Source organism: Nonomuraea harbinensis (assembly GCF_019396385.1).
Taxonomy (GTDB): Bacteria; Actinomycetota; Actinomycetes; order Streptosporangiales; family Streptosporangiaceae; genus Nonomuraea; species Nonomuraea ferruginea.
In genome coordinates this window covers 57,672-288,357 of record NZ_JAHKRN010000002.1, presented here as the reverse complement: position 1 = coordinate 288,357, position 230,686 = coordinate 57,672, and the positions used below count along the sequence as shown (strand labels likewise).

Sequence of the window (230,686 nt, the reverse complement as noted above, 5' to 3'; positions counted from 1 at the left end):
ATCGTGGGATGGGCTGAAGGGGGCCGGTGTGACCAAGGTCGCACCACATTGCTCTACAGCGTGTAGTACTACTTCAAGTAGATGTACTACAAGCCGTAGAGCTCGTTGACCCGATGAGGGGACATGGACGCACTTGATCTCGCACGGTGGCAGTTCGGGGTGACCACCGTGTACCACTTCCTGTTCGTGCCGCTGACGATCGGCCTGGGCATCTTCGTGGCCGGGCTGCAGACCGCGTGGCACCGCACCGGGAAGGACCACTACCTGCGGCTGACGAAGTTCTTCGGCAAGCTCTTCGTGATCAACTTCGCGATGGGCGTGGTCACCGGCATCGTGCAGGAGTTCCAGTTCGGCATGAACTGGTCGGAGTACTCCACGTTCGTCGGTGACGTGTTCGGCGCGCCGCTGGCCTTGGAGGCGTTGCTGGCGTTCTTCCTGGAGTCCACGTTCATCGGGTTGTGGATCTTCGGGTGGGACCGGCTGCCGAAGCGGCTCCACCTGGCCTGCATCTGGGCGGCGGCGCTCGCCTCCAACCTGTCGGCGTACTTCATCCTGGCCGCCAACGCGTGGATGAAGCACCCGGTCGGCTACGAGGTGGTCGACGGCAAGGCCAGGATGACGGACCTGTGGGCGGTGCTGACCAACTCGACCGCGCTCGCGCAGGTGCCGCACGTGGTCGCCGCCGCGTTCGTGGTGGCCGGCGGGTTCGTGCTGGCGGTGTGCGGCTACTGGCTGCTGCGGACCCGGGCGGAGATGTGGCGCAGCGCCGCCAGGGCGGCGCTGGTGATGACGGCGGCCGCGGGCGCGCTGGTCGCGGTCACCGGCGACACGTCCGCCAAGCTGATGTACGAGCAGCAGCCGATGAAGCTGGCCGCCGCCGAAGGGCTCGAACGCGACACCGCCGGAGCGCCGTTCACGGTCGCGCCCGGCATCGAGATCCCCAAGGTGCTCAGCTTCCTGTCCACGAACGACCCCGACGCCGTCGTCCAGGGCACCGAGGACCTGCAGCGGCGCTTCGAGCAGGAGTTCGGCCCCGGCGACTACCGGCCGGACCAGACGATCGTGTTCTGGTCGTTCCGGCTGATGATCGGGTTCGGCATGGCGACCGTCGGGCTGTCCGTGCTCGGGCTCTGGCTGACCCGCCGCCGGAGGCCGATGCCGCCCTGGCTGTCGCGGGTGTTCCTGCTGGCGCTCCCGCTGCCGCTGCTCGCGGTGACGGCCGGCTGGCTGCTGAGCGAGATCGGGCGCCAGCCGTGGACGGTCGCGGGCGAGCTGCTCACGGCCGCCTCCGTCTCACCCGGGGTGAGCCTGGCCGAGGTCGCGATCTCCCTGACGATCTTCACCCTGCTGTACGGCGCGCTCACCGTGGCCGAGATCGTGCTGCTGGCCCGGCACGTACGCAAGGGCCCCGAGGAGATCGAGCCCGCTCCCGCGGCCGAGAAGCGCCAGCCGTCGCTGATGTACTGAGGAGCAGACGTGATCGACCTGTGGTTCATCATCATCGCCTTCCTGTGGACGGGCTACTTCGTCCTGGAAGGGTTCGACTTCGGCGTGGGGCTGCTTGCGCCGTTCGTCAGCGGCGACGGCGAGGAGCAGCGGCAGAGCCTGCAGACGATCGGGCCGGTGTGGGACGGCAACGAGGTGTGGCTGATCACCGCGGTGGGCGCCATGTTCGCCGCGTTCCCCGCCTGGTACGCGGGCATGTTCAGCGGCTTCTACCTGCCGGTGCTGCTGGTCCTGGTCGGCCTGATCGTGCGCGGCGTCGGCCTGGAGTGGCGCGGCAAGGTCGAGAACCCGGCCTGGTGCGACCTCGGCATCGTGGTCGGCAGCGCGCTGCCCGCGTTCGTGTGGGGCACGGTCTTCGCCGACCTCCTGTACGGGAGCGCGGTGGCGGCGATGCTGGGCGGCGCGTTCTCGCTGACGGTGTGCCTGCTGCACGGCGCGATCTTCCTGGCGCTCAAGACGGACGGCCCGGTGCGCAAGCGGGCCAGGTCGGCGGCGGTCGCGCTGAGCGCGGTGACGCTGCCGATCGGCGTGGTGGCGCTGTCGGGCATGGGCACGATCCCGGCGCTCGCGGCGGTGGCCGCGCTGGCCGCCGCGCCGGCGCTGGTGTGGCGGCGCCGCGAGGGCTGGGCGTTCGTGGCCATGGCGGCCACGATCGTGCTGGTGTCGGTCGCGGTCTTCGCCCAGCTGCGGCACGCCCCGCTGCCGGGGCTGACGCTGGCGGAGGCGGCCTCCGGCCCGTACACGCTGACGATGCTCAGCTGGATCGGCCTGATCGCGCTGCCGTTCGTGCTCGGTTACCAGGGCTGGACGTACTGGGTGTTCAGGAAGCGGGTCCGGCCGGCCGTCCAGGTCGCGGAGGCCCGGCCGGGTCAGTAGCCGGTCCCGGCGTCGTTGCCGGGGGCGGGCGACTGGCTGACGCGGTGGTCGCTCAGGTGCAGGTCGCCGTCGAGCGGGATCTGCAGGGCCTCCAGCACCTCCAGGTCGGCGAGCACGGTCCACCGGGGGCCGACGAGGTGCGGCTTGTACTCGGGCGCCTGGTCCATCCAGGCGTCCTTGCCGTCCTCCGTGGCGAAGGTGCTCACGAAGAACTCGCCGTCGTCCGTCTTGCAGTAGCCGGTGCGGATGTCGGACGCGTCGACCTGGATGCGCGGGGCGCAGCCCACCTTGTCGGCGAGCTGCTCCACGGTGAGCGCCGGCAGTTGCTCCTGCTTCTGGCCCGCGGCGACGTAGTCGCCGTCGCCGCCGGGGGTGCATGCGACGAGGAGCCCGGCCAGCAGCCCGAACGCGGCCAGACGTGGAAAAGTCGTCATGTGCCGAGATACGCAGCATCCGTGAGGACGGTTCACCCGTTCAGCGCAGGATGACGCAGCCGCGGGCGGCCAGGTCGCGCAGGGCGGGCGGTTCGTCGTCGAGCTTGTTCCAGCGCAGGTCGAGCTTCTCCAGGGCGCGCGGCAGCGCGGGGAGGCGGCGCAGCCGGTTGTTGCGCAGGTCGAGATGGGTGAGCCGGGTGAGCGGCGACAGGTCGGGCAGCTCGCGCAGGACGTTGTCGCGCAGGTCGAGCACGCGCAGCTCGCCCAGCCCGGCGATGGACGGGGGCAGGGCGCACAGCCGGTTGCCCCTCAGGTGGAGCTCGCGGAGACGGCGCAGGCCGCCGATGCCCGCCGGGAGCGACTCCAGCCGGTTGCCGTACAGCCTGAGCTCGGCCAGGGAGGCCATCCGGCCGAGGCTCTCGGGCAGGGCGCGCAGCCGGTTGTCGGTGAGGCCGAGGTAGGCGAGCCGGTCCAGGCGGCCGATGGCGGCGGGCACCTCGGTGAGCAGGTTGTCGCTCGCGTACAGGTAGTCGGTGAGCGGCAGGTCGCCGAGCTCCGCGGGGAGGGACGTGAGCCGGTTGTGGCCCACGTCGAGTATGCGCAGGGACGTGAGGCCGGCGACGGCGGGCGGCAGCTCGGTGAGCGCGTTCTCGGCGACGTTGAGCGTCTCCAGCCGGGTCAGCCGCCACAGCGCCGCGGGCAGTCCGGTGATCCGGTTGCCGCCGACGGACAGGTGGCGCAGCCGGTCGCCTAGGCGATCAGGCAGCCGCTCGACGGCGTTCCCGTACAGGGAGAGGGTCTCCAGGCCGGGCGGGAGGGGCGGGATCTCGGTGAGCCGGTTGCCGTCGGCGTGGAGAGCGCGCAGGGCCTTCAGAGGCGACAGGTCGGGCAGCGCGCGCAGCCTGTTGCCGTCGAGGCGCAGCTCCTCCAGCTCGGTCAGCTCCCCGGCCCACGCGGGCAGCTCGGTGAGCTCGTTCCAGGCCAGGTCGACCAGCCGGACGCGGGCCGCCCCGGCCGCGTCGCCCGGGAACCGAGTCAGCCCGGCGCCGGGCGCCCGCAGCTCGACCGCCTGTTCTACCGCCTGTTCTACCGCCTGTCCGGCCCCGTGACCGGCCGCCTGTCCGGCCGCGTGTCCGGTCGCCTGTTCTGCCGCTGTGGTCTGAGGCCCAGGGGCGGCGCCGGTCCGGTCCGTTCGCATGCCGCAGATCCTGCCATGGGCGGACGATCAGCCGCGCAGGTCGAACAGCTCCGACGGGGAGATCGGCATGCGGTCGATGTCGACGCCCTCCGCGTCCTCGATCGCCGAGGCGATGACCGCCGACACCGGGATCACGCCCGCCTCCCCCGCGCCCTTGATGCCCAGCGGGTTGAGCGGCGACGGGGTCTCCAGGTGGGCGGTCTCGACGTGCGGGATCTCGGTCGCGTACGGCATGAGGAAGTCCATGAAGGAGGCGTTGACGAGCTGCCCGTGCGAGTCGTACACCATCCGCTCGTAGAGCGCGCCGCCGATGCCCTGCGCCACCCCGCCGTGGATCTGGCCCTCGACGATCATCGGGTTGATCAGCTTGCCGCAGTCGTGCACGACCGCGTACCTGAGGACCTTGATCTCGGCCGTGAGCGGGTCGGTCTCGACGACGGCCGCGTGCATGCCGGCGGCGAAGGTGGAGCGGATCGGCGAGTAGTAGTCGCGGCCCTCCAGCCCCGGCTCGTCCCCCTCGGCGACCGGCGGCCGGTCGGGCGAGGCCCCGCCCGACGCCTGGCCGGAGAACTGGGTGGCCTTGGCCGCCTCGTCGTCGAACGCGTACCGCAGCGGGTTGGCCAGCACCGCGACCGTGGACAGCGGGACGGCTGCCTTCGGGTCGCCGACCACGTGCACGATGCCTTCGGTGATCTCCAGGTCGGCCGGGTTGGCCTCCAGCGCGTCGGCGGCGATGCGCAGCGCCTTCTCGCGCACCTTGCGGCAGGCGAGCGCGATCGCGTTGCCGCTCATGACCGCGGCCCGGGAGGCGAACGTGCCGACCGCGTACCCGAACCTGCGGGTGTCGCCGGTGACCACGGACACCCGCTCGATCGGCACGCCCAGCTCGGTGGCGGCGATCTGGGCGAACACGGTCTGGTGTCCCTGCCCCTGGGAGGTGAGCCCGGTGGAGACGTGCACCCGCCCGTCCGAGGTGATCTGCACGTGCCCGCCCTCGTACGGGCCGACGCCGGTGCCCTCGACGTAGCAGCCGATGCCGATGCCCCGGTTCGGGGCGCGCTCGAAGTCGTCCCAGCCGATCAGCTCCTTAACCAGGCGGAGCATCTCGGGGTAGTCGCCGCTGTCGTAGATGAGCGGCCGGCCGTCCTGGAAGGTCATGCGCTGGTCGTACGGGAACTCGTCGGGCTGGATGAAGTTGGCGGCGCGCACCTCGGTGCGGTCCCTGCCCAGATGGCGGGCGATCTTGTCCATCGTCCGCTCCATGCAGAACACGCCCTGCGGGCGGCCCGCGCCCCGGTACGGGGTGACCTGCACGGTGTTGGTGTAGACGGAGGAGAACTCGACCCGGTAGGCGCCGAGTTTGTACGGCCCGAGCAGCTGGGTGGAGGTGATGATCGGCACGATGATCCCGTACGGGGTGTAGGCGCCGTGGTCGTGCAGGATGCGCACGTCCATGCCGAGCACCCGGCCGTCGTCGTCGAAGCCGACCCGCACGTGCTGCACCTGGCCGCGTTCGTGGGCGGAGGAGATGAAGTGCTCGCGCCGGTCCTCGGTCCACTTGATCTCGCGGCCGAGCAGCATGGCGGCCCACGGCACCAGGATCTCCTCCGGCCACGGGTGCACGATCTTCACCCCGAACCCGCCGCCCACGTCGGGCGCGATGACCTCGACGCTGGTCAGCGGCAGGCCGAGCGCGGCCGCGATGGCCATGCGGACGCTGGTGGAGGTCTGGGTGCTGGAGTAGACGCGCAGGTCGGCGCCGTCCCAGCGGGCGTACACGCCGCGGCCTTCGAGCGGGGTGCTGGCGCTGCGCTCGATGTCGAGCCGGAACGACAGGGTGTGCGGGGCGGCGTCGATCGCCTCCCCGGCGCTCAGCCCGGACGCGGAGGGCACCTCCTGCACCAGGTGGGCGCCGATGTTGCCGGGCACGTCCTCGTGCACGAGGTGGCCGCTCTGCACGGCGTCCTCCAGGCCGACGACCGGCTTGAGCGGCTCGTAGTCGACCTCGATGAGCCCGCAGGCGTCCTCGGCGAGGTAGCGGTCGGTGGCCACGACCATGACGACGGGCTCGCCGACGTGCCGCACCGTCTCCCTGGCCAGCGGGTAGGCGGTGCGGCCGTGGGTGAGCGCCGGGTGCGGGATGAGCAGCGGCAGCGGCCGGCCGACCCGCTCGGGCAGGTCCTCCCAGGTGTAGATCGCGATCAGGCCGTCGACGTCGAGCGCGGCGGTGACGTCGACGTCGCGGATGCGGGCGTGCGCGTGCGGGGAGCGCACGAACGCGGCGGCCAGCGCGCCGGAGCCCAGGTCGTCGAGGAACCGGCCCTGCCCGGTGAGCAGCCGGGGGTCCTCGCGGCGCTGCACCGGCTCTCCGAACAGCCTGGTGGTCATGACTCCTCCGCCCTCAGCTCGGCGGCGCGGTGGACGGCCTTGACGATGTTCTGGTAGCCGGTGCAGCGGCACAGGTTTCCCGAGATGCCCTCCAGCACCTCCTCGTCGGTGGGCGCGGGGTTCTCCTCCAGCAGCGCCGTCACCGTGCAGAGGAAGCCGGGCGTGCAGAAGCCGCACTGCAGGGCGTGGCTCTCGCCGAACGCCCGCTGCACCGGCGACATCCCGTCCGGCCCGGCCAGCCCCTCCACCGTGGTGATCTCGTGCCCGTCGGCGGTGACGGCCAGCATCAGGCAGGAGCGCACCGGCCGGCCGTCGAGCAGCACCGTGCAGCAGCCGCACACGCCGTGCTCGCAGCCGACGTGGGTGCCGGTCAGGCCGAGGTCGTGGCGCAGGCAGTCGGACAGCAGCCGCCTGCCCGGCACCCGCACGCGGCGGGCGGTGCCGTTCACGCCGAGGGTGATCTCGTGGCTCGAATCCGTCCCGGTGCTCATCCAGCCGCCTCCCTGGCCGCGTCCTTGACCGCCTGCTCGGCCAGCACCCCGATCAGGTGGAGCCGGTACGCCGCGGAGGCGTGCACGTCGCCGTCCGGCTCGGCACGCTCCCGTACGGCCCCGGCGACCCGCTGCCAGGGGACGGTCGCGGCGGGCCGGCGTTCGCAGGCCTCGGTCACGTCGACCACGACCGGGACGGGGCCGACGCCGACGCAGCCGACCCGGGCGGCGCTGATGTGCAGGTCCTCGTCGAGCGTCACGACCGCGCACACCCCGGCGAGCGCGTAGTCGCCGTGCCGCCTGGCGATCTCGCGGAAGGCGGTGCCGGTGCGCGGCGGCAGCGCGGGGAAGAACGCGGAGACGGCCAGCTCGCCCGGCTCGGCCGCCGACTCCATGGGGCCGGTGAAGAACGCGCCCGCGGGCACGTCCCTGGTCACCACCCCGTCCGGCAGGCCGGACGCGCCGGGCGCGCGGCGTGCCAGGCGCACCGAGCCGTCGAGTACGGCGAGCACGGCGGGCAGTTCGGCGGCCGGGTCGGCGTGCACGAGGCTGCCCACCACGGTGCCCCGGTTGCGGATCACCGGGTGGGCCACCAGCCGGAGCGCCTGGACCATGAGCGGGTGCGGGGCGGCCCGCTCCACCTCGGCGTGCCGGGCCAGCGCGCCCACGGTGACCCCGCCGGGCCCCGCGTCGATCGAGCTCAGCGCGCCGAGCCGGTTGATGTCGACCAGGTGGTCCGGCGCGGCGATCCGCATGTTGAGCATCGGGATGAGGCTCTGGCCGCCGGCGAGCACCTTGCCGCGCGGCCCCGCCCCGGCCAGGATCTCCAGCGCCTCGCCGAGGTCGCGGGGGGCGTGGTACTCGAACGGCGGCGGCTTCACCCTGCCTCGATCCTGACGGGTTCGGGGGTGCGGCGGGCGATGACCCGGAGCAGGTGCCAGCCGCCCACCACCACGATGGTGCCGAGCGCGATGCCCTCAAGCCTGAAGTCGCTGCTGATCAACTGCTTCACCGGTCCGATGGCCAGGATGATGCCCGCGCCGATCGGGACCATGTTCACCGGGTCGGCGAAATCCACCCTGTTCTCGATCCAGATCTTGGCGCCGAGCAGGCCGATCATCCCGTACAGGATGACCGTGATGCCGCCCAGCACGCCGGACGGGGTGGCCGAGACCAGCGCGCCGAACTTGGGCATCAGGCCGAACAGGATCGCGATGACGCCGGCGATGTAGTAGGCGGCGGTCGAGTAGACCTTGGTGGCGGCCATGACGCCGATGTTCTCGGCGTAGGTGGTGGTCGGCGAGCCGCCGACCGAGCTGGCGACCACGGTGGCGACGCCGTCGGCGGCGATCGCCCGGCCCATGTACGGGTCGAGGTCCGTCTTGGTCATCTCGCCGACGGCCTTGACGTGGCCGATGTTCTCCGCGACGAGCGCGATGACGGCGGGCAGGACCAGCAGCACGGCCGAGGTGTGGAAGCTGGGCCAGGTGACGGGCGGCAGACCGAACCAGTCGGCCTCGGCCACCCCGCTGAGGTCGACCCGGAAGTGCGCGGCGACCTGCACGGCGCCGTCGTCGTAGGCGGGCACCATGCCGAAGACCCGGTCGGCGGCCCAGGAGAGCACGTAGCCGGCGACGAGGCCGACGAGGATGGCGACGCGGCCGACGAAGCCCTTGAACGCCACCACGACGACGAACGTGATCAGCATCGTGAGCAGGGCCATCCACTGGTCCTGCGGCCAGTAGACGTCCGCGACCACGAACGCGAGCCCGAACCCGATGAGCATGACCACCGCGCCGGTGACCGGCGGCGGGAAGATCTTGTTGATGACCTGGACGCCGAGGAAGTGGACCGCGAGGCCGATCAGCGCCAGCACGAACCCGGCCACCAGGATCGCGCCCACCACGACGGAGCTGGCCTCGGGCGAGTCGCCGCCGAACAGCGCCCTGATCGCGAGCACGCCGCCCACGAAGGAGGCGCTCGTGCCCAGGTAGCTGGGCACCTTCCCCTTGACGATCAGCAGGAACAGGATCGTGGCGACCCCGGACATCATGATCGCCATGTTCGGGCTGAGCCCCATCACCAGGGGGAAGACGAACGTGGCGCCGAACATCGCCACGACGTGCTGGGCGCCGAACCCCACCATGCGGGGCCAGCTCAGCCGTTCGTCCGGCCTCACCACCTCGCCTGGTGCCAGATGCTTGCCGTCGCCGTGCTTGGTCCACCCGAATGCCATGTGAACCCCTTTTCACCGGGCCGCTGCTTGCGGGCACATTAGGCCAGCAGGTGCGCTGGTACACGGGCATGATCTGCCAAATCTGCCCGGTTGACCAGTGGTCCCGTTGCGCACTTCTGCCCGGCGGGGCCGGTGATCGTCAGTGGACGTGGATGGTGAAGCCCTCACCGGTGACGACCTGGCCGGAGCGGATCTTGGCCGTCTTGCGCAGCTCCACCTCGCCGTCCACCTCCACCATGCCTTCGGCGACGAGCATCTTGGCCAGGCCGCCCGTCTCGGTGACCCCGCAGTACTTCAGCAGGTCGCAGAGCGGGATGTAGTCGGAGCGCAGTTCGAAGTCCACGCCTGCCAACCCTAGATGCCGCGCATCCTCAGCACGTGCAGGGCCAGGGTCAGGTTGAGCCGCAGGTGCGGGTCGTCGGTGAAGTTGCCCAGCAGCCGCTCCAGTTTCCCGATGCGGTAGCGGAGCGTGTTGTAGTGGAAGTGCAGTCGGCGGGCGGTCTCGGCCACGTTGAGGTTGGTCTCCAGCAGGACCTGCAGGGTGCGGCGCAGGTCGGCGTTCTCGGCGTCGTCGTCGGAGGCCAGCGGGCCGAGCGTCTCCCGGACGAACGCGTGCAGTTCGTCGGTGTCGTTGACCAGCGACAGCAGCCGGTAGACGCCGAGCTGGTCGAAGTGCGCGACGGCGCCGGGCCCGTGCAGCTGGCGGCCCACCCGGGCCGCCTTCAGCGCCTGCGAGTACGCCTCCGGTAACGTCTCGGGCCCCCGGCTGGGGCGGGAGGTGCCGGTGGAGAACGTCACGGGCGGCGTGTCGGCGAAGGCCGAGGCGGCGTCCTTGGCGATGCGGGAGGCGTCCACCGAGGCGTCCACCACGGCCACCACCTCGTGGGAGAAGCCGGCCACCGCGCCGCGCGGGTCGTGCCGGCGCATCGCGGCCGTCCAGCACGTCACCAGCCGGTCCTGGGCGGTGCGCTCGTCGCCGTCGGGGTCGAGCTCGGCCACCAGCACGGTCACCGGCCGCTCCAGGTCCCAGCCGAACGCCCGCGCCCTGACCACCACCCGCTCGGCGGAGCCGGCCCGGCCGGTGAGCACGTCGCGCAGGAAGTCGGCGCGGTACTTGCTCTCGACCGCGTTCACCGCCTCCTGCCGGGTGACGGCGAGCGCGGCCACGGTGGCGGCACGTTCCAGGATGCCGACGTCGCTGTCGCGGATGTCGCCGGACGGGCTGTAGGCGACGATCCGGCCGTGGTGGTGCCCGCCCGCGATCACCGGCACCGACACCGCGGTGCGGGCGCCGGGCGACGCGGCCGCGCCGGGCGGCCAGTCGCGGGTGATGGACTCGCGCAGCGCCGCCTCGTGCGGGCCCGCCGACGCCAGCACCCGGCCGCGGCCGTCGACGGCGGCCACCGACACGTCCAGCAGCGCCGCCACCTCCGTGGTGACCTCGTCCAGCCCGCCGCCGGCCAGCACCACCTGCACCAGCGCCCGGTGCGCCTCCTCGGCGCGGACGAGCACGGCCGCCTGCCGGTTGAGGATGTCGGTGAGCACCTGGTTGAGGATGTCGTCGAAACCGACGTCGTTCGGCAGCAGGATGAGCGGGAAGCCGAGCCGGTCCGCCTGCTCGGCCATCGCCGACGGCAGCTCGTCGACGTACCGTCCGAGCTTGATGGCCAGCGCCGCCAGCCCGCGCTCGTCCAGGTCGGCGACCAGGCGGCCGAGCGACTGCGGCGTGTTGCGCAGCGGGTAGCCGGTGGTGAGCAGCAGCTCGTGCGGCTTCACCCAGGCCAGGATGTCGGGCACCTCCATGACGTTGAGGCGTTGCACGATACGGCCCAGACCGCTCTCCCCCGCGATCAGCCGGGCCTCCGCGAGAGTCGACACGCCCAGCAACTCTCCGACGGACACGCCGTGGATGATCGTTCCCGTGCTGGCGAGACGAACTGGGGGCTCCATGTACAGATTGTGGCCCCACATACCGTCTGTCAGGAAGAGCCAGTCTTCCCGCTGACTGTTGGCAAATTTCTCCGTACGGGCGGTTGCCGGGCCCGTTCTACGGTCAGGTCCAGGGTCGGTAGGGAGGTCCGGTGACGGTCGGTACTCACGTGAGGCGGGTACGCGCGCACGTCACGGGCGCCGCGAGCACCGCGGTGCGCCCGGTCCTGGAGGCTTCGAGGCGGCCCGCCCGGGTGCTCGCCGCGTTCCCCGCCGGGATCTACCTGGAGGTCAGGACCGAGCTGGAGCCCGCGGTGATCGCCGTGGTGACGGGACCTGCCACCCGGCTGCCGAACTCGATGCTGCTCGCAGGAGCGCTGCCGCGCGTGACCATGGGTGACGAGGCCTTCGTGGGCGACGGCTCGGTGGACGTCGGCGGGCTGAGCCTGCGCGCCCGCCGCTGGTGGGATCCGTCTCCGCGGCTGGGCGAGGTCGATCCCGCGACGCTGCCGCCGCCGTCGGCGCTGGCCGGGCGGGGCACGCCGGGCCTGGACGGCAACGACGCGGTCGAGCTGCTGGCGGCCAGTTGCGCCTCCGGGTGGCTGCTGGGCGCGGTGACGGCGGCCGAGCGGCTGGTCGGCCTCGGTCCCGGGCTGACGCCGAGCGGCGACGACGTGCTGGCGGGGCTGCTGGTGACGCTGCGCCACCTGGGTGCGGCGACCGGCACCGCGCGGGCGGTCGACCTGGCCGGGTGGCTGGGGGCGACCGTCACGTTCGACGCGCGCACCCGTACCACGCCGATCTCCGCGACGCTGCTGCACTGCGCGGCGCGCGGCGAGGCGTGCCCGGAGGTGCTCGCGGTGCTGCGCGGCCTGACCGGGCGGCAGCCGCTGGGGCCGGCGCTGCGCCGGCTGTGCGGGCTGGGCCACACCTCGGGCGCCGACCTGGCGCAGGGCATCGCGATCGGGCTGGAGACCGTACGCGCGCTGGGGGGACGGGGATGAACGACACGGTCTTCGTACGCGAGGGCGTCTACCACGACTCGGTGGCGCTGATGCGGGTGAGCAGGGCGCTGTCCGAGCTGCCTGGCACGGCGGTGGCGATCGTCGCCATGGCCACGGAGCTCAACCTTGAGCTGGCCCGCGACCTGGGCTTCGAGCTGCCTCCGGCCGGTCCGGGCGACCTGCTGGTCGCGCTGCGCGGGCCGGACACCGCGGCGGCGGCGCACGAGCTGGACCGCCACCTGGCGGAGCTCTCCTCGGCGGGGCCGGCGCGGGAGGCCGAGCAGCCGCCGCTGACCACCCGCTCGGCGGCGCGCGGCGGCGGCGCGGACCTGGCGCTGGTGTCGGTGCCGGGCGAGCACGCCTTCGCCGAGGCGATGGACGCGATCGAGGCCGGGCTGCCCGTCATGGTCTTCAGCGACGGGGTGCCGGTCGGGTCGGAGCGGCTGCTGAAGGAGCGCGCGGACGAGCGCGGCGTGCTCGTCATGGGACCCGACTGCGGCACGGCCGTGGTCGGCGGGGTGGGGCTGGGGTTCGCCAACGTGCTGCGTCCCGGGCCCGTCGGGCTGGTGGCCGCGTCGGGGACCGGCGCCCAGCAGGTGAGCTGCCTGCTGGACCTCGCGGGCGTGGGGGTCAGCCACGTGCTCGGCGTCGGCGGCAGGGACCTGTCGGCGGCGGTCGGCGGGCTCTCGACGGTGCGGGCGCTGCGCATGCTGGACGAGGACCCGGCCACGGAGCTGATCGTGCTGGTCTCCAAGCCGCCGGACCCGGAGGTGGCGGGGACCGTGCGGCAGGTGGTGGAGTCGCTGCGCACGCCGGTCGTGGAGGCGCTGCTCGGCTCCGGCACCGACCTCACCGCCGCCGCCGAGGCCGCCCTGCGCGCCCTCGGCCGCCCGGTGCCCGCCTGGCCCTGCTGGGACGGCTCCGCCCGGAGAGCCGTGACGGTGGCCGGCGAAGATCCCGGGCCGCTGATCGGGATCTACTCCGGTGGGACGCTGTGCGCCGAGGCGGCGCTGATCGCCGGGGCCGGGGAGTTCACCGACTACGGGGACGACGTCTACACCCGGGGCCGGGCGCACCCGATGATCGACCCCACGCTGCGGCTGGAGGCCCTGGGCAAGGTGCCGCCTGGCGGCGTGGTGCTCATGGACGTGGTGCTCGGCCACGCCGCCGACCCCGATCCCGCCGCCCGGCTCGCCCCCGCGATCGCCGCCCTGCCCGCCGCCGTGGTGGTCGCGCTGATCGGCACCGAGGCCGACCCGCAGGACCTGCTCCGGCAGGCCGCGGCCTTCCGCGACGCCGGCGCCGTCGTGTTCACCTCCAACGCGCAAGCCGCCCGGCACGCCAGGGACTCGCTATGACACTGCTCGACGGCCCGCCCCACGTCATCACGGCCGGCGCCGGCCTGCTCGCGGACGCGCTGCGCGAGCAGGCCGCCGCCGTCACCGGCGTCTCCTGGCGCCCGCCCCTCGCGGGCACCGCGGACGCCCTGGCCAGGGTGCTCGCCGACCCGCGCAGGCAGGCGGCCAACGACCTGGCGGTGCGCCGCCTGGTCTCGGCCCGCCCGGAGCTGGCCGGCGTACGGCGGGCGTCGGAGGTGCTGCGGACGGCGGAGCGCACGTTCCTGCACGCGGGCCCGCCGATCACCTGGGAGCGGGCGTCGGGCCCGATGCGCGGTGCGCTGATCGGCGCGATGCTGTTCGAGGGGTACGCGGACGACGAGCGGGAGGCGGCGGCCAGGCTCGCCGCCGGGGAGGTGCGGCTGGAGCCGTGTCATCAGCACGCGGCCGTGGGCCCGATGGCGGGCGTCGTCAGCCCGTCCATGTGGCTGTTCGAGGTGCGCGACACCGAGCACGGCGGCACCGCGTACTGCTCGCTCAACGAGGGCCTGGGCAAGGTGCTGCGCTACGGCGCGTACGGGCCCGAGGTGCTCGACCGGCTGCGCTGGATGGACGGCGTGCTCGGGCCCGCGCTGTCGGCGGCGATCGGGCTGACCGGGCCGCTGGACCTGCGGTCGCTCATCGCGCAGGCGCTGCAGATGGGCGACGAGCTGCACAACCGCAACCGGGCGGCGACCTCGCTGCTGCTGCGCGAGCTGGCCCCGGCGATCTCGGACGCGGCGCCGGGCCACGCGTCGGAGGTGCTGCGCTTCATCGCCGGCAACGACCACTTCTTCCTCAACGCGGGGATGGCCGCGGCCAAGGTGAGCACCGACGCGGCCCGGGACGTGCCGGGTTCGACCCTGGTCGTGGCCATGGCGCGGAACGGCACGGACTTCGGCGTGCAGGTGTCGGGGCTCGGCGGCCGATGGTTCACCGGGCCGGCCGGGGTGCCGGACGGCCTGTACCTGGGCGCGTACGGGCCCGGCGACGCCAACCCGGACATCGGCGACTCCACCATCACCGAGACGTCCGGGCTGGGCGGGTTCGCGATGGCGGCGGCCCCGGCCATCGTCCGGTTCGTGGGCGGCGAGGTCGCGGACGCGGTGGCCGCCACGCGGTCGATGTACGAGATCACGCTGGCGGAGCATCCCGCCTACCAGATCCCGGGGCTCGGCTTCCGCGGCACGCCCACCGGCATCGACGTCACGCTCGTCGCCAGGACCGGTCTGCTGCCCGTGGTGAACACCGGCATCGCGGGCAGGATCGCGGGCACCGGACAGGTCGGCGCGGGGCTCGTCAGCCCTCCCGCGGAGGCGTTCACGGCAGCTCTGCGGGCGCTGTCGGACGCGGTGGCTGATCCATTCGAGGTATAGCGAAACCGCACGTCAACCCCCGAAAAGCGACACTATGGTTTCGCCCCGGTTCACGTGCCTATATGGTGACGAATCCCATGAGGTGAAACCACGGCGTGACTTGTGTGACCTTTGAGGCTGGAGATGGGGGCGGGACATGGCAGCCGACCGCGTGCTCAGCGGCCCCGGCGCTGAAGGCGGCACTCCACAGAGCCAGGGCAAGCTCGTCGGCAGGCGTTACCGGCTGATGTCGCCCGTCGGCCGGGGCGGCATGGGCATGGTGTGGCACGCCCACGACGTGCTGCTCGACAGGGACGTGGCGGTCAAGGAGCTCATCCTGCCGTTCGGCCTGGACCACGCGGGCAAGCAGGCGGCGCACCGGCGGGTGCTGCGCGAGGCCAGGTCGGCCGCGCGGCTGCAGCACCCCGGCATCGTCACCGTGCACGACGTGGTGGAGGAGGACGGCCGCCCGTGGATCGTCATGGAGCTGGTCCGCGCCTGGTCGCTGGAGCAGGCGGTGCGGCAGAGCGGCCCGCTGCCGGTGATCCAGGCCGCCGAGATCGCCATCCGGGTGCTCGACGCGCTCCGGCACGCGCACGCCTCCGGCATCCTGCACCGCGACGTCAAGCCGGGCAACGTGCTGCTCACCGCCGACCGGGTGGTGCTGACCGACTTCGGCATCGCCGCCGTCGAGGGCGACGTCACGATCACCCAGACCGGGCTGCTCATGGGCTCGCCCGCGTACATCCCGCCGGAGCGCCTGTCGGGGCAGCCGATCTCGGCGGCGGCCGACCTGTGGTCGTTCGGGGCGACGCTGTACGCGGCCGTCGAGGGCCGTCCCCCGTACGAGGGTCCTGACGCGGTCGCGGTGCTGGGCGCGGTGCTCACGCAGGAGCCGTCCAGGCCGCAGCGCGCCGGCGCGCTGCTGCCGGTGATCGAGGGGCTGCTGCAGAAGAACCCGGCCGCGCGGCTCACCGCCGACCAGGTCGCCGACCGGCTGGAGCGGGTGCTGCTCGCGCACGGCTCGGTACGGCCGCGCACCCCGGAGACGCCCGCGCCGCTGCCCACGCTGGGCGACTCGACGCCCGCCGGGCTGCTGCCGCCGCTGGAGCCGCCGTCGGGGCCGCCGTCGGGGCCGCTGCCCTCGCGGATCGTGGAGACGCCCTCGGGCCCGGTGCGCGTCCCGTACGACCCGGAGAACAGCCCTTCCGACGGGTACGGCATTCCCTACGACACGACGTCCGGTCACCGGACCGACCAGTTGCGGAAGCCGGAGTTCGACGCGTTCTCCTCGGGCCCGCACTCCCTTCCGGGGCTCGGCGGCTCGGCGGCCCCGAGGTCGCTGTCGGACCCGGCCCCGGGCGGCTACCCGTCACCGGGCAGCACGTCAGGCCCGTACCCGCTGCCCGGACACGACACGTCCGGCCCGTACCCGTTGCCGGGACAGGAGACGTCGGGCCCCTACTCGACGCCGGGAGGCGCGTCCGGACCGTACGCGACGCCGGGCGGGGCGTCCGGCGCCTACCCGGAGCCGGACGGCCTGTCCTTCCCCGGCGTGGGCCGCGCGCGGGGGCCGGGTGACTCCGGTGAGCAACCGGCGCCGCCCATCCTGCCGCTGACCAGCGACAGCCGCAGCGTGAGCGCCTCCGGCCGGTGGCCGCTGGCGACCGACGACGACCTGCGCGACCAGTCGCACAGGCTGTCCAAGGACGTCGGCCGCAGCCGCCTGGCCCAGCTGCCCGGCGGTCCCCACCGGACCTCCGCCGGCCGGCCCACCACCAGCCGGCGCAGCCCGGACGAGAACGGCAACGCCTGGGTGCGCGACGGGCGGCCGACGCCGCTGCTGATCGTCGCCGCCGTGGCGGCCGTGGTCGCCGTGGTGGCCGCGCTGATGATCTACGCGTCGAGCGGTTCCGTCGAGCCCGTGACGACCCCGCTCTCGGTCGCCAGCAGCGCCCCGGCGCGGGCCGAGGCCTCCCCGGTGCCCGACGGGTACGTCGAGGAGACCCCGCCGGGGTTCAGCGTGGGCGTGCCCGAGGGCTGGAAGCTGAGCACCTCGGGCGGCCAGACCACGATCACCGGGCCGAAGGACTCGGGCATCGAGGTGATCGTCGCCCAGGTGGCGCCCCAGGCCGACGGCGGCCTGTCGGAGCTGACCCGCGAGGAGGCGGACGGCGGCAGGGACGGCTACATCCAGGTGCAGCTGCAGGAGACCGACTACCGCGGCTGGAAGGCGACCGACTGGGAGTACACCTACGCCGCCGAGAACGAGGTGCCCATGCACGCGCTCACCCGGTTCGTCACCGTCGACGACAAGACGGCCTTCACGATCACCTTCGACATGCCGGAGCTCGTCTGGGACGACCAGTCCGGGGCCCGCAAGGTCTTCTTCGACACCTTCCGCCAGTCCACCTGACCCGGCGTCCTTCCTGGTGGAAGGCCCGGAAGTCAGATCGTGATGTTGTACGGTCTGCACATGAGGCTGGGGAGCATCTTCTTCTATCCCATCAAATCCACCTCTGGGCACGAGGTGGCCGAGGCCGAGGTGCAGCCGTGGGGGCTGGCCGGCGACCGGCGCTACCTCGTCGTGGACGAGCGCGGCGAGCCGATCACCGCCCGCGAGCATCCGATCATGCTGGCCTGCGTGGCCCTGGCCGACGGCGCCGCGATCAAACTCACCGGCCCGCACGCCGACCCGCTGCGCGTCGTCCCCACCTCGCGCAGGTTCACGGCGAACGTCTGGGGGACGCCGGTGGAGGTGACCGACTGCGGGGACGACGCGGCCGCGTGGATGGCCGCGCTGATCGGGCGGCCCGCCAGGCTGGCCTGGCTGGACGACCCCACCCGGCGCCCGGTCGATCCCGCGTACGGCCTGCCCGGCGACCGGGTGAGCCTGGCCGACGGCTACCCGCTGCTGCTCACCACGACGGCCTCGCTGGCCCGGCTCGGCGACTGGGTCGCGGAGACGGCGGCCGAACTGGGCGAGGAGATCCCGCGGCCGCTGGACATGCGCAGGTTCCGGCCCAGCGTGGTGGTGGAGGGCGCGGACGAGGCGTTCGCCGAGGACGGGTGGCGGCGGCTGCGGATCGGCGAGGCGGAGTTCCGGGCCGCCAAGGGATGCGACCGCTGCGTGCTGACGACCGTCGACCCGGACACCTACGCCAAGGGCAAGGAGCCGATCCGCACCCTGAGCCGTCACCGCAGGTGGGACGGCAAGGTGTGGTTCGGCGTCAACCTGATCCCCGACGGCACGGGCGTGATCAGGCGAGGTGACCCCGTCACAGTGTTGTAGTCCCAAAAACAACGTTTTGGGGTGATCTCTGGGGCTATGCGAGACTTCACGGGTGACCAGCACCCCCACGACCGCTGACGCCTCGCCCTCCGCCCATCTCCGGGCCGTCCAGCGCCGCACTCTGATCGTGCTCTCGGCCGCGCAGATCGTGGGCGGCGTCGGAGTCGCCGTCGGACTGGCGCTCAGCTCGGTGGTGGTCGACCAGCTCTCCGGGTCGACGATGATCAGCGGCTTCGCGGGGACCGCGACGGTGCTGGGGGCGGCCCTGCTCGCCCTGCCGACGGCCAAGGCGTCGAGCAAGGGCGGCAGGCGGTCCGGCCTGGCGCTGGCGTACCTGGCGGCGCTGCTCGGCTGCGCCATCTCGGTCGTCGCCATCAACCTCGGCAACTGGCAGCTGCTGCTGGCCGGGCTGGTGCTGGTCGGCGGCGGCAGCGCGGGCAACCTGGCGGCCCGCTACTCGGCCACCGACCTGTCGCCCAGGAACCACGCCGCCCGGCACCTGTCGCTGGTGGTGTGGGCGGCGACGGTCGGCTCGGTGGCCGGCCCCAACCTGGCCGAGCCGGCCGACCGGATCGGCATGGAGGCCGGGCTGGTGGGGAAGGCCGGGCCGTTCGCGTTCGCCGCGCTGGCGTTCGCGCTGGCGCTGCTGATCGTCTTCGCCGGCCTGCGTCCCGACCCGCTCAAGCTGGCCAGGGAGCACGACGGCAGGAAACCCTCGACGGAGGCGGGCAAGCGGACGGTCCGCACCGCGTGGCGGATCCTGCGCACCACGCCGATGGCCCGCCAGGCCCTGGTGATGATCGCCGTCAGCCACACCGCGATGGTGTCGATCATGTCGATGACCCCGGTCAAGCTGCACCACGACGGCGCCGAGCTGGACGTGATCGGCATCGTGATCAGCCTGCACATCGCCGGCATGTACGTGATGTCGCCGGTGGTCGGCTGGCTGGCGGACAAGGCGGGCCGGGTGCCAGTGCTGCTGCTCGGCATGGGCCTGCTGCTGGTCTCCGCCGTGCTGGCGGCCACGGCGGGCCACCAGGTGTGGCAGGTGACGGTGGCGCTGTTCGTGCTCGGCCTGGGCTGGTCGTGCGGGCTGGTGGCCGGCTCCGCGCTGGTCAGCGAGTCGGTCTCGATCGACGGCCGCACGGCCGTCCAAGGGCTGTCGGACCTGCTCATGAACGTGTGCGGGGCGACCGGCACGGTGCTGGCCGGCGTGATCGTGGGCGGTCTGTCGTACGGGGTGCTCGGTGCGGGCGTGGGCGTGATGGTGGCGCTGGCCGGGGTGTGGCTGGCGCTGGCGGCCCGCCGGTCGGGCGCTATTTGGCGTCCGCGTAGCAGCTGACCGCGACCGCCTCCATCGGGAAGCGCACCGGAGTGGCCCCGAACAGCAGCCGGGTCGCCTCGGCCGCCGCGGCGCCCACCGCGTCCGCCACCTGCTCGGCCAGGTCGAGCGGGCAGTGCACGATGACCTCGTCGTGCTGGAAGAACACCAGCCGGGCCGGGCGGGGCAGGAGGCCGCGCAGCACCCCCATGAGCGACAGCGCCCATTCGGCGGCGGTGGCCTGGACCACGAAGTTGCGGGTGAACCTGCCCCGGTCGCGCGCCGCCCGGCCGCCCTCGGGGCCGGAGACGAGCTCGCGCCAGGACGCGGACGGCGGCGGGCTGGTGCGCCCGAGCCAGGACCGCACGAGCCTGCCCTCCTCCCCGGCCTTGGCGGCGTCCTCGACGAACTGGTAGGCCTTCGGGAAGCGCCGGCGCATGACGGGCAGCAGCCGGGCGGCGTCGCCGCTGGTGCCGCCGTACATCGCCGACAGCATCGCGATCTTGGCGTGGTCGCGCTGGCCGCCGAACGAGCCGGCCAGCGCCGAGTAGAGGTCGATCTCCCCCGCCGCGGCGGCCAGCCCGGCGTCGCCCGCCATCGCGGCGAGCACCCGCGGCTCCAGCTGGGCGGCGTCGGCGACGACGAGAGCCCACCCGTCGTCGGCCACCACCACCCTGCGCAGCACCTTGGGGATCTGCAGGGCGCCGCCGCCGCTGGTCGCCCAGCGGCCGGAGACCACGCCGCCGACCACGTATTCGGGCCGGAAGCGGCCGCCGCGCACCCACTGGTCGGCCCACGCCCAGCCGTGGAAGCTGTGGAGCCTGGCCAGCTCCTTGTAGGCGAGCAGCGGCTCGACCGCCGGATGGCCGACCTGCTTGAGCTCCCAGGACCGGGTGGACTTGATCGCCACCCCGGCCCCCTTGAAGGCCTTGACCAGCTGCTGCACCGAATCGGGGTTGACCGGATGGCCGAACGCCGCCGACACCCGGTCGGCCAGCGCCTGCAGCTTGGCCGGCCGCATGCCGTGGACCGGCCGGGGCCCGAGCATCTCGGCGAGCAGCGCGTCGTGCACGTCCCTGCGCCAGGGCATGCCGTCGTGGCTCATCTCGGCGGCGATGAGCGCGCCGGCGGACTCGGCGGCGGCCAGCAACCGGAACCGGCCGGGATCGGGCAGCGCCGCGATCCGGGCGAGCTGGTCGGCGAGCACCTCGGCCACCGCCTCCGGGGGCAGCGGCTCGGGCGCGAAGAGCGTGCCGGGATCTTCCGGCGCGTCGTCGGGGACGGGCCGGCCGTGCAGCCTGGCGTGCGCGGCCCTGGCCGAGCGCGGCTCCCCGTGACGCGCTTCGTACGCCAGCAGCAGGGCCTCGGTGAGTGCGAGGTCGTGGCAGCGGGAGACCCGCACCCCGGCGGCGAGCAGCGGCGGGTAGGCCTCGCGGGTGTCGGCCCACACCCACCGCGGCCGCGACGCCTCCAGCTCGCGCACCGCGCCGGGCCCGGCGGGGCGGGGCGGCCCGCCCGCGGGAAGGAGCCGCTCTCCGGCCAGCACCACGTACACGACTCCAGGGTGCCAGGCGGCTACGACAAAGAGATGCGCACCTCGTCCTCGATGGGGGGTTCGAGCTCCTGCCGCAGGCACCCGGTGGCGGCGTGGCACCGGATGGTGAGCGCCTCGGGGGTGACCGACAGGCGCAGGAACTGCTTGAAGAACGGCGGGGTGTCCCAGTCGGACAGCTCGGACAGGAAGTGCTGGAACACCCGGTCCACCGGCAGCCGGAACGGCCACGGCCAGGACCCGAGCAACCGCGCCGCCCACCGCATCCGCCGGGTGATCGTCACGGCGCCGCCGGCCGGCCGCACCGGCGTGTTCTTGATCTGCTCGGCCATGATGCAGGCGGCCTCGTCAGGGGTGAGGCAGAGCCACTTCATCCGCAGCCGCTTGGCGTAGAGCTGGCTGTAGAAGGACAGCGAGTCGCCGCGCAGCGGGTAGCAGCGGTAGTCGTCCTCGTGCACGCCGCCCACGTCGACGCGCCGGATGGTGTGGGTGGCGTGCATGAACGCGCCGCCGCCGCCGGACACGACGTACTGGATGACCCGGTCGCCGACCTGGACCGGGTAGCGCTGGTAGTTGTGCACGTCGCCGCCGATGGCCGCCACGTAGCGGTGGCGCGGGTCGCGCACGATGTCGTCGATGGTGCCGCCGCCCTCCAGCGCGGAGGGCTTGTAGGCGTTGCCGGTGTAGATCGGCTTGCCCGTGACCAGGAGCTTCGGCCGGGGGTCGAGCGACACGCGGCGCAGCCACGCGGTCTGGCCCTTGTCGATGGTGCCCTTGATGCCGGTGTCGACGCCCACGATGAGCAGGCTCGGGGTGTCGATCACCCAGTACGGGCCGGGCTGCGTCGCCTGCTGGGCCGGGCGGCCACGCAGCGCGCGGGCCTCGGCCAGGGCCGGTTCGTCGATCGTCTCGGGCTTGCGCCACAGCAGCCCGCGCAGCCCCCGGTCGGGCCTGGGCTTGAGCGAGGCGTCGCAGAAGACCCGCATGAACCCGCCGAGCCCGTCGTACCAGTCGTGGTTGCCGGGGATCGCGTAGATCGGCGCGTCGTAGTCCTGGTAAGGGCGGAAGAACTTGTCGCGGTAGTCGTTGCCCGACCCGGCCGGGTAGATGATGTCGCTGGCCAGGATCGCGAACGCGGTGCCCTCCCCCGCCTTCAGCATGCCGGGCACCACCGCGTACTGGGACGCGTCGCCCTCACCGGTGTCGCCGACGAGCAGGAAGTCGAAGCTCTCGCCGGCCTCGGGCGCGATCCGGAGATCGGGGTCCGTGCCGCGCCCGCGCAGGGCGGCCACCCACTGCTCGCGCACCTCGCCGGACGGGTCGCCGAACAGGCCGGCGAGGATCTCGTTGCGGGACTTCCACAGAGTGACCGGGTTCAGCCAGGTGAAGCCCTCGTCCTTCGGCCGCAGCCGGTCGAACGTGCCGATCTCCTGGCACACCCATCCGGCGCCCTCCTCGGACACCCGCGAGGATGCCCGCTTCCCCCGTTCAGCCGTTGATTCCACCATGACCCCATCTTTGCCCGTAGATCACGTCGCGCGCATCCGAACAGAGCGTGCCGTTGCCGACACAGCTGGTTCACGATGGTGTAACCTCAGTCGCCCCAAGCAAGCGGTTGTCGTCGCCAAGGGGAGGGCTAGCCATGGCCCGGAACGGTTCCGATGACGCGCTCAGGCGGAACACCACGCAGGTGGATGCCGTCGAGGGCCTGCTCGCGTACGCCGCCACGAGGAGCGCGCGCGAGGCGCTGCGCCAGGTGAGCCGTGCCGTGGCGATGAGCCGCGATCTGGCGGCCGAGCACCCCGAGCACACCTCCCTGCTGGTGCGCGCCCTGATCATGGAGGCGTCCCTGCAGCTGAGACGTAAGTGCCCGGCCGAGGCGCTGCCCCCGGCCGAGGAGTCGGTGGCGCTGGCCAGGAGGGCGGGCGGGGCCCCGCTGGCGCGCTCCCTGCACGCGCTGGCCGCCGCCTACAGGGCGCTCCGCCGCTTCGGCGAGGCCGCCGAGGCGGCGGAGGAGGCGTCCAGGGTCGTCGAGCTCGACTAGACGAGCGCTCCCGGGTTCAGCACCCCCCGCGGGTCCACCCGGTCCTTGACCGCGCGCAGGATCGCCACGCCGAGCGGGCCGATCTCGGCGGCGTAGGCGGCGCGATGGTCGCGGCCGACCCCGTGGTGGTGCGAGATCGTGCCGCCCGCCTCGACGATGGCGGTGTTCGCCGCCTCCTTGGCCCGCTCCCACTGCGCCACCGGGTCGTCCTCCTGCGCGGTGACGACGGTGAAGTAGAGCGACGCGCCGGTCTCGTACACGTGGGAGATGTGGCACATGACCAGCGGCGAGCCGAGCGCGCCGAGCAGCGCGAGCCGGACCGCGTCGTACAGGCGCGGCAGGTCGGCCCAGAAGCCGGCCGTCTCCAGCGTCTCCACTGTGGCGCCGGCGGCGAGCAGCGAGTCGCGCAGGTACGGCGCGGAGAAGCGGCCGTGCGCCCACCCTTGACCGGGCTCCTCGCCGAGGGGGACGCCGCCGTGGCCGGACAGCACCGCGGCGGCGGCCTCGCGGCGGGCGGACACCGAGGCGCCCTCGTAGCCGGCGATCACCAGGCAGCCGGCCTCGCCGCCGCCGATCCGGTCGGGGCGGGCCAGGCCGATCATGGTCTCGGTCTCGTCGGAGAGCCGCAGGACCGTGGGCAGCGGGCCGTCCTGGGCGAGCGCCCGCAGCGCGGCCGTGCCGGCGGCGAAGCCGGGCAGGCGCCAGCCCTCGTACACCTTCTCGGCCGGGGCGCGGCGCACCCGCAGCCGGAGCGAGGTGATGACGCCGAAGGCGCCCTCGGACCCGAGCACGAGCTGGCGCAGGTCGGGCCCGGCCGCCGACTTGGGCGCCCGGCCCAGGTCCAGGTCGCCCTCGGGGGTGGCGACGGTCAGCCCGGTCACCATGTCGTCGAAGCGGCCGTATCCGGCCGACGCCTGGCCGCTGGAGCGGGCCGCGGCGAAGCCGCCCAGCGTGGCGTACTCGAAGGACTGGGGGAAGTGGCCCAGCGTGAGGCCGTGCGCGGCCAGCAGGCGCTCGGCCTCGGGGGCGGGCACGCCGGGCTCGAACACCGCGGTCATCGACTCGGTGTCGACCTCGACCAGCCGGTCCATCCGGCCCAGGTCGAGCGAGATCACCCCGGCGAAGCCGTCGCGGGCGGCGGTGAGCCCGCCGACGACGGAGGTGCCGCCGCCGAACGGCACGACCGCGATCCGCTCGGCCGCGCACAGCCGCAGCACCCGCGCCACCTCGTCGTGGCCGCCGGGCAGCACGACGGCGTCCGGCGCGCCGGCGCCGTCCCCCGCGCGCATCCGCAGCAGGTCGGGGGTGGACTTGCCGCGGGCGTGCCGGACCCGCGCCTCGTGCGTGGTCAGCACGTGCCCGTCGCCGACCAGGCCGGCGAGCGCGTCGAGCAGCCGGGGCTCCAGCGCGGCGGGCGGCATCCGTACGGACTCCAGCCCGGCGGCGGGGACCGCCGGCGCGCGCACGCCCAGCAGATCGTGGAGCAGCCGGCGGACCTGTTCTGGAAGCTCGCGGGCCTTGGCCGGGTCGCCCCAGCCGGACCAGAGCATCGGTTCCGATCGCACGGTTACACTGTGACATATGACGGCTATTCGTCACAATGACGGCGTGCTGGACGCGGCCCGCGACTGCGTGCTGGCCTACGGGGTGCGCCGCACCACGCTCACGGACGTGGCGCGGCGGGCCGGGGTCTCGCGGATGACGATCTACCGGCACTGGCCGGACATGCGGGCGCTGGTCGCCGACCTGATGACGCGCGAGTGGGTCCGGGTGATCAGCGGGCTCGACCTGGCCGATCCGGTGGGCGCGGTGGTGGCCGGGGTGCGCGGGCTGCGCGGGCACCCGCTCTGGCGCAAGATCGTGGAGGCGGATCCCGAGCTGCTGCTCCCCTACCTGCTCGACCGGCGGGGGGCCAGCCAGGAGGCGGTGCTCGCGGTGCTGGAGCCCGCCCTCGGGGACCCGCGCAGGGCCAGGGCGGTGCTGCTGGTCGCCCAGTCGTTCCTGCTGTCGGCGCCCACCATGCTCGATCCGCTCACCCTCGACGACCTCGACGCCGAGCTCGCGACCCTGCTGGAGTCCTACCTCGCGCGCCCGGCGGGACGGTGAGCGGGGTCGTGCCGGGCAGCTCGCTGAACGCCGCCCGGAGGGCGCGCGAGCTGGTCCGCACCGCCGAGGAACGGGTGGACGTGCTGGTGGTCGGGCTGGGCGCGACCGGGGCGGGCGCGGCGCTGGACGCGGCCTCGCGAGGGCTGGACGTCGCCGCGATCGACGCCCAGGACCTCGCCTTCGGCACCTCCAGGTGGAGTTCCAAGCTGATCCACGGCGGCCTGCGCTATCTGGCCAAGGGGCAGGTGGGGGTCGCGTACGAGAGCGCGGTGGAGCGCGGCGTCCTGCTCACCCGCACCGCCCCGCACCTGGTCAGGGCGCACCCGTACGTGCTGCCGCTGACGCCGGGGGTCACCGGGGCGCGGGCCGCGACGGTGATGACCGGTTACCTGCTCGGCGACGGGCTGCGGCGCGCGGCGGGCACGCCGCGGCGGCTGCTGCCGGGCCCGTCGGCGCTGCCGGCGGGCCGGGTCCGCGAGCTGGCCCCGGTGCTGCGCGCGGACGGGCTGCGCGGCGGGCTGCTGTCGTGGGACGGGCGGGTGCTCGACGACGCCCGGCTCGTGGTCGCCGTCGCCAGGACGGCGGCCGCGCACGGGGCCCGGATCCTGACCCGCTGCCGCGCGCTGGAGCTGCGCCCGGACGGCGCCCGGGTGCGTGACGAGCTGACCGGCGAGGAGTTCGAGATCAGGGCGCGGGCGGTGGTCAACGCGACCGGCGTGTGGGCCGGCGGGCTCGACCCGAGGGTGCGGCTGCGGCCCTCGCGCGGCACCCACCTGGTGCTCGCGGCGGGCGCGCTGCCGGGGCTGCGGGCCGGGCTCCACGTGCCGATCCCGGGCGAGAGCAACCGTTTCGCGCTCGTCCTGCCGCAAGCGGACGGGCGGGTGTACGTGGGGCTCACGGACGTCGCGGTGGACGGGCCGGTGCCCGACGTCCCCGAGGCGCCCGAGGAGGACGTCAGGACGCTCCTGGACGTGCTGAACGGCGTCCTGGAGATCGAAGTGCCGAGGAAGGCCGTGGCGGGCGCGTACGCGGGCCTCAGACCGCTCCTGGCGGGCGGCGGGCACACGGGCGGGCACACGGGCGGGCACACGGGCGGGCACACGGGCGGGCACGGGGACGGGCACACGGACGGGCACGCGAGCGGATACGGAGACGGGCACACGGGCGGGTACGGGGACGGGCGCGGGGACCCGGGGGCGGGCGGGCGCACGGCGGATCTGTCGCGGCGGCACGCGGTGCTGTCCTCGGGCGGGCTCGTCACGGTCGTCGGCGGCAAGCTGACCACCTACCGGCGGATGGCCCAGGACGCCGTGGACCGGGCGGTCGCGGTGCGCGGGCTGCGCGCGGGCCCGGGCCGGACGGCCGCCATCCCGCTGGTGGGAGCGGGCCGGCCGGCCGCGGGGACGCCGCGCAGGCTTGCCGAGCGCTACGGCGCGGAGGCGGCGGCGGTCCGGCCGCTGGTGGAGTCCTGTCCCGAGCCGGTCGGTCTCGGCCTGACCCGGGGCGACCTGCTCTGGTCCGTGCGGCACGAGGGCGCGCTCGACGCCGGCGACCTGCTCGACCGGCGCACCCGGATCGGCCTGGTGGCGGCGGACCGCGTACGGGCTCTGGAGGCCGCGGAGGGCATGTTCGGCTGATCCTCCCCAACCCGTTAGGTTAGTCTTACCTAACCGTTGGAAGGGGGAAGGTGTGGCGAAGGGCTGCGAACACGCGAGGGGATGTCACACGGGTGGCGTCCCCACTCTCGCGAGCGCCACGGCGGGCGCGCGGCTCTGGCTCCTCGTCGAGTACGCGGGCCCGTGGCCGTCACACCTGGAAAGCTTCGAACTTCCTGAGAACATCGCCGAACTGGTGGCGCGGGCGCTCGCCCGGGGCATCAGGCCGCAGCTCATCCGCCGACCGGGCCGCCGCACCCGGACGCGGGATCAGGGCATCCGCGTGCTAGTCGGGTACGGGATCGGCGACCGGCCATGGCTCGCCGGCGGCGTCATCGCAGGTCCTGACGATCTTGACCTGGACGCGCTGGTGGCCGGAGTGGTCCCCGAGTCCTGCATACTTGAAGACGAGCCGGTATTTCTGGTGTGCACGCATGCCAAGCGCAACGCGTGCTGCGCCCGCATCGGACTGCCCCTCGCCCGTGCTCTGGCGGAAAAACTGCCAGAAAGGGTGTGGGAAACGTCACACGTTGGCGGCGATCGGTACGCCGCCAACCTCGTGTGCTTGCCACACGGAATTTTCTACGGCAGCATGTCTCAGGCTGCTGCGATCGCAGCGGCTAACGCGTACCGGTCGGGCGAGATCATTCTCGACCGTTTCCGGGGACGCGCGGGTATCCCTGAGCCATTGCAAGCCGTCGAGCACTTCGCCCGAACCCATACGGGAGAGTGCTCCGTCGGCGCGGTGACCGTGGAATCCTCCAAGTCGGACGGCGACGTCACCGAAGCCATCGTGCGCTGCGGCGACGTCCGGTTCAAGGTTGTGGTCCAGCCCTCGGCGCGGCAAGCGCCGTGTGGCTCGGTTTGCGCCGACAAGGCCGCCACCTACCGGCTGGTTTCGCTGGACAGGCTTTCGCCTGTGCGGTACGCCACGCCTGCCTACGCCTGACAAAGGGAACATCACGGTCCTCCATTGCGTTGGAACAGTGACGCCCAAAGCGTCCGATGCGGCTCAATTACCGAAATACCTCTCACGAAGGTGGTTTTCTCATGTCTCAGGTACGTCGGCAGCTCGCCCGCCCGCGCCCCAGCTGGGGTTGGCAGGATGATGCCGCGTGCCGGGGTGAGGACCTCGTGCTCTTCTTCGGCCCCGACGGGGAGCGGCAGCCCGAGCGTGACGTACGTGAGCGGAAGGCCAAGGCGATCTGCGCCCAGTGCCCCGTCCGCACGGAGTGCCTTGACTACGCACTGTCCCGTCCGGAGAAGTACGGCACGTGGGGTGGCCTCAACGAGGACGAGCGCGCCTCCGAGCGTCGCCGTCGCATGCGCCGCGCCGCCAGCGCCGGCATCTCCGCCGCCTGACACACCCGGCAGCGTCTCCGAAGATCGTGTGATCACGCAGTTGTCCCGATGACCGGGGCCCGGCACGCCGGGCTCCGGAGAACCCGGTCGGGACAACTGCCTGATCAGGCGGACCTCGCCCCGCACGAAAGAACCGCGCATGAAAGAAGCCGCCGTCCGATCCGGACGGCGGCTTTCGCGTGCCCGCCGGTCGGCGGGCCAGGGCTGGTCACACCAGCAGGTCGTCGAACTCTCCGTCTTTGGCGCCCAGGACGAACGCGGTGATCTCGGCTCGCGTGTAGACGAGCGCGGGACCGTCGGGAAACCGCGAGTTGCGCATGGCCACCTCCCCTGTGGGCAGGGTCGCCACCTCGACGCAGTTGCCGTTGGGATTGCTCCGCGCGCTCTTGCGCCAGTCGGCGGAGAGTCGACCGGCGGGCGTTCCGTTGCGGAACTCGTGCATGGGTGTTGCTCCTCGGCCCTTACGGATGCACGTGCATCCGTGCTTACGAGCCGAGAATAGAGGGACGAACCGGAGGCCATATACCGGATGGCCAAAAATCCCTATGTGATGGGTCACAGGGACTCAGCCGTTCAGCAGCCGCTCCAGGAACGCCCGGGTCTGCCGGGGCTGCTCCGCCTGCACGCTCAGCCGGTCCATGACCTTCACGTAGTGCTCGGAATCGGCGACCTTGTCCAGGTAGAGCGCGCTCGTCAGCTGCTCCATGTAGACCACGTCGGGCAGCTCACGCTCGGGGAAGCGCATGATGCTGAACGGGCCGCCGGCGGCGGCGTGCCCGCCCCGGTCGAACGGCATGATCTGCAACGTGACATTGTGGTGGGCGATGAGCTCCAGCAGGTGCTCGATCTGCTCGCGCATGACCTCGGGCCCGCCGAGCACCCGGCGCACCGCCGCCTCGTCGATCACCGCCCAGAGCGTGAGCGGGCTCTCCCCGGTCAGCCGCCGCTGGCGGGCCGTCCGCAACTGGACCCTGCGCTCCAGTTCGCCGGCCGGGGCGTTCTCGTGGGCCAGCTCGATCACCGCCCTGGCGTAGGCGGGCGTCTGCAGCAGGCCGGGCACGAACTGGTTCTCGTAGGTCCGGATGACCGAGGCGGCGCCCTCCAGCCCGATGTAGATCTCGAACCAGCTCGGCAGCAGATCGCTGTACTTGTGCCACCAGCCGGGCTCGTTGGCCTTCCTGGCCAGTTCCAGCAGCGGCGCCCGGTCGCCGGGGTCCGTGACGCCGTAGAGGGTGAGCAGGTCGGCCACGTCGCGCTCCTTGAAGCTGACCTGGCCCAGCTCCAGCCTGCTGATCTTGGCATGGGACGCGCGGATGGAGTAGCCGGCGTCCTCCCGCGAGATCCCCTTGCCGGTGCGGAGTCTGCGGAGCTGCGTGCCCAGCAGGATCCGCAGGACGGTCGGGCTACCCGGAGAATGTCGCAGAATGTCGCTTTCCATCCGCTTCGCCCGCTCCGCGCTCACGCTCACCGCTCCCTATCGCATCTGCACGTGCAGATGCGATTTGCATCCGTAAATCACGAAAGAGTCTTGCATCGCCGACGTCACGCCGTAAAGATGGTCTTGGATACCAGAACGCGCTTCGGGGGCCAGCATGACGACTTTCGACCCGGGACCGCAAACCGCCAGCGGTCTCAGGCCACCAGGATGGCTGACGGCCGTCCTGATCGAGGGTCGGCCCGCCGAGCGCGATCGCCTCTTCGGCTTCCACGAGCTCAGCACGTTCGAGCCCGGGTGCGTCTCGGTGGCAAGACGGTTCGTCGACCAGACGCTCGGCTCGTGGGGGGCCGAGCGGGCCGTGTTCGACGCCCAGCTCATCACCTCCGAACTGGTCACCAACGCCATGCGCCACGGTGGCGGCGCGATCGACCTGCGGCTGCTGATGGACAGGACCGAACTGGCCTGCGTTGTTAGCGATCACAGCACGGCGCCGCCGGTCACCGGCGGCGCCGACGTTTTCGCGGAGTACGGTCGCGGGCTGCGCCTGGTGGGCGCCCTCTGCCGCGCCTGGGGCTGGCTCACGCCCGGCGGCGCGCGCAAGCTCGTGTGGGCGGTGCTGCCGCTCTAACCCGGCGCCGGGTTCCGGGCCAGCACCTCCAGCACGTCGGCGTCGGAGAGCTGGCCGAAATGCTCGTACCACTGCCCGACCGCGCGGAAGTCGGCCGGCACGCAGAGCACCACCACCTCGTCGGCCTCCTCCCGCATGGCGCTGACCGTGTCCCTGGCGCCCACCGGAACGGCGAGCGTCACCCTCCCGGGCCCGGCCGCGGCCACCGCCCGCAGCGCGGCCCGCGCGGTCACCCCGGTGGCCAGCCCGTCGTCGGCCACCACCACCTCGCGGCCCGCCAGGTCGGGCAGCGGCCGGTCACCCCGGTACACCGCCACCCGGCGGGCCAGCTCCCGCCGCTCGGCGGCCACCTCGCCGGCCAGGTCCTCCGGCGTCAGCCCCAGCCGGTGCAGCAACGGCAGGTCGAACACCGGCTCACCGCCCTCGGCGATCGCCCCCACGCCGAACTCCGGCGACGGCGGGTAGCCGATCTTGCGGGTGACGAGCACGTCCAGCACGCCGCCGAGCCGGCGCACGATCGGCTCCGCCACCTCCACCCCGCCACGCGGCAGCGCGAGCACCACCGGGCCGGGGATGCCCGCCAGCCGCTCGGCCAGCCGCTCCCCCGCTTGCGCACGGTCGACGAACACGCACTCCATACGGAAACCCGTACCCACGCCGCCGACGGGCAGGCCCGCCGGGGAGGGGCCCGTGCGGGCCCGCTCCCCGGGAGGGCGTCACGGCCGGTTGCGGCCCGAGCGGCGCATCTCCTTGTGGATCGACTTCCACTTGCTCTGCAGGTCCTTGCGCAGCCTGGCGTCCGTCCGGGAGGCCATCCACGCCGCCTCCCGCTGGAGCTTGCGCCAGCTCTCCAGCCGCCGCTCCGGCAGCTCGCCGCTCTCCAGCGCCGCCAGCACCGCGCACCCGGGCTCGGTCTCGTGGCCGCAGTCGTGGAAGCGGCACTCCGCGGCCAGCGCCTCCAGGTCGGAGAAGACCCGCTCCACGCCCTCGTTCATGTCGTACAGGCCGACCCGCCTGATGCCAGGCGTGTCGATGACGAGCCCGCCCCCGGGCAGCGGGATGAGCTCCCGGTGGACGGTGGTGTGCCGGCCGCGCCCGTCGGCGGCGCGCACCCGCTGGGTCTCCATCACCTCGCCGCCCGCGAGCGCGTTGACGAGGGTGGACTTGCCGGCCCCCGAGGGGCCGAGCACGACGGCGGTACGGGACCCGTCCAGATAGTCGCGGACGAGCTCGACCCCCTCCCCGCGGATGGAGGAGACCGCGTGCACGTCGACGCCGGGCGCGGCCTGCCGCACGTCGTCGAGCAGATCGCCCAGGCCGGGCCCGAACAGGTCGGACTTGGTGACGAGCACCACCGGAGTGCCGCCGGACTCCCAGGCGAGCGCCGTCAGGCGCTCGATGCGGCCCAGGTCGGCCAGATCGGTGGCGTGCATGGACGGTTCGGCGACGAACACGATGTCGACGTTGGCCGCGAGCACCTGGCCCTGGCCGTCGCCGGACAGCCCGCCACGGGAGTCGCGGCTGACGCCGCCGCGGACGAACGCGGTCGTCCTGGGCAGGAGCTCGGCGAGCTCGTAGTCACCCGAGGGCAGCGGCTTGAGCGCGGCCCAGTCGCCCACGCAGGGCAGCGCGACCGGGTCGGCGGCGGACGCCCTGCGGACGCGGGCGCCGTAGCGGGCGTGATGCCGGCCGGCGCTCGTGACGACCTCGGCCGCGCCGCGGTCGACGCGGGAGACGCGGCCGGGCACGGTGTCGCCGGGCAGCTCGGCGGCGCGGGAATCGGTCCAGCCGAGCAGAGAAAGATCGTAAGACAACGGAATTGCACCCTTGAGGTTGAGAAGGAACCCGGGTGGTCTCAGGCGAACACCCGGAGGGGGACTGACGGCAGGCAGAACAGGACGACCCGCATAGTCCTCACCTCCTCGATCCGTTGCCGGTGACTCTACGCACCGGCCGCGCGGGACCGCAACGGGTTTTCGGCCACCCCGCGGTTGAACCGTCGGGGCGCCGTGGTCCGTACCACCTGCCGACGGACTCGAGAAAGGGGAATGATGCGACTGAGCACGTATCCCCCACCCTCGGCCGAGGGAGCAGCCCCCATGGGCAAGCCGCGGTTACGGCAGTGGTTGAGGCGCGTACGGCCGGACCCGGAGATGGTCGTGTCGGCTCTCTACCGGCAGTACCACCGGCCGTTGCTGGCCTTCGTCGTGCGGCTGACCGCGGGTGACCGGCAGTGGGCCGAGGACGTCGTACAGGAGACCATGATCCGCGCCTGGCGCAGCGCCGAGCAGCTCGATCCCGACGCGGCCTCGCTGATGCCCTGGCTGGCGACCGTCGCCCGACGTATCGTGATCGATGACCGGCGGCGAAGGGACGCCCGCCCCCAGGAGCAGGGCGACGGCCCGCTGGAGCACATGCCCGTGCCGGATGAGATGGAGCAGCTGCTGCACCAGGTGGTCGTGTCCGAAGCGCTCAAGGCCCTGTCGCCCGCGCATCGCGAGATCCTCAACGAGACGATCCTGCGCGATCGTTCCGTCAACGACGCCGCGCGGGCGCTCGGCATCCCCGTGGGCACCGTCAAGTCCCGGGTCTACTACGCGGTGCGCGCGCTGCGCGTGGCACTGGAGGAGAGGGGGGTGACGGCGTGACCTCGCGAGTGGAGCACACCGACGTGGGCGCCTACGCCCTGGGCCTGCTGGACGACGACGACCGGATGGCGTTCGAGACGCACCTCCTCGGCTGCCGTGCCTGCGCCGCCGAGCTGTCCGACCTGGCGGGGGTGGCCCAGGCGCTGCACGGGCTGGGGCCGGTGACCGACGACCCCCCTGAGGAGGAGCCGGCCGAGGTGATCGACCTGCTGCACCGCAAGCAGGCCGCCGACCGGCGCTCGCGCAGGGGGACGTTCCTCGTCGGGATCGCGGCGGGCATCTCGCTGGTGGCGGGCGGGCTGGTGCTCGGCGCCCAGATCGGCGCGCAGAACGCCCCGCCGGCGGCCCACACCCAGCTCGGCCCCGCCGAGCAGTTCTACGCGATGGGCACGCCGGTGCCGGGCACCGGCAGGGACGGCGTGACGGGCGGGCTGGTGCTGGAGTCGAAGGGCTGGGGCACCCACGCGGCGCTCAAGCTGTCGGGGGTGAAGGGGCCGCTGGAGTGCGAGCTGGTGGCCGTCGGCAAGAGCGGCGACCGCCGGGTCATGATGGGCTGGTCGGTGCCGCCGGCCGGTTACGGCACCGAGGCCAACCCGGAGCCGCTCTACATGCACGGCGCGGCCGCGCTGACCGTCGACAAGATCGACCGGTTCGAGGTCATCACCGCGACCGGCCGCAACCTGCTCACCGTCGACGTCTGACGCTTCCGCCACGAGCCCTCTCACCTGCGGTGGGAGGGCTTTTCCGAGGGTACGGGAGAATTTTTCGCGAATCGTTGAACCCGGGGCGATCCGGGGGCCGTACTGCCTGTCAGAACAGGGATTCCCTCCAAGGAAGTGACCGGCATGTCAGGGGACATGCCGGTCACCCCGAGTTCGCACCGGCCCGCCGGGACGTTCGGGAACCGTCCGGACGGGTCCGCCGGCCAGTGGCGGTCCTCCCCCTCACCGCCACCCGGCCGTCGCCCCGGGGCCGTCCCGGCCCGCCCCGGCCGCGACGACGCCCCGCCGCACCACGGGAGCCCGTGCGGCGGGGCGTCCCCTGCCGGATCCGAGGCGTTCCGGCCGGCCGTAAAGCGTGCTCTTTCAGAACGCCGTGGCGGGAACTCCGGGACCGGCCGGGTTACAGGCCGGGGGCCGGGAACTGGGCGGTGAGCTCGCTGACCTCGCGGTGGACGCGGGTGATGACGTCCTCGGCGTCGCCCTTGGCCAGGGCGGTGACGACCTCGTCCATCCACGCGCCGATCTGCCGCATCTCCGCCTCCTTCATCCCGCGCGAGGTGACGGAGGGGGTGCCGATGCGGATGCCCGACGGGTCGAACGGCTTGCGGGTGTCGAACGGCACCGCGTTGTAGTTGGTCTCCAGGCCCGCCCGGTCGAGCGCCTGGGCGGCCGGCTTGCCGCCGATGCCCTTGGGGGTGAGGTCGAGCAGGATCAGGTGGTTGTCGGTGCCGCCGGAGACCAGGTCGAAGCCGCGCGAGGCGAGCTCCTCGGCCAGGGCCTTGGCGTTGGCGACGACCTGGTGGGCGTAGGCCTTGAAGTCGTCGGTCGCGGCCTCGCGCAGCGCGACGGCGATGGCGGCGGTGGTGTGGTTGTGCGGGCCGCCCTGCAGGCCGGGGAAGACGGCCTTGTTGAGCGCGGTGGCGTGCTCGTCGGTCGTCGCCATGAGCATGGCGCCGCGCGGGCCGCGCAGCGTCTTGTGGGTGGTGGTGGAGATGACGTCGGCGTGGCCGACGGGCGACGGGTGGGCGCCGCCGGCGACGAGGCCCGCGATGTGCGCGATGTCGGCGGCCAGGACGGCGCCGACCTCACGGGCGATGGCGGCGAAGCCCTCGAAGTCGATGGTGCGCGGGATGGCGGTGCCGCCGCAGAAGATCAGCTTGGGCCGGTGTTCGAGGGCGAGCTCGCGCACCTGGTCGAGGTCGATGCGGCCGGTGTCCTGGCGGACGCCGTAGCGGACCGGGTTGAACCACTTGCCGGTGGCGGAGACGGACCAGCCGTGGGTGAGGTGGCCGCCGAACGGCAGGCCCATGCCCATCACGGTGTCGCCCGGCTGCAGGAACGCCATGTAGATGGCGAGGTTGGCGGGGGAACCCGAGTAGGGCTGGACGTTGGCGTGGTTGACGCCGAACAGCGCCTTGGCCCGCTCGACGGCGACGGTCTCGACCTGGTCGATGACCTGCTGGCCCTCGTAGTAGCGCTTGCCGACGTAGCCCTCGGAGTATTTGTTGGTCAGGACGGTGCCGGTGGCTTCGAGCACGGCCTTGGAGACGTAGTTCTCCGAGGCGATGAGCTTGACCGTGTCGGCCTGGCGCCGCTCCTCCGCCTTGATCAGCTCGGCGATCTCAGGGTCGACGCTAGCGAGAGAACCCATGACTCTCCTGTCATATTGACGTGTCTTGCGAAGACCCAGGCGCCCGGCCTCCGCTCCTTCCCGCTCCCCGGTGGTCGTTCCCACCTGATGCGCCAGTCGCGACGTCATTGACGATATCGGATGCCGGGGAGCTCACTCCGCCGTGATCTGGGCCTTCCCCGCGGTCATCGGGGGCCCGATCTCATTTCGCGCGGCCGTCGCCGGGCCAGAGCCGGTCGACCTCGGCGTTGAGTATCGCCCCGATGAGCACGGCCAGGGCCGTGATGTAGAGCCACAGCAGCAGGGCTATGGGCGCCGCGAGCGACCCGTACACGGACACGGGCGAGAACCAGGCGGCGAGCACGGCGCGCAGCACCGCGGCGCACACGATCCACAGGAACAGCGCCAGGATGGCCCCGGGCAGCTCGCGGAACCAGCGGGTGCGCACGGGCACGCTGACGTGGTAGAGCACGCTCAGGAACAGCACGGAACCGACGACCACCACGGGCCAGTAGAGCAGGTCGACGGCGGCGGCGTAGTCGGCGGGCAGCGCCCCTTTGAGCAGCGTCGGGCCGATGACCAGGATGGGCATCACGACGATGCCGACGACCAGGCCGATCACGTACAGGCCGAAGGACATCAGCCGGGTGCGGATGATGCCGCGCTCCTCCCCCAGCCCGTAGGAGACGGAGATGAGGTCGACGTAGACGTACAGCGCACGCGACCCGGACCAGAGCGACAGCAGGAAGCCCAGCGAGATGATCGACACCTTGCTGGCGTCGTCCCTGAGCACGTCGGCGAGCAGCGGGCGGACCACGGTGTCGATCGTGTCGGCGGTGAACAGCACGCCGGCCTGCTGGATGACCCACGCCTCTATGTCGACCACGGCCTGCTTGCCGATCCAGCCGCCGAGCTTGGCCAGCACGCCGATCAGGCCGAGCACGAACGGCGGCAGCGACAGCAGGGCGAAGAACGCCGCCTCGCCCGCCAGGCCGGTGACGCGGTAGTTGACCCCGGCGTTCGTGGTGGCGCGCACGGTCGCCCACGACCTCGTGTCGCGCACCCAGCTCAGCCTGGCCCGGGCGGCCGAGGCGGCGGGCCTCTTGGACCCGCTTGGCGCTTCCGTGGACGTCATGGCACCCAACGCTCTGTCGCAGTGACTCTCCGGCTCAGCTTACGTCCCAGGTTGTCCTGCCCTAGTCGTTGTCCTCGATGCGCGCTCCCAGCGGCAGCAGCGAGACGGGGATCATCTTGATGTTGGCGATGCCCATCGGGATGCCGATGATCGAGATGAACAGCGGGATCGACGTGAGCACGTGCCCGATGGCCAGCCAGATGCCGGCCACGACGCACCAGATGATGTTGCCGATGAGCGAGAAGACGCCGGCCTCGGGGTCGCGCACCACGGTCCGGCCGAACGGCCACAGGGCATAGGCCGCGATGCGGAACGAGGCGATGCCGAACGGGATCGTGATGATCAGGATGCAGCAGATGATCCCGGCGACGGCGTATCCGATGGCGAGCCAGATCCCGGCGAAGACGAGCCAGATGACGTTCAGGAGCGTGCGCATGCTTCCAGCATGTCACCGGGCGCCCGTCAGCGTGATCCCGGCGGGCGTCCCCGCCCCGGCGGGCCCGCGTACGCCTGCGCGATCGGCATCCACGCGGCCGCCGGCTCGCCGGTGACCTCCAGGGCGGTGTCGGAGAGGTGGGCGCGCTGGGTGACGGCGAGGCAGAAGTCGAGCATCGGCCCGCGCACCACGCCCGCGGCGCCCTCCGGGCCCGCCGTCCACAGCTCTCCGCCGGGCGTCGTCAGCTCCACCCGCACCGGCTCGGCCGGCACGGGCAGGCCGCGTACGGCGAACGAGTAGGGCAGGGCCATGACCCCGATGCGGGCCACGTGGCGGAGCCTGTCGGTGGGCTCGCGGGTGCGGCCGAGGGCGTCGGCGACGTCCTGGCCGTGCGCCCACGTCTCCATCAGGCGGGCGGTGGCGAACGACGCCGCCGACATGTCGACTCCGTACCAGGGCAGCCGGTGCTTGGGCGGCAGCGGGGCGAGCGCCTCGACGAGCCGGGCGCGCGAGGAGGCGAACCAGGCGCGCAGCTCGCCGGCGGGCATCTCGCGCGACCGCGCGGCCAGGTCGTCGGGGGTGGTCGTGGCCGAGGCGGCGAGCAGGTCGCGGAAGGCGTCCGGATCGGTGATCGCGGTGCGGGCGGCGTCGTCGAACCAGGCCAGATGGCTCACCTGGTCGCGCACCGCCCATCCGGCGGCGGGCGTGGGCAGCTCCCAGTCGCCGGGACGCAGCGGCTCCAGGAGCGTTTCGAGTGAGGCGGTTTCGGCGCGGAGGTCGTCGAGCAGCTCGGCCATGAGATCCACGACGCCAGCCTAGCCCGGGGCGATAATGCTGTCGTGATCTGCGACAGCTGCAAGGACAGACGCCACGACGACTGCCGGGGCGGCTCGTGGTGCGACTGCCAGCATCTGCCCGCCGAAGAGGCTCAGGAGTCGGAGCTCGACTGGCCGCGTCAGGGATGATCGAGTCCAGACTCTGGACCCGGTATTGGACATCTCGGACGGCCAGAGTATCTTCATAAGCATGCCAGCGGACCCCATGCTTGTCGGCCGACGCCACGTCGACCTTCTGCGTGTCCGCAGTGCCATCTGTTGCGACGCCCGGTAACCACTCGTTTCCCACCGCTGAGCGCGTCGCACTCCTTCTTCCCCTGCACTCGATGACGAGGCAGGAGGACATCCGCGTGCGCGCGCCCATGATCTCTAAGGACGCGCAATGAGCACCCCTGCCAGCCGGCATCACAAGCGCCCGCGCGGCGAAGGTCAGTGGGCTCTCGGTTACCGGGAGCCGCTGAACAAGAACGAAGAGCTGAAGAAGAACGACGACGGGCTGAACGTCCGCCAGCGGATCATCGACGTCTACTCCAAGCGGGGCTTCGACTCGATCGACCCCGCCGACCTGCGCGGGCGCATGCGCTGGTACGGCATCTACACCCAGCGCAGGCCCGGGATCGACGGCGGCAAGACCGCGATCCTGGAGCCGGAGGAGCTCGACGACCGCTACTTCATGATGCGCATCCGCATCGACGGCGGCCAGCTCGACCTGCGCCAGCTCCGGGTGATCGCCGACCTCTCCAACGAGTACGGGCGCGGCACCGCCGACGTGACCGACCGGCAGAACATCCAGCTCCACTGGATCGAGATCGAGTCGGTGCCGGACATCTGGCAGCGGCTGGAGGCCGTGGGCCTGTCGACCACGGAGGCCTGCGGCGACACCCCGCGCACGATCCTGGGCTGCCCGCTGGCCGGGATCGAGGAGGACGAGGTGCTCGACGCCACCGAGCAGATCCGCGAGATCCACGAGCGCTACATCGGCGACCCCGCCTACTCCAACCTGCCGCGCAAGTTCAAGACCGCGCTGAGCGGCTGCCCCTCCCACTGCACGGTGCACGAGATCAACGACGTGGCGTTCGTCGGCGTGGTCAACGAGCGGGGCGAGAAGGGCTACGACCTGTGGGTCGGCGGCGGCCTGTCGACCAACCCGATGCTGGGCAAGCGCCTGGGCGTGTTCGTGGCGCCGGAGCAGGCGGGCGACGTGTTCGGCGGCGTCATCGGCATCTTCCGCGACTACGGCTACCGGCGGCTGCGCCACCGGGCCCGGCTGAAGTTCCTGATGAACGACTGGGGGCCGGAGAAGTTCCGCGAGGTGCTGGAGACCGAGTACCTCAAGGAGCCGCTGCCCGACGGGCCCGCGCCCGAGCAGCCGCGCGCCAACCGCCGCGACCACGTGGGCGTCTTCCGCCAGAAGGACGGCCTGTTCTACGTCGGGTTCGCGCCCAGGGTCGGCCGGCTCAGCGGCGACCAGCTCCACCTGATCGCCGACATCGCCGAGCGTCACGGCTCCGGCCGGGTGCGCACCACGGTCGAGCAGAAGATGGTCATCCTCGACGTCGCCCCCGAGCGGGTCGACTCGCTGGTGGCCGAGCTGGAGGCCAACGACCTGCGGGTGAAGCCGTCCACGTTCCGCCGCCAGACGATGGCCTGCACCGGCATCGAGTTCTGCAAGCTGGCCATCGTCGACACCAAGAACACCGCCGACCACCTGATCGACGAGCTGGAGCGGCGCCTGCCGGAGTTCACCGAGCCGCTCACCATCAACGTCAACGGCTGCCCCAACTCCTGCGCCCGCATCCAGACGGCCGACATCGGGCTCAAGGGCCAGCTCGTCCTGGACGAGAACGGCAAGCAGGTCGAGGGCTTCCAGATCCACCTGGGCGGCTCGCTGGGCGTCAACTCCGGCTTCGGCCGCAAGGTGCGCGGGCTCAAAACCACCGCGGCGGCGCTGCCCGACTACGTGGAGCGGGTCGCGCGCCACTTCGACGAGCAGAAGAAGGAAGGCGAGACCTTCGCCGACTGGGTGCAGCGCGCCGACGAGGCCGATCTCAAATGAGCGGCCGCGCGGTCCCGTTCCACTGCCCGTACTGCGGCGACGAGGATCTGGAGCCCTACCAGGATGACGGGGGCTGGTACTGCCGCTCCTGCGCTCGTGCGTTCAAGCTGAAGTTTCTCGGAATCGGGGTCAACATATGACGCTCGCCGACATCGAAATCGATCTGCGGCAGCAGCGCGGCGTCCTCGACCTGCAGGACATCGTCGAGTCCGCCGCGGTCTTCCTGGAGGACGCCTCCGCCCGCGAGGTCATCCGCTGGGCGGCGGCCACGTTCGGGGACCGGCTGTGCCTGACCTCGTCCATGAGCGACGCGCTGCTGATCGACCTGGTGAGCCGGGTGAAGCCGGGGGTGGACGTGCTGTTCGTCGACACCGGCTACCACTTCGCCGAGACGGTCGGCACCCGCGACGCCGTGGCGCAGGTCTACGACGTCAACGTGATCGACGTGAAGCCGTCGCGCACGGTCGAGGAGCAGGATCGCGACCTCGGCCCGCGGCTGTTCGGCCGCAACCCCGACCTGTGCTGCTTCCTGCGCAAGGTGGAGCCGCTCAACCGGGCGCTGGAGCCGTACCTCGCGTGGATCAGCGGCATCCGCCGCGACGAGTCCCCCTCGCGCACCGGCACGAAGGTCGTGGAGTGGGACGCCAAGCGGCAGATGGTGAAGATCAACCCGATCGCCTCCTGGACCCAGGAGGACGTCGACAACTACATCTCCGACAACGGGGTGCTGATCAACCCGTTGCACTACGACGACTACCCCTCCATCGGGTGCGCGCCGTGCACCCGGCAGGTCCTGGAGGGAGAGGATCCGCGCAGCGGCCGCTGGGCGGGGCTGGGGAAGGTTGAATGCGGCATTCACCTGTGACCCCCGGCCGGCCGGTTCCGTTGGCAGACGGGGCCGGCCCGAGCGTCCCACTGGTGGCGGTCGCGCACGGTTCGCGAGATCCCCGTGCCGCCGCCACCGTGGAGGCGCTGCTCGAAGAGGTGCGGCGGCTGCGCCCCTGGCTCCCGGTGCGCTCCGCCTACCTCGACCACGCCACGCCCACCCTCGGGCAGGCGCTGCACGGCCTGACCGACGCGGTGGTGCTGCCGCTGCTGCTGACCGAGGCGTACCACAGCCGGGTCGACCTGCCCGCGGCGCTGCGTGAGGCGCGCGCCCGCGAGCCTCGGCTGAGCGTCCGCCACGGCACGACCCTGGGTCCGCACCCGCTGCTGACGGCCGCCCTTGAGCGGCGCCTGGAGGAGGCGGGCGTGCCCGCCGGCGACCCGGACACCGCGGTCGTCCTGGTGTCGGCGGGCTCCAGCGACGCGCGCGCCAACGAGGTGATCGCCCGGCTCGCCCGCGCCTGGCGCCGCCCCGCCGCCGCGCCGTCCTTCGCGGCCCGCTCCTTCGCCGCCCGCCCCGGCACCACCCCCTGCGCGGCTGGATCCCCCGAGACGGGATGGGAGCCCGCGCAGTCCCGCGCCGCGGGTTCGGGTGCGGCGTGGTCGGAGGTTGTGCCGTCCCACGCCGGGCGGTTCGGCGGCGGCTCTGTATGGGCCGCCACGGGGGCGGGGTGCGGGTGGTGGGCCGTCGAGGCCGCCTACGCCTCGGCGGCGGCGCCGACGCCCGCTGAGGCCGTCGCCAGGCTCAAGAAGGCGGGTGCGCCTCGGGTGGCGGTCGCGCCCTATCTGCTGGCGCCGGGCTACTTCGCCGACAAGGTGCGCCGCACCACCCTGGAGGCGGGCGCCGACGTGGTCGCCGACGTGCTCGGGCCCGCGCCCGAGCTGGCCCGGGTGCTGCTGGAACGGTACGAGTCCGCGCTGCGGTCCCCGGCAGGCGACCTCAGGACGGCCTGACCGTACGGGACCCCGATGTGCGGAGCCGTGCCCGCGGACGCCGATCGCTCAGGCGCGCCACCGCATGCCGTGCGGGAACGCGCCCGGGGCGCCGGTGCCGGGGTGGGGTCAGTAGCCGCGGCCGAGGGAGCGGTCGCCGTGGTCGTCGCCGTGGAGCTGGCGCCAGTGCTCGCGCCAGGCCGACCAGCCGCGCTTGATGGGCTTGGCCCGGGAGTCGCCGAGCACCTTCACGTCGCCCATGATCGCGTAGGCGTGGACCCGCACCATCGGCACGTTCATGCCCCGCGGCGCCTCCTGCACGTCGACCCGTTTGTCGCCCATGATGGCCATGCCGTCGAGGTCGACGTTCACCCCGTCGGGGACGATGATCTTCACATCGCCCATGACGGAGACGGCCATGATCTCCACCACGTCGGTGCGCACCTCGGCCTCGCGCAGGTCGAGCACGACGTCGCCCATCACGGCCACCGCCCCCAGCTCCTGGTCGATGCGCCAGGTGCCGCGCCGTTTGGTGTCGCCCAGGACGCCGACGAACCAGCGCCGTTTCTTGCCCTCGCGCCGCTCCGCGGGCGGCGTGAAGGCCGCGGCGGCGGGCAGGTCCTGCGTGAGCAGGGCGAGCTCGGTCTGGGTGGTGGCGGTGTAGGCGGCCTCGGTGCGGTCGGTGAGCTCGGCAAGGGTGAGCCTGCCTTCGACGGAGGCCTCGCGAAGCAGCTCGACCACGGCCTCGCGCTCGGCGTCGGAGGCGCGTACCTCCCCGGGGTCAGTCATACTCGCAACATATCGCGTTTTGACGGTGTCGCGGTCCTCCCCAAGGAGGAAATGGGGTGAACCACTATCGACACGCACCCCGTACCAGATAGTGACACGGACCCCAGCATGGTCCCGGGGCGCGGCCGGGCCAGGCTAGGGTCCGTTGTCATGCATGAGGAACAGCTCTACCTGGCCGCGCTGGACGGCGACGAGAAGACCGTCGGCGAGCTGCTCGCCGAGGGCGCCGGCCCCGACCGGCCGTACGAGGGCGACGAGGGCGGCCTGCCGCTGTGCGCGGCCGCCGCCCGCGACCGGGTGGAGGTCGCCGGGATGCTGCTGGCCGCCGGCGCCGGCGTGGACACCAGGGAGAGCGGCGGCTGGACCGCCCTGATGTGGGCCGCCACCAACGGCGCGGCGGGCACCGCGCGGGTGCTGATCGAGGCGGGCGCCGACGTCGACGCCGCCAACGAGACGGGTGACACGCCGCTCACGCTCGCCGCCCGCCGCGGCGCGCTCGGCGTGGTCCGTGAGCTGCTCGACGCCGGCGCGGACGCCGCCAAGTACGACGGCGACGGCGACACGCCGCTGGAGATCGCCGCCGACTGGGTGGGCGTGCACCTGGAGAGCGCGCTGCTCGACCAGGTCGAGCAGGAGGGCTGGGCGTACGCGGTGCACCGCCAGTGGGCGGGCGACGGCACCGGGCTGGTCACGGTCACCGCCACCTCGCCCGACGGGTCGGAGACCGAGCAGGTGGCGGCGCAGCGCGGCCATGCCGCCATCGCGACCCTGCTGGAGGCGGCGGCGGGCGAGTGGGCGCCGGTCGAGCGGCTGCTGGCGCGCGCGCTCGCGCACCGCGACCTGGACGAGGACGCCGAGACGTGGTGGGCGGCGGCCGACACGCTGGCCGCGCGGGGCGACGAGGAGACGTACGAGGCGCTGGCGCGGCTGTGCGTGAGCGAGGACGCCAGGGAGCGCGAGTTCGGCGTGGACGCGATCGCCCAGTTCGGCGTGACCGGCGACGACAAGCCCTACCTGGAGCGGACGCTGCCGCTGCTGCGGCGGATGACGGTCACCGAGTCCGGCCCGCAGGTGCTGCGTTCGGTGCTGGCGGCGCTCGGCCACCAGGGCGACCCGCGGGCGCTGCCGCTCGTGCTCGGCCTCATCACCCGCCCCGGTCACCAGCGCACCATGACCGACGCCATCGCGCTGGCCGACGTGCTGACGCCGGACCACGCCGAAGGGGTGGCACTGCTGGTCGAGATGACCGGCGACGACGACGGCGAGGTGCGCGACTGGGCCACGGCGGGCCTGGCCGGGCTGGACGCGGACACGCCCGGGATCCGCGACGCGCTGGCGGCCCGGCTGGACGACGAGGTGCTGCGCACGGTGGCGGAGGCGGCGCGCGGCCTGGCCAGGCGCGGCGACCCGCGCGCGGCCCGCGGCGCCGAGCGGGTCCTGGCCGAGTCCGACGACCCCGAGCTGCACGAGCTGGTCGGCGACCAGAACGCCTGAGCGGCGTCAGGGGCCTGACAGGGCCGGGGCCGTGCGCAGCACGTCGCGGGCCAGGCCCATGTCGCCGTCCAGCCGCGCGGGGAAGCGCTCGGGGTCGCCCCGGCCGCCCAGCAGGAAGCAGAACTCGACCACGCCCGCGGTGATCCGCGCGTCCGGGGGACCGGACGCGGGGGCGTCCTCGACGCCCAGCGCCACGTGCCACTCGCCGCCGCCCGCTCCGGTGAGCGTCACCAGCACGCTGCGCCCTGACCCGTCGAGCCCGGACAGCAGCATCGTCCACGGCAGCAGCCGGGCGCACAGGTCGGCCGTCGGGTGGACGTGCTCGGGGACGGGCTCCGGCAGCCGGACTCCGGCCACCCTGGCCGCGTCGTCGGTGTGGATCCAGGTTTCGAGCATCCTGGCGAGCACGTGGTCGCGGACCGGGACCGTCAGGCCGTCGACCGAGGCGGCGGTGCCGGGCGGGACCGTGGCCAGGTGGCGGCAGAGGGCGTCGGCCTGCGCCCGCCAGTCGCGGCGGGTCTGCTCGGGGCTGCGCGCCCGCTCGTACGCCTGCACGTCGGCGGTGCGGCCGAGCGCGTCGGCGGCGGCGAGTTCGGGCCCCAGGACGGGAGCGCCGACGCCGGCCGCGACCAGGCCGTCCTTGGCGGCCAGGTGGGCGACGAGCTCCTGCAGCGTCCAGCCCTCGACGATGACGCGCGACCAGTCGTCGTCCACGGCGGCGGCCAGCAGGGCGTCCATGGCGGCGACCCGGCCCGCGTAGGGCTCCGCCCACGGCGCCGTGGGAGCCGCCGGGCGGCGTCGCGCCCGGGCCCCGGCCAGCAGCTGCGGACGCAGCGAGCCCTTCGGCTCCGCCGGCTCTTCGAGCAGCGCGTCCAGATACAGACGCTCGAGCGGCTCCATCACACCTCTTCCTCCGCCAGCGCCTCCGCCAGGCGGCGCAGCGCCAGCCGGATGCGCGACTTGGCCGTGCCCTCGGGCACGCCCAGCTCCTCCCCCACCTGCCGGTAGGTCCTGCCCCCGAAGTAGGCCAGCTCGACGGCCTGGCGTAACGCGTCCGGCAGGGCCATGACGGCCTGCCGCACCCGATCGGCCTCGTCGCCGGCGAGCACCGTGTCCTCCAGCCTCTCGGGCTCCCGCTGGAAGAGCCTGGGACCGATCACGGACACGCGCCTGCGCTCCTCCGCGCGCACGTGGTCGACGGCGCGGCGGTGCGCGATCGTGGCGAGCCACGCGCGCAGGGTGCCGCGCTCCGGGTCGTACGCCAGCGGACGCTCCCAGAAGACCAGGAAGACCTCCTGGGTGATGTCCTCGGCGATCACCCGGTCCCTCGTCACGCGCAGGGACAGGCCGAAGATCAGCGAGGCGAGCCGATCGTAGATCTCTCCGAGTGCGGCCTCGTCGCCGCCGACCACCCGCTGGTGCAGCAGGCGGTCGTCGTACGGTGCCTCCACTGGCACCACACTCCCGATGATCCGGACTAGACGGCGGGTGCGCCGCGACCCAGCATTTCATCATTCGCCGCGAAACGGCAGACGGATGTCGGCCACGGCCGCTTTCCCGCCCCGCGATAGGGTCGGAAGGTCGTCCATCAACAAGAGGGAGCACTCGCATGGCCACGACCCGCACCGCCACGACGCAGTGGAAGGGCGCGCTGCTCGACGGTTCCGGCACTGTTTCGCTCGACACCTCAGGGGTCGGGAGCTTCGAGGTGTCCTGGCCGTCCAGGGCCGAGGCCGCCAACGGCAAGACCTCGCCCGAGGAGCTCATCGCCGCGGCCCACTCCGCCTGCTTCTCCATGGCGCTCTCGCACGGGCTGGCCGGCGCGGGCACGCCGCCGGAGTCGGTGCAGACCAGCGCCGACGTCACCTTCCAGCCGGGTGAGGGCATCACCGGCATCGTGCTCACGGTCAAGGCCCACGTGCCGGGCGTCACCGCCGAGCAGTTCCAGCAGGCGGCCGAGACCGCCAAGGTCAACTGCCCCGTCAGCAAGGCCCTGACCGGCACCACGATCACGCTGAACGCCGAACTGCTGTAGCAAGACCCGATCGCATGCGACAATAAGGTCACATGCGCGACGTCTGGCCGGGCGAACCCTATCCACTCGGCGCTACCTGGGATGGCGTGGGCACCGGTTTCGCGGTGTTCTCCGAGGTGGCCGAGCGGGTCGAGCTGTGCCTGTTCCACGATGACGGCTCCGAGGAGCGCGTCGATCTGTCCGAGGTGGATGGGTTCGTCTGGCATGGTTACCTGCCCGGCATCATGCCGGGCCAGCGTTACGGTTACCGCGTGCACGGCCCCTACCAGCCCGCGCACGGCCACCGGTGCAACCCCGCCAAGCTGCTGCTCGACCCGTACGCGAAGGCGGTCGACGGTGAGCTGCAGTGGAACGAGGCGGTCTTCTCCTACCACTTCACCGACCCGGCGAAGGTCAACCGGGTCGACAGCGCTCCCTTCATGCCGAAGAACGTGGTGGTCAATCCGTTCTTCGAGTGGGGCAACGACCGTCCGCCGCGCGTCCCGTACCACCAGACCGTGATCTACGAGACGCACGTGCGGGGGCTCACCATGCGCCATCCGGACGTGCCGGAGGAGCTGCGCGGCACGTACGCGGGGGTGGGGCATCCGGCGGTCGTCGACCACCTGCTGTCGCTGGGGGTGACGGCGGTCGAGCTCATGCCGGTCCACCACTTCATGCCGGAGCACTTCCTGGTGGCGCGTGGGCTGACGAACTACTGGGGCTACAACACGATGGCCTACCTCGCCCCGCACGGCGACTACTCCAGCTCCGGCACGCGCGGCGAGCAGGTGCAGGAGTTCAAGGCCATGGTGCGGGCGCTGCACGAGGCGGGCATCGAGGTGATCCTCGACGTGGTCTACAACCACACCGCCGAGGGCGACCACATGGGGCCGACGCTCGGGTTCAGGGGCATCGACAACGCCGCCTACTACCGGCTGCACGACGCCGACCGCCGCTATTACCTGGACTACACGGGCTGCGGCAACTCACTGAACGTGCGGTCCCCGCACGCGCTGCAGCTGATCATGGATTCGCTGCGCTACTGGGTGCTGGAGATGCACGTCGACGGGTTCCGGTTCGACCTGGCGTCGGCGCTGGCGCGCGAGCTGCACGACGTCGACCGGCTGAGCGCGTTCTTCGACCTGATCCAGCAGGATCCGGTGATCTCGCAGGTCAAGCTGATCGCCGAGCCGTGGGACGTCGGGCCCGGCGGCTACCAGGTGGGCAACTTCCCGCCGCTGTGGACGGAGTGGAACGGCAAGTACCGCGACACGGTGCGCGACTTCTGGCGGGGCACGCACTCGGCGCTGCCGGACTTCGCCTCGCGGCTGACGGGCTCGGCCGACCTCTACGAGACGTCGGGGCGGCGGCCGGTGGCCTCGATCAACTTCGTGACGTGCCACGACGGGTTCACGCTCGCCGATCTCGTCTCGTACAACCGCAAGCACAACGAGGCCAACGGCGAGGACAACCGCGACGGCACCGACGACAACCGGTCGTGGAACTGCGGCGCCGAGGGGCCGGTGGAGGATCCGGCGATCGTGCGGCTGCGCCACCGGCAGCGGCGCAACTTCCTGGCCACGCTGTTCCTGTCGCAGGGCGTGCCGATGCTGTCCCACGGCGACGAGCTCGGCCGCACGCAGCGGGGCAACAACAACGCCTACTGCCAGGACAACGAGATCGCCTGGGTCGACTGGTCGGCGCTGCGCACGGAGGCGCAGCTGCTGGAGTTCGTGCGCAAGCTGGCGAAGCTGCGCAGCAGACACCCGGTGTTCCAGCGGCGGCGGTTCTTCCACGGCCGTCACCCCGAGAACGGCGAGCGCGACCTGGTGTGGCTGACGCCCGGGGGCGCCGAGATGACGGCGGCCGACTGGCACGTCGGCTACGCCAAGTCGCTGATGGTCTATCTGAACGGCGACGCGATCACCGAGCCCGGGCCCCGCGGCGAGCGGATCTCCGACGACTCGTTCCTGCTGCTGATCAACGCCCATCACGAGGACATGGCGTTCACGCTGCCCGGCGAGACGTTCGGGGCGGGCTGGCTGCTGGAGCTCGACACCGCCGACGACAGCTCGGAGGGGCTGTTCGGCGACGAGCGGTGGCGGGCGGGCGACGTGGTGGCGGTGACGTCGCGTTCGATGCAGGTGCTGCGCAGGCCGCGAGAGTGACTTGTCGGAGGCGTGTGCCAAGGTAGAGGGGTGCGCCGCATCCATCCCGACATAAAAGACGATCCGGACATCGTGCAGGCCTACGCCTACCCGGAGGGCAGGCCCTGGCTGCGCCTCAACATGGTGGCCAGCGCCGACGGCGCGGCCTGGGACAAGGGGTTGTCCGGAGGGCTGTCCGGCAAGGCCGACAAGCGGGTGTTCGGGGTGCTGCGCGGGCTGGCCGACGTGGTCCTGGTGGGCGCCGCGACCGTGCGGGCCGAGGGCTACGGGCCGGTCAGGCCGCGCGAGTCCTGGCGCGAGCTGCGCGCGGGGCGGCCGGCGGCCGCGCCGCTCGCCATCGTCAGCCGCGGCCTCGACCTCGACTTCGGCGCGCCGCTGTTCCGCGAGGCGGTGAGCCCGACGCTGGTGATCACCTGCGAGAGCGCACCCGCCGACCGGCGCGAGGCGGCGGCCGAGGCCGGCGAGGTGATCGTGGCCGGCGGCGAGCGGGTCGACCTGGCCGGCGCGGTGGCCGCGCTGCACGCGCGCGGGCTGACCCGGGTGCTGTGCGAGGGCGGGCCGCGGCTCAACGCCCAGCTCGCGGCCGCCGGGCTGGTCGACGAGCTGTGCCTGTCGGTGAGCCCGCTGCTGCTGGGCGGGGACGCGGCGCGGATCCTCGACGGTGAGCCGTCGCGGGAGCGGCTCCGGCTCGGCCAGGTGCTGGAGGAGGAGGGCGTCCTCTTCTGCCGCTACACGAGGGAGATGTGACCATGAGCGAGCCGACGACGCCCAGGCCGGCGCGGAAGCCCAAGGAGCCGGAGCCGATCCCCGATCTCGACCTGCCGGTCAGGCCGCCGGTGGGGCCGATGCTGGCCAAGCCGGTCAAGGCGATGCCGAAGCAGGACGGCACCCTGTTCTACGAGCCGAAGTGGGACGGGTTCCGGTGCATCGTGTTCCGCGACCGCGACGAGGTCTATCTCGGCAGCCGCAACGAGCGGCCGTTCACCCGCTACTTCCCCGAGCTGGTCGAGGCCGTCAAGGCGGAGCTGCCCGAGCGGTGCGTCGTCGACGGTGAGATCGTGCTGCCGAGCGGCTCGGAGCTCGACTTCGAGGCGCTGCAGCAGCGCATCCACCCCGCGGCCTCGCGGGTCAAGATGCTGTCGGAGCAGACCCCGGCCTCGTTCGTCGCCTTCGACCTGCTGGCCGTCGGCGACGAGGCGCTGATGGACGCGCCGTTCGCCGACCGGCGGGCCCGCCTGGAGGAGCTGTTCCCCCAGAAGGGCCGGTCTGTGCGGCTCACCCCGGTGACCAAGAGCGACGAGCAGGCCGGCGAGTGGTTCGAGATGTTCGAGGGCGCCGGGCTCGACGGCATCATCGTCAAGCCGGGCGACCAGCCCTACACGCCCGACAAGCGGGTGATGTTCAAGGTCAAGCACGAGCGCACCGCCGACGTGGTGATCGCCGGCTACCGCGAGCACAAGACGGGGCCGATCGTGGGCTCCATCCTGCTCGGCCTCTACGGCGACGACGGCAGGCTCCACCACGTGGGGGTGGCGGCCTCGTTCCCGATGGCGCGCCGGGCCGAGCTGGTGGAGGAGCTCAAGCCGTACCTCGCCGAGCTGGGCGAGCATCCGTGGGGCCACTGGGCCGAGCAGGCGCAGGCCAACCTGGGCCGGCCGGCCGCCACGCCCGCCACCGGGGGCCAGCGGGTGCCGGGGGCGATCTCGCGCTGGAACGCCAAGAAGGACCTGTCGTTCATCCCGCTCCGGCCGGAGCTGGTGATCGAGGTCGCCTACGACCAGATGGAGGGCGACCGGTTCCGCCACACCGCGCAGTGGCGGCGCTGGCGGCCCGACCGCACGCCGGAGTCGTGCACGTACGAGCAGCTCGAACGGCCGGTCTCCTACAACCTTGACGACATCCTTGCCCGCTGACCCTGACCATCGTCTATATATCGCTGTATGAGCAGCAGTGAAGAACTGAAGGCGGCCCTCGCCGCCCGCCGTGATCTCGGCCCCGACTTCGAGGAAGCCATCGCGGCGTCGTTCCTCGACAAGGTGGGGCAGGAGGTCGACCGGCGGGTCGACGAACGTCTCCGGGCCGCTCCCGCCAGGCGACGGCCCGGCCCGACCGACGGCCAGCGGCTCGCGCTCGCCATCGTCTCGCTGGCGCTCGGCACGGGGGCCACGATCGCGCTCGCCGCGCTCGGCGCGCTCAACCCCGCGCTCCTGGTGATCTGGCTGGGCATCGTCGCGGTCAACTTCGTCTTCAACCGCCCCGGCGCCTGACCCGGACGGCTCGCCCTGAGGTCGCCCTCGCCCGTTTCCGCTTCCTTCGTCATGTCCGGCGAACGTCCTCATGACGCCCTGGCCCGGTCCATCCAGGCGCATGAGGATGAAGATCGCACCGAGTGACTCCGCTCCATACAGGGCGGAGAGCAAACCGAAGGGAGCAAGACGATGATTCGCAAGAGGACCGTCACGACCCTGTTCGCGGGCCTCGTGACCGCGGTCGGACTGTGCCTGGCACTCCCCGGGAACGCCGGCGCGGCGTCGCAGGACTGCGAGGCGCCGGCGCAGCTCTCAGGGGTCTCCGCGCCGTTCGTGTGGTGGTGCGAGGGCTATTACATGACCTGGCAGGAGTGCCGCGACACCGGGGTGGCCTACGTCGGCGCCCAGGGCGCGAAGGCGTGGGCGTGCGATGAGGTGGGCCCCGCGAACTATCCATGGAGACTCCGCATCCTGGACTGAACGCATGCCGGCCCGGCGTGCGGGCTTCCGTCCACGCGTCAACGGATTCGACAAGGCTGAACCGCTGTGTGACCAGCGATCCCGGCGTCCATGGACTGGACCAGATCTTCGCGGGGCTAGGCGAGCCAGATGAGTCCCGCGAAGCGGCCGGCGTCCCGGCGGCGGTGGGAGTAGAGCTCGCCGGACTCGATGGTGCAGCGGGCGTCGTGGCGCACGTCGGGCACGCCCGCGTCGCGGAGCTGCGCCTCGATGCCGGCGCGCAGGTCGAGCGCGGGGGTGTCCCAGGAGGTGGTGGAACGGGCGGGCGGCACCTTCGCGGCCACCTGGTCGCGGAGCTCGGCGGGCACCTCGTAGCAGCGCCCGCACGCCCCGGGCCCGACGAACGCCACCATCCGCCCCGGCTCGGCGCCCTTGGCCGCCATGGCCTCGACCAGCGCAGTGGAGATCCCCGCTTCCGTGCCGGGACGCCCGGAATGCGCGGCACCGGCCATGCGCGCCACCGGATCGGCCACCAGCACCGCCGGGCAGTCGGCCCCCAGGGACGCCAGCGCCAGCCGCGGCTCCGTGGTGAACACCGCGTCGACCGGCGGCGGGTCGTCGCCGAACGGCTCGCTCACGTACGCGACGCCGGCGCCGTGGACCTGCCTCATGAACACGATCGCCCGCACACCCAGCTCGGCCACGACGCCGTCGCGGTTGGCGCGCACGGCGGCGGGGTCGTCGCCGGTCAGGCCGCCGAGGTTGCGCGTCGCGTACGGCGGGACGCTGACGCCGCCATGGCGGTCGGTGACGGCGACGTGCACGCCGGGGGCCAGTTCCATGCCCCGATCCTATGACCGCCCCGGACGGCGGGCGGCGGTGGCGGCGAAAGGGCGTCATGATCGACAAAGGGCCGATAGATTCCCCCCATGAGCGAGGAGATCAACGAGGGCGCGGCCCGGTCGCGGGCGTCGGTGCTGCGCAGCCGCGCCGAGTCGTACATCGCGCTGGGGCGGCACGACGCGGCGATCGCCGACCTGACCGAGTCGATCGCCCTCGTGCCGGACAACGCGCGCGCCTGGCGGCTGCGCGGCGAGAGCCACCGGCTCATCGAGCGGTACGAGGCCGCGATCTCCGACTTCGACGAGGCGCTGCGGATGGAGCCCGACAGCGCGTACGCGCTGGGCTCGCGCGGCCAGGCGTACGCGGCGCTCGACCGCCACGAGGAGGCCATGGCGGACTTCGAGCACGCGCTGACCCTGTCACCGGACTCGCTGTGGATCCTGGAGGCCAGGGCGGACGCGCTCGCGGACCTGGACCGGCTGGACGAGGCGCTGGCCGAGCATGCCAAGATCATCGAGCTGGACGGCAGCCTGGCGCACTCCTGGGTGTCCAGGGGCGACCTCTACCAGCGGCTGGGCCTCTACTCCGAAGCCATCGCCGACTACACCAGCGCACTGGAGATCGACCCCGACCTCGTGCGCGCCCTGAGCCGGCGCGGGGAGGCGCTGCGCATGATCGACCAGTACGAGGACGCGCTGGCGGACCTGAACCGGGCCGTCGAGCTGGCTCCCGACCACGACCGCGCGCTCGGCAGCCGCGGCGCGGTGCTGAGCGAGCTGGGCGACAACGAGGCCGCGCTGAAGGACCTCGACCGGGCGATCGAGCTGGACGCCGAGTACGTGTGGGCCTACCGGGTGCGCGGCGAGATCTTCCAGGAGGAGGACCGCCACGAGGAGGCGATCGCCGACTTCACCCACGCCCTGCGGCTGGAGTTCGGCGACTGAGGACCCGTGTGCTGTGGCGCCTTCTCAGCGGGACGCGCGCAGGGAAGCGTCCAAGGTGCTCATGAGCTGCGCGACACGGGTCTTGGCGGTCGGCGCGAGGGGATACCGGCACAGAACGGCGATCAGGGTGGGCGTGGCGCGCTGCCGCGCCTGGTCGATCATCATGTCTCCGACCGCGGGATCGCCGCCCGCGTTCAGCTCGGCGACGCGTGCGGCACTCGCGGCGGCGCGCAGGATGTGGCCCACCTGGGTGGCCTTCGCTATCGGGTGCAGGTAAGCGGCGGACGCGGCGTCACCGGCGGAGCGCGCGGCGAGACGTGCGGCTTCGGCGCCCGCTTCCCTGGCGGCCCGATGGGCGTCCAGCGAGGTGACGCGCTGCAGCTTGGTCCTTCTCGCGCCGTTGACGAACTCCCATGCGGCGTCGATGGCCGCGCGCGGGCGGAGATCGCCCGGCACGGCCTCCTCGAACACCGGGAGGACGTCCTGGGCGCTCTCGGCCACGTAGCGCGCCACGACGCGCAGTTCGTCCATGGTCAGCTCGAAATCGCCCGACACGATCGTCATGAAGCCGATCTTTCCATGGTCCGGGAGCGCCGCGACGCCGTAGTTCTACCGGGAGCGGGCCGGCTGTCGAGGGCCCCGGAGGGTCGCCCGGGGCCCTCGGGTCACAGCGAGAGCAGCGCGCCGACCCGCAGCCGGTCGTCCGACAGCGGTCGCATCGCGATGCGGACCAGGGCGAGCGCGTTGTCGTCGCCCGCGATGCGGTTGGCGCTGAGCCCGCCGCACGACTGGCAGTGGTGGATGATCAGCCACTCGCCGTCGTCCCGCACCGTGACGCTGACCGGCGCCATACGGCCCCGGCACGCCGCCCGGCGGTCACCGGGGACGCGGTGGTCGACATGCCTGCTGGTCAGGCAGTTCGGGCAGTGGTTGCGGTGCGCGGTGCCCGGCGCGGTGACGGGCACGTCGAGGCGGCAGCCGACGCACCGGAACGCGTCGCCCGGCTCGCCGTGCCTGACGTCCTTGCGCCGCTGCGGCCGGCGCTCCGCCGGTTTCCTGCGTGGCATGCGGTCCGCTCCCGTCACAGGTCGCCGAACGTTTCCAGCGGGAACGGCGGCTCGGCGAGCGGGCGGACGGCCATGCGCATGAGGATGAGCTGGTTGTCGTCGCCGCTGATCGGGTTGGACGTCAGCTCTCCGCAGCGGGTGCAGCGATGGATGAGCATCCAGTCGCCGCCGCGCAGCACCGCGATGGAGATCGGCGCCATGCGTGATCCGCACTCGGACGGCCCGCCCTCGGCACGGTCGAGCACGTGCAGCGAGTGCAGGCAGCTCGGGCAGTGGTTGCGGCGGCCGCCTCCGGGGGCGGCTCCGGTCACAGTCAGCCCGCACCGTACGCAGGTGAACGTATCGGTCAGGACCTGACGGGTCTTGTGGGTGGACACCCTGGGGTACTCCTTGCCGGACATGATGGGAAAGGGCAGCAAGGAAGCGCCGTGCGGGCCTCGGGACGGTCAGGGATGACGTGTCATGTACGGGTCCGTATGACGGTACGACGAGGCGCGCGTGGCGCGGTCCCGGGCATAAACCCCCCGCTTTCCAGGGCGTGACCGCCCGTATGACTCGTACATGGACATCGGGAGCGTAACCAGGCCCGGTCCGGGACCGCCACCGATTTTCCCCGCCCCGGCTTCACGTTGGGGGTGGAGAAGGACCGAACAACGTTCTAGGTTCGGTCCATGGGAATCGGGCTGACCACTGACCATCGGGCGCTCGCGGGGTCCGTGCGCGGGCTGGCGGAGCGGGGTGCGGACCATGGTGCGCTGGCCCGGCAGGGGGTGCTCGGGCTGCACCTGCCGGAGGAGCGGGGCGGGCAGGGGTACGGGCTGCTGGAGCTGTGCGTGGCACTGGAGGCGCTCGGCGAGCTGCGCGTCCCCGGACCGTACCTGCCGACGGTGCTCGCCGCCGCGGCGGCGGCCCGCTCCCCCGCCGCCAAGGACCTGACCGACGGCCTCGCCAACGGCTCCCTCACCGCCACCGTCGTCCTGCCCGTCACAGACGGTCTCGCCGGCACGGAGGTCCTGCCGGTCACGGATGGATCCGCCGGCCCGGAGGTCCTGCCGGTCACGGATGGATCCGCCGCCCCAGTCATGCCCGTCACAGGCGGTCCCGCAGCCCCGGTCTGCCTGTCACAGACAGCTCCGCCGCCTCAGTCCCGCCCGTCACAGGCGGTCCCGCCGCCGCGTCCGGGGCGAGCGACCTCACCGGCGCTCTGTCACCCCGCGCGGACCGCCGGACCGCCCTGCTCGCGCTCGGGGCGGCGAGGGCTGATCTGTTTCTGGTGCCGGTGGGTGCGGACGGCTGGGCGTTGCTCGATCGCGGGGATGTCGTGGCGGAGCCCGCCGCAGGTGTCGACCTGGACCGTGACCTGTGCACTGTGACCGTCATGGACGTGCCCCGGGAACGCGTGCTCGGCGCGGTGCCGGTACGGGAGCTGGCCGCCGTGCTGCTCGGCGCGGACGCCTGCGGGGTCGCGGCCTGGGCCGTGGCCACGGCCTCGGAGTACGCCGAGGTACGCGAGCAGTTCGGCCGGCCCATCGGCCAGTTCCAGGGCGTCAAGCACCGGCTGGCCGCCGCCCTGGTAACCCTGGAGCAGGCCCGCGCCGCCGTATGGGACGCCGCCAGAGCCCTGGACGACCCCGGACAGCACGGAGTCCACGGGCAGACTGGGATCACCTTGCCGCCCGAGGTGCGGCTTGCCGAAGAGGCGACCACCTTGCCGCCGCAGGAACAGCTTGCCGGGGAGGTGGCTGCGTTGACGCCGGAGGTGCGGCTGGCTGTGGGGGTGGCCGGGGTGCTCGGGGCGGAGGCCGGGGTGCGGTGTGCGGCGGATGCGATCCAGGTGCTCGGCGGCATCGGCTACACGTTCGAGCACGACGCGCACCGCTACTACCGCCGGGCGCTGTCGGACCGGATGGTGGCCGGGGATCCGGGGGCGTGGGCCGATGAGGTGGCGGCGCTGGCCCTCGCGGGGGTGCGGCGGACGATGGAGCCTGACCTGCCCGAGGACGCCGCCCCGGTCAGGGACTCGGTGCGGGCGCACGCCGCGTCGCTGCGGGCCGCCGATCCGTCCGAGCGCCGGCGGCGGTTCGCCGAGGAGGGGTGGATCATGCCGCACCTGCCGGAGCCGTGGGGCCGCGGGGCGTCACCGCTCGAACAGGTGATCATCCACGAGGAGTTCCGCGACCTGAGACGCCCGAACCTGGGCATCGGCGCGTGGGCCGTGCCGTCCATCGTCCGGCACGGGACCCGGGAGCAGCGGGAACGCTTCCTGCCCGGGACGTTCGCCGGCGAGATCGTGTGGTGCCAGCTGTTCAGCGAGCCGGGCGCCGGCTCGGACCTGGCGGGGCTGTCGACCAGGGCGGCCCGCGTGGAGGGCGGCTGGACGCTGACCGGGCAGAAGATCTGGACGTCCCTGGCCCAGTACGCCCACTGGGGCATCTGCCTGGCCAGGACCTCCCCCGGCAAGCCCAAGCACGAGGGCATCACGTACTTCCTCGTGGACATGGCCGCGCCCGGCGTCACCGTCAGGCCGCTCAAGGAGATCAACGGCGACGAGTTGTTCAACGAGGTCTTCCTCGACGACGTGTTCGTGCCGGACGAGCAGGTCGTCGGCGAGGTGGACGGCGGCTGGCGGGTGGCCCGCGACACCCTCTCGCACGAACGGGTCGCGCTCGGCGACTCGTGGGGGCCGGGGTCGAGGCACACGGACATGGCCGCGTTCGCCGCCCGGCTGCCGCTGCGGGCGGCGCAGCGCGAGCAGGCGGGCCGGCTGTGGGCCGAGGGCCAGGCCATCTCCGCCCTCGGCCTGCGCGTGACCCTCGCCCAGCTCGCCACCGGCACCAGCGGCGGCATGGAGAGCGGGGTCGCCACCAGCAGCAGAGGCGGTAAGGGGAGCGGGGTCGCCACCAGCAGCAGAGGCGGCAAGGGGAGCAGCGTCGCCACCGGCGCAAGAGGCGGCAAGGACAGTGGGGTCGCCACCGCGTCCAGCGTCCGTAAGCTGCTCGGCATGCGGCACGCCCAGGCGGTGGCCGAGTTCTGCTGGGCGCTGGCGCCCGCCGACCCCTACTGGAGCCGCATGATCCTCACCACCCGCGCCTTCACGATCGGCGGCGGGACGACCGAGGTGCAGCTCAACATCATCGCCGAGCGCGCGCTGGGGCTCCCGCGCGACCCGTGACCACTCCCCCGCCGGGAGCACGGGAGTGGTCAGTCGTCGCGGGCCTTGCTCGGCTGCACGCGCTTCGGCTCGCCGGGCATTTTCGGATAGTTGGGCGGATAGGGCATGTCGCCGCGCTCGTCCTTCGCGTACAGGTCGAGGAGGGTCTCGATCGAGTAGGCCTGGTCGTCGATGGCGGCGTGCACGTCCCCCAGCTCGGCGAACCTCGCGGGGACCGTGCGGATGTCGAAGTCGCGCGGGTCGGCGTCTTCCAGCTCGGGCCAGGTGAGCGGGGTCGAGACCGGCGCGTGCGGGCGGGCCCGGACCGAGTAGGCGCTGACCACCGTGCGGTCGCGGGCGTTCTGGTTGAAGTCGATGAACACCCGGTCGCCCCGCTCCTCCTTCCACCAGGCGGTGGTGACCAGGCCGGGGTCGCGCTCCTCGACGGCCCTGGCCAGCGCGATGCCGGCGTGGCGGACCTGCACGAAGTCCCACCTCGGCTCGATGCGCACCGCGATGTGGACGCCGCGGTTGCCCGAGGTCTTGACGAACCCGGGCATGCCGAGCTCCTCCAGCACGTCCCTGGTCAGGAACGCGGCCTTGCGCACCGCGCCGAAGCCCACGCCGGGCTGCGGATCGAGGTCGACGCGCAGCTCGTCGGGGTGTTCGACGTCGGAGGCGCGGACCTGCCAGGGGTGGAAGTCGATGGTGCCCAGGTTGGCGCAGTAGGCGATGGCGGCGACCTCGGTGACCTTCAGTGACTCGGCCGTCCGGCCGCTGGGGAAGGTGACGGTCGCGGTCTCCACCCAGTCGGGGCGCTTGGCGGGCATCCGCTTCTGGTAGATGGCCTCGCTCTGCACCCCGTCGGGGTGGCGCTTGAGGTTGGTGGGCCGGTCTCTCAGCGCCCGGAGCGCGCCCTCGCCCACACTGACGTAGTACTCGACCAGCTCGCGCTTCGTCGCGCCGATCTCCGGAAAGTAGATCTTGCCGGGATTCGTCACCTTGACAGTGCGGTCTCCCACCTCAAGCTCGATGTACGGCGATGCCATGGGAACGAACCTACCCCGCGCCTCCGACAAACCACCGGGCGAGAGAAGGGGGCCCGTCCCGGAGCCGCACCGGTGGCGGGACCGGGAGCTCGACGGAACGGGCCCGTCAACGAGACCACTCGCGCCGCCGTTCCGGGCGCTGGCGCGCCACCCGGCCGGCCGTGGCGATCGCCGGCGGCGCCAGCACGGGCGTGGGCTGTGCCGCTCTGGCGATCCGGCGAGTGGTCTCGCCCCTTTGCAGGAGGCGATGACACCCCCTTGCTGACAAAGACGCGAATTCGCCCCAGAAAGGATGCTCCCCCTATGGAGATCTCTTTTTGCCGCATCTCGTACGCTGAACGTATGGACAAGGTGGTCAAGAGCGAGACCGAATGGCGGGTCCAGCTCTCTCCGGAGGAGTTTCATGTGCTGCGGGAGGCGGGCACCGAGCGCCCGTTCACCGGCGAGTACGTCGACACCAAGACCGAGGGCGTCTACGCCTGCCGGGCGTGCGGCGCGGAGCTGTTCAGGTCCGACACCAAGTTCGAGTCCCACTGCGGCTGGCCGAGCTTCTTCCAGCCGTCCGGCTCCGACGCGGTGACGCTGATCGAGGACCGCAGCCACGGCATGGTCCGCACCGAGGTGCGGTGCGCGCGCTGCGACTCCCATCTGGGGCACGTCTTCCACGGCGAGGGCTACCCGACGCCGACCGACGACCGCTTCTGCATCAACTCGATCTCGCTGAGACTCGAACCCGTGGAGTGACAGTTCGTTGACACGGCGTATCGGACAGGGGTGGCGGGTAGACCATCGCCGTGAGCCGGATCCATTTTCGTCACCGGTGGGTGACGATCGAGACGATCGGCCGCGTCGTCACACAGCGGTGCGAGGTGTGCACGAAGACCCGGGTGCGGGTGCGGTGAGATCAGGGGACGCGCGGGCGCCGCGCGTCCCTAGGCGGTCGCGAAGAAGTCCACCATCAGGGAGTTGACCTCGTCCGGCTGCTCCAGATACCCGTAGTGCCCGCACTTGGCGACCTGCGCGTACCTCGCGCCGGGGATGGCGGTGGCGACCTCCTGGCCGAGGTGCGGCGGCGTGATGAGGTCGTCCTCGAAGCCGACGACCAGGCAGCGGCCGCGGATGGCGCGGTAGTCCCCCAGCCGGTCGTCCATGATCTCCAGTTTGCTCTGGGCGCGCATGACCGCCTTGGCCGTCGGGAAGAGCTCGAAGAGGTCCAGCCAGTGCCGGGCCCGGCTCTCGTCGTTGAGCGTGTGCGGCGACAGGCTGAGCACCGCGCGCAGCGCCGCGCCGTAGGCGGCGGGCAGCTCCACCGGACCGAAGTTCAGCTCGGCCTCGGCCGCGGCGAGCCTGGCGCGGAAGTGGTCGGGCCGTCCGCGCGTGGCCATCAGCACGGCCTGCTCCACCAGTTCCGGCCGCTGCAGCAGGAGCTCCTGGACGACGTGCGCGCCCATCGACACGCCGACGAGGCGGCAGCGCCCCCCGCACAGGGTCTCGGCCAGCCCGGCGAGGTCGCCGACCAGGTCATCGATCTCGGGCGGCGCCCCGGAGTCCGGCGTCAGGCCGCGGTTGTCGAAGGTGATGACGCGGTAGCCGGCGGCCAGCAGCGCGGGCGCCTGGTGCAGGTGCCAGACGTGCCCGGGGCTGCCGGTGCCCATCACCAGGATCACGGGGTCACCGGTGCCCTGGTCGGTGTAGGTCAGGGTGGTCCCGTTCACTCGCGCCACGGCCATGCCGCTCTCCGTTCTGTTCTGGTGCTCGCTCGAAGGCCGCCCGCAGCAGCGGTGGCGCCAGCAAGGAGGTGGCCACCGCGATCAGGACGACGATCGAGTACGCGGCGGGTGTCAGGATGCCCAGCCGGAGTCCGACGGTGGCGACGATGATCTCGATGAGGCCCCGCGAGTTCAGCCCCGCGCCGATGGCGAACGACTCCCAGCGGGGCATCCCGCTGGTGCGGGCGCCGATGTAGCCGCCGGCCAGCTTGCCCGCCACGGCCAGGGCCAGCAGTCCCGCCGCGGTCAGGGCGACCGCCGGCTCGGCCAGTGCCGCGAGGTCCAGGTGCAGCCCGGCGAAGGCCAGGAAGACCGGGGCGAGGACGGCGATGACGGCGGTGCGCAGCCCGGCCAGGTGCCGCGCGCCCTCGCCCTTGGCGGCCCCGGCGACCAGCCCGGCGACGAAGGCGCCGACGACCGGCTCCAGCCCGGCGAGGTGCGCGGCGAGCGCGCCGGCGATGATCACGACGGCCGACATGGTCATGACCGGCGCCGGGTCGGCCACGCTCAGCACGCGCCGGGCGACCGGCCGCAGCACCAGGGCCGCCAGGAGCATGACCGCCAGCCACAGCAGCGGCATCCCGATCGTTTCCGGCCCCGCGCCGCTGGTGGCCATCGCGCCGACGACCGCGAGCAGTATCCAGGCGACCGAGTCCTGGCAGGCGCCGGAGGCCAGGGTGATCTGGCCGACGCGGTGGCCGAGCAGGCGCAGGTCGCTGAGCGTACGGGAGATGACGGGGATGGCGGTGACCGACAGCGCCACGCCGAGGTAGGCGGCGAACGTGACCCGGTCGGCGGCCGGCCCCAGGAGGGCCCCCGGCACCACGAAGCCCGCCGCCGCGCCCAGCACGAGCGGCAGGACCAGCGCCCAGGCGCTGACCCGGGCCAGCGTGCCCGCCTGCTCGCGCAGCCTGCCCAGGTCGAGCTCGGCGGCGGTGAGCCCGACGAGCAGCAGGAGCCCGAGCTGGGCCACGGCGTCGATGAGCGCGCCCGAGCCGGGCCGCGGCAGCCACTGGGCCCAGCCCGGCGCCAGCTGTCCCAGAACGGCGGGCCCGAGCAGGACCCCGGCCGCCAGCTCGCCCACGATCGCCGGCTGGCCGAGCCGGGAGGCCAGCCGGCCCAGGAGGACGGCCGAGGCAAGGATCACGACGAGCTGCAGGAGGAACAGCGGGACCCCGGTGAGCATGGCCCTCAGCGTAGGAAGCCCCCGTACGGCCCCGGCCGGGGCGGCGAGCGAATGGCGATTTCTCGCCACAACGGCGGCGGACGCTTCTCCGGCCTCCGCCACGGTTCTACGGTCCGAGGCAGCGAGATCCCCTCAGGAGAAGCGAAGGATCCCCGCAGTGAATGCCCGAATTGTGCAGGAACTGAACCAGCACGTACGCCACGCCGAATTGTCCGGCGAGGTGGCGGCCGCCCGGCGCGAGTTCGCCGATCGCGGATTCGCGATGGTGTCGTTCCTGGCGCCCGCGAGTGTCAAGCAGGCCGTGGCCGACGACGTGCTCTCCCTCATCGAGGAATCCGGGGTCCGGCGCGACCTCAGGTTCAAGGAAACCGGCGGCACGCCCCGCCGGATGCGCAACGTGACGCGATCGGAGATCGCCGAGCACAGCGCCCTCATCCCCGCCGTGTACCGGTCGGAGGCCCTCGTCGGCCTGCTCGCCGAGATCGTCGGCGAGCCCGTGCTGGCCTGCCCGTACGAGCCCGAGCAGTATGTGATCACCCGTCTGGAGCACAGCGGTGACACCCACGGCTGGCACTGGGACGACTACAGCTTCGCGCTGGTGTGGCTGGTGCAGTGCCCGCCGCCGGAGCACGGCGGGTTCGTCCAGTGCGTCGCCGGCACCCGCTGGGACAAGAGCGACCCCGCCATCCACCGCGCGCTGCTCGACAACCCCATCTGGTCGTTCGAGGTGGGGGCCGGCGACCTCTACGTGATGCGCACCAACACCACGCTGCACCGCGTCTATCCGATCACCGCGGGCGTGCGGACGATCGTCAACATGGGGTACGCGTCCAAGCCCGACCTGGAGACGGTCATGTCCCACGAGACCATGGACGCGCTGTGGGCGGAGCAGGCGTGAGCACGATGCCGACCGAAATGGAGAACCCGATGCACACGGCTTTCACCCGCGGCCCGGTCGCCGACGTCTTCTCGTCCTACCTCGTCGCGGTGTCACTGTCGGCCGCCGGCGAGCTGGGCATCCTCGACGCGCTGAGGCGGGAGGACAGCTACTCGATCGAGACGGCGAACGCGGACGGGCTCGACCCGCGGCTGGTGCGCCAGCTGCTGGTGACGCTCTCCTGGGCGGAGATCGTCGAGGTCGCCGACGACAAGGCGGTCACCGGGCCGCGCTTCGATGACGCCTACCGCGCGCGGGGATACTTCTACTGGATGGTCCGCGGCTGCGGCGAGCTGTTCTCCGTCCTGCCCGAGGTGAGCAGGACCGCGAACCGCACCGGCGACTTCTACACCAGGGACATGCGGGCGGTGGCGGTCGGCTCCAAGCTGATCGGCGAGACCGAGGTAGAGCCGCACTTCGTCGAACTGCTCGGCGAGCTGGACTACTCGGCCATCGCCGATCTCGGCTGCGGTTCCGGCCAGCGGCTGATCGACGCGGTCTCCCGCCGGCCCGGCGTGCGCGGGGTGGGCGTCGACATCGCGCCCTCGGCGGTGGAACTGGCCGCGTCCTCGGTGGCGCAGGCCGGTCTCGCCGGCCGGATCGGCGTCGTCACCGGCGACGTGCGCGACCTCGAACCGCTGCCCGAGTTCGCCGGCGTCGACCTCATCACCTGTGTCTTCCTTGGCCACGACTTCTGGCCCAAGACCACCTGCGTGGCGGGCCTGCGCAAGCTCCGCACGGCCTTCCCCGACGCGCGGCGGCTGCTGCTGTGCGACGTGGTCCGCAGCGAGGAACCGCCGGGGGCGGACACGACGATCTTCACCCTGGGCTTCGAGCTCGTGCACGCCGCGATGGGGGTCTACCTCCCCACCCGCACGGAGTGGCGTGAGGCGTTCCGCGAGTCCGGCTGGGTGCTGAACGGCGAGCGGGACTTCGCCGCCCCTCCCCGCGGCGTCCTGTTCGACCTGAGCCCGGAGAGCTGACATGAGCAACCCGTTCGACGACGAGAACGGCTCCTTCCTGGTCCTGGTGAACGCCGAGGAGCAGCACTCGCTGTGGCCGTCGGCCTTCCCCGTCCCCAGCGGCTGGAGCGTCGCCTTCGGCCCGGCCTCCCGCGCCGAGAGCCTGGAGTACGTCGAGAGCAACTGGACCGACATCCGGCCCGCCGGCGTGAGGAGCGCACTGGCATGAGCGCCGACACGATCGAATACGTCCTCGACGGCAAAGAGGTGGACTCGATCACGGCCGTCGGCGAGCGGGTCAGGGCGCTCGGCGAGGATCCCGCCGACCCGGGCTTCTTCGACCGCTGCTGGCACATCCGCGAGGAGCTGCCGGTGGGGCTGCGCCGGTTCCTGGAGGACTTCCGCCGCACGGAGCCGGCCGCGTTGTGCCTGGTGCACGGCTTCCCGATCGACGACGACGCCGTCGGGCCGACGCCCGGCCACTGGTCGGTCCCCTCGCAGTCGGCCGCCGCGGGCGACGCGGAGGTCTATCTCGCCCTGTGCGGGATGGTGCTGGGCGAGCCGTTCGCCTGGTCCACCCTCCAGGGAGGGCGGATGATCCAGAACATCGTGCCGATCCGCGGCGACGAGATGCAGCAGAGCGGTCACGGCAGCCAGTCGTCGCTGGAGTTCCACACCGAGGACGGGTTCCACCCGCTGCGCTGCGACTATCTTCTGCTGTTCGGGCTGCGCAACCACGAGCGCGTGCCCACGGTCGTGGCGTCGGTGCGTGACGTGGAGCTGTCGCCGGAGCAGGCCCGGCTGCTGTCGCGCCCGCGCTTCCACATCATGCCGGACGACGAGCACCTGCGGCAGTTGGAGGCGACCCAGCCCGGCCATCCCGCGCTGGCGCTGATGCGCGAGATGCGCGACAGGCCCGAGGCCGTCCCCGTGCTCGTCGGCGAGCCGGGCAACCCGTACCTGCGGCTCGACCGCCCGTTCATGACCTGCGCGGACGGGGATCCAGAGGCCGAGAGCGCGCTCGACGCGCTGGTGGCCGGGCTGGAGGCCGGGCAGCAGGACGTGGCCGTCGGGCCGGGCAGCCTGCTGATCGTCGACAACTACCTCGCCGTCCACGGGCGCAGGCCGTTCCATCCCCGCTACGACGGCACCGACCGGTGGCTGAAGAAGCTGACGGTCAGCAGGAACCTGCGCAGGTCCATCGGCAACCGGGCGACGACCAGCCCTCGGGTGATCTTCTAAGGGGTGCTGCCATGCGTACCGTGGTCATCTCCGGCGCGTCCAGCGGGATCGGGTTCGCCGCCGCCGAGCACTTCGCGCGCTCCGGTGACACCGTCTTCAACCTCGACGTGCAGCCGCCGATCGCCGCGCCGAGCCCGGGTGTCACCTGGGTCGAGGCCGACGTGACCGACTGGCCGGCGATAGAGGCGGCCGTGGCGGCGGTGTGGACGGACCAGGGCCGGCTGGACGTGGTGATCGCCAACGCGGGCATCAGCGTCAGGCACGGCGTGCTCAACCTCGACGAGGCCACCGCCCGCCGCGTCGTGGACGTCAACCTGCTGGGCGTGCTGGGCCTCTGGCGCTGCGCGGCCGGTTACATGACGAGGCAGGGGCGTGGCGTGCTGCTGGCGACGGCGTCCGTCAACGCCTCACGCGCCTATCCGTACTACGCCGACTACAACGCCACCAAGGCCGGCGTCCTGGCCCTGTGCCGCACCTTCGCGCTGGAGCTCAGCCCGAACATCAGGGTGGCGTGCGTCAGTCCGGGCGCGGTGCTGACGCCCATGCAGGAGGCGGAGTACACCCCGGAGATGCTGGAGGAGGTCAACCGCTCCATCCCGCTCGGCAGGCACGCGCAGCCGTCGGAGATCGGCGCGGCCTTCCACTACCTGGCCTCACCGGCCGCCGCGTTCCTGACCGGGCAGGAGCTGGTCGTGGACGGCGGCGAGATCGCCGGCGCGACCACGTCCGCCTTCGGCACGGGCGGCACCACGGATGTGCCGGGGCCCGCGGCCTGGCCGCTCTCCTCGACCCTGCGGGCCGGCGACGTTACGTTCTAGCGGGACCCGCGTGACAGATCGACACTTCTCCGAGAAAGGACTCCCATGAAGCGCCGCATCACCTTGGTGAGCATCGCGACCGCCTTCCTCACCGCCCTGCTCGTCTCGCCCGCCGTGGCGGAGCCGGACGTCGACCCGTTCAGGAACTTCCACTGGACCGGCGAGCGCGACATCCAGCTGCCCTGGCCCGGCGAGCGCATGATCAGCAAGCTCCCCTGACGTCGCTCAGTGCCCCTCGTCCTCCGCGAGCAGGGCGGCCGCGCGAGCCCACAGCTCGTGGGCGCCCTGGTCGTTGCGGAGCATGGCCTCCGTCGCCGCCAGCGCCTCCAGCGCCCGCGCGTGCCAGATCCTGGCGCCCAGCTCCTCGAAGACCTTCGAGGCGAGCGTCAGGTTGTTGCGGGCCGACGCCGCGTTCCCCGTCCCGAAGTAGAGGTTGCCCAGCGCGAGCGAGGTGACCCCCACCACGAACTGCTCACCGACCCGCTGGGCGATCTGCCGGGAGGTGAGCAGCGCGCCTTCCGCGGCGTCCGTACGGCCCTGCTGCGCGTAGGTCTCACCCAGGACCCGCAGCACGTAGGACTCGCCCACCACGTCGCGCAGCTCCCGCACCGTCTCCAGCGCCTTCTCCAAGGTCTGGCGGGCGGCGTCGACGCGCTGGGTGAGCAGCAGCACCTCGCCGAACCGGTACAGCGCCTGGGCCAGGCCCCGCTGATAGCCGATCTCCTCGAAGGTGCTCACCGCGGCCCTGAGCAGGGGCTCGGCCTCGCCGTACGCGCCCCTTTCCAGGAGCACCTGCGCGGTGCTGGCCATGACGTGCGCCCCGGCGGCGTGGTCGCCGAGCGCGCGGAGCATCTCTCCAGCCTGCGCGTAGCGCTCGAGCGCCAGGTCGAACCGGCCGGCGATGCGATCGAGCAGGGCGAGGTTGCGCAGGGCCAGCGCGTGGCCGTGCTCCTCGCCCTGTTCCTCGAACATGCGCACCGCCTTACGCAGGAGGCTGTCGGCGTCGTCGTAGCGCTGGCGGAACAGTTCCAGGCTGCCCAGGCCGTAGGTCATGGCGGCCTCGCCGCGGACGTCGCCGTCGCGGCGGGCGGCGGCGAGCGCGAGCTCGTGCGCCGAGCGCCAGTCGTCGTAGTAGCTGCGTACCTCGAAGAACGTCGCCGAGGTCATCGTGAGGTCCCAGCAGAGCGCGCTGAAGCCGAGCGCGGCCGCCTGGCCGATCGCCGCCAGCAGGTGCGGGCGCTCGGCCTCGAACCATTCGATCGGGTCGGGCATCATCCGGTCGATCACGGCGAAGGGCAGCCTGCGGCGCTCCGCGGGGCCGTGCAGGACGGCGTAGTCGCCGCCGAGCAGGCGGGCGTGGGCGGCCTCGGCCAGGGCCAGCCAGCAGCCGAGGGCCCGGCGCAGCGCGGCGTTGCGCTCCTGCTCGCTCTCCTCGATCAGGGCGCGCTCGCGCGCGTAGAGGCGCAGCAGGTCGTGGAAGCGGTAGCGGGCCTGGCCGCCGGGCCAGGGCTGGCTCAGCTCCAGCAGCTGCGCGTCGACGAGCTGCTCGATCAGGTCCTGGGCCCGCTCCGGATCCATCTCCAGCAGGGCGGCGCCCAGCCACGGGCCGAACTCGGCCACGTCCAGCAGCGCCAGCCGCCTGAACATGATGGCCGCCTGCGGCGACAGGTCGCGGTAGCTGAGGATGAACTTGGTGCGCAGGTCCACCTCGCCCTGGCTGAGCTCGTCGAGCCGGCGGCTCTCGTCGGTGAGCCTGGCCACGAGGTCGGCGCTGGTCCACGACGGCCGCACGGCCAGCCGGGCGGCCGCCACGCGCAGCGCCAGCACCAGCCCGCCGCACAGCTCGCTGAGTTGCCTGGCCCCCTCCGGGTCGGCGTGCACCCGCTGCTCCCCCGCGATGCACGCGAGCACGTCCACGCCCTGGTCGGGCGGCAGCACGTCCAGCCGGAGCGGGGTCGCGCCCTCCAGGGTGATGAGCCCGGCGAGCTGGTCGCGGCTGGTCACGATCACGGCGCAGCCGGGCGCGCCGGGCAGCAGGGGCCTGACCTGGCTGGAGTCGCGCGCGTTGTCGAGCACGAGCAGCAGCCGGCGCCCGGCCAGGACGGTCCGGAACAGGGCGGCCCGTTCCTCCAGCGTGGTCAGGGGATGCTGGCGGGTCACGTTCAGCGCGCGCAGGAGAGTGTCGAGCACGTCGAAGGGTGAGACCGGCGGGCCCGTCTCCGAGTAGCCGTTGAGGTCGACGAAGAGCTGGCCGTCGGGGAAGCGCGGGGCGACGCGATGCGACCAGTGGACGGCCAGGCCGCTCTTGCCGACCCCGCCCATCCCGGTGATGACGGCGATGAACGGCTGGCACGCCTGGGACTTGCGGTCGAGGAGCGCGTCGAGCCGCCCGAGCTCGGCGTCGCGGGCGACGAAGCCGGTCACGTCGGGCGGCAGCTGGGCGGGCACGGCCGGCGCCGCCTCCGGCGCGGCGTGTTCCATGACGAGGCGGCCCTGCCGCTGGCCCGTCTCCCCGCGCAGGATCGCCTCGTTCAGGCCGGCCAGCTCCGCGCCGGGTTCGAGCCCCAGCCGCTCGATGCTGAGCCGGTAGCCCTCCTGGTAGGTGGCCAGCGCCTCGGCGCGGCGCCCGGCCCTGCTCTGGGCCAGCATGAGCAGGCCGCGCAGGCGCTCGCGCAACGGGTACTCGGCGACCAGCGCGGCCAGCTCGCCGACGATCTGCAGATCGTGCGACAGTTCCAGCTCGACCTCGAAGTACTCCTCCAGGATGGCCAGGCGCCACTCGCCGAGCCGCTCGGACTCGGCGCGCACCAGCTCTCCCTCGACGCCGGTCAGCGGGTCGCCCCGCCACACGGCCAGGGCCGAGGAGAGCTGTTCGGAGGCCTTCTCCAGGTCGCCCGCGGTCCGGGCCGTGCGCGCCTGGCGCAGCGCCTCCTCGACCTGTTTGACGTCGAACCTGTCGTCGTCGGCGAGCCGCAGCAGGTAGCCGGAGGAGACGGTGACGATGGGGTCGTGGGCCACTCCCGCGGCGGCGAACTCCCGGCGCAGCCCCGACACGCAGATGGCCACCTGGTTGCGGGCGGTGGCGGGCGGGTTCTGGCCCCAGATCGCGGCGCTGAGCCTGTCGGTCGAGACGACCCGGCCCACGTTGAGCAGGAGGGTCGCCAGCATGATGCGCTGTCGCGGCCCGCCCAGCGGGATCTGCAGGTTGCCCGTGATCACCGTCAGTGGACCGAGGACGCGGAACTCCATGCACACACCCACTGGGTCGTCTCAGCTAGGGCCATGGCGTTCCCGCCGACTCCATACGGGGAGATCGTAAGATATCCACGCATAGGCGATATAACAAGAAATGACAAAAAATGTCCACATCTACTGTGATGACACTTCAGTCAGAGTGACCGATAACGCACCGAAATCGCATGCACATACCTCCCCTCTAGCGTGCGAAGTAGTGATACTTCGACTGGCAACCGGGTTGGTATCGATGTCTCCTAACACCAGCAGAACCCTCCCCTTCAAACCCGCCGACCACTCCGCGGCGCAGCTCGGGCTCCCCCTCCTGGAGCTGGAACTGGCGGAGCAGACCCACGCTGAGTTGCTCGTGCTGTCCGCCGAGCCCGAGCGCATACACCCCGCCCTGCCGCGCCTGTTCGCCCAGCTCGCCCGGCGCCGGGTCGCCGTCCGCATCCTCCACGGACCCGGCCGGCCCGGCCGCACGTCCCCTCTCGCGCAGGCCTGGCAGGCGGGCGCGACCGTCCGGGCGGTGACCGGCCTGCCCTATCAGGTGCTCGTACGGGATCGCGTGGTCGCCTACGTCGCGCACCCCGGCCCCGCCCACACCGGGCGGCTGGAGAGGATCCCCCATCCTGTGGTCGCGGCCTCCGTGGCAGGTGTCTTCGACACCATCTGCCACATCCTCGACGACCGGCGCAGCGGCGCTCACGAAGACGAGGGGCAGGACGAGGTGCTGCGGGCGCTCGACGACGGGCTCACCGACGACCGTGCCGCCGCCCGGCTGCACCTCAGCAAGCGCACGTTCGCCAGGCGGGTGGCAGGAGTGATGGAGCGCCTCAACGCCACCAGCCGCTTCCAGGCCGGGGCGGAGGCCGTCAGGCGCGGCTGGATCTGACCCAGCGCGCCAGCGGGACCAGCGTCTCCCCGTCGCTGATCGCCCCGTGCTCGTAGGACAGTCCGGGATCGGGGAGCGGGAAGCGCGGTGAGGTGGCGATCGCCATCACCGCGCCGAGCCGCTCCCGCACCGGGCCGGCGGATTCCATCAGGCCCAGCTCGCCGAGCGCGGTCGCGGGCAGCACCATGGCATGGCCGTCCAGGGCCTCGGCGAGACGTTCCGCCACCTCCCGCTCCCTGCCCGGATGCGGGTAGAGCCAGCGCACCCGGCCGGCCCCGCCGCCCGGCAGCTCGCACAGCTCGGGCGTGTCCACCTCCGCCCAGCGTCGCGCCAGGCCGGGGTCGGAGGCGACGGGAACCAGGCCGTGGTCGGCGTAGGCGAGCACGTGCCACCCCCGGCGAGCCCAGGCGGCCGCGTGCCGCTCCAGCTCGGCCAGCGCCCCTACGGCCCGCTCGTCGTAGCCGTGCCGGTGCAGGTGGTCGTCGAGGTTGACGTAGACCCACAGCAGCAGCGGGCGGGTCCGCCGCGCGCCGATCGCCGCTCCGACGTCCGCCGCCACCCCCGCCACCAGGCGGTACGGGTCGCGGGTCAGCGCCTCCCGCGCCGGCTGCCGCGCCGCGCCGCGGGTGAGCGCGTCCACCCAGGGACCGGACAGCAGGTCGAGCTCGCGGCCCACCACCACCGCCTCGGCGCCCTCCGCCCGCTCGAAGACCGTGGGCAGCGGCCGGACCGGTTCGCGCGGCGCCGCCTCTCCCGCCAGGACGTCCCCCGTGATCGCGTTGACGAGCGGACCGCCGGCCCGCTCGCGATAGGCGGCGCCCACCGTCAGATGCCCGGTCACCGGCGCGCCGGTGACCGAGGTGAGCCACGCCGTGGCCGAGGTGCTGGGAAAGGTGGAGGCCAGGCAGGAGAGCTCGGCGGACCGCCAGACCCGCCGGGCGACCTGCCAGGAGAGCCCGTCCACGGCCAGGACGAGCACGCCGCGACCGCCCCGGTCCAGTTCCGACAGAACCAGCCCGGGGACGGCACGCAGGTCGAGCCCGGGGCGCGCGAACGTCCCGGCCTCGGTCATGTCAGTAGTTCGGCACGCAGTCGGTGCACGTCGTGCGGAACTTCACGACCTGAACTTCCTGGCGCGCGGCGAGCATTTTCTCGACGAATTCCGGAGTCGTCATGATGGGGGTTTTCACACTGGTCTGGATGCTTTCATGCAACACGGGCGCCTCCTGGAATTGGGCCGGGCCTTTCAGCCCATTTTCTGTGATTCAACGATAAAAATCTTGATTGTTCTGGTCAATCAACTTTCGCCAGGTTGGCATCAATCCGCCACCCTCGCCCCACCAGCACTGACGCGGTCACCATGGCGAAAATCACCGCCGCCGCCGCGTAGATCACCCGGAAATCGAGGAACCCCACGACGAGCGCCCCGATCCCCATGGACAACACGAACGGCAGGTCGATGATCGCGTCCATTGCGGTAAGCGCGCGGCCCTGCATACCGCTCGTGGTACGGCGCTGCACGAGCGTCGTCGTGGCCACCATGAAAATCGGGATGGAAAGACCCACCAGAACGCCGCTCGCGCACATCGTCACCTCCGTCGCGGGAATCACCAGGGCCAGGCCCGCCGCGCTGAGCCCGAAGCCCACAGCCGCCGCGCGATGCTCCCCGTACCGCCTGATGAGCACGGCGACGACGAAGCCCCCGGCGACCGAACCCGCGCCCTGGAAAGCGGCGATGACCCCGACGAACGCGGCCGGCCGGCCGAGCCCCTGCTCCACGGCGGCGAACATGGCCGGGTTGACCAGCCCCGCCGCGCACAGCGCCGCGGCCACCGCCAGCACGCCGCCGCGCAGCTCCCGGTCGCCCATGATGTGGCGCACCCCCGCCAGCAGATCGGCGCGGAACCGGCCGGGCTCCCGCGGCGCCGGAGCGGCCAGGTCGGGCGCCCGCCGGAGCATGAGCAGCACCAGCACCGACACCAGGAACGTCGCCGTGTCCAGGATCGCCACCGCGGACAGCCCCAGCGCCACGTACAGCGCCGCGCCGATCAGCGGGCCGAGCACCCGCAGTCCCTGGCCGAGTGAGCTGAGCAGCCCGTTCGCGTCGCCGAGCAGCCGCTCGGGGACCATGGAGTGGATCAGTCCGCCCCTGGCCGCGTTGAAGACGTGGTTGGCGAAGCCGTAGCCGAGCGTGACCGCGAACACGATCCACAGATCGCCCGGATGCCGCACGAGCAGCAGGCAGAGCACCAGCGCCCCGGCCAGCAGGTCGTTGACGATCAGGACCTTGCGCCGCGGGAACCTGTCGACGAGCAGCCCGGTCAGCGGCGCGAAGAACGACGGCACCGCCAGCAGGATGAACACCACCCCGGCCATCGTGTCCGAGCCGGTCAGCTCCTTGACGTAGATGCCCAGCACCACCAGGAGCGCCCGGTCCCCGATCATGTTCACCGTCTGACCGAAGAACAGCAGCAGGAACCGGCGGTCGCGCAGCAACTCGCGCATCAGCCCTCCTTCGCCCAGCCGGCCTCGACGAGCACGGCCAGGAACTCGTGCGCGAACTCCTCCGGCACCGGCAGCTCGGCCGCGCACTCCGCGTAGGCGGCGAGCGCCGCCCGGTCTCTGGCGCCGTCGATGCCGTGGGCGAGGGCCAGCATGAGGGCGTAGGAGCGGGCCCGGGCCCGCGCCGCCTGCCGATCCAGCCACACGCGCCCGGCGGGACTCGCCGCCTCGGCCAGCCCGCGCAGGTTGAACGGCCCATCCCAGGCACGACTGAGCACCGGCCCGGCGAACACCTCGCCGCTTTCACCCGCCGGCGACAGCGCGGCGCCCGCTCCGGCCGGTGAGAGCGCGGCAACGTGATTTGCGAGGCCGGTCAGCCAGGCGCGTGCCCCGCCGCCCGCGCGGCCGTGGAGCGCCTCCGCGCCGTCCAGGGCGCCCAGGGCGACGGCCGTACGGTGCCGCAGCAGCGCCCGTGACCCCTGCCGGCACCCGAGCAACCGCGCCGCCCCCCAGCCCACCGCGATGTCCTCCAGTTCGGCGCGCTCGCCCGCGAGCCCGGCCAGCACCGCCGCGACCGCGCCCGCGACCGTGGCCGTACGGCGCAGCTCCGCCGGGTCGAGCTTGTCGAGCGTGTCGGCGGCGCTGTGGTTGAACCGGTCGGGCCAGTGCCCGAGCGACACCGTCGGGCAGCCGATGGAGGCGTCCACGAGCAGGCTGTGGTCGGAGGCCCCGACGAACGGCGTGGCACGCCAGGCCCAGGTGTCGCAGGCCACCGCACCCGAGTAGGAGCGCGCGGCCTGCGGCAGCGCCGCCACGACGTGCTCGGTGAGCGCGTTGACGAAGCCGGGCAGGTGGTCGGGGCTGCGCTCGACGATGAGCGGCCCGCCGCACCGGCGCTGGTCCTGCCCCGCCATGTCCACGTTCACGGCGGCCACCGGCGGGCGGGCGGCGACGTCGTGCAGGTAGGCGGCCATCCCGGTGAACTCGGGACCCCAGACGAACCTGATGCCGCGCCTCCCCCGCCGCCCCGCGAGCATCCTGGCCACGCTCAGCAGCGCGGCGGCCCCCGAGGCGTTGTCGTTGACGCTCGGGCGCGGATGGCACAGGTGCGCCGAGAGCAGCACCTCCTCCGGCCCCGTCCCGGGCAGCAGCCCGGTGACGACGGGCATGGCCGCCCGCCGGTGCGTCTCGACCTCGACCCGGACCCGGCCCCGCCGCAGCAGCTCGGCCGCCTGCTCAGGGGTGACGCTGAAGGCGGCCAGGCCGCTCCCGGCCGGCAGCTCGACCCTGCCGGGGCCGGGCAGGCGGTCGGTGACCAGGCCGAACGCCCCGGCGCTCGCGGCCCGCGCGATCGCGACGGGCACCGGCGTGCCGGGGTCGTCGTCGTGTACGGCCAGCGCGCCCTCACCGGCGTCCGCCAGAGGCGCCACGGTGACGGTGACGCCGCCGGGCGGGGTCGCCGCCGAACCCGCCGCCAGCGCGAACGGCTGCTCCGGGTAGCGCACGACGTCGTCGATCGCGGCCCGCACCGGGGTCCAGGAGAGCGGGGCGCGGAAGCTCCACCAGCGCCTGGCGCCGTCGGCGGGGAACTCCAGGAGCCGCACGTCGCTCAGGCCCGCCCGCTCCGCCCGGCCGGCGACGTACTCGGCGGCCGCGCGGATCCCGTCGGACGCCTGGTATCGGTCGAACGCGGCCAGCTCCGCGACGTCCTCGACCGCCCGCCGCACGTCGCAACGGTCGAACGCATCCTGTACGGCGTCGCCCACGGTCCTCATGCCGCGGCCCGGCGGAGCGCGGCGCGGCGGACGGCCGAGAGCGGCACGCTGACCCGGGTCAGGCCCGGCAACCGCCGCCCGGCCAGCCACGGCGGCAGCTCGTCCTCGGTCACCACCCAGGGCAGCGCGGGATGCCCTGGTTCCACCCGGCAGCCGAGCCCGCTCAACATCTCCACCAGCTCCGGCTTGGCCGCCGCGACGGCCTGCCGCAGCGGGGCCAGCACGTCGCCCTGGTCGAGCAGCCGCAGCGCCACCTCCAGCGACAACGCCGACATCCCCAGAGGCGGCACCGCCTGGCGGACCGCGCGCGCCACGTCAGGGGAGCACATCGCGAAGCCCGCGCGCAGCCCGCCGCAGCAGTAGCCCTTCGACAGGCTGCGCAGCACGACCAGGCCGGGCACCCGGGTGGTCAGCGGCACCGCGCTGGCCCGGGGGCCGAGGTAGTTGGCGCAGGCCTCGTCGACGACGAGCACCCCGCCCGCGGCGGCGGCGGCCTCGGCCAGCTCCGCCACCTGCTCCAGCGGCAGCACGTCGCCGCGCACGCCGGGCCGTTCCAGCAGGACGGTCGTCGGCCGTTCGCCCGCCACGTCCTGTCCGGGCGTGTACACGCGCAGCTCCGCGCCGCGCTGCGCGGACCAGGCGGGCAGGTCGGGGTGGGCGTACGCGGTGTGCAGCAGCCTGCCGGGCCCGGCCAGCGCGTGGAGCAGCCCGGTGGTGCCCGCCCCCGTCACCACCTGGCCGGGGTCGAGCGGCACGCCGAAGTGGCGGGCGAGCACCGGGGCGGCGCTCCCCGAGCCGTACGGGTCGTCCAGGGAGTAGGCGCGGGCGGGTTCCCGGGGATCGCCGACGGCGGCCCAGGCGTCGTCGATCGCGTCCCGTACGAAGTCGATCTCGTCGGGCGCCCATCGCAGGTCCACCTCGGCGCCGCGGCCCCGGTGACCGAGCACGGCGGGACGGGGGCGCGGCGCCGCGACGGCGAGGATCTGGACGTAGCGGGTCTCCGGCTGGACGGCGGCGCCGGCGGTGAAGCCGGCGTCGGCCCGTACCAGCTCGAAGCCCGCCGCCCGCACCAGCGACACGACCTCGCTCGGCAGGTAGAGCCTGACGTCGTCGCGGAGCACGGCGACGCGGCCGTCGGCGTGCGCCACGCGCAGCTCGCCGCGGCTCCGGCCGTCCAGCGGGTCGTAGGAACGCAGGAAGTCGAAGGTGTCGCCGGCCGCTTCGAAGCGGTCGCGGGCCCGGTACCGGCTCAGGATGGCCGCGACGTTCGAGTGGTCGAGAACCAGCAGCCCGCTCGGCACCAGGCGCTCACGCACCCGCCGCAGCAGGGCGAGCTGCTCGTCGTCCCGTCCCCAGCCGAAGGCCTGCACGCAGATCGCCGCGTCGGCCTCCGGCAGCTCGACCCGCTCCAGCAGGTCGCCCTCGATCAGGCCGACCCGCACGCCCTCCCGGGCGGCCGCCGACCTGGCCTGCTCCAGAGCCCACGCGCACACGTCGACCCCGGTCACCCGGTAGCCGTGGCGGGCCAGCTCGACGGCGTGCCGGCCGGTGCCGCACCCGAGGTCGAGCAGCCGCCGTCCCGGCGCGTGCTCGCCCAGGACCTGCAGCAGGTAGGCGGTCTCCGCGGCGGTGCGCTCCCTGGTGTACTCGTGCCGGGCGAAGCTCCAGTAGTCGGCGGTGAAGTACTCGGCGTACCAACGGGTCACGCGTACTCCTGGCGCGCGAAGAAGTCGCACACGTCGCAGATGTCGACGGGATTGCGCACGCCCTCCTGAGCCACGTAGACGCCTTCGCAGACCCGGCACTTCTCTTCGACCAGCGGGAACATGTAGCGCTGCATGGTGGAGAACGACTCGAACAGGTAGTAGTCGATGCCGGGCCACAGGCCGTACAGGTGGTCGGCCATGGCGTAGGCCATCGAGCGCTCCTGCGGGCCGGTGGTGAAGCGGCCCGGGGTGCCCTGGCGGTTCAGCTCGGGAGCCACCAGTTCCAGGTAGATCGTCAGCTCCTTCTTCGGGATGCGGTAGAGCGGGAAGACGTAGCGCATCCCGCCGATCTGCCTGACCGGGATGCCGCCCATCCGGAAGCCGCTGGTGAGCCACGTGACCATGCTGGCCACCAGGTCGTCGCCGTTGAACCCGAACGCGACCGTCCCGGCGCCGATCCGCTGGGCGTGGTCCTCCAGCATGCGCCGCAGCACCTGGTGGCCCACGACCATGTTCAGGTGGCTCCGGTCGCCGCCGACCACCTCGTTCATCGCCTCCACGAAGGGGCGGCGGAGCTTGAAGACCCGCTCGATGTCGGAGGCGTCGACGATGACCTGGTCGATGCCGAGCCCTTCGGCCGAGGCGCGGGCGGCGGCGAAGGTGGCCGGCTCCTCCCAGTCGGGCAGGCCGGTGATCGTCACCGAGGTCATCGTGAAGGCGGGCAGCCGGTGCCTGGTGCGTTCGAGCAGCTTCAGGAAGGCGACGCTGTCGCGGCCGCCCGACAGGCCGATGACCACGTTGTCGTCCGCCTGGAGCACGCCGTGGCCGAGCACGCTCTGGACGAAGGTCTCCTCGACGTAGCGGACGAAGCTCTCCTCGTCGAACTGCTCCACGCGCCGCTCCAGGCGGCCCATGGTGTCGAACAGGATGGACTTGGTGTAGATCGGGTCGGGCGTGCCGTACACCGTGGTCGCGGGCCGGCGGGTGACGTCGAGGTCGTAGTGGCGCACCTGGCGCAGTTCGATGACGTCGTGCTCGCCGACGATCGTCGTCTCCTCGGGGACGATCTTCCCGTTGCGGGTGGTGATGACCGCGTTGACGGGGATGCCGTGGGCGGTCAGGACCTCCGTGAGCGGCCGGCCGGCGGCGGCCTCCAGAGTTTCGGAACCGCCCACCTTGTTATGGAAGACGACTTGGGCCACGGCTTTCTCCTCGCTGTTCATTGTGCTTAATATCGTTTCTACAGTCGGCGAAAGGGCGACATGAGCGACAGCCTGGAAATTGGCATCTTCACGTCAATCGACGCCCTTGACGGCGCGGAATGGGATGCGATTGTCTCGTCCTGCGGGGCGCCGGTTTTCTATCGGCATCGCTATTTGCGGTCCTACGCCCGTCATCCGCTGGCGGCCGTGCAGTCATTCCGCTATTTGGTGGTGCGCGAGGGCGGGCGTCCGGTCGCGGTGCTTCCCGTCTCGCTGATGGACGGGCTGGACCCCCTGGGCCAGCTGCGTGCCCGCTACCCGGTGACCGGCGCGGAGCGCGGGCTGCTGAGCCACGTCTGGCACTGTTACGACGCCTGGCTGCCCGGCGCGCCGGCGCTGGAGGCCGTGGCCGACGCGATGCGCGGCCTGGCCCTGGAGCTGGAGGCCGACTGGTACGGCTTCGTCAACGTCGCGCACGACTCGCCGCTCCGCGCCGGTCTCGTGGAGCTGGGCTTTTCCGCCGAGCACATCGAGGACCGTTTCCGTCTCGACCTGCGCGGACTGCCGCACCCCTTCGTCCACGCCACCCGGAAGGCGCGCGCCAACCTGCGCCGGGGCCGGCGCAGAGCGGAGGAGTCCGGCGTGTGGCAGCGGGTCGGGATCGCGGGCGAGGCGGACCTCATGGAGATCGGGCGGCTGTGCGCCAGGACCGCGGCCAGGCACGGCACCGGCGGCTTCTACCCGCCCGAGCTGTTCGCCGGCTTCGTCACCGGGCTGGGCGACCTGGCGCTCGCCATCGAGATCCGCCAGGAGGAGCGGCTCGTCGCCGCCGGGATCGCGCTGCGCGACGGCCGCCGCTTCCACGCCTGGGCGTGCGGGGTGGACTACGACGTGACGGGCGGGTTCAGCCCGTATGCGCTCCTGCACGCCGCGACCGCCGAGCAGGCCGTGCGCGAGGGATGCGAGGTCCTGGAGGGCGGGCGGGGCAACCCGCGGTTCAAGCTCAGGCACGGGCTGAGCCGGCTCGGGCTCGACGCGTGCCTGGTGAAGGTCTGATGCGGGTGACCGCCGGGCTGCTCCCGGCCGAGGGACCGCTGTTCAGCGCCGGCCGCTGGCTGGCCGCCATGGGCGGGCGGGTGCCCGGCTCGCCGTACACCTTCGAGCTGGGCGGGGCGATCCTGCACGGGACCGTCGCTGAGCGGCCGTGTCCGGGCGAGGTGTTCGACCTCGGGCACCTGCTGACGGCGGACACCCCGAAGCTGCCGCTGAGCGCGGCCACCAGGGCGGCGCGGGCCCGGCGGGCGGCCTGGCCCGGATGCACGCCGCACCTGGTGGTCATGCTGCCCGGGTACGAGTGTCACGCGCTCGGCCCGGCCGGGGACGACGCCGCGGCGGTGGAGACCCTGGTGTCCGAGATCGTCGTCTGGGCGCGGGCACGCGGGCTGCGGGCGGTGGCGTTCCTGTACACGCGGGGGCCGGCGCTGGAGCGGGCGCTCGGCGGGCAGGGCTTCACCGGGATGCCGATGTCGTACTCGTGCGAACTCACCCCGGGCACGCCCTTGCCGGCGCGCCGGGCGAAGGAGGCGCGGCGGGAGACGCGGCGGCTGGCGGAGGCGGGGGTGCGGCTCCGTATGACCGAGATCGGACGGCCTGTGCCGGGGATGGTCGAACTGAAGTGCGGACATTCCCGGAAATATGGCGGCAGCCCCGATCCGGCGGCCGTGGCCCGCCGTCTGCGGGCGCTCTGCTCGGGCGGCGCGCTGCTGTTCGGCGCGGAGCTCGGCGAGCGGCTCGTGGGATACGGGCTCTTCGTCCCCCACAGGGGCACCTGGTACTGCGTGAGCACGGCCATGGCGTACGACCTCCACGAGGCGCGGCACACGTACTTCGCGACCGCCTTCTACGAGCCGGCCCGCCACGCCGCCGAGGCCGGGGTCAGCCGCCTGCACTACGGGCACGGTGCCTGGCGGGCGAAGCTGTCACGGGGATGCCGGGCCGTCGAGCTGCCGATCTGGGTGCTGGCGCTGGACCCGGAGCTCAAGCCGCTGATCGAGTGGAGCGCCAGGACGACCACGCTGTCGCCGTGACGGGCTCACTGCCAGCGGCGCAGCGGCGGGAACAGCATCGACGTCTGCAGCACCGCGTGCTCCCATCGGTCCATCGACACCCCGTGGACCGCCAGCTTGGCCGCCGCCCGCCGCAGGTCGAGACGCTCGCCTTCCGGCAGGAACTCGCAGGCCAGGAGCTCGGCCAGCGGATGGCCGGCGGGGAGCAGCGCGGCGAGCTCGGCGCCCGCGCCGTCCCTGGCCGACACGGCCAGCTCGGGGGCCAGCTTGCGCGCCCCGTCGTCGAGCTCGTGCCAGAGCGCGGCCACGACCCGCGAGCGCAACCCGGCGCGCACGTCGTCGAACTCCCTGCTCTCGCGCGGCACACCGGCCTCCAGGAGCGCCACCAGGTCGCGGAGCGGCCCCTGGTCGCCGTGGAGCGCCGTGCCGTGGCCCTCGCCCATGAAGATCCCGGCCTCGTGCCGGGAATCCTCCGGGCTGTCGGAGCTGTGCACCAGGTCCAGCAGCACGTTGACGCCGCGCAGGTCACGCCTGATCGTGCCGGGCTCGGCCGCCGCCGGGTCGCTGGCGCCCTTCAGGGCACGCAGCCGCCGGTGCGGCTCCGGCGCGGACGACCTGTCCTCTACCAGCAGGGCGAGGCTCGGCCCGAGATCGAACACCACGTCGACCTGCCGGTAGAAGTAGGCCTTCCAGACGGAAGTGATCTTGGTTTCCTGGAAGGCGTCCTGCCCGGGCGGCCGGTGCCACAGCACCTCGTAGCGAGTCGGCTCGAACCCGTGCTCCTCCAGCCGTTCCAGGACCGGAGTGACGAGATGCCGCATCAACGCGTCGGGCGGAAACAGGAACAGGATCGTCCTGTCCCACACGATCTCGGCCATCCGTCACTTCCTCAGTTTCTAGCCCTTACGGGATTTCCGGACGCGGGGGCGTTTGATGACAATGTAGATGTGCCGATCCACGGGATCGTCTCACTTTCTCCGGAGCTTGGGACGACGGACGACGAAATGGCGCCGGTCCATGTTTTCCTGCCTCATTTCCTGGTCAGCTTGGGGCGAAGACTGACTCGACGCTGCCGGTCCATTTCTCTCCTTTCCACACGGCGATTTCCTGGGCCCCATGGTCGCTGTTTCCCGCAGCCTTCTCGCGGGCCGCCGCGTTTGTTGGCAGCAAGACGCCATCACGCGCCGCCCGCGGTCGCCACGGCGAGCGGGCCAGGGATCTCGGCCAGGCCGGGCCCGCGCACCGCCTCGATCGCCGCGAGCTCGTCGGCGAGGGTCCAGTGGGGGGTGCCCGCCACCAGGGCGTGCTTGCCGTACAGCAGGACCTCTTCCAGCGACTGCTCCGCTTCCAGCCGCAGCAGCCCGGCCGCGCGCCTGGCGGCCCGCGTCACCTCCGCCTCCGCCTCCGTCCACCGCGGCTCGGCGAGCAGTTCCGTCGCGCGGTCGACGACCTCGTCCAGATGTTCGGGCGCGGTGGCGAGGAAGACCCGCCAGGTCCCCGCGTCGCGGTAGGGGGCCACCATCGGCCACAGTTCGTAGCAGAGCCCCCGCCGGTTGCGCAGCTCCTCGGTGAGCAGCGCCGAGCTGGCCCCGGCCAGCAGCTCCATCAGCACGGGCCAGCGGTGGCGCAGCGGATCCCGGTACGCGGCCGCCGGGCCGCCCAGCACCACCCCGGTGGTGTCGGCGTTCAGCCGCAGCGCTTCGCGTCCGCCGCCCCAGGCGGGCGGCTCGCCGGGATCGCTCTCCTGCCACGGCGGCAGCGCGGCCAGCGGTCCCTTGTCCAGGACGCGCAGCAGGTCGTCGGGGTCGGCGCCGCCGCACACCACCACGCCGGCCGAGCCGAGGAAGCGCCGGTGATGGTCGCGCAGCGCGTCCAGCTCCAGCCGGTCGACCTCCTCGATCGTCCCGCCGACCGGCCTGCCCAGCGGGTGGCCCGGATAGGCCAGCCCGAAGAAGATGTCGTGGACCACGTCCAGGGGGTCCGCCGCGGCCAGCCGCAGCTCCTCCTGGACGACCTTGCGCTCGGCCTCCAGCACCGGCGCGCTCAGCTCGGGCTCGGCCAGGGCGCGGGCCAGGATGTCCAGCGCCGCGGCCGCCTCCTCGCTCGGCACCCGCGCGTACAGGACCAGATGCTCACGGCTGGTGATCGCGTTCGCCTCGCCGCCGAGATCCTCCAGCAGGTCGATCACCCGCTCCCCGCCGGCCGACGGGACCTGCATCAGGATGTGCTCAAGCAGGTGGGTGCCGCCCTCGACGCCGGGCCGCTCGTGCCGGGAACCGGCGCGCAGCCACACGCTGACCGTGGTCACCGCGGCGCCGGGCCGATGCGCCAGCCAGGCGGGCGCCGCGCCGCGCTCGGCGACGTGGACCGGGCGGCTCACAGCGCGCCCACCGGCTCTGCCCCGGCCAGCAGGTCCTCGTCCACCTCAGTCCCGTGGACCAGGATGAACCGTCCCACCGGCGTGTGCGCCCACATCGCGCCGCCGTACTCCCGCAGCGTCAGCTCGTCCGCACGCTCGCCGCCCTCGACCGGCAGCGCGAAGAGGATCAGCCCCGCCTCCAGCGCGGCCCGCGGGCTCAGCCGTTCCAGGATCGCCGTTCCCGGCCTGCGCAGCTGCAGCGTCGTGGCCGCCAGGCGGAGCGGCCGGCGCAGCGCCCTCAGCACCCTGGCGCGCCGCCGCGACCGGCTCTGCCTGACCTGTGCCCGGCGCTCGCCCGGCAGGTCCGGCACGTCGAAAGGGCTCTGCCGCAGCAGCCGCGCCAGCTCGGCGTACTCGGGCCAGAGCTCCGCCGCGCCGACCGCCGGCGCGCACCGGGCGAGCGTGGCCTCGTCCGCGCCGCCGAGCAGCAGCGCGGCGTCGATCAGGTCCCTGACCCGGTACGGCTGCTCGAACCGCTCGTACAGCAGCGCCAGGAGGTTCTTGACCACCGGGTCCGCCGGCGCCTCCGTGCGGTGCGGCGCCGCGATCCCGTCGCCGATGTAGGCGAGCGTGCTCAGCTCGATCCCGTACGGCAGGGCGTACGGATCATCCGGCAGGCGTCGCAGGCTGACGATCACCTGGGTCGCGCCGCCGAGCCTGACGAACGAGGCGGTGTGCATCGACCAGCCCTCGGCGAGCAGCCACCCGGTCAGCGCCCACAGCCGGTCGCGGTCGGGTATCCAGAGGTCGAGGTCGTTCATGTACCTGAGCAGGCCGCCCGGATAGCGGTCGGCGAACTCCAGCCCCTTGAGCGAGACGGGCCGGTCGGGCAGGCGCGCCCACTGGTCGCGGTAGAAGGCCATCCGGCCGCGCTGCTGCTCCAGCTCGTGCGCCAGGGCGGGGCTGAGCCGCCGCCCCTCGCTCTCCCAGGCGCTGAGCAGCGTCGCCACCAGAGAGGGCTGCTCGCGCCTGGCGGCGTAGAGCACCTCGCCGGGCGTCTCCAGCTCCTGGCCGGTGATCAGCTCAAGGGTCGCGACCACCTGCTCCGCGCTGACGACGGGCGCGTTCATGCCGGCCTGCGCAGGCACCACACGGCCGTCGAGGAACCGGGCGCGAGCGGCTCGCCGGTGAACCCGGCGTGCGCGCTCTCCACCTCCCAGCCCGTCTCGCCCGCCCACCGCTCGATCTCGGCCATGGTCAGGAAGCACATCCGGATCGGCGGGAAGTAGCGCCGGTCCACCACCCGGCGCTCGTCGAGCGCTTCGAGCAGCCCGATCATCTCCACCTCCAGCCCCTGCTTGTCCAGCATGCGGGTGACCTCCCACACGGCCCGCCGCTCGTCCCAGACCCGCAGCCTGGGCACGCCGTCCCGGGCCTTCTGCCGCTCGGGGCGCGGCTGGACGACCTCGAAGGCGAGCCGCCCGCCCGGCAGGGCGTTGCGGAACGCGCAGGCCAGCGCGTCGCGGACGGCCCGGCGCGGCAGATGGTTGAGGGTGTTCTGGCCGCAGTACTGCAGCGCCACCGGCTCGGGCAGCTCGCAGGCCGCCAGGTCGGCCTGGATCAGCCGGACGCCGTCGCCCAGCCGCTCGCGGGCCGCGCGCAGCATCGCCGCCGAGACGTCCACCCCGACCCGGGGTTTGAGCTCGGCGGCCAACCGGCCCGCGCCGATGCCGAGATCGGCGACGGACCCGTCCGCACTGCCGGTCAGCCGCTGGTAGTAGGCGATCTCCCGTGGATCGGCGCCGCCCATCGCGGTCCAGGCGAGGTAGAGCTCCGCCCAGTGGTCGAAGTCGTGCATCACGCTCTCCGGTGTCGGGACTTCGATCACATCACCGGGCCCGCCGGCCCGGCGGGCCCGGCCGCGTGACTGGCACAAAGATGCCGTCTAGCCGGTCGTCAGCACGAGCGGCCGGCGGCGGGAGCTGACCAGTGAGCGCCGCGGCCGGGGCATCGGATCGGTCCCGGTCTCGGCCAGCACGAGGCTCATCGCCCGCTCCCCCTCGGTGAAGATCAGGCCGCGCTCGCGCAGCTCGCCGAGGTGCCCGGCCTGCTCGGGGGTCAGGCGGTCCACGCGGGTGGGGCGTTCGAGGACGAGCAGTGTGCGCGCCACCGCCTCGTCCAGCGCGTACCGGGACGCCGTCCCCGGGCGGGAGTCGCGCACGAACCACGACCCGGCCTCCTCCTCCAGCCGCAGGACGGGCGGGTCGCCGTCCTCCCAGCCGCGTGACCAGTCGGCCACGGCCGCGGTGAGCGGGCGGATCCACCTGGCCACACCGATCATGTACGGTGCGACGGCGCGGTCGTTGAAGTAGTAGGCCAGCCGGCTCAGCGACTCCTCGGGGAAGGGGTAGGTGAGCCGGTAGTGGTCCACCGGGTGCAGGTCGAGCCCGAAGTCGCCGGCCTGGTTGAAGTAGGGGCTGTAGCGGTCGAACCGTACCGGGAAGACGCCTTCCGGCGGCGGCAGGTGGGCCAGCGACGGCAGGTCGTCGAGATACTTGGCGAAGGTCGACTCCGGCTCGCCGGGGAAGCCGATGAGCAGGTTCCACGCCGGGGCGATGCCGTACCGCACGCAGTTCTTCAGCAGCTGGATGTTCTGGAACGCCGAGGAGCCCTTCTTCATCAGTTTCAGCGTGCCCGTCGACAGCGCCTCGATGCCGGGCTGGATCCGGTCGACGCCGGCCCTGGCCATCTCGCTCATGTCCTGCTGGTCGAGGCCGACCTTGACCTCGTAGAAGATCGACGCGCCGGAGGGCGGCCGCAGCCGGGGCAGGACCTCGGTGAGGTACTCCAGCGGCATGATGTTGTCCGTGCAGGAGTAGACGGTGCACCAGGGCGCGTACTCGAAGAGCCGCTCGAACTGGGCGACGGCCCGGTCCGGCGTCATCGCGCGATAGGCCATGCCCTGCCCGTTGAGCCCGCAGAACGTGCAGTGCGAGCGCTCACCCCACCAGCAGCCGCGCGAGGTCTCGAAGAACAGGATCGGCTCGACCCTGTCCTCGACGGCCGCGGTCAGCTCGTCGAAGGACGAGACGAACGAGGCGTAGTCGGGCTCCAGGCAGTCGTCGATGTCGGTGTCGGCGCCGATGGCCCGCCGGTAGCGATCCTCCTGGCAGTTGCGCCGCGACACGACGCCGGGGATGCTGTGCGGGGTCTCCTCGTCGCCGTCGATCACCGCGCGCAGGAAGCGGGGGAAGCTCCGCAGGGCGGGGCCCGAGAAGGCGTAGTCGAGCTGGCCTGCGTGCTCCACGAGGGCCGCGCCCATCGGCGCCTCGCAGTTGGCGCCGCCCATGACCGTGACGGTGCCGGGCGAGCGCTCCTTGACGACGGCCGCCATGGCCAGGCTGGGCACGGTCTGCATGAACATCGAGCTGAACCCGACCACGTCGGCCTCGGCCAGCCGGTACTTCTCCGCCAGGTGGGCGCAGAACTCGCCCAGCCGCTCGCGGTGCCGCATCAGCCGGGCCCGCAGAGCCGCGTGCGCGGGGCCGGCGAAGTAGCGGCCGAAGTACTCCTCGCCGTTGTCGGGCGCGTCCGGGAAGGCGACCTGGCGGAAGAGCCAGTCGCCGATGCCGGCGACGTGGTGCTCCATGCCCTCGGCGACGGCGTCGTACAGCTCGGTGCCGAAGAAGCGCACCACGTCGTGGTTGAGGTAGCAGACCCGTGCTCTGGCCTCGTCGCCGAAGTCGCGCTGGACCAGCGAGGAGAGCTGGCTCAGCGCGAACGATGGCCGCCTGCGGTCGGCGAACGGCATGTTGACCAGGGCGATGTCAAGCACGAAGGGTCCTTTCCGCGTCCCGGTGCCACGTGGCGTACTCCCGGAAGCCGTACATGAGCGGGGATTCGGGGTCGCTGGCGATGTCGACCACCCGGCCGAGCACGACCGCGTGGTCCCCGACGGTCAGGACCTGCTCCACCGCGCACTCCGCCCAGCCGTGCAGGTCCTCCTCCAGCCGGGGCAGCCGCCGCGGTCCCGCGGGAGCCCACCGGATGGCGGAGAACCGGTCGGCGGTGAGCGACGAGAACAGCTCGGCGGCCGGCCGCGACCTGGCGGGCAGCAGGTTGACGCCGAATCCGCCGGCGTCGACGGTGGCCGCCAGGGTGCGGCTGTGCACGTTCATGCTGACCAGCAGCGTCGGCGGGGTCAGCGTGACGCTGATCAGCGAGGAGCAGGTGAGCCCGCAGGGTTCGCCGTCCGAGCTCATCGCCGTCACCACCGCCACGCCCGTCGGATAGGCGCTCATGAACGCGCGGCAGGACTCGGCGAGCGGGGTCAACGCAAGCTCGTCAGGTACTCGTGGGCGGCGGGCAGCGCCGCCGCCATCCGCTGGGCCCCGGCGCGCAGGTCGGCGAACTCCGCCCTGGCCCCCGCCGGGTCGAGATGGGCGAGCGCGGGGCGCGGGCCGGGCTTGTAGTGGCCCAGGCCGAGCAGCATCGTGATCCACGAGTAGAGCTCGAACCCGTGGTAGTAGGGGTAGATCGTGCTCTCGTCCGGGAGCCGGGTGGCCGCGACCGGCAGGAACTCCGCCAGCCACTCCGGGATCGGGCGGACCTTCGTCTCCTTCCAGAACGGCGTGTCGGCGCGGGCGGCGGCGCGGTAGTGCAGCACCAGGAACTCCCGCACCCCGTCGATCACCCTGGCGACCCTGTCGTTGTAGCCGTCGATCAGGCGCGGCTCCCACCGCTCGTCGGGGAAGTGCTTGACCAGCTGCTCGATGGCGTGCTGGATGAAGAAGATGCCGGTCGACTCCAGGGGTTCGACGAACCCGCTGGACAGGCCGACCGCGACGCAGTTGCCGACCCAGGAACGCTCGTTGCGGCCGATCCGCATCCGGATGTGGTTGGCCTCCAGGTCGTCGCGGCCGGGTGCGGCGAAGGCGCGCAGCGTGCGCTCGGCCTCCTCCGGGGAGCAGTACTCGTCGGAGTAGACGTAGCCGGTGCCGTTGCGGCCGTAGAGCGGGATGGTCCAGATCCAGCCCGCGTCCATGGCCGTCGCCGTGGTGTACGGGTTGATCAGCTCCTGCTCCTCGCGCGGGACGCGGAGCGCGACGGCGCGGTTGTTGGGCAGCACGTCGGTGAAGGAGCGGAAGCGCTCGCCGAGCGTCTGGTTGATCAGCAGGCCGCGGAAGCCGGTGCAGTCGACGAAGAGCTGCCCGGTCACGTCGCCGTGCTCCTTGGTGGAGACGTGGCTGATCCAGCCCCGCTCGTCCCGGCCGACCGCGGTGACGTCGTCGAGCACGTGGCGCACGCCGCCCCGTACGCCGATGCCGGTGAGGTAGGCGGCGAGCTGGGCGGCGTCGAAGTGGTAGGCGTACGGGAACTGGGCCCGCTGCTCGTCCAGGGTGGAGCGGCCCAGCGAGCCGTCGAGCCCGGAGGCGAAGAGGCTTCCGTCGAGGAGCCTCGGCGAGCGCCGGGCCTCGCACAGCCACGGGGTGAGGTAGCAGTGCCGGTCGAACGGCTCGGCCGCGCCGTTCAGCTGCAGGTGCCAGTCGGCGAGGGTGAACCCGTTGCTCACCCGCAGCCGCTCGAACGGGTGGTAGAAGTGGGTGCCGTCGCCGCGCCAGTTCTGGAAGCGGATGGCCAGCTTGTAGGAGGCGGAGCACTGCGGCATCCACTCCCGCTCGTCGAGGCCGAGATAGTCGAAGAAGTGACGGACGGTGCTGAAGGTCGCCTCGCCCACCCCGATGGTGGGGATGCGGGGCGATTCGACCAGGGTGACGGAGACCCGGTCGCCGAAGGCCCTCTTGAGGTAGGTGGCGGTCATCCAGCCAGCCGTCCCGCCGCCCACGATCACCACGTCGTTGATCATCAGTGCTGTCCTCTCAGGCTGAGCGGCCGCATGTCGGTCCAGATGGCCGAGATGTGCTCCAGGCACTCCTCACGGCTGCCGCGGACCCCCTCGTCGGTCCAGCCGGCGGGATTGTCGCGGCCCTCGGGCCAGACGGAGTACTGCTCCTCGTGGTTGACGACGACTTTGAACATCGCTTCATGCCTCCCGGCAGTGTCCGGCCACGATCGGCCCGATCAGGGCCATCGCCTCGGCCCTGGCCATGGCGTCGTGGTCGCAGTCGATCTCGTGTACGGCCAGCCGTCCCGCCACGTGCGGCGCCCAGATCCCGGCCGCCGACAGCCCGGCCGGCCAGGTCCGGGTGGCGACGAACAGGTGAGCGTCGCCGTCGTAGCGGCCGGGCCGGTGGGTGTCGAGCAGCTTGGAGTTGCGCAGCACGGTCTCCGTCATCGACGCGACGAGCTCCTCGTCGAGGTCGGCCGCGTAGCCGACGGAGTCCATGAGCAGGGCGCGGGCCTCGGCGGCGTCCTCGATGCCCGGCCGCTCCGCGCCCGAGAAGGCGGGATAGCCGTCGAGCAGGGCCAGCAGCCCGACCTCACCCGGCAGCCGCTCGGCCATGGCGTGCGCCACCAGGCCGCCGAACGACCAGCCGAGCAGGTGGTAGGGCCCTTCCGGCCGCACGCGGCGGATGACCTCCAGGTAGCGCTCGGCCATCTCGGCCACCGAGCCGGGCTGGTCGGGTCCGGTGGCCTGCAGGCCGTAGACCGGCCGGTCCGGTTCGATGTGCGGCAGCAGGCTGCTGTAGCACCAGCTGACGCCGCCGACGGGATGCACGCAGAACAGCGGCGGCAGCGTGCCCGAGGGCCGCAGCGGCAGGAGCACGTCGAACGGGTCGTCGCCGGCGCCGCCGCCGGACAGGCGCTCGGTCAGTTCGGCCACCGTGGGCGCGGCGAACAGGTCGCGGATGCTCAGCGAGGCGCCGAGCGTCGAACGCGCCCTGCTGATCAGCCGGGCGGCCAGGATGGAGTGGCCGCCGGCGGCGAAGAAGTTGTCGTCGACCCCGAGCTCCGGCCGCTCCAGGACCTCGGTGAACAGGCCGAGCAGGGTGTGCTCGCGCGGGGTGCGCGGCGGCCGGTGCCCGGTGCGCGGTGGTTCCGGCAGCGCCCGGCGGTCGAGCTTGCCGTTGGCGTTGAGCGGCAGCTCGGGCAGCGGCAGGTAGGCGGCGGGCAGCATGTGGGTCGGCAGGTGGGCCAGGGCGTGGCTGTGCAGCCGCGCCGGGTCCGCGTGCTCGGGGGTCACGTAGGCCACGAGCTGGTCGTCGCGGACGATGACCGCCGCCTGGGCGACGCCGGGCGCCTGCCCGAGCGTGTTCTCGATCTCGGCCAGCTCGATGCGGTGGCCGCGCAGCTTGACCTGGTTGTCGGCCCGGCCGACGAACTCCAGCGCGCCGTCGGCCCGCCGCCTGGCCTGGTCGCCCGTGCGGTACCAGCGCCGCCCGCCGGGGGCGGCCACGAAGCGCTGGGCGGTCAGGCCCGGCCGGCCGAGGTAGCCGCGGCCGACGCCGGGGCCGCCGATGTACAGCTCGCCGCGCACGCCGGGCGGCACCGGCAGCAGGTTGTCGTCGAGCAGCAGCACCTCGGTGTTGGCCAGCGGGTGGCCGATCAGCGGGATGTCGCCGTCGCGCACCCGGTATCCGGTGCTGTCGTTGGTGCACTCGGTCTGGCCGTAGTAGTTGTAGCTGTCGGTGACGGGCGCTTCCCGCATCGACCGCCACAGCCCCGCCGAGACCGCCTCGCCGCCGACCATCAGCGCCTTCGGGTGGTGCCTGCCCGGCGCGAACAGCCCGGCCGCGACCAGTTGCTCCATGAAGACGGGGGTGAGGTCGACGAAGCCGACGCGGTGCACGTCGATGTAGTCGACCAGGTCCTCCGGCGTCCGGCGGGTGACGTCGTCGATGACGTGCAGCTCGTGGCCGTCCATCAGCCACAGCATCGAGTCCCACGAGGTGTCGAAGGTCAGCGGCACCACGAAGCCGATGCGCAGCCGCTCGCCGCGGGCCGCGGTGAACAGCCCGTGCCGGTGCGCGCCGAGCAGGTGCGCCAGGCCGCCGTGTTCCAGCACCACGCCCTTGGGCCGCCCGGTGGAACCGGAGGTGTAGATGACGTAGGCGGCGTGCCCGGGGCGCGGCGGCGTGCCCGGGTCGTGGCCGGGGCCGTCGGGCACCTCCTCCAGCAGCACCGTCTCCAGCAGCGCGGTCCGCTCGTACGGCACCGCGCTCTCCCGCGTGGCCAGCACCAGCAGCGGTCGCGCGTCGTCCAGCGTGTAGGCGATGCGCTCCGCCGGGTGCTCCAGGTCCAGCGGCAGGTAGGCGGCGCCCGCCTTCAGCACGCCCAGCACCGCCGCGATCATCTCGGCGCCGCGGGGCAGTGCCAGCGCGATCAGCTGCTCCGGTCCCGCGCCCCGGGCGCGGAGGTGGTGGGCGATGGCGTTGGCCCGGCGGTTGAGCTCGGCGAAGCTCCACCGGCGGTCACCCGCCACGACCGCGACGGCGTCCGGGGTCCTGGCGGCCTGCCGTTCGAAGCTCTCCGGCACGGTCAGCTCCGGCGGCTCGATCCGGGGACCGCGCGAGCGGGCGAACTCCAGCTCCACCTCGTCGAACGTGAGCACGGGCAGCGCCCCGACGCGGGTGCCCGGGTCCTCGACGGCGGCCTCCAGCAGGCGCAGCAGGCGCTCGGCCATGGACTCGGCCGTCGAGCGGTCGAACAGGTCGACGGCGTACTCCAGGTAGGCGTCCATCCCCTCGGGGCGGCCGCACTCGTCGTAGCGCTCGATGACGTCGAGGGTGAGGTCGTAGTCCGCGGTGCCGTGCCGTACCGGCTCGTGGGCCGAGCGCACGCCGGGGAAGGACAGGTCGGCGGCGGCGTTGTTCTGGAAGACCAGCAGCACCTGGAAGAGCGGGAAGCGGGCGAGCGTCCTGGTCGGGTTGACCGCCTCGACGACCCGCTCGAACGGGGTCTCCTGGTGCTCGTAGGCGGCCAGGTTCGCGTGCCGCACCCGGGCGAGCAGCTCGCCGAAGCTCGGGTCGCCCGAGGTGTCGGTGCGCAGCACCAGCGTGTTGATGAAGCAGCCGACCAGGTCGTCGAGACTCTCGTCCGTACGGCCGGCCACCGCGGTGCCGATCGGGATGTCGCTCCCCGCGCCCAGCCGGGTGAGCAGCGCGGCGAGCGCCGCCTGCGTGACCATGAAGAGGCTGACGCCGTGCTCGCGCGCCACCTCGGCCATGCGCCCGTGCACCCCGGCGGGGATGGTGAAGGGCACGGTGTCGCCGCGGTAGCTGGCGATGGCCGGGCGCGGCCGGTCCGTGGGCAGCTCCAACTGGTCGGGCAGGCCCTCCAGGGTGGTGCGCCAGAAGTCCAGGTGGTCGTCGCCCGGGTCCTGCCAGAGCGCGAAGTCGGCGTAGCGCACCGGCAGCGGCCGCCAGCCGGGAGCCCGGTTCTCCAGCCTGGCGCGGTAGGCCTCGGCCAGGTCGCGCGCGAGCGGCGCCATCGACCAGCCGTCGCAGGCGATGTGGTGCACGACCAGGAGCAGCACGTACTCGTCCGCCGCCGGCTGGAAGAGCCTGGCGCGCAGCGGCGTCTCGCGGGTCAGGTCGAAGCCCTGCGAGGCGACGTCGGTCAGCAGGCCGGGCAGGTCGTCCTCGGTGACCGGCTCGGGAGCCAGGCCGAGGACGGCGGGGGCGAGAATCCGCTGGTACGGACCGCCGGCGTCCTCGGGGAAGACGGTGCGCAACGGCTCGTGCCTGGCCACCACGTCGGTGAGCGCGGCGGCCAGCGCGGTGGTGGCCAGCGGCCCGCGCAGCCGCAGGCAGGTGAGCGTGTTCTGGGCGTGGTCGCCCGCGTCCTCCAGCCGGTTCAGGAACCACAGGCGGCGCTGGGTGAAGGACAACGGCAGCCGGTCAGGCCGGGCCATCGGGCGCAGCGCGGGCCTGGCGTCCTCGCGCAGCACCTCCGCCAGCCCCGCCACGGTCGGATGGTCGAACAGGTCGCGGATGGTCAGCGTCGCGCTCAGCGCGCCCCGGATGCGGCTGATCAGCCGGGTGGCCAGGATGGAGTGGCCGCCGTTGGCGAAGAAGTCGTCGTCGATGCCCAGGTGGGTGGCGTTGAGCGTGTCGTTGAACAGCCGCAGCAGCGTCTCCTCGCGCGGCGTGCGGGGCGGCCGGTGCCGGGTGGCCGGCGGCTCGGGCAGGGCGGCCTTGTCGAGCTTGCCGTTGGGGGTGAGCGGCAGCGCGTCCAGCGGCAGGATCGCCGCGGGCAGCAGGTGGGTGGGCAGCTGGGTGCGGGCGTGCGCCATGACGGCGGCCGGGTTGGCGCGCGCGGGCACGACGTAGGCGATCAGCTGGTCGCCCCGGGAGATCACCGCCGCCGAGGTGACGCCGGGCGCCCGGCCCAGCGCGTGCTCGATCTCGGCCGGTTCGATGCGGTGGCCGCGCAGCTTGATCTGGTCGTCGGCGCGGCCGAGGAACTCCAGCGCGCCGCCGGGCAGCCGCCGGGCCAGGTCGCCGGTCCGGTAGAGGCGGGCGCCGCCGTGCCAGGCGACGAAACGCGCCGCGGTCAGCCCCGGCCTGCCGAGGTAGCCGCGGCCGACGCCGGGGCCGCCGACGTACAGCTCGCCGCGGCTTCCGGGGGGCACCGGCTGGAGGGCGGCGTCCAGCAGGTGCGCCTGGACGCGGGGCAGCGGGTGGCCGATGAGCATCGTGCCCGGCTCGCAGCGCCAGGCGGTCGCGTCGACGGTCACCTCGCTGGGACCGTACGCGTTGATCATCGTGCGGCCGGTGGACCACCACTCCATCAGCCCGGCCGGGCAGCCCTCGCCGCCGACGACGAGCACGCGCAGGTCGGGGAACGGCTCGCGCGGCACGGTGGCCAGGATCGCGGGCGGCACGTGGGCCAGGCTGACCCGCTGCTCCCGCAGGAAGGCGCCGAGCTCCTCGCCGGTGTACGTGGCCGGCGCGACCACCAGGCAGCCGCCGCGCGTGAACGCCGTCGCCAGTTCGGAGACCATCACGTCGAAACCGGGAGAGACGAGCTGCAGCACCCGGTGCGCGGGCCCGCCCGCGGCGTCCAGCCGCTCGCCCAGGTTGGCCGTCAGGTTCGCCAGACCGCGATGCTCCAGCACGACGCCCTTGGGGGTGCCGGTGGAACCCGAGGTGTAGACGACGTAGGCCGCCGTCTCCGGCGTCAGCGGCGTGCCCGGGTCGTGGTCGGGTCCGCCGCCCAGCTCCTCCACCAGCAGTCTGCGCTCGTACGGCACGTCCGCCGCGCGGCAGGTGAGCAGGAGCCCGGGCCGGGCGTCGCGCAGCGTCGACGCGACGCGCTCGGCGGGGTGGCTCACGTCGATCGGCAGGTAGGCGGCGCCGGCCTTGAGCACGCCCAGGATGGCGGCGATCAGCTCGGCCGAGCGCGGCAGGGCGAGCGCGACCACGCTCTCCGGTCCGGCGCCCGCCGCGATCAGGTGGTGGGCGATCCGGTTGGCCTCGCGGTCGAGCTCGGCGTAGGTCCACGTGGCCGTTCCGGCGACGAGCGCCGGGGCGTCCGGCGTACGCGCGACATGGCCGGAGAAGACGTGTGGCAGCGGTTCGGGGCCCGCGTCGCGGCGGGGGCCCTCCGCCCAGCCGCTCTCCTCGGCGCTGAGCAGCGGCAGCCGCGAGACCGGCTCGGCCGGGCCGGCGACGGCCGCGCCGAGCAGCCGCGTCAGCCGGGCCGCCATCGCCTCGGCCGTCGGCCGGTCGAACTGCTCGCACGCGTAGTGCAGCGCGCCGTGCAGCCTGCCGCCGGTCTCGTGCACGGCGAAGGTCAGGTCGAACTGGGCTGTGGGCACCCGGGTGTCCAGGCGCTCCACGTCCAGGCCGGGCAGCGTCCAGACGTCGCGGCGCTCCTCCTTGGAGTAGGTGACCAGCACGTCGAACAGCGGGTTGCGGCCGGGCACGCGCACCGGGTTGAGCCGCTCGACGATGCGCTCGAAGGGGGTGTCCTGGTGGGCGAACGCCTCCAGGACGGTCCGCCTGGTGCGCCGCAGCAGCTCGGCGAAGTCCGGGTCGCCCGTGGTGTCGCCGCGCAGCACGAGGGTGTTGACGAAGAAGCCGATCAGCGGCTCGGTGGCGGGGTGGTCGCGGCCGGTGACCGGGGTGCCCACGGCGACGTCGTGCCGGCCGGTCAGCCGCGACAGCAGCGCGTGCACGGCGGCGAGCAGCACCATGTAGACGGTGACGCCGTGCTCGCGGGCGAGCCGGTGCATGCCGTCGGCGGGCAGGTCGAGCGGGACGTGGTCGCCGTGCCCCGCGACCGTGTGCGAGCGCGGCCGGTCGGCGGGCAGGTCGAGTGGTTCCAGGCCGGCCAGCCGGGCCGTCCAGTGCTCCAGGCTTCCCGGCTCGGCCGCGGACCGCTGGTGGACGGCGTGGTCGGCGTACTGGACGTCGAGTCTCGGCAGCTCGCGGCCCTGGTAGAGGGCGGCCAGCTCGTCCCACAGGACGGGCAGCGACCAGCCGTCGCAGGCGATGTGGTGGAAGACCAGCAGCAGCACGTGGGCGCCGTCCGGCTCGCGGTGCAGCCTGGCCCGCAGCACGGGCCCGCGCTCCAGGTCGAAGGGCTGCTCCAGGGCGTCGTCGAGCCCGTCGCCCAGCTCGACCGGGGCGGGCGGGTCGATGACCTGGCGGGGCCGGCCGTCGGTCTCGACGTAGCGGGTGCGGAGGATCTCGTGCCTGGCGACGACGCCGCTGAGCGCGCGGGCGAGGGCGGCCCGGTCGAGCGGGCCGCGCAGCCGTACCGAGACCGGCATGTTGTAGGCGGTGCTGGCGGGCGCGAGCTTCCACAGGAACCAGAGCCGTTCCTGCGCGAACGACAGCGGCAGCGCGCTCTCGCGCGGTGCCGGCTCGATCGGGGCGGGCGCCGGGCGGGCGGCGGCGACGCGGGCGGCCATGGCGGCCACGGTCGGCGCCTCGAAGACGGTGGTGACCGGGAGGTCGGCGCCGAGCTCCTGCCGCAGCGCGAACCGGAGCCGCGTGGCGAGCATGGAGTGGCCGCCGAGGTCGAAGAAGTCGTCGTGCGCGCCGATCTCGGCGCCGGGAGTGCCGTCGAGGTCGAGCACGCGCCGCCAGATCGCGGCCACGGCCACCTCCAGCTCGGTGCGCGGCGCCTCGTAGGCGGCCCGCCTGCCCTGCGTCCCCGGGCCCGGGTCCGGCAGGCGCGAGCGGTCGACCTTGCCGCTCAGCGTGCGCGGCAGCGCGTCCACCAGGACCACGGACGACAGCCACATCGGCCGCGGCAGCCGCTCGTTGCAGAAGTCGCGCAGCGCGGCGGCGTCCGCTGCGCCGTCCGGCACGGCGTAGCCGACCAGGCGGTGGTCACGTCCGTCCGGCCAGGCCAGCACGTGGCAGTCGGCCACCGCGGGATGCGCGCGCAGGACGGCGCGCACCTCGCCGGGCTCCACCCGGTGCCCGCGGATCTTCACCTGGTCGTCGTCACGGCCGAGGAACTCGATGGCGCCGTCGGGCAGCCGCCGCCCCCTGTCCCCCGTCCGGTACAGGCGTGAGCCGGGCGTCGCGGCGAACGGGTCGGGCACGAAGCTCGCGGCGGTCGCGGCGGGCTGGTTCGCGTAGCCGCGCGCGACGCCGGGGCCGCCGACGTGCAGCTCGCCCACGACGCCGATCGGCACCTGGCGGCCGTGTTCGTCGAGCACGTGGACGGCGGTGTTGGCGGCGGCGAGGCCGACGGGCACGATCCCCGAGACGGTGCGGGCGCCCCGGCGCGCCTCGTGGATGGTGCTGTCGATGGTGGTCTCGGTGGCGCCCCACGCGTTCAGCACCCGCACCCGGGGGCCGAACGTCGCCATGAGGGCGTCGCAGTCGGCCACCGGCAGGGCGTCGCCGCCGGAGACCAGCAGCCGCAGCTCGGGCAGCTCCGGTCCGCCGGCCGCCACGTGTCCCGCCAGGCCGTGCAGGACGGCGGGGATGCTGTCGAACGCCTCGATCCGCTCGGCGGCCAGCGCGCCGGCCAGCGCGGCCGGGTCGAGCGCCAGGGCGCGCGGCGCGATCACCAGGCTCCCTCCGAAGGTCAGGCTCCTGACCACGTCACCGAGGAAGACGTCGAAGGACGGGCTGGCGACCGTCAGCCAGCGGCGGACCGCGAGCTCGCGGGCGGCCCAGTCGGCCCGGAGGTTGGCCAGGCCCCTCCTGGTGCCCATGACGCCCTTGGGCGTGCCGGTCGAGCCCGAGGTGTGGATGACGTAGGCCAGGGCGTCGGGGGGGACCCGCCGTCCGGGCCGGTGCGCGGGCCGCCCGGCCGCCCCGGCGACGTCGGCGACGCGCCAGGGCCCCGGCGGGACGGCCGCGCCGAAGCCGGGGCCGGTCAGCACGACCGCGGGGGCGACCCCGGCGAACATGGCGGCCAGCCGGTCCGCGGGCTGGTCGGGGTCGACGGGGAAGAAGGCGGCGCCCGCCTTGAGCACGGCCAGCGGGGCGATCACCGAGTCGGGGCCGCGGCCCGCACAGACCGCCACCACGTCGTCGATCCCGGCGCCGAGCTCGGCGATCAGGTGGGCGAGCCGGTTGGCCCGCTCCTCCACCTGGCCGTAGGTCAGCCGCTGCTCGCCGCACACCAGGGCCAGGTCGCCGGGCGCGGCGTCGGCGCAGGCCTCGAAGCGCGCCTCCAGCCCGGTCTCCGGGTCGAAGGCGAGCCCGGTGGAGTTCCATCCGGCCAGCCGCCGCCGTTCGGCCTCGCTGATCAGGTCGTACGCGGAGACGGGGCGGTCGGGGTCGGCCGCGGCCTGCCGCAGCAGCTCGGCCAGCTGACCGGCCAGGCGCTCGGCGGTGCCCGGGTCGAACAGCTCCGCGTCGTACTCCAGTGTGCCCGCGAAGGAGTCGTCCAGGCTGAAGGTCAGGTCGAACAGGGCGCCGCCGCCGTCGCACGGGTACGGCTCCACCGCCAGCCCGCCGAGCTCGGGCCGCGCGCCCGCCGCGTCGCTGTCGCCGGTGACCATGACGTCGAACAGCGGGTTGCGCCCGGCCTCGCGCACCGGGTTGAGCCGCTCGACGACGCGCTCGAACGGGATGTGCTGGTGGGCGAAGGCGTTCAGGACGCTTTCCTTGGTCCTGGCCAGCAGCTCGCGGAAGGTGGGGTCGCCGGCCGTGCCGGTCCTGACGACCAGCGTGTTGACGAAGAAGCCGATCAGCGGCGCGACGTCCTGCCGATCCCGTCCCGCTGTCGGGGTGCCCACGGCGATGTCGTGCTGACCGGTCACCCGCGACAGCAGTGCCTGGACCGCGGCGAGCAGCACCATGAACGGGGTCGAGCCGTTCCGCCTGGCCAGCTCGCGCAGCCGTGCGGCGCTGTCGCCGGGCACCCGGACCGGCACGAGCTGCCCCCGGTGGGCGGGTTCCGGGGGGCGCGGCCGATCCAGCGGCAGGGCCAGTTCCTCCACCCCGGCCAGTTGGCCGCACCAGTGGTCCAGCCCGTCGCCGCCGGACTCGGCACGCTGGCGGTGGGCGTGGTCGGCGTACTGGATGTCCAGCGCGGGCAGGTCCTGGCCGCGGTAGAGCGCGTCCAGCTCCCGCCACAGGATGGGCAGCGACCAGCCGTCGGCGGCGATGTGGTGGAGGACCAGGAGCAGCACGTGGTCGTCCGGCGCCAGCCGGAACAGGGTGGCGCGCAGCACCGGACCGTGCTCCAGGTCGAACGGGGCCGCGCACTCGCGGTCGGCCAGCCGGCGCAGCTCGCCCTCCGTCACCGGGACGACCGGCAGCCCGACAGGGGCGGCGGGGTCGACGACCTGGGCGGGCACGCCGCCCTCCGCGACGTAGCGGGTGCGCAGGATCTCGTGTCTGGCCACCACCCCGTCGACCGCCCGGCCCAGCGCCTCGGCGTCGAGCGGGCCGCGCAGCCGTACCGCGGCGGGGGCGTTGTAGGCGGAGCTGTCCGGAGCCATGGACCACAGGAACCACAGCCGTTCCTGCGCGAAGGAGAGGGCCGGCGGCTCGCCGGTGCGCGGCGCGCGCGGCCGCCGCTCGCCTGCCAGCCGCTCCAGCAGGAGCTTGCGCCGCTCCGGCGGCAGCTGCGCGATCCGCGCGGCGAAGGTCTCCGACATGCGTGCGGGTCCTCTCATGACTCGGACGGCAGGAGCCGCGCGAGCTCGTCGTCCGGCAGGGCCAGGACGAGCCGGTCGAGCTCCACGGCGAGACGTACGGCCAGCGCCGAGATGCGGGGTTCGGCCAGGATCTGCTTGATGCCGAGATCCACGCCGAACGCGGTGCGGATGCGGAAGGCGATCTGGACGGCGTCGAGCGAGTTGCCGCCGAGCTCGAAGAAGTCGTCCTCCACGCCGGGCCGCTCGATCTGCAGCACGTCGCGCCAGATGTCCGCGATCGCCTCCTCGACGGGGTCGCGGGGCGCCACGTAGGGGGTGCGGGCGGCGGGCCGGTCGGCGTCGGGGACCGGGAGCGCGGCGCGGTCGATCTTGCCGTTGGGGTTCAGCGGGAGCCGGTCCATGATCATGACGGTGGTGGGGACCATGTGCTCCGGCAGCCGTTCGGCGAGGTGGCCGAGCAGTTCCTCGGCGCTGACGGCCGCGTTCGGCTGGACGTAGGCGAGAAGCCTGCCCGCGGGCGCGGTCACCACGCAGGTGGCCACCGCCGGGTGCGCGGCCAGGGACGCCTCCACCTCGCCCAGCTCCACCCGGAAGCCTCTGACCTTGACCTGGTGGTCGCGGCGGCCGAGGAACTCCAGCGTGCCGTCGGGCCGCCAGCGGGCCAGGTCGCCGGTGCGGTAGAGCCGGGCCCCCGGCGTGCCGGAGAACGGGTCGGCGACGAAGCGGTCGGCGGTCAGGCCGGGCCGCCGCCAGTAGCCGACGGCCACGCCGGGGCCGCCCAGCCACAGCTCGCCCGGCACGCCGACAGGGGCCGGGGAGAGGGTCGTGCTCACGACCCAGGCCTGGGTGTTGGCGATCGGCGGGCCGATCTGGCCGTTGGTGGCGGGGATGTCCGCCAGCGGCAGGCAGGTGGAGATGCTGGTCACCTCGGTCGGGCCGTAGATGTTGTGCAGCCCGGGGTGACCCGCCTGGCGCAGGCTGGCCAGGTTGACGCGCTCGCCACCGATGTAGACCTGGCCGACGGTGGAGAACACGGCGGGCTCGGCGCCGACCGCCGAGTTGAACAGCGCGGTGACCAGGGCGAGCGTGGTGACGCCTTCCGCCTTGACCAGCTCGGCCAGGCGGGGCGGCGACAGCACCGTCTCGTTGGGGACGATCACCAGGCGGCCGCCGTTCAGCAGCGCGCCCCACAGCTCGAACAGCAGCGGGTCGAAGGAGGCGTTCGACAGCTGGGCCACCACGCTGTCGGGGCCGAGCCGCACGTAGTCGGTGCCGCACACCAGGCGCACGATGCCGCGGTGCGCCACCGCGACGCCCTTGGGCCGGCCGGTGGAGCCGGAGGTGTAGACGACGGTCGCCACCCGGTCGCCGCCGCCGTGACCCGTCCCTTCCACCGTGCCGGTCTGCTCGGCGATGTCCTCCAGGGGCATGCCCTGTCCTTCGGAGAGCGGCAGGCCGGCCAGCAGGCGGCGGTGCCCGAGCACCACGCCCGCGCCGGTGTCGGCCAGCATGAACGACAGCCGCTCCGGAGGGTAGGACGGGTCGAGCGGGACGTACGACCCGCCGGCCCGCAGGATGCCGACGATCGCCGCGACCAGGTCGGCCGAGCGCTCGGCGCACAGTCCCACCAGGTCGCCAGGCCGCACGCCCGCCTCGCGGAGCCGCCCGGCGACCGCTCCCGCGCGCTCCCACAGCCGCGCGTAGCTCAGCCGGACCTCTCCGTCGGCCACGGCCACGCTTCCGGGCCGCAGTTGTACGTGCTCCGCCACCAGCTCTTCCAGCGACCGCTCCAGCGGCGCCGGGCGTTGGGTGGCGTTCCAGCGTTCCACCTGGGCCCGCTCGGCCGGGGCGGCCAGCGGCGCGGCGGCGACCGGCGACCGCGGGTCGGCGACGACCTGGTGCAGGGCGGTCAGGTAGTAGTCGCGGATGCGGCGGACCTGCTCGGGCGCGAACTCGCCGGAGTGGAAGTCGAGCCCCATCAGCAGCCCGGTGCCCGAGCGCGGGTTGCGCAGGAAGCCGCAGACGAACGGGTAGTTGGTCGGTTCGACCCGGACCGTGGTGAAGGCGTCCAGCTTGGGGTCGACGAAGGCGACCTCGCCGCCGTCGAGCACGTCCTTGAGCACGTGGAAGTGGTTGTAGACGAAGTGCGTCTCGTACAGTGGGCCGCCGCCCGCGAGCTGCTGGATCCGCGACATGGGGAAGCGGCGGTGCGGCAGCAGGGCGTTCTCCTCCTCGAAGACGGCCCTGATGAGCTCGGCCCAGGTGCCGCCGACCCGCGCCCTGATCGGCAGCGAGTTGAGGAACAGGCCGCGCGACTCGGTGCCGTCGGCCTCCTCCAGCCGCCCGTTGAACGCCATGCCGGTGACGACGTCCTCGGTCCCCGCCAGGTAGGCGAGCACGCGCAGGTGCACGGCCAGCAGCACGCTCTTCAACGGCACCCCGAGCTGTTCGGCGGTCCGCTCCAGCCCCTGGCAGAGCTCGGCCGGGATCTTGGTCTCGCGCCAGGCGTAGAACTCGCTGCTGCCCTCGGGGAGGGTCCAGTCCTCCACCGCGTACGCCGGGGCGGTCTCCTCGGCGGGGCAGTCCGCCGGCCAGCGGGGCAGCTCCAGCCGCTCCAGGCCGGCCAGCCGCTCGGTCCACCAGGCACGCTCCTGCGGCGACTCCACCGTCCGTCGTTCCACCTCGACGAAGTCGCGGTACGTGGAGGCCGGAGGCGGCCCGGCCGCGGCGGCGGGGTCCTTCAGCAGGGCGAGGTACCGCTCCAGGATCTCGGCGATCGTGGAGTGCAGGCTCCAGCCGTCGAGGATGGCGTGGTGCTCGACCAGCGTCCACTGGAAGCTGTCGTCGCCGCGCCGGTGGACGAAGAAGCGCCACAGCGGGGGCCTGGCCAGGTCGAAGGGTCGCCCGCGTTCCCGGTCGACCAGCTCGCCGATGATCCGCCCCTGCTCCTCGGCGTCCATCCCGCGCAGGTCCGCCACCTCGATCGGCAGCTCGGCGGCGCGGTGGACGAGCTGCAGCATGTCGCTGTAGCCGCTGAGGTGGAACGAGGTCCGCAGGATGTCGTGGCGCGCCACCACCTGCGCGGTCGCCTCGCGGAACGCGCGCTCGTCCCACGGCGCCCGCAGGTGGAAGCTGTCGACGTTCTGGTAGAGCATGCGGTCGTCGGACTCCATGTGGAAGACCATCCCGACCTGCAGCGCCGCCATCGGGTACGCGTCCACCACGTCCTCGGGCAGCCTGGCCCTGTCCTCCTCCGACACCAGCGCGTACCGCTCCCGCTCCCGCGCCACCGGCGCGGCGGGCGTGATGCCGGTGGCCAGCTGCGCCACGGTCGGCAGCTGGAAGAGCCGCTGCAGCTCGAAGTCGAGCCCGCGCTCGCGGGCCAGCGCCAGCACCTGGACGCTGCGGATGGAGTCGCCGCCCAGGTGGAAGAAGTTGTCGGTGACGCCCACCCGTTCCAGTTCGAGCACCTCGGCCCAGACGGCGGCCAGCACCCGCTCGGTCTCCGTGCGCGGCGCGACGTAGGCCCTGCCCAGCGCGGGCCGCTCCTCGGCGGGGTCGGGCAGCGCGGCCCGGTCGATCTTGCCGTTGCGGCTCTGCGGCAGTTCGTCGAGGATGATCACGACCGAGGGGACGAGGTGCGCGGGGAGCCTGGGCTCCAGGAACTCGTGCACATCCTCGACGCTCAGCTCGCCGCGCGACTCGACGTAGGCGACCAGGCGCCGCTCCGGCGAGCCGTGCGCGACGACGACGCACCGGCCTGCCCGGGGGTGCTCGCAGACGGCGGCCTCGACCTCGCCCGGCTCGATGCGGAAGCCGCGGATCTTGAGCTGGTGGTCGGCGCGGCCGTGGAACTCCAGCGTGCCGTCGGGCCGCCAGCTCGCCAGGTCGCCGCTGCGGTACATGCGCGCCCCCGGCCGGCCCGAGAACGGGTCCGGCAGGAAGCGCTGGGCGGTCAGGTCGGGCCGCTTCCAGTAGCCGCGCGCCACGCCGTCGCCGCTGACGTGGATCTCACCGATCACCCCGGCCGCGACCGGCAGCCCGTCGCGGTCCAGGACGTGGATGCCCAGGTCGGGCAGGGGCACGCCGATCGGGCTCGTCCGCCCGGCCAGCAGTTCACCGGTGAGCGGGGCGTAGGTGCTGTGCACGGTGGTCTCGGTGATGCCGTACATGTTGACCAGCCGCGGGGCGTCCTCGGGGTGGCGCTGCCACCAGCGCCGCACCGAGTCCCGGTCGAGCGCGTCACCCGCGAAGACGACCAGCCGCAGCGCCAGCTCGGCGGCCCGGCGCTCGTCCACGCCGACGAACTGGCGGAAGACGGCCGGGGTGGCGTTCAGCACGGTCACCCGTTCGCGGGCCACGAGGTCGTAGTACGCCTCGGGCTCGCGGCTCTCCCAGTGGCTCACGACGACCAGCCGGCCGCCGGTGGCCAGGCAGTTCCACACTTCCCAGACGGAGACGTCGAAGGAGCTGGAGTGCAGGAGCGTCCAGACGTCATCGGGGCCGAAGCCGTAGGCGGGCCGGGTGCTCTCCAGCAGCCTGACCACGTTGTGGTGGGTGACCATGACGGCCTTGGGCGTGCCGGTGGAGCCGGAGGTGTAGATCAGGTAGGCCAGGTCGCCGGGGTCCGGCCCGGGGCCGTCGTAGTCCACCTCGGCGGCCGGCGCGTCGGCCAGGACCGTGCGGTGGTCCCCGTCCGGCAGCTCGACGCCGCGCTGCGTGACCACGATCTCCAGCTCGGCGTCGGCCAGCATGAACGCCAGCCGCGCCGCCGGGTAGGCGGGGTCGAGCGGCACGTAGGCCGCGCCGGTGCGCAGGATGGCGAGCATCCCGACGACGAGCTCCGCGCTGCGCCGGCAGGCCAGGCCGACCAGGTCGCCCGGCCCCGAGCCCAGCCGCGCGGCCAGGGCGCCCGACCGCTCCCACAGCTCGGCGTAGGTGAGCCGCAGCGGCCCGTCGGTGACGGCGACGGCGTCCGGCCGCGCCCTGACCTGCTCGGCGACCAGGCCGGGCAGGGTCGTGCCCGGTTCGATCCGGCGGGCCGGGCCGGACCAGCCTTCGATGAGCCGCCGTTCGGCTTCCGGCAGCGCGCTGATGTGCGAGACGGGCAGGTGGGGCGCGGCCAGCAGCCCCGCGAGCAGGGTCTGCCACTGGTCGGCCAGCCGCCGCGCGGTCCCGGCGTCGAACAGCGCGGTCGCGTACTCCAGCTCGACGCGCAGCTCGCCGTCGCAGTCGACCACGGTGACGGTGAGGTCGAACTTGGCGGTGCCGGTGTCGGCGGGCAGTTGGACCGCCTCGGCGGCGCCCAGCCGCCAGCGGGAGCGCTCCTGCCTGTGCAGGCCGAACTGCACCTGGACCAGGGGCGGGTGTGACAGCTCGCGCTCCGGCTGCAGCGCGTCGACCAGCGCCGCGAACGGCACCTGCTGGTGCGCCTGCGACTGCGCCGACGACTCGCGCACCCGCTCAAGCAGCTCGGTGAAGGTGGGGTCGCCGCTCAGGTCGGCCCGGACGACGAGCGTGTTGACGAAGAAGCCGACGAGCTCCTCCAGCTCGGGAGCCGGTCTCCCGGCCACCGGTGTGCCGATCACCAGGTCGGTGCGCCCGCTCCAGCGTCCGAGCACCAGCGCGAAGGCCGAGAAGAGCACCTCGAACACGGTCGCGCCGGACGCCCTGGCCAGGTCGCGGACCCGCTCTGGGGCGGGGAGAAGGAAGTGCTCGGTGGCGCCGCCGTACTCCTGGACCGGCGGGCGGCGCCGGTCGGCGGGCAGTTCGAGCAGCGGCGGCAGGCCCTCCAGGTGCTGACGCCACCAGGCCAGCCCGTCCTCCAGCGGCCTGGCCCGCTCCCACGCCGCGTAGTCGGCGTACTCGACGGGAGGCACGGCGGGCTCGCCGCCCGCCAGCTCGTCCAGCAGCAGCCCGAGCGACCAGCCGTCGACGGCGATGTGGTGGAAGGAGATCCACAGCAGGTGGTGCTCCGCCGTGTGGCTGATCAGTCCGGCCCGCATCAGCGGCGCCGCCGTCAGGTCGAAGGGCTCCCTGACCCGCTCGCCGGCGAGCGCCGTGGCGGCCTGCCAGGCGGACGCCTGCTCGTGGCTCCACGGGACGCCGGCCCGCTCGTGGACCCGCGTGCGCGGACGGCCGCCGGCGCCCACGGTGAAGGCGGTGCGCAGCACCGCGTGCCGGTCGGCCAGCCCCTGTACGGCACGGCGCAGCTCTTCCACGTCGGCGGGACCGTGCAGTTCCAGCAGCACGGGCACGTTGTAGAGGGGGGTGCCGGGCCGCCACTGGTCGAGGAACCACAGCCGCTCCTGGCCGGACGACAGCGGATCGTCGCCCGGCCGCCTGCGCGGCACCGCCGGCGGGGCGCCGGCCGCGTCGCCGAGGCCGGCCTCGGCGAGCAGCTTGTCGATCAGCAGCTCCTGTGCGCGGTCAGTGTGCATCTGCGATCTCTTCCTCCGCGCCCACGCGGGCGTGCCGTACCTGCAGGACGATGGCGGCTATCCGGTCCAGCCGGTCGGGATCCGCCTCGCGTAACGCGGCGGCCAGACGCCGGACGGTCTTGTGCCGGAACAGGTCGCGGACCGACATCGAGGTGCGCAGGGCGCGCTCGGCCCGGGTGGTGACCTTGACGGCGTGCAGCGAGTGGCCGCCGAGTTCGAAGAAGTCGTCGGTGACGCCCAGCCGCTCCAGGCCGAGCACCTCGGCCCAGACCTCGGCGAGCAGTTCCTCCACCGGGCCCGCGGGCGCGACCGCCGCCGCCTCGGCGCGCCGCTCCTCCGGCGCGGGCAGCGAGGACGTCTCGACCTTGCCGTTGGGATCGAGCGGCATCCGGTCCACCAGGATCACCTGGGCGGGCACCAGATGGTCGGGCAGCTCGCGGGCCAGGGCCTCGCGCACCGCTCCGGCCGTCAGCCCGGTGTCACCGCCGGGCTGGACGTAGGCGATCAGCTCCACCGGGCCGTCCTGCGGGGTACGCGCGACGACGGCGCGGGCGCGCACCCCGGGCAGCGCCGACAGGGCCAGCTCGACCTCGCCGGGCTCGACGCGGAATCCGCGGATCTTCAGCTGCCTGTCGATGCGGCCGAGGAATTCGAGGGTCCCGCCGGGCGTCCAGCGCACGAGGTCGCCGGTGCGGTAGAGCCGTCGCCCCGGCTCGCCGGAGAAGGGGTCGGCGACGAAGGCGCGGGCGGTGGCCCCGGGCCGCCGCCAGTAGCCCCAGGCCACGCCGGGTCCGCCGAGCCACAGCTCGCCCGGCACGCCCACCGGGGCGAGGTCGCCGGTGTCCAGGTCGACCACCCGGGCGGTGGTGCCGGAGATCGGCCGGCCGATGGGGCCCCGGGTCGTGGGCGGCTCGGCGAGCGGCTGCCAGGTGGAGAAGGTGGTGACCTCGGTCGGGCCGTAGATGTTGTGCAGGTGGCGCGGGCCGCGCCCGCCGCGCAGCACCTCGCCCACCCGGGCCACGTCGAGCGCCTCGCCGCCGAAGTACAGGTGGTCGACGGTGGCGAAGGCGCCCGGCTCCTCGCTGGTGACGGCGTTGAACAGGGCGGTGGTGAGGAAGAGCGTGGTGACGTGCTCGGCCCTGAGCAGCTCGGCCAGCGCCGGCGGCGACAGGACCGCGGCGGGCGGGACGACGACCACCCTGCCGCCGTTGGCCAGCGCGCCCCAGACCTCGAAGGTGATGGCGTCGAAGGAGGCGTTGGACAGCTGGGCGAGCACGGTCGTGGTGTCGAGCGGGACGTAGTCGGCGCCGCTCACCAAGCGGGCGATGCCGCGGTGCGGGACGACGACGCCCTTGGGCCGGCCCGTGGAACCGGAGGTGTAGATGACGTAGGCGGCGTCCTCGGGACGGATCGGCACCTCGGGCGCGGTCGCCGGGGCCACACCGTCGATCGGGATCGTCTCGATTCCCGTCCCGGGCAGCGCGGCGAGCAGGTCGCGGTGGCCGACGAGCGTGCCCACGCCGGTGTCCTCCACCATGAAGGACAGCCGGGCGGCCGGGTAGGAAGGGTCGAGCGGCACGTACGCCGCACCGGCGCGCAGGATCGCGAGCATGGCGACGACCAGGTCGGCGCCGCGGTGGCAGGCCAGGCCGACCAGCTGTCCCCGGCGGGGGCCGAGGCGCGCGGCCAGCGCTCCCGACCTGGACCAGAGCTCGGCGTAGGTGAGCTTGACGGGACCCGCCGAGACGGCCACCGCGTCGCCGCGATCGGCCACCTGCCGGGCGACCAGCTCCGGGATCGTGACCCGGCTCGCCGGCCGGTGCGTCTCGTCAGCGGCGCGGGACCAGCTCGTGAGCCGGCGCCGCTGGTCGGCGGGCAGCGAGCCGATCCGCGACACCGGCTCCCCGGGCGCCGCCAGCAGCCCGCGCACCAGCTCCAGCCACTGTCCGGCCAGGCGGTCGGCCGTGGCCTCGTCCAGCAGGTCGGCGGCGTACTCGACCTCCAGCGCCATCTCCCCCGGCGCCTCGTGCAGGGTGAGCGTGAGGTCGAACTTGGCCGTCCCGGTGTCGGCGTGCCGCAGCCGTGCCGCCAGCCCGTCGGCCAGTTCCCAGTCGTGATGCGAGGGCCGGTAGTGCGCGAAGGCCACCTGGACCACCGGCGCGTGGCTCAGCGCCCGCTCCGGCTGCAGCGCCTCCACCAGCAGGGCGAACGGCAGCTCCTGGTGGCCGAGCGCGGCGGTCGCGCTGTGCCGTACCCTCTCGACGAGCTGCGCGAAGCTCGGGTCGCCGCCCACGTCGGCGCGGACGACCAGGGTGTTGACGAAGAAGCCGACGAGCGGCTCCAGCTCGGGCAGCGGCCTGGCCGCCACCGGGGTGGCGATGGGCAGGTCGCTCCGTCCCGTCCAGCGGCGCAACAGCAGCGCGAAGGCCGACAGCGCCACGTCGAACACGGTCGCCGAGCGCGACCGCGCGAAGTCCGCCAGCGCCGAGGCCAGGTCCGGCGGCAGCACCCGGCGTCTGGTGCCGCCGAGGAAGCTCTGCACCGCCGGGCGCGGCCGGTCACCAGGGAGCTCCAGCACCGGCGGCAGCCCCGCCAGGTAGGAGCGCCACCATCGCAGGTCGTCGGCGACGGGACGGCCGCGCTGCCAGGCCGCGTAGTCGGCGTAGCCGAACCCGTCCGGCGGCGGCAGCGGCAGCCCGCGGTAGGCCGCGCCCAGGTCGTCGAGCAGGTGACCCAGCGACCAGCCGTCGACGGCCAGGTGGTGGATGCACAGGTACAGCAGGTGCCGGTCCGCCGCGAAGCTGACCAGCCCGCCCCGGATCAGCGGCGGGACGCTCAGGTCGAACGGCTCGGCGACGTGTTCGCGCACCAGCCGCCAGGCGTGCGCCCGGTCGTCGGCCTCCTCCCGCCGCCACGGCACCTCGGCGTCGCGGGTCAGCGGCCGCGGCCGGCCGTCCACGCTCTCGAACGCGGTGCGCAGCGCCGGATGGCGGCCCGCCACGCGCTGCAGCGCCTCCCCCAGCCGGCCCGGATCCACCGGTCCGGTCAGCTCCAGCACCAGCGGCACGTTGTAGAGGGCGGTGCCGGGACGCCACTGCTCCAGGAACCACAGGCGCTCCTGCTCCAGCGACGCCACGGCGGGCCCGGACGCGCCGGTCAGCGGGCGGGCCGGGCCGGCCGCGGCGCGTTCGACGACCTTGGCGCAGGCGGCCAGCGTCGGGGCGGTGAACAGCTCGTCGAAGTGCACCTCGACGCCGAAGGCCGCGCGGATCCTGCTCAGGGCCATGGCGGCCAGGATGGAGTGGCCGCCGACGGCGAAGAAGTCGTCGTCCACGCCGACCCTGGGGACCTCCAGCACCTCGGCCCAGATGGCCGCCAGCTTCCGCTCGGTGGGGGTGCGCGGGGCGACGTAGGGGATCTCGTCCCAGTCCCGGGGCGCCGCCACCGGTTCGGCGGCGACCACCACATCCGCCAGCGGCGCGTCCGGCTCCTCGGCCAGGAGCAGCAGGAGCGTCTCCAGGCGGTCCAGGTGCCAGCGCATCGCCGGCTCGGTGTAGCGGTCGGCGTCGTAGTCGCACTCCAGCAGCCAGCCGTCCGCGGCGTCGGCCAGCAGGAACACGCAGTCGCAGTCACGCAGCTCCAGTGCCACCCGCTGGGCCTCGGCCCGCCCGATCCCGGCCGCCACCAGCACCCGGGGCTCGTCGTCCCGGTCTGCGCTCAGCCGGGTGCCGTCGCGCGAGGCGGAGCTCAGCAGATCGCTCAGCCGGGTGCCGGGACCCACGGCGGATCTCAGTGCCACCAGCCCGGCGTCCGCCGCGCCCACCGTGCCCACCGTGCCCACCGTGACCTCGTCCGAGTCCGGCGCGGCGATCAACGCCATCGCCGCCGCCGCGAGCCAGGCCAGGGGCGTCCCCGGTGCGGCCGGGACGGAGAGGCCGGCCGACAGGTGCCCGCGGACGTAGCGGGGCCGTACGGTCGGCGCGACGTCGGCCGGGAGCGTGGTCGCGCGGTTCACGACGTGCCCCCCGGCAGCACCACGTGGTCGCCGATGACCAGCCGGTCCAGGCCCGCGCGCAGGAAGGTGTCGACCGCCTCGCGCGGCGTGCGCACGATCGGCTGGCCGCGCATGTTGAACGAGGTGTTCAGCAGCACGGGCATCCCGGTGCGCGCGCCGAAGGCCTCCAGGAGTCCGTGCAGGAGAGGGTTGGCGTCGGGCCCGACCGCCTGGACCCGGGCGGTGCCGTCGACGTGGGTGACGGCGCCCAGCCGGTCGCGGTGCTCGGGGCGGGTGCGCGTGGTGAACAGCATGTGCGCGTACTGCCGTTCCCGCCCGCGCCCGATCTCGAAGAACGTCGACGCGTCCGCCTCGGTCACCACCGGGGCGAAGGGCCTGAAGTCCTCCCGCTTCTTGATCAGGTTGTTGATGTGGTCGCGCATGCGCGCCTCGCGCGGGTCTGCCAGGATGCTGCGGCAGCCCAGCGCGCGCGGGCCGAACTCCATGCCGCCCTGGAACCAGGCCACCACCTCGCCCCGCTCCAGCGCCTCGGCGGTCTCCGCCAGCAGCTCCGCCTCGTCCGTCACCCGCCGGGCCCGCACGTCCTCCCTGGCCGCCAGGTGCTCGGCGATCTCGCCGGACTCGTACGCGGTGCCCCAGTACGGCATCCGCATCGGCTGGATCGGCGTCTCCGGCTTGCGCGTCGCGTGCAGGTAGAGCGCCGAGCCCACCGCCGTCCCGTCGTCGCCCGCGCCCGGCGGCACGAAGACCCGGTCGAACAGGCGGCTGCGCAGGATGAGCCCGTTGGCCGTGCAGTTGAGCGCGACACCGCCCGCGTAGCACAGGTCCCGCAGCCCGGTCTGGCGGCGGAAGTGCCGCAGCACGTGCAGCAGGCAGTTCTCCAGCGCCGCCTGCGCCGCCGCCGCGACGTCCATGTGCCGCCGCTCGATCGGCCCGCCCGGCTCCCTGGCCGGTCCGAACGTCTCTTCCAGTACGGCCAGCACGCCCCGGTGCGTCTCGCGTTGCAGCAGGTCGCCGTCGCGGGCCAGCAGCGGGAGGGCGAACTCGGGGCCGGGGCGCAGGCGCACCAGCTGCCGCATTTCGCGCTCGTAGCGGGTGCGGTCGCCGTACGACGCCAGGCCCATCATCTTGTACTCGTCGAGAGCCATCTCGAAGCCCAGGTACAGGGTGAACACGCCGTAGAGGGTGCCGAGCGAGTGCATGGCGGGGACCGTGTGCAGGACCTCCAGTTTGCCGCCGGTCCCCGCGAGCACGGTCAGGCTCTCGGTCTCGCCCCGGCCGTCGGCCACGAGCACCAGGCAGTCGTCGAACCCGCTCACGTAGTAGGCGCTGGCCGCGTGGGCCAGGTGGTGCGGGACCGGCGTGAAGCGGGAGCGCACCGCCGCGCCGGGGAAGTGCTCGGCGAACCAGCCCACCTGGCGTTCCGGGTCGTACACCTCCGTGAAGCGCCTGGCCAGGTAGCCGTCGCCGGACTCCAGCTCGGACCGCTCGTGGGCGAAGCCGTGGCCGATCAGGTCCAGGTCGTCCAGGCCAAGCCCGGCCCTGTCGAGGCAGAACTTGATGGCGTTGACCGGGAAGCTCCCGGTGGACTTGTCTCCGGTGAACCGCTCCTCGGCCGCGGCGGCCACGATCCGGCCGTCCACGACCAGCGCGGCGGCCGAGTCGCGGCCCTGGCTGATGCGGTACTCCCGCTCCGACAGCCCCGGCAGTTCGCGCCGCTTGAACTCCTCGGAGTCGTGCAGGCCACTGATACCCAGGATTCTCATCGCGCCTCCACGAGGGTCTCCGCGTGCGTCTGGAGCGCGGACCTGTCGATCTTCTGGCTGCCCGTCAGGGGAAGGGCGGGCAGGATCGCGACGTGCTGCGGCATCAGCGCGCGCGGGAGCCACTGCTCCAGGTGCTCCCGCAGCTCGGCCCCGCGCAGGCCGTCCGCCTGCGCGTACAGCACCAGCCGCTTGTCGTTGGCGCCGTGCTCCACCACCACCGCCGCCGCCCTGACGACCTGCCGGTGCCGCTCGGCGACGGCCTCGATCTCCTCCAGCTCGACGCGCTGGCCGCGCAGCTTCACCTGGTGGTCGACGCGGCCGTGGTAGGCCAGCGTGCCGTCCTGGCGCCACGCGCACAGATCGCCGGTCCGGTACACCCGGCCCAGGCCGGGATGCTCCTGGAAGACGGCGGCCGTCCGCGCCGGGTCGCCGACGTAGCCGAGCGCGAGCTGCGGGCCGCTCAGCACCAGCTCGCCGATCTGCCCGACGGGGGCCGCGCGGTCCCACTGGTCGAGCACGGCGGCGCGGATGCCGGGCAGCGGCCTGCCGATCGGCACCGGGTCCGCCGGCGGATCGGGCACGTGATGGAGGACCGTGTAGATGGTGGTCTCGGTCGGCCCGTAGCCGTTCCACACGCGGGCTCCGGTGCGCTGCAGCCCGGCGGCCAGGGCGGCGCTGAGCGCCTCGCCGCCCGCGATGACGTCCGCGCCGGCCAGGCTGCCCGGCTCCAGGTACGGCACGGTCATCCGCCAGGTGGTGGGCGTGGCCTGGACCAGGTCCAGGCGCCTGCCGGAGAGCCAGGCCGCCAGCCGTTCCGGGTCCCGCTGCAGGTCCTCGCCGACCAGCAGGAGGCGGCCGCCGGTCGCGAGCGGCAGGAAGATCTCCATGGTCGACATGTCGAACGTCAGCGTGGCCATGCAGGTGACGCGCGGACGGTCGGCGCCGATCAGGTGAGCGATGGCGCCCACGCAGTGCCGCAGCGCGGCGTGCGGGATGGCGACCGCCTTCGGCGTGCCGGTGGAACCCGACGTGGACAGCGCGTAGGCGACACCGTCGTGCTCCACCGGAAAGTCCGGCGGTGCGACCGCGGCTCCGGCGCCGGTGTCCAGGCTGAGCTGGACGCAGCCGGGGACGTCGACGCCGGACGGCAGCACCGCGAAGCGCGCTCCCGCCGCCTCAAGCTGGCGGCCCAGCCGGAGCGGCGGGTGCGCCGGGTCGAGCGGCAGGAACCCTGCGCCCAGCGACCAGGTGGCCAGCAGCGCGGCGATGGTCTCGATCCGGCGCGGCAGGCCGATGCCGACCAGGTCGCCCCGGGCGACCCCGGCCCGCGCGAAGCCCGCGGCGACGGCCGCCGTCAGCTCGCCGAGCCGCCGGTACGTGACGACCTCGCCACCCTGCTCGACGGCCACCTCGCCGGGCCGGGAGACCATGTGCTCCCGGATCATCGACGCCACGGTGCGGTCGGTGTCCCAGGCGCGCTCGGTGTGGGCGCCCGCGACGACGCGCTCGTCCTCCTCACCCCACAGCCACGCCCGCCCCGCCGGCTGCTCGGCATCCGCGGCGAGGACGGCGGCCAGGTGCCCGCGCAGCAGCGGCTCCGCCTCGACGGAGCGGGCGCCGAGGTCGGCCACGACAGTCCGCCCGCCCGCGCTCACCGGCACCACAGGACCGGCCACCCCGGGCACGGCCGCGGCGTGACCGGCCACCGCGCTCAGGGGCGCCCGCCACGGCAGCCGGACCTCGTGCCCGCAGATCTCACCGCTCAGCTCATCAGCGCCGGCCCGGCGGGCGAGCACCACCAGCCCGGCCGCCGCGACCACCGCACCGGAAGGGACGTCGAGTTTATCCGCGAGCCGTTCCGCGGCCTCGAATATCTGATTTTCCATGTGGACCACGCCAATTCGCAAGAGTGGGAATTCCACGAAACTCCGCGTGCTGAGCAGGAAGCTATCCCGGGGTCGCGCCCCGCCACGAGCAGGGGGACGGCAAGGTGGCAAGTTCGCGCCAGGTTGGGCCGGGCCGCCTCCGGCCGGTGTTACAGTGACGCCCGATAAGCAGCCGCGATGGGAAGAGAGCCGAAAATGGCGCAACTACTCAAGCGCCCGCAGATGCGCTTCTACATTCTCGGTGACGTGCTTTCCAATCTCGGCGACTACGCGCTATTCCTGGCAATGGCCATTTGGGTGAAAACGCTCACGGGAAGCACGCCGGCCGCCGGGCTCGTCATGTTCGCCTTCGCCGGCGGCAGCCTGGTGTTACCCCTGTCGGGCCTGCTGGTGGACCGCTTCCGCCGCCGCCCGCTCCTGGCCGCCTCGTACCTGTCCTCGGCGGCCGTCGTCCTCCTGCTCCTGCTGGTCGACGACCGGGACGACGTCTGGCTCGTCTACGTGATCATGTTCCTGTACGGCGCGCTGGGCAGCGTCACCGGACCCGCGCAGAACGCCCTCCTGCCCGCCGTCGTCCCGGAAGACCAGCTCGGCGACGCCAACGGCACGGTGCAGGCGATGCGCGGCCTCCTGCGGGTGTTCGCCCCGATCATCGGCGCCGGGGTGTTCGTCTGGCAGGGCGCCCAGGTCGTCGTGGTGATCGACGCGGTGGTCTTCGTCGTGGCGGCCGTGGCCGTACTCCTCATCCGGGTCTCCGAGCCGCGCCCCACCAGGACCGGCCAGTCGCTGATAGCCGAGACCACGGGCGGGCTGCGCTTCCTGCGCGACGCCGCCAACCTGCGCAGGCTCGTCATCGCCTGCGCGCTCACGATGCTCGTCATCGGCTTCTTCGAGTCCATCGCCATCGCCGTCGTCACCGAGGGGCTGGCGCGCCAGGCCACCTTCCTCGCCGTGCTCGCCGGGGCGCAGGCGGTCGGCACCATCGCCGGCGGCGCGCTCGCGGGCGGGGTGATCCGCCGCGCCGGCGAGCGCGGGCTGGTGGTCGTCGCGCTCGTCATGGTCGGCGCGAGCAGCCTGCTGCTGACCGTGCCGATCGCCCCGGTGGTCATCGCGGGCATGCTGGTGCTGGGCGTGGCGGCGCCGTGGATCGTCATCGGCGCCACCACCTCGCTCCAGCGGCGCACCCCGGAGGATCTGCGCGGACGCGTCTTCGCCGCGTTCGAGTTCGGGGTGACCGTGCCGCAGGTCGCCTCCATCGCCGTGGGCGCCAGCTTGATCGCGGCTCTCGACTACCGGGTGATGCTGGGCGTGGTCTGCGCGGTGGTGCTGCTGGCGGCGCTCGTCCTCGGCACCGGCCGCCCGGACGAACCGCCGGCCGCGGAGTCGCCGGACGCCGAGCAGGACGCGGTCACCCGCTGAGACAGCCGGGAAGGCTCAGGGCAGATCGGCCACCAGCTCGCGGACCGGCTTGCGGGTGCCGGTGTAGAAGGGGATCTCCAGCCGGGTGTGCCGCCGGGCCTCGGCGCCGCGCAGGGTGCGCATCAGGTCGACGATGCGGTGCAGCTCGTCGGCCTCGAACGCCAGCATCCACTCGTAGTCGCTGAGCGCGAAGGAGGAGACGGTGTTGGCCCGCACGTCGGGGTAGTCGCGCGCCATCCGGCCGTGCTCGGCGAGCATCGCCCGGCGCTCGGAGTCCTCCAGGAGGTACCACTCCAGCGAGCGGACGAACGGGTAGACGCACACGTAGGCCCGCGGCTCCTCCTCGGCCAGGAACGCCGGGATGTGCGACTTGTTGAACTCGGCGGGCCGGTGGAGCGCCATCGCCGACCAGACCGGGCGGCTGTGGCGGCCCAGCTCGGTGCGGCGGAAGCGGGAGTAGACCTCCTGCAGGGCCTCCGCCGTCGGGGCGTGCCACCAGAACATGAAGTCGGCGTCGGCGCGGAACCCGCCCACGTCGTAGAGGCCCCGGGTGACGACGTCCTTGCCCGCGGCCTGCTCCAGGAGCTCCTCGACCTCCTCGCCGACCGCGTCGCGGGCGCCGGTGACAGGCGCGCTCGCCTGGAACACCGACCACATGGTGTAGCGGATCACCTGATTGAGATCGCGGGCCTTCGGCCGCGCTGCGTCCTGCGTCATGATGTCGATTCTCCTCGTCGGGACAGGTGGTCCAGGATCCGGGAGGCGGCCGTGCGCGCGGTGGCCAGGCAGGCGGGGATCCCCAGCCCGTCGTAGGCGGCCCCGCACACCGCCAGCGCCGGCTGCCCGGCGACGGCGGCGTGCACGCGCGCCACCCGGTCGATGTGACCCACGTTGTACTGCGGCAGGGCTCCGCCCCACCGGGTGACGCGGGTGTCGAGCGGGAGCCCGCGCGCCCCCATGACCTCGCTCATCTCGGCCATGGCCACCGAGACCAGCTCCGCGTCGTCGCGTTGCAGCAGGTGTTCCTCGCCGATCCGGCCGATCGAGCAGCGCACCAGCACGAGGTCGCGCGAGAGGTGGGGCCACTTGACCGAGCTGAACGTGACCGCCTTGACGGCCCGCCCCTCGACCGGCGGCACCAGGTAGCCGCTGCGCGCCGGCCGCTCGGGGAAGGCGCCGGCAGGGTAGGCGAGGGTGACGACGGCCATGCTGGCGTACTCGACGCGCGCCAGCTCGGCGGCCGCCCCCGGCACCTCGGCCTTCAGCATGCGGGCCGCGGCGGGGGCGGGCACGGCGACGATGACCGCGTCGGCCTCGATGGTCTCGGGCCTCGGCACCGGCCCGGCGACGAGCCGCCAGCCGTGCGGGGTGCGGTGCAGTTCGCGTACGGTGACGCCGGTCCTGACGTCGGCCCCGGACGCCTTGGCGACGGCCTCCGGCAGGCTGCCCATGCCGTTGCGGAGCGTGGTGAAGACCGGGCCGGCGTCCTTCGGGGTCTCTGCCACGATGTGGCGGGCGGCGGCGAGCAGGGAGCGCTCGGCCCGGGCCGCGGCGGCGACGCGCGGCATCGTCGCCTCCAGCGAGAGCATGTCGGAGCGGCCCGCGTAGACGCCGCCCAGCAGCGGCTCGACCAGCCGGTCGAGCACCTCGCCGCCCATCCGCGCCCGGATGTAGGCGGCGACGGACACGTCGGTGCGGACCAGGGTCGCGGGCATGATCTGGTCGAGCGGCACCCGCAGCAGGCCGCCCGCCGACAGGATGCCGGACCTGGCCAGCTCGGCCAGGTCGGACGGCACGCCCATGACCTGGCCCTTGGGCAGCGACCGGAGCGCGCCCCTGGTGTAGATGGCCGACGAGGCGGCGCCGGGGGTCATCAGGTCGTCGCCGAGCCCGACCGCCCCGGCGAGGTCTTTGCCCTCCGGCCGCCTGGCGAGCATGGCCTCGGCGCCGGCGTCGAGGCTCACCCCGGCCACCTCCGTGGCGTACAGCTTGCCGCCGATGCGGGGGGCGCCCTCGACCACCGTCACCTTGACCCGCTCGCCCGCGCTCTGCCTGAGGTGCCAGGCGGCGGCCAGGCCGGAGATCCCGCCGCCGATGACGGCCACGTGTGCCCGATTACCTTCCACGCTTTCCGACGCTACCGCCCCGGAGGGCCGGTCAGCTGCTCGGGGGCGTGACCGTAACGTGATCCTTGCCATCAAACCGGCCCAGGCCGGGAGCCGTCTCAGGGGCATGAGGAGAGCACAGATGATCGCCGCGCTGGTGACGGGGTGCGCGGCCCTGCTGGTGACCGGCTGCGCCGGCGGCGGCGGGTCGGCGGCCGACTCCGCGGCCGCCCCGGCCTACGCGACCGGCGAGGCCTCCGTCATGGCCTCGGAGGCTCCGGCCAGGGCCGAAGCCCAGAAGCAGGACTCGGGCGGGCGCAACCCCGCCTCCGGGGTGGAGGTCACCCGGCAGGACCGGCAGGTCATCTACACCGGCCGGATGACGGTGCGGGTCAAGGACGTGACGGCGGCGGCCCAGCAGGCCAAGGACGCCGTCACCGGGGCGGGCGGCCATCTGGCCAAGGAGGAGAGCCGGTCGTCCGAGCGGGCGAGCGCGTCGGCGGAGCTGGAGTTCAAGATCCCGCCCGCGCGTTACCCGGACGTGCTGACCCGGCTCGGGCGGGACCTGGGCGAGCGGCTGTCGCTGAACCAGGAGACGGAGGACGTCACGGTCCAGGTGGCCGACGTGGAGAGCAGGGTGAAGTCGGCCGAGCGGGCGCTCGAGTCGCTGCGCACGCTGCTCACCAAGGCGGACACGATCGGCCAGGTGCTGGACGTGGAGCGCGAGATCGCCACCCGCGCGGCCGACCTGGAGTCGCTGCAGGCCCAGCGCAAGAGCCTGGCCGAGCAGACCGCCATGGCCACGCTCACGCTGCGGCTGGTGGGCCCGGCCGCGGCGGTGTCGCTGCCGGCCGACGAGCCCGCGGGCTTCCTCGGCGGCCTGCGCGCGGGCTGGGACTCTCTCGTGACCTTCCTGATGGTGCTGGTCACGGCGCTCGGGGCGGCCCTGCCGTGGCTGGCGGTGATCACCCCGCCGGTCGTGCTCGCGCTGGTGATGGTACGGCGGCGGCGACGTCGCAGGACACCCGCGCCGGACCCGTCGGCGGCCTGACCCGCTCAGAACTCGTGGACCAGGTCCGTGAGCCGCTTGAGCTGGTCGGGGTCGACGGACGGCAGCACGCCGTGGCCGAGGTTGAACACGTGGCCCTCGGCCGCCGCGCCGCGCCGCAGCACCTCGCGGGCCTTGCGCTCGACGACCTCCCACGGGGCCAGCAGGACGGCCGGGTCGAGGTTGCCCTGCAGCGCCTTGCCCGGCCCGACCCGGCGGGCCGCCTCGTCGAGCGGCACCCTCCAGTCGACGCCGACCACGTCGGCCCCCGCCTCGCCGAGCAGCCCCAGCAGCTCGCCGGTGCCGACGCCGAAGTGGATGCGCGGCACGCCCAGGCCGGCCAGGCCCTCGAAGATGCGGCGGGTGTGGGGCAGCACGAACTCGCGGTAGTCGTCGGCCGCCACCGCGCCCACCCAGGAGTCGAACAGCTGGACGGCGGACGCGCCGGCCCGGATCTGGATGCGCAGGTGTTCGAGGACGATGCCGGCCAGCCGGTCCATGAGGTCGTGCCACAGCTCGGGCTCGCCGTACATCATGGCCTTGGTGCGGTCGTGGTTCTTGGACGGCCCGCCCTCGATCAGGTAGGAGCCGAGCGTGAACGGGGCGCCGGCGAAGCCGATCAGCGGCGTGCCGCCCAGCTCGCCGGTGAGCGCCTCGATCGCCTCGGTGACGTACGGCACGTCGCCGGGCTCCAGCGGGCGCAGCGCGCCGAGCCCGGCCCGGTCGCGGATCGGGTCGGCGACGACCGGGCCGACGCCCGGCTTGATGTCGAGGTCGATGCCGATGGCCTTGAGCGGCACCACGATGTCGCTGAAGAAGATGGCCGCGTCGACGCCGTAGCGGCGGACCGGCTGCATGGTGATCTCGACGATCAGTTCGGGCGTGGCGCAGGCGGTGAGCATGGGCACGCCCTCGCGCACCTTGAGGTATTCGGGCAGCGAACGCCCGGCCTGGCGCATGTACCAGACAGGGGTGTGCGGGACCTCCTGGCGGCGGCAGGCGCGCAGGAAGGCGGAGTCGTCGAGGTTCACCCTTCAAGGGTGCCATGACGGGGTGGCGGTCCCGCCATCGGCGCGTTGTGCGGAAAATCCCGCCGGTTCACCCCCGATTCATGATCAGATGTGGGGGTGGACGTTTCAACGCCGGCCCGCGGGGTCGAGGTCGCCCCTCGGGACGGCCGGATGCCGGTCTCGGATGGGCCAATTATCGGCAAAGGCACCGCGCGGCATCGATTCGGCATCCACTTTCGGGACACGCCGAGCGCGTTGCGCGGAAATGTCAGTCGCTCGTGCCACCGTCGGAGCCACGACCCGAAGAAAGGCCCCGGTTCATGACAGCGTTGTGGAGTTCCGCGGAGTGCCGCAGCGAGCACTGCGCGTCCTGTGCCGGCGAGCGGCCGTTCGAGCAGCCGGGCTGCGCCGACGGGCACGAGCCGGGTGAGTGCCCGGAGTGGGCCTGCGTCTCGTGCGGCCACGCGATCCTCCTCGGTTCGGCTCAGACCGCCCGCCCGGTCCGCCTGCTGGCGACGGTGTGACCACGCACGATGAGCACCCCCGTGGTCCCCTTCCGTCCCGCTCCGGCCTACTCTTCGACTATGACCCTCGGTGACGGGCCGTCGGCTCCCGCGGCGTTCCTCCGCGCGGTCGAGAGCCTGCGTCCGGCCGAGGTCAGGCCGGAGATCGAGCTGGAGGAGCTGCCCGCGCCGCAGCGCCTGGCCCCCCACTCGGCGGCCATCGGCGCCTCGGTCTACCGCGACGACGACGAGCTGGCGGTCGGCCGGCTGATCCTGCTCTACGACCCCGACGGCCAGCGCGGCTGGGACGGGCCGTTCCGGCTGGTGGCCTACGTGCGGGCCGACATGGAGCCGGAGATCACCTCCGACCCGATGCTCGGGCCGGTCGCGTGGAGCTGGCTGACCGAAGCGCTCGACGCTCACCACGCCGACTACTCCGCCGCCGGCGGTACCGTGACAAGAGCGGTGTCCGAGGGTTTCGGCAACAAGGCCGACGATCCGGTCACCACCGAGCTCGAGCTGCGGGCGTCCTGGTCCCCCGCGCAGGAGGATCTGTCCGGACATGTCGCCGCCTGGTGCGACCTCATGTGCGTGGCTGCCGGGATCCCGCCGCTTCCCCCTGACGTGGCCGCCATGCCCCGCAGACCCGAAGATCCGGAGAGTGACCGAACGACGTGAGGGCACCAGACAACACAGCACCGGTGTCACGAGGGCGGTGACCTCATGACCGAAGAGAGAACCGTCGTCCCGCTCCTGGAGCCGCGCGACGGCATCCCGCCGATCGTGGCCGACGACGCCGCCTACTCCCGCACCGTCGAGGCGTTCGCCTCCGGCTCCGGGCCGGTGGCCGTCGACGCCGAGCGCGCCTCCGGCTACCGCTACGGCAACCGCGCCTACCTCGTGCAGCTGCGCCGTGAGGGCGCCGGCACCGCGCTGATCGACCCGGTCTCCTGCCCCGACCTGTCGGGGCTCGACGCGGCCGTCGCCGAGACGGAGATCGTGCTGCACGCCGCGTCCCAGGATTTGCCGTGCCTGCTGGAGCTGGGGTTCCGGCCGCGCTACATCTTCGACACCGAGCTGGCGGGCCGGCTGCTCGGCTACGAGCGGGTGGGGCTCGGCACGATGGTGGAGACCGTGCTGGGCCTGCGGCTGGAGAAGGGGCATTCGGCCGCCGACTGGTCGACCAGGCCGCTGCCCGAGGCGTGGCTGCGCTACGCCGCGCTCGACGTGGAGGTGCTGGTGGAGCTCCGTGACGCGCTCCACCGCGAGCTGGCGGAGGCCGGCAAGCTGGAGTGGGCGCGCGAGGAGTTCGAGGCGGTGCTCAACACGCCGCCGCCGATGCCGCGGGCCGACCCGTGGCGGCGCACGTCGGGCATCCACAAGGTGCGCAACGTGCGCGCCCTGGCCATCGTGCGCGAGCTGTGGACCATGCGCGACCGGATCGCCAGCGAGAACGACCTGGCCCCCGGCCGGGTGCTGCCCGACGCCGCGATCGTGACGGCCGCGCTGGAGGTCCCCCGCACCAAGAAGGCGCTCACCGAGATCACCGCCTTCACCGGGCGCAGCGCCCGCCGCCACATGAACGACTGGCTGGCCGCCGTGGCCAGGGCGCGCAACCTGCCCGACAGCCAGCTCCCGCAGCCGAGCACGCCCGGCGACGGGCCGCCGCCGGCCAACCGCTGGCCCGACCGCGATCCGGCCGCCGCCAAGCGGCTCGCGGCGGCGCGCGCCGTGGTGGCCGCGCTGGCCGAGGAGCACCGTATGCCCACGGAGAACCTGCTGCAGCCCGACGCGGTGCGCAGGCTCACGTGGGAGCCGCCCGAGGACATCACCGACGAGAGCGTCGCCGCCCGCCTGCGCAAGCTCGGCGCCCGCGAGTGGCAGCTCTCACTCACCGCCCACCCGATCGCGAAGGCGCTGGCCAGGCTGGAGTCCGCGAGCGAGGGCTGAGCGGCTCTTGACGCCTCAGGCGGCTCCGCCGTACGGTTCGGGAAAGCGCTTTCCCTGAAAGGATCCCCATGAGCGTGCGCACCATCGGCGTCGTCATGAACGGCGTCACCGGACGGATGGGCTACCGGCAGCATCTGGTCCGCTCCGTTTTGGCGATCAACGAACAGGGCGGTGTGACGCTCTCCGACGGCAGCAGGGTCACCCTCAGGCCGGTGCTCGTCGGCAGGAACGCCGACAAGCTCGCCCGGATCGCGGCCGCCCACGGCATCCCCGACCACACCACCGACCTCGACGCCGCGCTGGCCGACGACGGCAACCTGATCTACTTCGACGCCCAGGTCACCTCGGCCCGGGTCAAGGCCGTGCTCAAGGCCGTCGACGCGGGCAAGCACATCTACGCCGAGAAGCCCACCGCCGAGTCGGTGCAGGAGGCGGTCGCGCTGGCGGAGGCCGCCGCGGCCAAGGGCGTCAAGAACGGCGTGGTGCAGGACAAGCTGTTCCTGCCGGGCCTGCTGAAGCTCAAGCGCCTGGTCGACGGCGGCTTCTTCGGCCGGATCCTGTCGGTGCGCGGCGAGTTCGGCTACTGGGTGTTCGAGGGCGACTGGCAGGAGGCGCAGCGCCCGTCGTGGAACTACCGGTCGGAGGACGGCGGCGGCATCGTGCTCGACATGTTCCCGCACTGGCACTACGTGATGGAGAACCTCTTCGGCCGGGTCACCTCGGTGTACGCGCACGCCGCCACGCACATCCCCGAGCGGGTGGACGAGCGGGGCGACCGCTACGCGGCCACCGCCGACGACGCCGCCTACGGGATCTTCGAGCTGGAGGGCGGCGTCGTCGCGCAGATCAACTCCTCCTGGACGGTCCGCGTCAACCGGGACGAGCTGGTGGAGTTCCAGGTGGACGGCACCCACGGCAGCGCCGTCGCGGGCCTGCGCGACTGCCGGGCGCAGCATCGCGCCGCCACCCCCAAGCCGGTCTGGAACCCCGACCTGCCGGTGACCGCCCGCTTCCGCGACGACTGGCAGACGGTGCCGGACAACGCCGAGTTCGACAACGGCTTCAAGATCCAGTGGGAGCTGTACGTCCGCCACGTCCTGGAGGACGCGCCGTTCCCGTACGACTTCGCGTCGGGCGCGCGCGGCGTGCAGCTGGCCGAGCTGGGCCTGCGCTCGTCGGCGGAGGGCCGCAGGATCGAGGTGCCGCAGCTGTGAGGATCGACCTGCCCGGCGGCCCGTACACGCTGAGCGAGCCGGTGACCTGGCCGACCGGCGGCGGCCCCGCCACCAGCCGCGTGGTGTACGCGGCCGCGCACGTGGTGGCCGACCCGCTCGGCGACAACACCCCCGGCGCGCCGGCCGCCGTCGACTGGGAAGCCACGCTGCGTTTCCGCCGCCATCTGTGGTCGTACGGGCTGCGGGTGGCCGACGCGATGGACACCGCGCAGCGCAACATGGGCCTGGACTGGGCCGCCACCCGTGAGCTGATCAGGCGCAGCGCCGCCGAGGCGGCCACGCTCGGCGACCCGGCGGAGCTGGTCGCGTGCGGCGCCGGGACCGATCACGCGCCCGGCGCGGACGACCTGGACGCCATCGTCGCCGCGTACGCCGAACAGGTGGAGACCGTCCAGGAGACCGGCGCCGGAGTGATCATCATGGCGTCGCGGCAGCTCGCCCGGGTGGCGGGCGGCCCGAAGGACTACCACCGGGTGTACGGGAAGCTGTTCGGGCTGGCGGACCGGCCGGTGATCCTGCACTGGCTGGGCGAGATGTTCGACCCCCAGCTGGCCGGCTACTGGGGGGCGCGCGACGTCGCGGCGGCCACGGAGTCGTTCCTGGAGCTGGTCCACGCGCACGCCCCGATGGTGGACGGGGTGAAGGTGTCGCTGCTGGACGAGGAGCACGAGGTGCGGCTGCGCGCCGCGCTGCCCGCGGGCGTCAGGCTCTACACCGGCGACGACTTCAACTACCCGTCGCTGATCAGGACGGGCTCGCACGCGCTGCTGGGCATCTTCGACGCGATCGCCCCGGCCGCCGCCGCGGCGCTGCGGGCGCTGGACGCCGCCGAGGCCGCGCCCGCCGGGCCGGACAGGGACCGGCTGCTGGCCTCGTACGAGGAGATCCTGGCGCCGACGGTGCCGTTGTCGCGCAAGATCTTCGAGTCGCCGACGTTCCACTACAAGACGGGGATCGTGTTCCTGGCGTGGCTGAACGGGCACCAGGACGCGTTCGCGATGGTGAACGGCGCGCAGTCGGCCCGGTCGCTGACGCATCTGGCGGAGGTGTTCCGGCTGGCCGACCGGGCGGGGCTGCTGGCCGACCAGGAGCTCGCGGTGCGCCGGATGCGGGCGCTGCTGGAGGTGAACGGGCTGTGAGCCTGTCGCTGAACCAGTGGACGACACGGCGGTGGTCGCTGCCCGAGGCGGTCGACGGCTGCGCCAGGCACGGGCTGGAGGCCGTCGGCCTGTGGCGGGAGAAGGTGGCCGAGACGGGGCTCGCGCGCAGCGCCAAGCTGGTGCGCGAGGCCGGGCTGCGGGTCTCGTCACTCTGCCGGGGCGGCTTCCTGACGGCGGGCGGGCTGCCCGGCGAGGAGGGCCGGCGGGCGTTCGCGGAGGCGCTGGAGGACAACCGGCGGGCCGTCGACGAGGCCGCCGAACTGGGCGCGGCCTGCCTGGTGATGGTGGTCGGCGGGCTGCCGGGGGTGCGGCCGGGCGAGCCGCTGCCCGCCGGGTTCTCGCGCGATGTCGCCGGGGCGCGGGAGCGGGTGGCCGAGGCCCTCGCCTCGCTGGCCCCGTACGCGGGAGAGCGCGGGGTGAAGCTGGCCCTGGAGCCGCTGCACCCGGTCTACTGCCCGGACCGGGCCGTGCTCTCCACGCTCGGGCAGGCGCTCGACCTGGCGCTGCCGTACCCGGAGGAGCAGGTCGGCGTGGTGGTCGACACCTTCCACGTGTGGTGGGACCCGGCGCTCCACGAGCAGATCGCCAGGGCGGGCCGGCGGATCGCCTCCTACCAGGTGTGCGACTACCTGCACCCGCTGCCGGCGGACGTGCTGCTGGGCCGGGGCATGATGGGCGACGGGGTGATCGACTTCCCGCCGATCACCCGGGCGGTGGCCGCCGCCGGATACATCGGCGACGTCGAGGTGGAGATCTTCAACGCCGACGTCTGGGCGGCGGACCCGGACGAGGTGGTGGCCACGATGAAGGAGCGCTACGCGGGCGTGGTGACCGTGCCGGCGGCGCCGTTCACCGTGACCTGAGCGCCCGACGCGATGCGGTGGGTGGCGTCGGGGACGCCGACGACGGCGGGGATGCCGTACTCCCGCGCCACCACCGCGCCGTGCGACATGGCGCCGCCCATCTCCATGACCAGGCCGCCCGCGGTGAGGAACAGCGGCGTCCACCCGGGGTCGGTGGACGGGCAGACCAGGATCTCGCCGGGCTCCAGCTGGGCGCCGACCGGGTCGAGCACCACCCGCGCCGTCCCCGTGACGGTGCCCGACGAGGCGGGGGTGCCGGTGATCGCCCCCTCCGGCGCCGCGCCGGCCATCGCCGCCTCGGGCTCGGTGCCGTCCGACAGCATAAGCCTCGGCACGTGCCTGCGGCGGCGCTCCCGCTCGTGGACGGCCCGGCGGGCGGCGACGGTCTCCCGCGCGTCACCGCCCTCCCCGGCCACCGCCGCCTCCAGCTCGGCGAAGTCCAGGAAGAACACGTCCTGCGCCGAGTCCAGCACACCCTCGTCCACCAGGTGGCCGCCCACCTCCAGCAGGCTCGCCCGTACGCCGGCGATGGCCTTGACCGCGTAGAACTTGGGCAGCTCGCGGAGCCCGGCGAACTGCCGGGCGCGGCCCAGGGCGAACCGGACGACCGCGGCGCGGAGCCGGCCGCGGCGGCGCGCGGCGGCCACGGCCTCGGCCACCGCCCGCCGGGCGGCCACCTCGCCCCTGGCGAACAGCGCGGCCGGGGCGTGGTCGGCGTCCGCGTCCATGCGCAGGTAGTTGGCCAGCGCGCCGAGGATGTGGCCCGGCTCCTCCGACCAGCGGGGCACGCCGATGTCGATCTCGGCGACGCCGCGGTGCCCGTACAGGCCGAGGAACGCGGTGATCTCGCGCTGGGCGACGGGAGGCAGCGTGCCGGCGCGGTAGCGGCGGACCAGCTCGGCGACCGGCTCGCGCCGGAACACCTCCGGCTCGATGCGCGTGGCGAGCCGCCACAGCTCCAGGTCCATCTCGGTGGTCGGGTTGTTCGGGACGCTGCGCAGCACCTCCTGCATCTCGCCCAGCGGCGTCCCGGACAGCCTGGCGGCCAGCGCGTACAGCCCGTATCCGGTGAGCGCCGTCGGCATGATCGAGACGATCGCGGGGAAGGCGCCGCCGAGCATCCGCTGGGCGTGCCGCAGCCGGTCGGCGGGCGTGGCCGTCTCGGGCAGCCGCAGGTGCCCGTCGAGGTCCTCGCCCAGCTTGCGGGTGTACGCGAGCGCGCGTTCCGGGCGGGTGAGCGCCCGCAGCACCTTGGCGGGGACCCGCAGGCGGCGGCCGAAGTGGGCGGCGGCCCGGAGGAGCGGGCGGCGCGAGGTGTGCGTCACCGGCAGCCGGGGGTCGGCGGCCAGCTCGCGCACCAGCGCCACGGTGCGGGCCTCGCCCACCTGCATGACCCGGGGCAGGATCACCCGTCCCGCGCGGCTGCGCAGCGGGGTGGTGATGTCGATCCAGAGCCGCTCCCCCGCCGAGACCAGGACCGGCGGCCCCTCGCGCGGGTCGGCGGGCGGGCGCCCGAACGCGCCCGCGGCGCCGGAGGCGAGCAGCTTGATCGTCGCCTGCCCCAGCGGCGTGAGCGGGCCCATGACGCCCTGCGCGACGTTGAACGAGAAGTACACCCGCAGGCCGTCCCGGGGCTCGGGCAGCGGGTACAGGGTGGTGATCGGCCTGGCCTGGGTCAGCCACAGCCCGCCGTCGGCGCCGATGGCCCACTCGGTGTCCTGCGGGGCGCCGTAGTGCTCCTCGACCCTGGCGCCCAGCGCGGCCAGCTCCCGCACCTGGTCGTCGGTGAGGCAGAACCCGTCGCGCGGCGGCGTGTCGAGCCGCTCGGTGCCGCCGCCCGGCAGGGCCCGGACGAGCAGCCGCTTGTCGCCCGCGCGGCGCTCGCGGATCTCGCCGGTGCGGGCGTCGGCGACGAACCGGTCGGGGTTGACCGCGCCCGACACGACGGCCTCGCCGAGACCGGGGGCGGCGTCGATCACCGCCTCGTGCCGCCTGCCGGTCACCGGGTTGGCGGTGAACATCACGCCGGCCACCCGGGCGTCCACCATCTCCTGCACCACGACGGCCAGGCTGACGCCGGCGTGATCGACGCCGTTGGCCTCGCGGTAGGCGACGGCCCTGTCGGTCCAGAGCGAGGCCCAGCAGCGGCGCACCGCGTCGAGCACCGCCTCGGCGCCCGTCACGTTGAGGTAGGTGTCCTGCTGGCCGGCGAAGCTGGCGTGCGGCAGGTCCTCGGCCGTGGCCGACGACCGCACCGCCACCGCCGCGCCCGCCGGCAGCTTCTCGTACGCGACGGCGACGGCCCGCGCGATGTCCGGCGGGACGGGGGTGGCGAGCAGCCGTTCCCTGGCCTTCTCCGCCAGCCCGTCACCGCCGGCGGCGATCAGCCCGTCCAGGCCCGCCTCGGCGGCGACCCGCCGGTAGGCGTCGGTGGTCACCACCCAGCCCGGCGGCACCGGCAGGCCCGCCCCGATCAGCTCGCCGAGGTTGGCGGCCTTCCCGCCGGCTTCCGCCAGCATCCCGCCGCGCACCTGGGAAAGGTCAAGCACCATCGGGCCTCCCGCCCCTCGTGGTCCCTGAACACGAGTCTTCCCCTGGTGGGCGAGAAATTCAACACTTGATGAACAATCAGATCGGCAGCGGCACACCGTCCAGGTCCCACGCCGGGTCCACCGGGATGCCGAGCTGGGCCAGCGCCGTCGGGCCCACGTCCACCGGCCGCGGCCCGGCCAGCGGCACGCCGCCCAGGTCGGCGCCCAGCCGGGCGGCGATGACGAACACCGTCCGCTCCTCGTCCGAGGCGCCGCCGTGGCCGCCCTCGTCGACGTGGCCGTGGTCGGTGGTCACCAGAACCGTCCACCGCTCCCCCGCGTACGAGGGCCGGCCGCGGATCGCGTCGAGGAAGCCGCCCAGGGCGGTGTCCTGGGTCATGAGCGCGGCGGTGTACTCGGGGCAGAACGGCCCCAGCTCGTGCGCCACCTCGTCGGTGTCGCCCAGGTAGACGAACGACAGGTCGGGGCCGGCCTCCGCCAGGTGGCGCCCGGCCTCGGCGGTGACCTGCTTGTCGGCGCCGGCGAAGGTGAGCGCGTAGCCGTCGAGGACGAGCCGGTGGCCGATGGTCCGGCCGAAGGCGCCGTGCTCGTCGAGGGCCGCCCAGGAGAAGAACGCCGCCGTCGTGAGGTCGGGGCGCGCGGCCTGCGCCCGCGACAAGAAGTCCGGATATTTCGTGAACTGTGCTCCGGCGAACCCGTTGTCCACCACGCCATGTTTGTCCGGCCACACCCCGCTGGCGATCGACGACCAGCCAGGCCCCGAGTCGGTCCGCGCCCTGATCACGCGTTCCCCGGGCGGAGCCGGCTCCGCCGGCGGCTCGGGGACGACCTCGCCGGGCGACTCGGTCCGCGGCGCGTCCTCCTCCCCGTACGGGAGCAGGCTCGTGCCGTACGCGCCCGCGGACATCAGCGACGTCAGGACCGGCGGGCGCAGCGCGCGCAGCCGGTCGAAGCGCAGGCCGTCCATGCCGACGACGAGCACCTTGTTTCTCAGCTGGGACATTCCCCCATCTAAGCGCCCCCGTCTGGATGATTGATTCCAAGGGGTGTGGAATCAATCATCCAGCAGCGGTCAGAACCGGCCCGACCGCCGAAGCTCGGCCGGCCGCCCGTCCGGGTCCACCGCGAACCGGTAGAGGGGCATGGCCAGTACCTTCTGCAGCCTCGACAGGGTGGGCTCCGGGTGCGGGCGCAGCCGGCCCGGCGGGCGCGGCCCCTCCTCGCCGCCCCGGTGCCACTCCTCCAGCCGGGACGCGGCCCGCGCGAACGCCGCGAAGGCGGCGGCCGGGTCGCACAGCTTGTCCTGCTCGCCGCCGGGTAGATCCAGGTGCTCGGCCATGAGGGTCAGCCGCAGGTCGCGGGCGAAGCGCAGCGCGCCGTACGGCGGACGCGGGTCCTCCCGCTCGTCCAGCACCGCGCAGCTCAGCTCCGAGTCGTACGTCCACGAGCGCAGGTTGACGTTGTCGGAGCCGACCGTGGCCCACATGTCGTCCACCACGCAGGCCTTGGCGTGCACGTAGATCGGCGTGCCCCGGTGGTTCTCCAGGTCGTAGACGGCGACCCGGTCGCCGCCGGCGGCGCGCAGCCGGGCCAGGGCGTCCGCACGGCCGATCAGGCTGGCGGGGCCGGCCAGCAGGCCGTCCTGGTCGGGATGGCGCGGCACGACGACGATCATGCGCAGGCCGGGCTCGCGCTCCAGCGCCTCCGCGAACGGCTCGATGACGTCGGTGGACCACAGGTACTGGTCCTCCAGATAGACGATGGAGCGGGCGCGGGCCAGCACCTTGCGGTAGGCGCGGGCGATGCTGCGCTCGCCGTCCGGCGCGAACGGGTAGCGGTCGCGCCGCGCCGGATAGGTACGCAATAACTGCACCGCGTGCCGCCCGGCCGGCGGCGGAGGCGGACCCGGCTTCGGCAGCGGCGGGGCGTCGTCCATCCGGCCGATGTGGTCGCGCAGCCGGCGCAGCGGGTCGCGGGTCTCGGGGGCGGGGTCCTCCCAGCGTTCACAGAAGACCGCCTCCACCTCGGCGACGGCCGGCCCGTGGATGGCGACCTGGACGTCGTGCCAGGGCGGGCGGTGGCCGTACACGGCGGGCATGGGGCAGCTCTGCGGGTCGCCCAGATGGTCCGCGTCGTCGCGGCGGCTGTGACACAGGTCGATGCCGCCGACGAAGGCGACGTCCCTGGCGGGGTCGCCGTCGTGGCGCAGGATGACGAACTTCTGGTGATGCGCGCCGCCCGGCTTGGTCCGCGTGTCCAGCAGGGCCTGGCCGCCGGAGTCCTCGATCTCCCTGCCGAGGCGGCGGTTCTCGGCCGAGCTGAAACGCAGCAGGTCCATGTGGGAGCGCCAGATGAGGCCGCGTACGAGGGCGCCGCGCCGCGCGGCCGCGGCCATCGCCTCGCCCACGGTCGGGCCGTCGGGGGTCAGGCGCTCGTCGGGGTCGCCGCGCCAGTCGGCGAAGAGCAGCAGGTCGTCGTGGCCGAGCCGCTCGACGCAGGCCCGCAGCTCGGCGAAATAGGTCGCTCCGTGGACGAGCGGGCGTACGTCGTTGCCGGTCGTCCACGGGCCGAGCCTGGTCGCCCCGTTGCCGCGTTCCTCCTCGGTCAGGAACCAGTCCTCGATCCGCATCCCGTACCGGTTACCCCGTACGGGGGCGGTGATGTGCGCCTGCGCGGCCGTCTCCTTGTCGTCCCTGGTCAACCAAGGTGAACGTCGACCCGCGCGCGTGACGGGGGAACGGCAGGACGGGCGGCCTGATCGGTCAGCCGCGGACGTCGACGGCTCGTGAGACACGCAGGTGCAGCGCGAAGAGGCGGTCGGCTCAAGGCGGCGAAGCCCCTCGACCGGCCCACCGCGCGGTCACTCACCGCCTGCGACCACTGATCCCACGCCCCTTGGAATCAATCGTTTAGACGCCGAACCGCCGCACCCACGCGGCGGCCCCCGGCAGGATCTCCTCCACCGGCGCGACCTGCGGATACCAGGTGCGCTCCCACTCCAGCGACACCCAGCCGCGGTAGCCGGCCGCGCGGAGCAGCTCGCCCGCCTCGTCCAGCGGCACGGACCCGGTCCACATCGGCACCGGGGTGGTGTCGGCGGCCGACACCGCGTCCTTGACCTGGACGTAGGCCAGGCTCGGGCCGAGCGCGGCGAGCGTGGCGGCCGGGGACTCGCCGTGGCGCCACGGGTGGAGCAGGTCCCAGAGCGCGCCGGCCGTCGCGGGGGTGCCGGCCTCGGCCAGCAGGGCGGCCACCGCGGCCCCGGTGGCCATCTTGTCGTGGGTCTCCACCAGCACCCGCACGCCCAGCTCCGCCGCCGTACCGGAGACCGCCTTGAGCCGACGCGCGCCCAGCGCGAGATCGTCGCCGCGCGGGAACACCCGCACCGCCGGCGCGCCGAGGTCGGCGGCCAGCTCCAGGTCGGCGCGGAGCGCCCCGATCACCGCCTCGTCGTCCGCCGGCTCGCAGACGCCGACGTAGCCGGCGAGCGCGGCGATCTCCAGCCCGGCGTCCTCGACGCGCCGCCGCACCGACAGCCGCTCCGGGCCGCCGAGCCCCGCGTGCACGCCGGTGCCGGGATGCAGCCGCAGCTCCAGCCCCGCGCAGCCGGTTCGCAGGCCGGTCCCGATGGCCTCGTCCAGGCCGGCGCCCGGCATGCCCAGGGTGCTGAAGGCCAGTCGCATCAGGTGGGTTCTCCCGTCACCGCAGGTCTCTGACGCTCTCGCGGAGCACGACCTCGCCGGCCACCCGCTCCACCACCGCGCCCTCGTCGGTCGTCAGCGCCAGCTCCAGCGCCCGCGCGCCCATGTCCTTCAGCGGCAGCCGGACCGTCGTCAGCGCGGGCACCTGGTCACGCAGCGTGGCGATGTCGTCGAAACCGGCCACCGACAGGTCCTGCGGAACCCGGATGCCGTGCTCCCGGTAGGCGGCGAGCGCGCCCACGGCCATCACGTCGTTGACCGCGAACACGCAGGTCGCGTCGCCGGTGCGCCGGGCCGCCGCGTAACCGCCGTCGCGGTCGAACGGGCCGTGCAGGACGAGCGGCTCCGGCAGCCCCAGCTCCCGCAGGGCCGAGGTGAACCCGGCGCACCGGTCGGCGGCGGTCATCAGGTGGGGCGGCCCGGCGAGCACGGCGAAGCGGGTGTGGCCGAGCCCGGCCAGCGCGCGGGCCAGGGCGGCGGAGCCTTCCCGGTTGGCGGGCGCGACGGTGTTCACGCCCAGCAGGTCCTGGCCGACGCAGGCCACCCGCCCGCCGCTCGCGCGGTAGGCGGCGAGCTCGGCGGCCAAACGGCCGGTGACCTCGGGGTCGGCCATGCGGGACCCGGCCAGCAGCACGGCGCGGACCCGCTGCGCGTGCAGGGTGGACACGTACGCGATCTCCTGCTCGGGGTCGCGGTGGGTGGTGCCGACCATCACCAGCAGGCCCTCACCGGCGGCGGCCCGCATGGCGCCGTCGGCCAGGGCCGCGAAGTACGGGTCGGTCAGGTCATGCACCACGATGCCGATGACGTTGCTGGCGCCGCGGGCGAGCGTCTGGGCGGCGATGTTGGCGCGGTAGCCCAGTTCGTCGGCGGCGCGCTCGACGCGCGCCCGCAGCGTGGCGCCCACCTGGCGGGTGCTGCCGTTGAGCACCCGCGAGGCGGTCGCGAGCGAGACGCCCGCCTGCTTGGCGACGTCTTCCAGCGTGACCAAGAGACCCTCCAGGAAAACGGTTTCCAGTATGCCGGAAAACAAGCGTCCGGAACCGCATCCTTACACGTCTCAGCCCCAGGGGAACAGGATGTCCAGCAGGCCTCGCCTGGTCTCCTCCGGCTGCGGCATGTCGGTGACGGGATCGCTGGTCGGCGCGCTCGACTCGGTGTCCTCCGTCCGGTCCGGCTCGGGCCGGGCGCTGACCTTGGCCTCGTTCATCTCGTCGACCGGCGCGCGGGTGGCCCTGCTCGACGGCTCCGGGTCCGGCTCGGCGGCGCGGGTCCGCGTGCGGGTGGGCTCGGGCTCCGGTTCGGGCTCCGGTTCGGCCGAGGCCGTCCGGGTCGGGCGGACCCTGGTCTGCGTCGTGGGCGCGGTGGTGGGGGTCTCGGAGACCTCGGGCTCGGGAGTGGCCGTATCGGTCGCCTCCTCGATGGGGACGTCCGTCTCCGCCTCCTCGTCGGCGGAGGGCGAGCTGAGGTCGCTGACGGAGGCGCACCGCCCGCCCGCGCAGGGGTCGTCGGAGGAGGTGCTGGTGAGCATCCAGCCGCCGCCCACGCCCAGCACCACCACGGCAGCGGCGGCGGCCAGCAGCAGCCTGGTGCGGCGCCGCACCTCGCCGTCGCCGTTGTCGTAGTCCTTGCCGTAGTCCTTGCCGTAGTCCTTGCCGTGGTCGTCGCCGTCGCCGGAGGAGCCGGTCCAGCCGGAGCCGAGGAATCCGCGCTTGGGCTCCTCGTCGGGCTCCTCGTAGCCCCGGTCGAGGGGCAGGTAACCGGCCCCATCCGGGTCGTCGGCGGGCCTGCGCGGGTCGCTCGGCTCGTCTCCCGCGTACTCGCCGGCCGCGTTCTCGGCGAAGGCGTCGGTGTACACCGGACCCTGGGAGTCGGGGTAGCCGTCGATGTAGGAGGCGCCCTGGTCGTCGGTGTAACCGCCGCTCGCGGCGTACGGGCCGCTTTCGGCGTACGAGGCGCCCTCGGCGTACTGGGTGCCCTTGGCATACGGGCCGCTCTCGGCGTACGGGGTGTTGTCGGCGTACGAGCCGCTCTCGGCGTACGGGGCGTCGAGGTAGGAGGGCTCGTCCTTGGCCGGGTACGGGTCGCCGGCGGGGGTGTCGTCCGGGGGCAGGATGTACGTCTCGTTGCCCGAGACCTGGATGGCGGGCTGCTCGTCGGTGTCATCCGTGCTCCAGCGCGGAGACAGGACATCGCCGGTCAGGTCCGGGTTCACCGGCCTGCCCTGCCCGTCGTCGTATGGCCTGTCGTTGTCGTCGCGCGCCACGCTGAACCTCTTCTAGTGCGAATACGGAGTGCAACCTTTCATAACAGATTTAACCAACATCTGTCCGGATATTTCACTCTTTTCCCGAAGACTACTCACAGTCACATCGGCCCCTGCCGTGACTCGACGTCCCACCCTCGGAGACGCCGGAGGGCCTTCAGCGGATCCCGGCAAGGAGAGCGTCGAGCGCGGACCTGACCCGCTCGGGCGTGACACCCTCGCGCAGCCGGTGCGCCAGCAGCGGCGCGGCGAACGGCGCCAGCAGCGCGTCGGCCAGCGGGGCGGCGTCGGCGCCGGGCGCCGCCTGCGCGACCAGCATCGCCAGGTGGGCGTGGTGGGCCTGGTAGGCGCCGCCGAAGCGGGCCAGCGGCGCGGCCGTCTCGGCCATCAGCAGCAGGTCGAGCTGCTCGACCGTACGCTCCAGCAGGGCGTGCAGGAACGCGCGGATGCGCTCGCGCGGCTCCGCCCCCGGCCCGAGCGGCGGCGGCCCTCCGACGAAGGCCGCCTGGAACTCGCGCTCCCGCTCGTCGATGAGCGCGTAGGCGAGCCCGGAGCGGTCGCCGAAGCGGCGGTAGAGCGTGCCGACGCCGACCCCTGCCGCGGCGGCGACCTCCGCCATCGCCAGGCCCTCCACCCCCCGCTCGGCGACGATGCCGGCGGCGGCGGCGAGGATCTTCGCCCGGTTGCGGGCGGCGTCGCTGCGCTCGCTTCTCACGGCGTCCATCCTTCCACCCGAGACAAACGGAATAGATTCCGGTTACTATCTCAAGCGGAATCCATTCCGCTTCACTGGAGGAATCATGGGACGCAAGGTCGCGCTGGTCACCGGAGGCAGCAGGGGGATCGGCGCCGCCATCGCCCGCCGGCTCGCCGCCGACGGGTTCGACGTGGCGATCACGTACGCCGCCGAGGCCGGCCGGGCGGCGGCCGTGGCCGCGGAGGCCGAGGCGCTGGGACGGCGCGCCCTGGCCGTCCGGGCCAGGGCCGAGGACGCGGGCGAGGTGGTGGCGGCGGTCGAGCGCACGGTGGCCACCCTGGGCCGGCTCGACGTGGTCGTCGGCAACGCCGGCATCGCCCCGTACGGGCCACTGGAGGATGTCACGCTTGAGGAGGTGGACCGTGTGCTCGCGGTGCACGCCCGCGCGTCGTTCGTGCTGGCCCAGGCCGCGGCGCGGCACCTGCCGGAGGGCGGGCGGATCATCATGATCGGCAGCAGCCTGGCCGAGCGCGTCCCGTACCCGGACTGGACGCTGTACGCGATGAGCAAGTCCGCGCTCGTCGGCCTCACCAAGGGGCTGGCCCGCGACCTCGGCTCCCGCGGCATCACCGCCAACCTGGTCCATCCCGGCTCCACCGACACCGAGATGAACCCGGCCGACGGGCCGGGCGCCGACGAGGAACGCTCGTACACCGCGCTGGGCCGCTACTGCTCCCCGGAGGACATCGCCGCGACCGTGGCCCACCTGGCCGGCGAGGGCGGCCGCAACATCACCGGCGCCGCCATCCCCGTGGACGCCGGCGTCAGCACCTGACACTCCCGGCCCGCACAGACGCCCGCGTCACGAGCGGGCGACACCAGCTCACGTGGACGTGGATTCGGGAGTCGGGTGGATCGGTGACTCCAGCTTGCCGAAACCGGGACGTCACGGAGCGTTGTCCCGCATCATGACCACCATGCTCACGAGCGAGATCGCGCCCCCTCCCGGCGCCGTGGCCGTGGCGGCGCTGCGGGCGCGGGTCCGGGACGCGCGGCGCCGCGCCCGTGTGGCGCTGGCCGCCGCACTCCTGTTCCCGGCCGCCACGCAGGTGCTCGCCGAGCGGGCGGACGGCGCGTGGGCGGCGCCGCTCGCCCTGCTCTCCCTGGCGTCCTTCGCCGGCGCGCTGGCCGCGCTGGCCGTCACGCAGGTGGTGTGGGGGTCGCGGGCGCGCGCCGCCCGGCGCCGGGAGCGGGAGCTGTACGCGGTGGCGCCGCCCTCACCCCTGCTGCCGGTGGGCAGGCTGGTCATGGCGTGCGGGTGGGCGGTGGTGCTGCTGCTCGGCGGCACGCTGCCGGGCCTGTTCGGGGAGTCCGCGCTCGCCGCCGTCCTGGAGAGCGCGATGACGGCGCTCGGCTGGGCCGGGGCGGGAGCGGCGGTCTGCTTCGCCGCCTGGTGGGCCCGTGACCTCGCGGCGCGCGTCGCCCACCCGGGCACACCTCCCAGCGACCCCTGGGACCCCGCCCGGCTCGCCGGGAACCTCCCCGGACCTCAGGCCCCCACGAGCGGGAGGGCGCCCAGGCATCGAGCGGGTCCCCGCCTCGGGCGCGTGCGGGCGGTGACACGGAGAGCAGGGATGATGGTGGCTGTGACCGGGGTGCTGGGGGTAAGGGGGAGGGTGTGGGACCTCGATCCGGTGGTGATCTGCGCCCTGGTCGCCGCGGGGGTCGCGTGCGCGGTAGTTACTCATGAGTAGCATAAGGGCGGAAGCTGTCCAGCAACGAGGAGCTGATCCGTGCCTTCCTCTCGTGACGTCGTGTTCGTCGACGGCGTGCGCACCCCTTTCGGCAGATCCGGGCCGAAGGGGCTGTATGCGGAGACCCGCGCTGACGACCTGGTCGTGCGCGTCATCCGCGAACTCATGCGGCGCAACCCCGCCCTGCCGCCCGAGCGGGTGGACGAGGTCGCCATCGCCGCCACCACCCAGATCGGCGACCAGGGCCTGACCATCGGCCGCTCGGCGGCGGTGCTGGCAGGGCTGCCGAAGTCCGTGCCCGGCTACGCGATCGACCGGATGTGCGCGGGCGCGATGACCGCGGTGACCACGGTCGCCGGCGGCATCGCCTTCGGCGCCTACGACGTGGCCATCGCGGGCGGCGTCGAGCACATGGGCCGCCACCCGATGGGCGAGGGCGTCGACCCGAACCCGCGGTTCCTGTCGGAGAAGCTGGTCGACCCGAGCGCCCTGGTCATGGGCATGACGGCGGAGAACCTGCACGACCGCCATCCCACGATCACCAAGGAGCGCGCCGACGCGTACGCGGTGCTGTCGCAGGAGAAGGTGGCCAAGGCGTACGCGGACGGCAAGATTCAGCCCGACCTGGTGCCGACCGCGGTGCGCACGGCGGAGAAGGGCTGGGGCCTGGCCACCCAGGACGAGGCGCCGCGTCCCGGCACCACCCTGGAGGCGCTGGGCACACTGAAGACGCCGTTCCGCCCGCACGGCCACGTGACGGCCGGCAACTCCTCGGGCATCAACGACGGCGCGACCGGCTGCGTCGTGGCGGCCGCCGACGTCGCCGCGGAGCTCGGCCTGACGCCGAAGATGCGGCTCGTCTCGTACGCGTTCGCCGGTGTGGACCCGGAGGTCATGGGCGTCGGCCCGATCCCGTCCACGGAGCGCGCTCTCCGCCTGGCGAATCTCGAAATGTCGGACATTGGGCTGATCGAGATCAACGAGGCGTTCGCCGTCCAGGTCCTCGCCTTCCTGGAACACTTCGGCCTCGCCGACGACGACCCCCGGGTGAACCCGTACGGCGGCGCGATCGCGTTCGGCCACCCGCTGGCCTCCTCCGGCGTACGGCTGATGACGCAGCTCGCCCGCCAGTTCGGCGAGCGCCCCGACGTGCGCTACGGCATCACCACCATGTGCGTCGGCATGGGCATGGGCGGCACCGTGATCTGGGAGAACCTGGCATGAGCGAGCGAAGCGAGAGAACCATGAGACACAGCAGCATGCTCACAGGACCGACGGAGGAGGGCCTGTGAGCACTCTTGACACCTGGCGCGCGCTGCTGACCGAGCGCGCCACGGACGAGGTCGTCACCAAGGCCCTGGTCCGCGACGTGGAGCTGCCCGGCGGCGCGGGCACGATGGCGCTGATCACGCTCGACAACGGCTTCGACCACACCAAGCCCAACACGTTCGGCCCGCACGGCCTGTTCGCGCTCAACGGCGCGCTGTCGGAGATCGCCGAGCGGACCGACCTGGCGGCGGTGGGCGTCACCGGCAAGCCGTTCGTGTTCGGCGTCGGCGCCGACCTGAAGGGCGCGGCGGCGCTGACCACCCGTGAGGAGGCGCTGGCGATCGGCGCCCTGGGCCACCACGTGTTCCGCCGGCTGGGCGAGCTGGGCGTCCCGTCGTTCGCGTTCGTCAACGGCGCGGCCATGGGCGGCGGCCTGGAGGTGGCGCTGCACTGCACCTACCGCACGATCTCCTCGGGCGTCCCCGCGGTGGCGCTGCCGGAGTGCTCGCTCGGCCTGGTGCCGGGCTGGGGCGGCACGCAGCTGCTCCCCCGCCTGACAGGCCCGGCGAACGCGATCAAGCTGATCGTGGAGAACCCGCTCGCGCAGAACCGCATGACCAGGGGCCGCGAGGCGTTCGAGCTGGGGGTCGCGGACGCGCTGTTCGAGCCGGCCGACTTCCTGGAGGAGTCGCTGCGCTGGGCGGCCCGCGTGCTCACCGGCGAGGTGACGGTCGAGCGCCCCGACCACACCGCCGCCGACTGGGACAAGGTGGTCGCCGACGCCCGTTTCCTGGTCGACATGAAGCTCCACGGCGCCGCTCCCGCGCCGTACCGGGCGCTCGACCTGGTCGCGCTGGCCCGTACCGCCTCCCGCGACGAGGGCTTCGCCGCCGAGGACGAGGCGCTCGCCGACCTGCTGCTCAGCGACGAGCTGCGGGCCGGTCTCTACTCCTTCGACCTGGTGCAGCGCCGGGCCAGGCGGCCCGCGGGCGCGCCGGACGCGTCGCTGGCGCGCAAGGTCACCAAGGTCGGCGTCGTCGGCGCGGGCCTCATGGCCTCGCAGATGGCGCTGCTGTTCGCCCGCCGGCTGCAGGTCCCGGTCGTGCTGACCGACCTCGACCAGGCCAGGCTCGACAAGGGCGTCTCGTACGTGCACGCCGAGGTCGACAAGCTGGCCGGCAAGGGCCGCGTCTCGCCCGACCAGGCCAACCGGCTCAAGGCGCTGGTGACGGGCTCGCTGACCAAGGACGCCTTCGCCGACGCCGACTTCGTGATCGAGGCGGTCTTCGAGGACCTGACGGTCAAGAAGCAGGTGTTCGCCGAGGTGGAGGCCGTGGTGCGGGCCGACTGCGTGCTGGCCACCAACACCTCCTCGCTGAGCGTCACCGCGATGGGCGAGGACCTGGCGCACCCGGAGCGGCTGGTCGGCTTCCACTTCTTCAACCCGGTCGCGGTCATGCCGCTGCTGGAGATCGTCAGGGGCGGCGCGACCGACGACGCCACGCTGGCCACCGCGTTCGCCGTCGGCAAGGCGCTGAAGAAGTCGTCGGTGCTGGTCAAGGACGCCCCGGCGTTCGTCGTCAACCGGCTGCTCACCCGGTTCATGGGCGAGGTCATCGGGGCCGTGGACGAGGGCACCCCGCTGGAGGCGGCCGAGCACGCGCTGGACCGGCTCGGGCTGCCGATGACGCCGTTCGCGCTGCTGCAGCTCGTCGGCCCGGCGGTGGGCCTGCACGTGGCGGAGACGCTGCACGAGGCGTTCCCCGACCGGTTCGGGGTCTCGGCCAACCTGGCCAAGCTGGTCGCCGCCGGCAAGCCGGGCGTGTACCGGCCGGACTTCTCGCTGGACGAGGAGGCGGTCGCGCTGTTCGCGGGCGGCTCCGGCGTCGCGGACGGGCCGTCCACCGCCGATCAGGTACGCGTGCGCGTGCTGAGGGCGCTGGCCGGGGAGATCCGGATCATGCTGGACGAGGGCGTCGTGGCGGCGCCGCAGGACATCGACCTGTGCATGATCCTGGGCGCCGGCTGGCCGTTCCACCTGGGCGGCATCACGCCGTACCTGGACCGCGCCGGTCACTCGCCGTCACGGTTCCTGCCGCCGGGAGTCGCCTCGCTCCCCGCTTGACCTGCCTTTGGGGAGGCTCGCCCGGCGGGCCTCCCCTCCGATCGTCACTCTCCGTCGTAGCCTCTGATGCCGTGTGCTACGAAGGGAAAAGATCATGATGAAGGCGTTCGGCGCGATCGCGCTGTGCGGGTCCCTCCTGACGGTCCCGGCCCCGGCGGTCGCGGCAAGCACGCCGGGAGCGGTCCTGCGGATCCTGGTCACGGTGAAGAACGGTCCCACGCGGACGGCCACCCTCACCTGCCGTCCGGCGGGCGGCACCCACCGGTCGGCGAGCGCGGCCTGCAAGCTGCTGGCGCGGGCCGGCGGCGATCCGGCCCGGCTGGTGGGCAGCTCGAAGGCCGCCTGCACGCGCGAGTTCCGGCCCGCCGCCGTGGTCGTGACGGGCCGGTGGCGCGGCGAGCCGATCTCGTTCGGCCGGATGTACTCGAACGCGTGCCTGATGAAGTCGGCAGGCGGGGCGCTCTTCACGCCCTGATCCGCGGGTCTCAGCGGGGGCGGCTCCGGCCGCCCCTCACGACCGCCGGTCGGGCCCGGCCACCATGCTGTGGCGGTAGCCGTACGCGAAGTAGAGCACCGCGCCGATGACCATCCAGATGAGGAACCTGAGCCAGGTCTCGACCGGCAGGTTCAGCATCAGGTAGAGGCAGGCGAGCACCGACAGGATCGGCAGCAGCGGCACCAGCGGCGCCCTGAAGGCCCGCGGGAGGTCCGGACGGGTGCGCCGCAGGATGATCACACCGGCGGACACCACCACGAACGCGAAGAGCGTGCCGATGTTCACCAGCTCGGCCAGCGCGCTCAGGGAGATGAACCCGGCCAGCAGGGCGGCGACCACGCCGACGATCGCGGTGAGCAGCGCGGGCGTGCCGGTCCTCGGGTGGACCTTGGCCAGCGGGCGCGGCAGCAGCCCGTCGCGGCACATGGCGAACAGCACCCGGGTCTGCCCCAGCATGAGGATCATCACCACGGTGGTCAGACCGGCGATCGCGCCGATGCTGATCAGCGCCGCCGCCCAGGGCTGCCCGACCGCGGTGAACGCGTCGGCCAGCGGCGCGGCGGTGCTCAGCTCGGTGTAGGGCTGCATGCCCACCACCACCAGCGAGACCGCCACGTACAGCAGCGTGCAGATCACCAGCGAGCCGAGGATGCCGCGCGGCAGGGCGCGCTGCGGCTCGATGGTCTCCTCCGCGGCGGTGGCCACGATGTCGAAGCCGATGAAGGCGAAGAACACGATGGCCGCGGCGGTGAAGATGCCCAGCACGCCGAACGCCACCGGCGTGATGCCGAAGAGCACCTGGATGAGCGGCGCCTGCACGCCCTCCACCGCCGGGGTCGGCTGCGGCTCGGGGACGAACGGCGTGTAGTTGGCCATGGAGATGAAGAACAGCCCGGCCAGGATCACCAGCAGGACGACCGTGACCTTGATGATCACGATGACCAGGTTGACCCGGGACGACAGCTTGATGCCGGCGATCAGGACCGCGGTGAGGATGAGCACGACGGCCATCGCGGGCACGTCCACCACGGGGTCCTCGCCCGCGATCGACGGGGGCAGGTGCACGCCGGCCGAGGTGAGCAGCGCGTTGAAGTAGCCTGACCAGCCGACGGCGACCACGGCGGCTGCCAGCGCCATCTCCAGCAGCAGGTCCCAGCCGATGATCCAGGCGGGGAACTCGCCCAGCGTGGCGAAGGAGAAGGTGTAGGCCGATCCGGCCACGGGGATCGTGGAGGCGAACTCCGCGTAGCACAGCGCGGCCAGCCCGCACACCACCCCGGCCACCACGAACGAGATCGCCACCGCCGGCCCGGCCATCTCCCTGGCGACCTGACCGGTCAGCACGAAGATGCCGGTGCCGATGATCACACCGATGCCGAAGACCGTCAGGTCGACGGCGGTGAGACGCTTGCGGAGCCGGTGCTCGGGCGCCTCGGTGTCACGGATCGACTGCTCGACACTCTTCGTGCGAAAGATGTCCACGGTCGGTGATCCTTCCCGGGTCCGGGGCGATCATGCGAGGTGCGGAATCTCACGTGAGCGTAACCCGGGAAGGCTCTCCTACGAAGGACTGACGACCTGCGAGCTGCGCTTGGCGACCGCCTCGGTGATCTGGCGGGCGAGGTCCTGGCCGTTGAGCCCGATCCGGCCGAGGATGACGGCCCGCTTGGCGTGGTCGAGGAAGCGCTGCGGGATGCCGAAGTTGCGCACGGGCACGTCGACGTCGGCGTCGCGCAGCAGCCGCGAGACCGCGTCGCCCACGCCGCCGACCCGGCCGTTGTCCTCGACGACGGCGACGAGCCGGCGTCCGGCCGCCGCGCCGATCAGGGCCTCGTCGAGCGGCTTGACCCAGCGCGGGTCGACCACCGTGGCGCTGATGCCCTGCGCGTCGAGGAGGGTGGCGGCCTCCAGGCAGACGTGCGCCATCGGGCCCACGCCGACCAGCAGCACGTCGGGGTCGGAGGTGTCGGGGTCGCGCAGGACGTCCATGCCGCCGAGCTTGCGTACGGGCTCGATCGCCTCGGCGACGGGGCCCTTGGGGAAGCGCAGCACGGTCGGCCCGTCGGTGACGGCCACCGCCTCGCGCAGCAGCTCGGTCAGCCGCTCGCCGTCGCGCGGGACGGCGAGCCGCAGGCCGGGCACGACCTGGAGGATGGAGAGGTCCCACATGCCGTTGTGGCTGGCGCCGTCGTCGCCGGTCACGCCGGCCCGGTCGAGCGCCACGGTGACGGGCAGCCGGTGCAGGGCGACGTCCATGAGGAGCTGGTCGAAGGCGCGGTTGAGGAAGGTGGCGTAGACGGCCACGACCGGGTGGAGTCCGCCCATGGCCAGACCGGCAGCGCTGGTCAGGGCGTGCTGCTCGGCGATGCCGACGTCGTAGGTGCGGTCGGGGAAGGCGTCGGCGAAGCGCGCCAGGCCGGTCGGGTGGAGCATCGCGGCGGTGATCGCGACCACGTCCTCGCGCTCCTTGCCGAGCCGGACCAGCTCGTCGCTGAACACGTCGGTCCAGATGCGGCCCTTGGGCTTCTCGGCGCCGGTGGCGCGGTCGAAGGCGCCCGGCGAGTGGAACTGGTCCTCGTCGTGGTTCTCCGCCGGGCTGTAGCCGCGGCCCTTCTGGGTGAGCGCGTGCACGATGACCGGGCCGCGGAAGCCGCGGGCCCGGCGCAGCGCCGCCTCCATGGCCTGCTCGTCGTGGCCGTCGATGGGGCCGACGTACTTGAGGCCGAGGTCCTCGAACATGACCTGCGGGGCGATGGCGTCCTTGACGCCCTTCTTGAGGCCGTGGAGGGCGTCGTAGAGCACGGGAACGTTCCCGAGCTTCTCCTTCACGAACTCCAGCGCGTCCTCGTAGCGGCGGTCGACGCGCAGCGACGACAGGTGGGAGGCGAGGCCGCCGATGGTCGGCGAGTAGGAGCGCCCGTTGTCGTTGACCACGATGACGACCGGCAGGTCCTTGACGGCGGCGATGTTGTTGAGCGCCTCCCAGGCCATGCCGCCGGTGAGCGCGCCGTCGCCGATCACCGCGACGGCGGTGCGGTCGCGCTCGCCGCGCAGCTTGAACGCCTTGGCCAGGCCGTCGGCGTAGGACAGGGCGGTGGAGGCGTGGGAGTTCTCCACGAAGTCGTGCTCGGACTCGGCCTGGCTGGGGTAGCCCGACAGGCCGCCCTCCTGCTTGAGCGCGCCGAAGCCGGCCACCCGGCCGGTGAGCAGCTTGTGCACGTACGCCTGATGACCGGTGTCCCAGATGACCGGGTCGCGCGGCGAGTCGAAGACGCGGTGGATAGCGATGGTGAGTTCCACCACACCGAGGTTGGGGCCGAGGTGGCCGCCGAAGCGCGCGCACGAGTCGACGAGCAGGTCGCGAATCTCACCCGCCAGCAGCGGCAGGTCTCCCGCCGCGAGCCGTTTGACGTCGTGCGGTCCCTTGATCGAGCCCAGCAACCCGCTCACGGATCCGGCTCCCCTCTGCTCTTGTTCGCCGACTGGGACGAGTCTAGTTCGCCGATGCCGCACTAGACCCATCGACTTAAATCCACCCACATTTGTCAGCTCTTGACCTAGTCTTTGGCACATTATGAACACTCTCCCCATGAAGAAACTGGCGTCACTCACGGCAGCCGGCGTGGTCATCACGCTGGCCGGCACGGGGACGGCGGTCGCACAGACGCACAGCGCACAGCCCGGGGTCCAGCAGGTCACGAGCCGGCCCGCGGCGGCGCAGCAGGTCGCGGCCCTGCAGGCCGCTCCGAAGTCCGCGGCCACGAACAGCCGGCTCTACCGGACCGGCCGCCTGGCCGCCACCAACTGCTCGCCGGGCGAGATCCGGCGGGGCAGCACGGCCGCGTACAAGCGCTTCCTCCAGCGGATGACGAACTGCCTGAACAAGGCGTGGGCCACCCAGTTCCGCAAGGCGAACCTGCGCTTCAGCAAGCCGAGGCTGCGCATCGTCACCAGGAAGGTCAACAACGCCTGCGGGCGCTGGGTCTCGGGCGCCGCCGGCGTGTACTGCAGCGCCGACCGCACCATGTACATGCTGATCACCAAGCGCGAGCTGCGCGACCCGTTCGCGGTCGGCATCGCCCGGCTGATGGCCCACGAGTACGGCCACCACGTCCAGCAGCTGGCCGGCATCTCGAACTACTACTTCCAGGCCAGGCAGCGGGCCAGCCGCTCGGCCCAGCTGCAGCTGTCGCGCCGCCACGAGCTCCAGGCCGAGTGCTTCTCCGCCGTCTTCATGCGGACGATCGCCCACTCGCTGCCGGTTCCCCAGGAGCACTGGGACCACACCGTGAACTGGTTCCGCGAGAACGGCCACAAGGGCTGGGCGCAGAACGACCACGGCAAGGGCCGGAGCCAGGCGGCCTGGATGGAGCGGGGCTACAACTCCGCGCAGCCGGGCTCCTGCAACACCTGGAAGGCGTCCTCCAGGGCGGTCGCCTGACGTCCTGACACACGGCCGCGTCACCGGGCGCGGCCGTGCCTTCCGCGGCCGAATGCCAAGGTTGCGTAAACAAAACACCATGAACTGGTCTAAGATCCGCGATCGTGCGTATTCCCCTTATCGCAGTGGCGTCCTGCATGATCGCGGGTCTGGGCCTCACGGGTACGGCGAGCAGCGCGGCGGCCGCGAGCACCACCGCGACCGCCGCGCTGCCGGCCGTCCTCACCAAGAACAAGATCTACCGGTCGGGCACCGCGGCCCCCATGTCCTGCGCGACCTCCGAGGTCAGGCCGGGCAGCGCCGCCTCGGTGAAGAGGTTCCAGCAGGAGCTGGCCCGGTGCGCCAACCGCTTCTGGGCCGCCCGGTTCAAGGCCGCGGGCCTGCGCTACAGCCCGCCCAAGCTGCAGATCACGACCGGAAGCCGCTCGGTCTGCGGGAAGATCACCACCAACGGCGCGCAGTACTGCCCGCAGCAGCGCACCGTCGCGATCCGGATCATGAAGCGTGACCTGCGCGACCAGATCAAGCTGAACCTCGCGCACTCGGTCGCGCACGAGTGGGGCCACCACGTACAGGAGCTCACCGGCATCCTGGACGCGCAGAACACGCTCTACTGGCGCTCCGGCAAGACCCGGCGCGCGGCGCTGAGCCGCCGGCTGGAGATGCAGGCCGAGTGCTTCGCCGGCGTGTTCTACCGGTCCACGCTCGACACGCTCAACTCCGACATCACCTGGGCGCAGTGGATCGACGGGGTGAAGCGGAGCCGCGAGAGCGAGATCCACGGCAAGCCGCGCAACCTCGCCTACTGGCAGGACCGCGGCTACGACGCCGGCTCGGCCGGCGCCTGCAACACCTGGACGGCGCCGAACGCGCGGGTCGCCTAGCCGCCCGCCCTGGCCAGCACCTCCAGCGGGTCCGCGAGGACGTGGGCGAAGGCCAGCTCGGCCGCGCCCACCAGCGTCGCGTCGTCGGCCAGTGCCGAGGTGCGCAGCCGCAGCCGCTCGCGCTGGGGGGTCATGGCGTGCAGGGTCAGCTGGCTGCGCACCCGCGCCGCCGAGCCGAGGTAGATCTCCCTCAGCATGCCGCCGAAGATGACCATCTCCGGGTTGAAGATGTTGATCAGGTTGGCGACGCCCAGGCCGAGCCAGTCGCCGACCCGCTTGAGCGCCTCCTGGGCCACGATGTCGCCCCGGTCGGCGGCGTCGACGACGGCGCGCACCGCCTCCCGGCCGTGCTTGCCCTGCTGGGCGTCCCCGTTCTGGTCCGCCTTGGCCCGGCCCGCCGCCTCCAGCAGCGCCCGCTCCCCCACCTCGGCCTCCAGGCAGCCGTGCGAGCCGCAGCCGCACGCCCGGCCGCCGGGGTTGACGACCATGTGGCCGACCTCGCCGCCGTAGCCGTCGTGGCCGCCGAGCAGGTGGCCGCCCGCGATGATGCCGCCGCCGATGCCGACGTCGCCGTGCAGGTAGATGAGGTCCTTGACGGACACGCCCAGGCCGCGGCTGTGCTCGGCCAGCGCGCCCAGGTTGGCGTCGTTGCCCACGCTCACCGGCAGGCCGAGGCCGAGCCTGCGGCCCAGTTCCTCACCGAACGGCACCTCCTGGTGAGGTTTCATCAGGTTGGGGCCGAAGGTGATGACGCCGTCGCCCTTGCGCACCCCGCCGGCCACGGCCGCGGCGGCGCCCACGCACACGGTGTCGGGCCTGGTCTTGCGTCGCATCTGCCGGGCGAACCCGGCCAGCGCGCCGACCAGCTCCGGCAGCTCGAACGGGCCGCGCCGGCGTGGCAGCTCCCGCCGGTCGAGGATCACCCCGCCCAGCCCGACGCGGGCGGCCACCAGCCGGTCGGGCCCCACGTCGAACGCGAACACGTACACCCGCGACGACTCGGGACGGACCACCAGGGAGGGCCGCCCGGCGCGGCCGGTCTCGCGCGGCAGCTCCTCGCGTACCAGCCCGGCCGCCGTCAGGTCGGAGGTGAGCGCCATGATGGTGCTGCGGTTGAGCCCCATCCTGGAGGTGAGCTCGGCGCGCGAGATCGGCCCGCCCAGATGGACATGACGCAGCAGCGCGCCGAGGTTGTGGCGCCTGATGTCCTCCTGGGACGGACCGGCACGCATAGGCTGTGGTTCCTTCAACGGGTGGAAGTCGCTGATCACCTTAGACCAGCGGCGGAGGCCCGTTTGCGCGCGATGGCGTCCACGCCCGCGGCGAGCAGCAGCACCGATCCGGTGACCAGATACTTCACACTCGCTCCGTACCCCATCAGGCCCATCCCGTTCTCGATGACCGCCACCACGGCGCCGCCGAGTATGGCGTCGAGCACCCTGCCCTTGCCGCCGAACAGGCTGGTCCCGCCGATGACGGCGGCGCCCACCGCGTAGAGCAGCACCGAGCTGCCGCCGGTGTTCGGGTCGACGGAGCTGGCCCGCGAGGCGGCGATGATGCCGCCGACCGCGGCCATCGAGGAGCAGATGACGAACGCGGCGACCTTGATCCGGTCCACCGGGATGCCGGCCCTGCGGGCCGCCTCCGGGTTCCCGCCGACCGCGTAGATGTGCCGGCCGAACGCGGTACGGTGCAGCACGAACGTCCACAGCACCAGCAGCGCCAGGATGATCGGCACCACGATCGGCACACCGGTCAGCGAGGTGAGCAGCGGGTTGCGGCTGCGCTCCAGGTTGAGCACGTACACCGCGAGGCCGCCGATGACCACGAGCGCCCCCACCCGGGCGGCGATCAGCGACATCGGGTCGGCCACCAGGCCGCGCGTGGTGCGCTTCCTGGCCCGGAGGAGCTGGATGCCCGCGTAGACCGCCACGCAGACCGCGAACAGGGCCCAGCCGAGCCACGGCGGCAGGTTCCTGGTGGCGATCGCGACGATCACGTCGTCCCTGATCGAGATGTTCGTGCCTTCCCTGACCAGCACCAGCACCAGGCCCTGGAAGGCGAGGAACGCGGCCAGCGTGACCACGAACGACGGGATGCCCACCTTGGCCACCAGGCCGCCGAGCGTGACGCCGATGACCACGCCGGTGACGATCGCGGCCAGCACGCAGACGTACCAGGGCAGGCCCAGGCTGGTGAGCGTCACCGCGAGCACCGCCGCGCAGACGCCGCTGGCGAACCCGGCCGACAGGTCGATCTCGCCGACGAGCAGCACGAACACCAGGCCCATCGCGATGACCGTGATCGCGGCGCCCTGGGTGAACAGGTTGGCGAAGTTGATCGCCGTGAGGAAGGCCGGCCGGGCGACGGCGAACACCGTGCAGAGCACGATCAGCCCGAGCACCGCGGGCAGCGCGCCCATGTCCCCGCCGCGCACCCGCTCGGCGTAGGCGCGGACGCTGAGGCCGATCGACGGCGACGTCTTCGCGGCGGCGATCGCGTCGCCGGGCAGTTCTTTGACCTTGTTCATTGCGTGATCCCCAGGTCTCCGCTGCGGCCGGATGTGATCAGTTCGACGACCTGCGCGTGAGTCACGTCGGCGGTGCGGACCTGGGCGGCCATCCTGCCGAGGTAGAGGGCCGCGATCCTGTCGGACACCGCGAACACGTCGTTCATGTTGTGCGAGATGAGCACGACGGCCAGGCCCTTGTCGGCCAGCCTCCGCACCAGTTCGAGCACCTGCGCGGTCTGGGCGACGCCCAGCGCGGCGGTGGGCTCGTCGAGGATGACGACCTTGCTGTTCCACAGCACGGCCTTGGCGATGGCGACGGTCTGGCGCTGGCCGCCGGACAGGCTGGAGACCTGCTGCCTGATCGACTTGACCGTGCGGACCGACAGGCCGGTGAGCGTCTCCTGGGCCTGTTCCTCCATCGCGGCCTCGTCCAGCATGATGCCGCGGCGGCGTTCGCGGCCGAGGAACATGTTCTGGACGATGTCGAGGTTGTCGCAGAGCGCCAGGTCCTGGTAGACGATCTCGATGCCGAGCGCCGCCGCGTCGCGCGGGCCGTGCACGTGCACCGGCTTGCCGTCGAACAGGATCTCGCCCGAGTCGATCGGGTAGATGCCGCCGATGCACTTGACCAGCGTCGACTTGCCGGCGCCGTTGTCGCCGACCAGTGCGGTCACCTCTCCGGCGTTGGCCGAGAACGCCACGTCGTGCAGGACTTGCACGGGACCGAAGCTTTTGTCGATCCCGCGGACTTCGAGCAGGGGGGTCATGGGGCTCCCTCACGAGGGGCACGGCCCGCGCCCCTGAGCGCGAGCCGTGCCTTCTACCGGTTCTACGAGGTGCCTGGTTGTTACTGGATTCCCGCCTCGGTGCACTTGTCGGCGAAGTCGCCGGTGCACAGCTCTTCCTTGGTCACGTAACCGTCGGCCACCACGTCCTTGACGTTCTCGGCGTAGATGGCCTGCGGGTCCAGCAGCTCGGCGGGGACGTCCTGGCCCGTCTCCGGGTCCTTGACGCTGCCGCTCGCGGCCGGCTTCTCGCCCTTGGCCAGCGCGACCGCGAGCTTGGCGGCGGCGTCGGCCTCCTTCTTGACGGCCTTGTAGACGGTCATGCACTGGTCGCCCGCGAGGATGTTCTGCAGGCCCTGCACGGTGGCGTCCTGGCCCGTGACCGGCACCTTGCCGTTGAGGTTGTTCTTCTTCAGCACGGTGATGGCCGCGTTGCCGAGGCCGTCGTTGGCGGAGAGCACGCCGGCGATCTTCGGCTCGCTGGTGAGCATCTGCTCGAAGAGGGTGCCGGCCTGCGTGTTGTCCCAGTCGGGCACGGACTGCTCGGGACCCTTGACGTACTCGCCGGAGTCGAACTTCGGCTTGAGCACGCCGTCGTAGCCCTGCTTGAACAGCGTCGCGTTGTTGTCGGTCGGCGAGCCGTTCAGGTAGGCCACGATGGGCTTCTCCGCGCCCTTGTCGGCCAGGCACTTCGACAGGCCCTCGCCCTGGAGCTGGCCCACCTTCTCGTTGTCGAAGCTGACGTAGTAGGCGGCGTTGCCGCCCAGCGTCAGGCGGTCGTAGTCGATGGTGGCCACGCCCTGCGACCTGGCCTTGTCGATCACGGTCTTGCCGGTGCCGCTGTCCAGGTTGACGATCATCAGGACGGTGGCGCCGTTCGTGATCATCTGGTCGGCGATGGTCTGGAACGCGGTCTTGTCGTTCTGCGCGTTCTGGATGTCGTACTCGACGCCGGCGGCCTCGAAGGCCTCCTGCAGGTACTTCCGGTCGGCCGTCTCCCAGCGTGCGGACGACTTGCTGTCGGGCAGGATGACGCCGATCTTGCCTGCGGCCGGCTGTGAAGCCTCCGCCGAAGCCTCTGCCGAGGTCGTCGTGGAGGTCTGACCGCCGTCGCCCCCGCAGGCGGTGAGACCGAGAGTTAGTGCGGCCGCCGCGGCGGTCAGACTGAGGATCCCCTTGCGCATGGGTGCAGGGTCCTTTCTTCCGGAGGGGCCCGGATGAATGTTGTTTGCGGCAACGTATTCCGGTACAGCCTGCTTTGGAAGACCTCTCGGAGGGGTAGTTTGTTGTTTCCGGTAACAATCCAGAAACGCCATGGACGCCGGATCGACACCTCGGCCCAGGTCGTCACCCGGTCGTGGGGGGCGCGGGCTCGGCGTCGGTCCAGCCCGAGGCGAGGACCACCTCCGTCCTGTCTCCCTTGCCCGGTGCGCCGGTGACCTCGTAGGCGAGCACCATCGACGTGCCTGGATCGACGATCAGCCGGCCGCGGGTGGGCTGGTCGTGCTGGAGCGGGAACGAGACCGACACGCCCGGCCTGCCCGTGGGGTCCTCCGCGCCCTCCTCGACGGTCACCCGCGGCAGCGTCGCCAGCGCCCGGTAGGCGGCCGCCCGCACCTCGGGGGCGGCGGGCAGCTCGTACAGCAGCGTGGCCAGCGTGGTCGGCACCACGTCGGAGACGGAGCCCTCCTCGACGCCGTCCGCGCGGATCACGCGGCGGGCCCGCTCGGTCAGCGCCGCCGGGTCTGTCGGCAGCTCCGCCAGCTGCGCCGGCGTCAGGTCCTCGCCGCCGAACCGGAACGATCCCCCTCCCGCCACCTCCGTCAGCCGGCCCTCGCCGGGGGTGGTCGAGTGGACGCCGTCCCCCGCCTTCCACTCCGTCGGCGCGCCGTCGCGCCGCCAGGCCGCCTCGTCGAGCGGCCGCGCGGCCAGTCGCTTGTGCCCGGACCAGACCCGCCCGTCCGTGGATACCCACTGCTCGGCCAGGTTGGAGGTCTCCAGCCGGTACGTGTTGCCCCCGCTGCCGTACAGCTTGTCCCAGCGCATCGTGTACAGCCGCTTGACGTGCCAGTACGAGCCCGTCGGCGCCGCCTCGGCCATGGTCGCGGCGGTCAGCAGGATCGGGTTCCCGGAGAACGTGTCCCGGGTCGCGTGGGTTCCCAGGTTCGGCACGACGATCGCCGCGCCCAGCGCCATGGCCGCCGCGAGCCCGGCGACGCCGGCCTTCCACGGCACGCGCCTCCTGGTCCTCGCCTGTAGACGCGCCTCCACCCGTCCCCTGGCGAACGGGTCCGCGGGCGGGTCGCCGTACAGCTCGCGCACCAGCGCGCTCAGGTCATCCATGGTCGGCCTCCATCGGGTTGGCGTCGCCGAGGGCGGCGCGGAGCTTGGCTCTGGCCCGGCTCAGCCGTGAGCCGACCGTGCCGTACGAGATGCCGAGCGCGGCGGCGATCTCCTGGTGGGACAGTCCGGCGAGGGCCATGAGGAGCAGGACGTCGCGCTCGCCCCGGCCGAGCGAGGCGATGGCGGCGGCCAGCGCCGGCCGCAGGCTCTGCGCGCTGACCCGGTCGGCCACGCGCTCCTCCGGCCCGGGGACGTTCCCGCCCGCCCCGTGCCGCTGCCGCGCCCGGAGCCCTCTGACCTCCGCCCGCCGATGTTTGCTGACCAGGTTGGTGGCGATGCCGTACAGCCAGGTGCGGACGGCCGCCCGTGCGGGGTCGTACCGGGCCTGTTTGCGGAACGCGACCAGGAACGTCTCGGCCACCACGTCCTCGGCCTGGGCGGGCCCGAGGCGGTGGGAGACGTACCTGAACAGCTCGTCGAAATGGGCGTCGAAGACGCCGGGGAAGTCGTCCAGCGACTCGTCCGGCGGTCGTTCGATTCGCGCGGCTGTCATCGAGAGCCTTTCGAGTGAAAGTACCGGTCGCGGGTGTATCACCCGATGACCGCGAGGCCTTTCCCCGGGAGGGGCGCGCCGGCCGGTGGGGGATCCCGCACCGGCCGGCGGCCTTCGCTGTCAGCTTGCCGCGGAGGCGATCCGGTACGCCCGGATCACGGTCTGCTCGACGGAGTTGCCGGAGGTGTCCGTCGACGTGGCCCGCAGCGACACGAACCCGTCACCGTCCGGGTGGCGCAGCACGATCCTCGACCGCGCGACCTTCGCCTTCGACCAGGTGGCCCCGTCGTCGTAGGAGACCTCCACGGACAGGTCCCGCGCGCGGCCCGCCGTGCTGCCGGGCAGCGGGCGCACGCTGACCGGGACCGTGAAGGACCGACCGGCCGGTGCGGTGTTCCACGCGTCGAGCTCGGGAGTGAAGCTCACCACGGACACCGGCAGCCGGGTCAGCGCGTCCGTGCCGCCGGACCGGAAGGTCCAGGCCACGGAGACGCGCGTGGACAGGGTCGCCGGAGCCCCCCGCTCCGCCTCGGCGACCAGCCGGTACGCCGCCCGCCCCGCGGGCACGGGGAAGTCCGCGGTCAGCGACGGCGCCTCGCCGGCGAGCACGCCGTCGCGGTAGAGGGTGGTCTTCCCGGTGGCCCGCGACGAGGAGCCGAGCGAGCCCCGCCCGTCGCCGAACATCCGCGGATCGGCCGAGATGACGTCGCCGGTGCGGCTGACGCTGTCGCCGTGCTGGTCCCCGGACGGCAGGGAAGGACCGAACACGCCCCGGTTCCAGTGCTCGGTGGTGACCCGGCCCGCCCGGTAGTGCGTGAACCCGGACTCGAACAGGTTGAGCCGCCCGTCAGCGCCATACTCGTACAGCAGGTGCTGCCAGCGGACGCCCTCGTCGGTGTTGACGTGTACGGTCCGCACCGAGGGGGTGGTGAACCAGGTCCCGCCGAGGTAGGAAGGGATGCTGCCGTCGCGTGGCCAGGCCCGGCCGGGCGCCAGGGCTTCCGCGTCAGGCAGGTGACCGGCGTAGTCCATGCGGATGGTCGCCAGCTTCCCGGGGTCCACCGACCGTTCGAAGCCCGTCACCATCCGCCCCGGCTGAAACCAGGCCGCCCGGTAGACGTCCGTGCCCGCCGTCCATTCTCCCGCCACTTCGGTCAGCAGGCCGTCGTACTCGCGGTCGGGCCCGAGCTGGGCGGTGAAACGCCGGTCGAACCCTCTGCCGACCCATCCCCTGGCCGACGGGCCGTCGGCACCCCGCCACTGGTGGACGACCTGGCTGAGATCCGGTGTCGCGTCGGCTCTCGGTGGGGTCACCTTGAGCGGTCTGCCGAGCCTGGCATCGGCCTCGACCGTCCGGTCCTGGTCCAGCACCAGCTCGGGCTGGACGAGCAGGGTGACGCCCGCGTCGTCCAGGACGACGGTGTCGACCTGCCACCTGCCCTTGGGCAACCGCATGACGAGGCTGCTCTGCCCGCCGAACACCACGATCGACGGGTCGGCGGCGTCCAGCCGCCTGATCGACATCTCGAAGTCGCCGGTGGCGGCGCCGGCCCGGTCGGTGTGGCGCACGGTCAGGTCGTAGCTCTCGACTTCCTTCTCCACGCCGATCGGCGTGCTCACGCTCACCCCGCCGGGCCCCGTGGCCACGACGTAGCCGCCCAGCAGTCCGTCGGGCACGTCGGCGCCACGGGTGTCGGCGACGACGGTCGCCTCGGCCTGCCCGCCGGCGGGCACGGTGAGCGTGCCGGGGCTGACCGTGAAGGCCGCACTCGCCCTGGCTTCCAGGGTGAGCGTGATGGGCGTCGTGAGCGAGTTGCGGTAGACCAGCTTCCTGGCGATCGGCTGGTCGTCGTCGTGCGGCCACGCCTGGATGCCGAACCCCAGGCCTGGCGGCTGCGCCGTCACGGCCTGTGCCGTCGCGCGGGCCGCGTTCACCCGGCCCGCTCCCTGGACGAAGACGCCGGCCTCCGGGTGCGGCTCGGCCGAGGCCATCAGCGCGGCCTTGAGCAGGTCGCCCTTCCACTCCGGGTGCTGCCCCGCGAGCAGCGCCGCGCTGCCCGCCACGTGCGGCGTGGCCATCGAGGTGCCGGTCAGGGCGACGTAGGAGCCGGTGCCGGGGCTGTCCTGCGCCCGCGCGGCCGTGATGTCCACGCCGGGAGCGGTGATGTCCGGTTTGAGCCCGCCGTCGCCCGGCACGGGCCCCCTGTTGGAGAAGTCGGCCGGCTCGTCCGACTTGTCGACCGCGCCCACGGCCAGGGCGGCGTCCGCCGTGGCCGGGGTGCTGACCCGGCGTTCCATCCCCCCGTTGCCGGCGGCGACCACGAAGAGGGTGCCGTACTGGTCGCTGAGGGCCTCGACCGCCTGCTCCAGCGGGTCCTCCTCCGGCGTGTCCTGACCGCCGAGGCTCATGTTCACCACCCGGGCGCCCTGCTCCGCCGCCCACTGCATGCCGGCCAGGATCGCCGAGTCCTTGCAGAAGCCCATCGCGCCGCACACCCTGCCGTCCAGCAACGTGACGCCCGGGGCCACGCCGCGGTGGCTCCCGCCGGATGCCGCGCCGCTCCCGGCGATGGTGGAGGCCACGTGGGTGCCGTGCCCGACGGGGTCCCGCTCGGCGGGCTCGTCGGTGAAGTCCTTCCTGCCGCTCACCTTGCCGGCCAGGTCGGGGTGGGCGGCGTCGATCCCGGTGTCGAGCACCGCGACCTTGACCCCTTCCCCGGTGAAGCCCCTGGCCCAGGCCTCGGGCGCGCCGATCTGCGGGACGCTGGTGTCCAGCGACACCTTGCGCAGCCCGTCCAGCCACACCTTGGCCTTGCCGCTTCGCAGGAGCCCCGCTCCCCCGGCGTCCTCCTGGGTGAGGTCCGTCCAGAAACGGGTGGCGTGCGCCCGCTCCGCCCGCACCGTGAACCCGCCGATCGCGGGGAGCGCCGTGCCGGCCATGGTCCGGGGCTGAGCGGCCCCGGTGACGATGAGGGGGAGGTCCTTCCGCCGGTCGTCGTAGCCGTACTCCAGCAGGGTGGTCACGTCGAACAGCCGGGCGTCCAGCCGCCCGGCCTTGAGCAGCGGCATCGCGTCGCTCGGGACGACGCGCAGACGCCCGCGGCTCTCGTCGGTGAGGAAGGTGATCCCCTTCCTCCCTTCGCCGGCCTCGATCACCGCGCCGCGTTCCCCGGTGACGGTGACCCGGTCACCGCTGATGAGCGTGACGGTCCGCGGGACCGAGGCGGGCGGCCCCGTCACGGGGGACGGCGACGCGGCGACGGCCGGTCCCGGGGTGAGCAGCGCGGTGACGAGCAGTAACGCCCCGGCTCTCTTTCTCATGCGCATGAATGCTCCAGATCGACGAAACAGGTCACCACATATCTGCCGATCCGGAAATTTCTTTCCCGCCTGCCCGATGTTTGGGTGGACCCCGTGGGGCACTGCGGCAGGTATGGCTACGATCGCATCTGAACTGCTCATCGAACGCCTGGCCGAATGGGGCGTCGACACGGTCTTCGGGATACCGGGCGACGGCATCAACGGCATCATGGAGGGCCTGCGGCGCCACTCCGACCGGGTCCGGTTCGTGCTCGTCCACCACGAGGAGGCGGCCGCGTTCATGGCCGCCGGGCATGCCAAGGCCACCGGCCGGATCGGCGTCTGCCTGGCCACCAGCGGCCCCGGCGGCATCCACCTGCTCAACGGCCTGTACGACGCCAAGCTGGACCACCAGCCGGTCCTGGCGATCACCGGGATGCAGGAGACGAGCGTGCTGGGCACCGGCTACCAGCAGGAGGTCCACCTGCAGCACCTGTTCGCCGACGTCGCCGAGTACAACCTCGTCGTCGACAACCCTGCCCAGCTGCCCGGCGTCGTGGACATCGCGATCAGGACCGCCTACGCCCGGCGCGGGGTCGCGCACCTGACCCTGCCGAACGACGTGCAGATCGCCGAGGCGGGCGCCGACCCCTACCCGCAGGTCGCGCCCGCGCGGCCGCCGGCCACCGCCCCCGTCTACCTGAGCCCGCCCGGCGTGCCCCGCGCCGAGGACCTGCAGGCCGCCGCCGACGTGCTCAACCGGGCCGAACGCCCGGCGATCCTGGCCGGGGCCGGAGCCCTGCACGCCCGCGCCGAGGTGCTGGCCGTGGCCGAGACCCTCGGCGCACCGGTGATCAAGACGCTGCCCGGCAAGGCCGTCATCCCCGACGACTCGCCGTACGCGGTGGGCGGGATCGGCCTGCTCGGCACCCGTCCCGGCGAGGAGCTCGTCGAGGACTGCGACACCCTGTTCATGATCGGCACCAACTTCCCCTACACCAGGCACCTGCCGGAGCCGGGGGCGGCGCGGGTGGTCCAGCTGGAGGCGGACCCGGTCAGGGCGGGCGTGCGGCTGCCCACCGAGGTGCCGATGATCGGCGACGCCAAGGAGGGCCTGCGCGCCCTGCTGCCGCTGCTCAAGCACGCCGGCGACCGCGCTCACCTGGCCAGGTACACCGAGCTGATGAACGCCTGGCGCGCCGACATGCGGGCGCTGGAGTCGCCGCGGCGCTCACCGATCGCGCCGCAGTACCTGATCAGTTGCGTCGACCGGGCCGCGACCGGCGACGCGATCCTCACCTGCGACTCCGGCACCATCGCCACCTGGGCCGCCAGGCACTGGACCATCCGCGGCGACCGCGGCTTCTACCTCTCGGGCAACCTGGCCACGATGGCTCCCGGGCTGCCGTACGCGATCGCGATGCAGCACGCGTTCCCCGGCCGGCAGGTGATCGCGTTCGTCGGCGACGGCGGCTTCGCGATGCTGATGGCGGAGTTCCTGACGGCGGTCCGGTACCGGCTGCCGATCAAGGTGGTCATCAACAACAACAACGCGCTCGGCCAGATCCTGTGGGAGCAGATGGTGCTCGGCTACCCGGAGCACGGCGTCCGCTTCGCCGAGCCGGTCGCCGACTTCTCGGCCTGGGCGCGCTCCTGCGGCGGGTTCGGCAGGAAGGTCACCGAGGCGGGCGAGCTGGACGAGACCGTCCGCGCGGCGCTCGCGCACGACGGACCGGCCCTGGTGGACGTCGACGTGGATCCGGACGAGCCGCCGATGCCGGGCAAGGTCTCCTACGAGCAGGCCAAGAAGTTCGCGGAGGCGTTCCTGCGCGGCCAGCCGCGCCGGGCGTCCATCGCCTCCACCCTGTTCAAGGACAAGATCTCGCAGCTGCGTTCCGGCTGAGCCTCAGCCGGACGACGGCAGGTCGATCAGGCAAAGGCCGGTCTCGGGGTCGTGGCGCTTGCGCAGCCAGACCGGCGACTCCCGCACGATGACCTCCAGCGTGGGCCAGACCGTGGCCTCCAGGAGGTGGCCGCCCCGGGTGGCGCCGTCGCGCAGGCCGACGACCGCGTGCGCGTGGATCTGCGGGCGCCCGTCGGCGACCGCGATGTCGCCGGTCAGGCTCAGGACCTCGACCTGCTCCCTGACGGGGATGCGGAGGTAGCCGCCGCGCTCCGGGTCGAAATAGCCGAGCGTGGCGCCGCTGAACGCGCCGATCGCGGTGAGCGCGGCCGCCGTGACCTCGTGCTCCTCCGCCCAGCGCTGCAGCTCGGTCATGGCCTCGTCGCCCTTGTCCATGATGATCGCGTGCACGCTCACGCCGTCGGAACTCGTCAGAACTCGTGACTTCATGCGGGAGCGCCTGCCCGGGCCCGGCGGGCCTACGCATGCGCCGGAAGAGCGCCGGGAGCGCCCGTCGAGGCACTCCCGGCGATCAGCGCTGGAGAAACGTTCACCAGTACGGGTTCTGGTACTTCACGCTCTCGCCCTACCTGATCTGACCGGTGGGCGGATAACGCAGGCCCACCGCGACTTTGATGGTGTAGAGGCGGGTCTTGTTGATGGTCTCGTCGACGAACTTCTTCGTCAGGTAACCGCAGGTCTCCCTGCGGAAGGTGCCGGCACCGGGGAACCCGTCGTTGACGGTTACCGACACCATCGCGCACCAGCCGTCGACCTGCGTGTCGTGAACATGTCCTCTGAGGAACACCTCCCTCTGGGAGTGGAAGATGAGCCACGCGGAAAGGTGAGGCTCCGGCCCGGCGAAGTTCCCCGCGTAGTCGACCCCGTTGTGCGCGACCAGGTTGAAGTGGCGATGCTCCTCCGCACTGGACGGGGTCGCCGTGAAGAGCACAAGAGTGAGGGCGCCGAGCGCGGCTCCCGCGGTTGAACGGATCCGTCGCGACCAGGTCATCTGACTTCGTCCTCCCGATTTCGTCCAGTGATCCGCCCGGAGGTCTCCGGCTGGACCAGTGTGCGACGCGGGGGTTATCGCGACGCTTATGCGCGGGCTTTGCACGCTCGTGCCCGGCGGGTGCCGGGGAGTGCGGCTCAGTCGCCGGTATGGAGCTTCGCGCGGACTCGTCCGGCGCCGGGGTGGCCGAGCTCGTCCAGGATGGCCAGCGCGTCGCGCCAGGCCTGTCGCGCCGGCTCGTCGCCGCACAGGGCCGCGTACGCGTCACCGAGGTGAACGAGCGTCTCCGCCTCCGTCACGGGGTCCAGCCCCGTCCGCAGGAGAGCGAGGGCCCGGCGGTAACAGGTGACGGCCTCGTCGTGGCGGCCGAGACGGTGGTGGGCGTACCCGAGACTGTCCCAGGCCCCGCCCTGCGCCCGGGGGTCGCCGATCCGCTCGAACAGGGCGAGCGCCTGCCGGCAGCATCGCACGGCCCGGTCGCCTTCGCCGAGCTCGGCGTACAGCCGGCCCAGCCCGTCGAGCGCCTCGGCCTGCCCGAACAGCATGTCAGCGGCGCGGTACAGGTCGAGGGCGAGTCGCGTGTGACGGACGGCCTCGCCGAACTCGCCGCGCTGCCCGTGGATCCAGGCGAGCGTGTGGTGCGCCTCCGCCTGCCCCCGCTCGTCCGCGCGGTCCGCCGCGAGTTCCATGGCCCGCCCCGCATGGGTCCGGGCCTCGTCGTACCGGCCGAGGCTGCAGAGCGCGCACCCCAGGGCCAGGTGCGACAGAACCTGCTGGAGGACATCGCCCAGTCGCTCCGCCGCGGCGAGAGCGACGCGCTGCGTCCCGGCGAGGTCGTCCCACTGAGCCTGCCAGTCAAGGTGGTTCTCAAGAGTCCAGGCGATCCGCCACGCCGCGGTGTCGAACCGCTCGGCCGCCGCCCGCCCGACGGCCGCGAGCAGAGCGGGACGCTCGTCCGAGAACCAGGTCCGCGCCTGCCGGTCGTCGGTGAGCTCGTCAACCGTGACCCCGTGGGCGGGATCGCCGAACTCGATCGCGCTGCGCGCCGGGTTGATCAGCAGCGCCGCCCGATGGCCCGTGTGCGCGTAGTGGTCGAGCACCCGGCGCAGCGCCTCGCGCGATCCGGCGGCGGTCTCCTGGTCCCGGACGAGTTCGCCGGCGTAGGCGCGGAGCAGGTCGTGGAAGCTGAAGCGGCCCGGACGGTGCTCGACGAGCAGCTGGGCGGCGGTGAGGGTGTTCAGCAGGGGCCGGACCTCGGCGACCGGCACGCCGGCGAGCCCGGCGGCCGCGGCGACGGAGACGTCCGGGCCCGGGTGCAGTGCCAGAAGCCGGAAGAGCCGGGCCGCGCCCGCCGGGAGCCTGGTGTAGGAGAGCGAGAAGACCGCTCTGAGGTCGGTGGCGGGATCGGTGCCCGCGAAGGCGTCGAGGGCGGCCGGGGCGTCGCACAGCTGCCCGGCCAGCGCCCGCAAGGGGAAGCCGGGCTGGACGGCGGCGCGGGCGGCCATCACCGCCAGCGCGAGAGGGAGCCGCGCGCAGCGGGAGACGATGGTGTCGACGGCCTGTGGCTCGGCGGCGACCCGATCGTGGCCGAGCCGGCGCGCGAGCAGCTCGCGCGCCTCGGCACCGGTGAGCAGGCCGAGACTGACCGGCCGGGCGGCCTCGGTCGCGACGAGGCCGGCAAGACGGTCGCGGCTGGTGATCAAGGCGAGGCAACCCGGTGAGGCCGGGAGCAGGGGCCGTACCTGTTCCTCGTCCCGGGCATTGTCCAGCAGGACGAGCACGCGTTTGCCGGACAGCAGGCTGCGGTAGAGCCCTGCCTGGGCGTCGACGTCGGCGGGGATCCGCCGCGGTGATACCCCGAGGGCGTCGAGACATCGGCGCAGCGATTCGGCCGGCGTCAGCGCGTGACCGGCCGGGTCGAAGCCCCTCAGGTTCACGTACAGCTGACCGTCGGGAAAACGGCCGGCGACCCGGTGCGCCCAGTGCACCGCCAGCGCGGTCTTGCCGATGCCGGCCGTACCGGACACGGCCGAGATCACCACGGCCCGCGGGGCGGGGCTCTCGGCGTCGGGGAGCAGGCCGTCGAGCAGCTTGACCTGCTCGTCCCGGCCGACGAAGTCACCGGTGCCCGCCGGAAGCTGGCGCGGGACGACCGGCGTCTCCCTGAGCCCGTGCCCGCCGGACGGATCCGGTGGTGCCGGTGGGCTCGAAGCCGGCGGGACGTCCAGATCGGGTGCGCCGGCGAGCATCCGCCGGTGCAGCCGTCGCACGCTCGGGCATGGCTGGACCCCCAGCTCCTCGTCGAGGAGGCGGTACAGCCGCTGGTACTCCTCCAGAGCCTCGGCCTGGCGGCCGGACCTGTACAGCGCGAGCATGAGCCGTTCGCGTAACGACTCGCGCAGCGGATGTCCGGCCACCAGCGCCGTCAGCTCGCCGGCCAGCTCCGCGTGGCGGCCGAGCGCGAGATCGGCGTCGATCCTGTCGTGCAGGACGGCCAGTCGTCGCTCCTCAAGCCGTGGCCGCTCGAGGATGACCAGCGGGCCGGTCGTGTCGCCGCACGCCGGACCTCGCCACAGATCGAGCGCGGCGCCGAGGTCACGAGCGGCGTCGGACGGCCTGCCCTCGACGAGCGCGGCGCGGCCACGCTCGGCGAGGCGCTCGAAGGCCGCGACATCGCTCGCCGCCTCGTCCAGCCACAGGACATAACCCGCCGAGCGGCGCACGAGCGGGGACGCTCCGGTGGCGTCCCCTCCCAGCACCCGGCGCAGCTTGGACACCGCCTGCTGGACCTGGTTGGCGACCGTCGCGGGCACGGCGTCGCCCCACAGCGCCGCGATCAGCCGGTCGAGGGGTACGACGCGGTTGGCGTTGAGCGTCAGGAGCGCGAGCAGCGCACGGTGCTTCGCACCGCCGAGCGGCACCGTCGCCCCGTCCCTGCGGACCTCGACGGGTCCGAGAATGCGGATCTCCATGCTCCTGTTCTCCCCAACGTCGTCATACGTACCGAGCCGGTCGGCGGTTCCCGGTCAGGCGATGGCGAAGGAGATCCACCGATCTGGGGGACGACGGTCGATCAGGATGAGGCCGGTCCGAGGCCGCGCCTACCTGCTCTCATGATGTTCCCGATATCGACGGGGTACCGATATCACTATTGGACAGCTTGCCGGAACCTCTGGTCTGCTCGTTCCCGTACGAGATCGAGATCTGAATCAGGGGCTTTGACATGCAGCGCTACTTCCGGAGGACCCGAGCCAAGCTCGCATTCTCCTTCCTGACGTTGTCCGCAGTGCTCGCCGGAGGCGCCGGGGGACCGCAGGCCGCCGTCGCCGCGCCGGCCGGCCGCGAGGACGGCGTCCGCGCGGAGCTGCGCCGGCTCGAAGCCTCCTACCAGGGACGCATCGGCGCCTTCGCCATCGACACGGGCACCGGCAAGACCTTCGGCCACCGGGCCGGCGAGCGGTTCCCGAGCAACTCCACGTTCAAGGCCGTCCTGTGCGGCGCGATCCTGGACAAGGCCCGCACCGAGGACCCCGGCCTGATGAAGCGCGTCCTCCGCTGGACGAAGAAGGACGTCGTCGACCACTCCCCCGTATCCGGCCTTCCGGAGAACATCAGAAACGGGATGACCCCGGATCGGCTGTGCCACGCCACCATCACCCAGAGCGACAACACCGCCGCCAACGTGCTGCTCAAGCAGATCGGCGGGCCCGCCGGCATGACCCGCTACTACCGCTCGCTCGGCGACCGGTTCGGGCGGCTGGACCGCTGGGAGACCGAGCTGAACGACTGGAAGCCGGGAGAGAGGCGCGACACGATCACGCCCGCGTCCATGGCCCGCGACCTGAAGAAGATCACTGTCGGGGACGCCCTGGTGGCGGCCGACAGGAAGCGGCTGACCGACTGGATGCGGGCCACCGAGACCGGGAAGGAGCGCATCTTCGCCGGTCTGCCCAAGGGCTGGACGGCAGGCGACAAGACGGGCACGGGCGGCGTGTACGGGACCGCCAGTGACATCGCGATCGCCTGGCCGCCGTCGGGCGCCCCGGTGATCATCGCCGTCTACATCCAGCGCCCCTCCGCCGACGCCGAGGTGGACAACGGCGTCATCGCCAGGACCGCCTCCCTCCTGGTACGGGGGCTCGGCAAGGCCTCCTGACCCGCGTCCTGCGGGCTCACGCGCCCGCCAGGCTCTGGCCGACCAGGACGACGGCCGACACCGCCGCCACCACGAGGACGGCGATGCGGACCTTGCCGCCGTCGAGATAGCGGCGCAGCGGGCCCGAGACGAGGAAGCCGGCGATCATCGGCAGGACGAGCACCGCGCCCGCGCCCAGCGCGCGGGCGGGCAGGTGGCCGACCAGGGCCAGGATGACCAGAGACTGGGCGGCGCTCAGGAAGAAGAACATCGCCAGCGTCGCCCGGATCTCCGGCCCCTTGGCGGTCTGGTAGACGAGGGCGATGGGCGGCCCGCCGATGCCGGTGGCGGTGCCCGTGATGCCGGAGACGAAGCCCGCGGAGGTGATCGTGAACCCGTTCCGCGGCAGGCTCACCGCCCGCGCCGTGAGGATCACCGCGACGAGCACCATGGCGCCCACGAAGATGCCCAAGTGGTGGATGGAGATGTAGACCACGATGGCGGCGCCGATGACGCTGCCCGGCAACCGGCCGAGTACCGCGAAACCCAGCCCCCGCCAGTCCACGCGCCGCCACTCCACCGCCAGCGTGAACAGCGGCAACGTCATGTTCGTCACCTGGATCGCGCCCGGCATCAGCGAAGGGTCCAGCAGCGTCAGCACGGGAGCCGCCACCAGGCCCATCCCGAAGCCCACGCTCCCCTGGACCACCGCCCCCACGAAAACCGCCAAACCGCCGACTAGCAGCACTAACGTCAGATCATCCATGCGGACTACTCCATCATGCTCACCCTCCGTCGCCCCACCTGGCACGAAGTGATGATCTTCCGCGGGCGACGCGATCGGCGACCGGGTCATCCGGGAGAGCCGGCGACGGCATTCAGCAGGTCCCCGGTGTACGCGGCCAGCCGGTCGGCGTCGTCCGGATCCAGCGTACGCAGCGACAGCGGGACCGGTTTTCCGCGGTCGACGGCGGTGAGCGGGGCCGGCGGCGGGGCGTCGATCCACGCCACGACGGGGGCCACGGCGTCGGCCACCGGCCGGGCGAAGAGCCGGCCGAGCGTCTTGAGCCCGGCGCGGACCAGCGGGTTCGGGTGCCCGTCCAGGCCGCTGCGGGTGAACCCGGGGTGATAGAGGACGTACCTGGCGCGGCTTTCCGCGTGCCGGGCGAACGCGACGCCGAGCAGGTCGTTGGCCCGACCGGCCTGGAGCTGGGCGCGTACCTGACCGTAGCCGCGGGTGAGCTGCGGGTCGTCCCAGAAGATCCGGCCCGTCGTGACGCCGACGCCGGCCACGTTCACCACGACCGGATCGGGCGCGGCGTCGAGCAGCGGGCGCAGGCCGTGGCTCAGCAGGTAACGGCTCAGGTAGTACAGGGCGAACGTGGACTCCAGGCCGTCGGCGGTCTCCAGACGGCGGGCGTTCACCCGGTTGGCGAACAGCGCCAGCGCGTCCACCGTCCCGTGCCGCCCGGCGATCTCCGCGATCGCCCGGCGCGCTTCGGCGATCGACGACAGGTCCGCCCGCAGGAACCGCAGGCGATCGCTGTCCGCCTCGGCCAGCAGGGCGCGGCCCTTGGCGGCGCTGCTGCCGATCACGGTGACCTGGTCGCCCCGCGCCAGCCGGGCCAGCGCGGTCGCGCGGCCCATCCCGTCCGTGCCCCCGCTGATGATCACATTCTTCGGCATCGTACGCCTCCCCCGTAAGGTCAGATCATGGCCCGCCCATCCTGGGCGGATCCGGGCAGAGGGCGAAAGAAGGCAGTTTCATGTCCGATACGCACACCGGTGTTCCCTCCGCGCTCGCGTACGAGCTGCCGCGCCCCGTGCCGGCGGACGAACTGGCGGCCTGTCCTGCCGGTGAGGTGTTCCGGCGCGTCGGAGACAAGTGGAGCGTGCTCCTGGTGGTCCTGCTCGGCGGGCGGCCGCACCGGTACAACGAGCTGCACCGCGCCGTCGAGGGCATCAGCCAGCGCATGCTCACCCGTACGCTGCGCGGCCTGGAGATCGACGGGCTGGTACGGCGGGAGGTGCTTCCGACGGTGCCGCCGAGCGTCGAGTACAGCCTGACCCCGCTCGGCCGGTCCCTGCTGATCCCCCTCTCGGCGCTGGCGGACTGGGCGGTACGGCACGAGGGTGACATCAGGCGGGCCAGGAGCGACTCGACAGGCCGATGAGGGCCCGGAGCGGCGGGGGCCGCGGATCCTCTAGGCTGCGTGATCGTGCGAGTCCGATCTGCGTTCCTGGGGCTGTGCGTGGTCGCCGCAGCAGCCGTGCCCGTCTTGCCCGCGCACGCGGCCCCGTACAAGGACCCGTTCGCCGGGAGCGGGAAGCTGGCGCGGGTGGTGTGCCCCGAGCCGGCGATCACGTACGGGGGGATCCCGCAGACGCGCGAGTATCTAGCCACAGTCGTGAAGTGTCTGGATAAGTCATGGAAGGCGCACTTCGCCGCCGACCGGCGTCCCTTCCGCAAGCCCGCGGTGCGCTTCTACGACGAGCCCGAGCGGCGTGTGTGCGGCGTGCCGTGGCCCGAGAGCGCCGCCGCCTTCTACTGCACCAACCGCCGCGTCCTGGTGTTCCCGCTCACCGGCGACTGGATCGAGAACCGCACGGACCTCTACCCGCTGAAGGTCGCCGCCCACGAGTACGGCCACCACCTGCAGTCGCTGACCGGCGCCCGGCGCCACTACGAGGCCGGGGTCAAGGCGAGCCCCGGTCGCCAGGCCGAGCTGGGCCGCCGCTACGAGCTGCAGACCGACTGCCTGTCGGGGGTGTTCCTGGGCGCCGTGTGGGGGTCGCTGGAGCGTACCGGCGACGACTGGGCGGCACTGCTCGACGCCACCCGCGCCAGCGGCGACGACGGGCACCGGCGCAGCCACGGCGCGGGCGCCACCCGGGTGCGCTGGCTCAAGCGCGGCCATCACGCCGTCTCCCCCTCCGCCTGCGACACCTGGTCGGCCCCGCCCTCGGCAGTGTCCTGACGTGGAGAGCCGCCCGGCGACGGGTGTGTCGCCGGGCGGCGTCTCGTGGGCACGGGTGATCCCCTGATGCGGGCGTGACAGGATCTCGCCCTGGCCCGCGCCTCCGGCCGGCTGGTGGCCGGGCGGAGGCGCGGAAGGCTCACTTGGCGAGCAGGCCGCGCAGAACGTACTGCATGATGCCGCCGTGCCGGTAGTAGTCGGCCTCGCCCGGCGTGTCGATGCGCACGACCGCGTCGAACTCGACGTCACCGGCCTTGACGTGGACGGTCCCGGGGACGGAGCCGTCGTTGAGCGCCTCGACGCCGGTGATGTCGAACGTCTCCTCGCCCGTCAGGCCGAGCGAGTCGGCCGTCTGGCCCTCGGGGTACTGCAGCGGCAGCACGCCCATGCCGATCAGGTTGGAGCGGTGGATGCGCTCGTAGGACTCGGCGATGACGGCGCGGACGCCCAGCAGCGCGGTGCCCTTGGCGGCCCAGTCTCGCGAGGAGCCGGAGCCGTACTCCTTGCCCGCGAGCACGACGAGCGGGGTGCCCTGGGCGGCGTAGTTGACCGAGGCGTCGTAGATGAACGACACCGGCGCCTCCGGCCGGGTGAAGTCGCGGGTGTAGCCGCCCTCGGTGCCGGGCGCGATCTGGTTGCGCAGCCGGATGTTGGCGAACGTGCCGCGGATCATCACCTCGTGGTTGCCGCGCCGCGACCCGTACGAGTTGAAGTCCCTGACCTTGACCCCGTGCTCGCGCAGGTACTCGGCGGCGGGCGTGCCCACCTTGATGGAGCCGGCCGGGGAGATGTGGTCGGTGGTGGTCGAGTCGCCGACCTTGACCAGCACGCGGGCGCCGGCGATGTCGGCGACGGGCTCCGGCTCGCGCGGCATGCCCTCGAAGTAGGGGGCCTTGCGGACGTAGGTGGAGTCGGGGTCCCACTCGAAGGTGTCGCCGGTCGGGATCGACAGCGACTTCCAGTGGTCGTCGCCCTCGAACACGTCGGCGTAGTCGCGCTCGAACATCTCGCGGCCGATGGAGGAGCTGACCACGTCGGTGATCTCGTCGGGCGCCGGCCAGATGTCGCGCAGGTAGACGGGCTCGCCGTCGTTGCCGGTGCCGAGCGGCTCGTTGTCGAGGTCGATGTCCATGGTCCCGGCCAGCGCGTAGGCGACCACGAGCGGCGGCGAGGCCAGGTAGTTCATCTTGACGTCGGGGTTGATGCGACCCTCGAAGTTGCGGTTGCCGGACAGCACGGCGGTGACCGCGAGGTCGTTGTCGTGCACCGCCCTGGAGATCTCCTCCGGCAGCGGGCCCGAGTTGCCGATGCAGGTCGTGCAGCCGTAGCCGACCAGGTTGAAGCCGAGCTTGTCGAGGTAGGGCTGGAGGCCCGAGCGCTCGAAGTAGCCCGTGACGACCTGCGAGCCGGGCGCCAGCGAGGTCTTGACCCACGGCTTGCGGGTCAGGCCCTTGTCGACGGCGTTGCGGGCCAGCAGGGCCGCGCCGAGCATCACGTACGGGTTGGAGGTGTTGGTGCAGGAGGTGATGGCGGCGATGGCCACGATGCCGTGGTCGATCTCGAACGAGGTGCCGTCGGCCAGCGTGACCGGCACCTTGTTGTGCGGCCGCTCGCGTTCGAGGTGGGCGGAGTGCGGCTTGTCGCCGTTGCCACTGTGGCTGACCGCCGGGGAGTCGGAGGCGGGGAACGACTCGGCGGACGCCTCGTCGGCGGGGCCCAGGATGCTCGCCGCGTAGTCCTTGACGGCGGACCGCCAGGCCTGCTTGGCGTCGAAGAGCGCGATGCGGTCCTGCGGGCGCTTGGGGCCGGCGATGGACGGCACGACGGTGGCGAGGTCGAGCTCCAGGTATTCGGAGAACTGGGGCTCGGCCGCCGACGGGTCGAGCCACAGGCCCTGGGCCTTGGCGTAGGCCTCGACGAGCTCGATCTGCTCCTCGGAGCGGCCGGTGAGCCGGAGGTAGTCGACGGTCTGGCCGTCGATCGGGAAGATGGCGCAGGTGGAGCCGAACTCGGGGCTCATGTTGCCGATCGTGGACCGGTCGGCCACCGGCACGGACGACACGCCCTCGCCGTAGAACTCCACGAACTTGCCGACCACGCCGTGCGCGCGCAGCATCTCGGTGATGGTCAGCACCAGGTCGGTGGCGGTGGCGCCGGCGGGCAGCTCGCCGTTGAGCTTGAAGCCGACCACGCGCGGGATGAGCATGGAGATCGGCTGGCCGAGCATCGCGGCCTCGGCCTCGATGCCGCCGACGCCCCAGCCGAGCACGCCGATGCCGTTCTCCATGGTGGTGTGGGAGTCGGTGCCGACGCAGGTGTCGGGGTAGGCCTTGCCGTCGCGCGTCATGACCACGCGGGCGAGGTGCTCGATGTTGACCTGGTGGACGATGCCGGTGCCGGGCGGGACGACCTTGAACTCGTCGAAGGCCGTCTGGCCCCAGCGCAGGAACTGGTAGCGCTCGCCGTTGCGTTCGTACTCGCGCTCGACGTTGCGCCGGAAGGCGTCGGGGTGGCCGAAGTAGTCGACGATGACCGAGTGGTCGATGACCATCTCGGCGGGGGCCAGCGGGTTGATGCGGGCCGGGTCGCCGCCGAGGTCGCGCACCGCCTCGCGCATGGTGGCGAGGTCGACCACGCAGGGCACGCCAGTGAAGTCCTGCATGATGACGCGGCCGGGGGTGAACTGGATCTCCACGCTCGGCTTCGCGTTCGGGTCCCAGCCGCCGAGCGCGCGGATGTGGTCGGCGGTGATGTTGGCGCCGTCCTCGGTGCGGAGGAGGTTCTCCAGCAAGATCTTCAGGCTGTACGGGAGGCGTGCAGCACCTTCGACGGCGTCCACCCGGAAAATCTCATAAGACGCGTCGCCGACGCGCAGCGTGTCACGGCTGCCGAAGCTGTTCGCGGACACGGTGATTCGCCTCCTCCATTGACGGTTAGCTCACTAAGAATCCTGCCGCACCGGGGAAGCGTTCTTCACGTTAGGTGGACCTAAGTCACGCCGGCCGCAGATTGTCTCGACATCAAGATATCTCTAAAGTATCTCGACATCAAGTTAAAGCGGCCCGAGCCGCCAGAAGAGCAGGCCGACGATGGCGACGGAGAGCACGGGAGCCAGGATCTTCTGCTCGAACTTCCTGCCCGTCTTGATGCCGATCTTCCACGGCAGCACGAACTTGACCGACAGCGGCCAGAGCACCGGGCAGCCCCGCTCGGTCATGCAGTCGCCCACCACGTGGATGAAGGAGCCGATGCCCACGGCCAGCCCCAGCCAGGCGTACCCGACGTCCATGGACAGGAAGACGGCGTAGAGCCCGGCCGTCATGCCGATGTTGACCATGGCCGAGGCGAGCTTCTTGCCCGGGATGCCGATGCCGATCGCGCGCAGGGCCAGCCCGATGAGCAGCACCACCATGATGTCGCGGCCGATCGGGTAGGCGGCGGCCAGCCAGTGGGCGCCCAGCCCGATCGCGATCGCGAACGCCAGCGAGTGGGTGGCGCCCCGGTGTCCGCCGCTCAGCCACGAGACCGCCTTGCTGAGCAGCCAGGTGACGGGACCGAAGGTCTGGGCGATGGTGGCGCTCGGGTGGTCGAGGTCGGGGAGCATGGCGGCGCCCGCGCAGATGATCGCGCCGGCGATCAGCTCGGCCGGGCTCAGCGCGGTGGCCATGATGCCGGTCTCGATGAACCGGGACGACTCGTTCAGCAGCGGCAGTGCGGCGAGCGGGGGCGCGAGCCCCAGCCAGGCGATGGCCCCCGTCAGCGCGTGCGTGTGCCCCATCATGATCGGGATGCTAGCGCCCCGCGCCCGCTTCCGCCTGTCGCCCGGAAGTCCCTAGAACGTTCCGAAAATGCAGACGAGGCCGTCTCCAGCGGCGACAGCACCCCCCAGCCCTGCCGACGCGGAACGACCTCGTCTGATGGGAACAACGTAGTACCCCTGGATCCTGTTCCCGGCCCTCTCGAAGTTTTTGGTGATCTGAGTCACTTGTCGGAATTGTTGCTATCGACACACTGTCGATATATCTTTGAAGCATCGTAGAACGGTCGAGAGGAGTACGACATGACATCCGCCCACGCCATGGGAGGCCAGTGGCCCGAGGCGCACGAGGTGAAGAAGGCTCTGCGCGACACGGTCAAGGCCGTGGCCGAGGCGTTCGAGCAGGGTCACCATCACCACCACGAACACCGCCACCGCGGGCGCAGAGGCCCTGGCCCGTTCCCGTTCGACCTCGGGCGCGGCCCGTGGGGTCCCGGCGGCCCGTTCGGCGGCCACCGCGGCTGGGGCGGCAGGCCCCGCAAGGCCAAGCGCGGTGACGTACGAGCCGCGATCCTCGCGCTGCTGGCCGAGGAGCCGCGCAACGGCTACCAGATCATCCAGGAGATCGCCGAGCGCAGCGAGGGCGGCTGGAAGCCCAGCCCCGGCGCCGTCTACCCGGCGTTGCAGCAGCTCACGGACGAAGGGCTGATCATCGCGGAGGAGAACGAGGGCCGCAAGACCTTCCGCCTCACCGACGAGGGCCGCGCCTACATCGAGGCGCACGCCGACGAGATCCGCGCCCCGTGGGACGAGATGCGGCCCGACATCGACGACAACACGGCCGATCTGTGGGACACCGCCCGGCAGTCCGCTTTCGCGATGATGCAGATTCTCCAGTCCGGGAGCGACGCACAGATCCGCGAAGCGCGTAAGACTCTGGTTGAGACCCGGCGCAAGCTCTACCAGATCCTGGCCGACGGCGACCCGGGCGAGGAGTGAGGCGATGAGCCGGCCCGGCGAGAGCGAGGCATCCGTGATGGACCATGACGACCTCCGCATCGGCGACGCGGAGCGCGAGCAGACCATGACCGCCCTGCGCGAGCACTTCGCCCAGGGCCGTCTGACCCACGAGGAGCTCGACGAGCGCCTCGACCAGACGCTGGCCGCCCGCACCGGCCGCGACCTGGCCCGCATCACGGCCGACCTGCCCGGCCACGGGCCCGCCCGGCCCAGGCCCGCCCCCGTCGCCGACCTGGGGCCCTGGCCGGACGCCGCCTCCTGGCAGGAGGCGATGCGGGCGCACCGCAAGCAGATGAAGGCGTTCCGGCACCAGATGGGACACCACCATCGCGGGCCGATGCACCCCCGGCACCACGGCCACCGGGGGCCGGGGCCGATCGTGCCGATCCTGTTCGTGTTCCTGATGGTGGGGCTCTTCGCGGGCGGCTTCGGCGTGCTGAAGTTCCTCTTCTTCATCTGGATCGGCGCCATGGTCTTCATGTTCGTCCGCCGCCGCTTCGGCTCCCGGCGGTGAGAGCGACCGGGGCCGGCGGCTAGCCCATCTCCTCCAGCCTCCGGCCCTTCGTCTCCTTGATCCACCTGGTGACGAAGAGGAACGACAGCACGGCGAAGGCCGCGTACATCGCGTACGTGAGCGACAGGTTCCACTCCGACATCGCCGGGAACGTGACGGTGATCACCCAGTTGGCGAGCCACTGGGCGGCGGCGGCCACGCCCAGCGCGGCGGCGCGGATGCGGTTGGGGAACATCTCACCCAGCAGCACCCAGACCACGACACCCCAGGACAGGGCGAAGAACAGCACGAACAGGTTCGCCGCGATCAGCGCGATCGCGCCCTGCGGGCTGGGCAGCGCCATCGTGCCCTCGATCGGCCGGGCGAAGCTGAACGCCCAGGCGGCGGTGGCCAGCGAGACGGCCATGCCGGCCGAGCCCAGGAGCAGCAGCGGCTTGCGGCCGATCCTGTCCACCAGGGCGATGGCGATGAACGTGCCGACGATGTTGATGATCGAGCTGGAGAAGCTGATCAGCAGCGAGTCGGCCTGGTTGATGCCCACCGACTGCCACAGCACCGACGAGTAGTAGAAGATCACGTTGATGCCGACGAACTGCTGGAAGACCGACAGGATGATGCCGATCCAGACGATCGGCAGCAGTCCCAGCGCCCGGCCGCGCAGGTCCTTGAGCGTCGGCCGGTGCTCGGTCCTGAGCACGTGCTGGATCTCCCGTACGCGCTCGTCCAGGTCGCCTTCGTCGCCCTCGACCTGGGCCAGCACCTCCTTGGCCCGCCGGGGCTCCCCCGCCATGACGAGGTAGCGCGGCGACTCGGGGATGACGGAGGCGAGCCACAGGTAGGCGAGCGCGGGCACGACACAGGCGCCGAGCATCCACTGCCACGCCTGCAGACCCCACAGATGGTTGTTCACGTCGCCGCCCGCGAGCCGGGCGATCACGTAGTTCACCAGCTGCGACATGGCGATGCCGAGCACGATGGCGAGCTGCTGGAACGATCCCAGCCTGCCGCGGTAGGCGGGCGGGGCCACCTCGGCGATGTAGGCGGGCCCGAGCACCGACGCCATCCCGATCCCGACCCCCGCCAGGGCGCGCCACAACGTCAGGTCCCAGACGGCGAACGGCAGCATCTGGCCGATGGAGCTCACGGCGAAGACGATCGCCGCGATCTGCATGGTCCTGGTGCGCCCCCACCGGTCGGCGAACCCGCCGCCGAACCAGGCGCCGACGACGGAGCCGAGCAGCGCGACGGCGACCACGAAGCCGATCTCGACGCTGCCCACCTCGAAGTGGTTCTGGATGCCCACGACGGCGCCGTTGATGACCGAGCTGTCGTACCCGAACAGGAAGCCCCCGACGGCCGCCGAAGCGGCGATGAAGATGACGCGCCCGAGTTTCTCCTGACCGGTGTGCCGGCTTACCATGCGAGCCCTCCCCTGGATGGGGAGGCAACTACCCGCGATCGCCTTTTCTAGCGCCTTGTCTTCGGAAAACCCGATCTGTCCCGGCGCCGGGTCCCCGCCGAGGTCACAGCCTCGGGTCCACGGGCTCCGACTCCAGGGCGAGCACGGCGAACACCGGCTCGTGCACCCGCCAGCCCGGCTCGCCGTCCGCCAGCCGCGCCAGCGCCTCCAGGCCGAGCGCGTGCTCGCGCAGCGCGAGCGAGCGCTTCTTGCCGAGGAAACGCCTGCGCAGCACGTCCAGCGACTCGGTGTAGTCGGGGCCGTAGATGATCCGCAGGTACTCGCGGCCCCTGACCTTGACGCCCGGCTGCACCCGCCCCGCCACGTGCGCGGCCGGCTTGACCACCATGCCCTCGCCGCCGGCGGCGGTCAGCGACTCCCACCACGCGACGGCCGCGGCCCTGGACCTGGCCGAGCCGAGCGTGACGAAGACGTGCCGGGTCGGGGCGATGATCGGCGCGGTGAGCGTGGCCAGCGTCTCCAGGTGCCAGGCGTGCGGCTCCAGCGCCGTGGCCCTCCCCTGGCACGCCAGGATCTGGAAGGGCGCGACCCGTACCCCCTCCAGGCCGTCGACCGGCCAGCAGTAGCGCGCGTACGCGTCGCGGAACAGCGCGGCGTTGCCCGCGCGGCGGCGGGTGCGGTCGAGCAGCCCGGCCACGTCCAGCCCGCGCCCGGCCGCCGCCTCCAGCGCGGCGACGGCGTCGGGCAGCGCGGCGCGGGCGGCGGCGCCGACCGAGGCGTACTGGCGCCTGATCAGTTCGCCTGCCTTGGCGGACCAGGGCAGCAGCTCGCAGTCGAGCGCGACCCAGTCGGAGCCGAGCGCGTCCCACAGCGGTTCGCAGGCCGCGCGCAGCCGCTCCACCAGCGGCCCGGTGTCGGCGAAGAACGGCCGGCCGGTGCGGGTGTAGACGGCGCCGGAGCTGCCGTCGGTGACGCCGAACCGCTCGGCGGCCGCCTCGGGCGTCCTGGCGAGCACGGCCACGGCGCGCGAGCCCATGTGCTTCTCCTCGCACACGACCTCCTCCACCCCGGCGGCGGCGAACTCCTCGAACGCCTCGTTCGGGTGCTCCAGGTAGCCGTCGAGCGCGGACGTCTCGGGCGGCGCCATGGTCGGCGGCAGGTAGACCAGCCAGCGCGGGTCCACCGCGAACCGGCTCATCACCTCCAGCGCCGCGGCGGCGTTCTCCTCGTTCACCTTGACCCGGCCGCCGAACCTGGTCTCGACGTGACGGGTGCCGCGGACGTCGTCGACGGCGAGCAGGTCCGGATCGCGCTCGGGGGCGGCGAGCGGCTTGACCGGCTCGTACCAGACCTGCTGGGCGGGCACCTGGACCAGCTCCCGCTCCGGGTAGCGCAGCGCGGTCAGGCTGCCGCCGAAGACGCAGCCGGTGTCGAGGCAGATCGTGTTGTTGACCCACTCGGGCCGCACGGTCGGCGTGTGGCCGTAGACGACCATGGCCGTGCCCCGGTACTCCCGCGCCCACGGGTAGCGGACCGGCAGGCCGTACTCGTCGGTCTCGCCGGTGGTGTCGCCGTACAGCGCGAAGGCCCGCACGCGGCCGGAGGCCCGCCCGTGGTACGCCTCCTTGAGCCCGGCGTGCGCCACCACCAGCCGCCCGCCGTCGAGCACGTAGTGGCTGATCAGCCCGTCCATGAAGGCCCGCGCCCGGTCGGCGAACTCCGGCGGCCCGGCGGCGAGCTGGTCGAGCGACTCGCGCAGGCCGTGCGCGAGCGTGACCTTGCGTCCGCCCAGCGCGCGGGCCAGCTTGGCCTCGTGGTTGCCGGCCACGCAGATCGCGGTGCCGGCCTCGACCATGTCCATGACGAGGCGGAGCACGCCCGGCGTGTCGGGCCCGCGGTCGACCAGGTCGCCGACGAACACGGCGGTGCGGCCCCCGGGATGGCTCACGCCCTGGGGGCCGTGCCGCCAGCCGAGCTTCTCCAGCAGCGCCTCCAGCTCCGCCCGGCAGCCGTGCACGTCGCCGATCACGTCGAACGGGCCGGTCAGCTCGCGCCGGTCGGTCCAGGCCTTCTCGTACGAGACCGCGGCGCTCTCGATCTGCTCCACGCCCCGCAGGACGTGCACCTTCCTGAACCCGTCGCGGGAGATCCTGCCCAGCGAGCGGCGCAGCTCCTTGCGCTGGCGGATGACGACCCGCGCGCCGAAGTCACGGTCGGGCCTGGCCGCGTTGCGCGCGACCGCCACCTCCTCCGGCACGTCCAGCACGATCGCGTCGCACAGCACGTCGTGCCGCCTGGCCAGGTCGACGAGGCTCTTGCGGGCGGCGTACTGCACGTTGGTGGCGTCCACGACGGTGAGCAGCCCGCGCGACAGGCGCACGCCGACGATGTGGTGCAGCAGGTCGAAGGCGTCCGGGGTGGCGCTCTGGTCGTTCTCGTCGTCGGAGACGATGCCGCGGCAGAAGTCGGACGAGATGACCTGGGTCGGCCTGAAGTGGCGGGCGGCGAAGGTGGACTTGCCGCTGCCGGAGACGCCGACGAGCACCACCAGGGAGAGCTCAGGAACGCTGATCACGGGTGAACACTCCCATCTGGGTGGGCGGGCCGAGCTCCGGGTCCTCCTCGCCGACCGGCCGCAGCTCGGCACGGTAGCCGTAGCGCTCGCCCACTCTCGCGGTCCAGGCGGCGAACTCGGCGCGGGTCCACTCGAAGCGGTGGTCGGGGTGGCGCAGGCCGGTGAGGAAGGGGTAGCGCGGGTTGTACTCGACGTTGGGCGTGGTGACGACGACGTGGCCGGGCTTGGCGTGGCCGAACACGACCTGTTCGAGCGCGGCCAGGCGCGGCGGGTCCACGTGCTCGACCACTTCCATGAGCACGGCGGCGTCGTAACCGGCCAGGCGCCCGTCGGTGTACGTGAGCGCGCCCTGGAAGAGGGTGAGCCTGGCGCGCTTGCTGTCGGGCATGCGCTCCAGCCTGAGCTTGCGCGCGGCGATGGTCAGCGCCGTCGCCGAGACGTCCATCCCCGCCACGCGGGCGAAGCGCGGCCTGGCCAGCAGCGCGCCGACCAGCTCGCCCTGACCGCAGCCGAGGTCGATGACACTGGTCGCCCCGAGCTCCTCCAGCACCTCCAGCACGGCGGCCCGCCGCCGGGCGTGCAACGGCACCCGCTTCCCCCCAGGCACTTCAGCACCGGCGCCCGCCGCGTCAGGGGCGTCCTCTCCGGCCGCGCCGCGCACCTCCGCACCAGCGCCGGGGTCGTCGCCTCCGGCCCCACCGCGCACCTCCGCACCAGCGTCAGGGGAGTCCTCTCCGGTCGTGCCGCGCGCCTCGGCCTCGGCGGCGGCGGCCTCGTCGGCGGCCGTCTCGCCCTCCGGCGCCTCCTCGGCGAGCGCGGGCTCCAGCCGCTCCTCGGGCTCGTCGCCCAGCTCGGCGAGCCGGGCCAGCGCGGTGCGGGCCAGCGCCCAGCGCCGCCCCAGGTAGCGGCGGGTGATCAGGGACCGCTCCGGATGCCCGTACAGCCAGCCCTCTCCGGCCCGGACCAGCTTGTCGATCTCGTCGGACGCGATCCAGTAGTGCTTGCCGTCGTCGAGCACCGGAAGCAGCACGTACAGGTGGTTGAGCGCGTCGGCCAGCCGCACCGTGCCGGACAGCTCCAGCCGCACGTACCGCGAGTCCCCCCACTCGGGGAAGCCCTCGTCGAGCGGCACCGGCCGGGCGCTCACCCGCCAGCCGAGCGGCGCGAAGAGCCGCTCGGCCAGTTCAGGGCCGCCTCTGCAGGGCAGCGCCGGCAGCCGGATCTCCAGCGGCAGCGGCGCCGCCGCCAGCTCGGGCCGGGCATGGCAGCGCCCGGCCCGCGCGGTGCGGAACACGTCGGCCAGCGCCACCGCCAGCAGCGAGGACGCGGCGTAGGGCCGGTCGTTGACGTACTGGGCCAGGCTGAAGTCGGGCGTGTTCTTGCCCCGCGACCTGGCCAGCGTGACCGAGTCGACGTCGAGCAGCAGCGCGGCGGTGCACCGCTCCTCCCCCGCCTCTGGATAGAACACGGTCGCCTCGCCGAACGACTGGCCGAACCGCTGCACCCGGTCAGGATGCTTGTGCAGCAGGAAGCCGAGGTCGGTGGCGGGCCGCGCCGTCGTGGAGATCGTCAGGAGCACGCGGACAAGTGTGCACCAGCCCGGCGAAACGCCGCCATCGAGTTACACGTGCGGCAGCACCTCGGCGGCGATGAGCTCCAGGTGCTCCAGATCCCCCAGGTCCATCACCTGCAGGTAGATCCGCTCGGCGCCTAGCGAGCCGAACGCGCCGATCTTCTCCAGCACCTCGGCCGGGGTCCCGGCCAGCCCTCCTTCGCGCAGCTCGTCCAGCGGCGTGCCGGCGGCGGCGGCCCTGCGCTCCAGCTCGGCCTGGTCACGGCCCACGCACACGGTCTGCGCCGCCGACATCAGGATGTCCCGGCCCGTCTCCTGGGCCGCCCGGCGCACCCGCTCGAACGCGGTCGCGGTCTCCTCCACGGTGTGGAAGGGCACGTTGTACTCGTCGGCGTACGTCGCGGCCAGGCGCGGGGTGCGCTTGGCGCCGAAGCCGCCGACGATGATCGGCGGGCCCGGCCGCTGCGCCGGCTTGGGCAGCGCGGGCGAGTCGACGACCCGGTAGTAGGGGCCGTCGTGGGAGTACGACTTCTCCGCCGCCCACAGCCCCTTGATGATCTCCAACTGCTCCTCGAAACGGCCGAACCGCTCGGCCGTGGGCGGGAACGGGATGCCGTACGCGGCGTGCTCGCCGTCATACCAGCCGGTGCCCAGCCCCAGCTCGACCCGGCCGCCGCTCATCTGGTCGACCTGGGCCACGCTGATCGCCAGCGGCCCGGGGAGCCGGAACGTGGTCGGCGTCACCAGGGTGCCCAGCCTGATCGTGGAGGTCTCGCGGGCCAGCCCCGCCAGCGTGATCCAGGCGTCGGTCGAGCCGGGGCCCGGGTCGCCGTCCCCGATGCGCTGATAGTGGTCAGACCGGAAGAACGCGTCGAAGCCAAGCCGCTCGGCGGTCCTGGCCACGGTGAGCAGTTCGTCATAGGTGGCGCCCTGCTGGGGCTCGGTGAAGATCCTCAACTTCATGACGCCATTATCGATCCAAAGCGGACGTCATCCGGAGATTGACCGCGCGCCACCCCGAACGCTTGCTAACGTCCACCCTCAACCGCGTTCCGTAGTCATGTGATCACTCGGAGTGGCTCATGTCGGCCTCACGGCGCAGAAGACCCGCAGGTACGCTCCCGCGTCCGCTCGCTTTCCTGGCCGCGGGCGTCCTGGCGGTGGCCACCGGGGCGGCGCTCTCGCTGCTGCCCGCCCGGGCCACGCTCCACCAGACGACGCCCCGGCCCTCTCCCCCGCCTGCCCGCGCCACCCCCGCGCCACCGCCGGTCCCGCCGGGGCCGTCCGGATTCGTGACGTTCGTCGACACCGCGGCCGACCCGGGCTTCGACCTTCCCACCGACGCGCGCCGCACCGGCACCCGCTGGTACGCGCTCGGCCACCTGACGGCCGCGCCCGACGGTTGCGCGCAGCGGTGGGCCGGGCGGCTGGCGTTCGGCCACGACCCGGTGGCCAACCGGATCGCCGGGCTGCGCGCCCTCGGCGGCGACGCCGGGCTGGTCTTCGGCGGCCCGGCCGGCGAGGCCGCCGCCACCTGCACCAGGCCGGGCGCGCTGGCCGCCGCCTACCGGCGGGCCGTCGGCGCCTTCGACGCCCGCTACGTCGACTTCGACCTGCCGCGCCCCGGCGACCAGGCGACGGTGCTGCGCCGCGCCCGCGCGATCAGGGCCGTGCAGCGGGAGCGGCGGCTGAGCGTCGGCTTCACGCTGCCGCTCCACCCCGACGGGCTGTCGGCGCGCGACGCGCTGATGCTTCGGCTCACCCGCGAGGCGGGCGCCCGCGTCGCCACTGTGAACGTGCTGGCCGAGATCGAGCCGCAGAACGCCCCCGAGGGCCGCCTGCTACGACTCGCCAAGGCCGTACGAGCCGCCCAGGCCCAGCTCACGAGCCCGTACGGACCGACAGTCGCGAACAAGACCACCACCCGCCAACCGTCCAGGCCGGCGGGCACGGCCGCAGCCGCCACCGGCGAGCCGTCCGGGCTGACGGGCGCGGACAGGGCCACCACCGGCGCGCCGGCCCGCGCGGCGGGCTCGGACGGGATCGGTGGCGGGCCGCCTCGGCTGGCGTTGACGTGTGTGCTGGCCGATCCGGGAGATCTGAGTGTGACGGACGCGCGGAAGCTGGCCGCGTTCGCCGTCCGGCACGGGCTGGCGTGGCTGTCGCTGAGGGGCGCCGCCCCCGACCCGGAGGTGGCCAGGGCCTTGCGGAGCTGACCATTACAGCCACCCTTGCCGGAACTATAGGCTTTCGCTGCGGGACGCGGCCTACGAGCGGTTAGGGGAGTCAGGGTGGCCACCAGGCCGGAAACGGCGAAGAAGATCCTCATCTACTGGATGGACGGCATGGTCCTCCTGATGGGCATCGCCTTCGTCGCCACGATCGCCGTCGCGGCCCAGATGAGCATGATCGGCTGGGTGGGCGCGGCGGCCTCCATCACGTGCCTGACCGTGGTCCTCGTCATGTTCTCCCTCATCCTCAGGGACGCCTTCGACAACCGGCCCCGGCCCACGGTCAAGCTGCTCGTGTCCGGGGTCGCGGTGGTGGCGGTCCTCCTGCTGCCGATGCCGCGGGACGGCTCGTTCATGACCTGGGAGGTCGTGGCGTACCTCTGGCTCAGCGTCGTCCTGCTCCACCTGCCGTTCTGGGCGACCGCCCTGATGGGCACGGCGCTGGTCACGGCCATCACCGTCATGCAGACGGGGCACGGCGGTCCGTGGCAGGCGGTGCTGCTGATCCAGCTGTCCGGCGCCGTGCTGATGCCGCTGGCCATGTGGTCGTGGCGCTGGCTCTGGTGGACGATCAGGGACGCGCACGACAGCCAGGCGGCCAAGTCCAGGCTCGCCGTCGCCGAGGAGCGGCTGCGCTTCGCCCGCGACCTGCACGACCTGCTCGGCCACAGCCTGTCCGTCATCACGCTCAAGAGCGAGCTGGCCGCCAAGCTCGCGACCAAGGACGCCGCCAAGGCCGCTGCCGAGATGGCCGACGTGCGGCGGCTGACCGGCGAGTCGCTGACGGAGGTCCAGCTCGCCGTGGACGGCTACCGGTCGCTGGACCTGGACGAGGAGCTGGCCAGGGCGCGCGCCGTGCTGGAGGCCGCCGGCACCCGGTGCGTCGTCGAGGCGGGCACCGGCGAGCTGCCGCCCGCCGCCCGCGCGCTGCTCGCCTGGGTGGTGCGCGAGGGCGCCACGAACGTGCTCAAGCACAGCTCCGCCTCCCGCTGCTCGATCACCTTCGCCGACGGCGTGCTGGAGATGCGCAACGACGGCGTGCACGGCACGAAGATCAGCCCCGAGTACAGCTCCGTGAACGGCACCTCGAACGGCGCCGGGAGCGGACTGCGCGGCCTGGCCGAGCGGATGACCGCCGCGGGCGGCGCCTTCTCCGCCGGGCCGGTGCGCGACGGGGAGTTCGTGCTGCGGGCGCGGGTGCCGGCATGAGGCGCGCCACCAAGCTCGACAAGGTCCGCTGGCTCATCGTCTACTCGACGGACTTCGTCCTCGCGCTGGGCCTGATCGGGCTCGTGATGGTGTACGCGGCGTGGGAGGGCGGCATGCCGGGCCCGCTGGCCGCCGCCGGGGCCGTGCTCGTCGTCTCGGTCGTGGTGCTCGGGATGCGGGTCTTCCGGCTGGCGGTCAGGGGCGCGGCCCGGCCGACCAGGCTGCTGGCCGCCGGCGGGGTGATGGCGCTGCTGCTGACGCCGTTCGCGGCCGTGCCGACGATCGCGCTGTGGCCGGCGATGGTGTCGCCGTGGGTCCGCGGGCGCACCACCCTCCTGCTGTCGGCCGCGTCCATGGTGCCGGTGACCGTCCTCTTCCTCGTGCTCGGCGCGTTCGAGCCGGCGCTGCTGCTCATGCAGGTCCTGTTCACCGGCCTGCTCGCCGGCGGCATCCCGGTGAACCTGTGGCTGTGGAGCATCACCAGGGAGGCGCACGAGGGCCAGGAGGCCAGGGCCCTGCTGGCCGTGTCGGAGGAGCGGCTGCGCTTCGCCCGCGACCTCAACGACCTGCTCGGCCAGAGCCTCACCGGCATCGCCGCCAGGACGGCGGGGGCCGAGGACCTGCTGCGCGCCGACCCCGAGGCGGCCTCCCGCGAGATGTTCGAGGTACGCGACGTCGCCCGGCGGTCGCTGCGCGAGGTGCGCGCGGCCGTGCAGAACTACCGGGCGCTCGACTTCGACGAGGTGCTGGCCAGCGTCCGCGCGGTGCTGGAGGCGGCCGACGTGCGCTGCACCGTGGAGTGCGACGCCGGCGCGCTGTCACCCGAGACCCGCACCCTGCTGGCCACCGTGGTCCGCGAGGGCGCCACCAACGTGCTCAAGCACAGCAAGGCCGAGCACTGCACGATCACCATCAAGGAGGGGATCCTGGAGATGACCAACGACGGCGTCATCGGCCCGCCGGGCGAGCACGCGCCGAACGGCCTCGGCGGGCTCGCCCAGCGCGTGCGCGGCGCCGGGGGCACGCTCTCGGCCGCGCCCACGCCCGGCGGCTCGTACGTGCTCAGGGTGGTGGTGCCGGCATGACCACGCGCGTGCTGCTGGCCGACGACGAGCACCTCATCCGGGGCGCGCTGGCGGCGCTGCTCGACCTGGAGGACGGCATCGAGGTCGTGGCCCAGGTGGGCAGGGGCGACGAGGTGGTGGACGCGGTCGCGGAGCACCGGCCGGACGTGGCCGTGCTGGACATCGAGATGCCCGGCATGGACGGGCTGAGCGCCGCCGAGCGGATCAGCTCCACATGCAAGATCGTGATCCTGACCAGCCTGGGCCGGCCCGGCTACCTGCGCAGGGCCATGGCCGCCGGGGTGAGCGGGTTCCTCGGCAAGGACGCCTCCGCCGAGGAGCTGGCCATGGCGATCCGCAAGGTCCAGTCGGGCGGGCGCTATCTCGACGCCGAGCTGGCCGCCGCCGCGATGGCGGCCGGCGACAGCCCGCTCACCGACCGGGAACGCGACGCGCTGCGGCTGGCCGCCGACGGCCACCCGATCGCGCGGATCGCGGGCGAGCTGCACCTGACCGAGGGCACGGTGCGCAACTACCTGTCGAGCGCCATGACCAAGCTGAACGCGCAGAACCGGCTGGAGGCGATCAGGACGGCGCAGCGCATGGGCTGGCTCTAAGGCTGTCCGGCTCTGACCAGGAGGGCGACGCACTCCACGTGGTGGGTCATCGGGAAGGCGTCGAAGGCCCGCAGGTCGGCCAGCGGATAGCCGCGCTCGGCCAGCCAGGCGAGGTCTCGGGCCAGCGTCGCGGGGTCGCAGGACACGTACACGACGCGTGACGGCTCAAGGGCGGCGACGCGGGAGACCACGTCGCGGCCCAGGCCCGCGCGGGGCGGGTCGACGACCACGAGGTCCGCGCGCTCGATCTGGTAGCGGTCGAGGGCGTCCTCGACGCGGCCGCGCTCGATCCTGGCCTGGGGCAGGTCGCGCAGGTTGGCGCGGGCGTCGCGCACGGCGGCGGCCTCCGACTCCAGGCCGAACACGGCGCCCTCGGGGCCGACCGCCTCGGCCAGGCCGGCCGCGAACAGGCCGGCGCCGCAGTAGAGGTCGAGCGCCCACTCCCCCGGCTCGGGGGCGGCGTAGGCGAGGACGGCGTCGAGGAGGGTCTCGGCGGCGCCCGGGTGGACCTGCCAGAAGCCGCTGCCCGCGACCCGGAACTCGCGCTCGCCCACCCGCTCGTGCAGCACGCCGGAACCGCGCCGCGCGGCGGTGCGGCCCTTGCCCTCGTCGAGCAGGACGGCGGCGGGCGCGTCGAGGTCGGGCACGGCGACGGGGCGGCGGTGGCGCGGGGTGACGACGACGGCCCGCTCGCCGCCGGACGAGGCGATCACCTCGACCGCGCGGGCGCCCGGCCAGTCGTGCGACTCGGCGCCGACGGCCTCCACCTCGGGGTGGGCGATCAGGCAGGCGTCGATCGGCTGGATCTCGTGGGAGCGGTGCCTGCGCAGGCCGAGCCGGCCGTCGGAAAGGGCGGCGAACTGGACGCGGGTGCGCCAGCCGAGCCCGTCCTTGGCGCCGGGCACCTCCTCGACGACGACCTCGCGCTCGATGCCGGCGAGGCGGCGCAGCTGCTCGGCCACCACGTCGGCCTTGAGCCGGCGCTGCGCCTCCAGGGTGGCGTGCTGCCAGTCGCAGCCGCCGCACAGGCCGGGGCCGGCGTACGGGCAGGGCGGCACGACCCGGTCGGGCGACGCCTCGATGACGCGCACCGCGTCGGCCCGCAGGAAACGGCTCGTCTCCTCGGTGACCTCGGCCACGACCCGCTCCCCTGGCAGCGCGTGGCGGACGAAGACCACACGGCCCTCATGGCGTGCCACGCACCAGCCGCCGTGGGCGACCGGACCTACCGTCAGCTCGAGCGATGCCTGTTCCACACCCGACAGCCTATGCCCGGAGGGATCCCGCCCGGCCCGCTCGACTACGGTTGACGATCGTGACGGAGTCGGGGCGGGTGGTGCGCAGGAGGCTCGGCTTCGCCGGGACGCTCCTCGCCACGCTGTTCTTCTGCGCCTCGCTGACGCCCTCGCTGCTGCCGCGTACGTGGGAGTACCAGGGGGTGATGGGGGCCGTCACGGCCATACTCGGCTACGGCGTGGGCGCGTCGATCGGGGCCGGGTGCCGGGCGGTGATCCGCTACCGGCCGCCCGCGCGGTGGGTGCGGCGGGCCTGGGAGGTCATGCTCGGGGTGTGCGCGGCGCTGACGGTGGCGGCGCTGTCCTACAGCTACGGCTGGCAGCGCGACCTGCGGGCGCTCATGGGCATGGACACCGTGATCCCCTGGTATCCGCCGGTCATCATCGGGCTGGCCACCGTGCTGTTCTGCGTGTTCCTGACGCTGGCCCGGCTGGTGCGGCTGGGCGGGCGCAAGCTGATCGGGTGGCTCGACCGCTACGTCCCGCACATCGTGGGACACGCGATCGGGGGGATCCTGGTGGCCTTCCTGATCGCGGTGTTCTTCAACGACGTGCTGTTCTCCGGGTTCGTCGCCGCGATGAACAACGTCTCGTCGGTGGCCAACGAGAGCACGCAGGCGGGCGTGCGCCGCCCGGCCTCGCCGGAGCTGTCGGGCGGTCCGCGGTCGCTGGTGGGCTGGCAGGAACTCGGCAAGGAGGGGCGCACGTTCACCGGCGCCGCGCTGACCCCGCGAGAGCTGGAGACGTTCTCCGGCAAGCCCGCCGAGCAGCCGATCAGGGTGTACGTGGGCCTGGAGTCCGCGCCCACGCCGCGCGCGCGGGCCGACCTGGCGGTGCGGGAGCTGGAGCGCACCGGCGCGTTCGAGCGGCCGGTGCTGGCCGTGCTGGGCACCACCGGCACGGGCTGGGTCGATCCCGGCCTCTGCGAGGCGCTGGAGTACATGTACAACGGCGACACGGCCACGGTCGCCGTGCAGTACTCGTACCTGCCGAGCTGGGTGTCGTTCCTCGTCGACAGGGACCGGGCGGCGGTGGCCGGCCGGACGCTGTTCGACGCGGTCAGGGAGCGCTGGGAGCGGCTGCCCGCGGACGACCGGCCGCTGCTCCTGGTGGGCGGCGAGAGCCTCGGCTCCTACTCGGTGGAGAGCGCGTTCAGCGGGCTGGACGACATGGTCGCCCGCACGGACGGTGCCCTGTTCATCGGCTCGCCGTACGCCAACCCCATCTGGTACGAGCTCACGACGGAGCGCGACCCCGGCAGCCCGGTCTGGCGGCCCGTCTACGGGTCGGGCGAGATCGTCCGGTTCGCGCAGCGGCCCGCCGACCTGGCGGGCGAGCCGCACCCGCGGGTGGTCTACCTGCAGAACGCCTCCGACCCGGTGGTGTGGTGGACACCCCGGCTCATCTTCGACCGGCCGGCCTGGCTGGAGGAGCCGCGCGCGCCGGCGATCAACCCGCAGATGAACTGGTTCCCCCTGGTGACCTTCTGGCAGGTGCTGGGCGACATGACGGCCGGGCTGGGCACCCCGCCCGGCTACGGCCACCGCTACGGGTCGCTCATCGTGTACGGGTGGGCGGCCGTCGCCCCGCCCCCCGGCTGGACCGCCGCGGACTCCGCGCGCCTGGGCGTCCGCATCAGCGGCGGTTGACGTCCTTCTCGCCGGACGAGCGCTGCAGCGGGCGGCGCACCCCGCCGGGGGCGAGCGGCTCGGGACGGCCGGACAGCCGGGTGGACGAGTGGAGCTGCCACGGCACGCTGGTCACCATCACGCCCGGCTTGAACAGCAGCCGCGCCTTCAGCCGGAACGCGCTCTGGTTGTGCAGCAGGTGCTCCCACCAGTGGCCGACCACGTACTCGGGGATGAAGACGGTCACCACGTCGCGCGGGGAGCGGCGGCGTACGGACTTGACGTAGTCGAGGATCGGCTGGGTGATCTCGCGGTAGGGCGAGTCGAGCATCTTCAGCGGCACCTGGATGCCCCGGCGCTCCCAGTCCTCCCGCAGGCGGCGCGCGTCCTCGCCCTCGACGCCGACCGTGATCGCCTCCAGCGTGGAGGGCCGGGTGGCGCGGGCGTAGGCGAGCGCCCGCATGGTCGGCTTGTGCACCTTGGACACCAGCACGATCGCGTGGTTGCGGGCGGGCAGCGTGGTCATGTCGACGTCCTCGGTGAGCTCCAGCTCGGCCGCGACGTTGTCGTAGTGGCGCCTGATGCCCTTCATCATGAGGAACAGCAGCGGCATCGCGATGCACACGATCCACGCGCCCACCGCGAACTTGGTCACCAGCACGACCACGAGCACCAGCCCGGTCATCACGGCGCCGAAGAAGTTGATCGTCCGCGACCGGTGCATCTGGTGGCGGGCCTTCAGGTCGTCCTCGGTACGCAGCCGGCGCGTCCAGTGGATGACCATGCCGGTCTGGCTGAGCGTGAAGGAGACGAAGACGCCGACGATGTAGAGGTTGAGCAGGCGGCTGACGTCGGCCTGGAAGCCCCACAGCAGCAGGCACGCCGCCAGGGCCAGGATGATGATGCCGTTGGAGAAGGCCAGCCGGTCACCGCGGGTGTGGAGCTGGCGCGGCAGGAAGCGGTCCTGGGCCAGGATCGAGGCGAGCACGGGGAAGCCGTTGAAGGCGGTGTTGGCGGCCAGGAACAACACCAGCGCGGTCACGCCCGAGATGACGTAGAACGGGGCCGAGCCGCCGCCGAAGACCGCGTCGGCCACCTGCGAGATGATCGGCTGCTGGTGGTAGCCGGGGCCGACGGGAGTGCCGTCGGGCCGCAGCAGGTCGGTCGCGGCGACCGACGGATCCGCCACCTTGACGCCGGACGCCAGGCCGAGCGCGGTGATGCCGCCGAACATGGCGACCGCGATCAGGCCCATCATGAGCAGCGTCTTCGCGGCGTTGCGGCTCCGGGGCTTGCGGAAGGCGGGCACGCCGTTGCTGATGGCCTCGACGCCGGTGAGCGCCGCGCAGCCGGTGGAGAAGGCGCGCAGGATCAGGAACGCCGCGGCGAAGGCGGTCAGGTCGCTCTGCTCGGCCACGATGCCGAAGTCGGCGGTGGGAGCGCGCAGCTCGATGCCGAGGAAGACCAGCTCGTACGAGCCGATGGCGATCATGCCGAGCACGGCGAACATGAACGCGTACACCGGCACCGCGAACGCCAGCCCCGACTCGCGCAGCCCGCGCAGGTTGACCAGTGTGAGCAGGATCACGATGCCGATCGCGACCTGTGGCTTGTGCTGGGCGACGAACGGGATCGTGGCGCCCACGTAGTCGACGCCGTTGGCCACCGACACCGCGACGGTGAGCACGTAGTCGACCATGAGCGCGCTGGCCACCGTGAGCCCGGCGTTCTGCCCCAGGTTGGTGGAGGCCACCTCGTAGTCGCCGCCGCCGCTGGGGTAGGCGTGCACGTTCTGCCGGTACGACGCCACCACCGTCATCATGACGACGATGACGGCGATGGCGATCCACGGGCTGTAGGAGTAGAACGCCACACCCGCCAGGGACAGGATGACGAGGATCTCCTGGGGCGCGTACGCCACGGAGGAGAGGGCGTCGCTGGCGAAGACCGGCAGCGCGAGGCGCTTCGGCAGGAGCTGCTCGTGGAGCTGGCCGCTGCGCAGGGCTCGTCCCACGAGCAGGCGTTTGACGAGATCCGATGCTTTCGCCACGTTACGGAATGTTAGCCCGCTCCCGGATCCAGGCAGACGGCGAGCGCCCGGCGCGGTCCATACTGGTGTCGAGCGTCCAGATGACCGCGAAGTGCGGGGGAGTATGCATATTGTGATCATGGGATGTGGCCGGGTCGGCTCGACCCTCGCCCACATCCTCGAGGACAACGGCCACTCGATCGCGATCATCGACCGCGATCCACAGGCGTTCCGCCGCCTGCGGGCCGGGTTCCGCGGCCGCCGGGTGACCGGCATCGGCTTCGACCGCGACGTGCTCACCGAGGCCGGCATCGAGTCCGCCTCCGCCTACGTGGCCGTCTCCAGCGGCGACAACTCCAACATCATCTCCGCCCGGGTGGCCCGGGAGACGTTCGGCATCGACAACGTGGTGGCCCGCATCTACGACCCGCGCCGGGCCGAGGTCTACCAGCGGCTCGGCATCCCCACCGTGGCCACCGTGCGGTGGACCGCCGACCAGATCCTGCGCCGCCTCCTGCCGGAGGGCACCGAGCCGCTCTGGCGCGACCCGACCGGCACGGTCGTGCTGGCCGAGGTGACCGTCAACCCGGCGTGGATCGGCACCCGCGTGGTCGACCTGGAGGACCGGGCGCGCGCCCGGGCCGCGTTCATCAACCGGATGGGCGAGGCCGTGGTGATCACCGGATCGACGGTGGTGCAGGAGGGCGACGTCCTCCACATGATCGCCGCCGAGCGCGACATGGACCGGGTCAACAAGCTGCTGGCCGCGGCGCCGGAGGAGGAAGACTGATGCGGGTCGCCATCGCCGGAGCGGGGGCCGTCGGTCGCTCCATCGCCGCCGAGCTCCTGGAGAACGGCCACGAGGTGCTGCTCATCGACAACAACCCCAGAGCGATCAAGATCGACAGTGTGCCGCGGGCCGAGTGGCTGCTCGCCGACGCGTGCGAGATCGCCTCGCTCGACGAGGCCGGGCTCAACAACTGCCATGTGGTCGTCGCCTCCTCCGGCGACGACAAGGTCAACCTCGTCGTGTCGCTGCTGGCCAAGACCGAGTACGGCGTGCCGCGCGTGGTGGCGCGGATCAACCACCCCAACAACGAGTGGTTGTTCAACGAGTCATGGGGGGTCGACGTGGCCGTCTCGACGCCGCGTCTGCTGAGCGCGCTGGTCGAGGAGGCGGTGAGCGTCGGCGACCTGGTGCGGCTGATGACGTTCCGCCAGGGTCAGGCCAACCTGGTCGAGCTCACGCTGGCCGAGGACGCGCCGGTGGTGGGCCAGCGGGCGGGCTCGGTGCCGTGGCCGACCGACGCGGCGCTGGTGGCGATCCTGCGCGAGGGCAGGGTGCTGGTGCCCACCGCCGACGATCCGCTGGAGGCGGGCGACGAGCTGCTCTTCGTGGCCAACCAGGAGGTGGAGCAGGAGCTCGCCCGCCTGCTCTCCCAGCACTGACCCGTCTCCCGGCGCGGGACCCCGCCATGGAGCGCGGGGTCCCGGCAGGGCGGGGTCAGGTGGCCGGTGGGGTGATCGGGGTGCGGCCGCGGCCGAGCACCCAGACCATCGCCGTCAGGGCCGCCACCTGGAGCGGCCACCCCATGACGATCTTCGCGAAGCCCAGCGCCGCCACCGCCTGGTCGCCGCCGCCGAACAGGTAGACCGGCAGCTGCACCGCCACCCGCACCACACACGGGAGCATGAGCAGCCAGGTGAGCCGGGTGCAGAGCTTGACGATGCCCGGGTCCTTGCGCCACCCGACCGGGTCGTTGGTCACCGACCCGATGAGGAATCCGACGACCGGCCACCGGGTGACGATCGAGACCAGCATCGCGACCGCGTAGGCGCCGTTCCACAAGATGCCGGGCAGGAAGTAGTCCTTGGCCTCACCCGTACGGCTGGCGAAGAACGCGCCGATGGCGATGCCGATCAGGCTGTTGATGACGAACTGCGGCGTCGACCGCTGCACCAGCCTGACGACCAGGAGCAGCACCGCCAGCGCGATGCTGATCATGAGCGACAGGCGGAGCTCTTCGGTGATGATCCAGGTCAGGGTGAAGGCGATCGTCGGGACGGCCGCCTCGGCGATGCCCCGGACGCCGCCGAACGCCTTGGCGAGCTGGGCTCGGACCGCCGCCTCGACGGTCTGGTGGGCGGCCTCTTCGGCCTCGGCACTCACCTGATCAACTCCCTGGGCGCAGCTCGTATCGCGGATTGAACATCACCTTGCGTCCGTCCTGGATGCTCACCAGGCCCTCGGCCTTGACCGGGCGGCCCGGCTCGATGCCGGCGATCTTGCGGCGGCCGAGCCAGACCAGGTCGATCACGTCGGAGCCGTCGTAGAGCTCGGCTTCGAGCGCGGGCGCCCCGCCTCTCGGGCGCAGGGTGACGGTACGTAGCGTACCGGCGACGCAGAAGCGGCGGCGGCCGCCACACGCGGCGATGGGGGTGGCGCCGGCCTCGTCGGCGTCTTCGCGCAGCTCCTGGGCCTCGATCTCGGACTGGCTGGAGGTCAGCCGGCTCAGGAGACCGCGCAATCCCCCACGTTTGGGAGGCTCTGCCGTACTCATGATGAATCAGCCTATGTGATGAGGGCTGATCAGCGAATCTCGCTGATCTCCGGCCCTCGCCTGAAGGGGTTCTCACGCACCTCGGGCTGCTCGGCGGCGGCCTGGTCGTTCGGACGGCGCAGCGGGATCGACTCCTCGCGGGCCATCGGCTCGTCGCCGCGCACCACCACGATGTCCTTGATGAAGTCGACGAACGCGGCGGCCAGCTCGTCGTCGACCGCCGCCCGGCCGTTGACCACGGCCAGCAGGAACCAGCGCGACCCGTCGACGCCCATATAGCGGGCGGCCCTGTCGGAGCCCTCCACGGTCACCTTGCCCACCAGCTCGGCACCGAACGGCCCCTCGCGCTCCTCCAGCGTCTTGGCGGCGCTCTTGATCTTGGCTCTGACCTCCTCCCACAGCCCGGACGACTTGGGCGCGGCCAGCGCCTGGAGCTGCAGCGAGCTCTCCTCCCACAGCACGACGACGCCGACGTGCTGGTCGCCCACCGAAGCCAGGCGGACGTCGAAGGCCGGGTTGTGGGGCAGCCGTAGGCCGCCCAGGTCGATCCGCTCGGTGTCGGGGTGGGGCTCGTCGGCGTCCCACGGGCCGGACTCGCGGGTGGGCGCCTGAGCGGTCGCCTCGGCCACCTGCTCCTGCTGCTCACGACGGCGACGACGGAACACTGTGTCTCACTCTCCCTGTATCAACGTCCTGTGGAACCGTGGCCGCCCGTGCCCCGCGCCGACCCGGGCAGCTCGCCGACCTCACGGAAGGCCGCCGTCTCCACCCGCTGGAAGACGAGCTGGGCCATCCGGTCGCCGCGGCGCAGCCTGAAGGGCTCCTTCGCGTCGGTGTTGATCAAGGTGACCTTGATCTCGCCGCGGTAGCCGGCGTCGACCGTGCCGGGGGCGTTCACCAGCGTGACGCCGTGGCGCGCGGCCAGCCCCGAGCGGGGATGCACGAACGCGGCGTAGCCGTCGGGCAGCGCGATCGCCACGCCGGTCCGGATGACGGCCCGCTCGCCCGGCAGCAGCTCGGCGTCCTCGGCGGCGTAGAGGTCGGCGCCGGCGTCGCCGGGATGGGCGTAGGAGGGCAGCGGCAGGCCGGGGTCGAGCCGCTGGATGAGAACCTCCGGCTCGCTCACGGGTTCACCTCGTAGTCCTGGTGTTCGGCCTGCAGGGCCGCGAGGTCGCCGTGTTCGGCGAAGTGCGTCATGTCCACCTCGATGAACAGCGCCGCCGCCCGGACGGCGACCGGGCCGCCCGGGGCGCCCACGCGCCCCTCAGCCTCAAGGTACGCCTTCCTGCCCGCTATCCCGGTGCACCAGGCGCGCAGGTGGAGTGTCGTGCCGACGGGAACGGGGAGAAGGTAGTCGGTCTCCAGCCGTGCCGTGACATAGGGCTTACGGAGCAGCCAGATGGACATTCCGATGACCTCGTCCATGGCGCTGGCGAGCACGCCGCCGTGCGCCAGCCCGGGCGCGCCCTGGTGCGACTCCCCCACGGTGAACGCGGCCTCGACGCTCGCGCCGTCGGGGGTGACGGCGGCGATGTGGAGACCGGTGGGGTGGTCGTCGCCGCAGCCGAAGCAGCGGCTGAAGTGGGAGCCGAGCGAGCCGCCCGCGGACGGCCCGTCAGGGTGCGTCTTCGGAGGCTCGGCGCCGGGTGGCGGGGTGGTCAGGGTGGAGCGGGTCACGGGTGATGAGATTACTCGCTGTCAGCACCGGATCGTCCCGCCGCACCGGGTTTCCCGTCGTCGGCGGGCCCTTGGGAGCCGGCCGGGCCGCCGGGCAGCTCCGGGCCGGCGGCGACCGGTGGGGCGACCGCCACCATGGAGGGTGGTGGAAGCGCCGGCAGGTCGGTCATCAGCTCGGGGAGCGCCCGGTAGATGACCGCGGCCACCGGCACGGCCACCACGGCCCCGGCGATGCCCGCCAGGATGCCGCCCACCGACAGCGCCAGGATGATCGCCAGCGGGTGGAACTTCAGCGCCCGCCCCACGATGAGGGGCTGCAGCACGTGGTTCTCCAGCTGCTGCTCGACCACCAGGATGCCGACGAAGATGAGCGCGTACACGATGCCCTTGGCGCCGAGCGTGACCAGGGTGGCGACGGTGCCGGCGAAGAAGATGCCGACGATCGGGATGAAGCTGGCCAGGAAGATCAGCACGGCCAGCGGCGCCCAGAGCGGCACCCCCATGCCGGCCAGCACGATGCCCATGACCACGCCGTGCACGGCGGCGACGAGCACGCTGCCCTGCACGTAGTGGGAGAGCGTGCTCCACGCGGCCCGGCCCGCCCTGTCGACCCGCGGCGACATCCGCCCGAAGCCCTTGAGGAACCAGCCCCAGATCCGGTCGCCGTCCTTGAGCAGGAAGAACGTGACGAACAGCAGCAGCACGATGGAGGCGAGCACCTCGACGGCCACGGCCCCGGCGGTCAGCACCGTGCCGGTGATGGCCGTGCGCTGGGCCTCGATGAGGGCGACCACCTCGTTGAAGTACTGGGTGATCTGCGTCTGCTGCAGGTGGAGCGGCCCGGTCACCAGCCATTCCTGCACGTCGCCCACCGTGGCCTGGACCTGCTTGACCAGGTTGGGGAACTCGTCGGTGGCGCGGGCCCCGACGAGCCAGCCGGTGCCGGCCAGGACCGCCAGGGCCGCGATCATGGTGAGCCAGGTGGCGTAGATGGGCCGCATGCCCGCCTGGCGCAGGCTCCTGGTCATCGGGTAGAGCAGCGCGGTCAGCAGCAGGGCGATGGCCACGGGCAGCACCACGAAGCTGAGCCGGGCGATGACCTGGACGAAGTAGAAGACGACCACGCCGGTGAGGATCAGGCACAGGCTCCAGGCCGCCATCTTGGCCAGCACGGGCGGCACGAGTTTGGTGGGGCGGTCGCTCAGCACACTCCAAGACTGGCACGTCCAAGCGCGGGACGCGCGCCTATCGACCGCCCCGTATTCCTCCCGCGGCGAGCCCGCCCGCGGGGAAACTCCCGCGTCAGCCCAGCTCCACCTCGATCGAGGTCTCCTCGCCGTGCTCCAGCACGAACTCCTCGACGTGCCCGGCACCGCACAGGTCGTCCTGGGCGAGCCGGACCAGCCCGGCCCTGGGCGAGGTCACCGTGAGCCTGGACACCTCCGCCCGCATCGACTGCTTGGCATCGGACTTGGCCTTGCGCACCTGGCGGAGCACCTCGGACGCGGCCTCCAGCACCGCCGGGTCGCCCGCGCCGGCCCCGGGCTCCGGCCAGGCGGCGCCGTGCACCGAGCCCTCGCGCCACCAGGACCACACCTCTTCGGTGACGAACGGCAGGAACGGCGCGAACAGCCGCAGCTGCACGTCGAGCGCGCGGCGCAGCGCCTCGTGGGCCGACGCCGCCGCCGCGTCGCTCCCGTAGGCCCTGGCCTTGACCAGCTCCAGGTAGTCGTCGCAGAAGGTCCAGAAGAACCGCTCGGCGACCTCCAGCGCCCGCGTGTGGTCGTAGCCGCCGAAGGCCTCGGTGGCCTCGCGCACCGCGCCGGACAGCGCCGCGAGCATCGACAGGTCGACCGGCTCGGTGACCTCGCCGCCGCCCTCGCCGAGCCCGAGCACGAACTTCGACGCGTTGAGGATCTTGATGGCCAGCCGGCGCCCGATCTTGAGCTGTCCGGCGTCGAAGGCCGTGTCGACGCCGTAGCGCCCGTTGGCCGCCCAGTAGCGGACCGCGTCGGAGCCGTGCTGCTCCAGCAGGTCCATCGGGGTGACCACGTTGCCCTTGGACTTGGACATCTTCTTGCGGTCGGGGTCGAGGATCCATCCGGAGATGGCCACGTCGCTCCAGGGCAGGCCGCCGAACTCCAGGTGGGACCGGACGACGGTGGCGAACAGCCAGGTGCGGATGATCTCGTGGGACTGCGGGCGCAGGTCGGCCGGGAAGACCCGGCGGAACAGGTCGTCGTCGGTCTCCCAGCGCCCGGCGATCTGCGGCGTGAGCGACGAGGTCGCCCAGGTGTCCATGACGTCGGGGTCGGCCATGAAGCCGCCGGGCACGCCCCGCAGCTCCTCGGCGTAGCCGGGCGGGGCGTCGGACGACGGGTCGACCGGCAGCGCCTCCTCCGGCGGCAGGATCGGCTCGTCGTAGACCGGCTGCCCGTCCTGGTCGAGTGGATACCAGACGGGGAACGGCACGCCGAAGAACCGCTGACGGGAGATCAGCCAGTCACCGGCCAGGCCGCCCACCCAGTTGTCGTAGCGGGCCCGCATGTGCGGAGGGTGCCAGGCCAGCTCGCGCCCCCGCGCCAGCAGCCGCTCGCGCAGCGCCTCGTCGCGCCCGCCGTTGCGGATGTACCACTGGCGGGTGGTGACGATCTCGAGCGGCTTGTCGCCGCGCTCGTAGAACTTGACCGGCCGCCGCACCGGCCGCGGGTCGTCCTCCAGGTCGCCGGACTCGCGCAGCAGCTCCACGATCCGCTCGCGGGCGCTGTGGACGGTCTTGCCGGCCAGCTCCTTGTAGGGGTCGGTCTCGACGCCCTCGGGCGGCTCGGGCAGCAGCCGGCCGTCCCAGCCGATGACCGGCCGGGTCGGCAGGTTGAGCTCGCGCCACCAGGTCACGTCGGTGACGTCGCCGAACGTGCAGATCATCGCGATGCCGGTGCCCTTGTCGGGCTCGGCCAGGTGGTGGGCCAGCACCGGCACCTCGGCGCCGAACAGCGGAGTGAGCACGGACGTGCCGAACAGCGGCCGGTAGCGTTCGTCGTCGGGGTGGGCGACCAGCGCCACGCAGGCCGGGATCAGCTCCGGCCGGGTCGTCTCGATCCAGACCGGCCCCTTCTCGCCGTAGAACGAGATCCTGTGGAAGGCGCCGGGCCACTCGCGGTCCTCCAGCTCGGCCTGGGCGACGGCGGTGCGGAAGGTGACGTCCCACAGCGTCGGCGCCTCGGCGAGGTAGGCCTCACCGCGCCGCAGGTTGCGCAGGAACGCCCGCTGCGACACCCGGCGCGACTCGTCGCTGATCGTGGTGTAGAGCAGCGACCAGTCGACCGACAGGCCGACCCGCCGCCACACCTCCTCGAACGCCCGCTCGTCGATCTCCGTCAGCTTGTGGCAGAGCTCCACGAAGTTGCGCCGGGAAATGGAGACCTCACGTTTGCCGGGCTTCTCCGGTGGCACGAAGTCGGGGTCGTACGGCAACGACGGATCGCAGCGCACGCCGTAGACGTTCTGGACGCGGCGCTCGGTGGGCAGGCCGTTGTCGTCCCAGCCGATCGGGTAGAACACCGACTTGCCGATCATGCGCTGGTAGCGGGCCATGATGTCGGTGTGGGTGAAGGAGAAGACGTGACCGACGTGCAGGGAGCCGGAGACGGTGGGCGGCGGCGTGTCGATCGAGTAGACCTGCTCGCGCGGCCTCGACCGGTCGAACCGGTAGGTGCCCTGCTCTTCCCAGCGGGCTACCCATACCTGCTCCAGGCCGTCGAGAGAGGGTTTCTCGGGCATGGACGCATGGCGTAGTCGCTGCTGAGTCATGCCTCCTTATGGTACGGCTTGCCGGGGCCTCGAAGCGGCACAGACTAGGGTTCGTTACAAAGGGGAAGGAGAGATCGCATGGCGGATGACAAGCCCGACATCGCCTGGCGAGTCGTCGGGGGCCTGGTGGGGCTGGTGACAGCCTGGGCCGCCAGGAAGCTGCTCGGGTTCGCCTGGGTGAAGGCGACCGGCAAGGAGCCGCCTATCGACCCAGACTCGCCCGAGGTCAGCATGGGTGAGGCGATCGGCTACGCCGTCGTGATGGGCGTCGGCATGTCCGTCGCGCAGATCGTGGTCAACCGGACGGCCAAGAAGCGCTACGACTCATGGCGGGCTCTGAAGCGGACGGTGACTCCAGAGAGCTGAGAAACTCGCTGGCCCAGCGGTCCACGTCGTAGGTGGCGACCCGGCGGCGCATCGTACGCATCCGCCGGGCCAGCTCGTGCGGCGTGGCCCGCATGGCGGCGAGCATCTGGCGCTTGAGGTCCTCCACGTCGTACGGGTTGACCAGGAACGCCTGGCGCAGCTCGTCGGCCGCCCCGGCGAACTCGCTGAGCACCAGGGCCCCGTTCAGGTCGTGGTGGCAGGCGACGTACTCCTTGGCGACCAGGTTCATCCCGTCGCGCAGCGGCGTGACCACCATGACGTCGGCCGCCAGGTAGAGCGCGGCCAGCTCGTCCTTCGGGTACGACTGGTGGAAGTACTGGATCGGCTGGCTGCCGAACTCCGAGGTCTCGCCGTTGATCCGCCCCACCTGCAGCTCGATGTCGTCGCGCAGGCGCCTGTATTCCTCCACCCGCTCCCGGCTGGGCGTGGCGATCTGCACGAACACCGCCTCGCCGGGGGTGATCCGGCCGTCCTTGAGCAGCTCGCCGAACGCCTCCAGGCGCTGCCCGATGCCCTTGGTGTAGTCGAGCCGGTCCACGCCGAGCAGCACGTGCTCGGGGTCGCCCAGCTCCATCCTGATCTCCTTGGCGCGCGAGACCACCTCCGGCCGGCGCACCATCTCGTCCAGCTCGCCGAAGTCCACGCTGATCGGGAACGCCTGCGTGCGGACGATCCGGTCCTCCAGGAAGATCTCACTGCCCTTGTACGGGACGCCGAGCAGCCTGCGGCACAACCGGCGGAAGTTCGCGGCCCCGCCGGGCAGCTGGAAGCCGACCAGGTCGGCGCCGAGCAGACCCTGGACCAGCTCGCGCCGCCACGGCAGCTGCCAGAACAGCTCGACGGGCGGGAACGGGATGTGCAGGAAGAAGCCGATGCGCAGGTCGGGCCTGAGCTCGCGCAGCATGGCGGGCACGAGCTGCAGCTGGTAGTCCTGCACCCACACGACCGCGCCCTGCTCGGCGTGCGCGGCCGCCGCGCGGGCGAAGCGCTCGTTGACCGCCCGGTACGCCTCCCACATCGACCGCTCGAACACCGGCGGCGCCACCACGTCGTGGTAGAGCGGCCAGAGCGTCGCGTTGGAGAAACCCTCGTAGTAGAGCTCGATCTCCTCGGCCGTCAGCGGGATCGAGATGAGGTTCATCCCGTCCTGCTCGAACGGCTCCAACTCCTCGTCCGGCGCCCCCGGCCAGCCCAGCCAGGCGCCGTGGCGACGCTGCATGACCGGCGCGATGGCGGTGACGAGACCACCAGGGCTCCGGCGCCACGAGGCCGTTCCGTCTTGCTCGACGACCCGGTCGACGGGCAACCGGTTCGCGACGATCAGAAACGAACTACGGCCAACCACCCAATTCCTCCTAGACTCACTGTCACGGAAGGCGCGAAGCGCGCCTCACAGCGGCCACCACCGAGTCCGGCCCCGCATGGGGGACGATCGCGGCGATATGGGCATCGGGCCTGATCAGCCACGCCTCATCGGGTCTGGCGCCGAGCCTCTCAGCGAGCACGCCCGACCCATCCACCTCCGCGAGCTCGCGGACGACGAGCGGCGCCGTACAGACCTTGCCCAGGACCTGCGCAAACAAACCCGAATCACACATTTCGCCCAGGAGTACCAGGAAACCGTCGCGGCAGAGCTCGCGCAGCCGTCCCCCGGGCACCGGCACGTCGGGCACGATCACGCCGGGGCAGGGATCGCACAGCGCGCCCTTGGGCGGCCTGCCCGAAAACGGCCGCCCGGGGTCGGGGGTCGTGAGCGGCGAGTCCACGTACCAGAAGGGCTCGGCGAACCGCCCGGAGTCGACGCCCTCGGCCCGCCCGGTGGCCAGCGCGGTCTCCAGCGCCGCGCGCCTGCGCGCCCGCTCCTCGTCCGTACGGGGCGCGAGGAAGCGCATGGTGGCCGCCGTGACCTCCAGGTTCTCGCGGGCGGCGGCGTGCCGCTCGTCGTGGTACGTCTCCAGCAGCTCCTCCGGCGCCCACCCGTTGAGCACGAACGCCAGCTTCCACGCGGCGTTCTCGGCGTCGGGCACCCCGGAGTTCAGGCCGCGCGCCCCGAACGGCGCGACCAGGTGGGCGCAGTCGCCCGCCAGCAGCACCCGCCCGGCCCGCATCCGCGAGGCGATGCGCGAGTGGAAGCGGTAGGTCGTCCGCCACAGCAGCTCGTAGTCGCGGTCGCCGACGATCGTCCGGATCTTCCGCGCCACCTCCTCGTCGGTGGGCACGGCGTGCGGCGGGATCTGCCAGTCGATGCGGTAGGTGGAGCCGGGGCAGGGGTGGACGAGCACCTGGCGGCCGGGGTTCCACACCGGGTCGAAGTGGAAGTGCCGCTCGTGCTCCCAGCCGGGCAGGTCTGCGCGGACGTCGCAGATGAGGAACTGGTCGTCGAACGTCTCGCCGTCGAACGTCACCCCGAGCGCCTGCCGCAGCGCCTGGCCGCGGGCGCCCGCGCAGACCACCGCGTACGGGGCGCGCAGCACGCGGTCGCCGCAGCGCACGGTGACGCCGCCGTCGTCCTGTTCGAGACCGGTGACCCGGTGGTCCCACCGCACCTCGGCCGGCGGCTGGGCGGCGAGCGCCGCGTCGAGGATCTGCTCGGTGCGGGTCTGCGAGATGTTCACGCACGCGGGCAGCCCCGGCCCGCCGTCGAAGGTCCAGGAGAACAGCTCCTCGCCCCGGTAGTACGTGCGGGCCGTGGTCCAGGCCAGGCCCTCCTCCGCGATCCGGCCGGCGCCGCAGGACGCCCAGATGTCGAGCACGTCGCGCTGCTGGCAGATCGACTTCGACCCGGCCGGCTCGCGCCCCGGCCGCCCGTCGAGGACCAGCACCCGCACCCCCCAGCGGGCCAGCAGCAGCGCCGCGGTCTGCCCCACCGGCCCGGCGCCGACCACGATGACCTGCGCGTCCTGCATCGCCCCTCCTCAGCTCTGGAGCCGCGCCCACACCTCGCGGTCGCGCTCCGCCGTCCAGACGCGCGGCCGCTCGACCCCGTCCAGCTCGTCCCACAGCCGGGAGACGTTGAACGGCATGCAGTGCTCGAAGATCGGCCAGGCGCCGTAGCGGGGTTCGAGCGCCCGGTGCGCGGCCTGGAACGCCTCCTTGAGCGTGCCGCCGCGCTCGTGGACCGCGCCGACCTCACGCAGCATGACCCGCAGGAACTCGCGGGTCTGGGCGATGGCCGCGTCGACCTCCGACCGGCCGCGCGCCACCGCTCCCCTGCCGCCGACCAGCGTCTCCGCGCCGAACGAGGCGACCCGGTCCAGCGTCGCCGACGCCCATGCGCGGTGGAAGGCGTCGCCGGTGTAAAGGGCGGCCCGCGACTCGACCAGGTCGCCGGCGAACATCACGCGCTGCTCCGGCAGCCACGCCACCAGGTCGCCCTCGGTGTGGCCGCGCCCGCAGTGGTGCAGCTCCAGCCGGCCGCGCCCGCCGCCGAGGTCGATGGCGAGCCGGTCGCCGAACGTGAGCGTCGGCCAGGTCAGGCCGGGGATCGACGCGGGCTCCTGGAACAGCCGGGGCATGCGGGCGTACTCGCTGGCCCAGTCCTCCGCGCCGCGCTCGGCGATCAGCTCGCGGGTCTTCTCGTGCGCGACGATCACGTCCGCGCCGAACGCCGACGCGCCCAGCACCCGCACCGCGTGGTAGTGGGACAGGACCAGGTAGCGGACCGGTTTGCCGGTGTGCTCGCGCAGCAGCGCCAGCCATTCGCGGGCGGCCACGGGGGTGGCCATGGCCTCGAAGCAGACGAGGAAGTCCTCGCCCTCGACGGCGCCGACGTTGGGGTCGCCCTCGGCGGTCAGCGCGTACACGCCTTCGGCCAGTTCCTCGAAGGAGCGCGTCTTGTCGGCGAGGTCCGCCGACGAGGCGAACGGCTTGGCCATGGTCCCTCCCGGTCAGGCGACGGCAGCTAGGACATACCCGGCCATCATCCGCGTCTTCCCGCCGATCCTCTTCGAAGTCGACGGGTGACGGCCCGCGTGCTTGACAGGCGCCGTCAGGCGTGAAGTGATTACCGAACAGTCGGTCGGTATCGGGAGGGTCCATTGGAGACCGCGCGTCGCATGATGGACGACGACACCGCCTCCGCCGCGCTCGGCATCGAGCTGGTCGAGCTGGATCCCGGCCGGGCCGTGTGCCGGATGAAGGTCACCGGCCAGATGATCAACGGGCACGCGCTCTGTCACGGCGGCTACGTGTTCCTGCTGGCCGACACGGCGTTCGCGTGCGCGTGCAACACCTACGGCGCCGTCACGGTCGCGGGCGGAGCCGACATCACCTTCGTCTCCCCCGTCCGTGAGGGCGACGTGCTGGTGGCCGAGGCCGCCGAGCGCACCCGCTACGGGCGCAGCGGCGTCTACGACGTCACGGTGCGCAGGGCGGACGGCAAGGTGGTGGCGGAGTTCAGGGGGCGGAGCAGGGAGCTGAGATGAGCGGGGGCGGGCGGCAGGGGGACGTGCGGAGGTTCGGCGGGCTACGGGCCTAAGCGCCCGCGCTCCTGGCCGGGCGGCAGCGTCTTGACCCGCAGGTCGTCGCGGATGGCGGCGGCGAGCTTCTTGGTGGCCATGCGGTTGAGGGTGCCGCCGGCCACGGCGCCGGTGAGGAACGGGCCGAACGTGGTCAGGTGGCGCCCGAGGACCCTCAGCAGGCGGTTGCGCAGCGCGGTCTTGGTCGCGGCGCCGAGCGCCAGCGTCACCGAGGAGGGGGCCAGCGGGTCGATCCCGCGCTGCTTGGCCCAGGCGGCGGTGAACGCGATCGCGCGCTGGGCGCCGGTGCCGTCGACGTGCACCCCGTACACCTCGTGCAGCTCGGCGAGGAGCTTGACCTCGATGGCGGCCACCACGATGGTCTCGGCGACGAGCTGGGCGGGGGCGGAGAGGAGGAGAGGAGGAGCGGCGAACTCGGCCGCCGCGACCGCGCCGCCGATGGCGCCGACCGTCATCGTGCCCTTCATGGCGGTGCGTACCAGGTCGTCGGCGAGCTCCTCGCCGGTCAGGCCCTGGTGGTGCTGGGAGAGCGTGTGCAGGTCCCTGATCGGGATGCGGGGCGCGATGTTGAGGAAGACGTCGGCCAGCCAGCGGCCGCGGCCGGCGCCGGACTTCCTGGCTCTCGCCGCGCCCACGGAAAGCGCGCGTGTGAGTCGGCCGAGCAGTTTGCGCCGCTCGGCCGGTTCGAGCTCACCCGGCTGGGTGAGCCTGCCCACGAGTTCGCCGACCTCTTGACCGGGGTCGGCGGCCTCGTCTTCTGAGTGTCGATCAGGTGATGCCACGCGTATGCCTCCTTATCAGGCGGCGCACTCCCGGCAGATCTGCTGGCCGTTCTTCTCCGAGGCCAGCTGGCTGCGGTGGTGCACCAGGAAGCAGCGCGCGCAGGTGAACTCGTCAGCCTGACGCGGGATCACGCGCAGGCTGAGCTCTTCGTTCGACAGATCCGCACCGGGCAGCTCCAGCGACTCGGCCAGGTCGGTCTCGTCGATGTCGATGCTGCCAGACGACTTGTCAGTGCGCCGCGCCTGGAGTTCCTGGAGGCTGTCTTCGCTCAGGTCGTCATCGGTCTTGCGCGGGCTGTCGTAGTCGGTAGCCATCGTGCTTACTCCATCCCCCTCATCAATATGTGTTCGCGCTCATCGCGCGTGTTCTAACGTCCGGGAAGCTCATCTTGTGCCCGTTCCGCCGGGGAGATTTCCTCTCGGTACCCCGAGGAAACGGACGACGAACCTCCCAACACGTCAGGGCCTGCTGCCGACGGCAGTGGTTAGCCAAATATGGCGAAACCCACAGCCTTGGCGTCATGCGCCACCGTGTTCGACGGCACATCCAACCACATGTGCGACGCGAACGAGACGCCCCCCGTGGGGCAACACGCCGGATCAACGTCGCGGCAGCCGGATCGTCACCACTAGTCCGCCACCCTCCCGCGGCACCGCGTTGACGTTGCCGCCGTGAGCCTGCACCACAGCACGGACGATGGACAGCCCGAGACCCGCTCCCTTGGCCGAATCCACCCGGTCGGCGTTGAGCCTCCTGAACGGTTCGAACAGGCTGTTCACCTCGTACGCCGGGACATGCTGCCCCGTGTTGGCCACCTGAACAACCAAGGCCCCGTCTACCATTCCCGTACGGATCCAGACTTTTCCGTTTTCGGGAAGGTTGTACTTGACGGCGTTCTCCAGCAGATTGCTCACCGACCGTTCCAGGAGCACCGGATCGCCGATGGTAGGGGTGCTCACCAGTTCGGTGGTGAGCGTGACGCCGTGCTCCGCGGCGAACGGCGTCACCTGGTCCACGGCCGTCTGCGCGACCTCCTTGACGTCCACCGGCTTGCGCACCGCGAGCTCGCGCTCGCTCCTGGCCAGCAGCAACAGGCCCTCGATGAGCTTCTCGTTGCGCGCGTTGACCTCCAGGAGGGTACGGCCGAGCGCCTTGAGGTCCTGGGACGCCTCCGGGTCGGACAGCGCGATCTCCAGCACCGTCCTGTTGATGGTCAGCGGCGTGCGCAGCTCGTGGGAGGCGTTGGCGACGAACCGGCGCTGGGTGTCGAAGGCCACGTTGAGCCGGGTGAGCATGTCGTCGAAGGTGTCGGCGAGCTCCTTCAGCTCGTCGTCCGGGCCTTCCAGGCCGATGCGCTGGTGGGCCAGCGTGCTCTCGGAGAGCTTGCGCGCGGTCGCGGTCATCTGGGTGACGGGCCGCAGCGCCCGGTCGGCCACGAAGTAGCCGAGGATGAGCGCGAGGATGCCGACGCCGAGCAGCACCAGGACCGACTGCCTGACGAGGGTGTCCAGCACCTCGCCGATCTGGTTCACCCGCAGCAGCTGCACCTGCTGCTGCAGGTCGGCCGCGAACTCCGGGGAGATGTAGCCGGGCACCCGGAGCTGGAACTCGAACCCGGTGTAGAGCGTCGAGCGGATGATGAAGTACATGACCACGAGCAGCATCGCGCCGGCCGTGAAGAACATCGCGCTGTAGGTGAGCGTGAGCCGCCAGCGGATGCTGACCTTCCCGGTCAGACCCTTGATGCCCGCCGCCGGGTCGTGCTTCACCGGGCCGTACTCGGGCGGCGGCGGGCCGTCCCAGGCAGGCGGCCCGCTCGGCGGGGGCGGCGGCCCCTGCCTGGCGGCCCGCGCCGAGTGCGGGCTGATCATCGGATGCGTCGGCACCGACTCACGGCCCGGCTCCCGATCCGACGGTTCTGTCACAACTTGTACCCCACGCCGGGGACGGTCTCGATCACCTGAGGCTCGCCCAGCTTCTTCCGCAGCGTCATCATGGTCACCCGCACCACGTTGGTGAACGGGTCGATGTTCTCGTCCCATGCCTTGTCGAGCAGGTCCTCCTGGCTGACCACCGCGCCCTCGGCGCGCAGCAGCTCCTCCAGGACGGCGAACTCCTTCTTGGTCAGCACGATCTCCCGGCCGTCACGCTCCACGAGCCGCTTGCCCGGGTCGAGCCGGATGCCGGAGCGCTCCAGCACGGGCGGCAGGGCCGGCGCCGACCGGCGGCCGAGCGCCCGCACCCGGGCCACCAGCTCGACGAACACGAACGGCTTGGCGAGGTAGTCGTCGGCGCCGAGGCCGAGGCCCTCCACCTTGTCGTCCACGTCGCCCGAGGCGGTCAGCATCAGGATCCGCGACGCGGTGCGCTGCCCGACCAGGCGGCGGCAGACCTCGTCGCCGTGCACGACCGGCAGGTCACGGTCGAGCACGATCACGTCGTAGTCGATGTAGGAGGTGCGTTCGAGCGCCCCGCCGCCGTCGTAGGCGACGTCCACGGCCATGGCCTCGCGCCGCAGACCGGTCGCGATAGCGTCGGCGAGAACCTTCTCATCCTCGACCACCAGTACGCGCACGCTGCCACACCTTCCTCTGGTTCTGATGACTCATTGTGCCCCTCGCTTCGATAAGCGCACGGTAAGGCATGTCCAGGGACAGGTGACGCAGCCCACAGAGAATTCCATGTTTCGGACGGCGAGAGGTCTGGGTATGCCTGCGAGACACCCATGCGCCCGTGTCCCCCTTCGGGCTCCGCACGGGCGGGTGGGCCTTCGCCCCGCACGAATCGAACCCCTGAGAGAGTAGGTGAGATGGGCGAGTTCACGACCACGATCGAAAGCCGCCTCGACCAGGCTTACAAGGGTCTTCGGGAAGCCAGGAGCGCCGGTGACGACTACCTCGCCGACACCCTCACCGCCGAGATCGAGGATCTGCGCCGCCTAGCGGACGATCACGGTATCCCGTTGCGCTGACGTGGTTTTCACGCCGACGGCCGGAGCCCCGACGGAGTGGCTCCGGCCGTCGGCGTCCTCACCTCAGGAGTCGCGTGCCGGGTCGAGCGCCGCGAGCAGGTCGTGCAGCTCCTCGAACAGCCCCGGCGGCGCGCAGAGCGCCATCTCGGCGCCGCACGGCCCGCCGTGCAGGCCGCCGACCCTGGCCCCGGCCTCGGCGGCGACCAGCCCGCCCGCCGCGTGGTCCCAGTAGTTGACGCCCCGCTCGTAGTAGGCGTCGACCCGGCCGAGCGCCACCGAGCACAGGTCGGCGGCGCACGATCCGCCGCGCCTGATGTCGCGTACCCGCGGCAGCACCCCGGTCAGCACCTCGGCCTGGACGGCCCGCCGCGCCGCGCCGTAGGCGAACCCGGTGGCGACCAGCGCCTGCCCGAGCGGCGGCGCCGGGTTGCACCGCAGCCGCTCGCCGCCGAGCCAGGCGCCCTCGTCCAGGGCGGCGGTGAACACCTCGCCGCGCGGCGCCACGTTCACCACGCCCGCCACCACCCGGCCGCGCACCTCGACCGCGATGGACACGGCCCAGTCGGGCAGCCCGTACAGGAAGTTGACCGTGCCGTCGATCGGGTCGACGACCCAGCGCACGTCGGTCTCGCCTGGCCGGTCGCCCTCCTCCTCGCCGAGGATCCGGTCGCCCGGCCTGACCGCCAGGATGCGCTCGCGGATGAGCTGCTCGGAGGCCCGGTCCAGGACGGTGACGACGTCGGTGGGGCTGGACTTGGTCTCGATGTCGGCCGAGCCGGTGGACATCGAGGGCCGCTTGGCCAGCAGCATGTCGCCGGCCTCGCGGGCGATGTCCTCGGCCAGCCGCAGGAAACCGGCGGGAGTGGTGCTGCCGGGCATCAGGCCACCGACTCCGGTCGCTTCCACTCCTCGCCCAGCACGTGGTGGGCGAGGAAGGCCAGGACGGACTCGTACCAGGCGACGACGTTGCCCGGCTTGAGTATCCAGTGGTTCTCGTCCGGGAAGTACAGGAACTTCGACTCCACTCCGCTGCGCCGCAGATCCCACCACAGGCGCAGGCCCTCGCCGATGGGCACCCGGTAGTCCTTGTCGCCGTGGATGACGAGCATCGGGGTGGTGATCTTGTCCAGGGCGAGGTGCGGCGAGAGGTCGCTGTAACGTTCCGAACCCGCGGGGCCGAACTCGCGCTGCCAGTACATGGCCGCGTCGGTGGTGCCGGCGAACTGGTCGAGGTGCCAGAGCGAGGCGTGGGTGACGATCGCCCGGTAGCGGTCGGTGTGGCCGGCGACCCAGTTGGCCATGTAGCCGCCGAACGAGCCGCCCATCGCGGCCGTGCGCCCGGCGTCGAGGTCGTCCCTGGTCAGCGCGGCGTCCACGATGGCCTCAAGGTCGGCCATGGTGCGCGGGCCCCAGTCGCCCCAGCCGCGGTCGATCATGCCCTGACCGTAGCCGGTGGACAGCGCGGGGTCCGGCATCAACACGGCGTAGCCGTGCCTGGCCATGATCCACGACTGCCAGCGCCACTGCCAGTCGTTCCAGGAGGCCACCGGGCCGCCGTGGATCCACAACAGCAGCGGCGCCGGGTCGGCGGCGGAGGCGCCTTCCGGCAGCACGAGCCAGCCGCGGATGGTGACGCCGTCGTCGGCGGTGGCGGTGACCTCGGTGAGGGTGCCGGGGGTCTCGGGGCGCGGCGCGGGCGAGGGCAGGTCGGTGATGTCGCCGCCGAGGCCGATCCTGGCGGGGCCTGGGGCCAGCGCGACCCCGCTGCGCAGCGCGTACAGGGACTCGCCGTCGGCCGAGACGTTGAGCGCGAGGTAGGAGGCGTCGTCCGCGGTGAGCCTGGTCACCTCGCCGTCCTCCAGCGTGACCCGGAAGACCGGGCGGCGGCCCTGGTGGTCGGCGGCGAGGTGCACGGCGGCGGAGTCCGGCGCCCACACGACGTCCGAGGGGAACAGGTCCGGCGCGTACGTCCGTCCCTGGCCGGTGGCCAGGTCGCCGATCCACAGCTCGATGCGGACGGACCGGTCCAGGGCGGCGTGCCGCTCGCGGACGCAGGCGATCTTGGTGCCGTCCGGCGAGACGGCGAGCGGGCCGCCGAAGTCGTGGCCCTCCTCACTGGCGAGCGTGCGCCGCTCCCCTGACTCCACGTCGATCGCGACCAGCTCGACGCGCTGCTCGGCGTGGGACAGCGGGATCCGCCAGGTGGAGATCACCGTGCGGCCGTCTGGGGTGAGCGCGAAGGCGGCGTCGCGCAGCGCCTCGCCCGGGTCGGGGGTGAGGTCGCGGACGTCCTCCAGGCCGTCGGGGCCGAGCCTGCCGGCGAACAGGCGGGTGCGGCCGGGGCCGAGGTCGTGGTCCCAGTAGCGGACCGGGTAGCTCTCGTGCAGGATCGCGCTGGTCCCGGCGTCCTTGCGAGCCTTGCGCCGCTCGGCCTCGTCCGCCTCCTCGCCGTCCAGCACGTCGGAGGCGAACACGACCGTGTCGCCCGCGGTCCTGAAGGCGCCGACGCCGCCGGGGCGGGCGGCGATCCGGCGGGCCTCGCCGCCGCCCGCGGGCAGCAGCCAGAGCGCCGCCACCTCCTCGTCGCCGTCCTTAACGGTGGGGTCGGGGCGGGGGCTGGTGAACAGCAGGTCGCCCGTGGCGGTGAACTCGGCCGCCGCCTCGCCCTTGGCCGACCGGGTCAGGCGGTACGGCTCGCCGTCCAGGGGGATCGCCCAGAGCGCGGTGCCGTACGACTTGCCGTCCGGGTTGAGCGTCTGGACCACGGAGACGAGCCGGGAGTCGTCGGGGGAGAGCTTCAGCGAGTGGACACGTGGGATGGCCACATAGTCACGGATATCGTCAAAGGGGCTCACTTGTCCGAACCTACCTCCTGACGGGACCGCCGGCACGCCGCCATAGGCTTGTTCACGTGGCACATTACGACGCGTTGCTGGTGCTGTCGTTCGGCGGTCCCGAGGGTCCCGACGACGTGATGCCCTTCCTGGAGAACGTGGTGCGCGGCCGGGGGGTCCCGCGCGAGCGGCTGCTGGAGGTCGCCGAGCACTATCAGGGCTTCGGCGGCGTCAGCCCGATCAACGGTCAGAACCGCGACCTGGTCGAGGCGCTGCGCCCGGTGGCGGGCGTGCCGGTCTACTGGGGCAACCGCAACTGGCACCCGTTCGGCGAGGAGACGGTGCGCCGGATGGCCGGCGACGGGGTGCGCAGGGCCGCGGTGTTCGCCACCTCCGCCTACGCGGGTTACTCCAGCTGCCGCCAGTACTACGAGGACATCGCCAGGATCTCCTTCGACGGCGGCCCCGAGCTGGTCAAGCTGCGCCACTACGGCGACCATCCCGGGTTCGTCGCGGCGATGGCCGACCACACCCGGCAGGCGCTCGACCGGCTCAAGGACAGGGCCGGCCACGACCACGCCCGGCTGGTCTTCACCGCCCACAGCATCCCCGTCTCCATGGCCGAGACCGCCGGGCCGTCGGGCGGCCTGTACGAGGCGCAGCTGCGCCGCACGGCCGAGCTGGTCAACCGGGCGCTGGGCCGCACCGCGCCGTGGGACCTGGTGTGGCAGTCGCGCAGCGGCCCGCCGCAGGTGCCCTGGCTGGAGCCGGACGTCTGCGACCACCTGCGCGAGCTCGACGCCGAGGCCGCGGTGCTGGTGCCGATCGGGTTCGTCTCCGACCACATGGAGGTCGTCTACGACCTCGACACCGAGGCCAGGCAGGTGGCCGAGGAGCGCGGGCTGCCGATGGAGCGGGCGTCGACGGCCGGCACCCACCCGGCGTTCGTGCGGATGGTGCGCGAGCTGATGGACGAGCCGGAGCCGGTGCCCTGCGCGCTCACCTGCTGCCCTGCGCCGAAGCGCAGGCCCGCTCAGGTATAGGAGCGGGCGTAGGCGTCGGCGATGCCGAGCACCTTGTTCACGTAGTCCCACGAGTGGTTGTAGTGCCAGACGGCCTTGCGCAGCTTCTCGCCGCCCTGGCCGGCGCCGACGGCGCACAGGTAGTTCGCCGCTCCCGGCACCGCGTCGTACGGGCTCCAGATGTCCTTCTCGCCGTCGCCGTCGCCGTCCACCCCGTAGGCCTTCCAGGTGGCGGGCATGAACTGCATCGGCCCGAGCGCGCCCGCGCTGGAGGGGCCGTTGTTGCGGCCGTGGCTGCTCTCCACCTGGCCGATGGCGGCCAGCACGGTCCATGACAGGCCGGGGCAGCGGGTGGCCGCCTGCTGGTACAGCTCCAGGTAGCTGCCCGGCCTGCCGGTGGTGACGGCGGCCCGCCGCGGCTGCTCGCGTTCCCGGTGAGCCTTGTCGAGCATGACGACCTGGGCGCCCTGGCCGAGCGCCTTGCGCACGCCCGCCTCGCTGATCTTGCCTTCCTTGCCGTGCAGCAGCACCGCCACGCCGGGGGCCAGCCCGAGCGCGCGGCCGAGCTCGGTGCCGACCAGCGCGTCGACCCCGGTCAGGCCGAGCGGCGCGGAGGCGGCCAGCCGCAGCCGGGGCCCGCCGTCCACCTGGTAGTACGCGCCGAGCTTGAGGTCGTACCTGCGCACGGCCGCCGCGTCGGCCACGAACTCCCCTCTGGCCAGCGCGCTCCACACGCCGGGATGCCCGGCGACCGCCTCGGGTGTCCAGGAGCGGAACTCGGCCTGGTCCACCGCTAGCAGGTTGAGCCCGGTGCCGGCCACCTTGACCGAGCCCGCGTCCACCACGATGGCCTTCTGCACGTGCTTGAGCGCCGACAGCGCGAAGCGGGTCTCCTTGGGCACCTCGCCCGGCGCGATGGCGAGCACGCGCGGCGGGGTGGGGGTGACGCCGGCGCCGCCCTCGCCGAACTCCTTCACCGGAGCGGCGGTCGGGGGCGTGGTGGGGACGAGCTTGTCCAGGCCCGCGGTCTGCCTCTCGGGCCGTTTCTCCGTCTCCCGCGCCGCCGGGCCGGCGGACGGATCCTCCCCCATGACCAGCACCACGCCGCCTGCCGCGATCGTGACCGCGAGCACGGCGGTGACCATGAGCAGCACCGCGCGCAAGGAGGGAAGACCGGACACCCGGGACACGTTAACCCACTCGCCAAGAAATCTGTTGCCATCCGGACAGACGATGCGCGAAGTTATGCCTGCACAGTAAGGAGACAGTGAGATGGTCGGGCCTTACCGGGGGTTGTTCACAGGGCCCGGCGTCAAGGGATTCGTGCTGGCCGGCTTCTTCGGCCGGATGCCGATGTCCATGCTCGGCATCGGCGTGGTGCTGCTGGTCCAGGGCCTCACCGGGTCGTTCGCGATGGCCGGGGCGGTGTCCGCGGTGCTGAGCATCGCCTTCGCCGTCGCCGCTCCCCTGTCCGGGCGGCTCGCCGACCGGTTCGGACAGGGCCGGGTCATCCTGCCGTTCGCCGTGGTCAACGCGCTCGCGCTGGTCGCGCTCATGCTCAGCGCCGGGCTCGGGCTGCCCGACTGGACGCTGTACGCCGCCGCGCTGGTGACCGGCGCCACGTCGCTGTCGCTGGGGTCGATGGTCCGGGCGCGCTGGTCCCACCTGCACGGCGGGTCGGCGAAGCTGCACACCGCCTTCGCCTTCGAGTCCGTCGCCGACGAGGTGATCTTCGTGACCGGGCCGGCGCTGGTGACCGTCCTGGCCACGGCCGTGAACCCGTACGCGGGTCTGACCGTGGCGCTGGTGGCGATGCTCGCCGGGTCGGTCGCGCTGGCCCTGCAGCGGCGCACCCAGCCGCCGGTGCGGCCGGTCCGCTCGGCGGGCGGCACCCCCATCCTCATCCCCGGCGTCGCTCTGCTGTCCTGCGTCTATCTGGGGCTCGGCGCGGTCTTCGGCTCGGTCGACCTGATCACGGTGGCGTACGCCGACGAGCACGGGGTCAAGGGCGCCTCCGGGTTCCTGCTGGCCGCGTTCGCGGGCGGGTCGATGGTGTCGGGGCTCTGGTTCGGCTCGCGGCGCTGGCGGATCTCGCTGCGCGGCCGGTTCGTCCGGGCGCTCGGCGTGTTCGTGGTCGGGCTGCTGCCGATCATGTTCGTCGGTGACGTGCGGGTCATGGCGGTCACGCTCTTCGTGGCCGGGCTGGCCATCTCGCCGACGCTCATCACCGGTTTCTCGCTGACCGAACGGCTGGTGCCGCCGTCGCTGCTCACCGAGGGCATGGCGTGGATCTCGACCTCGATCGGGTTCGGCGTGGCGATCGGCGCGTGGGCGGGCGGCCGGCTCACCGAGATGGTCGGGGCGTCCGGCGCGTACGGGTTCTCGGTGGCGTGCGCGGCGCTGGCCGTGGTGGTGGGGATCGGAGGTTCGGGTTTGCTGAGACTTCCCGGAGCGCCTTCACCGGTGGAGAGCTGATCCGCTACCGTCGGGACATCCCTCGCATCACCCTTCACATTGGAAACTACAGTTATGTCCCGACATTTGACTTCACTCCTGGCTATCGCGGCGGTTGCCGTGATGGCGGCCCCCGCGCCGGCGGTCGCCGACCCCAAGGCGAAGGAGGTCGACTGCACGCGGGTGAAGTGCGTGGCGCTGACCTTCGACGACGGGCCCGGCAAGTACGCGGGCAAGCTGCTGGACATCCTGAAAGAGCACGACGCCAAGGCCACGTTCTTCCTCGAAGGCCAGTACGTGAAGAGCCGCCCCGCCTACGTCAAGCGCATGGTGAAGGAGGGGCACGCGATCGGCAACCACAGCTACGCGCACCCCGACTTCACCAAGTCCACCGCGGCCACGATCCGCAGCGAGATCAAGAAGACCAACGACGCGATCAAGAAGGCGGCCGGGGTCGAACCCAAGCTGCTGCGTCCCCCGTACGGGATGTCGGACCTGCAGGTCCAGGACGTCGCGGTCGAGTTCGGCATGCCGATCATCCTGTGGACCGGCGGCTCCCGTGACTGGGAGTCGAAGAACGAAGAGAAGATCAAGAAGCAGACCCTGTCGGTCGCCAAGGGCAACAGCATCGTCCTCATGCACGACTGGGTGAAGCAGACGGTCGACGCGATGCCGTCGATCATCAAGACCCTCCAGCGCAACGGCTACCACCTGGTCACGGTCGACGACGTCATCAAGCACGAGGAACTCAAGCCGGGCGACGTCTTCCCGCTTCCCGAAGGCTGGGAACAGTGAGTATCGTTCACGTTTGACCGGAACGAAGCCCCAGCCAGGAGAACCCGCGCGCATGGCGTTCACCAACTGGGCAGGCAACCAGACCTGCTCCCCCGCCGAGGTGCGCACGCCGGCCTCCGCCGACGACGTGGCGCGGGCCGTGCGGGACGCCGCGGCGGGCGGACGGCGGGTGCGCATGGCCGGGACGGGCCACTCCTTCACCGGGGTGGCCCTCACCGACGGCATCCTGCTGCGCCCCGAAGGGCTGACCGGCGTCCGCTCCTGGGCGGACGGCCAGGTCACGGTCCTGGCCGGCACCCCGCTCAAGACGCTGAACACCCTGCTCGACGGGCGCGGCCTGGCGCTGGCCAACATGGGCGACATCACCGAGCAGACGGTCGCGGGCGCCATCCAGACGGGCACGCACGGCACCGGACGCGACAGCGGCGGCCTGGCCGACCAGGTGACCGGCCTGGAACTGGTGCTGGCCGACGGCTCGCTCGTCACCACCGCGCCCGGCGAGGACCTGTTCGACGCCGCCAGGGTCGGGCTGGGCGCGCTCGGCGTGCTGACGGCGGTGACGTTCCGGGTGGAGCCCGCGTTCCTGCTGCACCACCGGCGCAGGCGGCTGCCGCTCAGCCGCATCCTCGACTCGCTCGACGCCCTCACCGCCGAGAACGAGCACCTGGACTTCTTCTGGCTGCCGCACACCGACGCGTGCCTGGTCAAGACCAACAACCGGCATCCGGGCCCGCCCGACCCGCCGAACGCGTTCCGGCACTGGCTGGACGCCGTGTTCCTGGAGAACACCCTGTTCGGCGCCGCCTGCGCCGTCGGCGCCCGCCTCCCCGGCCTGATCCCCCGGATCAACGCCGTCAGCGCCGCAGCCCTGAGCGACTCCGAAGCCGTCGACACCTCGTACAAGATCTTCACCGCGCGGCGGGAGGTGCGCTTCCTGGAGACGGAGTACGCGATCCCGCGCGAGCGGCTCGGGCAGGCGCTGCGCGAGACGCGCGACCTGATCGACCGGATGGGCTGGCAGATCAGCTTCCCCGTCGAGGTGCGGGTGACGCCGCCGAGCGACGCCTGGCTGTCGACCGCGTACGGCAGGCCGAGCGCGTACGTGGCCTGCCACATCTACCGCGAGACCCCGAACCCGGCCTACTTCGAGGGCGTCGAGGAGATCATGACCAGGCTGGGAGGCCGCCCGCACTGGGGCAAGCTGCACACCAAGGACGCCGCGTACCTTTCGGGCGTCTACCCGCGCTTCGCCGACTTCACCGCCCTGCGCGACCGCCTCGACCCCGACCGCCTCTTCGGCAACGCGTACCTGGACCGGGTGCTCGGGCAGGTCTCCCCCAGGTAAAGAATGGGCGCGAACGCGTGTCCCGCCGTGCCTCCGCCCGGCGGGGGCGGCAACCTCGTCGATCGTGCCCCGACGTTCCGGCCTGCCCTCCCCGTACGCGACCGCGGCCCTCACCGCGCCGGCCGCCTCCCGCCCGAAGTGCGAACCGATTCGCCAGAATCCGACGAGGACGTCTAACCTCCTCCTGCGCACCGGCGGGCTCTGAGAGGATGGACTCGTCAAATGTGACTGGCGTCACAACGCCCCGCGGCTATCCCAGCAAGGCGATGTTCGGACATGCCGGGTACGGTGCTGGCAGGCAACCGGCACACGCGAGAGACTCAAGGGTCCGGGGGAAGAATGGCGACGCTGACGAAGGGACTCGCATGCAGGAGCTCCGACTCGTCGCGGTGAGTGAGGACGGCACCTATCTCGTGCTGGCTACTGCCGGGCGGGGCACGCGCTTCACTCTTCCTGTGGACGACCGGCTCCGTGCTGCCGTCCGTGGCAACTTCTCCCGTCTCGGCCAGTACGAGATCGAAGTGGAGAGTCCGTTGCGCCCCAAGGAGATCCAGGCCCGCATCCGTGCCGGGGAGACCGCGGAAGAGATCGCCGCCACGGCCGGGATCCCGGTCGAGCGGGTCCGCTGGTTCGAGGGGCCGGTGCTCCAGGAGCGCGAGTACGTCGCGCAGCAGGCGCAGCGCGTCACCGTCCGCATGCCCGGCGAGACCGCGGCAGGCCCGACCCTGGGCGAGCTGGTCGCCGAGCGGCTCACCCGGCGCGGCGTGCCCGCCGACGAGATCGACTGGGACTCCGCCAAGCGCGACGACGGCCTGTGGCGGGTCAAGCTCGGCTACGTGTGGAACGGTCACACGCGCCACGCCGAGTGGCTCTTCGACCCGCGCCGCCGCCACGTCAGCCCGCACGACGACGAGGCTCACCGCCTGTCCTCGGCCGACTTCGACCCTGATCCCGTGGTGGAGGACACCACGGTCACGCCGTTCGCGCCCCGGATGGCCAAGCTGCAGCCGGTGCCGCCGCTGACGTCCGACCCGCTGCCGTTCCCGTCCGTCATCAGGCCGGGCTCCCAGCCCGAGGAGCCTGCGGTCGGCTACGACCCGCCGGCCCGCGAGCTCCCCGTGGACCTTCCGCCGGCCGCCTTCGACCGCGACCCCGACCCGGCGCCGCCCGCCCGCGACGACACCCGCCGCGGCCCTTCCCCCTGGCTCCCGGACCTCGGCCCGTCCCGCCCCCAGCCCTTCTACGCCCCCGCCGACGACCGGGTCTCCCCCGACCGCACGACCGGTCCCGGCCACCGCCCCACCGGCCCACACCCGGACCGGAGCGTGGTGCCGGGAGCAGAGCCCGGCGTGGCCCGTCCGACCGGCTCACACTCCGACCGGAGCGTGGTGCCGGGCACAGACCACGGCACGACCCGTCCGACCGATGCACACCCGGACCGGAGCGCGGCGTCGCGGCCGGAGCGTCCGACGGCGGCTCAGCCGGCTTCGGACCGGTTCGTCCCGCAGGCGCGCACCGACGCCGCTCCGGCGGGGCCGTCCTCCTCCGGCGCGCCTGGTGGCTCCCCCTTCCGGGAGACCACGCCCGAGAGCACCGTGCCCGTGGAGTCGGCTCCGACCGCCGCGTCCTCGGAGACCGTCGGGCAACCTTCCGCTCCTGAGGCGGCTCAGGCGCCGACCAACGACTCGCCCGCTGCCCAGACTCCGGCGACACCGCCTGAGCAGACCACACAACCGGCCGAGCAGTCCACGACGCAGGCCGCCCAGACGGGATCACCGGCCGAGCAGTCCGGGACGTCACCCACGCAGCAGCCGGAATCCACACCCGCCCAGGCACCGAAACCCGCCGCTGCCGACACCGCCACCCGGCCCACCGATGCCCCGGCACCCATCACCGACGGCATCGACGACCACGCGGACGTCGCGGCAGACGCCGTGACCACCGGCCCTCCGGCAAGCGACCACCAGCCGGAAGCCTCTTCCGGCAGCGCCGACGCACCTGCTCAGCAGCAGGAAACACCGGCCACCCAGACGGCATCGACCGCCACAGAGACTCCGGCACCAGCCACCCAGACGCCGTCGTCGGTCGCTCAGACCCCGGCACCCGCCGCGCAGTCGGCGCAGTCGCCCGCAGAGGACACCACACCACCTGCGCAGACGGCACCGTCGCCCACACAAAGCACCACTCCTGGCGCGCAAGCAGCATCGTCGCCTGCGCAGGGCGCCATACCTGCCGCGCAGGCAACGCCAACCACTGAGCAGGGCACCACACCGACCGCGCAGTCGGCGCCCGCGGCTGAGCAGGGCACCACATCCGCCACACAGGCGACGCCAGCCGCTGACCAGGGCACCGCACCCGCCGCGCGGTCGGTGCCTACGGCTGAGCAGCCCGGTACGTCACCCACGCGGGAGCCGGAATCCGCGCCCGCCCAGGCGCAGACATCTGCCACACCCGCCGCCGACCCGACGGCCCAGACTGCCGAGGCCCCGGTGTCCGACGCCACCGATGCCGAGACCCATGCTGCCGCCGCCGAGCCTCCCACTGCCGCAGAGGCGCAGAGCCCGGGATCGACCGGCGACGCCTCCGGGCCCGCCACGGAGGGCCCCGTGACAGCCGGCGCTCCCGCCGCGCGAAAGGCTCCCGAAAGCGACCCCTCGCCCGTACGGGAGACCGAGGCGGCGGAGAAGAAGGCTCCCGAGGTCCAGGCCGAAACGGAGACCGGTGGCGGCCGCAAGCATCAGCCCAAGGGCGCCAAGCCGGGGGCGAAGGCGGTGCCCGCGGCCCGGCCGAGCAAGGACGACCAGGCCGAGCAGGAGCCTCCGGCCAAGGAGGAGCCTCCCGCGCCGACGCCCGCGCCCAAGCCGGCCCGCCAGTCCCGCAAGGGCTCGCGCGGACGCCGTGCCTCGGTGCCGACCTGGGACGAGATCATGTTCGGCGCCCGCCGCCAGGACTGACAGCGACGGATGCACGTGAGCGCACCCGCCTGAACTCGCAGGGCCCGCCAGGTCTGTACTGCCCCAGCCCACAGGGCCCGCGAGAGTCCGTGCGTGCCGCGACCTCAGCTCACATGGCGCGCCGGGGTCTGTACTGGCCGCGGCCTCACCTGCCCGGCCCAGGCAAGAGGCGGACGCCTGGCCGGGCGTTTCACCGTACGCGTGACCCGGCAGTCCTGACAGCTGACAAGAAGTGCCTCTGAAGGGCTGCCCGTGCCCTGTCACACCCGGGGCAAGGGTCAGCCGGTGGACGGAGGATCGGAGGGGGTGTGCGGGCCGGGTGGAGGGTTGAGGAACGGGGCCAGCCACTCGGGTGTCACCTCGGCGGGGAAATCCCTGCCCTGGGCTTCGGAGACGTCGATGGCCGAGTATCCGCCCTTGCCGGCGCCGGCCCCCACCGTCAGGGTGAGGACGCCCGCCCGCCGCTGGAACCACGTCTGGTGGAGCCGCCAGCCCACCACGGCGCGGCGTTCCACCACGGCCGTCGACCGTCTGAGCGAGCCCGAGCGGACCGCCACGCGGTCGCCGTCGTAGCCGTGACCGAGCGAGCGGTAGCGGTCGAGGCCGAGGGGGACGCCCAGGGCGGCCATGACGAGGGAGACCACGAGCAGCACCCACCACACGGTCAGCCCCGTCAGCAGGAGCAGCAGGCCAGCCAGCGCCGCCGGGACGAGCCACGGGAAGACGGCCCTGAACAGGCGGCGGTTGCGGGCGATCGGCGGGTGGGGCCGCAGCTCGGCCTGGTAGGGGCCGATGGCGTCGCCGGTGACCGCCGTGGCGTCCGCGCGAGGGACCACCGGCAGGAGCTGCCCGCGGGTCTCTGAGTCGCCGAGCCCGGTCACGATGGCCCAGGCGCGGACGACACCGGCCCAGCGTTCGGCGAGGCCGTCGACGATCTCGTAGCCGCGCACCCGCCGGGACTCCAGCGACACGCTGCGCCGGTTGATCAGCCCGCGTTCGGCCACCAGGTAGCCGTCGCGCCGCTTGAGCCGGAAGTCCCAGTTGAAGACCGCGTACATGACGCCGCCCGCGATCGGCATCGCCACGATCAGCAGCACCATGGCCGCCACCAGCAGCGAGGGGCGCTGCCACAGCCACTCTCCGACGCTCCATGCGGCGTTGCGGCCGAAGCCGAGGTCGTCGCCCCACTGGAAGGCCAGGCCGACGGCGCCACCCGCGAGCGCGAACGGGGTCAGCAGGTACGCGCCCGACAGCGGCCCGTACAACAGCCACCTGCGCGGGACGGCGAAGATGACCCGCTCCGACGGCACCCCCTCCGCGTGCCTCTCCTCCTCGGGTCTGGCGGTGGGGGTGGCCTCTGTGCGGGCGCGGCGCAGCAGGAGGGGTTTGAGCCGTTCGGCCTCTCCGACGGTGACGCCGTCGAGGGTGGCCTCGCCGTCGCCCCCGCTCGCACCGGTGTCGATCTTCAGGACGGCCAGGCCGAGGAGGCGGTGCATGGGCGGGGTGGACACGTCGACGCCGCGCACCCGTTCCAGCGGGATGGTGCGGATCGAGCGGCTGATGAGCGAGCGCTTGATCTCCACCCGGTCACCGGCGATCTCGTACGTGAACGTCGCCCATCGGATGAGGGCGAACACCACGGTCCCGACCAGGCCGAACGCCGCCCAGAGGTAGGACCTGGGCGAGAACCCGCCCACCACCAGCACACCGACCAGGGGCACCAGCAACGAGGGCAGCATCCGTACGGGATCGATCAGCAGCACCTTGGGGCTCAACCGCAGCGGCACCGAGAACGGCCCCGGCGGTCCTCCCACATACGACCCGCCAGCAGACGCGTACGGCCCACCAGGAGACCCACCACCCCCGTACGGCCCACCAGGAGACGCATACGGCCCCTCAGGGGATCCACCCCCGTAAGGCGCCCCACCCGCACCGGACCCGGCCTCCCCATGCGGACCTACCTCAGAGAGGCTGCCCTCACGAGGTACGGCGTCCTCGCGAGGCGGGGTGTCATCGCGAGGTGGAATGCCCTCCCGAGGCGCGGCGTCCTCCCCAGGCGCGACGCCCTCGCGGGGTGGGGTGTCCTCGTGGAGCGCGGCGTCCTCGCGGGGTGGGGTGTCCTCGTGGAGCGCGGCGTCCTCGCGGGGTCGAGGGTCCTTGTGGGGCGTCTGCTCTGTGGGGTCGGTGCTCGGGGCCGGGGTGTCTTCGCCGGGAGTCCTCTCGGGCGGTGGGTCGGCGGGCGGCTGCGGGTGGCCGGTGGGGCCGGTCATGTCGCGTCGTCCCTGAGCTGCTCGGCGCGGTGCGCCAGCGCCTCCGCGAGCTCCGCCGCGACCCGGAAGTCCAGCCCCTTGATCGTCGACGACCCGGCGTGGGAGGCGGTGCGGATCTCCAGCGTCGCCAGCCCCAGCATCCGTTCCATCCATCCCTGCCCCTTGTCCACGGTCTGGATGCGGCTCACCGGCACGAACACCCATTCCCTGGACAGGAACCCCTGCCGGGCGTAGACGACGTCACCGGATAGCTCCCACCGGTGCACCGCGTACCGCACGAACGGCTCGGCCAGCAGGAACGGCGTGGTCAGGACCGCGACCGTGACCGGCAGCAGCCACGGCCGCGCGGCGAACCACTGCGGCACCCACGGCCAGCCGCTGCCGCCGACCCAGCCGGCGACCAGCACCGACCCGCCGACCAGCAGCACGAACCCGATCAGCGCCTCCAGCAGCCAGAGCCCGCGGGCCCGGGGCGAGACGCGGTTGGCGGGGTCGCGCAAAGGACCTGATGACGTCACAAGGCCAGCTTAGGGCTCGTGGCATATCGCTGATCTGTCACCGGTGTCCGGATCCGGATCCGAAGAATGTCGGTGGGCTCAGGCAGAGTGTCCCCATGACGGGGAACCACTACGCGATCGAGGCCGAGGGCCTGGTCAAACGTTACGGGGAGACCAGGGCGCTCGACGGCGTCGACCTGGCCGTGCCGCCCGGCAGGCTGCTGGGCGTGCTGGGCCCCAACGGCGCGGGCAAGACCACCGCCGTGCGCGTCCTGGCGACGCTGCTGACGCCCGACGCCGGCCGGGCGTCGGTGCTCGGGTTCGACGTGACGGGTCAGGCCCACCAGGTGCGCTCGCTGATCGGGCTGACGGGCCAGTACGCGGCGGTCGACGAGATGCTGACCGGCGTCGAGAACCTCGTGATGATCGGCCGGCTGCTGGGCCTGTCCAGGCGTGAGGCGCGGGGGCGGGCCACGGCCCTGCTGGAGCGGTTCGACCTGTCCGACGCGGGCGGGCGGGCCGCGAAGACCTACTCGGGAGGCATGCGTCGCCGGCTCGACCTGGCGGCGAGCCTGGTGGGCAGCCCTCAGGTGCTGTTCCTGGACGAGCCGACGACCGGCCTCGACCCGCGTAGCCGCACCGAGCTGTGGGGCGTCGTGCGGGGGCTCATGGCCGACGGCGTGACCGTCCTGCTGACCACCCAGTATCTGGAGGAGGCCGACCAGCTCGCCGACGACATCGTGGTGTTCGACCACGGCAAGGTGATCGCCTCGGGCACGTCCGACGAGCTCAAGGCCACCACGGGCGCGCAGGTGCTGGAGGTGCGGCCGATGGCCGGACACCAGGTGCCGGTGGTGTCGGAGGTGGTCGAGGAGATCGTCGGCGAGGTTCCGGAGGTGTCGGGCGGGCGGCTGACCGTGGCCGTGCGCGACCCCGCCGTGGTGCCGGCCGTGGTCCGCCGCCTCGACGACCTGGGGATCGTCGCCTCGGAGCTGACGCTGCGCAAGTCCAGCCTCGACGAGGTGTTCCTGGCGCTGACCGGGCACCGCGCGGAGGAGCCGGTCAAGGACGACGAGGAGGCCTACGCGTGACCGCGACCACGTTGCCGGCGCCGCCCAGGCGGGTGAGCCCCGGCGCCACCGTGAGCCAGACCCTGACGCTGGCCTGGCGCAGCCTGGTGCAGATCAAGCACAACCCGTGGGAGCTGCTCGATCTCAGCATCCAGCCGATCATGTTCCTGTTGCTGTTCACGTACGTGTTCGGCGGCGCGATCTCCGGATCGACCGGTGACTACCTGCAGTTCGCGCTGCCCGGGCTGCTGGTGCAGAACGCCCTGTTCTACACGCTGTCCACGGCCATCGGCCTCAACACCGACATCGCCAAGGGCGTCTTCGACCGGCTGCGCAGCCTGCCGATCGCGCGGTCGGCGCCGCTCGCGGGGCGGATCATCGCCGACACGTTCAAGCAGGTGTGGGCGTTCGCGTTGCTCATCGGCTTCGGCATGGTGCTGGGGTTCCGGGTGACGACCGGGGTGACCGGTCTGCTGGGGGCGCTGGCGCTGCTCGTGGTGGTGGCGCTGGCCATGTCGTGGATGTCGGTGCTGATCGGGCTGACGGCGTCCAATCCGGAGAAGGTGCAGATGTTCTCCTTCTCGGTGATGATGCCGCTGACGTTCACCAGCAGCGCGCTGGTCAACCCCGACACGTTCCCCTCCTGGCTGGCGGCGTGGGCGGGGGTCAACCCGGTGACCCATCTCTCCGACGCGATCCGCGGCCTGCTGATCGGCGGCGAGGTGGCCCGGCCGGCGCTGATCTCTTTGCTGTGGGCGGCCGGGTTCATGGTGGTGTTCGCGCCGCTGGCGATCAGGGTGTTCCGGCGTCGGGCGTGAATGATCTCATTCACGCCCGACGATCTGAGGCTGACCATCTTGTTCGCCGGCGGCGGGCGGGCGTTGGCATGAGCCCTTCACCCAACCGACGGAGCCGGTCATTCGGATCCGCAGATTCACTGCCGTTCGGGCCTCCGCTCGGGAGGCATTCTGAAGAATGGGCGAGCTTCCGAGCCACCCTCTCGGACGCCCGGCGTCCCACCGGAAACCATCCTCAAGGCGGGTAGCTCCCAAGCGCCCCCGGAGGCGACGCGGCGCGCGTCCGTCACGCCGGTCGGCCCGTGGTTGGATCGAGCAGTATCGAATCAGCCGGCCGGATCGCGTACGGATCGGTCAGTGGTTGTCGTCGTTGATCGGCGAAGGCTTCGGGGGCGGTTTTTTCGGAGGGTGGTTCGCGGGCGCGGAGGCGGTGCCCGCGGCGTTTTTCGCGCCGCGGACAGCGTCCGGTCGTCCCAGAAACGGGCGATCAGCCGGTCCGGCGGCGCGGGGTGGCCCGCGTCGAGAAGCGGCAGGCCAGACACGGCGCGGAGGCGGTGGTAGGTGATCTTGGCAGGCGGGACGTCTCGCCCCCGCTTCCCCTGATCGAGGACGGCGGAGCTCGCGACCGCGCCCGCCGTCACCCCTCTGCCGCTCCGGCCGGTGGCGGATTTGCCGGGCTTTACCGGCCACCGACCCTTCCGAAACGGTCGGCGCATGCCCGAGACGCGCGTAGCATCGTGCGGCATGGGGCTGTGTAACAGGACGAGGCGAGTGCGACGTGCCGCCGTCATGGTGACGGCGGTGGCGTCCGTGCTCACCGCGTCCGGTTGCGGCACCATCATCGGCACGTCCGAGGCGCAGGAGATCGCGCGGATCAACGTCTCGAGCCCCGATCTGCGCGAGGGCAGGCCGCTGCCGCGGCAGTTCTCGTGCCAGGGCAGCCAGGGCAGCCCGCCGCTGCGCTGGTCGAGCCGGCCTCTTGAGGAGGCCGAGACCGTCGCGATCGTCGTCGACTCCAACTCCGCCGAGTCGTCAGGTGTCTACTGGGTGCTCTACAACATCCCGGCCACCACGACCGAGCTGGGGCCCAACGCCGCCGAGAGCCCGCCGGAGGGGTCCGGTCAGGCCAAGGTCACCAGCGGCAAAGCGGGCTACGAGCCCCCTTGCGTGGGCAAGGGCACCTACCGTTTCAGCGTCTACACGTTGAGCGGGAAGGTCGACGTGGAGGAGGGCGCGTCCCTTTCCACGATCCTGAAGAGGATCGCGGATCGCACCATCGCCCGTGGCCGGCTCACGGCGGTGAACATCGAGTGAGACGGACGACACGGAGCGTAGTTCTGGTTACCAATTCTTCACTTAGGGTGTGACAACGCTCGTCGTGGTCCGACAGAATCAGATCCAATTGTTAGGTGCTGGTGATCAAAGGGGGCAGGTCGCGTCGATGGCCGCGCGATCTCACCGGTGCCGAAGGCAGGCCATGGCTTTGAGGGTGGTGCAATGACCGCGGTCGTAGTGAGCTTGGTCGCTGTTGTGCTCCTCGTGCTTGTCGTCGTGGCACTGGGCATGCGTTCGATGAATCGCAGGGAGAGCTCGCTTCCTCCTGAACGTCTGAAGGAGATGGCCGAGAAGGAGGAGCGGACGGTCACCCGCTCCACTGATCAGTTCGCGGCCGCCGAGCCGAAGATGACCAAGTTCAGCCCCGACTTCAGCCCCATCGACGAACCGAAGCCCAAGCCGGTCCGCACCGGCCAGCGGGGCAAGCGGGGCGTCGACGAATGGGGCAACCCTCGCTCGGACGACGACGACGAGGAGTTCTGGGCCAACATCCGCAGCGACGCCGAGGAGGGCGGGTTCGGCGCCGGCGGCACGGTCGCGGCCCGCAAGGCGGCGTCCAGGCCGGCCGAGCGCGAGAGTGAGCCGGCTGCCAGGGACCGTTCCACCGAGACCCAGCGCCCCGCCCAGCGTCCCGCTCCCCGTCGCACCAGGCCCACGCCGGTCGACGCCGCCGCCGTCGACCCCAACGCGGCCACCGTCCAGGCTCCGCTGCCCCAGCGGCCGGCGAAGGCCCCGAGCCCCGCCGCCGCCGGTCTGGCCGACCTGGTGGAGCCGGTGCAGCGTCCCGCGCCGTCCGCCTCCGACCTGGCCGACCAGCGCACGGTCACGTTCTCGGCGCAGACATCGGACGTGATGAGCATCCTCGGCGCGGGCGCCCAGCCGGTGCCGTCGCCGCGCCCCGACGCCCGGCAGACCGGCGGCTCCCGCGCGGCCCAGGGCCGCGGCCAGAGCCGCGCTCAGAGCCGCGCCCAGAGCGCCCCCCAGCAGTCCACCGGCGGATACGCCGCCGCGCCCGGCGCGGGCAGCGGCGCCTTCCCCGCGGTCGACCCCGCCTCCAGCGGCTCCTTCCCGGCCGTGCCCGCCTCGCCGATCAACGCCGCGCCGACCAGCGACCCGTTCCCCGCCTACAACGGGGGCGCCCCCGCCGCCGGTCCGGGCGGCTCCTGGCCGGCGCAGCCCGCCGCCACCGCGTCCGGAGGCTGGCCCGCCACCCCGTCGCCCGACATCCTCGACGACCCGGCGCCCGGCGCCACGAGCGGCTCCTGGCCCGCTTTCCAGGAGCCGCAGCAGCCGTACCGCTCCTCCTACGAGGTGCGCGCGGGCTGGGCGGTGGCCGACGACTCCGACGCCCTGTCCGGGCCCTCCCCCGCGAGCGCCGCCCCGGCCGCGCCCGCCAGGCCCGTCCCGGCCTACGACGACGTGCTCGCCGCGCCGACGTCCACGCCGATGCCCGCCCCGTCGCCGCAGTCGTTCGCGTACGAGACCGGCGACTTCGCCAACCCGGCCACCTCCCAGGCGGCTTGGCCCGCACCTCCGGCGAACGCCGGTTACGGCGCGGACACGTACGGCGCGGCCGAGACCGGTCGCGACGGCGGCGGTCACCGGCGCACCACGCCCGAGCAGGAGTTCCCCGACTACTACCGCTGATCGGCGTCGCGGGAGCGAGACAGGAATCCGTAAAACCCCTAGCGGGCCACTCAAATGAGGGTCGGCCCCGCTAGGGTTTGCGCATGGTCCGCCTTACGCAGAGTAGCCTGCTGAGCACACTCCGCCATGATGTGCCCGCTTCGATCGTGGTCTTCCTCGTCGCGGTGCCCCTCTCGCTGGGCGTCGCGATGGCCTCGGGCGCCCCGCTCGCCTCGGGGCTGATCGCCGCTGTGGTGGGCGGCGTGGTCGCGGGCGCGCTGGGCGGCTCCGCCGTCCAGGTGAGCGGCCCAGCGGCCGGCCTGTCGCTGGTGGTGGCCGACCTGGTGCAGACCTACGGCTGGCGGGCCACCTGCATGATCACCTTGCTGGCGGGGGCGGTGCAGCTCCTGCTGGGGGTGTTCCGGGCGGCCAGGGCGGCGCTGGCGGTCTCCCCCGCGGTCGTGCACGGCATGCTGGCCGGGGTGGGCGTGGTGATCGCGCTGTCGCAGTTGCACGTGGTGCTCGGCGGCAGCCCGCAGCGTTCGGCGCTGGCCAACATCATCGAGCTGCCCGGCCAGCTCGTCGAGCCGCACGGCCACAAGATCGCGGTCGGGATGCTGACGATCGGGGTGCTCGCGCTCTGGATGCGGCTGCCCAAGCAGGTCAAGGTGGTGCCCGCGCCGCTGGCGGCGCTGCTCGTCGCGGCGGTCACGGCCTGGGCGTTCGGCTGGGACGTCACCCGCATCGACCTGTCCGGCGCGTTCACCGAGTGGGCGTTCCCGGTGCTGCCGCAGGGCGACTGGCACATGGTCGTGGCGGCGGTGCTGCTGGTGGCGCTGCTGGCCGGGGTGGAGTCGCTGCTGTGCTCGGTGGCGGTCGACAGCATGCACACCGGGCCGCGCGCCGACCTCGACCAGGAGCTGACGGGGCAGGGCGTGGCCAACATGGTGTCCGGGGCGCTGGGCGGGCTGCCGCTGGCGGGCGTGATCGTGCGGAGCACCACGAACGCGCGGGCGGGCGCCCGCAGCCGGGTCTCGACGATCCTGCACGGGGTGTGGGTGCTGGTGTTCGCGATCGGGTTCGGGTGGTCGATCCAGCTGATCCCGATCGAGGCGCTGGCGGCGCTGCTGGTGTTCATCGGCGTGCAGATGGTCAACCTGGGCCACATCCGCAAGGTCCACGGCCATGGCGAGGTGCCGGTCTACATCGTGACCATGGCGGCGGTGATCCTGCTCGGGCTGGCCGAGGGCGTGCTGTTCGGGCTGGCGCTGGCGGCGCTGCTGGCGCTGCGCAGGCTGACGGGGGTGACGGTGCGGACGCGGCAGCTGCCCGACGGCCGCTACCACGCGACGATCTCCGGCTCGCTCACGTTCCTCGGCGTGCCGAGGCTGACGCAGGAGCTGCGCGCCATCCCCGCCGGGGCTCCGGTGGACCTGGACCTCAACATCGACTTCATGGACAACGCCGCCTTCGAGGCGATCCACGCGTGGCGGCTGGACCACGAACGGCTCGGCGGCACGGTCGACATCGACGAGCTGCACGACGAGTGGTATGCGATGGCGGCCAGCGGGGTGCGCATGTATCCGGCGAAGACCCTGTCGAGCGGCCCAGACCGGTCGTGGCTGCCGTGGGCGCACCGCCGCTCCCGCGCCTCACAGCGGGTGGAGCCGCCGCACGGCACGCCCGGCCAGGCCGACTGCCGGCTCACCGAGGGCGCGCGGGAGTTCCACCGGCGTACGGCTCCGCTGGTGCGGCCCATCTTCACCGAGCTGGCGCGCAAGCAGCAGCCGACACACCTGTTCATCACGTGCGCGGACTCGCGGATCGTGCCGAGCCTGATCACCGCGAGCGGCCCGGGAGACCTGTTCACCGTGCGCAACATCGGCAACCTGGTGCCGCGCCGCGGGACCGAGCCGCACGACGACTCGATGGGGGCGGCGATCGAGTACGCGACGCAGGTGCTGGGCGTGCACACGATCACGGTGTGCGGCCACTCGGGCTGCGGGGCGATGGCCGGGCTGCTGAGCGGCGGGGTGAAGGCGGGCAGCCTGCCGTCGATGCGGCGCTGGCTGCGTCACGGCAACCACAGCCTGGCGAGGTTCATCGAGACCGCGGGCGACCGGCTCGACGCCGACGCGCTCGACCTGCTCTGCAAGGTCAACGTGCAGCAGCAGCTGGACAACCTGCGCACCTACCGGAAGGTCGACGACCAGGTCCGCGCGGGCCGGCTGAAGCTGGTGGGGCTCTACTTCGACATCGGCTCGGCGCGGGTGCACATGCTGCCGCCGGTGTCGTCCTCGCTCTCCGTGAAGGCGTGAGCCTGTGATGCCCGTTCCGCGTATTCCTGCACAGACTCGACCGGCCGCCCGTGGTTAGCGTGCGGGGTACGCGAGGTGGCGCTTCGCGGAGGTCCTGACTCCCAGGGGCCGGGAGGGCGGAGGCGCCCGCCGCCGAGCCGCGTCCCCTGACGAGGGCCGCCGGCGGCGGCGGGACCACCGCCTCCGCCCTTCACCGCGTAAGCCCCCGGGTCTCAGGCGTCGGCCCGCACGGCCGCCGGATAGTACGCGGCCCACGCCACGTCCCCCATGCGGAGGATCTTCAGCCCCGTCCAGCCGAGACCGATGACGGGCAGGGTCCAGAAGACCGCTGTCAGCGGTCCGTACGGCACCGGGAAGGACAGCACGTACCCGCCGGCGACCAGCGCGGGAACCCACCAACCGACGAACCCGGCCCGCCACACCGCCGCGGTCAGCAGGGGCAGCCCGAGGGTCCCGAAGAGCAACCATGGCAGCTGGAAGCCCCAGATGACGCCGGGCAGGCCGAGCATCTCCTCCATGATCCGCTGTGACTCCTCCGGCGGGTACCGCTGTCCCAGCCACCACTCGACGGGGTCGCTCATCAGCAGGGCCGAGGCCGAGATGTAGCCGACGACCGTGAAGGCACCGGTCACGTGGCCGAAGGCGGTGGCCTTGCGCCGGGTGAGATGGACGAGCCCGAGGGCGGCCAAGGCCATGAGGATCCAGCTCCAGTGGTAGAGCACCGACTGGAGCTGGGCCAGCGCCGGGTTGTCGCCGAAGCTGACGGCTTCCCTGTCGTCGCCCCAGGTGCCGGGGTCGACGACGACGGCGACGGCCTGGAGCAGCGGGGCCAGGATGAGCAGGATGCCCGCCGCGGTGCGGCGGAAAGTCACGGGGTTGCCTAACATTCCGCCCAAGTTAGGGCGGGGACGCGCCGGTGGTCGTCCTCCTGACGGCTGACCGGCGGTCGCCTTCCCGGCGGACGCTCAGGCTTCCGCCGGCAGGCGCTCCTCGGGTTCGGCGAGGCCGGCGCGGCGTCGTACGAGATAGCCGAAGACCAGCGTGGTGCCGAACATCAGCACCCCGTAGACGGCGGGCGGCACCGCCATCGTCGAGTTGGCCAGCAGCGAGGGGCTCAGCGCGATCGTGATGGCCAGCGTGCTGTTGTGGATGCCGATCTCCATCCCGGACGCGATCGCCTGCCGCCGCTCCACCTTGAACAGGCGGGGCAGCCAGTAGCCCACGGTCAGGCTGATCACGCTGAACAGCAGCGCCACCAGCCCGACGGCGGCGATGTAGCCGCCCAGCCGCTCCCGCTCCTGCACGATCGCCCCGACGATGACCGCCGCAAGCACCAGCGCCGACAGGATCCTGACCGGCTTGTCCATCCGGTCGGCGAACCGCACGCTGAGCCGCCGTACGAGCATGCCGATCACGACGGGCACCAGCACGATCGCGAAGACCTGCACCACCTTGTCCGCCTGAAGCCCGATGTCCTGGCCGTCGCCGAGGAAGTGGTTCAGCGACAGGTTGACGACCACGGGCAGCGTGAAGGCGGCCAGGACAGAGTTGACGGCGGTGAGGGTGATGTTGAGCGCCACGTCGCCGCCGAACAGGTGGCTGTAGAGGTTGGCCGTCGTCCCGCCCGGTGAGGCGGCGAGCAGCATCATCCCGACGGCGAGCAGCGGGTCCAGGCCGAACAGCACGACCAGGCCGAAGCAGGCGGCGGGCAGCACGAGCACCTGGGCGACCAGGGCCACGATCACGGCCTTGGGCCGGGTCGCCACGCGGGCGAAGTCGCCGAGGGTGAGGGACAGCCCCAGCCCGAACATGATCAGTGCGAGCGCGGCGGGGAGCATGACTGTGGTGAGAACGGACTGCTGCATGGGGGGACCACCGTTCCTCGGGCCTGAGCAACCGCTGCCCCTGTCTAACAGCCCGGCGTCGGGCCGATCAAGACATCGATCCCATTCGTGACCTTCCGTGTTGTCAGGGCTCCTCCACGAGCACCGTCAGGCCGTCAAGGAGGGTGCGCAGGCCCAGCTCGAACAGCCGGTCGAGGTCGAGGTCGTAGCCGTCGCGGCCGAACGCGGCCATGAGCCGCGAGAAGGCCGGATAGGCGCCGGTCGCGGCGATCGACCCGAGGGCGGGCCCCTGGCTCTCCATCCACTGCTCCTCAGACAGGCCGGTGGCGGCCTCGGCCAGGACCTCGCGTTCGAGGTGGACGGCCAGGCCCTGGACGTGGCTGTAGATCACCGCCTGGAGGTCCATCCTGGTCGTCTCGTCCAGGCCGAGGCTCTCCAGCGCGGCGAGCAGCTGCTCGCCGTGGGCCAGCAGGTTGGACAGCGGCAGCGGCCGGAAGAGCGAGTTGAGCTGGGCGAGCCACGGATGGCGGCGATGCACCGCCCACAGGGTGCGCGCCGCGCGCTCGATCTGGGCCCGCCACCCGGCTCGCGGCTCGCCCGGATAGCCCAGCTCGCCGAACGCGGCGTCAGCCATGAGGAGGACCAGCTCCTCCTTGCCCGCGACGTAGCGGTAGATGGTCATGGTCGCCACGCCGAGCCGTGCGGCGACGCCGCGCATGGACAGCGCGTCCAGCCCTTCGGCGTCGGCCAGCTCGATCGAGGCGCGCACGACGCGGTCCCGGCTCAGCTCGCCGTCGGGCTGCCCGGACGGCCGCGGCCCGCGCCGCCGCGGCCGGTCCCGGCCGGCGTGATCGCCGGGGTCGCGGGTTCCGGTGGTCTCCCCCGTGCTGCCGAGGGCGGGAGGGGCGGCTGGGGCGGCTGGGGCGGCTGGGGCGGCTGGGGCGGCGACGATCGTGCCGGCGCGGGGGCGGGCGTGCACGAGCCCTTCGTCACGCAGGCGGTTGAGGACCTTGGTGGCCGTGGCGAGCGCCACCCCGTGCTCCCTGGCGATCTGGCGGGTGGACGGCACCCGGTCCCCCGGCCTGAGCCGGCCGTCGGCGATGCTCCGGCGGATCTCCGCGGCGATGCGCAGATAGGGCGGCCCAGTGGGATCGGTCACGACCTGCTCCTTCGTCCATCTGTACTAGCACAGAAACTAGCACAGCCCTCGCTGTCCTAGTACATAAACGCAGGTCAAAGCGTTGTACTTGCAATTAGTACGCTGTACATTCAGGTCCGCGAAGACCGCAACACAAGGAGCGAGACATGACCACCGTCCTCATTTCCGGCGCGAGCGTCGCCGGCCCTGCCCTCGCCTACTGGCTACGCCGCCACGGCATCACCCCCACCGTCGTCGAGCGGGCGCCCGCGCCGCGCGCCGGCGGTCAGGCCATCGACATCCGCGGCGTGGCCCTCGACGTGGTCGACCGGATGGGCCTGCTGACCCCGCTGCGCGAGGTACGCACCCGGATGCGTGGTATGTCCATGCTGGACGGCGACGGCAACGAGATCATGCGATCCACCGAGCACGCCATCAGCAGCGGCCGTCTCGACAACGACGACATCGAGCTGCTGCGCGAGGACTTGACCACCCTCCTGTACGACCGGACCAGGCAGGACGTCGAGTATGTCTTCGACGACTCGATCACCGCGCTGGAGCAGGACGAGCACGGCGTGCGCGCGACGTTCGAGAAGGGCGGGCCGCGGACCTTCGACCTGGTCGTGGGCGCCGACGGGCTGCACTCCACGGTGCGGCGGCTGGCGTTCGGCCCCGAGGAGGAGTTCGTCCACCACCTCGGCACCTACCTGTCGATCTTCACCGCCGACAACTTCCTCGGCCTGGACGACTGGCAGGTCTGGATCCGCGAGGGCCAGGCCGGCGGCGGCGTCTACCCCGTGCGCGACAACACCGAACTGCGAGTCAACCTGGGCTTCGAGTCCGATCCTGTACCGTACGACCACCGCGACCTCGACGCCCAGCGCCGGCTCGTCGCCGAGCGGTGCGGCGGGCTGCGCTGGGAGGTGCCCAAGCTGCTCGCGGCCATGGAGACGGCGCCGGACTTCTACTTCGACGCGATGGCGCAGGTGCGGATGGACTCCTGGTCGCGCGGCCGGGTGACGCTCCTCGGCGACGCCGGCTACTGCGCCTCGCCGCTGTCGGGCCAGGGCACCAGCCTTGCCCTCGTCGGCGCGTACGTGCTCGCCGCCGAACTCGCCGCCGCCGACCACGCGACGGCGCTTATCCGGTACGAGACGCGCATGCGTCCCTTCGTCGAGCTCAACCAGGCGCTGGCGACCGAGAACCCGGGCGGGCCCGCCTCGGAGGAGTCGCTCGACCGCGCCAAGAACGCCATCACCTTGTAGATGTCATCCGCCCTCAGTCCTCTTTATGGGCCGGCTGCTGTCCCGGTTCGCCGAGATCCCACTCCTGCCGAACCTACGACACGCGGACTCGACACGGCAGCCCCCTCATCGAAGTGACACCTCCCCGAACCGGCACTGATAGCCAGCCCCAGTCTGCGCTCCTCACGCTCTGAAGGGATATCCGATCTCAACCCGGCCTTCTTCAAGACCAGCGAGATCGACCTCTGGACTTAGCGCGGACACGACACTCCGCGTCAAAGGCCGGAGCGCATAGACCCATCGCACCGCCTCAAGGTCCACCGCGACCTCGTAATGCTCCTGCGCGAACTGCTGATACGCCTCCGGTCTGCCGTCGAGCAGAACGTCGAACAGCAACTCAGCGCTGCCGTCGTCATTGATCCCCGTGGGCAGGCTCTGAATTGCGCCGCTCTTCCACTCCACGTCGCCACGCTCGCGCCAGAAGCAAACTGTCGCCATGGGCGTCCCTATCTCGTCGCTGAACGCAGGCTCCGTGATCAGGGCACGAAACACCTCCGGCACCGTTTCGAACAGGCCGGGCCAGGGTGCTGGAGGATCAGTGCGATACGGACTCATCGGGGACTCGTGGTCGAAGCCTCGCGCGAACGCACCTGCCGACGAGAAGATGATCGAATACTCGTTCCCGCAGCCGTCACGCATCGAGGCCATCTCCTCGCTGGGCGACCACCGACAATTGAACGAGTAGAACCGAGACTCCCACTCGGGGCTCATGATCGCATCCAGCATGGCCAGGGCACGGGAGCGATCTCGCACCATCGCGATGCCAGGCAGTTCACGGACAACTTCATGGACGGACACAGGGCCATCCAAGCCGATCTCACCGACAACCCACACCGCCTACATCACTCGCTGCCGCCCCTAGACAGCAGCCGTCCAAAGCCGTCTCGTAGATCACGCCATCGGTGGAACGCCCAACGAAGGCGGGCCCGGCCGCGACGCAGAACTCGTAGCAGGGCCCGCAACGGCTACACGTGTGGCGGCGCACCCGAACCTGCCAGCACCGGGCGGCTGGCGTCGCCCATTCGAGGCGTTCATGATCCTCCCGCAGAGGCGCAACGTGGAGGCCGTGATACTTCCTGTGTCTATGCTCGTCGCCGGTCCTCCGTGCGGGGCAGTGCGAACCAGGTCGCCTTTCCCTCCACCCCCGGGCACGTGGCGAACGTCTGTGGGATGCAGCCGTAGAGACCGGCCGACAGCTCCGCCACGATCAGCAGCCCTCGGCCGTTCTCGGCCTGAGCATCCGTACCCCGACGTGTCGGGCGAACGGCCCCGGCGTCGACCACCATGCAGACCACTTCGGCCGGATCGACCCGTACCACCAGCTCGTACGGCGCGGCACCGTACAGCACCGCGTTGGTGACCAGCTCGCTGACCATCAGAACCGCGTCGTCCACGAGATCACGCCGCAGGCCGACCAGCAGGAGCGCACGCCGGAGGAGGTCGCGGGCATCACCCACCGCCCGCGCATCGTCGCGGAGCCGCCAGACCAGGCTCCGCCCGAGAGAGTGTGAGCGATCCGCCACCACAACCGTCTCCGCCATGTCCCATCCCTCACTCCGCCGAAAGCGCATGGATTCCAGTAGAGGGCATGCCTGCGCGGTCGCGGAGGGCGACAATCAAGAGCAGTGACGGACACACTCCGTGTCCGTTCGCGTCCTCAAGGTGACTGCGATGTCGGCAAGGGCGACAATCGAAAGCGTCAGGTGCACTGCATGATCAGCGCGCTCACGGAGGTGAAATGGTGCGAGGAAGCGCGTGGTTCCCAGAGTGGGCCGCGCTCATCCGTACGCAGCGAAAGGCCCGCGGCTGGGACGTCCACACGATGGCTCGGCAGCTACGCCAAGCAGCGGGCTTCGAGCGCGACGCCCTTCCCGATCATGATGCTCTCGTACGCTCCATCCGGCGCTGGGAGTCAGGCAAGATCACCGTCCTGAGCGAGCGTTACCGTTTGCTCTACTGTCGCGCGCTGTCGATCGACGAACCGGCCTTGTTCCCTGAAGGGCCGGCTGCCATCAATGGAGAAGAGACCGACACCGAGGACGGTGATCCTACGAACCGCCGAGACGCCCTCAGATTCGCCGCCCTCCTGCCTGCTCTCGCCAGCCTGCCGGAGGACGCCGAGCCCCGCGAGTTCACCCGCCACAGCGAGGAAACCGACGTGGGAGCGGCAACACTCGACCAAGTACGGCAGGCCATCGCCGCATACGGCACCGACTACGCGACGCAACCCGTCTCGGAGCTGTGGGAGCCGGCGCGGCAGGACCGTCGTCGCGTCGCCGCCCTGCTCCAGCGCCGTACCACGCTGCGCCAGCGCCGTGATCTCTACGTGGACGCCGCCTGGCTCTCGACCATCCTCGCCTGGCTCGCCCATGACGGTGGCAAGCAACGAACCGCCCTCGCCTACGCCCATGACGCCTGGCGGCACGCCGACGAGGCAGAGCACGCGGAAACGGCAGCGTGGGCCAAGGATGTGGAGGCCACTATCCTGCTGTACGGCAATCGCCCGGCCGAGGCCCTTCGCGCGGCGCGAACCGGCGCAGCCCGCGCGCCCGCCGGCGGACCGGCTGCCGCACGCCTGATCTCTCAGACGATGCGGATCAGCGCCAGGCTCGGCAGAGGCCCTGGAACACTGCGCTCCGTGCCCAATCATTTGCCTGCTCACCAGGCCGGGCTGTTCTCCGCCGACGTCGCCCGCTTCCACTCTTTCGCCGCCACCTCGTACCTGTGGCTGGGTGATCCGCGGTCGGCCGAAACGCATGCGAAGGAAGCACTCGACCTCTATGCCTCCGCCCCCGGCATCTCCCCCACCCGGCGGACGATCACCCTGCTCGACCTCGCCATCGCCAAGGCACAGCTCCGCGACCTCGACGGCGCCCTCTCCTTGGGCGCTTCCGCCTTGCAGCTCTCGCGCCCGGCTTCTGCCGTCACCGATCGGAGCAAGGATCTGGGCAGAGTCCTCGGCGAGAGCTTCCCGCACTCCGTCCAGGTCAAGGACTGGCAGGCGGCATCCAGGTTGGACGGTCCGCGCCATTGATCCGAGCAGCCTCACCCGCCCCGCCCAAGCGGCGGTGCTCCGTGTCGGACTCGCGGCCCCCTCGGAGTCCACACGCTGCGCGTGCAACCTGGGGCCGTTCTCGTACGGTCGCGCCTGGGCAGATTCTTCAACGGCTACCCTCGCGGCATGGACAACGACGAGCCTGCGATCCAATTGTGGAGCGACGCCGAGCTCGCTGCCGGGGCCGGCTTCGTAGTTCTGCTGGTCCTCCTGCCCACCATCATTTGGCCTGCCACTGTGATGCTGCGACGCAGATAGCGTGCCGCACCCGCTGTCCTCCCTACGGGCCTTGATCTGCCCGAGAGATTGAAACATCCAGGCGAATTCTCCATCAGTGCTCGGTCAACCGCGCGTACGCTCGCATCCGCGCCTGCGGGGAACGCGCCGTTGCCGCCTTTCCCGTACCGCGACCCCCACGATCGTGCAGGCCATCATCGGGCTGCTGTCCAGGGTTTACGAGCCGCGTCAGTCCAAATAGTCGCTGATGTAGTTCTCGCACTCGACCTTGAGGTCGTTCTCGGACTGCTTGCAGCCGCGCCAGATGAACTGCTGCCTGCTGACGTCACCGGAGATGGACACGCTGAGTTCTCTGGTCCCTCCGTTGCACGACACACCGTTCGTGTACTTCCAGCTCACGAGGGGGTTGTTCCATGAGCTCTTCTTGTACTGGGCGTACACCGTCCAGCCGTCGTCGCAGAGCCCGTCTCTTACCGTGAAGGAGTTCCGGCCTTTGGCCATATTCGATGTGCCGGAGTTGAACCAGACCATGCCTGCTACATTGCCGGCCGCGTGATAGACGTTCATGCTGCTGGTGGCCGCGTGGGCCACCCCGGTCGTCATGACGGTCATGGCGGTCACCCCGAGCACGACCACCGCTTTGGCCACATTGAGTCGCTTGGGCATCACTGCACCTCTTCTCATTCCCCCGTGGGCCGCGTCCTGCCGACGCCTTCCCTTGAATCACCGGCGATGTTACTGAGGCTGAAGCTCGAAAGGTAGATCATGAGCGCTTTCCACCTGAGCAGCTGGAGAAGTCGGAGCAGGAGGAACTGGCCCGGCTGAGGCAGGCAGGAGAAGGTCGAGCTGGTCAAGCAGCACGCCATGGAGCGGACGGCGTGGAAGACGAGCGCGATGACGGTCTACTGGTCACGGATAGAGCTCTTACCTCCCACGCGGGGCCGTTGTCATTCGGCGTCCTGGTGCGGGTCGGTCCATGTCTCTGTGACGTGGCCGCCCGGCAGTGCGATATGCAACTGTCGGCACCATGATCGCGTCGGCGTCCATTCTAAAGCCGGCGTGAAATACACACGCAGCCAGCGGGCCGAGCGGGGAACTGGCCCACCCAGATGGCGACTTCCATGCGCGGCCGTCTCGCCGCTCGGATCGAAGGCACCAGTATTGTCGTGGCGGTAATGGGTGCCGAGGTCATCCTCAGCCGACAGGGTCCAGTACCAGAAGAACGGTCCTTTGAGATCCTTCTCGTGTTGCCGCACTCCTGGGACGAACTCGTAGTGCAGCACACCGCCGGCGCCTGATGTCTCCAGTCCGCGGGCAACCACGTGGTGGCCTTCCAGCAGTTCCCCGAGATCGATGTCGAAGACGATGTCGAGACGCCTCGACCCGCCCATCTTGGCGAAGTAGGCGTCGGTAGCCGTACGCGGCGGAATCCTGATCACGACCCCAAGCATCAGACACGATCGAGAAGTTGGCCACTCAATATGTTGGGCACGAAGCGCTTAATGGGCGAAGACCGTGCGGTTCGGGCGCAAGGTTAGGACGGTCGTCTAGTTCGGGCTCGTTCGTATTAGTTCGCCTCATGTGGCTCCCAACCTGGCTCCCCTTGCTCTCTTAGCCAATCACGCCCTCTAGGATGTCCAGCGCCAACCGCAGCGCACCGAGGCCGATTGCTATCACCCCCAGTACCAGCCCCGCCACTGACCTGCTGCGGTTGGACACCGTGGAGACCGTGGGCTTCTTTCGCATCCCAGGCCATGCCAGTGCTGCCGCAATGATCCCGAGAGCCGGCATCGTCCAGTTCGGCACCCCCCATCTCGGTGTCAGCAGGGCACTGGTGAACAGGGCGAGGCAGGCGACGATCAGAGAAAAGAGACCCAAACGATCGAATAATCGCGTCATAGCGAGCGAGTGTAAGTCACTCACCTGCCATTCCAGTGTGACGGACTCCCCTTGCGGAGTCCGTACGATCGCCGAGACGATGGACACCTACGGGCACCTCTTCCCGGACCAAGACGATCTCGGGCGTGGGTCGATTGACGCACTTCTGCGTCCGAATCTCACGGAACAGGGACGGAACAGGCAATCTTGAACAGCGCTCCGCCCCTGGTCACAGGGGTGGAGAGGGACGAGCCGGCCTGTAGGCCGGGTTCTGTCCTTCGCCGAGACGAAGGGGCGACCATCCATCTAGGGCCGTCGTTGCCGGCGGCCTCGAGCGGTCTACCCGTGCGCCTCGGGCGGGCAGCCCTCAAGCGGCGCACGCGGGACGGTCCCCGAGGGGAACGTCCCTTCTTGACCTTGCTCCGGGTGGGGTTTACCGAGCCGCCCACGTCACCGTGGGCGCTGGTGGTCTCTTACACCACCCTTTCACCCTTACCTCCCGGAAGTCCGGAAGGCGGTTTGCTTTCTGTGGCACTTTCCCGCGGGTCGCCCCGGGTCGGCGTTACCGACCACCCTGCCCTGTGGAGCCCGGACCTTCCTCGGCGGCCCTCGTGAAGAGGCCCGACGCGGTCGCCCGGCCGGCTCGTCCGGTGTCGAGATTAGCGCATGCAAGCGGTCCGCAACCAAATGACAAGATCCGCACGATGAGATGACGGGGTGTCATCGCCTGAGGGGGGCGGTGGCGCCAGGGGTCGTGCCGGGTGTTCTGGCGGCGCCCGGCACGACCGGCTCCTGGACTTGTACGAGAGCGCGACCCGTCAGCGGAGGTGGGCGGTGTCGTTGAAGGACTTCACCACCGGGTTGCCGTCGG

At 72.5% G+C, this 230,686-nt stretch carries 195 protein-coding genes, 1 other RNA gene and 1 riboswitch (1 of these 197 running past the window's edge); of the genes, 86 read left to right on the top strand and 110 right to left on the bottom strand.

Annotated elements, in window-relative coordinates; translation table 11 throughout:
- Positions 1-123: 123 nt before the first annotated feature.
- Together KME79_RS03175 and cydB are read left to right on the top strand one after the other, a co-directional pair.
- The gene (locus KME79_RS03175; RefSeq protein ID WP_219543233.1) at positions 124-1,467 is read left to right on the top strand and encodes a cytochrome ubiquinol oxidase subunit I; all 1,344 of its coding nucleotides are present in this window, start codon (positions 124-126) and stop codon (positions 1,465-1,467) included.
- Between the two features lie 9 nt (positions 1,468-1,476).
- A complete protein-coding gene (gene cydB / locus KME79_RS03170) occupies positions 1,477-2,382 on the top strand; it encodes a cytochrome d ubiquinol oxidase subunit II (RefSeq protein WP_148030444.1) in 906 nt (301 codons plus the stop codon).
- Here cydB and KME79_RS03165 read toward each other — a convergent pair.
- The 8 genes from KME79_RS03165 to KME79_RS03130 all read right to left on the bottom strand — a co-directional run bounded on the left by KME79_RS03165 (position 2,376) and on the right by KME79_RS03130 (position 11,079).
- Positions 2,376-2,816: a hypothetical protein gene (locus tag KME79_RS03165; RefSeq protein ID WP_219543232.1), complete on the bottom strand. Its 441-nt coding sequence runs from the start codon at positions 2,814-2,816 to the stop codon at positions 2,376-2,378. The genes cydB and KME79_RS03165 overlap by 7 nt on opposite strands.
- Before the next feature lie 40 nt (positions 2,817-2,856).
- Positions 2,857-4,014, bottom strand: coding sequence for a leucine-rich repeat domain-containing protein (locus KME79_RS03160; RefSeq protein ID WP_219543231.1), 1,158 nt, complete (start codon positions 4,012-4,014; stop codon positions 2,857-2,859).
- Between the two features lie 27 nt (positions 4,015-4,041).
- Positions 4,042-6,402 carry an aerobic carbon-monoxide dehydrogenase large subunit gene (cutA, locus tag KME79_RS03155; RefSeq protein ID WP_219543230.1) on the bottom strand — a complete coding sequence of 787 codons (2,361 nt, stop codon included), beginning with the start codon at positions 6,400-6,402 and terminating at the stop codon, positions 4,042-4,044.
- Positions 6,399-6,893, bottom strand: a complete 495-nt coding sequence (locus KME79_RS03150; RefSeq protein WP_148030440.1) for a (2Fe-2S)-binding protein — start codon at positions 6,891-6,893, stop codon at positions 6,399-6,401. Before KME79_RS03150 ends, cutA begins: the two co-directional genes overlap by 4 nt.
- Positions 6,890-7,774, bottom strand: a complete 885-nt coding sequence (locus KME79_RS03145) for an FAD binding domain-containing protein (RefSeq protein WP_219543229.1) — start codon at positions 7,772-7,774, stop codon at positions 6,890-6,892. The genes KME79_RS03150 and KME79_RS03145 overlap by 4 nt, the downstream gene beginning before the upstream one ends.
- Entirely contained in the window at positions 7,771-9,129 is a 1,359-nt protein-coding gene (locus KME79_RS03140) for a uracil-xanthine permease family protein (protein WP_219543228.1), read from the bottom strand. Before KME79_RS03140 ends, KME79_RS03145 begins: the two co-directional genes overlap by 4 nt.
- A 139-nt stretch (positions 9,130-9,268) precedes the next feature.
- A complete protein-coding gene (locus KME79_RS03135) occupies positions 9,269-9,472 on the bottom strand; it encodes an RNA-binding S4 domain-containing protein (RefSeq protein WP_148030437.1) in 204 nt (67 codons plus the stop codon).
- A gap of 11 nt (positions 9,473-9,483) precedes the next feature.
- On the bottom strand, positions 9,484-11,079 hold the full coding sequence (locus KME79_RS03130) for a PucR family transcriptional regulator (RefSeq protein WP_148030436.1): 1,596 nt from the start codon (positions 11,077-11,079) through the stop codon (positions 9,484-9,486).
- Between the two features lie 131 nt (positions 11,080-11,210).
- Between KME79_RS03130 and KME79_RS03125 the strand changes: the two genes are divergently transcribed.
- From KME79_RS03125 to KME79_RS03100, 6 genes are all read left to right on the top strand, one after another.
- Entirely contained in the window at positions 11,211-12,062 is an 852-nt protein-coding gene (locus KME79_RS03125; RefSeq protein WP_219543227.1) for an oxamate carbamoyltransferase subunit AllH family protein, read from the top strand.
- Positions 12,059-13,420: an AllF/FdrA family protein gene (locus KME79_RS03120; RefSeq protein ID WP_219543226.1), complete on the top strand. Its 1,362-nt coding sequence runs from the start codon at positions 12,059-12,061 to the stop codon at positions 13,418-13,420. Before KME79_RS03125 ends, KME79_RS03120 begins: the two co-directional genes overlap by 4 nt.
- Positions 13,417-14,814 (top strand): YlbE family protein, encoded by a 1,398-nt coding sequence (locus KME79_RS03115; RefSeq protein WP_219543225.1) that lies wholly within the window; start codon positions 13,417-13,419, stop codon positions 14,812-14,814. The genes KME79_RS03120 and KME79_RS03115 overlap by 4 nt, the downstream gene beginning before the upstream one ends.
- Before the next feature lie 136 nt (positions 14,815-14,950).
- On the top strand, positions 14,951-17,209 hold the full coding sequence (locus KME79_RS03110) for a serine/threonine-protein kinase (RefSeq protein ID WP_219543224.1): 2,259 nt from the start codon (positions 14,951-14,953) through the stop codon (positions 17,207-17,209).
- Positions 17,210-17,269: 60 nt separating this feature from the next.
- Positions 17,270-18,085: an MOSC domain-containing protein gene (locus KME79_RS03105; RefSeq protein WP_219543223.1), complete on the top strand. Its 816-nt coding sequence runs from the start codon at positions 17,270-17,272 to the stop codon at positions 18,083-18,085.
- 52 nt (positions 18,086-18,137) lie between these two features.
- The gene (locus KME79_RS03100) at positions 18,138-19,427 is read left to right on the top strand and encodes an MFS transporter (RefSeq protein WP_219543222.1); all 1,290 of its coding nucleotides are present in this window, start codon (positions 18,138-18,140) and stop codon (positions 19,425-19,427) included.
- Here KME79_RS03100 and KME79_RS03095 read toward each other — a convergent pair.
- Entirely contained in the window at positions 19,402-20,961 is a 1,560-nt protein-coding gene (locus tag KME79_RS03095) for a bifunctional 3'-5' exonuclease/DNA polymerase (RefSeq protein ID WP_219543221.1), read from the bottom strand. The genes KME79_RS03100 and KME79_RS03095 overlap by 26 nt on opposite strands.
- A gap of 20 nt (positions 20,962-20,981) precedes the next feature.
- Positions 20,982-22,466 carry a metallophosphoesterase family protein gene (locus tag KME79_RS03090; protein WP_219543220.1) on the bottom strand — a complete coding sequence of 495 codons (1,485 nt, stop codon included), beginning with the start codon at positions 22,464-22,466 and terminating at the stop codon, positions 20,982-20,984.
- 134 nt (positions 22,467-22,600) lie between these two features.
- On the opposite strand from KME79_RS03090, the gene KME79_RS03085 reads away from it, so the two are divergent.
- The gene (locus KME79_RS03085) at positions 22,601-23,002 is read left to right on the top strand and encodes a hypothetical protein (protein WP_148030427.1); all 402 of its coding nucleotides are present in this window, start codon (positions 22,601-22,603) and stop codon (positions 23,000-23,002) included.
- On the opposite strand, the gene KME79_RS03080 is transcribed toward KME79_RS03085, so the two are convergent.
- Positions 22,999-24,552 (bottom strand): FAD-binding oxidoreductase, encoded by a 1,554-nt coding sequence (locus tag KME79_RS03080; RefSeq protein WP_219543289.1) that lies wholly within the window; start codon positions 24,550-24,552, stop codon positions 22,999-23,001. The two genes, KME79_RS03085 and KME79_RS03080, sit on opposite strands and share 4 nt — an antisense overlap.
- 31 nt (positions 24,553-24,583) lie before the next feature.
- Between KME79_RS03080 and KME79_RS03075 the strand changes: the two genes are divergently transcribed.
- The 4 genes from KME79_RS03075 (at position 24,584) to KME79_RS03060 (ending at position 28,125) form a co-directional block, all read left to right on the top strand.
- On the top strand, positions 24,584-25,108 hold the full coding sequence (locus KME79_RS03075) for a TetR/AcrR family transcriptional regulator (RefSeq protein ID WP_219543219.1): 525 nt from the start codon (positions 24,584-24,586) through the stop codon (positions 25,106-25,108).
- On the top strand, positions 25,105-26,745 hold the full coding sequence (locus tag KME79_RS03070) for a glycerol-3-phosphate dehydrogenase/oxidase (RefSeq protein ID WP_219543218.1): 1,641 nt from the start codon (positions 25,105-25,107) through the stop codon (positions 26,743-26,745). Before KME79_RS03075 ends, KME79_RS03070 begins: the two co-directional genes overlap by 4 nt.
- A gap of 52 nt (positions 26,746-26,797) precedes the next feature.
- The gene (locus KME79_RS46815) at positions 26,798-27,712 is read left to right on the top strand and encodes a sucrase ferredoxin (RefSeq protein ID WP_148030424.1); all 915 of its coding nucleotides are present in this window, start codon (positions 26,798-26,800) and stop codon (positions 27,710-27,712) included.
- 101 nt (positions 27,713-27,813) lie between these two features.
- Positions 27,814-28,125 carry a WhiB family transcriptional regulator gene (locus tag KME79_RS03060; RefSeq protein ID WP_101784355.1) on the top strand — a complete coding sequence of 104 codons (312 nt, stop codon included), beginning with the start codon at positions 27,814-27,816 and terminating at the stop codon, positions 28,123-28,125.
- Positions 28,126-28,333: 208 nt separating this feature from the next.
- On the opposite strand, the gene KME79_RS03055 is transcribed toward KME79_RS03060, so the two are convergent.
- Both KME79_RS03055 and KME79_RS03050 read right to left on the bottom strand, forming a co-directional pair.
- Positions 28,334-28,567, bottom strand: a complete 234-nt coding sequence (locus KME79_RS03055; protein ID WP_148030423.1) for a DUF397 domain-containing protein — start codon at positions 28,565-28,567, stop codon at positions 28,334-28,336.
- Between the two features lie 123 nt (positions 28,568-28,690).
- Positions 28,691-29,563 (bottom strand): Sco1979 family transcriptional regulator, encoded by an 873-nt coding sequence (locus KME79_RS03050; protein WP_219543288.1) that lies wholly within the window; start codon positions 29,561-29,563, stop codon positions 28,691-28,693.
- A gap of 154 nt (positions 29,564-29,717) precedes the next feature.
- Between KME79_RS03050 and KME79_RS03045 the strand changes: the two genes are divergently transcribed.
- The gene (locus tag KME79_RS03045; RefSeq protein ID WP_148030422.1) at positions 29,718-30,191 is read left to right on the top strand and encodes an ATP-binding protein; all 474 of its coding nucleotides are present in this window, start codon (positions 29,718-29,720) and stop codon (positions 30,189-30,191) included.
- Here KME79_RS03045 and KME79_RS03040 read toward each other — a convergent pair.
- Together KME79_RS03040 and rsgA are read right to left on the bottom strand one after the other, a co-directional pair.
- Positions 30,188-30,829: a phosphoribosyltransferase gene (locus KME79_RS03040; RefSeq protein WP_148030421.1), complete on the bottom strand. Its 642-nt coding sequence runs from the start codon at positions 30,827-30,829 to the stop codon at positions 30,188-30,190. The two genes, KME79_RS03045 and KME79_RS03040, sit on opposite strands and share 4 nt — an antisense overlap.
- A 78-nt stretch (positions 30,830-30,907) precedes the next feature.
- The gene (gene rsgA / locus KME79_RS03035) at positions 30,908-32,005 is read right to left on the bottom strand and encodes a ribosome small subunit-dependent GTPase A (protein WP_219543217.1); all 1,098 of its coding nucleotides are present in this window, start codon (positions 32,003-32,005) and stop codon (positions 30,908-30,910) included.
- A gap of 285 nt (positions 32,006-32,290) precedes the next feature.
- Here rsgA and KME79_RS03030 point away from each other — a divergent pair, with 285 nt between their 5' ends.
- On the top strand, positions 32,291-32,839 hold the full coding sequence (locus KME79_RS03030) for a sigma-70 family RNA polymerase sigma factor (RefSeq protein WP_246639158.1): 549 nt from the start codon (positions 32,291-32,293) through the stop codon (positions 32,837-32,839).
- Entirely contained in the window at positions 32,836-33,540 is a 705-nt protein-coding gene (locus KME79_RS03025) for an anti-sigma factor family protein (protein ID WP_219543216.1), read from the top strand. Before KME79_RS03030 ends, KME79_RS03025 begins: the two co-directional genes overlap by 4 nt.
- Positions 33,541-33,961: 421 nt before the next feature.
- On the opposite strand, the gene glyA is transcribed toward KME79_RS03025, so the two are convergent.
- The 4 genes from glyA to KME79_RS03005 all read right to left on the bottom strand — a co-directional run bounded on the left by glyA (position 33,962) and on the right by KME79_RS03005 (position 37,559).
- Positions 33,962-35,212, bottom strand: coding sequence for a serine hydroxymethyltransferase (gene glyA / locus KME79_RS03020; RefSeq protein ID WP_219543215.1), 1,251 nt, complete (start codon positions 35,210-35,212; stop codon positions 33,962-33,964).
- A gap of 26 nt (positions 35,213-35,238) precedes the next feature.
- A riboswitch (ZMP/ZTP riboswitch) is annotated at positions 35,239-35,322 on the bottom strand.
- A 71-nt stretch (positions 35,323-35,393) separates the two neighbouring features.
- Positions 35,394-36,326 carry a YihY/virulence factor BrkB family protein gene (locus KME79_RS03015; protein WP_246639157.1) on the bottom strand — a complete coding sequence of 311 codons (933 nt, stop codon included), beginning with the start codon at positions 36,324-36,326 and terminating at the stop codon, positions 35,394-35,396.
- Positions 36,327-36,387: 61 nt separating this feature from the next.
- Entirely contained in the window at positions 36,388-36,762 is a 375-nt protein-coding gene (locus tag KME79_RS03010; RefSeq protein ID WP_148030416.1) for a YccF domain-containing protein, read from the bottom strand.
- A 26-nt stretch (positions 36,763-36,788) separates the two neighbouring features.
- Complete coding sequence (locus KME79_RS03005) at positions 36,789-37,559, bottom strand: TIGR03084 family metal-binding protein (RefSeq protein WP_219543285.1); 771 nt, start codon at positions 37,557-37,559, stop codon at positions 36,789-36,791.
- Between the two features lie 42 nt (positions 37,560-37,601).
- Between KME79_RS03005 and KME79_RS46130 the strand changes: the two genes are divergently transcribed.
- The 6 genes from KME79_RS46130 (at position 37,602) to KME79_RS46810 (ending at position 41,493) form a co-directional block, all read left to right on the top strand.
- Complete coding sequence (locus tag KME79_RS46130; RefSeq protein ID WP_261808413.1) at positions 37,602-37,727, top strand: hypothetical protein; 126 nt, start codon at positions 37,602-37,604, stop codon at positions 37,725-37,727.
- A gap of 61 nt (positions 37,728-37,788) precedes the next feature.
- On the top strand, positions 37,789-37,872 hold the full coding sequence (locus KME79_RS47355) for a putative leader peptide (protein WP_354532976.1): 84 nt from the start codon (positions 37,789-37,791) through the stop codon (positions 37,870-37,872).
- 108 nt (positions 37,873-37,980) lie between these two features.
- Entirely contained in the window at positions 37,981-39,654 is a 1,674-nt protein-coding gene (locus KME79_RS03000) for a nitrite/sulfite reductase (protein WP_219543214.1), read from the top strand.
- A complete protein-coding gene (locus KME79_RS44505; protein ID WP_148030414.1) occupies positions 39,651-39,794 on the top strand; it encodes an Insertion element protein in 144 nt (47 codons plus the stop codon). Before KME79_RS03000 ends, KME79_RS44505 begins: the two co-directional genes overlap by 4 nt.
- Positions 39,791-40,519, top strand: a complete 729-nt coding sequence (locus KME79_RS02995) for a phosphoadenylyl-sulfate reductase (protein ID WP_219543213.1) — start codon at positions 39,791-39,793, stop codon at positions 40,517-40,519. The genes KME79_RS44505 and KME79_RS02995 overlap by 4 nt, the downstream gene beginning before the upstream one ends.
- 53 nt (positions 40,520-40,572) lie before the next feature.
- Positions 40,573-41,493, top strand: coding sequence for a sirohydrochlorin chelatase (locus KME79_RS46810; protein WP_308248763.1), 921 nt, complete (start codon positions 40,573-40,575; stop codon positions 41,491-41,493).
- 108 nt (positions 41,494-41,601) lie between these two features.
- On the opposite strand, the gene KME79_RS02980 is transcribed toward KME79_RS46810, so the two are convergent.
- A complete protein-coding gene (locus tag KME79_RS02980) occupies positions 41,602-42,261 on the bottom strand; it encodes a DUF1707 SHOCT-like domain-containing protein (RefSeq protein WP_219543212.1) in 660 nt (219 codons plus the stop codon).
- 150 nt (positions 42,262-42,411) lie between these two features.
- Here KME79_RS02980 and KME79_RS02975 point away from each other — a divergent pair, with 150 nt between their 5' ends.
- Complete coding sequence (locus tag KME79_RS02975; protein WP_246639156.1) at positions 42,412-43,755, top strand: ankyrin repeat domain-containing protein; 1,344 nt, start codon at positions 42,412-42,414, stop codon at positions 43,753-43,755.
- Between the two features lie 6 nt (positions 43,756-43,761).
- On the opposite strand, the gene KME79_RS02970 is transcribed toward KME79_RS02975, so the two are convergent.
- Entirely contained in the window at positions 43,762-44,655 is an 894-nt protein-coding gene (locus KME79_RS02970) for a maleylpyruvate isomerase family mycothiol-dependent enzyme (RefSeq protein ID WP_219543211.1), read from the bottom strand.
- Complete coding sequence (locus KME79_RS02965; RefSeq protein ID WP_219543210.1) at positions 44,655-45,215, bottom strand: sigma-70 family RNA polymerase sigma factor; 561 nt, start codon at positions 45,213-45,215, stop codon at positions 44,655-44,657. The genes KME79_RS02970 and KME79_RS02965 overlap by 1 nt, the downstream gene beginning before the upstream one ends.
- Positions 45,216-45,364: 149 nt before the next feature.
- On the opposite strand from KME79_RS02965, the gene KME79_RS02960 reads away from it, so the two are divergent.
- From KME79_RS02960 to KME79_RS02935, 6 genes are all read left to right on the top strand, one after another.
- The gene (locus KME79_RS02960; protein ID WP_148030409.1) at positions 45,365-45,790 is read left to right on the top strand and encodes an OsmC family peroxiredoxin; all 426 of its coding nucleotides are present in this window, start codon (positions 45,365-45,367) and stop codon (positions 45,788-45,790) included.
- Positions 45,791-45,822: 32 nt separating this feature from the next.
- Positions 45,823-47,940, top strand: a complete 2,118-nt coding sequence (gene glgX, locus KME79_RS02955; RefSeq protein WP_219543209.1) for a glycogen debranching protein GlgX — start codon at positions 45,823-45,825, stop codon at positions 47,938-47,940.
- Between the two features lie 30 nt (positions 47,941-47,970).
- Positions 47,971-48,687: a pyrimidine reductase family protein gene (locus KME79_RS02950; RefSeq protein WP_219543208.1), complete on the top strand. Its 717-nt coding sequence runs from the start codon at positions 47,971-47,973 to the stop codon at positions 48,685-48,687.
- Positions 48,688-48,689: 2 nt separating this feature from the next.
- Positions 48,690-49,853, top strand: coding sequence for an ATP-dependent DNA ligase (locus KME79_RS02945; RefSeq protein WP_148030406.1), 1,164 nt, complete (start codon positions 48,690-48,692; stop codon positions 49,851-49,853).
- A gap of 27 nt (positions 49,854-49,880) precedes the next feature.
- On the top strand, positions 49,881-50,207 hold the full coding sequence (locus KME79_RS02940; RefSeq protein ID WP_148030405.1) for a hypothetical protein: 327 nt from the start codon (positions 49,881-49,883) through the stop codon (positions 50,205-50,207).
- Positions 50,208-50,378: 171 nt separating this feature from the next.
- Complete coding sequence (locus tag KME79_RS02935) at positions 50,379-50,669, top strand: hypothetical protein (protein ID WP_148030404.1); 291 nt, start codon at positions 50,379-50,381, stop codon at positions 50,667-50,669.
- 116 nt (positions 50,670-50,785) lie between these two features.
- On the opposite strand, the gene pgeF is transcribed toward KME79_RS02935, so the two are convergent.
- Positions 50,786-51,490, bottom strand: a complete 705-nt coding sequence (gene pgeF, locus KME79_RS02930; protein WP_219543207.1) for a peptidoglycan editing factor PgeF — start codon at positions 51,488-51,490, stop codon at positions 50,786-50,788.
- Positions 51,491-51,577: 87 nt separating this feature from the next.
- Here pgeF and KME79_RS02925 point away from each other — a divergent pair, with 87 nt between their 5' ends.
- A complete protein-coding gene (locus KME79_RS02925) occupies positions 51,578-52,435 on the top strand; it encodes a tetratricopeptide repeat protein (protein ID WP_187281047.1) in 858 nt (285 codons plus the stop codon).
- Positions 52,436-52,459: 24 nt separating this feature from the next.
- Here the strand turns inward: KME79_RS02925 and KME79_RS02920 are convergent, their stop codons facing one another.
- From KME79_RS02920 to KME79_RS02910, 3 genes are all read right to left on the bottom strand, one after another.
- Positions 52,460-52,999, bottom strand: a complete 540-nt coding sequence (locus tag KME79_RS02920) for a putative immunity protein (protein ID WP_219543206.1) — start codon at positions 52,997-52,999, stop codon at positions 52,460-52,462.
- A 101-nt stretch (positions 53,000-53,100) separates the two neighbouring features.
- The gene (locus KME79_RS02915; protein ID WP_219543205.1) at positions 53,101-53,502 is read right to left on the bottom strand and encodes an RNHCP domain-containing protein; all 402 of its coding nucleotides are present in this window, start codon (positions 53,500-53,502) and stop codon (positions 53,101-53,103) included.
- Positions 53,503-53,516: 14 nt separating this feature from the next.
- On the bottom strand, positions 53,517-53,903 hold the full coding sequence (locus KME79_RS02910) for an RNHCP domain-containing protein (RefSeq protein ID WP_148030400.1): 387 nt from the start codon (positions 53,901-53,903) through the stop codon (positions 53,517-53,519).
- A 270-nt stretch (positions 53,904-54,173) separates the two neighbouring features.
- Here KME79_RS02910 and KME79_RS02905 point away from each other — a divergent pair, with 270 nt between their 5' ends.
- Together KME79_RS02905 and KME79_RS02900 are read left to right on the top strand one after the other, a co-directional pair.
- Positions 54,174-54,875: an acyl-CoA dehydrogenase family protein gene (locus tag KME79_RS02905; RefSeq protein ID WP_219543204.1), complete on the top strand. Its 702-nt coding sequence runs from the start codon at positions 54,174-54,176 to the stop codon at positions 54,873-54,875.
- Positions 54,876-54,880: 5 nt separating this feature from the next.
- Entirely contained in the window at positions 54,881-56,674 is a 1,794-nt protein-coding gene (locus KME79_RS02900) for an acyl-CoA dehydrogenase family protein (RefSeq protein WP_219543203.1), read from the top strand.
- 29 nt (positions 56,675-56,703) lie between these two features.
- Here KME79_RS02900 and ligD read toward each other — a convergent pair whose 3' ends face one another.
- Positions 56,704-57,702, bottom strand: coding sequence for a non-homologous end-joining DNA ligase (gene ligD, locus KME79_RS02895; protein ID WP_219543202.1), 999 nt, complete (start codon positions 57,700-57,702; stop codon positions 56,704-56,706).
- A gap of 342 nt (positions 57,703-58,044) precedes the next feature.
- On the opposite strand from ligD, the gene msrB reads away from it, so the two are divergent.
- Positions 58,045-58,446, top strand: a complete 402-nt coding sequence (msrB, locus tag KME79_RS02890; protein WP_219543201.1) for a peptide-methionine (R)-S-oxide reductase MsrB — start codon at positions 58,045-58,047, stop codon at positions 58,444-58,446.
- A gap of 188 nt (positions 58,447-58,634) precedes the next feature.
- Here msrB and KME79_RS02885 read toward each other — a convergent pair whose 3' ends face one another.
- Both KME79_RS02885 and KME79_RS02880 read right to left on the bottom strand, forming a co-directional pair.
- Entirely contained in the window at positions 58,635-59,432 is a 798-nt protein-coding gene (locus tag KME79_RS02885) for an alpha/beta fold hydrolase (protein WP_219543200.1), read from the bottom strand.
- The gene (locus KME79_RS02880; protein WP_219543199.1) at positions 59,374-60,657 is read right to left on the bottom strand and encodes a cation:proton antiporter; all 1,284 of its coding nucleotides are present in this window, start codon (positions 60,655-60,657) and stop codon (positions 59,374-59,376) included. Before KME79_RS02880 ends, KME79_RS02885 begins: the two co-directional genes overlap by 59 nt.
- A 157-nt stretch (positions 60,658-60,814) precedes the next feature.
- Here KME79_RS02880 and KME79_RS02875 point away from each other — a divergent pair, with 157 nt between their 5' ends.
- From KME79_RS02875 to KME79_RS02850, 6 genes are read left to right on the top strand one after another with little or no spacing between them, the layout of a single operon-like run.
- Positions 60,815-61,555 carry a HalD/BesD family halogenase gene (locus tag KME79_RS02875; RefSeq protein WP_219543198.1) on the top strand — a complete coding sequence of 247 codons (741 nt, stop codon included), beginning with the start codon at positions 60,815-60,817 and terminating at the stop codon, positions 61,553-61,555.
- A 29-nt stretch (positions 61,556-61,584) separates the two neighbouring features.
- Positions 61,585-62,577 carry a methyltransferase domain-containing protein gene (locus KME79_RS02870; RefSeq protein WP_187281046.1) on the top strand — a complete coding sequence of 331 codons (993 nt, stop codon included), beginning with the start codon at positions 61,585-61,587 and terminating at the stop codon, positions 62,575-62,577.
- A 1-nt stretch (position 62,578) separates the two neighbouring features.
- Positions 62,579-62,785, top strand: coding sequence for an MbtH family protein (locus tag KME79_RS02865; RefSeq protein ID WP_148030392.1), 207 nt, complete (start codon positions 62,579-62,581; stop codon positions 62,783-62,785).
- Positions 62,782-63,798: a guanitoxin biosynthesis L-enduracididine beta-hydroxylase GntD gene (gene gntD / locus KME79_RS02860; protein ID WP_148030391.1), complete on the top strand. Its 1,017-nt coding sequence runs from the start codon at positions 62,782-62,784 to the stop codon at positions 63,796-63,798. Before KME79_RS02865 ends, gntD begins: the two co-directional genes overlap by 4 nt.
- Positions 63,799-63,809: 11 nt before the next feature.
- Positions 63,810-64,616 (top strand): SDR family NAD(P)-dependent oxidoreductase, encoded by an 807-nt coding sequence (locus KME79_RS02855; RefSeq protein WP_219543197.1) that lies wholly within the window; start codon positions 63,810-63,812, stop codon positions 64,614-64,616.
- A gap of 45 nt (positions 64,617-64,661) precedes the next feature.
- Complete coding sequence (locus KME79_RS02850; RefSeq protein WP_219543196.1) at positions 64,662-64,835, top strand: hypothetical protein; 174 nt, start codon at positions 64,662-64,664, stop codon at positions 64,833-64,835.
- A gap of 6 nt (positions 64,836-64,841) precedes the next feature.
- Here KME79_RS02850 and KME79_RS02845 read toward each other — a convergent pair whose 3' ends face one another.
- Positions 64,842-67,865: an AfsR/SARP family transcriptional regulator gene (locus KME79_RS02845; protein ID WP_219543195.1), complete on the bottom strand. Its 3,024-nt coding sequence runs from the start codon at positions 67,863-67,865 to the stop codon at positions 64,842-64,844.
- Positions 67,866-68,100: 235 nt separating this feature from the next.
- On the opposite strand from KME79_RS02845, the gene KME79_RS02840 reads away from it, so the two are divergent.
- Positions 68,101-68,745: a helix-turn-helix transcriptional regulator gene (locus KME79_RS02840; RefSeq protein WP_148030388.1), complete on the top strand. Its 645-nt coding sequence runs from the start codon at positions 68,101-68,103 to the stop codon at positions 68,743-68,745.
- Here the strand turns inward: KME79_RS02840 and KME79_RS02835 are convergent.
- The 6 genes from KME79_RS02835 to KME79_RS44490 form a co-directional block, all read right to left on the bottom strand.
- The gene (locus KME79_RS02835) at positions 68,726-69,817 is read right to left on the bottom strand and encodes an alkaline phosphatase family protein (RefSeq protein WP_219543194.1); all 1,092 of its coding nucleotides are present in this window, start codon (positions 69,815-69,817) and stop codon (positions 68,726-68,728) included. The two genes, KME79_RS02840 and KME79_RS02835, sit on opposite strands and share 20 nt — an antisense overlap.
- A gap of 1 nt (position 69,818) precedes the next feature.
- A complete protein-coding gene (locus KME79_RS02830) occupies positions 69,819-69,962 on the bottom strand; it encodes a hypothetical protein (protein WP_219543193.1) in 144 nt (47 codons plus the stop codon).
- 76 nt (positions 69,963-70,038) lie between these two features.
- Positions 70,039-71,250: an MFS transporter gene (locus KME79_RS02825; RefSeq protein ID WP_219543192.1), complete on the bottom strand. Its 1,212-nt coding sequence runs from the start codon at positions 71,248-71,250 to the stop codon at positions 70,039-70,041.
- Entirely contained in the window at positions 71,250-73,013 is a 1,764-nt protein-coding gene (locus tag KME79_RS02820) for a DUF4910 domain-containing protein (RefSeq protein ID WP_219543191.1), read from the bottom strand. Before KME79_RS02820 ends, KME79_RS02825 begins: the two co-directional genes overlap by 1 nt.
- 5 nt (positions 73,014-73,018) lie before the next feature.
- On the bottom strand, positions 73,019-74,728 hold the full coding sequence (locus KME79_RS44495) for an aminotransferase class I/II-fold pyridoxal phosphate-dependent enzyme (protein ID WP_308248762.1): 1,710 nt from the start codon (positions 74,726-74,728) through the stop codon (positions 73,019-73,021).
- On the bottom strand, positions 74,725-75,930 hold the full coding sequence (locus KME79_RS44490) for a tRNA lysidine(34) synthetase (RefSeq protein ID WP_246639155.1): 1,206 nt from the start codon (positions 75,928-75,930) through the stop codon (positions 74,725-74,727). Before KME79_RS44490 ends, KME79_RS44495 begins: the two co-directional genes overlap by 4 nt.
- A 207-nt stretch (positions 75,931-76,137) precedes the next feature.
- Here KME79_RS44490 and KME79_RS02810 point away from each other — a divergent pair, with 207 nt between their 5' ends.
- Together KME79_RS02810 and KME79_RS02805 are read left to right on the top strand one after the other, a co-directional pair.
- The gene (locus KME79_RS02810) at positions 76,138-76,986 is read left to right on the top strand and encodes a GNAT family N-acetyltransferase (protein WP_187281043.1); all 849 of its coding nucleotides are present in this window, start codon (positions 76,138-76,140) and stop codon (positions 76,984-76,986) included.
- Entirely contained in the window at positions 76,986-78,017 is a 1,032-nt protein-coding gene (locus KME79_RS02805) for a GNAT family N-acetyltransferase (protein ID WP_148030381.1), read from the top strand. Before KME79_RS02810 ends, KME79_RS02805 begins: the two co-directional genes overlap by 1 nt.
- Positions 78,018-78,022: 5 nt before the next feature.
- Here KME79_RS02805 and KME79_RS02800 read toward each other — a convergent pair whose 3' ends face one another.
- From KME79_RS02800 to KME79_RS02740, 13 genes are all read right to left on the bottom strand, one after another.
- Complete coding sequence (locus tag KME79_RS02800; protein ID WP_148030380.1) at positions 78,023-78,874, bottom strand: nucleoside-diphosphate kinase; 852 nt, start codon at positions 78,872-78,874, stop codon at positions 78,023-78,025.
- A gap of 299 nt (positions 78,875-79,173) precedes the next feature.
- Entirely contained in the window at positions 79,174-80,376 is a 1,203-nt protein-coding gene (locus KME79_RS02795) for a M16 family metallopeptidase (protein WP_219543190.1), read from the bottom strand.
- Positions 80,373-81,485 carry a nucleotidyltransferase family protein gene (locus KME79_RS02790; protein ID WP_219543189.1) on the bottom strand — a complete coding sequence of 371 codons (1,113 nt, stop codon included), beginning with the start codon at positions 81,483-81,485 and terminating at the stop codon, positions 80,373-80,375. Before KME79_RS02790 ends, KME79_RS02795 begins: the two co-directional genes overlap by 4 nt.
- Positions 81,482-82,213 carry a class I SAM-dependent DNA methyltransferase gene (locus tag KME79_RS02785; RefSeq protein WP_219543188.1) on the bottom strand — a complete coding sequence of 244 codons (732 nt, stop codon included), beginning with the start codon at positions 82,211-82,213 and terminating at the stop codon, positions 81,482-81,484. Before KME79_RS02785 ends, KME79_RS02790 begins: the two co-directional genes overlap by 4 nt.
- Positions 82,214-82,300: 87 nt before the next feature.
- On the bottom strand, positions 82,301-84,190 hold the full coding sequence (locus KME79_RS02780) for a RiPP maturation radical SAM C-methyltransferase (RefSeq protein WP_219543187.1): 1,890 nt from the start codon (positions 84,188-84,190) through the stop codon (positions 82,301-82,303).
- Positions 84,183-84,689 (bottom strand): flavin reductase family protein, encoded by a 507-nt coding sequence (locus KME79_RS02775; RefSeq protein WP_148030375.1) that lies wholly within the window; start codon positions 84,687-84,689, stop codon positions 84,183-84,185. The genes KME79_RS02780 and KME79_RS02775 overlap by 8 nt, the downstream gene beginning before the upstream one ends.
- Entirely contained in the window at positions 84,686-86,221 is a 1,536-nt protein-coding gene (locus KME79_RS02770) for a tryptophan halogenase family protein (protein ID WP_219543186.1), read from the bottom strand. Before KME79_RS02770 ends, KME79_RS02775 begins: the two co-directional genes overlap by 4 nt.
- Positions 86,221-86,394, bottom strand: coding sequence for an MbtH family protein (locus tag KME79_RS02765; protein WP_148030373.1), 174 nt, complete (start codon positions 86,392-86,394; stop codon positions 86,221-86,223). Before KME79_RS02765 ends, KME79_RS02770 begins: the two co-directional genes overlap by 1 nt.
- 4 nt (positions 86,395-86,398) lie before the next feature.
- On the bottom strand, positions 86,399-96,337 hold the full coding sequence (locus tag KME79_RS02760) for a non-ribosomal peptide synthetase (protein ID WP_219543185.1): 9,939 nt from the start codon (positions 96,335-96,337) through the stop codon (positions 86,399-86,401).
- A 14-nt stretch (positions 96,338-96,351) separates the two neighbouring features.
- Positions 96,352-102,777 carry a non-ribosomal peptide synthetase gene (locus KME79_RS02755; protein WP_219543184.1) on the bottom strand — a complete coding sequence of 2,142 codons (6,426 nt, stop codon included), beginning with the start codon at positions 102,775-102,777 and terminating at the stop codon, positions 96,352-96,354.
- Positions 102,767-106,792 carry a non-ribosomal peptide synthetase gene (locus KME79_RS02750; protein WP_219543183.1) on the bottom strand — a complete coding sequence of 1,342 codons (4,026 nt, stop codon included), beginning with the start codon at positions 106,790-106,792 and terminating at the stop codon, positions 102,767-102,769. Before KME79_RS02750 ends, KME79_RS02755 begins: the two co-directional genes overlap by 11 nt.
- Positions 106,789-108,558 carry a carbamoyltransferase family protein gene (locus tag KME79_RS02745; protein WP_219543182.1) on the bottom strand — a complete coding sequence of 590 codons (1,770 nt, stop codon included), beginning with the start codon at positions 108,556-108,558 and terminating at the stop codon, positions 106,789-106,791. The genes KME79_RS02750 and KME79_RS02745 overlap by 4 nt, the downstream gene beginning before the upstream one ends.
- Positions 108,555-110,444: an amino acid adenylation domain-containing protein gene (locus tag KME79_RS02740; RefSeq protein ID WP_219543181.1), complete on the bottom strand. Its 1,890-nt coding sequence runs from the start codon at positions 110,442-110,444 to the stop codon at positions 108,555-108,557. The genes KME79_RS02745 and KME79_RS02740 overlap by 4 nt, the downstream gene beginning before the upstream one ends.
- Before the next feature lie 195 nt (positions 110,445-110,639).
- On the opposite strand from KME79_RS02740, the gene KME79_RS02735 reads away from it, so the two are divergent.
- Complete coding sequence (locus tag KME79_RS02735) at positions 110,640-111,863, top strand: MFS transporter (protein WP_187281040.1); 1,224 nt, start codon at positions 110,640-110,642, stop codon at positions 111,861-111,863.
- Between the two features lie 15 nt (positions 111,864-111,878).
- Here the strand turns inward: KME79_RS02735 and hemQ are convergent, their stop codons facing one another.
- Positions 111,879-112,580: a hydrogen peroxide-dependent heme synthase gene (hemQ, locus tag KME79_RS02730; RefSeq protein WP_148030366.1), complete on the bottom strand. Its 702-nt coding sequence runs from the start codon at positions 112,578-112,580 to the stop codon at positions 111,879-111,881.
- A complete protein-coding gene (gene hemG, locus KME79_RS02725; RefSeq protein WP_271279331.1) occupies positions 112,577-113,989 on the bottom strand; it encodes a protoporphyrinogen oxidase in 1,413 nt (470 codons plus the stop codon). The genes hemQ and hemG overlap by 4 nt, the downstream gene beginning before the upstream one ends.
- A gap of 121 nt (positions 113,990-114,110) precedes the next feature.
- Between hemG and KME79_RS02720 the strand changes: the two genes are divergently transcribed.
- A complete protein-coding gene (locus tag KME79_RS02720) occupies positions 114,111-115,019 on the top strand; it encodes a DUF4349 domain-containing protein (protein ID WP_219543179.1) in 909 nt (302 codons plus the stop codon).
- A 5-nt stretch (positions 115,020-115,024) separates the two neighbouring features.
- Here the strand turns inward: KME79_RS02720 and hemE are convergent, their stop codons facing one another.
- Positions 115,025-116,023, bottom strand: a complete 999-nt coding sequence (hemE, locus tag KME79_RS02715) for a uroporphyrinogen decarboxylase (protein ID WP_219543282.1) — start codon at positions 116,021-116,023, stop codon at positions 115,025-115,027.
- Between the two features lie 323 nt (positions 116,024-116,346).
- Between hemE and KME79_RS02710 the strand changes: the two genes are divergently transcribed.
- The 6 genes from KME79_RS02710 to KME79_RS02685 all read left to right on the top strand — a co-directional run bounded on the left by KME79_RS02710 (position 116,347) and on the right by KME79_RS02685 (position 121,737).
- A complete protein-coding gene (locus KME79_RS02710; protein WP_148030362.1) occupies positions 116,347-116,550 on the top strand; it encodes a hypothetical protein in 204 nt (67 codons plus the stop codon).
- A gap of 60 nt (positions 116,551-116,610) precedes the next feature.
- The gene (locus KME79_RS02705; RefSeq protein ID WP_148030361.1) at positions 116,611-117,207 is read left to right on the top strand and encodes a DUF3000 domain-containing protein; all 597 of its coding nucleotides are present in this window, start codon (positions 116,611-116,613) and stop codon (positions 117,205-117,207) included.
- A gap of 45 nt (positions 117,208-117,252) precedes the next feature.
- A complete protein-coding gene (locus KME79_RS02700) occupies positions 117,253-118,479 on the top strand; it encodes a ribonuclease D (RefSeq protein WP_148030360.1) in 1,227 nt (408 codons plus the stop codon).
- A gap of 68 nt (positions 118,480-118,547) precedes the next feature.
- Complete coding sequence (locus tag KME79_RS02695; protein WP_219543178.1) at positions 118,548-119,693, top strand: Gfo/Idh/MocA family protein; 1,146 nt, start codon at positions 118,548-118,550, stop codon at positions 119,691-119,693.
- Complete coding sequence (locus tag KME79_RS02690; protein WP_219543177.1) at positions 119,690-120,853, top strand: dihydrodipicolinate synthase family protein; 1,164 nt, start codon at positions 119,690-119,692, stop codon at positions 120,851-120,853. The genes KME79_RS02695 and KME79_RS02690 overlap by 4 nt, the downstream gene beginning before the upstream one ends.
- Positions 120,850-121,737, top strand: coding sequence for a sugar phosphate isomerase/epimerase family protein (locus KME79_RS02685; RefSeq protein WP_219543176.1), 888 nt, complete (start codon positions 120,850-120,852; stop codon positions 121,735-121,737). Before KME79_RS02690 ends, KME79_RS02685 begins: the two co-directional genes overlap by 4 nt.
- Here KME79_RS02685 and KME79_RS02680 read toward each other — a convergent pair.
- The 7 genes from KME79_RS02680 to KME79_RS02650 form a co-directional block, all read right to left on the bottom strand.
- A complete protein-coding gene (locus KME79_RS02680) occupies positions 121,689-124,289 on the bottom strand; it encodes a PEP/pyruvate-binding domain-containing protein (RefSeq protein WP_219543175.1) in 2,601 nt (866 codons plus the stop codon). The two genes, KME79_RS02685 and KME79_RS02680, sit on opposite strands and share 49 nt — an antisense overlap.
- 76 nt (positions 124,290-124,365) lie before the next feature.
- Positions 124,366-125,292, bottom strand: coding sequence for an alkaline phosphatase family protein (locus tag KME79_RS02675; protein ID WP_219543174.1), 927 nt, complete (start codon positions 125,290-125,292; stop codon positions 124,366-124,368).
- A gap of 69 nt (positions 125,293-125,361) precedes the next feature.
- Entirely contained in the window at positions 125,362-126,990 is a 1,629-nt protein-coding gene (locus KME79_RS02670; protein WP_246639154.1) for a phospholipase D family protein, read from the bottom strand.
- Positions 126,991-127,198: 208 nt separating this feature from the next.
- Positions 127,199-127,972: a sugar phosphate isomerase/epimerase family protein gene (locus tag KME79_RS02665; RefSeq protein WP_219543173.1), complete on the bottom strand. Its 774-nt coding sequence runs from the start codon at positions 127,970-127,972 to the stop codon at positions 127,199-127,201.
- A 16-nt stretch (positions 127,973-127,988) separates the two neighbouring features.
- The gene (locus KME79_RS02660; protein ID WP_219543172.1) at positions 127,989-128,981 is read right to left on the bottom strand and encodes a LacI family DNA-binding transcriptional regulator; all 993 of its coding nucleotides are present in this window, start codon (positions 128,979-128,981) and stop codon (positions 127,989-127,991) included.
- A gap of 69 nt (positions 128,982-129,050) precedes the next feature.
- Positions 129,051-130,256 (bottom strand): hypothetical protein, encoded by a 1,206-nt coding sequence (locus KME79_RS02655; RefSeq protein ID WP_219543171.1) that lies wholly within the window; start codon positions 130,254-130,256, stop codon positions 129,051-129,053.
- Between the two features lie 157 nt (positions 130,257-130,413).
- Positions 130,414-130,980 (bottom strand): TetR family transcriptional regulator, encoded by a 567-nt coding sequence (locus tag KME79_RS02650; protein WP_219543170.1) that lies wholly within the window; start codon positions 130,978-130,980, stop codon positions 130,414-130,416.
- 76 nt (positions 130,981-131,056) lie between these two features.
- Between KME79_RS02650 and KME79_RS02645 the strand changes: the two genes are divergently transcribed.
- The 5 genes from KME79_RS02645 to KME79_RS02625 all read left to right on the top strand — a co-directional run bounded on the left by KME79_RS02645 (position 131,057) and on the right by KME79_RS02625 (position 136,576).
- Positions 131,057-131,788: an SDR family NAD(P)-dependent oxidoreductase gene (locus KME79_RS02645; protein WP_219543169.1), complete on the top strand. Its 732-nt coding sequence runs from the start codon at positions 131,057-131,059 to the stop codon at positions 131,786-131,788.
- Positions 131,789-131,921: 133 nt separating this feature from the next.
- Complete coding sequence (locus KME79_RS02640; protein ID WP_219543168.1) at positions 131,922-132,707, top strand: hypothetical protein; 786 nt, start codon at positions 131,922-131,924, stop codon at positions 132,705-132,707.
- Between the two features lie 39 nt (positions 132,708-132,746).
- Positions 132,747-133,931, top strand: a complete 1,185-nt coding sequence (locus KME79_RS02635) for a thiolase family protein (RefSeq protein WP_219543167.1) — start codon at positions 132,747-132,749, stop codon at positions 133,929-133,931.
- Positions 133,932-133,995: 64 nt separating this feature from the next.
- Positions 133,996-136,101, top strand: coding sequence for a 3-hydroxyacyl-CoA dehydrogenase NAD-binding domain-containing protein (locus tag KME79_RS02630; protein ID WP_219543166.1), 2,106 nt, complete (start codon positions 133,996-133,998; stop codon positions 136,099-136,101).
- 94 nt (positions 136,102-136,195) lie between these two features.
- Positions 136,196-136,576, top strand: a complete 381-nt coding sequence (locus tag KME79_RS02625) for an SSI family serine proteinase inhibitor (RefSeq protein WP_148030347.1) — start codon at positions 136,196-136,198, stop codon at positions 136,574-136,576.
- A gap of 36 nt (positions 136,577-136,612) precedes the next feature.
- On the opposite strand, the gene KME79_RS02620 is transcribed toward KME79_RS02625, so the two are convergent.
- On the bottom strand, positions 136,613-138,079 hold the full coding sequence (locus KME79_RS02620) for an amino acid permease (protein ID WP_219543165.1): 1,467 nt from the start codon (positions 138,077-138,079) through the stop codon (positions 136,613-136,615).
- Positions 138,080-138,157: 78 nt separating this feature from the next.
- The gene (gene dxs / locus KME79_RS02615) at positions 138,158-140,038 is read right to left on the bottom strand and encodes a 1-deoxy-D-xylulose-5-phosphate synthase (protein WP_246639193.1); all 1,881 of its coding nucleotides are present in this window, start codon (positions 140,036-140,038) and stop codon (positions 138,158-138,160) included.
- 148 nt (positions 140,039-140,186) lie between these two features.
- Here dxs and KME79_RS02610 point away from each other — a divergent pair, with 148 nt between their 5' ends.
- Positions 140,187-141,038, top strand: coding sequence for a neutral zinc metallopeptidase (locus KME79_RS02610; RefSeq protein ID WP_219543163.1), 852 nt, complete (start codon positions 140,187-140,189; stop codon positions 141,036-141,038).
- Positions 141,039-141,142: 104 nt separating this feature from the next.
- Positions 141,143-141,922, top strand: coding sequence for a neutral zinc metallopeptidase (locus KME79_RS02605; RefSeq protein ID WP_219543162.1), 780 nt, complete (start codon positions 141,143-141,145; stop codon positions 141,920-141,922).
- Here the strand turns inward: KME79_RS02605 and KME79_RS02600 are convergent.
- The 7 genes from KME79_RS02600 to KME79_RS46115 all read right to left on the bottom strand — a co-directional run bounded on the left by KME79_RS02600 (position 141,919) and on the right by KME79_RS46115 (position 151,436).
- Entirely contained in the window at positions 141,919-143,154 is a 1,236-nt protein-coding gene (locus tag KME79_RS02600) for an ROK family transcriptional regulator (protein ID WP_219543161.1), read from the bottom strand. The genes KME79_RS02605 and KME79_RS02600 overlap by 4 nt on opposite strands.
- Before the next feature lie 35 nt (positions 143,155-143,189).
- The gene (locus tag KME79_RS02595; protein ID WP_219543160.1) at positions 143,190-144,452 is read right to left on the bottom strand and encodes a sugar ABC transporter permease; all 1,263 of its coding nucleotides are present in this window, start codon (positions 144,450-144,452) and stop codon (positions 143,190-143,192) included.
- Positions 144,449-145,201: an ATP-binding cassette domain-containing protein gene (locus KME79_RS02590; protein ID WP_148030340.1), complete on the bottom strand. Its 753-nt coding sequence runs from the start codon at positions 145,199-145,201 to the stop codon at positions 144,449-144,451. Before KME79_RS02590 ends, KME79_RS02595 begins: the two co-directional genes overlap by 4 nt.
- 80 nt (positions 145,202-145,281) lie before the next feature.
- Positions 145,282-146,403, bottom strand: coding sequence for a sugar ABC transporter substrate-binding protein (locus tag KME79_RS02585; RefSeq protein WP_219543159.1), 1,122 nt, complete (start codon positions 146,401-146,403; stop codon positions 145,282-145,284).
- Positions 146,404-146,566: 163 nt separating this feature from the next.
- Positions 146,567-147,562 (bottom strand): CU044_5270 family protein, encoded by a 996-nt coding sequence (locus KME79_RS02580; RefSeq protein WP_219543158.1) that lies wholly within the window; start codon positions 147,560-147,562, stop codon positions 146,567-146,569.
- Positions 147,555-148,115 carry an RNA polymerase sigma factor gene (locus tag KME79_RS02575; protein ID WP_219543157.1) on the bottom strand — a complete coding sequence of 187 codons (561 nt, stop codon included), beginning with the start codon at positions 148,113-148,115 and terminating at the stop codon, positions 147,555-147,557. The genes KME79_RS02580 and KME79_RS02575 overlap by 8 nt, the downstream gene beginning before the upstream one ends.
- 120 nt (positions 148,116-148,235) lie before the next feature.
- Positions 148,236-151,436, bottom strand: coding sequence for a S8 family peptidase (locus KME79_RS46115; RefSeq protein WP_219543156.1), 3,201 nt, complete (start codon positions 151,434-151,436; stop codon positions 148,236-148,238).
- 112 nt (positions 151,437-151,548) lie between these two features.
- On the opposite strand from KME79_RS46115, the gene KME79_RS02565 reads away from it, so the two are divergent.
- On the top strand, positions 151,549-153,318 hold the full coding sequence (locus tag KME79_RS02565; RefSeq protein WP_219543155.1) for a thiamine pyrophosphate-dependent enzyme: 1,770 nt from the start codon (positions 151,549-151,551) through the stop codon (positions 153,316-153,318).
- A 3-nt stretch (positions 153,319-153,321) separates the two neighbouring features.
- Here the strand turns inward: KME79_RS02565 and KME79_RS02560 are convergent, their stop codons facing one another.
- From KME79_RS02560 to KME79_RS02550, 3 genes are all read right to left on the bottom strand, one after another.
- Positions 153,322-153,768 (bottom strand): PPC domain-containing DNA-binding protein, encoded by a 447-nt coding sequence (locus KME79_RS02560; RefSeq protein WP_219543154.1) that lies wholly within the window; start codon positions 153,766-153,768, stop codon positions 153,322-153,324.
- Between the two features lie 136 nt (positions 153,769-153,904).
- Positions 153,905-154,330, bottom strand: coding sequence for a hypothetical protein (locus tag KME79_RS02555; protein ID WP_219543153.1), 426 nt, complete (start codon positions 154,328-154,330; stop codon positions 153,905-153,907).
- A 137-nt stretch (positions 154,331-154,467) separates the two neighbouring features.
- Positions 154,468-157,302, bottom strand: coding sequence for an AfsR/SARP family transcriptional regulator (locus KME79_RS02550; RefSeq protein WP_219543152.1), 2,835 nt, complete (start codon positions 157,300-157,302; stop codon positions 154,468-154,470).
- Between the two features lie 314 nt (positions 157,303-157,616).
- On the opposite strand from KME79_RS02550, the gene bla reads away from it, so the two are divergent.
- Positions 157,617-158,486: a class A beta-lactamase gene (bla, locus tag KME79_RS02545; RefSeq protein ID WP_308248769.1), complete on the top strand. Its 870-nt coding sequence runs from the start codon at positions 157,617-157,619 to the stop codon at positions 158,484-158,486.
- 16 nt (positions 158,487-158,502) lie between these two features.
- Here bla and KME79_RS02540 read toward each other — a convergent pair whose 3' ends face one another.
- Together KME79_RS02540 and KME79_RS02535 are read right to left on the bottom strand one after the other, a co-directional pair.
- On the bottom strand, positions 158,503-159,195 hold the full coding sequence (locus tag KME79_RS02540) for a sulfite exporter TauE/SafE family protein (protein ID WP_308248761.1): 693 nt from the start codon (positions 159,193-159,195) through the stop codon (positions 158,503-158,505).
- A gap of 122 nt (positions 159,196-159,317) precedes the next feature.
- The gene (locus tag KME79_RS02535) at positions 159,318-160,151 is read right to left on the bottom strand and encodes an SDR family NAD(P)-dependent oxidoreductase (RefSeq protein WP_219543149.1); all 834 of its coding nucleotides are present in this window, start codon (positions 160,149-160,151) and stop codon (positions 159,318-159,320) included.
- A gap of 80 nt (positions 160,152-160,231) precedes the next feature.
- On the opposite strand from KME79_RS02535, the gene KME79_RS02530 reads away from it, so the two are divergent.
- Both KME79_RS02530 and KME79_RS02525 read left to right on the top strand, forming a co-directional pair.
- On the top strand, positions 160,232-160,639 hold the full coding sequence (locus KME79_RS02530; RefSeq protein WP_219543148.1) for a winged helix-turn-helix transcriptional regulator: 408 nt from the start codon (positions 160,232-160,234) through the stop codon (positions 160,637-160,639).
- 45 nt (positions 160,640-160,684) lie between these two features.
- Positions 160,685-161,443 carry a neutral zinc metallopeptidase gene (locus tag KME79_RS02525; protein ID WP_219543147.1) on the top strand — a complete coding sequence of 253 codons (759 nt, stop codon included), beginning with the start codon at positions 160,685-160,687 and terminating at the stop codon, positions 161,441-161,443.
- Between the two features lie 139 nt (positions 161,444-161,582).
- Here the strand turns inward: KME79_RS02525 and acnA are convergent, their stop codons facing one another.
- Positions 161,583-164,357, bottom strand: a complete 2,775-nt coding sequence (gene acnA / locus KME79_RS02520; protein ID WP_219543280.1) for an aconitate hydratase AcnA — start codon at positions 164,355-164,357, stop codon at positions 161,583-161,585.
- A gap of 138 nt (positions 164,358-164,495) precedes the next feature.
- Positions 164,496-165,224, bottom strand: a complete 729-nt coding sequence (locus KME79_RS02515; protein ID WP_148030328.1) for a metal-dependent hydrolase — start codon at positions 165,222-165,224, stop codon at positions 164,496-164,498.
- A gap of 279 nt (positions 165,225-165,503) precedes the next feature.
- Here KME79_RS02515 and KME79_RS02510 point away from each other — a divergent pair, with 279 nt between their 5' ends.
- Together KME79_RS02510 and KME79_RS02505 are read left to right on the top strand one after the other, a co-directional pair.
- Entirely contained in the window at positions 165,504-166,199 is a 696-nt protein-coding gene (locus KME79_RS02510; protein ID WP_219543146.1) for a PadR family transcriptional regulator, read from the top strand.
- A 4-nt stretch (positions 166,200-166,203) separates the two neighbouring features.
- Positions 166,204-166,734: a DUF1707 SHOCT-like domain-containing protein gene (locus tag KME79_RS02505; protein ID WP_219543145.1), complete on the top strand. Its 531-nt coding sequence runs from the start codon at positions 166,204-166,206 to the stop codon at positions 166,732-166,734.
- Positions 166,735-166,753: 19 nt separating this feature from the next.
- On the opposite strand, the gene KME79_RS02500 is transcribed toward KME79_RS02505, so the two are convergent.
- The 4 genes from KME79_RS02500 to KME79_RS02485 all read right to left on the bottom strand — a co-directional run bounded on the left by KME79_RS02500 (position 166,754) and on the right by KME79_RS02485 (position 173,265).
- Complete coding sequence (locus KME79_RS02500) at positions 166,754-168,154, bottom strand: sugar porter family MFS transporter (RefSeq protein WP_219543144.1); 1,401 nt, start codon at positions 168,152-168,154, stop codon at positions 166,754-166,756.
- 103 nt (positions 168,155-168,257) lie between these two features.
- A complete protein-coding gene (locus tag KME79_RS02495) occupies positions 168,258-170,729 on the bottom strand; it encodes a polynucleotide kinase-phosphatase (RefSeq protein ID WP_219543143.1) in 2,472 nt (823 codons plus the stop codon).
- Positions 170,713-172,308, bottom strand: coding sequence for a 3' terminal RNA ribose 2'-O-methyltransferase Hen1 (locus KME79_RS02490; RefSeq protein WP_219543142.1), 1,596 nt, complete (start codon positions 172,306-172,308; stop codon positions 170,713-170,715). The genes KME79_RS02495 and KME79_RS02490 overlap by 17 nt, the downstream gene beginning before the upstream one ends.
- 42 nt (positions 172,309-172,350) lie before the next feature.
- Entirely contained in the window at positions 172,351-173,265 is a 915-nt protein-coding gene (locus KME79_RS02485; RefSeq protein ID WP_219543141.1) for an LLM class F420-dependent oxidoreductase, read from the bottom strand.
- A 119-nt stretch (positions 173,266-173,384) separates the two neighbouring features.
- Between KME79_RS02485 and KME79_RS02480 the strand changes: the two genes are divergently transcribed.
- The 4 genes from KME79_RS02480 (at position 173,385) to KME79_RS02465 (ending at position 177,423) form a co-directional block, all read left to right on the top strand.
- A complete protein-coding gene (locus tag KME79_RS02480; protein WP_219543140.1) occupies positions 173,385-174,518 on the top strand; it encodes a glycoside hydrolase family 18 protein in 1,134 nt (377 codons plus the stop codon).
- Between the two features lie 75 nt (positions 174,519-174,593).
- Positions 174,594-175,742 (top strand): sensor histidine kinase, encoded by a 1,149-nt coding sequence (locus KME79_RS02475; RefSeq protein ID WP_219543139.1) that lies wholly within the window; start codon positions 174,594-174,596, stop codon positions 175,740-175,742.
- Entirely contained in the window at positions 175,739-176,827 is a 1,089-nt protein-coding gene (locus KME79_RS02470; protein ID WP_219543138.1) for a sensor histidine kinase, read from the top strand. Before KME79_RS02475 ends, KME79_RS02470 begins: the two co-directional genes overlap by 4 nt.
- Positions 176,824-177,423, top strand: a complete 600-nt coding sequence (locus KME79_RS02465) for a response regulator transcription factor (protein WP_219543137.1) — start codon at positions 176,824-176,826, stop codon at positions 177,421-177,423. Before KME79_RS02470 ends, KME79_RS02465 begins: the two co-directional genes overlap by 4 nt.
- On the opposite strand, the gene KME79_RS02460 is transcribed toward KME79_RS02465, so the two are convergent.
- Positions 177,420-178,679 (bottom strand): class I SAM-dependent RNA methyltransferase, encoded by a 1,260-nt coding sequence (locus tag KME79_RS02460; RefSeq protein WP_308248759.1) that lies wholly within the window; start codon positions 178,677-178,679, stop codon positions 177,420-177,422. The two genes, KME79_RS02465 and KME79_RS02460, sit on opposite strands and share 4 nt — an antisense overlap.
- A gap of 59 nt (positions 178,680-178,738) precedes the next feature.
- Here KME79_RS02460 and KME79_RS02455 point away from each other — a divergent pair, with 59 nt between their 5' ends.
- On the top strand, positions 178,739-180,367 hold the full coding sequence (locus KME79_RS02455) for an alpha/beta hydrolase (RefSeq protein WP_308248758.1): 1,629 nt from the start codon (positions 178,739-178,741) through the stop codon (positions 180,365-180,367).
- On the opposite strand, the gene KME79_RS02450 is transcribed toward KME79_RS02455, so the two are convergent.
- Positions 180,354-182,396, bottom strand: a complete 2,043-nt coding sequence (locus KME79_RS02450) for an APC family permease (RefSeq protein ID WP_219543135.1) — start codon at positions 182,394-182,396, stop codon at positions 180,354-180,356. The two genes, KME79_RS02455 and KME79_RS02450, sit on opposite strands and share 14 nt — an antisense overlap.
- Positions 182,397-182,499: 103 nt before the next feature.
- Here KME79_RS02450 and KME79_RS02445 point away from each other — a divergent pair, with 103 nt between their 5' ends.
- Together KME79_RS02445 and KME79_RS02440 are read left to right on the top strand one after the other, a co-directional pair.
- Positions 182,500-183,165, top strand: a complete 666-nt coding sequence (locus tag KME79_RS02445) for a potassium channel family protein (protein WP_219543134.1) — start codon at positions 182,500-182,502, stop codon at positions 183,163-183,165.
- Positions 183,165-183,824, top strand: coding sequence for a potassium channel family protein (locus KME79_RS02440; protein WP_219543133.1), 660 nt, complete (start codon positions 183,165-183,167; stop codon positions 183,822-183,824). Before KME79_RS02445 ends, KME79_RS02440 begins: the two co-directional genes overlap by 1 nt.
- A 55-nt stretch (positions 183,825-183,879) precedes the next feature.
- On the opposite strand, the gene KME79_RS02435 is transcribed toward KME79_RS02440, so the two are convergent.
- The 7 genes from KME79_RS02435 to valS all read right to left on the bottom strand — a co-directional run bounded on the left by KME79_RS02435 (position 183,880) and on the right by valS (position 190,393).
- Entirely contained in the window at positions 183,880-184,545 is a 666-nt protein-coding gene (locus KME79_RS02435) for a DUF3159 domain-containing protein (protein ID WP_148030312.1), read from the bottom strand.
- A gap of 4 nt (positions 184,546-184,549) precedes the next feature.
- Positions 184,550-184,936, bottom strand: a complete 387-nt coding sequence (locus tag KME79_RS02430; RefSeq protein WP_148030311.1) for an OB-fold nucleic acid binding domain-containing protein — start codon at positions 184,934-184,936, stop codon at positions 184,550-184,552.
- Positions 184,937-184,965: 29 nt separating this feature from the next.
- On the bottom strand, positions 184,966-185,601 hold the full coding sequence (locus KME79_RS02425) for a DUF3710 domain-containing protein (protein WP_308248757.1): 636 nt from the start codon (positions 185,599-185,601) through the stop codon (positions 184,966-184,968).
- 20 nt (positions 185,602-185,621) lie between these two features.
- On the bottom strand, positions 185,622-186,062 hold the full coding sequence (gene dut, locus KME79_RS02420; protein ID WP_219543132.1) for a dUTP diphosphatase: 441 nt from the start codon (positions 186,060-186,062) through the stop codon (positions 185,622-185,624).
- Positions 186,059-186,613, bottom strand: a complete 555-nt coding sequence (locus KME79_RS02415) for a PaaI family thioesterase (RefSeq protein ID WP_148030309.1) — start codon at positions 186,611-186,613, stop codon at positions 186,059-186,061. The genes dut and KME79_RS02415 overlap by 4 nt, the downstream gene beginning before the upstream one ends.
- An 11-nt stretch (positions 186,614-186,624) precedes the next feature.
- Entirely contained in the window at positions 186,625-187,821 is a 1,197-nt protein-coding gene (locus tag KME79_RS02410) for an AI-2E family transporter (RefSeq protein ID WP_219543131.1), read from the bottom strand.
- A gap of 94 nt (positions 187,822-187,915) precedes the next feature.
- The gene (valS, locus tag KME79_RS02405; RefSeq protein ID WP_219543130.1) at positions 187,916-190,393 is read right to left on the bottom strand and encodes a valine--tRNA ligase; all 2,478 of its coding nucleotides are present in this window, start codon (positions 190,391-190,393) and stop codon (positions 187,916-187,918) included.
- 108 nt (positions 190,394-190,501) lie between these two features.
- Here valS and KME79_RS02400 point away from each other — a divergent pair, with 108 nt between their 5' ends.
- Positions 190,502-190,789, top strand: coding sequence for a DUF4235 domain-containing protein (locus KME79_RS02400; protein ID WP_148030306.1), 288 nt, complete (start codon positions 190,502-190,504; stop codon positions 190,787-190,789).
- Here the strand turns inward: KME79_RS02400 and KME79_RS02395 are convergent.
- The 3 genes from KME79_RS02395 to KME79_RS02385 are packed head-to-tail and all read right to left on the bottom strand — an operon-like array spanning position 190,719 to position 194,685.
- Positions 190,719-192,155, bottom strand: coding sequence for an alpha,alpha-trehalose-phosphate synthase (UDP-forming) (locus KME79_RS02395; RefSeq protein WP_148030305.1), 1,437 nt, complete (start codon positions 192,153-192,155; stop codon positions 190,719-190,721). The two genes, KME79_RS02400 and KME79_RS02395, sit on opposite strands and share 71 nt — an antisense overlap.
- Positions 192,156-192,177: 22 nt before the next feature.
- Positions 192,178-193,716, bottom strand: coding sequence for an FAD-dependent monooxygenase (locus KME79_RS02390; protein WP_219543129.1), 1,539 nt, complete (start codon positions 193,714-193,716; stop codon positions 192,178-192,180).
- 9 nt (positions 193,717-193,725) lie between these two features.
- Positions 193,726-194,685 carry an MBL fold metallo-hydrolase gene (locus tag KME79_RS02385; RefSeq protein ID WP_219543128.1) on the bottom strand — a complete coding sequence of 320 codons (960 nt, stop codon included), beginning with the start codon at positions 194,683-194,685 and terminating at the stop codon, positions 193,726-193,728.
- A 180-nt stretch (positions 194,686-194,865) separates the two neighbouring features.
- Between KME79_RS02385 and paaI the strand changes: the two genes are divergently transcribed.
- Positions 194,866-195,234 carry a hydroxyphenylacetyl-CoA thioesterase PaaI gene (paaI, locus tag KME79_RS02380; protein WP_148034405.1) on the top strand — a complete coding sequence of 123 codons (369 nt, stop codon included), beginning with the start codon at positions 194,866-194,868 and terminating at the stop codon, positions 195,232-195,234.
- 41 nt (positions 195,235-195,275) lie between these two features.
- On the opposite strand, the gene KME79_RS02375 is transcribed toward paaI, so the two are convergent.
- The 4 genes from KME79_RS02375 to KME79_RS02360 all read right to left on the bottom strand — a co-directional run bounded on the left by KME79_RS02375 (position 195,276) and on the right by KME79_RS02360 (position 198,646).
- On the bottom strand, positions 195,276-196,070 hold the full coding sequence (locus tag KME79_RS02375) for a hypothetical protein (protein WP_271275911.1): 795 nt from the start codon (positions 196,068-196,070) through the stop codon (positions 195,276-195,278).
- A 15-nt stretch (positions 196,071-196,085) separates the two neighbouring features.
- Positions 196,086-196,385 carry a DUF4193 domain-containing protein gene (locus KME79_RS02370; protein ID WP_219543127.1) on the bottom strand — a complete coding sequence of 100 codons (300 nt, stop codon included), beginning with the start codon at positions 196,383-196,385 and terminating at the stop codon, positions 196,086-196,088.
- Between the two features lie 285 nt (positions 196,386-196,670).
- Complete coding sequence (locus tag KME79_RS02365) at positions 196,671-197,942, bottom strand: sensor histidine kinase (RefSeq protein WP_219543276.1); 1,272 nt, start codon at positions 197,940-197,942, stop codon at positions 196,671-196,673.
- Between the two features lie 50 nt (positions 197,943-197,992).
- Positions 197,993-198,646, bottom strand: coding sequence for a response regulator transcription factor (locus tag KME79_RS02360; RefSeq protein ID WP_219543126.1), 654 nt, complete (start codon positions 198,644-198,646; stop codon positions 197,993-197,995).
- 234 nt (positions 198,647-198,880) lie between these two features.
- On the opposite strand from KME79_RS02360, the gene KME79_RS02355 reads away from it, so the two are divergent.
- Positions 198,881-199,042, top strand: coding sequence for a hypothetical protein (locus tag KME79_RS02355; RefSeq protein WP_187281037.1), 162 nt, complete (start codon positions 198,881-198,883; stop codon positions 199,040-199,042).
- A gap of 63 nt (positions 199,043-199,105) precedes the next feature.
- Here KME79_RS02355 and KME79_RS02350 read toward each other — a convergent pair whose 3' ends face one another.
- Complete coding sequence (locus KME79_RS02350) at positions 199,106-199,921, bottom strand: inositol monophosphatase family protein (RefSeq protein ID WP_219543125.1); 816 nt, start codon at positions 199,919-199,921, stop codon at positions 199,106-199,108.
- Positions 199,921-201,867 (bottom strand): S9 family peptidase, encoded by a 1,947-nt coding sequence (locus KME79_RS02345; protein ID WP_219543124.1) that lies wholly within the window; start codon positions 201,865-201,867, stop codon positions 199,921-199,923. The genes KME79_RS02350 and KME79_RS02345 overlap by 1 nt, the downstream gene beginning before the upstream one ends.
- A gap of 86 nt (positions 201,868-201,953) precedes the next feature.
- On the opposite strand from KME79_RS02345, the gene KME79_RS02340 reads away from it, so the two are divergent.
- Positions 201,954-202,919, top strand: coding sequence for a ferrochelatase (locus KME79_RS02340; protein WP_219543123.1), 966 nt, complete (start codon positions 201,954-201,956; stop codon positions 202,917-202,919).
- Here KME79_RS02340 and KME79_RS02335 read toward each other — a convergent pair.
- On the bottom strand, positions 202,910-204,079 hold the full coding sequence (locus KME79_RS02335; protein ID WP_308248755.1) for a lytic transglycosylase domain-containing protein: 1,170 nt from the start codon (positions 204,077-204,079) through the stop codon (positions 202,910-202,912). The genes KME79_RS02340 and KME79_RS02335 overlap by 10 nt on opposite strands.
- A gap of 91 nt (positions 204,080-204,170) precedes the next feature.
- On the opposite strand from KME79_RS02335, the gene KME79_RS02330 reads away from it, so the two are divergent.
- The 4 genes from KME79_RS02330 (at position 204,171) to sepH (ending at position 210,446) form a co-directional block, all read left to right on the top strand.
- Entirely contained in the window at positions 204,171-205,373 is a 1,203-nt protein-coding gene (locus KME79_RS02330) for an MFS transporter (RefSeq protein ID WP_219543122.1), read from the top strand.
- Positions 205,374-205,475: 102 nt separating this feature from the next.
- Entirely contained in the window at positions 205,476-206,147 is a 672-nt protein-coding gene (locus KME79_RS02325) for a polysaccharide deacetylase family protein (protein ID WP_246639151.1), read from the top strand.
- A 52-nt stretch (positions 206,148-206,199) separates the two neighbouring features.
- Positions 206,200-207,492 (top strand): D-arabinono-1,4-lactone oxidase, encoded by a 1,293-nt coding sequence (locus tag KME79_RS02320; RefSeq protein ID WP_219543120.1) that lies wholly within the window; start codon positions 206,200-206,202, stop codon positions 207,490-207,492.
- Between the two features lie 365 nt (positions 207,493-207,857).
- Positions 207,858-210,446: a septation protein SepH gene (gene sepH / locus KME79_RS02315; RefSeq protein ID WP_219543119.1), complete on the top strand. Its 2,589-nt coding sequence runs from the start codon at positions 207,858-207,860 to the stop codon at positions 210,444-210,446.
- A gap of 278 nt (positions 210,447-210,724) precedes the next feature.
- Here the strand turns inward: sepH and KME79_RS02310 are convergent, their stop codons facing one another.
- Together KME79_RS02310 and KME79_RS02305 are read right to left on the bottom strand one after the other, a co-directional pair.
- Positions 210,725-212,260, bottom strand: a complete 1,536-nt coding sequence (locus KME79_RS02310) for a PH domain-containing protein (RefSeq protein ID WP_308248754.1) — start codon at positions 212,258-212,260, stop codon at positions 210,725-210,727.
- Positions 212,261-212,712: 452 nt separating this feature from the next.
- Entirely contained in the window at positions 212,713-213,234 is a 522-nt protein-coding gene (locus KME79_RS02305; RefSeq protein ID WP_261808402.1) for a PH domain-containing protein, read from the bottom strand.
- A gap of 95 nt (positions 213,235-213,329) precedes the next feature.
- Here KME79_RS02305 and KME79_RS02300 point away from each other — a divergent pair, with 95 nt between their 5' ends.
- The 5 genes from KME79_RS02300 to KME79_RS02280 all read left to right on the top strand — a co-directional run bounded on the left by KME79_RS02300 (position 213,330) and on the right by KME79_RS02280 (position 220,359).
- Positions 213,330-214,304: an ATP-binding cassette domain-containing protein gene (locus KME79_RS02300; RefSeq protein WP_219543118.1), complete on the top strand. Its 975-nt coding sequence runs from the start codon at positions 213,330-213,332 to the stop codon at positions 214,302-214,304.
- The gene (locus KME79_RS02295; protein ID WP_148030291.1) at positions 214,301-215,101 is read left to right on the top strand and encodes an ABC transporter permease; all 801 of its coding nucleotides are present in this window, start codon (positions 214,301-214,303) and stop codon (positions 215,099-215,101) included. Before KME79_RS02300 ends, KME79_RS02295 begins: the two co-directional genes overlap by 4 nt.
- 750 nt (positions 215,102-215,851) lie before the next feature.
- On the top strand, positions 215,852-216,394 hold the full coding sequence (locus KME79_RS02290) for a YbhB/YbcL family Raf kinase inhibitor-like protein (protein ID WP_308248753.1): 543 nt from the start codon (positions 215,852-215,854) through the stop codon (positions 216,392-216,394).
- A 303-nt stretch (positions 216,395-216,697) separates the two neighbouring features.
- Positions 216,698-218,062 carry a hypothetical protein gene (locus KME79_RS02285; protein WP_219543117.1) on the top strand — a complete coding sequence of 455 codons (1,365 nt, stop codon included), beginning with the start codon at positions 216,698-216,700 and terminating at the stop codon, positions 218,060-218,062.
- 131 nt (positions 218,063-218,193) lie between these two features.
- Positions 218,194-220,359, top strand: coding sequence for a SulP family inorganic anion transporter (locus tag KME79_RS02280; protein ID WP_308248752.1), 2,166 nt, complete (start codon positions 218,194-218,196; stop codon positions 220,357-220,359).
- Between the two features lie 212 nt (positions 220,360-220,571).
- Here KME79_RS02280 and KME79_RS02275 read toward each other — a convergent pair whose 3' ends face one another.
- From KME79_RS02275 to KME79_RS02265, 3 genes are all read right to left on the bottom strand, one after another.
- On the bottom strand, positions 220,572-221,246 hold the full coding sequence (locus tag KME79_RS02275) for a hypothetical protein (RefSeq protein WP_219543115.1): 675 nt from the start codon (positions 221,244-221,246) through the stop codon (positions 220,572-220,574).
- 78 nt (positions 221,247-221,324) lie between these two features.
- Positions 221,325-222,224 (bottom strand): bile acid:sodium symporter family protein, encoded by a 900-nt coding sequence (locus tag KME79_RS02270; protein WP_219543114.1) that lies wholly within the window; start codon positions 222,222-222,224, stop codon positions 221,325-221,327.
- 103 nt (positions 222,225-222,327) lie between these two features.
- Positions 222,328-223,362 carry a TetR/AcrR family transcriptional regulator C-terminal domain-containing protein gene (locus tag KME79_RS02265; protein WP_219543113.1) on the bottom strand — a complete coding sequence of 345 codons (1,035 nt, stop codon included), beginning with the start codon at positions 223,360-223,362 and terminating at the stop codon, positions 222,328-222,330.
- A 146-nt stretch (positions 223,363-223,508) separates the two neighbouring features.
- Here KME79_RS02265 and KME79_RS02260 point away from each other — a divergent pair, with 146 nt between their 5' ends.
- Positions 223,509-224,606: an FAD-dependent monooxygenase gene (locus KME79_RS02260; protein WP_219543112.1), complete on the top strand. Its 1,098-nt coding sequence runs from the start codon at positions 223,509-223,511 to the stop codon at positions 224,604-224,606.
- Positions 224,607-224,768: 162 nt separating this feature from the next.
- Here the strand turns inward: KME79_RS02260 and KME79_RS02255 are convergent, their stop codons facing one another.
- Positions 224,769-225,443, bottom strand: a complete 675-nt coding sequence (locus KME79_RS02255; RefSeq protein WP_219543111.1) for a hypothetical protein — start codon at positions 225,441-225,443, stop codon at positions 224,769-224,771.
- A gap of 284 nt (positions 225,444-225,727) precedes the next feature.
- On the bottom strand, positions 225,728-226,186 hold the full coding sequence (locus KME79_RS02250; RefSeq protein WP_219543110.1) for an ATP-binding protein: 459 nt from the start codon (positions 226,184-226,186) through the stop codon (positions 225,728-225,730).
- Between the two features lie 197 nt (positions 226,187-226,383).
- Here KME79_RS02250 and KME79_RS02245 point away from each other — a divergent pair, with 197 nt between their 5' ends.
- Together KME79_RS02245 and KME79_RS46110 are read left to right on the top strand one after the other, a co-directional pair.
- Positions 226,384-227,679 (top strand): tetratricopeptide repeat protein, encoded by a 1,296-nt coding sequence (locus tag KME79_RS02245; RefSeq protein ID WP_219543109.1) that lies wholly within the window; start codon positions 226,384-226,386, stop codon positions 227,677-227,679.
- Positions 227,680-227,826: 147 nt separating this feature from the next.
- Positions 227,827-227,958: a hypothetical protein gene (locus KME79_RS46110; RefSeq protein WP_281429263.1), complete on the top strand. Its 132-nt coding sequence runs from the start codon at positions 227,827-227,829 to the stop codon at positions 227,956-227,958.
- A 207-nt stretch (positions 227,959-228,165) separates the two neighbouring features.
- On the opposite strand, the gene KME79_RS02240 is transcribed toward KME79_RS46110, so the two are convergent.
- From KME79_RS02240 to KME79_RS02220, 5 genes are all read right to left on the bottom strand, one after another.
- Positions 228,166-228,603 carry a hypothetical protein gene (locus KME79_RS02240; RefSeq protein ID WP_219543108.1) on the bottom strand — a complete coding sequence of 146 codons (438 nt, stop codon included), beginning with the start codon at positions 228,601-228,603 and terminating at the stop codon, positions 228,166-228,168.
- 281 nt (positions 228,604-228,884) lie between these two features.
- On the bottom strand, positions 228,885-229,376 hold the full coding sequence (locus KME79_RS02235; RefSeq protein ID WP_219543107.1) for a hypothetical protein: 492 nt from the start codon (positions 229,374-229,376) through the stop codon (positions 228,885-228,887).
- A 172-nt stretch (positions 229,377-229,548) separates the two neighbouring features.
- Positions 229,549-229,923, bottom strand: a complete 375-nt coding sequence (locus tag KME79_RS02230) for a hypothetical protein (RefSeq protein WP_219543106.1) — start codon at positions 229,921-229,923, stop codon at positions 229,549-229,551.
- Between the two features lie 136 nt (positions 229,924-230,059).
- Positions 230,060-230,461, bottom strand: an RNA gene (rnpB, locus tag KME79_RS02225) — RNase P RNA component class A.
- A gap of 172 nt (positions 230,462-230,633) precedes the next feature.
- A protein-coding gene (locus KME79_RS02220; protein WP_219543105.1) for a bifunctional RNase H/acid phosphatase crosses the window boundary here: on the bottom strand, positions 230,634-230,686 show its end. The gene runs 1,204 nt beyond the window's last position; only the last 53 of its 1,257 coding nucleotides appear in the window; the start codon falls outside the window, past its right edge — the gene reads right to left on this strand; its stop codon occupies positions 230,634-230,636.

Bases quoted from the DNA above. Each gene is read 5' to 3' on its own strand.
- KME79_RS03175 (WP_219543233.1), top strand. From the start codon at position 124: ATGGACGCACTTGATCTCGCACGGTGGCAGTTCGGGGTGACCACCGTG.
- KME79_RS03165 (WP_219543232.1), bottom strand. From the start codon at position 2,816: ATGACGACTTTTCCACGTCTGGCCGCGTTCGGGCTGCTGGCCGGGCTC.
- KME79_RS03160 (WP_219543231.1), bottom strand. From the start codon at position 4,014: ATGCGAACGGACCGGACCGGCGCCGCCCCTGGGCCTCAGACCACAGCG.
- cutA (WP_219543230.1), bottom strand. From the start codon at position 6,402: ATGACCACCAGGCTGTTCGGAGAGCCGGTGCAGCGCCGCGAGGACCCC.
- KME79_RS03150 (WP_148030440.1), bottom strand. From the start codon at position 6,893: ATGAGCACCGGGACGGATTCGAGCCACGAGATCACCCTCGGCGTGAAC.
- KME79_RS03140 (WP_219543228.1), bottom strand. From the start codon at position 9,129: ATGGCATTCGGGTGGACCAAGCACGGCGACGGCAAGCATCTGGCACCA.
- KME79_RS03130 (WP_148030436.1), bottom strand. From the start codon at position 11,079: ATGGAGCCCCCAGTTCGTCTCGCCAGCACGGGAACGATCATCCACGGC.
- KME79_RS03120 (WP_219543226.1), top strand. From the start codon at position 12,059: ATGAACGACACGGTCTTCGTACGCGAGGGCGTCTACCACGACTCGGTG.
- KME79_RS03115 (WP_219543225.1), top strand. From the start codon at position 13,417: ATGACACTGCTCGACGGCCCGCCCCACGTCATCACGGCCGGCGCCGGC.
- KME79_RS03110 (WP_219543224.1), top strand. From the start codon at position 14,951: ATGGCAGCCGACCGCGTGCTCAGCGGCCCCGGCGCTGAAGGCGGCACT.
- KME79_RS03105 (WP_219543223.1), top strand. From the start codon at position 17,270: ATGAGGCTGGGGAGCATCTTCTTCTATCCCATCAAATCCACCTCTGGG.
- KME79_RS03090 (WP_219543220.1), bottom strand. From the start codon at position 22,466: ATGGTGGAATCAACGGCTGAACGGGGGAAGCGGGCATCCTCGCGGGTG.
- KME79_RS03085 (WP_148030427.1), top strand. From the start codon at position 22,601: ATGGCCCGGAACGGTTCCGATGACGCGCTCAGGCGGAACACCACGCAG.
- KME79_RS03080 (WP_219543289.1), bottom strand. From the start codon at position 24,552: ATGCTCTGGTCCGGCTGGGGCGACCCGGCCAAGGCCCGCGAGCTTCCA.
- KME79_RS03075 (WP_219543219.1), top strand. From the start codon at position 24,584: ATGACGGCTATTCGTCACAATGACGGCGTGCTGGACGCGGCCCGCGAC.
- KME79_RS03060 (WP_101784355.1), top strand. From the start codon at position 27,814: ATGTCTCAGGTACGTCGGCAGCTCGCCCGCCCGCGCCCCAGCTGGGGT.
- KME79_RS03055 (WP_148030423.1), bottom strand. From the start codon at position 28,567: ATGCACGAGTTCCGCAACGGAACGCCCGCCGGTCGACTCTCCGCCGAC.
- KME79_RS03050 (WP_219543288.1), bottom strand. From the start codon at position 29,563: ATGGAAAGCGACATTCTGCGACATTCTCCGGGTAGCCCGACCGTCCTG.
- KME79_RS03045 (WP_148030422.1), top strand. From the start codon at position 29,718: ATGACGACTTTCGACCCGGGACCGCAAACCGCCAGCGGTCTCAGGCCA.
- KME79_RS03040 (WP_148030421.1), bottom strand. From the start codon at position 30,829: ATGGAGTGCGTGTTCGTCGACCGTGCGCAAGCGGGGGAGCGGCTGGCC.
- KME79_RS03030 (WP_246639158.1), top strand. From the start codon at position 32,291: ATGGGCAAGCCGCGGTTACGGCAGTGGTTGAGGCGCGTACGGCCGGAC.
- glyA (WP_219543215.1), bottom strand. From the start codon at position 35,212: ATGGGTTCTCTCGCTAGCGTCGACCCTGAGATCGCCGAGCTGATCAAG.
- KME79_RS03015 (WP_246639157.1), bottom strand. From the start codon at position 36,326: ATGACGTCCACGGAAGCGCCAAGCGGGTCCAAGAGGCCCGCCGCCTCG.
- KME79_RS03010 (WP_148030416.1), bottom strand. From the start codon at position 36,762: ATGCGCACGCTCCTGAACGTCATCTGGCTCGTCTTCGCCGGGATCTGG.
- KME79_RS03005 (WP_219543285.1), bottom strand. From the start codon at position 37,559: ATGGCCGAGCTGCTCGACGACCTCCGCGCCGAAACCGCCTCACTCGAA.
- KME79_RS47355 (WP_354532976.1), top strand. From the start codon at position 37,789: ATGCCAGCGGACCCCATGCTTGTCGGCCGACGCCACGTCGACCTTCTG.
- KME79_RS03000 (WP_219543214.1), top strand. From the start codon at position 37,981: ATGAGCACCCCTGCCAGCCGGCATCACAAGCGCCCGCGCGGCGAAGGT.
- KME79_RS44505 (WP_148030414.1), top strand. From the start codon at position 39,651: ATGAGCGGCCGCGCGGTCCCGTTCCACTGCCCGTACTGCGGCGACGAG.
- KME79_RS02995 (WP_219543213.1), top strand. From the start codon at position 39,791: ATGACGCTCGCCGACATCGAAATCGATCTGCGGCAGCAGCGCGGCGTC.
- KME79_RS02980 (WP_219543212.1), bottom strand. From the start codon at position 42,261: ATGACTGACCCCGGGGAGGTACGCGCCTCCGACGCCGAGCGCGAGGCC.
- KME79_RS02975 (WP_246639156.1), top strand. From the start codon at position 42,412: ATGCATGAGGAACAGCTCTACCTGGCCGCGCTGGACGGCGACGAGAAG.
- KME79_RS02970 (WP_219543211.1), bottom strand. From the start codon at position 44,655: ATGGAGCCGCTCGAGCGTCTGTATCTGGACGCGCTGCTCGAAGAGCCG.
- KME79_RS02960 (WP_148030409.1), top strand. From the start codon at position 45,365: ATGGCCACGACCCGCACCGCCACGACGCAGTGGAAGGGCGCGCTGCTC.
- glgX (WP_219543209.1), top strand. From the start codon at position 45,823: ATGCGCGACGTCTGGCCGGGCGAACCCTATCCACTCGGCGCTACCTGG.
- KME79_RS02945 (WP_148030406.1), top strand. From the start codon at position 48,690: ATGAGCGAGCCGACGACGCCCAGGCCGGCGCGGAAGCCCAAGGAGCCG.
- KME79_RS02940 (WP_148030405.1), top strand. From the start codon at position 49,881: ATGAGCAGCAGTGAAGAACTGAAGGCGGCCCTCGCCGCCCGCCGTGAT.
- KME79_RS02935 (WP_148030404.1), top strand. From the start codon at position 50,379: ATGATTCGCAAGAGGACCGTCACGACCCTGTTCGCGGGCCTCGTGACC.
- pgeF (WP_219543207.1), bottom strand. From the start codon at position 51,490: ATGGAACTGGCCCCCGGCGTGCACGTCGCCGTCACCGACCGCCATGGC.
- KME79_RS02925 (WP_187281047.1), top strand. From the start codon at position 51,578: ATGAGCGAGGAGATCAACGAGGGCGCGGCCCGGTCGCGGGCGTCGGTG.
- KME79_RS02920 (WP_219543206.1), bottom strand. From the start codon at position 52,999: ATGACGATCGTGTCGGGCGATTTCGAGCTGACCATGGACGAACTGCGC.
- KME79_RS02915 (WP_219543205.1), bottom strand. From the start codon at position 53,502: ATGCCACGCAGGAAACCGGCGGAGCGCCGGCCGCAGCGGCGCAAGGAC.
- KME79_RS02910 (WP_148030400.1), bottom strand. From the start codon at position 53,903: ATGTCCGGCAAGGAGTACCCCAGGGTGTCCACCCACAAGACCCGTCAG.
- KME79_RS02905 (WP_219543204.1), top strand. From the start codon at position 54,174: ATGGGAATCGGGCTGACCACTGACCATCGGGCGCTCGCGGGGTCCGTG.
- KME79_RS02900 (WP_219543203.1), top strand. From the start codon at position 54,881: ATGGACGTGCCCCGGGAACGCGTGCTCGGCGCGGTGCCGGTACGGGAG.
- ligD (WP_219543202.1), bottom strand. From the start codon at position 57,702: ATGGCATCGCCGTACATCGAGCTTGAGGTGGGAGACCGCACTGTCAAG.
- msrB (WP_219543201.1), top strand. From the start codon at position 58,045: ATGGACAAGGTGGTCAAGAGCGAGACCGAATGGCGGGTCCAGCTCTCT.
- KME79_RS02885 (WP_219543200.1), bottom strand. From the start codon at position 59,432: ATGGCCGTGGCGCGAGTGAACGGGACCACCCTGACCTACACCGACCAG.
- KME79_RS02880 (WP_219543199.1), bottom strand. From the start codon at position 60,657: ATGCTCACCGGGGTCCCGCTGTTCCTCCTGCAGCTCGTCGTGATCCTT.
- KME79_RS02870 (WP_187281046.1), top strand. From the start codon at position 61,585: ATGCACACGGCTTTCACCCGCGGCCCGGTCGCCGACGTCTTCTCGTCC.
- KME79_RS02865 (WP_148030392.1), top strand. From the start codon at position 62,579: ATGAGCAACCCGTTCGACGACGAGAACGGCTCCTTCCTGGTCCTGGTG.
- gntD (WP_148030391.1), top strand. From the start codon at position 62,782: ATGAGCGCCGACACGATCGAATACGTCCTCGACGGCAAAGAGGTGGAC.
- KME79_RS02855 (WP_219543197.1), top strand. From the start codon at position 63,810: ATGCGTACCGTGGTCATCTCCGGCGCGTCCAGCGGGATCGGGTTCGCC.
- KME79_RS02850 (WP_219543196.1), top strand. From the start codon at position 64,662: ATGAAGCGCCGCATCACCTTGGTGAGCATCGCGACCGCCTTCCTCACC.
- KME79_RS02845 (WP_219543195.1), bottom strand. From the start codon at position 67,865: ATGGAGTTCCGCGTCCTCGGTCCACTGACGGTGATCACGGGCAACCTG.
- KME79_RS02840 (WP_148030388.1), top strand. From the start codon at position 68,101: ATGTCTCCTAACACCAGCAGAACCCTCCCCTTCAAACCCGCCGACCAC.
- KME79_RS02835 (WP_219543194.1), bottom strand. From the start codon at position 69,817: ATGACCGAGGCCGGGACGTTCGCGCGCCCCGGGCTCGACCTGCGTGCC.
- KME79_RS02825 (WP_219543192.1), bottom strand. From the start codon at position 71,250: ATGCGCGAGTTGCTGCGCGACCGCCGGTTCCTGCTGCTGTTCTTCGGT.
- KME79_RS02805 (WP_148030381.1), top strand. From the start codon at position 76,986: ATGCGGGTGACCGCCGGGCTGCTCCCGGCCGAGGGACCGCTGTTCAGC.
- KME79_RS02800 (WP_148030380.1), bottom strand. From the start codon at position 78,874: ATGGCCGAGATCGTGTGGGACAGGACGATCCTGTTCCTGTTTCCGCCC.
- KME79_RS02790 (WP_219543189.1), bottom strand. From the start codon at position 81,485: ATGAACGCGCCCGTCGTCAGCGCGGAGCAGGTGGTCGCGACCCTTGAG.
- KME79_RS02785 (WP_219543188.1), bottom strand. From the start codon at position 82,213: ATGCACGACTTCGACCACTGGGCGGAGCTCTACCTCGCCTGGACCGCG.
- KME79_RS02770 (WP_219543186.1), bottom strand. From the start codon at position 86,221: ATGATCAACGACGTGGTGATCGTGGGCGGCGGGACGGCTGGCTGGATG.
- KME79_RS02765 (WP_148030373.1), bottom strand. From the start codon at position 86,394: ATGTTCAAAGTCGTCGTCAACCACGAGGAGCAGTACTCCGTCTGGCCC.
- KME79_RS02760 (WP_219543185.1), bottom strand. From the start codon at position 96,337: ATGTCGGAGACCTTCGCCGCGCGGATCGCGCAGCTGCCGCCGGAGCGG.
- KME79_RS02755 (WP_219543184.1), bottom strand. From the start codon at position 102,777: ATGCACACTGACCGCGCACAGGAGCTGCTGATCGACAAGCTGCTCGCC.
- KME79_RS02745 (WP_219543182.1), bottom strand. From the start codon at position 108,558: ATGAGAATCCTGGGTATCAGTGGCCTGCACGACTCCGAGGAGTTCAAG.
- KME79_RS02740 (WP_219543181.1), bottom strand. From the start codon at position 110,444: ATGGAAAATCAGATATTCGAGGCCGCGGAACGGCTCGCGGATAAACTC.
- KME79_RS02735 (WP_187281040.1), top strand. From the start codon at position 110,640: ATGGCGCAACTACTCAAGCGCCCGCAGATGCGCTTCTACATTCTCGGT.
- hemQ (WP_148030366.1), bottom strand. From the start codon at position 112,580: ATGACGCAGGACGCAGCGCGGCCGAAGGCCCGCGATCTCAATCAGGTG.
- KME79_RS02720 (WP_219543179.1), top strand. From the start codon at position 114,111: ATGATCGCCGCGCTGGTGACGGGGTGCGCGGCCCTGCTGGTGACCGGC.
- KME79_RS02710 (WP_148030362.1), top strand. From the start codon at position 116,347: ATGACAGCGTTGTGGAGTTCCGCGGAGTGCCGCAGCGAGCACTGCGCG.
- KME79_RS02705 (WP_148030361.1), top strand. From the start codon at position 116,611: ATGACCCTCGGTGACGGGCCGTCGGCTCCCGCGGCGTTCCTCCGCGCG.
- KME79_RS02700 (WP_148030360.1), top strand. From the start codon at position 117,253: ATGACCGAAGAGAGAACCGTCGTCCCGCTCCTGGAGCCGCGCGACGGC.
- KME79_RS02695 (WP_219543178.1), top strand. From the start codon at position 118,548: ATGAGCGTGCGCACCATCGGCGTCGTCATGAACGGCGTCACCGGACGG.
- KME79_RS02680 (WP_219543175.1), bottom strand. From the start codon at position 124,289: ATGGTGCTTGACCTTTCCCAGGTGCGCGGCGGGATGCTGGCGGAAGCC.
- KME79_RS02675 (WP_219543174.1), bottom strand. From the start codon at position 125,292: ATGTCCCAGCTGAGAAACAAGGTGCTCGTCGTCGGCATGGACGGCCTG.
- KME79_RS02665 (WP_219543173.1), bottom strand. From the start codon at position 127,972: ATGCGACTGGCCTTCAGCACCCTGGGCATGCCGGGCGCCGGCCTGGAC.
- KME79_RS02650 (WP_219543170.1), bottom strand. From the start codon at position 130,980: ATGGACGCCGTGAGAAGCGAGCGCAGCGACGCCGCCCGCAACCGGGCG.
- KME79_RS02645 (WP_219543169.1), top strand. From the start codon at position 131,057: ATGGGACGCAAGGTCGCGCTGGTCACCGGAGGCAGCAGGGGGATCGGC.
- KME79_RS02640 (WP_219543168.1), top strand. From the start codon at position 131,922: ATGACCACCATGCTCACGAGCGAGATCGCGCCCCCTCCCGGCGCCGTG.
- KME79_RS02625 (WP_148030347.1), top strand. From the start codon at position 136,196: ATGATGAAGGCGTTCGGCGCGATCGCGCTGTGCGGGTCCCTCCTGACG.
- KME79_RS02610 (WP_219543163.1), top strand. From the start codon at position 140,187: ATGAAGAAACTGGCGTCACTCACGGCAGCCGGCGTGGTCATCACGCTG.
- KME79_RS02600 (WP_219543161.1), bottom strand. From the start codon at position 143,154: ATGCGTGCCGGTCCGTCCCAGGAGGACATCAGGCGCCACAACCTCGGC.
- KME79_RS02595 (WP_219543160.1), bottom strand. From the start codon at position 144,452: ATGAACAAGGTCAAAGAACTGCCCGGCGACGCGATCGCCGCCGCGAAG.
- KME79_RS02590 (WP_148030340.1), bottom strand. From the start codon at position 145,201: ATGACCCCCCTGCTCGAAGTCCGCGGGATCGACAAAAGCTTCGGTCCC.
- KME79_RS02585 (WP_219543159.1), bottom strand. From the start codon at position 146,403: ATGCGCAAGGGGATCCTCAGTCTGACCGCCGCGGCGGCCGCACTAACT.
- KME79_RS02580 (WP_219543158.1), bottom strand. From the start codon at position 147,562: ATGGATGACCTGAGCGCGCTGGTGCGCGAGCTGTACGGCGACCCGCCC.
- KME79_RS02575 (WP_219543157.1), bottom strand. From the start codon at position 148,115: ATGACAGCCGCGCGAATCGAACGACCGCCGGACGAGTCGCTGGACGAC.
- KME79_RS46115 (WP_219543156.1), bottom strand. From the start codon at position 151,436: ATGAGAAAGAGAGCCGGGGCGTTACTGCTCGTCACCGCGCTGCTCACC.
- KME79_RS02565 (WP_219543155.1), top strand. From the start codon at position 151,549: ATGGCTACGATCGCATCTGAACTGCTCATCGAACGCCTGGCCGAATGG.
- KME79_RS02560 (WP_219543154.1), bottom strand. From the start codon at position 153,768: ATGAAGTCACGAGTTCTGACGAGTTCCGACGGCGTGAGCGTGCACGCG.
- KME79_RS02555 (WP_219543153.1), bottom strand. From the start codon at position 154,330: ATGACCTGGTCGCGACGGATCCGTTCAACCGCGGGAGCCGCGCTCGGC.
- KME79_RS02550 (WP_219543152.1), bottom strand. From the start codon at position 157,302: ATGGAGATCCGCATTCTCGGACCCGTCGAGGTCCGCAGGGACGGGGCG.
- KME79_RS02535 (WP_219543149.1), bottom strand. From the start codon at position 160,151: ATGCCGAAGAATGTGATCATCAGCGGGGGCACGGACGGGATGGGCCGC.
- KME79_RS02530 (WP_219543148.1), top strand. From the start codon at position 160,232: ATGTCCGATACGCACACCGGTGTTCCCTCCGCGCTCGCGTACGAGCTG.
- KME79_RS02515 (WP_148030328.1), bottom strand. From the start codon at position 165,224: ATGATGGGGCACACGCACGCGCTGACGGGGGCCATCGCCTGGCTGGGG.
- KME79_RS02510 (WP_219543146.1), top strand. From the start codon at position 165,504: ATGACATCCGCCCACGCCATGGGAGGCCAGTGGCCCGAGGCGCACGAG.
- KME79_RS02505 (WP_219543145.1), top strand. From the start codon at position 166,204: ATGAGCCGGCCCGGCGAGAGCGAGGCATCCGTGATGGACCATGACGAC.
- KME79_RS02500 (WP_219543144.1), bottom strand. From the start codon at position 168,154: ATGGTAAGCCGGCACACCGGTCAGGAGAAACTCGGGCGCGTCATCTTC.
- KME79_RS02485 (WP_219543141.1), bottom strand. From the start codon at position 173,265: ATGAAGTTGAGGATCTTCACCGAGCCCCAGCAGGGCGCCACCTATGAC.
- KME79_RS02480 (WP_219543140.1), top strand. From the start codon at position 173,385: ATGTCGGCCTCACGGCGCAGAAGACCCGCAGGTACGCTCCCGCGTCCG.
- KME79_RS02470 (WP_219543138.1), top strand. From the start codon at position 175,739: ATGAGGCGCGCCACCAAGCTCGACAAGGTCCGCTGGCTCATCGTCTAC.
- KME79_RS02465 (WP_219543137.1), top strand. From the start codon at position 176,824: ATGACCACGCGCGTGCTGCTGGCCGACGACGAGCACCTCATCCGGGGC.
- KME79_RS02445 (WP_219543134.1), top strand. From the start codon at position 182,500: ATGCATATTGTGATCATGGGATGTGGCCGGGTCGGCTCGACCCTCGCC.
- KME79_RS02440 (WP_219543133.1), top strand. From the start codon at position 183,165: ATGCGGGTCGCCATCGCCGGAGCGGGGGCCGTCGGTCGCTCCATCGCC.
- KME79_RS02430 (WP_148030311.1), bottom strand. From the start codon at position 184,936: ATGAGTACGGCAGAGCCTCCCAAACGTGGGGGATTGCGCGGTCTCCTG.
- valS (WP_219543130.1), bottom strand. From the start codon at position 190,393: ATGCCCGAGAAACCCTCTCTCGACGGCCTGGAGCAGGTATGGGTAGCC.
- KME79_RS02400 (WP_148030306.1), top strand. From the start codon at position 190,502: ATGGCGGATGACAAGCCCGACATCGCCTGGCGAGTCGTCGGGGGCCTG.
- KME79_RS02390 (WP_219543129.1), bottom strand. From the start codon at position 193,716: ATGCAGGACGCGCAGGTCATCGTGGTCGGCGCCGGGCCGGTGGGGCAG.
- KME79_RS02385 (WP_219543128.1), bottom strand. From the start codon at position 194,685: ATGGCCAAGCCGTTCGCCTCGTCGGCGGACCTCGCCGACAAGACGCGC.
- paaI (WP_148034405.1), top strand. From the start codon at position 194,866: ATGATGGACGACGACACCGCCTCCGCCGCGCTCGGCATCGAGCTGGTC.
- KME79_RS02370 (WP_219543127.1), bottom strand. From the start codon at position 196,385: ATGGCTACCGACTACGACAGCCCGCGCAAGACCGATGACGACCTGAGC.
- KME79_RS02365 (WP_219543276.1), bottom strand. From the start codon at position 197,942: ATGATCAGCCCGCACTCGGCGCGGGCCGCCAGGCAGGGGCCGCCGCCC.
- KME79_RS02355 (WP_187281037.1), top strand. From the start codon at position 198,881: ATGGGCGAGTTCACGACCACGATCGAAAGCCGCCTCGACCAGGCTTAC.
- KME79_RS02350 (WP_219543125.1), bottom strand. From the start codon at position 199,921: ATGCCCGGCAGCACCACTCCCGCCGGTTTCCTGCGGCTGGCCGAGGAC.
- KME79_RS02330 (WP_219543122.1), top strand. From the start codon at position 204,171: ATGGTCGGGCCTTACCGGGGGTTGTTCACAGGGCCCGGCGTCAAGGGA.
- KME79_RS02325 (WP_246639151.1), top strand. From the start codon at position 205,476: ATGGCGGCCCCCGCGCCGGCGGTCGCCGACCCCAAGGCGAAGGAGGTC.
- KME79_RS02320 (WP_219543120.1), top strand. From the start codon at position 206,200: ATGGCGTTCACCAACTGGGCAGGCAACCAGACCTGCTCCCCCGCCGAG.
- sepH (WP_219543119.1), top strand. From the start codon at position 207,858: ATGCAGGAGCTCCGACTCGTCGCGGTGAGTGAGGACGGCACCTATCTC.
- KME79_RS02300 (WP_219543118.1), top strand. From the start codon at position 213,330: ATGACGGGGAACCACTACGCGATCGAGGCCGAGGGCCTGGTCAAACGT.
- KME79_RS02285 (WP_219543117.1), top strand. From the start codon at position 216,698: ATGGCCGAGAAGGAGGAGCGGACGGTCACCCGCTCCACTGATCAGTTC.
- KME79_RS02275 (WP_219543115.1), bottom strand. From the start codon at position 221,246: ATGTTAGGCAACCCCGTGACTTTCCGCCGCACCGCGGCGGGCATCCTG.
- KME79_RS02270 (WP_219543114.1), bottom strand. From the start codon at position 222,224: ATGCAGCAGTCCGTTCTCACCACAGTCATGCTCCCCGCCGCGCTCGCA.
- KME79_RS02260 (WP_219543112.1), top strand. From the start codon at position 223,509: ATGACCACCGTCCTCATTTCCGGCGCGAGCGTCGCCGGCCCTGCCCTC.
- KME79_RS02250 (WP_219543110.1), bottom strand. From the start codon at position 226,186: ATGGCGGAGACGGTTGTGGTGGCGGATCGCTCACACTCTCTCGGGCGG.
- KME79_RS02245 (WP_219543109.1), top strand. From the start codon at position 226,384: ATGGTGCGAGGAAGCGCGTGGTTCCCAGAGTGGGCCGCGCTCATCCGT.
- KME79_RS46110 (WP_281429263.1), top strand. From the start codon at position 227,827: ATGGACAACGACGAGCCTGCGATCCAATTGTGGAGCGACGCCGAGCTC.
- KME79_RS02240 (WP_219543108.1), bottom strand. From the start codon at position 228,603: ATGCCCAAGCGACTCAATGTGGCCAAAGCGGTGGTCGTGCTCGGGGTG.